At 59.7% G+C, this 226,038-nt stretch carries 230 protein-coding genes, 8 tRNA genes and 1 pseudogene (2 of these 239 cut by a window edge); 85 read left to right on the top strand and 154 right to left on the bottom strand.

All coding sequences use genetic code 11. The annotated features are described in order from the left end of the window. Positions 1-201: the 5' portion of an AbrB/MazE/SpoVT family DNA-binding domain-containing protein gene (locus RRH01S_RS06795; RefSeq protein ID WP_131597814.1), read on the bottom strand. Its footprint begins 186 nt before the window's first position; the window shows 201 of its 387 coding nt (coding positions 1-201); it begins with the start codon at positions 199-201; the stop codon falls past the left edge of the window. A gap of 320 nt (positions 202-521) precedes the next feature. On the opposite strand from RRH01S_RS06795, the gene RRH01S_RS06790 reads away from it, so the two are divergent. The 5 genes from RRH01S_RS06790 to RRH01S_RS06770 all read left to right on the top strand — a co-directional run bounded on the left by RRH01S_RS06790 (position 522) and on the right by RRH01S_RS06770 (position 5,865). After that, a complete protein-coding gene (locus RRH01S_RS06790) occupies positions 522-2,111 on the top strand; it encodes a patatin-like phospholipase family protein (RefSeq protein WP_042470367.1) in 1,590 nt (529 codons plus the stop codon). Positions 2,112-3,020: 909 nt separating this feature from the next. Next, positions 3,021-3,716 carry an HAD hydrolase-like protein gene (locus RRH01S_RS06785; protein WP_007690853.1) on the top strand — a complete coding sequence of 232 codons (696 nt, stop codon included), beginning with the start codon at positions 3,021-3,023 and terminating at the stop codon, positions 3,714-3,716. 149 nt (positions 3,717-3,865) lie between these two features. Then, a complete protein-coding gene (locus RRH01S_RS06780) occupies positions 3,866-4,417 on the top strand; it encodes a flavin reductase family protein (protein ID WP_234711652.1) in 552 nt (183 codons plus the stop codon). Between the two features lie 210 nt (positions 4,418-4,627). Then, on the top strand, positions 4,628-5,236 hold the full coding sequence (locus RRH01S_RS06775) for a DUF2026 domain-containing protein (protein WP_012651279.1): 609 nt from the start codon (positions 4,628-4,630) through the stop codon (positions 5,234-5,236). Positions 5,237-5,385: 149 nt separating this feature from the next. After that, on the top strand, positions 5,386-5,865 hold the full coding sequence (locus RRH01S_RS06770) for a hypothetical protein (protein WP_007690847.1): 480 nt from the start codon (positions 5,386-5,388) through the stop codon (positions 5,863-5,865). A 123-nt stretch (positions 5,866-5,988) separates the two neighbouring features. Here RRH01S_RS06770 and RRH01S_RS06765 read toward each other — a convergent pair whose 3' ends face one another. Continuing rightward, positions 5,989-6,411 (bottom strand): MerR family transcriptional regulator, encoded by a 423-nt coding sequence (locus tag RRH01S_RS06765; protein WP_007690844.1) that lies wholly within the window; start codon positions 6,409-6,411, stop codon positions 5,989-5,991. A 71-nt stretch (positions 6,412-6,482) separates the two neighbouring features. On the opposite strand from RRH01S_RS06765, the gene RRH01S_RS06760 reads away from it, so the two are divergent. Then, positions 6,483-8,771, top strand: a complete 2,289-nt coding sequence (locus RRH01S_RS06760; protein WP_007690842.1) for a heavy metal translocating P-type ATPase — start codon at positions 6,483-6,485, stop codon at positions 8,769-8,771. Positions 8,772-8,839: 68 nt separating this feature from the next. Here RRH01S_RS06760 and RRH01S_RS06755 read toward each other — a convergent pair whose 3' ends face one another. Then, positions 8,840-9,808 (bottom strand): DUF1402 family protein, encoded by a 969-nt coding sequence (locus tag RRH01S_RS06755; RefSeq protein ID WP_174010293.1) that lies wholly within the window; start codon positions 9,806-9,808, stop codon positions 8,840-8,842. 164 nt (positions 9,809-9,972) lie between these two features. On the opposite strand from RRH01S_RS06755, the gene RRH01S_RS06750 reads away from it, so the two are divergent. Then, the gene (locus RRH01S_RS06750) at positions 9,973-10,296 is read left to right on the top strand and encodes a hypothetical protein (RefSeq protein WP_034518411.1); all 324 of its coding nucleotides are present in this window, start codon (positions 9,973-9,975) and stop codon (positions 10,294-10,296) included. Here the strand turns inward: RRH01S_RS06750 and RRH01S_RS06745 are convergent. Continuing rightward, positions 10,284-10,958 (bottom strand): transglutaminase-like cysteine peptidase, encoded by a 675-nt coding sequence (locus tag RRH01S_RS06745; RefSeq protein WP_007690837.1) that lies wholly within the window; start codon positions 10,956-10,958, stop codon positions 10,284-10,286. The two genes, RRH01S_RS06750 and RRH01S_RS06745, sit on opposite strands and share 13 nt — an antisense overlap. 275 nt (positions 10,959-11,233) lie before the next feature. Between RRH01S_RS06745 and RRH01S_RS06740 the strand changes: the two genes are divergently transcribed. Both RRH01S_RS06740 and RRH01S_RS06735 read left to right on the top strand, forming a co-directional pair. Next, positions 11,234-12,523, top strand: a complete 1,290-nt coding sequence (locus tag RRH01S_RS06740; protein WP_007690835.1) for a hemolysin family protein — start codon at positions 11,234-11,236, stop codon at positions 12,521-12,523. A 138-nt stretch (positions 12,524-12,661) separates the two neighbouring features. After that, complete coding sequence (locus RRH01S_RS06735) at positions 12,662-14,284, top strand: ABC-F family ATP-binding cassette domain-containing protein (RefSeq protein ID WP_007690833.1); 1,623 nt, start codon at positions 12,662-12,664, stop codon at positions 14,282-14,284. A 33-nt stretch (positions 14,285-14,317) separates the two neighbouring features. Here RRH01S_RS06735 and RRH01S_RS06730 read toward each other — a convergent pair whose 3' ends face one another. The 4 genes from RRH01S_RS06730 to RRH01S_RS06715 are packed head-to-tail and all read right to left on the bottom strand — an operon-like array spanning position 14,318 to position 18,555. Beyond that, positions 14,318-15,337 (bottom strand): OmpA family protein, encoded by a 1,020-nt coding sequence (locus RRH01S_RS06730; protein WP_007690830.1) that lies wholly within the window; start codon positions 15,335-15,337, stop codon positions 14,318-14,320. Then, positions 15,331-16,311: a hypothetical protein gene (locus tag RRH01S_RS06725; RefSeq protein WP_007690828.1), complete on the bottom strand. Its 981-nt coding sequence runs from the start codon at positions 16,309-16,311 to the stop codon at positions 15,331-15,333. Before RRH01S_RS06725 ends, RRH01S_RS06730 begins: the two co-directional genes overlap by 7 nt. Next, entirely contained in the window at positions 16,311-17,129 is an 819-nt protein-coding gene (locus tag RRH01S_RS06720; RefSeq protein WP_042470363.1) for a hypothetical protein, read from the bottom strand. The genes RRH01S_RS06725 and RRH01S_RS06720 overlap by 1 nt, the downstream gene beginning before the upstream one ends. After that, entirely contained in the window at positions 17,107-18,555 is a 1,449-nt protein-coding gene (locus RRH01S_RS06715) for a hypothetical protein (protein ID WP_012651274.1), read from the bottom strand. Before RRH01S_RS06715 ends, RRH01S_RS06720 begins: the two co-directional genes overlap by 23 nt. A 265-nt stretch (positions 18,556-18,820) precedes the next feature. Here RRH01S_RS06715 and RRH01S_RS06710 point away from each other — a divergent pair, with 265 nt between their 5' ends. Continuing rightward, the gene (locus RRH01S_RS06710) at positions 18,821-19,837 is read left to right on the top strand and encodes a ketopantoate reductase family protein (RefSeq protein ID WP_012651273.1); all 1,017 of its coding nucleotides are present in this window, start codon (positions 18,821-18,823) and stop codon (positions 19,835-19,837) included. A gap of 88 nt (positions 19,838-19,925) precedes the next feature. On the opposite strand, the gene RRH01S_RS06705 is transcribed toward RRH01S_RS06710, so the two are convergent. Next, positions 19,926-20,924, bottom strand: coding sequence for a helix-turn-helix domain-containing protein (locus RRH01S_RS06705; RefSeq protein ID WP_012651272.1), 999 nt, complete (start codon positions 20,922-20,924; stop codon positions 19,926-19,928). Positions 20,925-20,956: 32 nt separating this feature from the next. Next, positions 20,957-21,142, bottom strand: coding sequence for a hypothetical protein (locus tag RRH01S_RS06700; protein WP_007690821.1), 186 nt, complete (start codon positions 21,140-21,142; stop codon positions 20,957-20,959). Between the two features lie 262 nt (positions 21,143-21,404). Between RRH01S_RS06700 and RRH01S_RS06695 the strand changes: the two genes are divergently transcribed. From RRH01S_RS06695 to RRH01S_RS06675, 5 genes are all read left to right on the top strand, one after another. Beyond that, positions 21,405-21,632, top strand: a complete 228-nt coding sequence (locus RRH01S_RS06695) for a hypothetical protein (RefSeq protein ID WP_007690819.1) — start codon at positions 21,405-21,407, stop codon at positions 21,630-21,632. A 14-nt stretch (positions 21,633-21,646) separates the two neighbouring features. Continuing rightward, positions 21,647-22,588: a 4-hydroxy-tetrahydrodipicolinate synthase gene (dapA, locus tag RRH01S_RS06690; RefSeq protein ID WP_042470359.1), complete on the top strand. Its 942-nt coding sequence runs from the start codon at positions 21,647-21,649 to the stop codon at positions 22,586-22,588. 142 nt (positions 22,589-22,730) lie between these two features. After that, positions 22,731-22,922, top strand: coding sequence for a hypothetical protein (locus RRH01S_RS06685; RefSeq protein ID WP_034518426.1), 192 nt, complete (start codon positions 22,731-22,733; stop codon positions 22,920-22,922). Positions 22,923-22,953: 31 nt separating this feature from the next. Continuing rightward, positions 22,954-23,223, top strand: a complete 270-nt coding sequence (locus tag RRH01S_RS06680) for a hypothetical protein (RefSeq protein ID WP_007690815.1) — start codon at positions 22,954-22,956, stop codon at positions 23,221-23,223. Positions 23,224-23,332: 109 nt separating this feature from the next. Next, a complete protein-coding gene (locus RRH01S_RS06675; protein WP_007690814.1) occupies positions 23,333-23,665 on the top strand; it encodes a DUF1883 domain-containing protein in 333 nt (110 codons plus the stop codon). A gap of 71 nt (positions 23,666-23,736) precedes the next feature. Here the strand turns inward: RRH01S_RS06675 and RRH01S_RS06670 are convergent, their stop codons facing one another. Together RRH01S_RS06670 and RRH01S_RS06665 are read right to left on the bottom strand one after the other, a co-directional pair. After that, positions 23,737-25,053 (bottom strand): replication-associated recombination protein A, encoded by a 1,317-nt coding sequence (locus RRH01S_RS06670; protein ID WP_007690813.1) that lies wholly within the window; start codon positions 25,051-25,053, stop codon positions 23,737-23,739. Next, positions 25,050-26,453 carry a DegQ family serine endoprotease gene (locus tag RRH01S_RS06665; protein ID WP_007690812.1) on the bottom strand — a complete coding sequence of 468 codons (1,404 nt, stop codon included), beginning with the start codon at positions 26,451-26,453 and terminating at the stop codon, positions 25,050-25,052. The genes RRH01S_RS06670 and RRH01S_RS06665 overlap by 4 nt, the downstream gene beginning before the upstream one ends. A gap of 175 nt (positions 26,454-26,628) precedes the next feature. On the opposite strand from RRH01S_RS06665, the gene RRH01S_RS06660 reads away from it, so the two are divergent. Beyond that, positions 26,629-26,994: a lysozyme inhibitor LprI family protein gene (locus RRH01S_RS06660; RefSeq protein ID WP_042470356.1), complete on the top strand. Its 366-nt coding sequence runs from the start codon at positions 26,629-26,631 to the stop codon at positions 26,992-26,994. Between the two features lie 76 nt (positions 26,995-27,070). Here RRH01S_RS06660 and ilvD read toward each other — a convergent pair whose 3' ends face one another. After that, on the bottom strand, positions 27,071-28,909 hold the full coding sequence (ilvD, locus tag RRH01S_RS06655) for a dihydroxy-acid dehydratase (protein WP_042470352.1): 1,839 nt from the start codon (positions 28,907-28,909) through the stop codon (positions 27,071-27,073). A gap of 355 nt (positions 28,910-29,264) precedes the next feature. Between ilvD and msrP the strand changes: the two genes are divergently transcribed. Then, positions 29,265-30,215 carry a protein-methionine-sulfoxide reductase catalytic subunit MsrP gene (gene msrP / locus RRH01S_RS06650; protein WP_034518429.1) on the top strand — a complete coding sequence of 317 codons (951 nt, stop codon included), beginning with the start codon at positions 29,265-29,267 and terminating at the stop codon, positions 30,213-30,215. Then, positions 30,215-30,868 (top strand): protein-methionine-sulfoxide reductase heme-binding subunit MsrQ, encoded by a 654-nt coding sequence (gene msrQ / locus RRH01S_RS06645; RefSeq protein WP_034518432.1) that lies wholly within the window; start codon positions 30,215-30,217, stop codon positions 30,866-30,868. Before msrP ends, msrQ begins: the two co-directional genes overlap by 1 nt. 31 nt (positions 30,869-30,899) lie before the next feature. On the opposite strand, the gene RRH01S_RS06640 is transcribed toward msrQ, so the two are convergent. From RRH01S_RS06640 to RRH01S_RS06620, 5 genes are all read right to left on the bottom strand, one after another. Further along, positions 30,900-31,790: an efflux RND transporter periplasmic adaptor subunit gene (locus RRH01S_RS06640; protein ID WP_034518434.1), complete on the bottom strand. Its 891-nt coding sequence runs from the start codon at positions 31,788-31,790 to the stop codon at positions 30,900-30,902. Beyond that, positions 31,787-31,996, bottom strand: a complete 210-nt coding sequence (locus RRH01S_RS06635) for a DUF1656 domain-containing protein (protein ID WP_034518438.1) — start codon at positions 31,994-31,996, stop codon at positions 31,787-31,789. The genes RRH01S_RS06640 and RRH01S_RS06635 overlap by 4 nt, the downstream gene beginning before the upstream one ends. Before the next feature lie 4 nt (positions 31,997-32,000). Beyond that, positions 32,001-34,073, bottom strand: a complete 2,073-nt coding sequence (locus RRH01S_RS06630; protein WP_042470350.1) for an FUSC family protein — start codon at positions 34,071-34,073, stop codon at positions 32,001-32,003. Then, positions 34,070-34,546, bottom strand: coding sequence for a MarR family winged helix-turn-helix transcriptional regulator (locus RRH01S_RS06625; RefSeq protein WP_034518442.1), 477 nt, complete (start codon positions 34,544-34,546; stop codon positions 34,070-34,072). The genes RRH01S_RS06630 and RRH01S_RS06625 overlap by 4 nt, the downstream gene beginning before the upstream one ends. 109 nt (positions 34,547-34,655) lie before the next feature. Beyond that, positions 34,656-35,054 carry a ribosomal maturation YjgA family protein gene (locus tag RRH01S_RS06620; RefSeq protein ID WP_034518445.1) on the bottom strand — a complete coding sequence of 133 codons (399 nt, stop codon included), beginning with the start codon at positions 35,052-35,054 and terminating at the stop codon, positions 34,656-34,658. A gap of 240 nt (positions 35,055-35,294) precedes the next feature. Between RRH01S_RS06620 and RRH01S_RS06615 the strand changes: the two genes are divergently transcribed. Further along, entirely contained in the window at positions 35,295-36,164 is an 870-nt protein-coding gene (locus RRH01S_RS06615; protein ID WP_034518447.1) for a DUF817 domain-containing protein, read from the top strand. Between the two features lie 97 nt (positions 36,165-36,261). Here RRH01S_RS06615 and rplQ read toward each other — a convergent pair whose 3' ends face one another. From rplQ to rpsL, 31 genes are all read right to left on the bottom strand, one after another. Beyond that, complete coding sequence (gene rplQ, locus RRH01S_RS06610) at positions 36,262-36,684, bottom strand: 50S ribosomal protein L17 (RefSeq protein ID WP_007690793.1); 423 nt, start codon at positions 36,682-36,684, stop codon at positions 36,262-36,264. 47 nt (positions 36,685-36,731) lie between these two features. Continuing rightward, positions 36,732-37,742: a DNA-directed RNA polymerase subunit alpha gene (locus RRH01S_RS06605; protein WP_007690792.1), complete on the bottom strand. Its 1,011-nt coding sequence runs from the start codon at positions 37,740-37,742 to the stop codon at positions 36,732-36,734. Positions 37,743-37,845: 103 nt separating this feature from the next. After that, positions 37,846-38,235 carry a 30S ribosomal protein S11 gene (rpsK, locus tag RRH01S_RS06600; RefSeq protein WP_003547577.1) on the bottom strand — a complete coding sequence of 130 codons (390 nt, stop codon included), beginning with the start codon at positions 38,233-38,235 and terminating at the stop codon, positions 37,846-37,848. Between the two features lie 133 nt (positions 38,236-38,368). Beyond that, positions 38,369-38,737, bottom strand: coding sequence for a 30S ribosomal protein S13 (rpsM, locus tag RRH01S_RS06595; protein ID WP_007690791.1), 369 nt, complete (start codon positions 38,735-38,737; stop codon positions 38,369-38,371). Between the two features lie 218 nt (positions 38,738-38,955). Further along, the gene (locus RRH01S_RS06590; RefSeq protein ID WP_007690790.1) at positions 38,956-39,606 is read right to left on the bottom strand and encodes an adenylate kinase; all 651 of its coding nucleotides are present in this window, start codon (positions 39,604-39,606) and stop codon (positions 38,956-38,958) included. Then, positions 39,603-40,943: a preprotein translocase subunit SecY gene (gene secY, locus RRH01S_RS06585; RefSeq protein ID WP_007690789.1), complete on the bottom strand. Its 1,341-nt coding sequence runs from the start codon at positions 40,941-40,943 to the stop codon at positions 39,603-39,605. The genes RRH01S_RS06590 and secY overlap by 4 nt, the downstream gene beginning before the upstream one ends. A 225-nt stretch (positions 40,944-41,168) precedes the next feature. After that, on the bottom strand, positions 41,169-41,639 hold the full coding sequence (gene rplO, locus RRH01S_RS06580; protein WP_007690788.1) for a 50S ribosomal protein L15: 471 nt from the start codon (positions 41,637-41,639) through the stop codon (positions 41,169-41,171). 16 nt (positions 41,640-41,655) lie between these two features. Next, the gene (gene rpmD, locus RRH01S_RS06575) at positions 41,656-41,868 is read right to left on the bottom strand and encodes a 50S ribosomal protein L30 (RefSeq protein ID WP_007690786.1); all 213 of its coding nucleotides are present in this window, start codon (positions 41,866-41,868) and stop codon (positions 41,656-41,658) included. Between the two features lie 13 nt (positions 41,869-41,881). Further along, positions 41,882-42,451: a 30S ribosomal protein S5 gene (gene rpsE / locus RRH01S_RS06570; RefSeq protein WP_007690783.1), complete on the bottom strand. Its 570-nt coding sequence runs from the start codon at positions 42,449-42,451 to the stop codon at positions 41,882-41,884. Between the two features lie 129 nt (positions 42,452-42,580). Then, a complete protein-coding gene (rplR, locus tag RRH01S_RS06565) occupies positions 42,581-42,943 on the bottom strand; it encodes a 50S ribosomal protein L18 (protein ID WP_007690781.1) in 363 nt (120 codons plus the stop codon). 12 nt (positions 42,944-42,955) lie between these two features. Then, the gene (gene rplF / locus RRH01S_RS06560) at positions 42,956-43,489 is read right to left on the bottom strand and encodes a 50S ribosomal protein L6 (protein WP_007690780.1); all 534 of its coding nucleotides are present in this window, start codon (positions 43,487-43,489) and stop codon (positions 42,956-42,958) included. Positions 43,490-43,531: 42 nt separating this feature from the next. Then, positions 43,532-43,930 carry a 30S ribosomal protein S8 gene (gene rpsH, locus RRH01S_RS06555; protein WP_007690778.1) on the bottom strand — a complete coding sequence of 133 codons (399 nt, stop codon included), beginning with the start codon at positions 43,928-43,930 and terminating at the stop codon, positions 43,532-43,534. Between the two features lie 12 nt (positions 43,931-43,942). Continuing rightward, on the bottom strand, positions 43,943-44,248 hold the full coding sequence (gene rpsN, locus RRH01S_RS06550) for a 30S ribosomal protein S14 (protein ID WP_007690775.1): 306 nt from the start codon (positions 44,246-44,248) through the stop codon (positions 43,943-43,945). A gap of 33 nt (positions 44,249-44,281) precedes the next feature. Next, on the bottom strand, positions 44,282-44,839 hold the full coding sequence (gene rplE / locus RRH01S_RS06545; RefSeq protein ID WP_007690773.1) for a 50S ribosomal protein L5: 558 nt from the start codon (positions 44,837-44,839) through the stop codon (positions 44,282-44,284). After that, a complete protein-coding gene (rplX, locus tag RRH01S_RS06540; protein WP_007690770.1) occupies positions 44,832-45,140 on the bottom strand; it encodes a 50S ribosomal protein L24 in 309 nt (102 codons plus the stop codon). Before rplX ends, rplE begins: the two co-directional genes overlap by 8 nt. A 12-nt stretch (positions 45,141-45,152) precedes the next feature. Next, a complete protein-coding gene (rplN, locus tag RRH01S_RS06535; RefSeq protein ID WP_003573790.1) occupies positions 45,153-45,521 on the bottom strand; it encodes a 50S ribosomal protein L14 in 369 nt (122 codons plus the stop codon). 225 nt (positions 45,522-45,746) lie between these two features. Beyond that, a complete protein-coding gene (rpsQ, locus tag RRH01S_RS06530) occupies positions 45,747-45,986 on the bottom strand; it encodes a 30S ribosomal protein S17 (RefSeq protein ID WP_007690764.1) in 240 nt (79 codons plus the stop codon). A gap of 12 nt (positions 45,987-45,998) precedes the next feature. Continuing rightward, positions 45,999-46,199 carry a 50S ribosomal protein L29 gene (gene rpmC, locus RRH01S_RS06525; RefSeq protein ID WP_007690763.1) on the bottom strand — a complete coding sequence of 67 codons (201 nt, stop codon included), beginning with the start codon at positions 46,197-46,199 and terminating at the stop codon, positions 45,999-46,001. A gap of 11 nt (positions 46,200-46,210) precedes the next feature. After that, positions 46,211-46,624, bottom strand: coding sequence for a 50S ribosomal protein L16 (rplP, locus tag RRH01S_RS06520; RefSeq protein ID WP_004118395.1), 414 nt, complete (start codon positions 46,622-46,624; stop codon positions 46,211-46,213). Between the two features lie 36 nt (positions 46,625-46,660). Further along, a complete protein-coding gene (rpsC, locus tag RRH01S_RS06515; RefSeq protein WP_007690761.1) occupies positions 46,661-47,386 on the bottom strand; it encodes a 30S ribosomal protein S3 in 726 nt (241 codons plus the stop codon). After that, positions 47,386-47,784, bottom strand: coding sequence for a 50S ribosomal protein L22 (gene rplV, locus RRH01S_RS06510; protein ID WP_007690758.1), 399 nt, complete (start codon positions 47,782-47,784; stop codon positions 47,386-47,388). The genes rpsC and rplV overlap by 1 nt, the downstream gene beginning before the upstream one ends. 2 nt (positions 47,785-47,786) lie before the next feature. Beyond that, the gene (gene rpsS, locus RRH01S_RS06505) at positions 47,787-48,065 is read right to left on the bottom strand and encodes a 30S ribosomal protein S19 (RefSeq protein ID WP_007690757.1); all 279 of its coding nucleotides are present in this window, start codon (positions 48,063-48,065) and stop codon (positions 47,787-47,789) included. A gap of 15 nt (positions 48,066-48,080) precedes the next feature. Further along, positions 48,081-48,917: a 50S ribosomal protein L2 gene (rplB, locus tag RRH01S_RS06500; protein ID WP_007690756.1), complete on the bottom strand. Its 837-nt coding sequence runs from the start codon at positions 48,915-48,917 to the stop codon at positions 48,081-48,083. Positions 48,918-48,928: 11 nt separating this feature from the next. Continuing rightward, positions 48,929-49,222: a 50S ribosomal protein L23 gene (locus RRH01S_RS06495; RefSeq protein ID WP_007690755.1), complete on the bottom strand. Its 294-nt coding sequence runs from the start codon at positions 49,220-49,222 to the stop codon at positions 48,929-48,931. Then, positions 49,219-49,839, bottom strand: a complete 621-nt coding sequence (gene rplD, locus RRH01S_RS06490; RefSeq protein WP_007690753.1) for a 50S ribosomal protein L4 — start codon at positions 49,837-49,839, stop codon at positions 49,219-49,221. Before rplD ends, RRH01S_RS06495 begins: the two co-directional genes overlap by 4 nt. Before the next feature lie 13 nt (positions 49,840-49,852). Beyond that, a complete protein-coding gene (gene rplC / locus RRH01S_RS06485; RefSeq protein ID WP_007690750.1) occupies positions 49,853-50,494 on the bottom strand; it encodes a 50S ribosomal protein L3 in 642 nt (213 codons plus the stop codon). 39 nt (positions 50,495-50,533) lie between these two features. After that, positions 50,534-50,842: a 30S ribosomal protein S10 gene (rpsJ, locus tag RRH01S_RS06480; RefSeq protein ID WP_003547547.1), complete on the bottom strand. Its 309-nt coding sequence runs from the start codon at positions 50,840-50,842 to the stop codon at positions 50,534-50,536. 156 nt (positions 50,843-50,998) lie between these two features. Then, positions 50,999-52,174, bottom strand: a complete 1,176-nt coding sequence (tuf, locus tag RRH01S_RS06475; RefSeq protein ID WP_012651263.1) for an elongation factor Tu — start codon at positions 52,172-52,174, stop codon at positions 50,999-51,001. A gap of 67 nt (positions 52,175-52,241) precedes the next feature. Further along, the gene (gene fusA, locus RRH01S_RS06470; protein WP_007702215.1) at positions 52,242-54,341 is read right to left on the bottom strand and encodes an elongation factor G; all 2,100 of its coding nucleotides are present in this window, start codon (positions 54,339-54,341) and stop codon (positions 52,242-52,244) included. A 30-nt stretch (positions 54,342-54,371) separates the two neighbouring features. Next, positions 54,372-54,842 carry a 30S ribosomal protein S7 gene (rpsG, locus tag RRH01S_RS06465; RefSeq protein ID WP_007702208.1) on the bottom strand — a complete coding sequence of 157 codons (471 nt, stop codon included), beginning with the start codon at positions 54,840-54,842 and terminating at the stop codon, positions 54,372-54,374. Between the two features lie 78 nt (positions 54,843-54,920). Further along, a complete protein-coding gene (rpsL, locus tag RRH01S_RS06460; protein ID WP_003507760.1) occupies positions 54,921-55,292 on the bottom strand; it encodes a 30S ribosomal protein S12 in 372 nt (123 codons plus the stop codon). A gap of 507 nt (positions 55,293-55,799) precedes the next feature. On the opposite strand from rpsL, the gene RRH01S_RS06455 reads away from it, so the two are divergent. Beyond that, positions 55,800-56,093, top strand: coding sequence for a hypothetical protein (locus RRH01S_RS06455; RefSeq protein ID WP_007702201.1), 294 nt, complete (start codon positions 55,800-55,802; stop codon positions 56,091-56,093). A gap of 113 nt (positions 56,094-56,206) precedes the next feature. Here RRH01S_RS06455 and rpoC read toward each other — a convergent pair whose 3' ends face one another. The 12 genes from rpoC to RRH01S_RS06395 all read right to left on the bottom strand — a co-directional run bounded on the left by rpoC (position 56,207) and on the right by RRH01S_RS06395 (position 71,698). Then, positions 56,207-60,418 (bottom strand): DNA-directed RNA polymerase subunit beta', encoded by a 4,212-nt coding sequence (gene rpoC / locus RRH01S_RS06450; RefSeq protein WP_042470316.1) that lies wholly within the window; start codon positions 60,416-60,418, stop codon positions 56,207-56,209. Between the two features lie 189 nt (positions 60,419-60,607). Next, on the bottom strand, positions 60,608-64,750 hold the full coding sequence (gene rpoB, locus RRH01S_RS06445) for a DNA-directed RNA polymerase subunit beta (protein WP_007702194.1): 4,143 nt from the start codon (positions 64,748-64,750) through the stop codon (positions 60,608-60,610). Positions 64,751-65,012: 262 nt separating this feature from the next. Then, positions 65,013-65,390 carry a 50S ribosomal protein L7/L12 gene (rplL, locus tag RRH01S_RS06440; protein WP_007702191.1) on the bottom strand — a complete coding sequence of 126 codons (378 nt, stop codon included), beginning with the start codon at positions 65,388-65,390 and terminating at the stop codon, positions 65,013-65,015. A 57-nt stretch (positions 65,391-65,447) separates the two neighbouring features. Then, complete coding sequence (rplJ, locus tag RRH01S_RS06435; protein WP_007702188.1) at positions 65,448-65,966, bottom strand: 50S ribosomal protein L10; 519 nt, start codon at positions 65,964-65,966, stop codon at positions 65,448-65,450. Positions 65,967-66,298: 332 nt separating this feature from the next. Next, positions 66,299-66,997: a 50S ribosomal protein L1 gene (gene rplA, locus RRH01S_RS06430; protein ID WP_007702186.1), complete on the bottom strand. Its 699-nt coding sequence runs from the start codon at positions 66,995-66,997 to the stop codon at positions 66,299-66,301. Between the two features lie 4 nt (positions 66,998-67,001). Beyond that, a complete protein-coding gene (gene rplK / locus RRH01S_RS06425) occupies positions 67,002-67,433 on the bottom strand; it encodes a 50S ribosomal protein L11 (protein ID WP_007702183.1) in 432 nt (143 codons plus the stop codon). Between the two features lie 221 nt (positions 67,434-67,654). Then, entirely contained in the window at positions 67,655-68,185 is a 531-nt protein-coding gene (gene nusG / locus RRH01S_RS06420) for a transcription termination/antitermination protein NusG (RefSeq protein WP_007702181.1), read from the bottom strand. An 18-nt stretch (positions 68,186-68,203) separates the two neighbouring features. After that, positions 68,204-68,404, bottom strand: a complete 201-nt coding sequence (gene secE, locus RRH01S_RS06415) for a preprotein translocase subunit SecE (protein WP_007702178.1) — start codon at positions 68,402-68,404, stop codon at positions 68,204-68,206. A gap of 195 nt (positions 68,405-68,599) precedes the next feature. Then, positions 68,600-68,675, bottom strand: a tRNA-Trp gene (locus tag RRH01S_RS06410). Positions 68,676-68,889: 214 nt separating this feature from the next. After that, positions 68,890-69,774, bottom strand: a complete 885-nt coding sequence (locus tag RRH01S_RS06405) for a hypothetical protein (protein WP_007702175.1) — start codon at positions 69,772-69,774, stop codon at positions 68,890-68,892. 18 nt (positions 69,775-69,792) lie between these two features. Continuing rightward, a complete protein-coding gene (locus RRH01S_RS06400; RefSeq protein WP_007702172.1) occupies positions 69,793-70,479 on the bottom strand; it encodes a glycosyltransferase family protein in 687 nt (228 codons plus the stop codon). Positions 70,480-70,804: 325 nt separating this feature from the next. Further along, positions 70,805-71,698, bottom strand: a complete 894-nt coding sequence (locus tag RRH01S_RS06395; protein ID WP_007702170.1) for an NAD-dependent epimerase/dehydratase family protein — start codon at positions 71,696-71,698, stop codon at positions 70,805-70,807. A gap of 136 nt (positions 71,699-71,834) precedes the next feature. Between RRH01S_RS06395 and RRH01S_RS06390 the strand changes: the two genes are divergently transcribed. Then, entirely contained in the window at positions 71,835-72,341 is a 507-nt protein-coding gene (locus tag RRH01S_RS06390) for a GrpB family protein (protein WP_007702156.1), read from the top strand. Positions 72,342-72,445: 104 nt separating this feature from the next. Here RRH01S_RS06390 and tuf (RRH01S_RS06385) read toward each other — a convergent pair whose 3' ends face one another. Together tuf (RRH01S_RS06385) and RRH01S_RS06380 are read right to left on the bottom strand one after the other, a co-directional pair. Next, the gene (gene tuf, locus RRH01S_RS06385; protein ID WP_012651262.1) at positions 72,446-73,621 is read right to left on the bottom strand and encodes an elongation factor Tu; all 1,176 of its coding nucleotides are present in this window, start codon (positions 73,619-73,621) and stop codon (positions 72,446-72,448) included. A gap of 423 nt (positions 73,622-74,044) precedes the next feature. Then, complete coding sequence (locus RRH01S_RS06380) at positions 74,045-74,464, bottom strand: DUF3597 domain-containing protein (RefSeq protein WP_007691951.1); 420 nt, start codon at positions 74,462-74,464, stop codon at positions 74,045-74,047. A 328-nt stretch (positions 74,465-74,792) separates the two neighbouring features. Here RRH01S_RS06380 and RRH01S_RS06375 point away from each other — a divergent pair, with 328 nt between their 5' ends. Further along, positions 74,793-75,014: a hypothetical protein gene (locus RRH01S_RS06375; RefSeq protein WP_007691953.1), complete on the top strand. Its 222-nt coding sequence runs from the start codon at positions 74,793-74,795 to the stop codon at positions 75,012-75,014. Positions 75,015-75,265: 251 nt separating this feature from the next. On the opposite strand, the gene RRH01S_RS06370 is transcribed toward RRH01S_RS06375, so the two are convergent. Next, positions 75,266-75,339 (bottom strand) — tRNA-Gly (locus RRH01S_RS06370). A 24-nt stretch (positions 75,340-75,363) separates the two neighbouring features. Further along, positions 75,364-75,448: transfer RNA gene (locus RRH01S_RS06365), tRNA-Tyr, on the bottom strand. A 197-nt stretch (positions 75,449-75,645) separates the two neighbouring features. Between RRH01S_RS06365 and rlmB the strand changes: the two genes are divergently transcribed. The 3 genes from rlmB to RRH01S_RS06350 all read left to right on the top strand — a co-directional run bounded on the left by rlmB (position 75,646) and on the right by RRH01S_RS06350 (position 78,197). Then, entirely contained in the window at positions 75,646-76,554 is a 909-nt protein-coding gene (gene rlmB, locus RRH01S_RS06360) for a 23S rRNA (guanosine(2251)-2'-O)-methyltransferase RlmB (protein WP_007691954.1), read from the top strand. A 40-nt stretch (positions 76,555-76,594) separates the two neighbouring features. Continuing rightward, a complete protein-coding gene (locus tag RRH01S_RS06355; protein ID WP_007691957.1) occupies positions 76,595-77,293 on the top strand; it encodes a protease inhibitor Inh/omp19 family protein in 699 nt (232 codons plus the stop codon). A gap of 109 nt (positions 77,294-77,402) precedes the next feature. After that, complete coding sequence (locus RRH01S_RS06350; RefSeq protein ID WP_007691959.1) at positions 77,403-78,197, top strand: class I SAM-dependent methyltransferase; 795 nt, start codon at positions 77,403-77,405, stop codon at positions 78,195-78,197. Between the two features lie 12 nt (positions 78,198-78,209). On the opposite strand, the gene RRH01S_RS06345 is transcribed toward RRH01S_RS06350, so the two are convergent. The 3 genes from RRH01S_RS06345 to RRH01S_RS06335 all read right to left on the bottom strand — a co-directional run bounded on the left by RRH01S_RS06345 (position 78,210) and on the right by RRH01S_RS06335 (position 79,120). Beyond that, positions 78,210-78,503: a hypothetical protein gene (locus tag RRH01S_RS06345; RefSeq protein WP_007691961.1), complete on the bottom strand. Its 294-nt coding sequence runs from the start codon at positions 78,501-78,503 to the stop codon at positions 78,210-78,212. Positions 78,504-78,622: 119 nt separating this feature from the next. After that, entirely contained in the window at positions 78,623-78,892 is a 270-nt protein-coding gene (locus RRH01S_RS06340) for a hypothetical protein (RefSeq protein WP_007691964.1), read from the bottom strand. Positions 78,893-79,044: 152 nt separating this feature from the next. Next, positions 79,045-79,120, bottom strand: a tRNA-Thr gene (locus RRH01S_RS06335). A gap of 171 nt (positions 79,121-79,291) precedes the next feature. Here RRH01S_RS06335 and RRH01S_RS06330 point away from each other — a divergent pair. After that, positions 79,292-80,065, top strand: coding sequence for an NAD kinase (locus tag RRH01S_RS06330; protein WP_007691966.1), 774 nt, complete (start codon positions 79,292-79,294; stop codon positions 80,063-80,065). A 60-nt stretch (positions 80,066-80,125) separates the two neighbouring features. Here RRH01S_RS06330 and prfB read toward each other — a convergent pair. The 3 genes from prfB to RRH01S_RS06315 form a co-directional block, all read right to left on the bottom strand. After that, positions 80,126-81,257, bottom strand: a protein-coding gene (prfB, locus tag RRH01S_RS06325) for a peptide chain release factor 2 (protein WP_110924596.1) whose coding sequence is annotated in 2 segments (ribosomal slippage) — positions 80,126-81,187 and positions 81,189-81,257 — 1,131 coding nt in all. Because the reading frame shifts where the segments join, the coding sequence is not laid out codon by codon here. A gap of 126 nt (positions 81,258-81,383) precedes the next feature. Next, positions 81,384-83,846, bottom strand: a complete 2,463-nt coding sequence (locus tag RRH01S_RS06320) for a penicillin-binding protein 1A (RefSeq protein WP_007691969.1) — start codon at positions 83,844-83,846, stop codon at positions 81,384-81,386. A 262-nt stretch (positions 83,847-84,108) separates the two neighbouring features. Then, positions 84,109-85,287, bottom strand: a complete 1,179-nt coding sequence (locus RRH01S_RS06315; protein WP_234711650.1) for an N-acetylmuramoyl-L-alanine amidase — start codon at positions 85,285-85,287, stop codon at positions 84,109-84,111. Positions 85,288-86,007: 720 nt separating this feature from the next. On the opposite strand from RRH01S_RS06315, the gene RRH01S_RS06310 reads away from it, so the two are divergent. After that, the gene (locus RRH01S_RS06310; RefSeq protein ID WP_012651256.1) at positions 86,008-88,890 is read left to right on the top strand and encodes an Rne/Rng family ribonuclease; all 2,883 of its coding nucleotides are present in this window, start codon (positions 86,008-86,010) and stop codon (positions 88,888-88,890) included. Between the two features lie 349 nt (positions 88,891-89,239). On the opposite strand, the gene RRH01S_RS06305 is transcribed toward RRH01S_RS06310, so the two are convergent. After that, positions 89,240-90,397: a pyridoxal phosphate-dependent aminotransferase gene (locus RRH01S_RS06305; RefSeq protein ID WP_037220825.1), complete on the bottom strand. Its 1,158-nt coding sequence runs from the start codon at positions 90,395-90,397 to the stop codon at positions 89,240-89,242. Between the two features lie 213 nt (positions 90,398-90,610). Between RRH01S_RS06305 and RRH01S_RS06300 the strand changes: the two genes are divergently transcribed. The 7 genes from RRH01S_RS06300 to RRH01S_RS06270 all read left to right on the top strand — a co-directional run bounded on the left by RRH01S_RS06300 (position 90,611) and on the right by RRH01S_RS06270 (position 96,541). Beyond that, on the top strand, positions 90,611-91,378 hold the full coding sequence (locus RRH01S_RS06300) for a DsbA family protein (protein ID WP_012651254.1): 768 nt from the start codon (positions 90,611-90,613) through the stop codon (positions 91,376-91,378). A gap of 211 nt (positions 91,379-91,589) precedes the next feature. Continuing rightward, positions 91,590-92,027: a type II 3-dehydroquinate dehydratase gene (gene aroQ, locus RRH01S_RS06295; protein ID WP_042470309.1), complete on the top strand. Its 438-nt coding sequence runs from the start codon at positions 91,590-91,592 to the stop codon at positions 92,025-92,027. Between the two features lie 24 nt (positions 92,028-92,051). After that, the gene (gene accB / locus RRH01S_RS06290) at positions 92,052-92,519 is read left to right on the top strand and encodes an acetyl-CoA carboxylase biotin carboxyl carrier protein (RefSeq protein WP_007691977.1); all 468 of its coding nucleotides are present in this window, start codon (positions 92,052-92,054) and stop codon (positions 92,517-92,519) included. Positions 92,520-92,523: 4 nt separating this feature from the next. Then, positions 92,524-93,876, top strand: a complete 1,353-nt coding sequence (gene accC, locus RRH01S_RS06285; protein WP_007691978.1) for an acetyl-CoA carboxylase biotin carboxylase subunit — start codon at positions 92,524-92,526, stop codon at positions 93,874-93,876. A gap of 6 nt (positions 93,877-93,882) precedes the next feature. Then, positions 93,883-94,506 carry a leucyl/phenylalanyl-tRNA--protein transferase gene (aat, locus tag RRH01S_RS06280; protein WP_007691979.1) on the top strand — a complete coding sequence of 208 codons (624 nt, stop codon included), beginning with the start codon at positions 93,883-93,885 and terminating at the stop codon, positions 94,504-94,506. A 70-nt stretch (positions 94,507-94,576) separates the two neighbouring features. Next, positions 94,577-95,533 carry a DUF2167 domain-containing protein gene (locus RRH01S_RS06275; RefSeq protein WP_034518653.1) on the top strand — a complete coding sequence of 319 codons (957 nt, stop codon included), beginning with the start codon at positions 94,577-94,579 and terminating at the stop codon, positions 95,531-95,533. A gap of 369 nt (positions 95,534-95,902) precedes the next feature. Next, the gene (locus RRH01S_RS06270; protein ID WP_034518654.1) at positions 95,903-96,541 is read left to right on the top strand and encodes a DUF1062 domain-containing protein; all 639 of its coding nucleotides are present in this window, start codon (positions 95,903-95,905) and stop codon (positions 96,539-96,541) included. A gap of 71 nt (positions 96,542-96,612) precedes the next feature. Here the strand turns inward: RRH01S_RS06270 and RRH01S_RS06265 are convergent, their stop codons facing one another. From RRH01S_RS06265 to RRH01S_RS06240, 6 genes are all read right to left on the bottom strand, one after another. Further along, the gene (locus RRH01S_RS06265; RefSeq protein ID WP_012651251.1) at positions 96,613-97,053 is read right to left on the bottom strand and encodes a DUF2155 domain-containing protein; all 441 of its coding nucleotides are present in this window, start codon (positions 97,051-97,053) and stop codon (positions 96,613-96,615) included. A gap of 104 nt (positions 97,054-97,157) precedes the next feature. Further along, positions 97,158-97,556 (bottom strand): NADH:ubiquinone oxidoreductase subunit NDUFA12, encoded by a 399-nt coding sequence (locus tag RRH01S_RS06260; protein WP_007691985.1) that lies wholly within the window; start codon positions 97,554-97,556, stop codon positions 97,158-97,160. Positions 97,557-97,660: 104 nt separating this feature from the next. Continuing rightward, a complete protein-coding gene (locus tag RRH01S_RS06255) occupies positions 97,661-98,128 on the bottom strand; it encodes a GNAT family N-acetyltransferase (RefSeq protein ID WP_012651250.1) in 468 nt (155 codons plus the stop codon). 19 nt (positions 98,129-98,147) lie between these two features. Then, positions 98,148-98,651: a GNAT family N-acetyltransferase gene (locus tag RRH01S_RS06250; protein ID WP_012651249.1), complete on the bottom strand. Its 504-nt coding sequence runs from the start codon at positions 98,649-98,651 to the stop codon at positions 98,148-98,150. Between the two features lie 4 nt (positions 98,652-98,655). Then, positions 98,656-100,161 (bottom strand): Asp-tRNA(Asn)/Glu-tRNA(Gln) amidotransferase subunit GatB, encoded by a 1,506-nt coding sequence (gatB, locus tag RRH01S_RS06245; protein WP_034518657.1) that lies wholly within the window; start codon positions 100,159-100,161, stop codon positions 98,656-98,658. Between the two features lie 87 nt (positions 100,162-100,248). Beyond that, entirely contained in the window at positions 100,249-100,758 is a 510-nt protein-coding gene (locus tag RRH01S_RS06240) for a GNAT family N-acetyltransferase (protein ID WP_007692008.1), read from the bottom strand. Positions 100,759-101,055: 297 nt separating this feature from the next. Between RRH01S_RS06240 and RRH01S_RS06235 the strand changes: the two genes are divergently transcribed. After that, complete coding sequence (locus RRH01S_RS06235) at positions 101,056-101,313, top strand: YjhX family toxin (protein ID WP_012651247.1); 258 nt, start codon at positions 101,056-101,058, stop codon at positions 101,311-101,313. 76 nt (positions 101,314-101,389) lie between these two features. On the opposite strand, the gene RRH01S_RS06230 is transcribed toward RRH01S_RS06235, so the two are convergent. The 4 genes from RRH01S_RS06230 to RRH01S_RS06210 all read right to left on the bottom strand — a co-directional run bounded on the left by RRH01S_RS06230 (position 101,390) and on the right by RRH01S_RS06210 (position 106,269). Next, positions 101,390-103,447 (bottom strand): DUF4139 domain-containing protein, encoded by a 2,058-nt coding sequence (locus RRH01S_RS06230; RefSeq protein ID WP_234711649.1) that lies wholly within the window; start codon positions 103,445-103,447, stop codon positions 101,390-101,392. 214 nt (positions 103,448-103,661) lie between these two features. Continuing rightward, entirely contained in the window at positions 103,662-105,143 is a 1,482-nt protein-coding gene (gene gatA / locus RRH01S_RS06220) for an Asp-tRNA(Asn)/Glu-tRNA(Gln) amidotransferase subunit GatA (protein ID WP_034518664.1), read from the bottom strand. A gap of 60 nt (positions 105,144-105,203) precedes the next feature. Continuing rightward, positions 105,204-105,491, bottom strand: a complete 288-nt coding sequence (gene gatC / locus RRH01S_RS06215) for an Asp-tRNA(Asn)/Glu-tRNA(Gln) amidotransferase subunit GatC (RefSeq protein ID WP_034518667.1) — start codon at positions 105,489-105,491, stop codon at positions 105,204-105,206. A 67-nt stretch (positions 105,492-105,558) separates the two neighbouring features. Then, entirely contained in the window at positions 105,559-106,269 is a 711-nt protein-coding gene (locus tag RRH01S_RS06210) for a metal-dependent hydrolase (protein WP_034518669.1), read from the bottom strand. A gap of 116 nt (positions 106,270-106,385) precedes the next feature. On the opposite strand from RRH01S_RS06210, the gene ruvX reads away from it, so the two are divergent. Next, positions 106,386-106,880: a Holliday junction resolvase RuvX gene (gene ruvX / locus RRH01S_RS06205; RefSeq protein ID WP_007692016.1), complete on the top strand. Its 495-nt coding sequence runs from the start codon at positions 106,386-106,388 to the stop codon at positions 106,878-106,880. On the opposite strand, the gene RRH01S_RS06200 is transcribed toward ruvX, so the two are convergent. The 7 genes from RRH01S_RS06200 to RRH01S_RS06170 form a co-directional block, all read right to left on the bottom strand. Next, positions 106,817-107,149, bottom strand: a complete 333-nt coding sequence (locus tag RRH01S_RS06200; RefSeq protein ID WP_007692017.1) for a DUF6105 family protein — start codon at positions 107,147-107,149, stop codon at positions 106,817-106,819. The two genes, ruvX and RRH01S_RS06200, sit on opposite strands and share 64 nt — an antisense overlap. Then, entirely contained in the window at positions 107,146-107,319 is a 174-nt protein-coding gene (locus RRH01S_RS34335) for a hypothetical protein (RefSeq protein ID WP_165586803.1), read from the bottom strand. The genes RRH01S_RS06200 and RRH01S_RS34335 overlap by 4 nt, the downstream gene beginning before the upstream one ends. 129 nt (positions 107,320-107,448) lie before the next feature. Then, entirely contained in the window at positions 107,449-108,108 is a 660-nt protein-coding gene (locus RRH01S_RS06190) for a TetR/AcrR family transcriptional regulator (protein WP_034518676.1), read from the bottom strand. Between the two features lie 103 nt (positions 108,109-108,211). Next, on the bottom strand, positions 108,212-108,829 hold the full coding sequence (locus tag RRH01S_RS06185; RefSeq protein WP_034518677.1) for a GNAT family N-acetyltransferase: 618 nt from the start codon (positions 108,827-108,829) through the stop codon (positions 108,212-108,214). A gap of 130 nt (positions 108,830-108,959) precedes the next feature. After that, positions 108,960-109,193 (bottom strand): type II toxin-antitoxin system RelE/ParE family toxin, encoded by a 234-nt coding sequence (locus RRH01S_RS06180; RefSeq protein ID WP_234711648.1) that lies wholly within the window; start codon positions 109,191-109,193, stop codon positions 108,960-108,962. Continuing rightward, the gene (locus RRH01S_RS06175) at positions 109,183-109,428 is read right to left on the bottom strand and encodes a type II toxin-antitoxin system ParD family antitoxin (RefSeq protein WP_034518680.1); all 246 of its coding nucleotides are present in this window, start codon (positions 109,426-109,428) and stop codon (positions 109,183-109,185) included. Before RRH01S_RS06175 ends, RRH01S_RS06180 begins: the two co-directional genes overlap by 11 nt. A gap of 93 nt (positions 109,429-109,521) precedes the next feature. Beyond that, positions 109,522-111,180 carry an acyl-CoA dehydrogenase family protein gene (locus tag RRH01S_RS06170; protein ID WP_034518683.1) on the bottom strand — a complete coding sequence of 553 codons (1,659 nt, stop codon included), beginning with the start codon at positions 111,178-111,180 and terminating at the stop codon, positions 109,522-109,524. 182 nt (positions 111,181-111,362) lie between these two features. Between RRH01S_RS06170 and RRH01S_RS06165 the strand changes: the two genes are divergently transcribed. The 10 genes from RRH01S_RS06165 to rpmG all read left to right on the top strand — a co-directional run bounded on the left by RRH01S_RS06165 (position 111,363) and on the right by rpmG (position 122,930). Next, complete coding sequence (locus RRH01S_RS06165) at positions 111,363-112,319, top strand: aspartate carbamoyltransferase catalytic subunit (protein ID WP_007692028.1); 957 nt, start codon at positions 111,363-111,365, stop codon at positions 112,317-112,319. Further along, on the top strand, positions 112,316-113,605 hold the full coding sequence (locus RRH01S_RS06160; protein ID WP_042470303.1) for a dihydroorotase: 1,290 nt from the start codon (positions 112,316-112,318) through the stop codon (positions 113,603-113,605). Before RRH01S_RS06165 ends, RRH01S_RS06160 begins: the two co-directional genes overlap by 4 nt. Before the next feature lie 32 nt (positions 113,606-113,637). Continuing rightward, positions 113,638-114,255: a glycerol-3-phosphate 1-O-acyltransferase PlsY gene (gene plsY / locus RRH01S_RS06155; protein ID WP_034518690.1), complete on the top strand. Its 618-nt coding sequence runs from the start codon at positions 113,638-113,640 to the stop codon at positions 114,253-114,255. Beyond that, the gene (dprA, locus tag RRH01S_RS06150) at positions 114,255-115,406 is read left to right on the top strand and encodes a DNA-processing protein DprA (protein ID WP_034518692.1); all 1,152 of its coding nucleotides are present in this window, start codon (positions 114,255-114,257) and stop codon (positions 115,404-115,406) included. Before plsY ends, dprA begins: the two co-directional genes overlap by 1 nt. A 240-nt stretch (positions 115,407-115,646) precedes the next feature. Next, positions 115,647-118,313, top strand: a complete 2,667-nt coding sequence (gene topA, locus RRH01S_RS06145) for a type I DNA topoisomerase (protein ID WP_034518694.1) — start codon at positions 115,647-115,649, stop codon at positions 118,311-118,313. Then, positions 118,310-120,688 (top strand): ribonuclease R, encoded by a 2,379-nt coding sequence (gene rnr / locus RRH01S_RS06140; protein WP_034518696.1) that lies wholly within the window; start codon positions 118,310-118,312, stop codon positions 120,686-120,688. The genes topA and rnr overlap by 4 nt, the downstream gene beginning before the upstream one ends. A gap of 30 nt (positions 120,689-120,718) precedes the next feature. Beyond that, on the top strand, positions 120,719-121,174 hold the full coding sequence (locus tag RRH01S_RS06135) for a DUF983 domain-containing protein (protein ID WP_007692053.1): 456 nt from the start codon (positions 120,719-120,721) through the stop codon (positions 121,172-121,174). Continuing rightward, positions 121,171-121,485, top strand: a complete 315-nt coding sequence (locus RRH01S_RS06130) for a hypothetical protein (protein WP_042470299.1) — start codon at positions 121,171-121,173, stop codon at positions 121,483-121,485. Before RRH01S_RS06135 ends, RRH01S_RS06130 begins: the two co-directional genes overlap by 4 nt. Beyond that, a complete protein-coding gene (locus tag RRH01S_RS06125) occupies positions 121,482-122,666 on the top strand; it encodes an MFS transporter (protein ID WP_007692056.1) in 1,185 nt (394 codons plus the stop codon). The genes RRH01S_RS06130 and RRH01S_RS06125 overlap by 4 nt, the downstream gene beginning before the upstream one ends. A gap of 96 nt (positions 122,667-122,762) precedes the next feature. Next, positions 122,763-122,930 carry a 50S ribosomal protein L33 gene (rpmG, locus tag RRH01S_RS06120; RefSeq protein WP_003547442.1) on the top strand — a complete coding sequence of 56 codons (168 nt, stop codon included), beginning with the start codon at positions 122,763-122,765 and terminating at the stop codon, positions 122,928-122,930. An 824-nt stretch (positions 122,931-123,754) separates the two neighbouring features. On the opposite strand, the gene RRH01S_RS06115 is transcribed toward rpmG, so the two are convergent. Next, complete coding sequence (locus RRH01S_RS06115; protein WP_034518700.1) at positions 123,755-125,128, bottom strand: PleD family two-component system response regulator; 1,374 nt, start codon at positions 125,126-125,128, stop codon at positions 123,755-123,757. A 16-nt stretch (positions 125,129-125,144) separates the two neighbouring features. Next, on the bottom strand, positions 125,145-125,516 hold the full coding sequence (locus RRH01S_RS06110) for a response regulator (protein WP_028754034.1): 372 nt from the start codon (positions 125,514-125,516) through the stop codon (positions 125,145-125,147). Positions 125,517-125,647: 131 nt separating this feature from the next. Between RRH01S_RS06110 and RRH01S_RS06105 the strand changes: the two genes are divergently transcribed. After that, the gene (locus tag RRH01S_RS06105) at positions 125,648-125,956 is read left to right on the top strand and encodes a DUF3572 domain-containing protein (protein ID WP_034518702.1); all 309 of its coding nucleotides are present in this window, start codon (positions 125,648-125,650) and stop codon (positions 125,954-125,956) included. Positions 125,957-125,958: 2 nt separating this feature from the next. Then, the gene (locus RRH01S_RS06100; RefSeq protein WP_034518703.1) at positions 125,959-126,606 is read left to right on the top strand and encodes a hypothetical protein; all 648 of its coding nucleotides are present in this window, start codon (positions 125,959-125,961) and stop codon (positions 126,604-126,606) included. A gap of 17 nt (positions 126,607-126,623) precedes the next feature. On the opposite strand, the gene RRH01S_RS06095 is transcribed toward RRH01S_RS06100, so the two are convergent. Further along, positions 126,624-127,205 carry a GNAT family N-acetyltransferase gene (locus tag RRH01S_RS06095; RefSeq protein WP_034518706.1) on the bottom strand — a complete coding sequence of 194 codons (582 nt, stop codon included), beginning with the start codon at positions 127,203-127,205 and terminating at the stop codon, positions 126,624-126,626. A gap of 81 nt (positions 127,206-127,286) precedes the next feature. Between RRH01S_RS06095 and RRH01S_RS06090 the strand changes: the two genes are divergently transcribed. Continuing rightward, positions 127,287-128,576 (top strand): DNA polymerase IV, encoded by a 1,290-nt coding sequence (locus RRH01S_RS06090; RefSeq protein WP_034519473.1) that lies wholly within the window; start codon positions 127,287-127,289, stop codon positions 128,574-128,576. Here RRH01S_RS06090 and RRH01S_RS06085 read toward each other — a convergent pair. Next, positions 128,546-130,297, bottom strand: coding sequence for a GNAT family N-acetyltransferase (locus RRH01S_RS06085; RefSeq protein ID WP_007692079.1), 1,752 nt, complete (start codon positions 130,295-130,297; stop codon positions 128,546-128,548). The genes RRH01S_RS06090 and RRH01S_RS06085 overlap by 31 nt on opposite strands. Positions 130,298-130,495: 198 nt before the next feature. On the opposite strand from RRH01S_RS06085, the gene RRH01S_RS06080 reads away from it, so the two are divergent. Continuing rightward, entirely contained in the window at positions 130,496-131,764 is a 1,269-nt protein-coding gene (locus RRH01S_RS06080; protein WP_007692081.1) for a L,D-transpeptidase family protein, read from the top strand. Here RRH01S_RS06080 and dnaE read toward each other — a convergent pair. Then, entirely contained in the window at positions 131,761-135,258 is a 3,498-nt protein-coding gene (gene dnaE, locus RRH01S_RS06075) for a DNA polymerase III subunit alpha (RefSeq protein WP_007692082.1), read from the bottom strand. The genes RRH01S_RS06080 and dnaE overlap by 4 nt on opposite strands. A gap of 357 nt (positions 135,259-135,615) precedes the next feature. Here dnaE and RRH01S_RS06070 point away from each other — a divergent pair, with 357 nt between their 5' ends. Next, on the top strand, positions 135,616-136,212 hold the full coding sequence (locus RRH01S_RS06070; protein ID WP_041722473.1) for a hypothetical protein: 597 nt from the start codon (positions 135,616-135,618) through the stop codon (positions 136,210-136,212). An 84-nt stretch (positions 136,213-136,296) separates the two neighbouring features. Beyond that, complete coding sequence (locus RRH01S_RS06065) at positions 136,297-136,764, top strand: DUF5680 domain-containing protein (protein ID WP_007689986.1); 468 nt, start codon at positions 136,297-136,299, stop codon at positions 136,762-136,764. A 7-nt stretch (positions 136,765-136,771) separates the two neighbouring features. On the opposite strand, the gene RRH01S_RS06060 is transcribed toward RRH01S_RS06065, so the two are convergent. Genes RRH01S_RS06060 through proS form a run of 3 tightly spaced genes read right to left on the bottom strand, consistent with a single transcriptional unit; the run spans position 136,772 to position 140,127 of the window. After that, a complete protein-coding gene (locus tag RRH01S_RS06060) occupies positions 136,772-137,455 on the bottom strand; it encodes an ABC transporter ATP-binding protein (RefSeq protein ID WP_007689984.1) in 684 nt (227 codons plus the stop codon). Between the two features lie 15 nt (positions 137,456-137,470). Further along, a complete protein-coding gene (locus tag RRH01S_RS06055) occupies positions 137,471-138,781 on the bottom strand; it encodes a lipoprotein-releasing ABC transporter permease subunit (RefSeq protein ID WP_007689982.1) in 1,311 nt (436 codons plus the stop codon). A 23-nt stretch (positions 138,782-138,804) separates the two neighbouring features. Then, complete coding sequence (gene proS, locus RRH01S_RS06050; protein WP_007689979.1) at positions 138,805-140,127, bottom strand: proline--tRNA ligase; 1,323 nt, start codon at positions 140,125-140,127, stop codon at positions 138,805-138,807. Positions 140,128-140,183: 56 nt separating this feature from the next. On the opposite strand from proS, the gene RRH01S_RS06045 reads away from it, so the two are divergent. Further along, entirely contained in the window at positions 140,184-140,405 is a 222-nt protein-coding gene (locus tag RRH01S_RS06045) for a hypothetical protein (protein WP_042470292.1), read from the top strand. 363 nt (positions 140,406-140,768) lie between these two features. On the opposite strand, the gene RRH01S_RS06040 is transcribed toward RRH01S_RS06045, so the two are convergent. From RRH01S_RS06040 to RRH01S_RS05935, 22 genes are all read right to left on the bottom strand, one after another. Next, positions 140,769-141,047, bottom strand: coding sequence for a DUF1467 family protein (locus RRH01S_RS06040; RefSeq protein WP_007689977.1), 279 nt, complete (start codon positions 141,045-141,047; stop codon positions 140,769-140,771). A 104-nt stretch (positions 141,048-141,151) separates the two neighbouring features. Continuing rightward, complete coding sequence (gene mce, locus RRH01S_RS06035) at positions 141,152-141,556, bottom strand: methylmalonyl-CoA epimerase (RefSeq protein ID WP_007689975.1); 405 nt, start codon at positions 141,554-141,556, stop codon at positions 141,152-141,154. Positions 141,557-141,594: 38 nt separating this feature from the next. Continuing rightward, positions 141,595-143,268, bottom strand: coding sequence for a ribonuclease J (locus RRH01S_RS06030; RefSeq protein ID WP_037220619.1), 1,674 nt, complete (start codon positions 143,266-143,268; stop codon positions 141,595-141,597). A gap of 13 nt (positions 143,269-143,281) precedes the next feature. After that, a complete protein-coding gene (locus RRH01S_RS06025) occupies positions 143,282-144,037 on the bottom strand; it encodes a biotin--[acetyl-CoA-carboxylase] ligase (RefSeq protein ID WP_374188745.1) in 756 nt (251 codons plus the stop codon). A gap of 11 nt (positions 144,038-144,048) precedes the next feature. Beyond that, positions 144,049-145,491, bottom strand: coding sequence for an NADH-quinone oxidoreductase subunit NuoN (gene nuoN / locus RRH01S_RS06020; protein ID WP_007689969.1), 1,443 nt, complete (start codon positions 145,489-145,491; stop codon positions 144,049-144,051). An 18-nt stretch (positions 145,492-145,509) separates the two neighbouring features. Further along, entirely contained in the window at positions 145,510-147,021 is a 1,512-nt protein-coding gene (locus RRH01S_RS06015; protein WP_034518722.1) for an NADH-quinone oxidoreductase subunit M, read from the bottom strand. Further along, positions 147,021-149,015 (bottom strand): NADH-quinone oxidoreductase subunit L, encoded by a 1,995-nt coding sequence (gene nuoL / locus RRH01S_RS06010; protein ID WP_034518725.1) that lies wholly within the window; start codon positions 149,013-149,015, stop codon positions 147,021-147,023. The genes RRH01S_RS06015 and nuoL overlap by 1 nt, the downstream gene beginning before the upstream one ends. Positions 149,016-149,022: 7 nt before the next feature. After that, a complete protein-coding gene (gene nuoK / locus RRH01S_RS06005; RefSeq protein ID WP_007689961.1) occupies positions 149,023-149,331 on the bottom strand; it encodes an NADH-quinone oxidoreductase subunit NuoK in 309 nt (102 codons plus the stop codon). A gap of 31 nt (positions 149,332-149,362) precedes the next feature. Continuing rightward, a complete protein-coding gene (locus RRH01S_RS06000; RefSeq protein ID WP_034518728.1) occupies positions 149,363-149,977 on the bottom strand; it encodes an NADH-quinone oxidoreductase subunit J in 615 nt (204 codons plus the stop codon). Positions 149,978-150,129: 152 nt separating this feature from the next. Beyond that, positions 150,130-150,621 carry an NADH-quinone oxidoreductase subunit NuoI gene (gene nuoI, locus RRH01S_RS05995; RefSeq protein WP_007689957.1) on the bottom strand — a complete coding sequence of 164 codons (492 nt, stop codon included), beginning with the start codon at positions 150,619-150,621 and terminating at the stop codon, positions 150,130-150,132. A gap of 40 nt (positions 150,622-150,661) precedes the next feature. Beyond that, positions 150,662-151,705, bottom strand: a complete 1,044-nt coding sequence (gene nuoH, locus RRH01S_RS05990; protein WP_007689956.1) for an NADH-quinone oxidoreductase subunit NuoH — start codon at positions 151,703-151,705, stop codon at positions 150,662-150,664. A 12-nt stretch (positions 151,706-151,717) separates the two neighbouring features. After that, the gene (gene nuoG, locus RRH01S_RS05985) at positions 151,718-153,799 is read right to left on the bottom strand and encodes an NADH-quinone oxidoreductase subunit NuoG (RefSeq protein ID WP_037220630.1); all 2,082 of its coding nucleotides are present in this window, start codon (positions 153,797-153,799) and stop codon (positions 151,718-151,720) included. Between the two features lie 240 nt (positions 153,800-154,039). Further along, positions 154,040-154,741: a helix-hairpin-helix domain-containing protein gene (locus tag RRH01S_RS05980; protein ID WP_110924599.1), complete on the bottom strand. Its 702-nt coding sequence runs from the start codon at positions 154,739-154,741 to the stop codon at positions 154,040-154,042. Between the two features lie 8 nt (positions 154,742-154,749). Beyond that, positions 154,750-156,054 (bottom strand): NADH-quinone oxidoreductase subunit NuoF, encoded by a 1,305-nt coding sequence (gene nuoF / locus RRH01S_RS05975; RefSeq protein ID WP_034518737.1) that lies wholly within the window; start codon positions 156,052-156,054, stop codon positions 154,750-154,752. A 10-nt stretch (positions 156,055-156,064) separates the two neighbouring features. Then, complete coding sequence (locus tag RRH01S_RS05970) at positions 156,065-157,210, bottom strand: NADH-quinone oxidoreductase subunit E (protein WP_007689952.1); 1,146 nt, start codon at positions 157,208-157,210, stop codon at positions 156,065-156,067. 15 nt (positions 157,211-157,225) lie between these two features. Further along, a complete protein-coding gene (locus RRH01S_RS05965; RefSeq protein ID WP_007689951.1) occupies positions 157,226-157,543 on the bottom strand; it encodes a hypothetical protein in 318 nt (105 codons plus the stop codon). After that, on the bottom strand, positions 157,543-158,733 hold the full coding sequence (locus RRH01S_RS05960) for an NADH-quinone oxidoreductase subunit D (RefSeq protein ID WP_007689950.1): 1,191 nt from the start codon (positions 158,731-158,733) through the stop codon (positions 157,543-157,545). Before RRH01S_RS05960 ends, RRH01S_RS05965 begins: the two co-directional genes overlap by 1 nt. Positions 158,734-158,801: 68 nt before the next feature. After that, positions 158,802-159,404 (bottom strand): NADH-quinone oxidoreductase subunit C, encoded by a 603-nt coding sequence (locus RRH01S_RS05955; RefSeq protein ID WP_007689949.1) that lies wholly within the window; start codon positions 159,402-159,404, stop codon positions 158,802-158,804. 18 nt (positions 159,405-159,422) lie between these two features. Continuing rightward, positions 159,423-160,004 carry a NuoB/complex I 20 kDa subunit family protein gene (locus RRH01S_RS05950; protein ID WP_007689948.1) on the bottom strand — a complete coding sequence of 194 codons (582 nt, stop codon included), beginning with the start codon at positions 160,002-160,004 and terminating at the stop codon, positions 159,423-159,425. Further along, the gene (locus RRH01S_RS05945) at positions 159,995-160,360 is read right to left on the bottom strand and encodes an NADH-quinone oxidoreductase subunit A (protein WP_034519477.1); all 366 of its coding nucleotides are present in this window, start codon (positions 160,358-160,360) and stop codon (positions 159,995-159,997) included. The genes RRH01S_RS05950 and RRH01S_RS05945 overlap by 10 nt, the downstream gene beginning before the upstream one ends. Before the next feature lie 261 nt (positions 160,361-160,621). Continuing rightward, positions 160,622-160,698, bottom strand: a tRNA-Asp gene (locus RRH01S_RS05940). A gap of 51 nt (positions 160,699-160,749) precedes the next feature. Further along, a tRNA-Asp gene (locus RRH01S_RS05935) sits at positions 160,750-160,826 on the bottom strand. A gap of 393 nt (positions 160,827-161,219) precedes the next feature. Here RRH01S_RS05935 and RRH01S_RS05930 point away from each other — a divergent pair. Then, positions 161,220-161,295 (top strand) — tRNA-Val (locus RRH01S_RS05930). A gap of 280 nt (positions 161,296-161,575) precedes the next feature. Here the strand turns inward: RRH01S_RS05930 and RRH01S_RS05925 are convergent. Continuing rightward, a pseudogene (locus RRH01S_RS05925) lies at positions 161,576-162,571 on the bottom strand (acyltransferase domain-containing protein); the annotation flags it as partial. A gap of 143 nt (positions 162,572-162,714) precedes the next feature. On the opposite strand from RRH01S_RS05925, the gene RRH01S_RS05920 reads away from it, so the two are divergent. Beyond that, a complete protein-coding gene (locus RRH01S_RS05920) occupies positions 162,715-164,271 on the top strand; it encodes a glycosyltransferase family 2 protein (RefSeq protein ID WP_042470283.1) in 1,557 nt (518 codons plus the stop codon). Between the two features lie 37 nt (positions 164,272-164,308). Here the strand turns inward: RRH01S_RS05920 and RRH01S_RS05915 are convergent, their stop codons facing one another. The 3 genes from RRH01S_RS05915 to RRH01S_RS05905 all read right to left on the bottom strand — a co-directional run bounded on the left by RRH01S_RS05915 (position 164,309) and on the right by RRH01S_RS05905 (position 169,505). Further along, complete coding sequence (locus tag RRH01S_RS05915; protein WP_007692695.1) at positions 164,309-164,704, bottom strand: (R)-mandelonitrile lyase; 396 nt, start codon at positions 164,702-164,704, stop codon at positions 164,309-164,311. 100 nt (positions 164,705-164,804) lie between these two features. Beyond that, positions 164,805-168,266: a YhaN family protein gene (locus tag RRH01S_RS05910; RefSeq protein WP_042470281.1), complete on the bottom strand. Its 3,462-nt coding sequence runs from the start codon at positions 168,264-168,266 to the stop codon at positions 164,805-164,807. 3 nt (positions 168,267-168,269) lie between these two features. Continuing rightward, positions 168,270-169,505, bottom strand: coding sequence for a metallophosphoesterase family protein (locus tag RRH01S_RS05905; protein WP_007692700.1), 1,236 nt, complete (start codon positions 169,503-169,505; stop codon positions 168,270-168,272). Positions 169,506-169,722: 217 nt separating this feature from the next. On the opposite strand from RRH01S_RS05905, the gene RRH01S_RS05900 reads away from it, so the two are divergent. After that, positions 169,723-170,709 (top strand): aldo/keto reductase, encoded by a 987-nt coding sequence (locus tag RRH01S_RS05900; RefSeq protein WP_007692701.1) that lies wholly within the window; start codon positions 169,723-169,725, stop codon positions 170,707-170,709. Between the two features lie 74 nt (positions 170,710-170,783). Further along, positions 170,784-171,521, top strand: coding sequence for an SDR family oxidoreductase (locus RRH01S_RS05895; protein ID WP_007692703.1), 738 nt, complete (start codon positions 170,784-170,786; stop codon positions 171,519-171,521). Between the two features lie 94 nt (positions 171,522-171,615). Here the strand turns inward: RRH01S_RS05895 and hupB are convergent, their stop codons facing one another. From hupB to clpP, 4 genes are all read right to left on the bottom strand, one after another. Continuing rightward, on the bottom strand, positions 171,616-171,891 hold the full coding sequence (hupB, locus tag RRH01S_RS05890; RefSeq protein WP_007692705.1) for a DNA-binding protein HupB: 276 nt from the start codon (positions 171,889-171,891) through the stop codon (positions 171,616-171,618). 205 nt (positions 171,892-172,096) lie between these two features. Next, positions 172,097-174,517, bottom strand: coding sequence for an endopeptidase La (gene lon, locus RRH01S_RS05885; RefSeq protein WP_007692707.1), 2,421 nt, complete (start codon positions 174,515-174,517; stop codon positions 172,097-172,099). A gap of 418 nt (positions 174,518-174,935) precedes the next feature. Further along, the gene (gene clpX, locus RRH01S_RS05880; protein ID WP_007692709.1) at positions 174,936-176,213 is read right to left on the bottom strand and encodes an ATP-dependent Clp protease ATP-binding subunit ClpX; all 1,278 of its coding nucleotides are present in this window, start codon (positions 176,211-176,213) and stop codon (positions 174,936-174,938) included. A gap of 303 nt (positions 176,214-176,516) precedes the next feature. Continuing rightward, on the bottom strand, positions 176,517-177,149 hold the full coding sequence (gene clpP / locus RRH01S_RS05875) for an ATP-dependent Clp endopeptidase proteolytic subunit ClpP (RefSeq protein ID WP_007692710.1): 633 nt from the start codon (positions 177,147-177,149) through the stop codon (positions 176,517-176,519). Positions 177,150-177,544: 395 nt separating this feature from the next. Between clpP and RRH01S_RS05870 the strand changes: the two genes are divergently transcribed. Both RRH01S_RS05870 and RRH01S_RS05865 read left to right on the top strand, forming a co-directional pair. Beyond that, positions 177,545-178,798: a GGDEF domain-containing protein gene (locus tag RRH01S_RS05870; protein ID WP_042470475.1), complete on the top strand. Its 1,254-nt coding sequence runs from the start codon at positions 177,545-177,547 to the stop codon at positions 178,796-178,798. Between the two features lie 41 nt (positions 178,799-178,839). Next, on the top strand, positions 178,840-180,084 hold the full coding sequence (locus RRH01S_RS05865; protein ID WP_007692712.1) for a cytochrome P450: 1,245 nt from the start codon (positions 178,840-178,842) through the stop codon (positions 180,082-180,084). 118 nt (positions 180,085-180,202) lie between these two features. Here RRH01S_RS05865 and pstB read toward each other — a convergent pair whose 3' ends face one another. From pstB to RRH01S_RS05825, 8 genes are all read right to left on the bottom strand, one after another. Beyond that, positions 180,203-180,961 carry a phosphate ABC transporter ATP-binding protein PstB gene (pstB, locus tag RRH01S_RS05860; RefSeq protein ID WP_034519485.1) on the bottom strand — a complete coding sequence of 253 codons (759 nt, stop codon included), beginning with the start codon at positions 180,959-180,961 and terminating at the stop codon, positions 180,203-180,205. A 104-nt stretch (positions 180,962-181,065) separates the two neighbouring features. Then, positions 181,066-181,917, bottom strand: a complete 852-nt coding sequence (gene pstA / locus RRH01S_RS05855) for a phosphate ABC transporter permease PstA (protein WP_007692714.1) — start codon at positions 181,915-181,917, stop codon at positions 181,066-181,068. Positions 181,918-181,928: 11 nt separating this feature from the next. Further along, positions 181,929-182,900: a phosphate ABC transporter permease subunit PstC gene (gene pstC / locus RRH01S_RS05850; RefSeq protein ID WP_007692716.1), complete on the bottom strand. Its 972-nt coding sequence runs from the start codon at positions 182,898-182,900 to the stop codon at positions 181,929-181,931. Positions 182,901-182,975: 75 nt separating this feature from the next. Beyond that, entirely contained in the window at positions 182,976-183,947 is a 972-nt protein-coding gene (pstS, locus tag RRH01S_RS05845) for a phosphate ABC transporter substrate-binding protein PstS (protein WP_229202600.1), read from the bottom strand. Positions 183,948-184,283: 336 nt separating this feature from the next. After that, positions 184,284-184,628, bottom strand: coding sequence for a cupin domain-containing protein (locus tag RRH01S_RS05840; RefSeq protein WP_007692718.1), 345 nt, complete (start codon positions 184,626-184,628; stop codon positions 184,284-184,286). 93 nt (positions 184,629-184,721) lie between these two features. Next, on the bottom strand, positions 184,722-185,789 hold the full coding sequence (locus tag RRH01S_RS05835; protein ID WP_007692719.1) for a D-alanine--D-alanine ligase family protein: 1,068 nt from the start codon (positions 185,787-185,789) through the stop codon (positions 184,722-184,724). 109 nt (positions 185,790-185,898) lie between these two features. Further along, positions 185,899-187,182, bottom strand: coding sequence for an O-acetylhomoserine aminocarboxypropyltransferase (locus RRH01S_RS05830; RefSeq protein WP_007692720.1), 1,284 nt, complete (start codon positions 187,180-187,182; stop codon positions 185,899-185,901). Positions 187,183-187,353: 171 nt separating this feature from the next. After that, complete coding sequence (locus RRH01S_RS05825) at positions 187,354-187,782, bottom strand: CoA-binding protein (RefSeq protein ID WP_007692721.1); 429 nt, start codon at positions 187,780-187,782, stop codon at positions 187,354-187,356. A gap of 113 nt (positions 187,783-187,895) precedes the next feature. Between RRH01S_RS05825 and RRH01S_RS05820 the strand changes: the two genes are divergently transcribed. The 9 genes from RRH01S_RS05820 to RRH01S_RS05780 all read left to right on the top strand — a co-directional run bounded on the left by RRH01S_RS05820 (position 187,896) and on the right by RRH01S_RS05780 (position 196,825). Next, on the top strand, positions 187,896-188,222 hold the full coding sequence (locus RRH01S_RS05820; RefSeq protein WP_007692722.1) for a hypothetical protein: 327 nt from the start codon (positions 187,896-187,898) through the stop codon (positions 188,220-188,222). Between the two features lie 905 nt (positions 188,223-189,127). Then, positions 189,128-189,964 (top strand): EamA family transporter, encoded by an 837-nt coding sequence (locus RRH01S_RS05815; RefSeq protein WP_042470275.1) that lies wholly within the window; start codon positions 189,128-189,130, stop codon positions 189,962-189,964. A 238-nt stretch (positions 189,965-190,202) separates the two neighbouring features. Next, positions 190,203-190,667, top strand: coding sequence for a 50S ribosomal protein L13 (rplM, locus tag RRH01S_RS05810; protein ID WP_007692724.1), 465 nt, complete (start codon positions 190,203-190,205; stop codon positions 190,665-190,667). 2 nt (positions 190,668-190,669) lie between these two features. Beyond that, positions 190,670-191,137: a 30S ribosomal protein S9 gene (gene rpsI, locus RRH01S_RS05805; protein ID WP_007692725.1), complete on the top strand. Its 468-nt coding sequence runs from the start codon at positions 190,670-190,672 to the stop codon at positions 191,135-191,137. Positions 191,138-191,408: 271 nt separating this feature from the next. Beyond that, the gene (gene cml, locus RRH01S_RS05800) at positions 191,409-192,596 is read left to right on the top strand and encodes a CmlA/FloR family chloramphenicol efflux MFS transporter (RefSeq protein ID WP_007692727.1); all 1,188 of its coding nucleotides are present in this window, start codon (positions 191,409-191,411) and stop codon (positions 192,594-192,596) included. A 135-nt stretch (positions 192,597-192,731) separates the two neighbouring features. Then, entirely contained in the window at positions 192,732-193,004 is a 273-nt protein-coding gene (locus RRH01S_RS05795; protein WP_007692729.1) for a hypothetical protein, read from the top strand. Positions 193,005-193,101: 97 nt separating this feature from the next. Continuing rightward, positions 193,102-194,055 (top strand): agmatinase, encoded by a 954-nt coding sequence (speB, locus tag RRH01S_RS05790; RefSeq protein ID WP_007692730.1) that lies wholly within the window; start codon positions 193,102-193,104, stop codon positions 194,053-194,055. A gap of 87 nt (positions 194,056-194,142) precedes the next feature. Beyond that, positions 194,143-195,075, top strand: a complete 933-nt coding sequence (gene argC, locus RRH01S_RS05785; protein WP_007692732.1) for an N-acetyl-gamma-glutamyl-phosphate reductase — start codon at positions 194,143-194,145, stop codon at positions 195,073-195,075. A gap of 376 nt (positions 195,076-195,451) precedes the next feature. Continuing rightward, a complete protein-coding gene (locus RRH01S_RS05780; RefSeq protein WP_007692734.1) occupies positions 195,452-196,825 on the top strand; it encodes a tlde1 domain-containing protein in 1,374 nt (457 codons plus the stop codon). Positions 196,826-196,861: 36 nt separating this feature from the next. Here the strand turns inward: RRH01S_RS05780 and RRH01S_RS05775 are convergent, their stop codons facing one another. Next, entirely contained in the window at positions 196,862-197,965 is a 1,104-nt protein-coding gene (locus RRH01S_RS05775; protein ID WP_007692736.1) for a COX15/CtaA family protein, read from the bottom strand. A gap of 112 nt (positions 197,966-198,077) precedes the next feature. Between RRH01S_RS05775 and RRH01S_RS05770 the strand changes: the two genes are divergently transcribed. Next, positions 198,078-198,287 carry a DUF2842 domain-containing protein gene (locus RRH01S_RS05770; protein WP_007692738.1) on the top strand — a complete coding sequence of 70 codons (210 nt, stop codon included), beginning with the start codon at positions 198,078-198,080 and terminating at the stop codon, positions 198,285-198,287. Positions 198,288-198,426: 139 nt separating this feature from the next. Continuing rightward, on the top strand, positions 198,427-199,689 hold the full coding sequence (locus tag RRH01S_RS05765; RefSeq protein WP_007692739.1) for a GNAT family N-acetyltransferase: 1,263 nt from the start codon (positions 198,427-198,429) through the stop codon (positions 199,687-199,689). Here the strand turns inward: RRH01S_RS05765 and RRH01S_RS05760 are convergent, their stop codons facing one another. Then, positions 199,690-201,855 carry a GumC family protein gene (locus RRH01S_RS05760; RefSeq protein ID WP_007692741.1) on the bottom strand — a complete coding sequence of 722 codons (2,166 nt, stop codon included), beginning with the start codon at positions 201,853-201,855 and terminating at the stop codon, positions 199,690-199,692. A gap of 192 nt (positions 201,856-202,047) precedes the next feature. Here RRH01S_RS05760 and RRH01S_RS05755 point away from each other — a divergent pair, with 192 nt between their 5' ends. The 8 genes from RRH01S_RS05755 to RRH01S_RS05720 all read left to right on the top strand — a co-directional run bounded on the left by RRH01S_RS05755 (position 202,048) and on the right by RRH01S_RS05720 (position 209,013). Further along, positions 202,048-202,623 (top strand): polysaccharide biosynthesis/export family protein, encoded by a 576-nt coding sequence (locus tag RRH01S_RS05755; RefSeq protein ID WP_007692743.1) that lies wholly within the window; start codon positions 202,048-202,050, stop codon positions 202,621-202,623. Between the two features lie 12 nt (positions 202,624-202,635). Next, complete coding sequence (locus RRH01S_RS05750; protein ID WP_007692745.1) at positions 202,636-203,781, top strand: glycosyltransferase family 4 protein; 1,146 nt, start codon at positions 202,636-202,638, stop codon at positions 203,779-203,781. A 76-nt stretch (positions 203,782-203,857) separates the two neighbouring features. After that, complete coding sequence (locus RRH01S_RS05745; RefSeq protein WP_007692746.1) at positions 203,858-205,420, top strand: undecaprenyl-phosphate glucose phosphotransferase; 1,563 nt, start codon at positions 203,858-203,860, stop codon at positions 205,418-205,420. Beyond that, positions 205,417-206,679 (top strand): O-antigen ligase family protein, encoded by a 1,263-nt coding sequence (locus RRH01S_RS05740; RefSeq protein ID WP_007692748.1) that lies wholly within the window; start codon positions 205,417-205,419, stop codon positions 206,677-206,679. The genes RRH01S_RS05745 and RRH01S_RS05740 overlap by 4 nt, the downstream gene beginning before the upstream one ends. Beyond that, positions 206,676-207,881 (top strand): glycosyltransferase family 4 protein, encoded by a 1,206-nt coding sequence (locus tag RRH01S_RS05735; protein WP_007692749.1) that lies wholly within the window; start codon positions 206,676-206,678, stop codon positions 207,879-207,881. The genes RRH01S_RS05740 and RRH01S_RS05735 overlap by 4 nt, the downstream gene beginning before the upstream one ends. 94 nt (positions 207,882-207,975) lie before the next feature. Next, entirely contained in the window at positions 207,976-208,266 is a 291-nt protein-coding gene (locus RRH01S_RS05730; protein WP_012651218.1) for a helix-turn-helix domain-containing protein, read from the top strand. 70 nt (positions 208,267-208,336) lie between these two features. Beyond that, positions 208,337-208,582, top strand: coding sequence for a type II toxin-antitoxin system VapB family antitoxin (locus RRH01S_RS05725; RefSeq protein ID WP_007692751.1), 246 nt, complete (start codon positions 208,337-208,339; stop codon positions 208,580-208,582). Continuing rightward, complete coding sequence (locus tag RRH01S_RS05720) at positions 208,582-209,013, top strand: type II toxin-antitoxin system VapC family toxin (protein ID WP_007692755.1); 432 nt, start codon at positions 208,582-208,584, stop codon at positions 209,011-209,013. The genes RRH01S_RS05725 and RRH01S_RS05720 overlap by 1 nt, the downstream gene beginning before the upstream one ends. Before the next feature lie 11 nt (positions 209,014-209,024). Here the strand turns inward: RRH01S_RS05720 and RRH01S_RS05715 are convergent, their stop codons facing one another. Beyond that, entirely contained in the window at positions 209,025-210,041 is a 1,017-nt protein-coding gene (locus RRH01S_RS05715; RefSeq protein WP_007692758.1) for an extracellular catalytic domain type 1 short-chain-length polyhydroxyalkanoate depolymerase, read from the bottom strand. Between the two features lie 223 nt (positions 210,042-210,264). Next, positions 210,265-210,477, bottom strand: coding sequence for a hypothetical protein (locus tag RRH01S_RS05710; RefSeq protein ID WP_042470269.1), 213 nt, complete (start codon positions 210,475-210,477; stop codon positions 210,265-210,267). A gap of 240 nt (positions 210,478-210,717) precedes the next feature. Here RRH01S_RS05710 and RRH01S_RS05705 point away from each other — a divergent pair, with 240 nt between their 5' ends. Further along, complete coding sequence (locus RRH01S_RS05705; RefSeq protein WP_007692762.1) at positions 210,718-211,422, top strand: thermonuclease family protein; 705 nt, start codon at positions 210,718-210,720, stop codon at positions 211,420-211,422. Between the two features lie 37 nt (positions 211,423-211,459). Here the strand turns inward: RRH01S_RS05705 and RRH01S_RS05700 are convergent. Both RRH01S_RS05700 and RRH01S_RS05695 read right to left on the bottom strand, forming a co-directional pair. Then, positions 211,460-211,536: transfer RNA gene (locus RRH01S_RS05700), tRNA-Pro, on the bottom strand. Positions 211,537-211,651: 115 nt separating this feature from the next. Then, a complete protein-coding gene (locus tag RRH01S_RS05695; protein ID WP_007692763.1) occupies positions 211,652-212,041 on the bottom strand; it encodes a BA14K family protein in 390 nt (129 codons plus the stop codon). Positions 212,042-212,219: 178 nt separating this feature from the next. Here RRH01S_RS05695 and RRH01S_RS05690 point away from each other — a divergent pair, with 178 nt between their 5' ends. Continuing rightward, on the top strand, positions 212,220-212,480 hold the full coding sequence (locus tag RRH01S_RS05690; protein ID WP_007692766.1) for a hypothetical protein: 261 nt from the start codon (positions 212,220-212,222) through the stop codon (positions 212,478-212,480). Between the two features lie 76 nt (positions 212,481-212,556). Here the strand turns inward: RRH01S_RS05690 and RRH01S_RS05685 are convergent, their stop codons facing one another. Further along, a complete protein-coding gene (locus RRH01S_RS05685) occupies positions 212,557-212,883 on the bottom strand; it encodes a hypothetical protein (RefSeq protein ID WP_007692768.1) in 327 nt (108 codons plus the stop codon). A gap of 239 nt (positions 212,884-213,122) precedes the next feature. Further along, on the bottom strand, positions 213,123-214,223 hold the full coding sequence (locus tag RRH01S_RS05680; protein WP_007692770.1) for a porin: 1,101 nt from the start codon (positions 214,221-214,223) through the stop codon (positions 213,123-213,125). Between the two features lie 354 nt (positions 214,224-214,577). Here RRH01S_RS05680 and RRH01S_RS05675 point away from each other — a divergent pair, with 354 nt between their 5' ends. Beyond that, the gene (locus tag RRH01S_RS05675) at positions 214,578-214,862 is read left to right on the top strand and encodes a hypothetical protein (RefSeq protein ID WP_007692771.1); all 285 of its coding nucleotides are present in this window, start codon (positions 214,578-214,580) and stop codon (positions 214,860-214,862) included. 29 nt (positions 214,863-214,891) lie between these two features. On the opposite strand, the gene RRH01S_RS05670 is transcribed toward RRH01S_RS05675, so the two are convergent. The 6 genes from RRH01S_RS05670 to RRH01S_RS05645 all read right to left on the bottom strand — a co-directional run bounded on the left by RRH01S_RS05670 (position 214,892) and on the right by RRH01S_RS05645 (position 219,376). After that, positions 214,892-215,440, bottom strand: a complete 549-nt coding sequence (locus tag RRH01S_RS05670) for a MerR family transcriptional regulator (RefSeq protein WP_012651214.1) — start codon at positions 215,438-215,440, stop codon at positions 214,892-214,894. Between the two features lie 227 nt (positions 215,441-215,667). Beyond that, positions 215,668-216,006, bottom strand: a complete 339-nt coding sequence (locus RRH01S_RS05665) for an integration host factor subunit alpha (protein WP_007692773.1) — start codon at positions 216,004-216,006, stop codon at positions 215,668-215,670. Positions 216,007-216,111: 105 nt separating this feature from the next. After that, entirely contained in the window at positions 216,112-217,083 is a 972-nt protein-coding gene (locus tag RRH01S_RS05660; RefSeq protein WP_007692774.1) for a beta-ketoacyl-ACP synthase III, read from the bottom strand. Between the two features lie 19 nt (positions 217,084-217,102). Continuing rightward, positions 217,103-218,149 (bottom strand): phosphate acyltransferase PlsX, encoded by a 1,047-nt coding sequence (gene plsX / locus RRH01S_RS05655; RefSeq protein ID WP_007692776.1) that lies wholly within the window; start codon positions 218,147-218,149, stop codon positions 217,103-217,105. Between the two features lie 102 nt (positions 218,150-218,251). Next, positions 218,252-218,809, bottom strand: a complete 558-nt coding sequence (locus RRH01S_RS05650) for a YceD family protein (protein WP_007692778.1) — start codon at positions 218,807-218,809, stop codon at positions 218,252-218,254. Between the two features lie 9 nt (positions 218,810-218,818). After that, positions 218,819-219,376 (bottom strand): ubiquinol-cytochrome C chaperone family protein, encoded by a 558-nt coding sequence (locus RRH01S_RS05645; protein ID WP_007692780.1) that lies wholly within the window; start codon positions 219,374-219,376, stop codon positions 218,819-218,821. 279 nt (positions 219,377-219,655) lie between these two features. Between RRH01S_RS05645 and RRH01S_RS05640 the strand changes: the two genes are divergently transcribed. After that, positions 219,656-220,165, top strand: coding sequence for an outer membrane protein assembly factor BamE (locus tag RRH01S_RS05640; RefSeq protein WP_007692782.1), 510 nt, complete (start codon positions 219,656-219,658; stop codon positions 220,163-220,165). Positions 220,166-220,237: 72 nt separating this feature from the next. Here RRH01S_RS05640 and RRH01S_RS05635 read toward each other — a convergent pair whose 3' ends face one another. From RRH01S_RS05635 to ribH, 3 genes are all read right to left on the bottom strand, one after another. Further along, the gene (locus RRH01S_RS05635) at positions 220,238-222,376 is read right to left on the bottom strand and encodes a sodium-translocating pyrophosphatase (protein ID WP_007692784.1); all 2,139 of its coding nucleotides are present in this window, start codon (positions 222,374-222,376) and stop codon (positions 220,238-220,240) included. A 249-nt stretch (positions 222,377-222,625) separates the two neighbouring features. Then, positions 222,626-223,108, bottom strand: coding sequence for a transcription antitermination factor NusB (gene nusB, locus RRH01S_RS05630; protein WP_007692786.1), 483 nt, complete (start codon positions 223,106-223,108; stop codon positions 222,626-222,628). A 4-nt stretch (positions 223,109-223,112) separates the two neighbouring features. Then, positions 223,113-223,568 carry a 6,7-dimethyl-8-ribityllumazine synthase gene (gene ribH, locus RRH01S_RS05625; RefSeq protein WP_007692788.1) on the bottom strand — a complete coding sequence of 152 codons (456 nt, stop codon included), beginning with the start codon at positions 223,566-223,568 and terminating at the stop codon, positions 223,113-223,115. 199 nt (positions 223,569-223,767) lie between these two features. Here ribH and RRH01S_RS05620 point away from each other — a divergent pair, with 199 nt between their 5' ends. The 3 genes from RRH01S_RS05620 to RRH01S_RS05610 are packed head-to-tail and all read left to right on the top strand — an operon-like array spanning position 223,768 to position 225,354. Further along, a complete protein-coding gene (locus RRH01S_RS05620; protein WP_007692789.1) occupies positions 223,768-224,265 on the top strand; it encodes a cupin domain-containing protein in 498 nt (165 codons plus the stop codon). Between the two features lie 4 nt (positions 224,266-224,269). After that, positions 224,270-224,842 (top strand): GNAT family N-acetyltransferase, encoded by a 573-nt coding sequence (locus RRH01S_RS05615; RefSeq protein ID WP_007692791.1) that lies wholly within the window; start codon positions 224,270-224,272, stop codon positions 224,840-224,842. Between the two features lie 32 nt (positions 224,843-224,874). After that, positions 224,875-225,354, top strand: coding sequence for a GNAT family N-acetyltransferase (locus RRH01S_RS05610; protein ID WP_034518793.1), 480 nt, complete (start codon positions 224,875-224,877; stop codon positions 225,352-225,354). A gap of 12 nt (positions 225,355-225,366) precedes the next feature. Here RRH01S_RS05610 and RRH01S_RS05605 read toward each other — a convergent pair whose 3' ends face one another. Then, entirely contained in the window at positions 225,367-225,987 is a 621-nt protein-coding gene (locus RRH01S_RS05605; protein WP_007692795.1) for a riboflavin synthase, read from the bottom strand. Continuing rightward, positions 225,987-226,038: the final stretch of a bifunctional diaminohydroxyphosphoribosylaminopyrimidine deaminase/5-amino-6-(5-phosphoribosylamino)uracil reductase RibD gene (gene ribD / locus RRH01S_RS05600; RefSeq protein ID WP_007692796.1), read on the bottom strand. 1,058 nt of this gene lie beyond the right edge of the window; only the last 52 of its 1,110 coding nucleotides appear in the window; its start codon lies beyond the right edge, outside the window; it ends in the stop codon at positions 225,987-225,989. The genes RRH01S_RS05605 and ribD overlap by 1 nt, the downstream gene beginning before the upstream one ends.

Genomic DNA, 226,038 nt, shown 5'->3' with positions numbered 1-226,038 from the left:
CATTTCCTGGCCTTCACTGAGGCCCAGCATGTCTCGCGCAGCGGCAGGAACGGTTAAAACCAACGATCCACCAGCTTTCTTCAGCTTCGAGGTTGTCGAATACTCGCCGCCTGCCGTCTGTCCTCTAGCGGGGAGCCTAGGCGAGGTGCCGATATCCGTGGCTCTGGTGCTGTGCGGCGTTGCACCTTTTGTCTTTGTCATCAGCATCACCTAAAGGAAAGTAGGACATTTATATAACATTCACCGTGATCAACATCAAGGCTCGGGCCGTCACAGCCATTTGCGAACATCCATAAGAGTAACACCGCTGCGGCTCGTGGCGTTTGCTACATAAGTCCGGACAACTCCAGCAGCGATTTCGACGTATCCTTGCCGACGTGGTGAGATCGAAATGAGTTGCTTGCATACTACCCTGAGATGCCGAAAATTTAACATATCAGCGTTATCTCGGTTATAAGCAAATGACGCCGTGGGCTGGCGAGTTGCGATATTATTTCGGTTGAGCTTTAGGGGGCGGTCCAATGCCGGCTATTTCTATACAGACTGCGTTTCAAGGCGGAGGCGCGAAACTGGGCACTCTGATCGCCGCCGCTAAATCGCTTCACGAGGCGCAAAAGCGCGGCGACTTTTTGGTGACCCGGATCGCGGGAACGTCGGCGGGCGCGATCGTGGCCGCTATGCTAGCTTCGGGCCATGATCCGAGCATTTTCGCTGCACGAGTCCGAGAACTCGCACCTAAATACCTTGGGCCGATCGTTCGAAAGCGGCACAAGCTATTAAGAGGCTACGATTTTGTTCAAGGGGTCCCGCTGTTTGATACGCAACTGTACCGGACGTTTTTGCGGGAGCTATTTACCGTCGATGGGCGACCGTTGACCTACGTCAGCGACTTGAAGGGCATCGAGCACGTCTACTTTTATTCGACCGACGTCCGTACCAGAAAGCCAAGGGTCTTCGAGAAGACGTCGGCCGAGCTATTGGTTGATGCACTTTTCCATTCGTCCGCACTGCCATTTATCTTCGCTTCCTTCAAAGACATGGCGGGGCTCATTGACGGGGGGATTATCAATAACTTCCCTGCAAATATTCTCGACAAGCCCAAGGAATTTGGTGAGGTCGTAGGCTTCTCTTTCCCACGATCAGAAATCCAAATGGAGCATTCGTCGGCCGCAAGCTTCGCCAAATCGATAGTCGAGACAATGATGGACAATGCGGTGGACTTGGCTCTTTCGAGGCTGGATAGTCGCAACATCCATTTGCTCGATACCAAGACTACTACGCTGCAATTCGATGAAGCTCTCCGAGATGACCTTGGTACAGACTTCCAACGACATGTGAAGGGCGTAGACCTGTTCCTCGATGGAGTTAAGAAGAGGATGTGGTTGGAGGGCGTCGGCCTTGACCAAGTCAACGCGCTCGACAGGATCGATCAGTACTATCGCGCGGTAAGCAAGGATGATTTGATCGACGTGCCTATCGTCAAAACTACCTACCGATGCAACGCACTAAAGGATCACGATCCATCCAAACTTGACGAGTGTACTGTCGAGCTCGAGCTCGTTCCTCGGAAACGGCCTGCGCGGACGTTCAGTTTTCAGATCGGGGTGGCGAGCCATTCTTTCCATGAAAAGGCCAACGAGTTAGGCATTCATGTCACTGACAGCCAAGGCCGGAGCATCGACGCCACCATCATTCCGGTGGTCGCAGAGATTTCGGGTCTAGGCACGCCGGCTGCGAAGATTATAATTCTCTTCCATGAGGAACTCGCTGTTGGAAACCAATACCGGCTCTCTTTTTCCGCGCCGACAAGTGAGGTTCTCTACGATCTGACTGCATCACAGAAAACGGATTTCGTTCGATTTTCCTTGAATGTCGTTGACCGCGTTGAAAAGCTCTACCTGATAGCCTATGTTCCTTCTGAGTTTAAGAATGTTGAGCTGGTGGACTGGAACAAGCCTGCGGCGAAAGAGACTTGGAAAACAGGTCAGCAGATGAGCCGTGACGAGGTTCAAAAAATTGCCTCGCCTCTAGGTGGATTCCATGTTATCGGTTGGACAGCAGAGAATTTAGTGAGAGGAAATGCCGCTGGCTTTAAGGCGTCAATTCCATAAGGAGATTGAAAATGCGCAAACCTAACGAAGTATTGCTCTAGTTGTGGCGGCTTTGACCGCGCAAACCTAGCAAACCCGGCGGCTCGCCGGGTTTTTGTTTTTTGGCGTCATTTGCAGCCCTCGGACCCAGGACGAGTCAGCGTATTTGGATGACTGTATTGTCCAATAGGCTAAAACGCCGCGTGATCTTCGCGCTTCTCCCTTTCACGCCTGATATTCCGGAAATTCTGATCTGAGCGGATCGTCTCTGTGCCGTTGGAAGGTTTGGTTACAATCCAGAGCATGTTCTCCGATTGATACCTAATTGCCACGCTTTGGATCTTCCTCATCGAGCGTGGACACAATCCAAGATGCAGCGTGGGGCCAGCGAACCTCCGATGGCCATTGGCATCGAGTAGAGCCTGGCACTCTCAGTCAGACGCCCCTGCCCGGAAACACTTCCAGATATTCGCCGTAGCCCGACTGAGAATAACGTCGGTCCTTGCACTCGTGCGCGAGCATGCGTGCTCGCCGGCCCACGCTCCTTCGTTGGCGACTACTATCTGCCGTTCTCCAATCCGTCACCTCGTTGCTTGAAGGCTAGGTAAGTTACCCAAGTAAATCAAGCGCTTCTCAGGAGTCGTCAAAATCACATGGCCGTAGCGACAAAATAGATTGGCTGCGAGGTATGCCAAGTCATTGCAACTACACAATTCGCTGCGTCACAATCAATGGCTGCCTATACTTGCTTGTGCTTGTCACAAAGTGATTGTGCCCAGGTTTCCGCGCATTCTGTTCTGTTAGAAATGTCAGAGAGCGGCCGAAAGGCCGCTTTCATTCGTTAGAGCGAACCTTTTGCCGCAATCATTGCGAGGCCATAGGTTCCTGTTCGCTTCCCTTGACGCGTTCCCCTGATATCCGCGTTTATAAATGGCTCTGTTTTCGACCATCGATAGAGAAAGTGAGATCCCCGTGTCCTACACCGCTTCCAACCTCCTCCTCGATCTCGATGGAACGTTGGTCGATTCCCAACCAGGTATCCTTTCAAGCTGCCGCGCGGCGTTGCGGGCTCTTGGCCATGAAACGGACCCCGAGATGGATATCCGCTCGATCATTGGGCCGCCGATCGAAGATGTGATGCGTTACCTTCTCAGCTCATTCGGCGATGATCGTGTCGCGGAGGCGGTCGACGCTTACCGAGCTGACTATGGAACTCGTGGTCTCCTGCTGAGCGAGCTTTACCCCGGCATCAGGGAAACACTCCTCGAGCTGCATTCTCAAGGCATTCGCCTCCTTCTGGCGACTTCCAAACGGCAAACATTCGCACAGCGCATTCTCGACAATCACGGACTATCGAACCTTTTCCGGGGCATATATGGCTCCATACCAGGAGCCGGTCTGGACCATAAGCCCGAACTGCTGGCGCATATTCTGCAGGATACTGGACTGGCCGCCCAGGATTGCCTGATGGTCGGCGATAGAAAATTTGACATCGTCGGCGCCCAGGCGAATCGGATGCGTGCCGTCGGCGTTCTTTGGGGCTACGGTAACCGTGAAGAACTCGAGCTCGCTGGCGCGGATCTTATTCTGGTTGCACCAGAGGAATTGAGATCATTATCGAGGTAAGACGCGCGCTACCGCTCTTCTTCGTTTTTAACGTCCTGGTGCCTGTTTCGGCTTATTTCATTTCACATACGTCGGAATGGCATAAGTACCAGCCAGGAAGCCACGGGCAGTTATGACTTCATCTATCTGGACTTCCAATGAACGAGCACATGAATTCCGTTGAGCTTAAGAAGGCCTTTCGTCTGATCAACCACGGCCCGACCGTGCTCTTGTCCGCACGGCATGGCGGCATCGACAACGTCATGGCTGTGGCCTGGTGTTGCGGTCTTGATATCGATCCACCGAAGCTCACCCTGGTTGTCGACAAGGTTGCGCAGACGCGCTCCCTCATCGAGGCGAGCGGGGTTTTCGTCGTGCAAGTTCCGACGGTCGCCCAACTTGCGCTGACACGGGACGTCGGAACGCGGACATTGTACGACGAACCGGACAAGCTTCAGAAATCAGGTGTCTCGATCTTCGAAGTGCCCGGACAGGATCTGCCGTTCGTTGAAGGCCGTTCGGCCTGGCTCGCCTGCAGACTGGTCAGCGAGCCGCATACACAGGACACCTACGACCTCTTCATTGCCGAGGTCATCGCTGCGTGGGCGGACGACCGCGTGTTCCGGGATGGGCATTGGCATTTCGAAACAGCGGGGCCGGAATGGCGCAGCCTTCATCACGTCGCGGGTGGACACTTCTATGCCATTGGGGAGGCGCTTTAGACCTCGGCCGAAACAACCTGAAATCGCGTGCCCTCATATTCGATAGCCAATTGCGCTTAACTCCTGCCGTCCAAGACTGTCCGTAGCAACACAGGATCGAATGTGACCCTGGGCGAAGGATAGAGGCCATATCTGTCACATCTGACGTTTACATGGCCGCTGCCATCACTTACGGGAAGGCCCATATTGTGGGTTTAAGGGCAAACGATCATGCTGATCAAGCAAAGCGACTACCATCGGATTTACCGGGTCATCAACAGCCTGCTGATCAACGAAAACGCCAATCCCGCCACGGCTTCGATGTATTTCAGTACGTTCGGAGCCTTCATTCTCGAACATCATTTCAAGATCAAGGCAAAGCCGAAGGGCGGTCTCGCCGCTTACAATCTTGACGGAAAACACATCCTTTTCGCCGACCAGCGCGACGATGGCTATGTCTCCGGCGCTGGCGAAAATTTCCACTGCTGGGTCGAAGCGGACGGTTGGGCCATCGACTTCATGGCCCCTGCGTTCTCGGAAAGTGCGCCAGGCCTGTTGATCCATTCGAAGATGTTTCAGCGTCGGCTTTCATCCATGGCTGCGTCTATCAACGATCTCGGCCAGTCCGGCGATTTCTTCTATCATTCCGAGCCTGAGGCGACGGCCGAGCGTTTCGCGGATTGGCGCAAGCATCCGATGATCGGAGACCTCGCCACCGTTGCCACGAACTGGTTTCGGAAGTCGCCTAAGAAAATGCAGGCGTCTATCACCGTTCGGAACCAGGATGGAAGAACCAACCTCGTTCCGCTCCTCGGCAATTCCCTGATTGGCGCTTGGTAATCTTCGGAAACTCGTTCAAGCCAAAGTCACCGTCGCGGCATGGCTTCGCGTTTGCCCGCAAAGGGTTTGCTAGATATCGTAGGGCGCCCAAGCGAACATATTTAAACAGCCATTGACCACCAGTTGATGACGATATGAGGCTTTCAGAGATGGTCATCGAACGCCGACGCCGGTCTGCCTTGCAATTGCTTCTGCTACCTTTGCGGCTCGTCATAACCGTGCTCGTGCTCATCAGCGAAGTCGCCCGACCACTATACCGCCCGTTCGTGAACTGGTTCGCCTCGCTCTCCATCGTAGTGCACTTCGGCGAGTTTGTTGGTTCATTGCCACGAGGCGTCATTCTCGTTCTGTTCGTCGTCCCGCTTGCGATTGCTGAGCCACTGAAGATCTACGCTCTATTCGTCATTGCCAGGGGTCATGTGATCTTCGGACTCGTAATAATCGCATTGGCATACCTGATGAGCTTCCTGTTGGTCGAACGTCTTTTCCACGCAGGCCGCGAGAAGCTGCTAACTTACGGCTGGCTCAAATGGATTATGGATCGTGTGGAGACCGTTCGAAACTCGGTCGCTGACATGAAAAGAAGCGTCATCGCAATGGTACGCAGCTGGCTTCGACAAGGCGCTTGAACGAAGGCCGACTGTTATCCAGCTTGGTGCTGATCAGTCTCGGCTTGAGGAAAAACATTACTTTTCATGGTGCTCGATGGGGCACTGCGAGATGGCAATTGGGGTGAATTCAACCCTATCCCATCAATGCTGCGGATGCATGCATTCCCCGTGATCCGCAAGAACCTCGATCACCCGGCATTGGTCGACGCGGCCGTGGCCGCAGCCTTTTACCATCATTTCCAATTCGGCTTTCAGCGCCATCAGGCTGCGGATGCGCTGCTCGACCTCGATCAGGCGGGCCTTGGCGATGGCGTCGGCCGAGGCGCAGGATTGGTGCGGGTCGTCCTGTAGCGCCAGCAGCGTGCGGATGGAGTCGACTTCGAAGCCGAGTTCACGGGCGTGGCGGATGAAGGCGAGCCTCTGCAGATGCGACTGCTGGTAGGAGCGCTGATTGCCCTCGCTCCGCTCCGGTTCAGCCAGAAGACCGATGCTCTCGTAGTAGCGGATCGTCGGCACCTTCACACCGCTTTGCCGGGCCGCTTCGCCGATCGTGATCTTTTTCATAATTTTCCTCTTGCACCTCTAGTCACTAGAGGATGTAGGAAGGATGCCACGGTTTGACAAGGAAGCGGATCATGGCAGCAGCGACACAGACACGATACAGAGTTGGCGGGATGGATTGCGCGTCTTGCGCGGCCAAGATCGATACGGCCGTCAGGCGCATGCCCGGCGTCGAGGATGTCTCGGTCTCGGTGACCGCCGGCACGATGACCGTCCGCCACGACGAGACCAGCAACCTTGTCGCCATCGAAAAGAAGGTGGCGGGCCTCGGCTATTCCGTCGCGCCGCTTGCCGGCAAGGCAGCACCCTCGCCCACTGAACATCAGCATGACGATCATGGCCACCAGTGCAAAGGCGATCATGACCATTCCCATGATCACAGCGGCCACGATCATTCGGCGCATGACCATGCCAGCCATGATCATCATACCGATCAGAAGCACGCCGAGAAGGAGATCGAGGGACTGCATGGCCACGACCATGCGCCGACGAACGGCCCATGGTGGGCGAGCAAAAAGGGCCGGCTGACGATCCTGTCAGGCGGCGCGCTGGTTGCCGCCTATGCTATCGGCCATCTCGTTCCCTCGATCGCACCCTATGCCTTTATCGTCGCGATGCTGGTCGGCCTCGTGCCGATCGCGCGCCGTGCCGTCATGGCAGCATTGGCCGGCACGCCTTTTTCCATCGAGATGCTGATGACCATCGCGGCCATCGGCGCCGTCATCATCAATGCCGGCGAAGAAGCGGCAACAGTCGTCTTCCTTTTCCTCGTCGGCGAGCTGCTGGAAGGCGTGGCCGCCAGTAAGGCGCGCGCCAGCATCCAGTCACTGACGACATTGGTTCCGAAAACCGCGCTGGTCGAGGAAGACGGCCAGACCCACGAAGTCCAGGCCGACAGCCTCAAGGTCGGCACGATCATTCTCATTCGCCCCGGCGACCGTATCGCCGCCGATGGCGTGATCGTCGAAGGCGAAAGCGCCATCGATGAGGCGCCGGTGACCGGCGAAAGCACGCCGGTGCGCAAGGGCATAGACGCCAAGGTCTTCGCGGGCACGATCAATACCGACGCCGTGCTGCGCGTCAAAGTCACCGCGGCCGCCGCCGACAACACGATTGCGCGTGTCGTCAAGCTGGTCGAGGAAGCCCAGGAGTCCAAGGCACCGACCGAGCGCTTTATCGACCGCTTCTCGCGCTACTATACGCCTGCTGTCGTGGCTGTGGCGGCACTGGTCGCGGTGACGCCGCCGCTGGTGGCCGGCGCGAGCTGGATGGAATGGGTCTATAAGGGCCTCGCCATCCTGCTGATCGGCTGCCCCTGCGCCCTCGTCATCTCGACGCCGGCAGCCATCGCTGCGGCCCTTTCGGCGGGCGCTCGCAACGGCTTGCTCTTGAAGGGCGGCGCAGTTCTGGAAACCATGGGCAAGGTGACGACGGTCGCCTTCGACAAGACCGGCACGCTGACCGAGGGCAAGCCGAAGGTGACTGACGTCGCCGGTTTCGGCCATACCGAAGCCCAGGTGCTGTCGAGGGCTGCCGCACTGGAAAGCGGCTCAAGCCATCCGCTTGCGCTTGCGATCCTCGAACGGGCAAAGGCTGACAGGCTCCCGGTTCCGCCTGCTGCCGAAGCGAAAGCCCTGCCCGGAAAGGGCGTCAGCGGCCGGGTTGGCGGCGAGGCCATATTGCTGCTCTCACCACAGGCGGCGCGGGAGATCGAAGTATTCTCGACCGAACAGGATGCCCAGATCGTGGCCCTGAACGATGAAGGCAAGAGCGTCTCCGTGCTGGTCGTGGAAAGCAGGATCGCCGGCCTGATCGCCATGCGTGACGAGCCGCGCACTGACGCCCGCGCCGGGATCGAGGCACTGAGAGCGGCCGGGATCGGTGCTGTCATGCTGACCGGCGACAATGCACGGACGGCTGCGGCCATCGCCAAGGGTCTCGGCATCGAGCCCCGCGCCCAGCTCCTGCCCGAGGACAAGCAGCGCATCGTGCGCGAGTTGCAGGCGCAAAAGCAGATCGTCGCAAAGGTCGGAGACGGCATCAATGACGCGCCGGCGCTGGCGGCCGCCGATGTCGGCATCGCCATGGGCGGCGGCACCGATGTGGCGCTGGAGACGGCCGATGCCGCGGCTCTTCATGGCCGCGTGACCGATGTCGCCAACATGGTCGTGCTGTCGCGCACGACGATGAGCAATATCCACCAGAACATCACCATGGCCCTCGGCCTGAAAGCGGTGTTCCTGGTGACCACGGTTGTCGGCATCACCGGCCTCTGGCCGGCGATCCTCGCCGATACCGGCGCCACCGTGCTCGTCACCGCCAATGCGATGCGGCTTCTCGGATGGAAGGGTGCGAGATCGTAAGGGTCGGCCCCTCATGCCTGTAACGGCAAAAGCGGGTCGGCATCGCTGCCTCACCCGCCTTCCGCCATTCATGACCCGGCCAACAGGCCCTGAAGTTCCGTCAGCTTGTCGTTGACCAGCCAGCCGTAATAATTCTCCTCCGGCAGCTTGCGACCACCGGGCTTATCGGCATCCTGCCGGAGCGACAGCGCCCGGCGACGCGGCTGGCCGACATTGTATAGCGTCGCGGTCAGGCCGGGATTGTCGGAGATATCGAAGCCCTGATCCCGGTAGGCCTCTATGGCATCCTTGATGATCGCGGCGATGTAGAGAACGCTGCGCGCCGGATCCATGATGTCGCGATAGATCGCCTGCGGATCGTCCGGCGATAATTTCGCCAATCCGCTGGTGGCATGCACCCGGTCGGTGACCTCCAGCGCCGTCAGCGGGCTGATCTGCCCGAGGCCGAAGGTCTGCCCGGCATAGAAGGGCTGAAAGAACGCTCGCTGGAACGTCATGTTCTCATAGGAAACGCCGTCGATGGTCTTACCGCGAAAATTCTGATCCCACGTCTCGTCGCGGCATTCCCAGAGTTCGGTGCTGCCGGTGAAACCATTGCAACGCGCAAATTCCGGCCTCTTCACGAAGGACTGCACGGACGTGCCCTTGTAGCTGAACGTGAAGTCCGCCTTCGAATAGGCGAGCGCCTTGACATAGTAGGACTGAACCCTGTCGACGATCGTGATGTTGTAGGTGTGCTCGCCGACAAGGGCGCCAATGATGTGGATCGGATCGATCTGATAGGTCTCAGCTGCCTTCTTAATCTGCTGCATCAGGCTTTTGTCCTGGCGGAGCACCGTGAGGATCTTCTCGTATTTCTCCTCATAGGTCGTGGAGAAGGCCTTGGCGCGCATCGCCGATGTCGAGGGGATCGCAGGCTGCTCGGAATTGCGGTTGCCGGGAGGCACGCGCACCATGTCCTGGGCCGCGCAAGTGGAGGTAATGGCAAGAAAAAGGATGAGGCTGGTCGCCGAAATCTTCGATAGGCTTGTTCGCATTTGATAATCGCTCTCGTAAAAGGCCCCGACCACAGGACCGCCTTCATATTCGAACAAGCTCCTGAAACAAGGCTGAGCGGTTCTTCCGTGAGACGAATCGCAATAAACTTTAGGTGACGTGGCACTTGCCCACGCACGAATCCACGACTTCAGAGAGGAACCCGGTGAACCATCTTTTCGTGACCGGAGGCATTCTGCTTGCCGCAGCACCTGGCGCCGCAATTCCGACGATGGACGATGTTCCGGCACTTGCCGCCGCCGCGATCGTGCGAAGGATCGATGTCCCGATGTCGGCCATCCACATATCGAGCACCAAACCCAGCACCAAAATGCCCGGGTTCGTCGTCTGTGGGATCATCGACGAGCAATCCGCCGGTGGGGACAAGAACGAGCGCTTCTTTGTCGTCATACCCGGTGACTTCGCAATCCTCGACCGCGACGGGCAGAAGCTCGTGGATACCTACTGGTCTGCCAATCAGTGCAAGTGATTTGCCATGGCCTTGCTGATCATGGCAAGTTCTTCGGGCGTGCGGCCCGGCTCAAGACGGAGCCAGACATTCGGATCGTCAGCGGATTGCCGCTTGATATAGGTGTAACCCGTCCCGCTCCACGTCTTCACGGCATCGGTCAGATTGTCCAGAACGAGATCGCCGTCGTTCGTTCGCGCCATCAGCACGAGATGCCCCTCATTGTGCTTGTCGAGAACGACCGTCAGCAGCAAGGCCGAACGGGGCCAGCCCGCCTCTATGAGAAGCTTCCTTTTCAGCAGAACATAGTCGTTGCAATTGCCCATGCCGTCATCGGGATAGGTCCACCAGTTCATGATGCCTAGCTTGTAAATTCCATAATGGTCGTCATCTCCGACGCCCTGGATCTCATGATTGACCAATTGGTTGATCTGCAGCAGCTCCGCCCGGCGGTCCTCGTCGACTTTTGCGAATTCTTCGCTCTTCTGCCCTGCGGCACATTCGGCGGGTTGGGCGTCGCAGAAGCTGATCCAGCCGATCGGCACGGTCGTTCTTATGGTGACACGCGCAAAGCTATGCGGCTGCGAGCCGGACATATTCCCTGCGGGCTTCGCGATGGTCGCGCCCGAAAAGAACAAAAGCCCGGCTAGAAACAGAATGCATGTGACGAGTAGCGATCGCATCTTTGGCTCCATGAACGACGCCATGAAGCCGAAAGCCCGTCAAATTTATTCAAAAGAAGATTGTTCGCATTTTAGGTTTCCTGCGTTTTTCACCCGACAGAGCCATCGAGATCGATCGCATGTTAAAAATTCTCCGAACGATCAAAACCGGCAGTCGGCCTTCTTTTGAGCCCCACAACCGGCCTCTCGAGGATATTATGCCGCCCTTCCCACTGGCGCGGCGGGGCATTGATGCATATCTTCACCGGCATCCTCATCAATTATAAGAGCCGGTTTTGTTTCTCGAAATTTCAATCGTCGTCCTGCTGACCATCCTTAACGGTGTCCTGGCAATGTCGGAGCTTGCCGTGGTTTCCGCACGACCGGCACGTCTCAAGGTTCTTGCGGATCAGGGCAGCAGAGGTGCCCGCCTGGCGATCAGACTGATCGAGCACCCCGGCCGCTTTCTGTCGACGGTCCAGATCGGCATCACGCTGGTCGGCGTCCTCTCCGGCGCGTTCTCAGGCGCAACGCTCGGCGCCCGCTTCACGAACTGGCTGGTCACCCAGGGCATGTCCCAGGGGTTGGCCGACGCCCTCGGCGTCGGAACAGTCGTCGTGGCGATCACCTATCTCTCGCTGATCGTCGGTGAACTCGTGCCGAAGCAGATTGCGCTCCGCGCGCCCGAGACAGTGGCCAGCAAAGTCGCCCCGGCGATGACCGTTCTCTCGAAGCTCGCCTTGCCGCTGGTCTGGCTTCTCGATGCGTCCGGCCGTCTGGTGCTCAGCCTTCTCGGGCAATCCGGAAAGGGTAGCGACGGCGTCACCGATGAGGAGATCAAGACCATTCTTGCCGAGGCGCAGAGCGCCGGCGTGATCGAGAGCGAAGAATCCGCGATGATTTCGGGCGTCATGCGGCTGGCGGACCGGACCGCGCGAGCGCTGATGACCCCAAGGCGCGAGGTCGAGCTGATCGATGTCGATGACAGTGCGGAAGAGATACGCACACAGCTTCATCGCACCAACCGTTCGCAGCTTCCCGTGCGCAGGGGAAGTTCCGACGAGGTTCTGGGCGTTCTGTTCGTCAAGGATTATTACGACGCGATGTCCACCGACGGCCGCGCCGATATCAAGGCGCTAACGCGCGAGGTTCCGGTCGTGTCGGATCTTGCCACCGCCAACACCGTCATCCAGATGATCCGCACGTCGCCCACCGACATGGTCCTCGTCTTCGACGAATATGGGCACTTCGAAGGCGTCGTTACCTCCGGCGATATCATGGAAGCCATCATGGGGGTGTTCCAGACCGAACATGGCGAAGAGCCGGCAATCGCGCGGCGCGACGACGGTTCCTATCTCGTCTCCGGCTGGATGCCGATCGACGAATTCTCGGAATTCATGAACATCCCGCTCGACGAGGATGCCGAGTATCAGACCGTCGCGGGTCTGGTGCTGGAGGAACTGAAACATCTTCCGGAACTCGGGGAGAGTTTCAGCAGGAACGGCTGGCGTTTCGAAGTCATCGATCTTGACGGCCGGCGGATCGACAAGCTTCTGCTGTCACCCGAAAAGACCGAGGCTGCATAGCATCGACCCGGCCGACTGTGCTCTTCTCGTACCGGCGGCAATTTTCGACGGACCGGATGGCTGAAAACCTGGGACAGACCGAGAGACACATGGCATAAGGGCGCCAAAATCTCTCTCTTCGGGCCTCGCGTAGACAATATGATCCGTATCGAAAATATCAGCAAGCAGAACAGCCACCGCATCCTCTTCATCGAGGCGTCCGCAGCGCTCAACAGGGGCGAGAGCGTCGGGCTCGTCGGTCCCAACGGGGCCGGCAAGACGACGTTGTTCCGGATGATCACCGGACAGGAGCTGCCCGACGAAGGGCAAGTCTCCGCCGATAAGGGCATCACCATCGGCTACTTCAACCAGGATGTCGGTGAGATGGAAGGCCGCAGCGCCGTCTCCGAAGTCATGGAAGGCGCGGGTCCGGTCAGCGTCGTCGCCGCCGAATTGCGCGATCTTGAGGCCGCCATGGTCGATCCCGATCAGGCCGACAACATGGACAAGATTATCGAGCGCTACGGCGAAGTGCAGGCGCGCTACGAAGAGCTGGACGGCTATGCTCTGGAGGGTCGCGCTCGCGAAGTCCTGGCAGGACTGAGCTTCAGCGAAGAAATGATGGACGGCGATGTCGGCGCGCTGTCGGGCGGCTGGAAGATGCGCGTGGCGCTCGCCCGAATTCTCCTCATGCGCCCCGATGTCATGCTGCTCGACGAGCCGAGCAACCATCTGGATCTCGAAAGCCTCATCTGGCTCGAAGAATTCCTGAAGGGTTATGAAGGCGCATTGCTGATGACCTCGCACGACCGCGAGTTCATGAACCGCATCGTCACCAAGATCATCGAGATCGATGGCGGTTCGCTGAACAGCTATTCGGGCGACTATGAGTTCTACGAACAGCAGCGGGCCCAGAACGAGAAGCAGCAGCAGGCGCAATTCGAGCGTCAGCAGGCGATGCTCGCCAAGGAAATCAAGTTCATCGAGCGCTTCAAGGCGCGTGCCTCGCACGCTTCTCAGGTGCAGAGCCGCGTCAAGAAGCTGGAGAAGATCGACCGGGTGGAGCCGCCCAAGCGCCGCCAGACGGTCGCCTTCGAATTCCAGCCGGCCCCGCGCTCCGGCGAAGATGTCGTCAATCTGAAGAACGTCCATAAAAAGTACGGCAGCCGGGTCATCTACGAAGGGCTGGACTTCATGGTACGGCGCAAGGAGCGCTGGTGCATCATGGGCATCAACGGTGCCGGCAAGTCCACCCTGCTGAAGCTGGTTGCCGGCTCGACGCAGCCGGACGAAGGCAGCGTTGCCTTGGGCGCCAGCGTCAAGATGGGTTATTTCGCCCAGCATGCCATGGATCTTCTCGACGGCGAACGCACCGTGTTCCAGCAGCTCGAACACGACTTTCCGCAGGCGGGCCAAGGGTCGCTGCGCGCGCTTGCCGGATGTTTCGGGTTTTCCGGCGACGATGTCGAGAAGAGATGCCGGGTGCTGTCGGGCGGCGAGAAAGCGCGTCTGGTCATGGCGATCATGCTCTTCAACCCGCCGAACCTCCTCGTGCTCGATGAGCCCACGAACCATCTGGACCTCGACACGAAGGAAATGCTCATCAAGGCGCTGTCGCAATACGAGGGCACCATGCTGTTCGTCTCGCATGACCGACACTTCCTCGCAGAGCTCTCCAACCGCGTGCTCGAGCTGACGCCCGAAGGCATCCACCAATATGGCGGCGGCTATACGGAATATGTGGCGCGTACAGGCCATGAGGCGCCCGGTCTGCATAGCTGAACATAAGAGCGAGAGCTTTCGCGGCGAAGGTCGCTAGTGCGTGCTGACGCTGACAGGCAGAGGGGTTGACCCGTCGACCACCGCGACAGGCGTCGTCCTGCCACGGACGCGGATCTCGATGCGGCGGCGGGTTTCCACGGCTCCCGCCTGCCCCGCCGAGATCGTATCGCCCGGCAGGATCAGCTGAGCCGCCGACATTGGCAGGATCGTAGCATTCTTCAGCTTGGGATTGGCCTTCAGCACATTGGCAACGGCGATGGCGCGGGCCAGCCCCAGCCCGGCATTGTCGGCCGGCTCGACGGCCGATATCGGCAACCTGCCATCCATGGCGCCGATCAGCGTGTCGTCGAGGTTGGAGACCCTTCGCGCCACCGGCTGTTCGTCCGTATGGCCAATCACCTCGACGATATTGGCATCGTAGTCGTTGAGGTTGCCGGCGATCTCATCGGCGACGGTGGTATTGAGCAACTGCACGAACGTCCTGGTCAGATCGGTGCTGCCCGACTGAAAATAATTCGTCCTGACATCCTCCAGATTGATGATCGGAGGCCATTCGTGGGGGCCTGTCCCGCCGAGCCCTGCCGCCAGAAGCCTGTCCACTTCGTCGGGCGCCTTGGCGAGCGCGACGCCGTGCTGCTTCAACACTGCCGCAACCTTGGCAAGCTCTCGCAAATCCTCGGGCTTCGTTCCCTCCGTGCCTATGCTGTCCAGCGTCTCGCGCGCCAATACCAGCTCGCGCCAGTCCTTTTCCAGCTTCGCCTGATCCGCCGGAGAAAGGTCGCCGGACTTGAGCTGCTTTTGCAGCTGTACGATGAGATAGCTCTGCTCGGACCGCTTCTGTTCCAGAAGAACAAGCTGCTGCTCGGCATTCTTCAGCTTGCGCTCTGCCTCATAGCGCTGGCTTCTTTCTCGCGAAATCATCGCCGCTGCGACCAGCAGCAAGCAAAAGACCAGGAGCAGCATGGATTCAGCCATGGTCAAGCCGAGGATAAGGCCACGATTGTAGCCCCTGTGTTCCAGCTTCGGCTTGGCGTCCGTGGCGCGTATCACCATAGATGCCACCGGCGTTTGCGCCCAGCCGTCCCGGAAAGTACCTCATTATGCATGAGCACATCCTCGGCACCGGATGACCTCTCCGGATGTGGATCAACCACTTTGAGTTCGGGCGACAGTGGCCGTCCCGGCAGATCGGCTATACGGTTCAACGTCCGCTCGATATTCTGCAGCGGCTGCAATTGTGCCTCGGCCATGTCCTTGATGGCGGCGATGGCCGGCGCGAGCTCGGCCCGGACCACATCTTCCGGCGCGCGGATATCCTCGAGCTTCTTGCCGACCGTTTCGACGGCGGTGCCGAATTTGCCGATGATCTCGGATAGCTGCGATGTCGTTTCCGTCAGTTGCGCCGCCGCCTCGTTGATCGGCTTGACCGCCTGTTTCGCCAGGACTTCCAGGATCTTCTGGATTTCCTCGCCATTGCGCTCGGCCTGGTGCGCAATCTCCTCGAACCCCTCCGACAACATTTGCTGGCTGACGCGCCTATAGTGGGAGAATTCACGCGAGGAGGCGTCAAGCTCCGTACGCACACGCCGCGTCATCTCGGCCAGCTCATGGCGGGTACTGCGCTCGATGTCGATCGGGTCGCGCCGCATCTGGTTGAAGAGAATGCGCAGCGTCACGCCGGCGATGGTCGAGGTGACAGCAATGCCGAAATTGCGGACGATCGTCTCAATCGAGGTCTCACCGGCGAAGAGATAGAGCGAGACGCCGAGGCTCGACAGGGTGAACAGGAAGCCCATGTAATAAAGATTGTCGCCCGTCTGCTCGTTCTGGAGGCGGAATCCGGCGAAGGCCAACGAAGCGACGAAATAGATCGCCATCAGCAGCAGCGGCACGCCGGTCACGACCGGCAGCGACCAACCCAAGAGCTTGGAGGTCCAGATGAAGATCATGCCGCCGATGGTGGTGGAGGCGAAGAGGACCATCGGCCCGTAGTCGCGCATGGCGAACCTTGCCTCAGCATCGGCCATCAGCGTATCCCCTCCAATCGGACGAAGCCGTCGAAATAGCCATTGTTGTTCTTGATCCACTGCGCCCAGAAATTCGCAAGATCCTCCATACTGAACTTCGTATTCGGCCTTTGAAAGGCGATGATCTTGACCATGACACCATCCAGTGACGTCCGGTACTTGTCGCGCGCGGGGCTCGCCTGAAATTTCTGGTAGGAGGCGCCATCGCGATAGTTCGAGAAGGCGTCGGTGTGCTCCAGCATGTCGGAAGCGATGTAGAGATGCTTCGGCGTGCCCGGAGCGGCGCTTGCGAAGACCTCCAGATTGATCTTCTGGATCGCGGCCATGATCGGCGACAGCTTGCCCGCCTCGCCGACGCTCAGCTTACCGGCGATATCGGCAAGCGGCTTCTGGAATCCCTTCTCCCAGCGCGCCTGCGCCAGCCGTGGATTGCTGGTCCATTCGTCGACGTTGGCGCCGCTTCCAGGATTGCAGCCGTGGAAGGTCTGGATGAGCTCGCCCTCCTTCGCCGTCAGCGCGTAGATATCGATCGCGCCGCCGACCGGCACATCGGCGACGATCTTCTGGAACTGGTTGCGCAGGTCGAGCGCCGTCGTGTCCGATATCGGATCGGTGACGTCTAGCAGGATTGCCGTTTCCGACTTCGGTCCGTCCACCGGGCAAAGCGATACCTGGTCGACCGCGACATTGCCATTCGCCTTGTAGCGCAGCCAGCCATAGGCGCCGACGATGCCGAGCGACAGGACGGCAAGGCAAACCGTCGCGATGATCAGACCCGCCGAGCTGCCGCCCCGGCTACGCCGCTTGCGTCGCGCCAATGGTGCTCTCCGGGAAAAGATTGTCGAGCTTGTGATACTTCTCGATGGCGCTCTCGAATTCGTCGCCGATCCGTTTGATCTGCTCGCTCAATTCGGCCTGCGCGCTCTGGATACGTTCGCCAAGCAATTTGTCATCCCATTCCTCGTTGCTATGCAGCACCGGCACCAAGCGCTCAAGCTGATAGCGGGAGGCGAAATAGGCTGGCTCAGGCTCCGTGCGCGCGCCTCTATTGGCCTCGCGATAGATGGTCAGAAGCGTGTTGGCGGTGCGCTCGAGATGATTTTGATGTTCGGCGAAGAGACCGGCCGTCCGGGCGCGGTGGGCGAGGATCGCGGCGGTCTCCTGGCGGCGCATGCTGAGATCGCGGATGATCGCCTCGATCTTGCTGTTGTGTTCGTCGCGGATATCCCGGAGATCGTCGATCAGATCGAGCTTGCGGTCGATATAGCTGCTTCTCGCCGCATCGAGGCGCTTCTGCACGCCGGCAAAGCCTGGATAAGGATCCGTCAGGTAGCAGCCGTCGATGAAGGCAAAGAGCGAAAACATCAAGCCGACGGCAAACAGCATCCAGGAATTCAGCTCCTGCAGGCCGAACGGCGCGGTCTTCAGCCGCTGCATCACCTCCACGCCCGCGCCGGAGAGAATGGTTGCCGACACCTCGCGGTAATGCGCCAGCGCGATGTTGATCGCCAGCGCCACGGCGACGTAGGCGACCAGACCAAGCAGGCCGAGCAGCTTCAAAAGAAACGACCGGTGCACGAGGAAACGGACGCAGAAGAAGGAAAACATCAGCGCCGCGCCGATGTTCAGGAAGGCGAAGGCCGCCGCTTCCGTCACGCCGCCGACGACACCCTGCTCGCTTCCCTTGGCAAGAAAGCTGCCGTTCATCACCATCTCGATCAGGATGAGGAAAACGATCAGCGCCACCTTGAAGCCCCAGGCAGCCTTGCTGGAAATCTTCGCCGCACGCTGCAACCTGTGCCTCGACTTGAAGTCCACCAATTCATCCTCGGCGGTCTTCAGACTGCGGCGCAGGCCGTGCAGCTCGTCGACGCCGCTCGCGACCTCCGCCTTGAAATCCGAAATGCTCGACGCATTCGCCTGCCGGATCAGCCCGAATTGCCCCTCGAAATCGAGATTGCGCAGGCGGCTGTCGAAGGTCTGGAACTGATCCTCGAGGACCTGATGCGAGCTTTTCTTTTCCGTCTCGATCCAGGCGACCACATTCTGTTCGGTCTCGTCGAGGGATTGCGCGATTGGCCCCGGCCGGTTGAGCCTGCCGGCGGTCGCACCCTTCTCCTTTAGGCTGAGTGTCGTGCTCAGCTTCTCGACATCGACGACGGGAAACACATCGGTCGAGGCCCGAAAATCATGGCTGGTCTCCCGAACGGTCTCCCAGAGGCGGTTTAAGGCTTCAAAACGCAACGATCTTCCCCAGGCGAAACTATCAACTTTAGAAGGACCAGTGATAGACCGATACCGTACCGGTTGTCCCTGGTCCAGAGCAGTGCCGGCGAAGTTAAAACGGGATTGTGGTAAAGAATAGCCCGAAAGAACCTTGCCGGCCGGGAGGCTGCCGCGGTTGACGGCAAAGGCCCGGGATTTTTGTCGCCAGCCTCAATAAACCACTCGCCAAATCATCAAGATCGCCTAATTTGCTCCAATCGCGACAGAGCCGGAGATCAAGACCATGACATCCTCCCCCCTCAAGAATATCTGTATTTACGGTGCCGGCGCGCTTGGCGGCGCGATTGCGGCAAAACTGGCTTCAGGGCTCGGGGAACAGGCCCGCATTTCCGTCATTGCGCGCGGCGCGCATCTGGATGGCATTCGCACGCAGGGTATTCGTCTCTGGGAGGCCGAGGCGGATAAGCCGCTCGTGGCGCAAGTGACGGCAACCGACGATGCGGCAGAGCTACCGCCGCAGGACTTGGTGATCACGGGGCTTAAGGGCCACCAGCTCGGTGCGGCAGTGCCCGGCATCGCCAAGCTGCTGCACGCCGGCACCCGCGTCATGATGATCCTGAACGGCATACCCTGGTGGTATTTTCATCGGGACCAGCAAAGCGGCCATGCCGAGCGCCAGATGGAGGAACTCGACCCGAACGGCGACCTCTGGCGATCGATCGGCCCTGAGCGCGTTATCGGCTGCGTCGCCTATCAGGGCGCGGAGGTCATCAATCCCGGCGAAATCGAGCTCAGCAATAACGGCCATTTCATCCTCGGCGAGCCCTCGGGCGAGACATCAGGCGACATCGAAGCGATTGCGGCCCTGCTGAAGCAGGCAGGCGTCAACATCTCGATCTCGCCGCGCATCCGCGACGAAATCTGGAGCAAGCTGATGGGCAACGCCGCCTTCAATCCGATCAGCGCGCTGACACGGGCGCGGATGTCGGAAATCATGGCCAACCCTGCCCTCTCGGCGATGGTCGGTGCGGTGATGCACGAGGTGAAGGCAGTGGCGGAAGCCCTTGGGTCACACCTGGCAATCTCCATCGAGGAGCGCCTGGAACGCTCCCGCCATATCGGCCCGGTGCGCACCTCCATGCTGCAGGATCTGCTGGCCGGCAAGGCGCTGGAAATCACGCCTCTCGTCGGTGCGGTCGTTTCGCTCGGCAAGCTGACGGGTGTGGCAACGCCGACCTCGGCGACGATCCTGGCGCTGGTGACGCAATTGGACCAGGAGAATTTACGGACGGCAGAGTAGCCGTCAGCCGTCCTGATGCTGAGGTGGGAATCTGAAGGATTCTGTGAGGTCCGCTCGCGGAGCGTGTCGCAGTCTGCAAGCTGCAGTGCTACTTGTTGGGCGCGTTGACGCTGAGCAGCGAACGCACCAATGCAGCCTGGCTACGCACACCGGTTTTGTCGAAAATGCGCTGCAGCTGAGTGCGTAGCGTATTGACGCTAACTGCCAGGAGGCCGGCTGCCTCCGCGAGATCGTGGCCATCGACGATGAGGCGGGCAAGCTTGACCTGCGCGGGTGACAAACCATAGATCTCCCGTGCCCCATCTATCCGGCGGGCGACCGTCTCCGCATCGTCGAACGACACCAGCGCCTTGCCATCTTCGAGCAGGACCCAGCAGTGCATCGGTATCCCCGCCGCGTCCTCGCCAAGGGCCACCGCCCAGGCTTGCTTCGGCGATAAGCGTAGCCGTGTCTGGCCCTGCAGTTCGCGAAAGGCCAGACGGACGGCGTCACGAAGCGCGGGATCGTGTTCGCGCCGCTGGGCGCGGAGGCATCCGGCGGCGACGGCGAGTCCCTGATGGTCGCGTATCCGCTCTTGCGCGAGTCGGTTACTCCACAGGATACGCCTATCGGCATCGACCTCAATCAACGGGGAGTTCGCCTGTTCGACAGCGCTCTCCATCATCACCATGCAACTGATCTTCCAGATACCATCGACCCGGTGCAGGATTTTTAGCATGCGCTTCAGATCGCCGTTGGCGTTGGTGCCGATCTCGTCGTAGGTGACCCAGGCCATATTCCCGGCAACGATGACGTTGACCTTCTCCCACCGAACGCGCTCCGAAAAGAGGTGTTTCTCCGGAAATCGCTCCACGATCGTCTTAAGTCGCGCGGCGATCGCGTCCCAGCCTTCGTCGACCCGGATGCCCAGCGAGACGAAGGAGTCCATCCGCCGGGTCTGCGGCGATTGCACCCAGTGGCTTGCCACTGCCTCGAAGTCCCGCTGCAACCAGGCCTCGGTCTCGCTGCGGATCATTGCAATGATCGCGGCCTCGCCAGCCTCGCTTTCGTCCATTCCACGATCTCCGGTGACCTCGGGTCGCAGCATAACACGCTGATATCTCGTGGTACTAGGCTGCCTCAGATCAGGGTTATGCCAAGGATCAGGATCACGCCAACCATTATCGTGACCGACCCAAGCAGTCCCGAGCTCAAGCGCGGCAGAGCGATCTGGTTCGAGTAGTAGCGGTCCTCGGCCCAAGCACTTATCCGCACCGGTCGGGGCCTGGTGTGAATGTGTGTGATGGCGAGACTGTAAATGTCCATGATTTCCTTCGCTCCTGACGCTTTGATCCAAGCATCTTGGCATGGAGAGGTACCCTGACTTGTCATGCGAGCGGACGACAGCGGACAGGTTTGCAACAGGCTTGGCCCTTCACCCCGACCCCTTCCCCATTTGCACGGGAAAGGGAGTTACAGAGCCACCACCCGCATCTTTATATCCCACTTATTTCTTCGCCTCTCGCCGCGAATGGATTTCCTATGCCGCTCGGCGTTACCCTTACGGTCGAATGTAGAGGTAAACGTCATGCTTGACACACATTCTCCCAATCTGACCGAGTCCATCCGCTTCCTTGTCCACGACAGCGACAAGAGACACCATCGCATTGCCGCTTCCGTCCCTACCGATAAGGTCCAGCCGAAACGCCGGCTCCGCAACCGGCAGGTCCGCGAGAAGCGCACCTTCTATGCGATGTTTGCCTTCGGGCTGCTGCTAGGCGCCCTCGAGCTCTTCATCGTGCTGCACTATCTCTAAGCGGCCTCAGGATCATGACCAGAACAGCCTTGCAAAGGCGCATTGGCGGCGCGATCACCGCGCTCGTCACACCGTTTCGGGATGGCGCGCTCGACAGCGTCGGTCTGATGACGCATGTGGAGTGGCAATTGCTCAGCGGCATCGACGGGCTGCTTGCCTGTTCGCTGACCGGCGAAGGCCCGGTGCTTGACGAAGCCGAGCGGGCGCGGATCATCGAGATCTGCGTCGAACTGGCGGAGGGACGAGTTCCGGTCATCGTTGCCACAGGCACCAATGATACGGCAACGACCATCGAAGAAACGCTGCAGGCTGAAAAGCTTGGCGCCGACGCCGCCTTCGTCACCCTTCCCTATTATTCCAAGCCCACCCAGAAGGGCATTGTCCATCACTTCGAGCGGCTGGCGGAAAGCACCGACCTGCCGCTGATCATCCACAACCTTCCTTCCCATACCGCTGTCGACCTAACGCCGATGACGGTCGCGCGACTGGCGGAAATCCCCACCGTCATCGGCATTGCCGACGGCAGCGGCGACCTCGCGCGCATCGGTGCCTGGCGGCCATCGCTGCCGGGATGGATCGGGCTCTATTCGACACATGATGTGACAGCGCTCGCCTTCACCATTGCCGGTGGATGCGGATCGTTTTCGAGCGCCGCCAATATCGTGCCGCGGCTTTTCCACTCCATGCAGATGTCGGCCGAATGTGAGCATCTGGCGGCGGCGCGGCTGATCGAGGATCGGCTGCGGCTGTTGTTCACTGCACTTGCGTGCGAAAGCGCCCCGGCGACAGTGAAGCATGCGCTAGCCTTGATGAAGGATATGAGCCCCGATGTGCGCCTGCCGTTGATCGGCGTCGAGGCAGAGACCGATGCAGCAATCCAGACGGCCATCGCTTCGCTTCGACTGGATTGCGATCATCGCGCTCCCGCGCCGCTGGCATTCCGCCTAGGTTTATAAAAGCGCTCTATCCCTATGAGATTTTTATATTTTAGCCTTTCCTGCCAAATGGAAATCATACCGCATAGCACATAGATTTGAGTGCGTGGCGCTCGCGTCGGTCAGGATCGACAGCAGCGCCGGTGACACTTGGAAAGGAACTATGATGTCACGCTACATCGAATACGGCACTGCCGCTGACCCACTCCAACGCTCTCGTGCTGCTGCCAAGGCCATGCGCCCGGCCCGTTCGCATGCGCTGCAAGACGGCCTTCTCGCCATTGCGCCGCGGCTTGCCCTTGTCGTTCTCGGCGCCGGCGTCGTCCAGGTGCTGATGCACTGGGCCGTCAACTGAGCCTATCGAAGCGAATTTACGAGAGAAAACCATGGCAAACGCACAGCATATCCAGCGCCGCACGGCTCATATGGCCGCTTCACCGGCACCCGCCCGCTTCACCGTCGGCCGCGACCGGCGTGGCAGCTGGATCGTCCAGGACCGGCAGGGCCTCGTCGGCGGCCTGTTCGCCAATGAAGCGGCAGCGCTGCATTTCGCGGCGGAAGAGTGCAATCATAATCCAGCCGATATCTGCCGCGCCCCGGAAGGCTCGGTTCTCGATCTCAACGGCCTCGTCATACCCTTCTCCAACCTGCATTAAGGCGGGATAGTTCAAGAAACTCTTCGACCGCCTCGCGCGCCCGGCCCAACGCTTCTTTAACCCACGCTTGGGTAAAATAGCGGCCGGGTGCCATCAGAGTGAAAGCGCAATGTCGAAGCCTGCCTTCCGTTATAGCCACTACGATCTCAAGGAGCAGCGTGCCGGAACAGTGATCGAAATCACGTTGTCGGCCATCGCCAATGTCCGGCTGATGAACGGCTCCAATTTCCAGCGCTTTACGGAAACTCTGAAGCATCAGTTTCTCGGCGGCGTCGCCAAGAAATCGCCAATCCGGTTGACGATACCGGAGACCGGCCATTGGCATCTGGTGGTCGACATGGAAGGCCATAACGGCTTGGCGGAATCGAGCGTCAAGATGATTGAGAAGGCGCCTGCTCCGCGTATGCAGAAGACCGGATCGCAGACCATCACCAACCGGTGACACCTAGTCTATCTCATTGTCTCTACGCAATTCCGGACGGAAAACCGCTGCGCACTTTTCCTGGCATTGCTCTAGCGCTCGCCGCGCTCCTTGCGCAACTTCGACCACCAGTCCAACCGCTTGCGGATTTCGCGCTCGAAGCCGCGCTCCGGCGGATCGTAGAAGGTCTGGCGGCCCATCTTTTCCGGAAAATAGTTCTGGCCTGAAAAGGCATCCGGCTCGTCGTGATCGTAGCGGTAGCCGTCACCATAGCCCTCGGTACGCATCAGCTTCGTCGGCGCATTGAGGATCTGTTTGGGCGGCAACAGCGAACCATTTTCCTTGGCGGCCTGGGTGGCAGCCTTGAAGGCCGTGTAGAGGGCATTCGATTTCGGGGCGGTGGCGAGATAGACGCAGGCTTGCGCCAGCGCCAATTCCCCTTCCGGCGAACCGAGATAATCATAGGCGTCCTTGGCGGCGTTGCAGATCACCAGCGCCTGCGGATCGGCAAGCCCGATATCCTCGACCGCCATCCGCACCAGCCGACGCCCAAGATAAAGCGGGTCTTCGCCTGCATCGAACATCCGAGCGAGATAGTAGAGCGCCGCGTCGGGGTCGGAGCCGCGCACGGATTTATGCAGCGCCGAAATCAGATTGTAATGGCCATCCTGCGCCTTGTCATAGACCGGCGCGCGGCGCTGCACGATCTTCACCAGCGCGTCCGGATCGAAAAGCTCATCCTTGCGGGCGGCGCGCCAGACTTCTTCCGCCAGCGTCAGCACCGAGCGGCCATCGCCATCGGCCATGCGGATCAGGCTGGCGCGGGCGTCCTCGGTCAGCGGCAGCGGCTTGCCTTCCGTCTTTTCCGCGCGGCTCAGCAGCTCCGCCAGACTTTCCTCGTCGTGCGAGCGAAACGTCAGGACGCGGGCGCGGGACAAAAGAGCGGCGTTGAGTTCGAAGGACGGGTTCTCGGTCGTGGCGCCGACCAGAATAACGGTTCCGTCCTCCATGACGGGCAGGAAGCTATCTTGCTGAGCGCGGTTGAAGCGATGGATCTCGTCGACGAACAACAGCGTCTGGCGGCCATCCATGCGGCGCAGGCGCGCGGTTTCGAACACCTTCTTGAGATCCGCGACGCCGGAGAAGATCGCCGAGATCTGCTCGAAGGCGAGACCCGCCTCGCCCGACAGCAGCCGCGCCACCGTCGTCTTGCCGGTGCCGGGTGGCCCCCAAAAGATCATCGAGCCGAGCGAACCGGATTCGATCATCCGCCGCAGCGCGCCGTCCTCGCCGGTCAGGTGTGACTGGCCGGTGACATCAGCCAGGGTTTGCGGCCGCAGACGATCGGCAAGAGGCCGCTTGCTGGCGACCCCCTCCGGTATCTTCGGTGCAAACAGGTCATCGCTCATCGGAAGAATTGCCGTATGCGCTGGCCGTCGCGTTCGATCTCGACGCGCCAGAAGCTTGGATTGCCGCTAACGGCCTGCTGTAACACGTCGGTCGTGGTGATGGCGACGCCGTTGACGGAAATAATGATATCCTTCGGAGCGAAACCAACGCGATCGGCCGGTGAATTCGCCTTCAGGCTCTCGACCACGACACCGGCCGTATCCGGCGCCAGGTGCAGCTCATCGGCGACACGCGGCGACAGATTGGCGACCGTTACGCCCGCGAAGGGGTTGTTACCCTGAATTAGCTTCTCTTCGCGTGGCGTGGTCTCTGGCGCGGCGGCGAGCGTCATGCTGGCCTGATGTTCCTTGCCGCCATCCAGAACCGTCAAGGTCACGGTGGCGCCGAGGCCGGCCGTCGTCAGACGGTAGCCCAGGGCATCCGGATGCTCGACCGGGATATTGTTGAGGGCGGTGACAACTTCGCCCGGCTTCAGACCGGCCTTCGCCGCCGGCCCACCGTCAATCACCTTGGTCACCAGCGCACCGCGCACCTTGTCGAGGCCGAGCGCTTCGGCAACGTCAGATGTCACCGGCTCAAAGGAGGCGCCGATATAGGGCCGGTCGAAAGTTTTGTCGCCACGATCGGCAGCAGCGAGGAAAACCTTGACCAGATTGGCGGGGATGGCAAAGCCGATACCGTTGGAGCCGCCGCCCTGCGAGAAGATCGCCGTGTTGAGACCGATCAGCTCGCCGTTCATGTTCGCAAGCGCGCCGCCGGAATTGCCGGGATTGATCGAGGCGTCGGTCTGGATGAAGAAGCCAACCTCGTTCTTCACCTGGTTGCGGGCGAGCGCCGAGACGATGCCGCTCGTCACCGTCTGGCCGACACCGAAGGGATTGCCGATCGCCAGCACGAGATCGCCGACTTCAACGCCATCGGAATTGCCGAGCGGCAGAATCGGGAAGGTCTCGTTCTTCGACTGGATCTTCAATACCGCGAGATCGACCCGGTCATCTTTCAGGATGACCTTGCAGGGAAATTCGCGGCCGTCCGACAGCGCGATCTTGATATCATCGGCGCCATCGACAACGTGATTATTGGTGATGACAGTGCCGTTTGCTTCGACGATGACGCCGGAGCCCAGTGAGGATTGCTTCTCCGTGCGATTCGGCATGCGTTGGCCAAAGAACTGCTCGAAAAAGGGGTCGCCGGCAAAAGGCGATTGCCGCTGCACCACCCGCTCGGCATAGACGTTGACCACCGCGCCGGCCGTCTGCTTCACCAGCGGCGCGAACGACAGCTGCATTTGCATCTGGCTTTCCGGCACCGACTTCGCAGTCTGCGCCGCGGCGGAAAGCGGCATCGCCATGATGAGGGCAATCATCGAAACGGCAGTGCGCTTCAGCAGGACCTGCATGGAATTTTCCTTTTTAAATGCTCTTGAAACAACGTTGTAGCGCCCGACGCTAGAAAGAAAAGAGGGCGGAAGCATGAAGCATAGATGGTCGTGCGCGCTCATAAAAAACAGGTGGAATGAACAAAACTGTGTGATTGCGCATTTCACTTCGGAAATCGACAGATGGAGTGACCTTATGCGACCAAACAACCTGACGGCAGCCTTCCTCATCACCTCTCTCACCCTGCTTAGCACCCTCTCCGCGACCGGCACATCCTGGGCCGCGAGCTTCAATTGCGATGCGCAGAACCTGCAGCCTGACGAGAAGGCGATCTGCGATGTGAGGGCGCTCAACGATGCAGACGTGAAGATGGTGACGACCTTCGACCTGCTCTCAGGCCTGCTCGCCATGGGTTCGCGTGGCACGCTGCAGGATGAACAGTCCGCCTGGTTGAAGAAGCGGCAGGCATGCGGCGCGGATGTCGGATGTTTGACGTCGTCTTATCAGGAGCGGATGAAGGAGCTGGATGAGACGTATAAGAGGATCAATCGGCCGATCTAAAAGTAAAGTTGCCCGTCAAAGACAAAACCCCTGATTTGTAATCAGGGGTTTTGCGCTTGCTTTAGATGGTCGGCGATTACTTCCCGCCCAGATCCCTGACGGCGCCGCGGTCCGCGCTGGTCGCAAAGGCCGCATAGGCCTTCAGCGCCGTGGTGACATTGCGCTTGCGCTTTTCGGCCGGGAACCAGCCCTTGGCGTTCTGGGCTTCGCGGCGGGCGGCGAGTTCGGCCTCATCGACGCGCAGGCTGATCGTGCGGTTCGGGATATCGATGTCGATCATGTCGCCTTCGCGCACCAGGCCGATCGTGCCGCCATTGGCCGCTTCGGGTGAAGCGTGGCCGATGGAGAGGCCCGAGGTGCCGCCGGAGAAGCGGCCGTCGGTGATCAGTGCGCAAGCCTTGCCGAGGCCCTTCGACTTCAGATAGCTGGTCGGATAGAGCATTTCCTGCATGCCCGGGCCGCCCTTCGGACCTTCGTAGCGGATGACGACGACGTCGCCGGCCACGACCTGGTTGCTGAGGATGCCCTTGACAGCCGAATCCTGGCTTTCGAAGACCTTGGCAGGACCGGAGAATTTCAGGATCGATTCATCGACACCAGCCGTCTTCACGATGCAGCCGTCGAGCGCGAGATTGCCCTTCAAGACGGCGAGGCCGCCATCCTTGGAGAAGGGATGCTGAGCATCGCGGATGACACCCTTTTCACGATCGAGATCAAGCTCTTCCCAGCGCGCGCTCTGGCTGAAGGCAACCTGCGTCGGGACACCGCCAGGGGCAGCGCTGAAGAGCTCCAGAGCCGCCTTGTTGTCGGTCACCGCAATATCCCATTGCGCCAGCGCCTCGCCCAGCGTTGGGGCGTGGACGGTCGGCAGATCGGCATTCAACAGGCCGGCACGGTTCAGTTCGCCGAGAATCGCCATGATGCCGCCGGCGCGATGCACGTCTTCCATGTGAACGTCTGCCTTGGCCGGTGCCACCTTGGAAAGGCAGGGAACACGCCGGGACAGGCGATCGATGTCATCCATGGTGAAATCGATTTCACCCTCATGCGCTGCCGCAAGGATATGCAGCACGGTGTTGGTCGAGCCGCCCATGGCGATGTCGAGCGCCATGGCATTCTCGAACGCACCCTTGCTGGCGATTGTCCGCGGCAGTGCCGTGACATCGTCCTGCTCGTAATAACGCTTCGCGAGAGCGACAACACGGCGACCAGCCTCAAGGAAGAGCTCCTTGCGGTCCGAATGGGTGGCGAGCGTCGAGCCGTTGCCGGGCAGCGACAGGCCGAGCGCTTCCGTCAGGCAGTTCATCGAATTGGCGGTAAACATGCCGGAACAGGAACCACAGGTCGGACAGGCCGAACGTTCGATGGTGGCGACGTCCTCGTCGCTGATCTTGTCATCGGCCGCGGCGACCATGGCGTCGACGAGATCGAGCGCGACCTTCTTGCCATGCATGATGACCTTGCCGGCTTCCATCGGGCCGCCGGAAACAAAGACCGTGGGGATGTTGAGGCGCAGCGACGCCATCAGCATGCCGGGGGTGATCTTGTCGCAGTTGGAGATGCAGACCATGGCGTCGGCGCAATGGGCGTTGACCATGTATTCGACGCTGTCGGCGATCAGCTCGCGCGAGGGCAGCGAATAGAGCATGCCGTCATGGCCCATGGCGATACCGTCGTCGACGGCGATGGTGTTGAATTCCTTGGCAACGCCGCCGGCCGCTTCGATTTCGCGCGCGACGAGCTGGCCGAGATCCTTCAGATGGACGTGACCCGGCACGAACTGGGTGAAGGAGTTGACCACCGCAATGATAGGCTTGCCGAAATCGCTGTCCTTCATACCCGTGGCGCGCCAAAGGCCGCGCGCGCCCGCCATGTTGCGGCCGTGGGTCGTGGTTCTGGAACGATAAGCTGGCATGGTGTATTCCTCGTCGTCTCGGAAATTGTGAGGCGCCGGCCGGCCCTGGCTTTGCGCCAAAGGGAGCGCCGACATTCCTGCTTTTTGGAATTGTCCTAATCCAATCGCATCGGACTGTCACTATCAACTCAGCCGAATCCGGTACGCCGTAAGGGCAAACCCGGCCTCGGGCCGTTTGTCGGGCGTATTCATCGGCCAAATGACGTGAACACGCGAGCAAGCCGTTTCATCGATCACGGACAGACACAAAAAATTGGTTTCCGTTCGAAAGAAATACCGGCGTAAGACCGTAACAAATCGTGCGTCCCGTACGTAGAGGTCGTATTATCTCTACGATCGCTGAAAGGACTATAGCATGCCTTCCTATCGCCCGCCAAAGATCACCTCCTCCGAGATCACACCGCGCTCGATCTATCTCAGGCGCCGGGAGTTCCTGACGGCGGCGTCAGCCAGTGCCGGCTTGGCCATCGCCGGCGGCAAGAGCGCGCTGGCGGATCCCCTGAACGCGACGAAGAGCAACTATACGGTCGACGAGAAGCTGACACCGATCAAGGATGTCACCACCTACAATAACTTCTACGAATTCGGCCTCGACAAGGGCGACCCAGCGAAGCTTTCCGGCAACTTCAAGCCGCGCCCGTGGACCGTCAAGGTCGACGGCATGGTCAACAAGCCCGGCACCTTCGACATCGATGCGCTGATCAAGGAATTCCCGCCGGAAGAGCGTGTCTACCGCATGCGTTGCGTCGAGGCCTGGTCGATGGTGATCCCGTGGGATGGCTTCCCGCTCTCGGCCTTGCTCGACAAGGTGGAGCCACTCGGCAGCGCCAAGTTTGTCGCCTTCGAGACGGTCGTGCGGCCCTCGGAAATGCCGGGGCAGTCAGGCCTCCTCCAGTCCCTGGACTGGCCCTATGTCGAAGGTCTGCGGCTCGATGAAGCCCGTAATCCGCTGACGCTGCTCGCCGTCGGGCTCTATGGCGAAACGCTGCCAAACCAGAACGGCGCACCGATCCGGCTCGTCGTGCCGTGGAAATATGGCTTCAAGGGCATCAAGTCGATCGTGCGTATCACGCTCACCGACAAGCAGCCTATGAACACATGGCAGGTGGCCAACAGCCAGGAATATGGCTTCTACGCCAACGTCAATCCGGCGGTCGACCATCCGCGCTGGAGTCAGGCAACCGAGCGCCGTATCGGCGAAGGTGGTTTCTTCAGCGCCAACCGCCACCCCACCTTGCCCTTCAACGGCTATGCCGACCAGGTCGCAAGCCTCTATGCCGGCATGGATCTGAGGGCGAATTTCTGATGGCCGTCTCTCTCGCTCTGCCCAAACGCTGGCAGCCCGCTTCCGTCTGGGCGCTCTATGTCATCGGGCTGATACCGGCGGCATGGGAATTCTATCTCGGGGCCACCGATCAGCTCGGCGCCGATGCGGTGAAAACCTTCGAGCTCTTCCTCGGGCTTTGGGCGATCCGCTTCCTGCTGCTGACGCTCGCCGTCACCCCGGCGCGCGATCTGTTCGGCTGGAACTATCTGCGCTATCGCCGCGCGCTCGGCCTGCTCTGTTTTTACTACGCGCTGATGCATCTGGCTGTTTACATGATTCTCGATCAGGCGCTCGACGTCGGAGCGGTGATCGACGATGTGCTGAAGCGGCCATTCATCATGTTCGGCATGGCGGGGCTGGTGATGCTGCTGGTGCTGGCCGTGACCTCGAATAGTTTCTCGATCAAGCGCCTCGGCAAGAAATGGATCTGGCTGCACCGGCTGGTCTATATCATCGCCGCCTGCGGCGCGTTGCATTTCGCGCTGTCGACCAAGGTCCTGTCGCTGGAGCAATATATCTATATCGGCCTGCTGATCGCCATGATCCTCTACCGGTCGTATCGACCGATCATGATGGAGAGACGAAGGGCGGCGCGGAAACCGGTTGCAGCGTCCAGTTCCAGAGCGGCCTGAACTCGGCCGTCCTGTCCTTTTCACACGACGTTCATTCCGCAGCGCTGGCGATCTTGGCCTGGCCCTGTTCCTGCACCTCGACGGTTGCCGTCAGCCCGGCAATCAGCTTGGTGCCGTCTGGCACCTTGTCGAGCGCAATGCGAACCGGCACGCGCTGCGCCAGGCGAACCCAGCTGAAAGTGGGCGTGATATTGGCAAGCATGCTGCCGGAGGTGCGCTCGCGATCCTCTATGCCGTTGGCGATGCTCTCGATATGGCCGGTCAGCTTTTCGGTCTGGCCCATCAGGTGGATGGAGACCTCGTCACCGACATGGATGCGCGGCAGTTTGGTTTCCTCGAAATAGCCCTCGACGCGCAGGGAATCGCTGTCGATCAGCGCCACTTCAGCGCTGCCGGCCGTCACGTAGTCGCCCGGACGCAGGCTCAGGTTCGAGATCCTGCCGTTCACGGTGGCGCGAACCTCGGAGCGATCGAGATTGAGCTGGGCGAGATCGCGACTGGCTTGCGCCTGGCGGAAGGCCGCATCGGCCTGCTGCTCGGCGGTCAGCGCCTGCTCTTTCTGCTGCAGGGAACCTGCGTCGCCGAGACGCGACTGTCGCTGGTTTTCACGATGGGCCTGATCGAGCGCGGCTTTGCTGCTTTCCAGCGCTGCATCAGCCTGCGCCAGCGCAATGGCGAAGCGCTCCCGGTCTACACGGAAGAGGACGTCGCCCTTGTTGACGGTCTGGTTATCCTTGACCAGCACGTCGCTGACGAGGCCCGCGACATCCGGCGCGATGCCGACGACATCGGCGCGCAGGCGCGCATCGCGCGTCCATGGCTCATCCATGTAATGCCCCCAGAGCTCTCGGCCGACGAAGACAGCTCCGACGACAAAGATAAGGGTAACGAAAAGGCGGCCGATCATTTTGAACGTGTTCATGTGAAGTACCAACGGGAGAGTGAGGAAGCCGCGCCAAGCAGCAGGACATAGAGCGCGAGATCGAAGAGACCGCGATGCCAGACCAGGGCATAGGCCCCAACCCTTGCGAGAAGGCGACGGAGGGGAATGACGGCGAGCAGCGTCACGAGCATCAGGACAAGGAGGCGTGGGATATAGACGCCATAAAGATCGAATTCTGCGGGCATGATGTTACTCGGCTGCGATGGAAAGAGGTGAGGACGTATCCGACATAGGCGGCTGCCAGCTTTGCGGCGGCTCGGCATGGGGAAAGAGCGCCCGGCGCAGACCGACCAGGGCATCGAGGCTAGGACGGCCCGCCGACCCATCCCGGAGCGCAATCGCTTCCAGGCTGTTGTCGATAGACTGGCGCAATCCCTCCGATGGATCGATGGCCTGCCCCGCCTTTACCCGCGAGCGATAGAAATCCGCGACACCGGAAAGAACCGTGCCCACCGAAGATGCGCCGGCGGTGCTGAGCTGCGGGCGTTCCTTCTGCAACATGAGCACGTTGAAGCCCAGGCGAACGTCGGCATAGCCGTCGACCTTTTTCAGTTCGCGGTCCTCGACTGCGGCAAGGCGGGGAACGAGCTGGCCGAGGCGATCGAGGATGCGGCCGGACAGACGCGTATGATCGCCTCTCCGCGCACCGGCGGCGGTCTCGGCAAGATCGCTCCAGCCGGCCCGCACCAGCCGCGATGCGGCAAGTTCAGAGCCGAACGGCCGCGTCAGTTGCGTCCAGACCAGCGCGAAGCCGACGCCTGCCAAGGCGGCAATCGCGCCATTGATGAAAGTGCTGAAATCGGCCGTATAGTGATCCTGCAGTGCGATGAAGGTGGCGCCGTTCACCGTCAGCAGCATGGCGAGCATGTTCGACTGCGGCCGCGGGATCAGCAGGCCGATTACCAGGAATGGCGGCGCGAATGCCAGCACAAGCAGTTCGTAGCTGTTGATGCCCGGCAATATGCCAAAGAGATAGATGAAGGCGATCACCAGGCTGAATGCGGTCCAGACGAACATCGAGGTGATGAACGGCGCCGGACGATCAAGCGCGGCAAAGAAGGAACAGGCGACGGCGGCCATGGTCACGAAGCCGGCGCCGTCTTCCCAGCCGGTCACGATCCACAAGAAGCAGGCCATGAAGATGCCGACGACAACCGAACCGGCGGAGAAAGCCAGCAAGGCATAATCATAATGCCGGCTGCGCCCGACGACGTCGCGATGGCGAAAGGCGGGGTGCCAGGAACCAGCTCGCTTGCCGGCGACGATCTCATTGCGCAGCGTCAGGCAATCCTGCCACAGATCGACGATTTCCTTCAGCCGTGCGAGCGCGCTGGAGAGCACAAGGTCATCCCAGTTCAGATCGGGATCGGCATTCTGTAAAGCCTCGATCTTTCCGGAGAGGAGGATAGCCGTCTTATCGGTTTCGCCCTTGCCACCTTGGGACAGCCAATCGGCCACTTCGTTCATGACCGCGAGGAGTTCATAAGGCAACGCCTTTTCCCTCGCCTTCAACGCATGCAGGCGATCGGCCAGCGATGAGAAGAGCGGCAGCAGCATCAGGAGGCGACCGCGCAGCTCGCGGGAATGGCGGACGATATCGCGGCTGTCGGCATCATAGCCGAGCTGGCTGATGATGAGATCGAGGCCGGTGACATCTGAGGCAAGCTTCTGCCGCTTCAGCGGCGTGGCGGGCGAAGCACCCTCCCCGCGCAGGATCTCGTCGGCCCAGCTGCCGGCATCGTCGAGCCATGTCGTGATGCGCTGACCAAGGACCGAGCGCACGCTGGTCGGGAAAAAGACGGCACTGACGACGCTGGCGCAGGCAATGCCGATGAGGATTTCTTCCGAGCGGGCAAGCGCAACATCGAAAACTGTTTCCGGAGCGCCGACGGTCGGCAGGGCGATCATGGGCAGCGTGTATCCGGCCAGCATGAAGACGTAGCTGCGCGAGGTCCGATCAAGCATCGATATGAACAACAGCGTGCCTGTCCACAGCGCGATGACGATGGAAAGGAGCATAGGTGCATTGACGAAAATCGGAACGAAAAAGACGGCGGCGGAGGCGCCCAGGAGCGTGCCGAGCGCGCGAAAGAGCGCTTTCGAGCTCGTTGCCCCCGCAAGCGGATTGGCAACGACGTAGACGGCCGCCATCGCCCAGTAAGGGCGCGGAAGGTCCAGAGACAATGCGATGAAGAGCGCGAGCATAGCGGCCACAAAGGCCTTGCCGGAAAACAGCCAATCACGCCAGGACGGGAGGCTCATAATGCCTCCTCGCGCTGTTGATTGGTTCCGGACGCCTTCGGCGCCTCGAAATCTTCGAAGGCCTGCAAGACACGGATCGCGGCTTCGATATCGGCCTTGTCGACATTGGCGAGGATCCTGCCGCGCAATTCGTCGAGCGTCTCCTCCATGCGCGTCGCAAGTGCCTCACCCTCTGTGGTCAGCCACAAGCCTTTCGCCCGGCGGTCCGTCGGATCGTCCTTGCGCATGACAAGCCCGAGACCTTCGAGCTGATCGAGCAAGCGCACCAGCGACGGGCCTTCGATGCCGACATAATTGGCAAGAACCACCTGCCGCACCCCGCCGCCGAGACGGCCGATCCACAGCAATGGTGCGGCGGACGCCTCCGAGATCCCATGGGAACTCAGGACAAGGTCAACGACCCGCCGCCACTGGCGACCGGTCGTCAGAAGGTTAGCCGTGAAGATTCGCTGGAGAGCGTTAAACGATTTCATGGCTATCTATTAGCATTAAATTAGTTAGGATTCAAACGATCTCATCAAAATGAGCCTGCCAAAACGGAAATGCAGCTATGCAATCAAGGATGAGCGATGAAGCGGATTTTCATGCCGCCGGCTTCTGCCGATCTCCCCTTCCCGCCGAAAGAGCGGCATCAAGCGCCAGAGCCGCGGCTATTCCGGTGGCATAGGCCAGTATGTTCCACAGGGAAAACACGCGGCCGAGCAATAGAGCGCCGGCGAACATCAATCGAAACGCGTCCAGCCACGGCATATGAACCAGCCGGAACACTTCGACGCAAATGGCAATCAATACTGCGGCCACAGCGATCTTCGAGGGCTTCGCAGTGACCACTATCGACGCCAGCAGAAAATAGACCATCGATCCCCACAGGATCGAGCCGCCATATTTGACGACGGTAAAAGGCAGATGCGCTTCGTATCCAAATCGCCTGAGGACGAGACCGCAGGCAATGGTCAGGACGAGAGCGGAAAGCAGCAACATCCTTCTCGACACGTCACTTTTCCGGACCTCCAAATATCGTACCTCGCCGACCGACAGACATCAATCTCAGACGCAGGTAGCCCACGATCTTCTTGAAAAGCAAGAGCATGCAGCGCCACCCTGGATACGGAAAATTCACGCGTGTCAGCACAATGTTGAGCTGCAATTTCGCCACGCTCTTCCTGTCATCAACATTGCCATCCGAGACATCATCAGCGCCTAGAGCGAGAAATACTGAAAATGTCCAAAGTCGCTGCACTCGAAAAGCTTTTGCCGTCTCTCGATAGCTACCTCACCCGCATGCCTGCTCACTCCGATCTCAAGGGCATCCGTCGGTTTGCCGTCGAGTTCCTGTTCTTCGGCATAAAGGAGGCCCGCGCCTGTGTTTTCGTGGGGCTGTTTTTCCTGGCGATCTTCACGATTCCACATGCGGGTATCCTTCACATTCCGCGCTATGACGTCCTGCTCATCATTGCACTCGCCATTCAAATCTGGATGGTCTGGGCGAAGCTGGAAACTGTCGACGAGTTGAAAGCGGTCTGCCTCTTCCATGTCGTGGGCTTTGCACTCGAAGTCTTCAAGACGTCCGGCAGCATACAATCCTGGGCCTATCCGGACTTTGCCTACACCAAGCTCTTCGGCGTCCCGCTATTTTCCGGCTTCATGTACGCCGCCATCGGCAGCTACATCATCCAGGCGTGGCGCCTGCTCGATCTGCGCATCAAACATCATCCGCCCTATTGGATGGCGGGCCTGATGGCGGTCGCCATCTATGCCAATTTCTTCACGCATCATTATATCGGCGATTATCGCTGGTACATCGTGGCTTGCACGCTGGGGCTCTACTCGCGCTCCACAGTTATCTTCCGCCCCTACGATCACGACCGCCGCATGCCGCTGCTGCTGTCCTTCATCTTGATCGGCTTCTTCATTTGGCTGGCGGAGAACATCAGCACCTTTTTCGGCATCTGGAGATACCCAAATCAACTCGGAGCCTGGTCCGCAGTCCATATCGGAAAATGGAGTTCCTGGTCACTTCTCGTCATCATGATCTTCACCATCGTCGCCAACCTGAAGCACATCAAGAAACACGTTCATATTCCCCAATAGTGCCGCAGCACTGGAAACGACGTGTCTGGACACAAGGAACAGAAAAAGGCCGGATGATCGCTCATCCGGCCTTTCGATTGTCTGTCAGAAGCGAGCCTTAAGCGGCTGCGGCTTCTTCCTCGGCGGCAACGCGGGCCTTGTCGGCTGCGCCCTTGGCAGAGGTGTCGCGATCGACGAATTCGACGACTGCGAGAGCGGCATTGTCGCCCTGGCGGAAGCCGGCCTTCATGATACGCAGGTAGCCGCCGTTGCGGGTGGCGTAACGCGTTGCGATCGCATCAAACAGCTTGGCAACGACAACGGCGTCGCGGATCTGCGAGATGGCCTGACGACGAGCGTGCAGGTCGCCGCGCTTGCCGAGGGTAACCAGCTTCTCGACGATCGGGCGAATTTCCTTCGCCTTCGGCAGAGTGGTGACGATCTGCTCATGGGTGATGAGCGAAGCCGCCATGTTGGCGAACATCGCCTTACGGTGGCTAGCAGTTCTATTCAGCTTGCGGCCGGCTTTACCGTGGCGCATTGCTATTCTCCTTCACTTGCAGGCATCATCCACCTGCAGTTTGTTGGTTAGTATTGGTCTTCGTATCGCTTGGCGAGATCTTCGATGTTCTCAGGCGGCCATGCCGGCACTTCCATGCCGAGGTGCAGACCCATGGAAGCGAGAACTTCCTTGATTTCGTTCAGCGACTTGCGACCAAAATTCGGCGTGCGGAGCATTTCTGCTTCGGTCTTCTGAATGAGGTCGCCGATATAGACGATGTTGTCGTTCTTCAGGCAGTTTGCCGAGCGAACAGACAGTTCCAGTTCGTCCACCTTCTTGAGGAGCGCCGGGTTGAAAGCAAGTTCGGTAACTGCTTCTTCTTCGGCTTCCTTCTGCGGCTCGTCGAAGTTGACGAACACGCCAAGCTGATCCTGGAGGATGCGGGCCGCGAAAGCGACTGCATCTTCACCGGTGATCGAACCATCGGTTTCGATCGACATGCTCAGCTTGTCGTAGTCGAGAACCTGTCCTTCGCGGGTATTTTCAACCTTGTAGGACACCTTCTTGACCGGCGAATAAAGGCTGTCGACCGGGATGAGACCGATAGGAGCATCTTCCGCACGATTACGCTCGGCCGGGACATAGCCCTTGCCGTTATTGACGGTGAATTCCATGCGGATTTCGGCACCCTCGTCGAGCGTGCAGATCACATGCTCGGGGTTGAGGATTTCGATATCGCCGACCGTCTGAATATCGCCAGCCGTTACGACGCCGGGGCCCTGCTTGCGGACGACCATGCGCTTGGCATCATCGCCATCCATCTTGATGGCGATTTCCTTGATGTTCAGCACGATGTCCGTCACATCTTCCCGGACGCCCGGGATAGAGGAGAACTCATGCAGCACGCCGTCGATCTGCACGGCCGTCACAGCGGCACCGCGCAGAGAGGACAGCAGAACGCGACGCAGCGCGTTGCCGAGGGTGAGGCCGAAGCCACGCTCCAGCGGTTCGGCCACGAGCGTTGCCTTGGTGCGGCCGCTCGAGGTGAACTCGACCTTGTTCGGCTTGATCAGTTCCTGCCAGTTTTTCTGAATCATATTCTTGCCTTCCGTTCGTTGTCACCATCCAATCGTGACAACCGAGCTTGAAAAGCACCGAGCCGGACACATATGCGCCGGCCGGTGTCGTGAGTGGCGATGATCAGACGCGGCGCTTCTTGCGCGGGCGGCAACCATTGTGCGGGATCGGCGTCACGTCACGGATGGACGTGATCATGAAACCGGCAGCCTGGAGTGCGCGCAGAGCGGATTCACGACCGGAACCCGGACCGCAAACTTCAACTTCCAGCGACTTCATGCCATGTTCCTGGGCCTTCTTGGCGCAGTCTTCAGCAGCGATCTGGGCAGCGAACGGGGTCGACTTGCGCGAACCCTTGAAGCCCTTGGCACCAGCGGACGACCAGGCAATAGCGTTGCCCTGTGCGTCGGTGATGGTGATCATCGTGTTGTTGAAGGTCGAGTTGACGTGCGCAACGCCCGACGAAATATTTTTACGCTCGCGACGGCGAACGCGTACGGCTTCCTTGGCCATGGTAGTCCTTTCTTGGATCTCTGCACCGCCGTAATGCCAGCGGCTCCACCGGAGCAGCGCCCGATCGGCGCCGTTCCAAACTCAAAAGAGGCCGGCGCAGACCGCCAGCCTCCCAAATCCGGTTTCCCGGAAATTACTTCTTCTTACCAGCGATGGCCTTTGCCGGACCCTTGCGGGTGCGGGCATTGGTGTGGGTGCGCTGGCCGCGAACCGGAAGGCTGCGACGATGGCGCAGGCCACGGTAGCTGCCAAGGTCCATCAGACGCTTGATGTTCATCGAGGTTTCACGACGAAGGTCGCCTTCGACCTGATAATCGCGATCGATGGTTTCGCGGATCTGCAGAACTTCAGCGTCCGTCAACTGGTTGACGCGACGCTCGGCCGGAATACCGACCTTCTCGCAGATTTCCTGTGCAAACTTCGGTCCGATCCCGTGAATGTAGCGAAGCGCAATAACTACGCGCTTTGCAGTCGGGATGTTGACGCCAGCGATACGAGCCACGCCTGTTCTCCTTGCATTCCTTTTGCCTGAGCAAAGGGCTTTTGTTATGCAGCCCGGGAGCTGCTTGTTCGATTAGATCCGTAACACGTCAAAACGACCGTACCCGGACTTCCCGATGGAAATCCGCGCCGATCGCTTGGTATGTCGCGAGTTGGCGCGGTGTTTAACGGAATCAGTGCAAAAAAGCAACCGCTCCCGGCAAGTTTATTTTAAGCTATCTAAAGCTTAGAGAGGATCGCCTCGATATTGGCGGTCACATGTTCGATATCCGCCATGCCGTCGACCGACTGAAGCTTGCCCTTGGCATAGTAATAGCCGATGAGCGGCGAGGTTTCCTTGTAGTAGACCTGCAGACGCTCGACGACCGTTTCCCTGTTGTCGTCGGCCCGGCGTTTGAAATGTGTGGAACCGCAACGGTCGCACACACCCTCCACCTTCGGTCTCAGATTTTCGTCGTGATAGCCGGCGCCGCAGTTGGCGCAGGTATAACGGCCCGAAATACGATCGGCGAGCACGGCGTCATCCACCTTGATCTCGATCACGGCGGAGAGCTCGAGACCCTTCGCCTTCAACATCGCTTCCGTCGCATCGGCCTGAACGAGCGTCCGCGGAAAACCATCGAGGATAAAGCCCCTGGCGCAATCCGGTTGATCGATTCGCTCGGACACGATGGCATTGACGATGTCGTCTGAAACAAGCTTGCCGGCGTCCATGACGGCCTTGGCGCGCTTGCCTACTTCAGTCCCGGCCGCCACGGCGGCCCTCAGCATATCCCCCGTGGAAAGCTGCGGAATGCCATGCTTTTCCACGATACGCTGGGCCTGGGTTCCCTTACCTGCACCCGGCGGCCCTAAAAGTATCAATCTCATCGCCCCCTCTTTCCTCCACGCAACTTCGATTTCTTGATCAGGCCTTCGTATTGCTGTGCGATCAGGTGACCCTGAATCTGTGCCACCGTATCCAGCGTTACGCTAACCACGATCAGAAGCGAAGTGCCACCCAGCGCCAACGGAATACCGGTCTGGGACACGAGAATTTCGGGCAGAATGCAGACGAAGACGAGATAGATCGCGCCGATGACCGTGATACGGGTCAGCACATAGTCGATATATTCGGCGGTGCGATCACCCGGACGGATGCCCGGAATGAAGCCGCCATGCTTCTTCAGATTATCGGCCGTATCCTTCGGATTGAAGACCAGCGCGGTATAGAAGAAGGCAAAGAAGGCGATCAGGGCGGCGTAGAGCACCATGTAGAGCGGCTGGCCGTGCCCGAGGGCCGCGACGATCGAGGTGACCCAGGTCGGCAGCGCCGTATTGGTGCCGAGGCCGGCAATGGTCGCCGGCAGCAGCAGCAACGAAGACGCGAAGATCGCCGGGATAACGCCCGAGGTGTTGAGCTTCAGCGGCAGATGCGAGGTGTCACCCTGGAACATGCGGGTGCCGACCTGGCGCTTCGGATACTGGATCAGCAGGCGGCGCTGAGCGCGCTCGACGAAGACGATCAATGCGATGACCAGGACAGCCACGACAAGCACGAGGAGAATGAGGCCCGTCGACAGAGCGCCGGTGCGGCCAAGTTCGAGCGTACCGGCAAGTGCCGTCGGCAGACCGGCTGCAATGCCCGCGAAGATGATCAGCGAAATACCGTTGCCGATACCGCGCGAAGTCACCTGCTCGCCGAGCCACATCAGGAACATCGTGCCGCCGAGCAGCGTAATGACGGTCGAAATGCGGAAGAACCAGCCCGGATCGAGAACGACGCCATTGCCATGCTCAAGGCCAATCGCAATGCCATAGGCCTGCAATGCGCCGAGCAGCACCGTGCCGTAGCGGGTGTACTGGTTGATGATCTTACGACCCTGCTCGCCTTCCTTCTTCAGGTTCTCGAGCGCCGGCACGACCGAGGTCATGAGCTGCACGATGATCGAAGCGGAGATGTAGGGCATGATACCGAGCGCGAAAATCGCCATGCGCTGGACGGCGCCGCCGGAAAACATGTTGAAGAGGCCGAGAATGCCGCCAGACTGATTCTGGAACGCCTGGGCATAGGCCGCCGGGTTGAGACCCGGAAGCGGGATATGAGTTCCCAGTCGGTAAACCAGGAGAGCTCCGAGCGTGAACCACAAGCGCTTCTTGAGATCCTCGGCTTTGGCAAAGGTCGAGAAATTGAGATTGGACGCCAATTGTTCCGCAGCAGAAGCCATGCAAATCTCCGCACTACCAATTCCGGCAAAATCGGCCGGGTCCGGAATCAGTTTTCAAATTGTTCAAAAGCCGGGCTTCGGACGGATTGCACTGCAATCGGATGCCTCACCCTGGGGTCCCGTTATTCACCGGAAAGACACAGCTGCATCATTCAGGTTCGTGAGGCACACATATGGGAGCAAAATCGCCCGGTGTGAAGCACCCCGGGCGACTTATTGATAAGATTATTCTGCGGCAGAAGCGAGCAGCTTAATGGAACCGCCAGCCTTTTCGATCTTTTCGACCGCCGGCTTGGAGGCGCCTGCAACTTCCAGCGAAATCTTCGCCTTCAGTTCGCCGTCCGAGAGAACCCGAACGCCGTCCTTGACGCGGCGAATCACGCCGGCAGCCTTGAGAGCGGCAGCATCGATGGTCTTCTTGGCGTCGAGCTTGCCGGCGTCAACCGCAACCTGGATGCGCGCCAGCGATACGACAACGTAATCGGCAGCGAAGATGTTGTTGAAGCCGCGCTTCGGCAGACGACGGTAGATGGGCATCTGACCGCCTTCGAAGCCGTTGATCGCAACGCCCGAACGGGACTTCTGACCCTTAACACCACGGCCGCCGGTCTTGCCGGAGCCGGAGCCAATGCCGCGGCCGAGGCGCTTGCGGCTATGGGTCGAGCCTTCGTTATCCTTGATCTCATTCAATTTCATAGCGATTACCTCCGGCTCACTTCTCGTCGACTACGCGAACGAGATGCTGGACAGCACGGATCATGCCACGAACGGCCGGAGTATCTTCCAGCGTGCGGCGACGGTGCATCTTGTTCAGTCCGAGACCGATCAGCGTCTTCTGCTGAACATCCGGACGGCGGATGGGGCTGCCAATCTGCTCGACCGTAACGGTCGCCTTGGCTTCAGCCTTCTTGGTCGTCTTGGCCATAGGTCAAACTCCCTTATTCTTCAGAGGCATTGCCCGAAGCGGAGCGACGAGCCTGCAGAGTGGCATACTTGATGCCGCGCTGAGCTGCGATGTCCTTCGGGTGAACCTGGTGCTTCAGGGCGTCGAACGTAGCGCGAACCATGTTGTACGGGTTCGACGAACCGGTCGACTTGGCAACGACGTCATGAACGCCGAGCGTTTCGAAAACGGCGCGCATCGGGCCGCCGGCGATGATACCGGTACCGACCTTGGCCGAGCGCAGCAGAACCTTGCCAGCGCCATGACGGCCATGGACGTCGTGATGCAGCGTACGGCCGTCGCGCAGCGGTACAAAGATCAGATCGCGCTTGGCGCTTTCAGTGGCCTTGCGGATAGCTTCCGGCACTTCGCGTGCCTTGCCATGACCGAAGCCTACGCGGCCCTTCTGGTCACCAACAACGACGAGAGCGGCGAAACCGAAACGGCGGCCACCCTTTACAACCTTGGCGACACGGTTGATCGCGACCAGCTTGTCGACGAATTCGCTATCGCGCTCTTCACGGCTCTGACGGTCATCCCGCGAGCCCCTCTTTTCCTGTGCCATTGTCCTCTTCCTTTTTCTTTTCCGGGTGCAATCGGCAAACAACAAAGACCGCATGCCCTCCCCTTACGGGGAAACGTGCGGTCCGGTGAATATCCGGCCGGCGCTTAAAGCTGCCGGCCGGAAACTTGATTAGAAGGACAGACCGCCTTCGCGAGCTGCTTCAGCCAGGGCCTTGATACGGCCGTGGTAGATGAAGGCGCCGCGATCGAACACGACTTCCTTGACGCCTGCCTTGGTGGCACGCTCGGCGACGAGCTTGCCAACGAGGGCGGCGGCGGCTGTGTCGGCACCGGTCTTCAGAGAACCGCGCAGATCCTTATCGAGCGTGGAGGCAGACGCAAGCGTCTTGCCGGCCGCATCATCGATGACCTGAACGTAGATGTTCTTCGACGAGCGATGAACCGACAGGCGCGGACGGCCATTGGCCACCGACTTGAGTTGACGGCGCACGCGGTTGGCACGACGTGCAAGTGCTTCTTTCCTGCTAGCCATTTCGCGTGATCCTTACTTCTTCTTGCCTTCTTTGCGGACGATCCGCTCGCCGGCATACTTAACGCCCTTGCCCTTGTAGGGCTCAGGACCGCGATATTCGCGGATTTCAGCGGCAACCTGGCCGACCTGCTGCTTGTTGATGCCGCTGACGACGATTTCCGTCGGCTTCGGCACAGCAATCGTAATGCCTTCCGGCGGCTCGTAAACCACGTCGTGGCTGAAGCCGAGCGCGAGCTGCAGGTTCTTGCCCTGCAGGGCGGCACGGTAGCCGACGCCGTTGATTTCGAGCTTCCGCTCGTAGCCTTCCTTAACACCCTTCAGGATGTTCTCGATCATCGTGCGGGACATGCCCCACTTCGAACGAGCATCCTTGGAGTTGCTAAGCGGCGTTACGACAATTGCATTATCTTCCAGCTTGAGACCGATTTCGTCGTTAGCAACGAAAAACAGTTCGCCCTTGGGGCCCTTAGCAGTCACCTTTTGGCCATCAACCGAGGCCGTGATTCCTGCAGGCACCTGAACGGGCTTCTTACCGATACGAGACATTTTTTCAAACCTGTCTGTTTCGAAGGAGATCCATGTTCGGCCTTAGAAGACCGAGCAAAGAACCTCACCACCAACATTCTGTTCACGAGCCTGGTGGTCGGCCATTACGCCCTTCGGAGTCGAAAGGATAATGATACCGAGACCGTTCGCGACCTGCGGAATGGACTTGACCGAGACATAAACTCGGCGGCCCGGCTTAGACACACGGCCGATCTCGCGGATCACCGATGAGCCTTCATAGTACTTGAGTTCGATGCTGAGCTCAGACTTGCCGTTGCCGAAATCGACGACGGAGTAGCCACGAATGTAGCCTTCAGCCTGGAGAACATCGAGAACGCGTGCACGGAGCTTGGAAGCAGGCGTCGAAACCGACGACTTGCGACGCGAAGCGCCGTTGCGGATGCGGGTGAGCATATCGCCCAAAGGATCAGTCATAGTCATCTAATCTGCTCCTTACCAGCTCGACTTGACAATGCCCGGCACCTTGCCGAAATTGCCGAGTTCACGCAGCGCGATACGCGACATGCGCAGTTTGCGGTAGTACGCACGCGGACGGCCCGATACTTCGCAACGGTTGCGAATGCGGGTCTTCGATCCATCGCGCGGGAGCGATGCCAGCTTCAGTGTGGCCTTGAACCGGTCCTCGATCGGGAGAGACTGGTTCATGATGATTGCCTTCAGAGCAGCCCGCTTTGCGGATTGAGTGGCAACCGTATTGCGGCGGCGCTTGTTCTTTTCAACTGCGCTTGTCTTCGCCATATTTAGGTTCCTTTTCTACGCTCGTCGTTACGGTTATTGACGGAACGGGAAGTTGAACTCTTTCAGAAGAGCCCGAGCTTCGTCATCCGTTGTCGCCGTCGTGCAAACGATGATGTCCATGCCCCACATCTGATCAACCTTATCGTAGTTGATCTCAGGGAACACAATGTGCTCCTTGATGCCCATGGCGAAGTTGCCACGACCGTCAAAGCTTTTCGGGTTCAGGCCGCGAAAGTCGCGAACGCGCGGGAGCGCGATGTTGACCAGACGATCCAGGAACTCATACATACGGGCGCCGCGAAGGGTTACCTTGGCGCCGATCGGCATATTTTCGCGGACCTTGAAGCCAGCGATGGAGTTGCGCGCATGGGTGATGACCGGCTTCTGGCCGGCAATCGCTGCGAGGTCGGCGGCAGCAACAGTCGGCTTCTTCGAATCAGCCGTTGCTTCGCCAACGCCCATGTTGATCACGATCTTATCGAGCTTCGGGATCTGCATTTCGTTGGCGTAGGAGAACTTCTCCTGCAGCGCCGCACGAATGCGGGCAACATATTCCTTCTTGAGCCGCGGCTCGTACTTTACCTCAGCCATCGATCACTTCTCCCGAGGTCTTGGCCACGCGGACCTTCTTGCCTTCTACAACCTTGAAACCGACGCGGGTCGGCTTGCCGTCCTTGTCGACGATTGCCAGGTTGGACAGGTGAAGCGAGGCTTCCTTGCTGATAATGCCAGCTTCCTGGGTCTGCGTCTGGCGCTGATGGCGCTTGATGACGTTGACGCCACGGACGACCGCACGGTCTTCCTTCGGCATTACTTGAATGACTTCGCCGGTACGACCTTTGTCCTTGCCGGCCAATACGACAACCTTGTCGCCTTTACGGATCTTTTGCATCGCTCCGCTCCCTTACAGTACTTCTGGAGCCAGCGAGATGATCTTCATGTGGTTCTTGGCGCGAAGTTCGCGCGGAACCGGTCCGAAGATACGGGTGCCGATCGGCTCTTTCTTGTTGTCGATGAGGACTGCTGCATTGGTATCGAAGCGGATGACGCTGCCATCCGGACGACGGATATCCTTGGCGGTGCGAACGACCACCGCCTTCATCACGTCACCCTTCTTCACGCGGCCGCGCGGAATGGCTTCCTTGATCGAAACGACGATAACGTCGCCGATCGAGGCATACTTGCGCTTCGAGCCGCCCAGCACCTTGATGCACATGACACGACGTGCGCCGGAATTATCCGCCACGTCGAGGTTTGTTTGCATCTGAATCATGTCAGGTCGCCTTCTTGTTGTTACCGGAATGGTTGGGTCTAACGACCCCCTACCCCGGCTTATGGACTAGTCTCTTGTCTGATTTCTCCAGCGTGCGGAACCACCAGGGTTACCTTTGCCGGCCATCAATAAAGCAAAAGAACGCTCGTACTCGAGCGTCCTGCTTCCAAGCTCGTGCTTCATACAGATATTTCGCCCAGACGCAAGGGCCTGAGCGAAATTCTGTTACTTGGACTGGGCGGAAACGACCGTCCAGGTCTTGTCTTTGGAGATCGGCGCGCATTCCTCGATGGAAACGGTGTCGCCGACCTTGTACTGATTGTTTTCGTCGTGAGCCTTGTACTTCTTGGAACGACGAACGGTCTTCTGGAGCAGCGGGTGAGCGAAACGACGCTCAACGCGGACAACTACCGTCTTCTCGTTCTTGTCGCTGACCACGACGCCCTGCAGAATGCGCTTCGGCATGTTATTTTTCCTTTAGGCCTTTGCTTCTGCCGCCTTCTGGCGGGCAATGGTTTTCACGCGGGCGATATCCTTGCGGACTTCGTTGATGCGCGAGGACTTTTCAAGCTGGCCAGTTGCCTTCTGAAAGCGCAGATTGAACTGCTCCTTCTTCAGCTTGGCAAGCTCGTCCTTGAGTTGGTCGGCGCTCAGGGCGCGAACATCTGCGGCTTTCATGAGCTTCTTCCTTACTCTGCAATGCGCTGCACGAAGCGCGTCTTGACCGAGAGCTTGGCGGCGCCGAGGCGCAGAGCCTCACGAGCGATTTCTTCGCTCACACCATCGATCTCGAACATCATACGGCCGGGCTTGACCTTGCATGCCCAGTATTCGACAGAGCCTTTACCCTTACCCATACGGACTTCGGTCGGCTTTGCGGTTACCGGAACATCCGGGAACACGCGGATCCATACACGGCCGGCACGCTTCATGTAGCGCGTGATCGCGCGGCGAGCCGCTTCGATCTCACGAGCATTGACGCGGTTGGGTTCCTGCGACTTCAGGCCGAATTCGCCGAACGCCAGATCAGAACCACCCTTGGCAACGCCCTTGATGCGGCCCTTAAATTGCTTCCGGTACTTCGTACGCTTTGGCTGCAACATTTTTCTATTCTCCGAACTTATCTGCCACGTACGCTATCAAGCGTTATCGCGGCGGCGGTCTCTATCGCGATCACGGCTAGCCGGACCCTGGGCGTCGCCTTCCAGCGCACGGCGTTCGGAGGCCATCGGATCATGCTCAAGGATTTCGCCCTTGAAGATCCAAACCTTGATGCCGCAGATGCCGAATGCGGTTTCTGCTTCAGCCGTACCGTAATCGATATCGGCGCGCAGCGTATGCAACGGCACGCGACCTTCGCGATACCATTCCGTACGAGCGATTTCAGCGCCGCCGAGACGGCCACCGCAGGTGATCTTGATGCCTTCGGCGCCAAGACGCATCGCGGACTGAACAGCACGCTTCATAGCGCGGCGGAAAGCCACACGACGCTCGAGCTGCTGAGCGATCGACTGGGCAACCAGAACAGCGTCGATTTCCGGCTTGCGAACTTCAACGATGTTGAGGTGCGTTTCAGAATTCGTCATGTCCGACAGCTTCTTGCGGAGCTTGTCGATGTCTGCGCCCTTCTTGCCGATGATCAGGCCCGGACGAGCCGAGTGGATCGTGACGCGGCACTTCTTGTGCGGACGCTCGATGACCACCTTAGAGATACCAGCCTGCTTCAGTTCGTCCATGACGAACTTACGCATCTTCAGGTCTTCGTGGAGAAGCTGGCCGTACTCGGCATTGTCCGCAAACCAGCGGCTATCCCAGGTACGGTTGATGCCGAGACGAAAACCGATTGGATTGATTTTCTGACCCATTATGCGGCCTCCCCTTGAGCTTCCACAGCTTCCACTTCACGAACAACGATCGTCAGGTGGGCGAACGGACGCTCGATGCGAGACGCACGACCACGGCCACGAGCGTGGAAACGCTTCATGACGATCGACTTGCCGACGTAAGCTTCCGCCACGACCAGCGAGTCAACGTCGAGATCATGGTTGTTCTCTGCATTGGCGATCGCAGATTCAAGCGTCTTCTTGACGGCGCCTGCGATACGCTTGCGGGAGAATTCCAGCTCTGCGAGTGCACGATCAACCTTCTTGCCGCGGATAGACGCTGCAACCAGGTTGAGCTTCTGCGGGCTGACGCGGAGCGTGCGCGCAACTGCCTGCGCTTCATTGTCCTTCAGCCGGCGTTCGGCTTTTGCCTTGCCCATTGTTACTTCCTCTTCGCCTTCTTGTCCGCGCCGTGACCGTAGTAGGTGCGGGTCGGGGCGAACTCACCGAACTTGTGACCGACCATGTCTTCGTTGACACTGACCGGAATGTGCTTGCTGCCGTTGTAGACGCCGAAGGTAAGACCAACGAACTGCGGCATGATCGTGGAGCGACGGCTCCAGATCTTGATTACTTCACTGCGTCCGCCTTCGCGCACCTTCTCAGCCTTCTTGAGAAGATAGCCGTCAACAAACGGACCTTTCCATACTGAACGAGCCACTTGAGACTTCCTCTCTTACTTCTTGCGCTGATGGCGCGAGCGCATAATCATTTTATCGGTCGACTTGTTCGACCGCGTGCGCTTGCCCTTGGTCGGCTTGCCCCATGGGGTCACCGGATGGCGACCACCAGAGGTACGGCCTTCACCACCGCCGTGCGGATGGTCGACGGGGTTCATGACGACGCCGCGAACGTGCGGCTTCTTACCGCGCCAACGCGAACGACCGGCCTTACCGTCGTTGATGTTGCCGTGGTCCGGGTTGGAAACGGCACCGATCGTTGCAAGGCAAGTGCCGTGCACGAGGCGCTGTTCACCGGAGTTCAGACGAAGGATCGCCATGCCCTGGTCGCGGCCGACGAGCTGAGCGTAACCGCCAGCGGAGCGAGCGATCTGGCCACCCTTGCCCGGCTTCATTTCCACGTTGTGGATGATGGAGCCGACCGGGATGAACTGAAGCGGCATGGTGTTGCCCGGCTTCACGTCCACTGCTTTCTCGGAAGCGATGACCTTGTCGCCGGCAGCAAGACGCTGCGGAGCAAGGATATAGGCCTGATCGCCGTCGGCATACTTCACCAGAGCGATGTATGCGGTGCGGTTCGGGTCGTACTCGATGCGCTCGACGGTTGCTTCGACGTCAAACTTGCGACGCTTGAAGTCTACCAGGCGGTAGGTACGCTTGTGACCACCACCCTGGAAACGCACGGTGATGCGGCCGGTATTGTTACGGCCACCCTTGGAAGACAGGCCTTCCGTCAGCGACTTGACCGGCTTGCCCTTGTAGAGGGACGAGCGATCGACGATGACCAGCTGACGCTGGCTCGGGGTCGTCGGATTGAATGTTTTCAATGCCATTTTCTTATTCCTCAGAGACCGGTGGAGACGTCGATCGACTGGCCTTCGGCGAGCGTCACGATAGCCTTCTTCACGTCCTTCTGCTTGCCGACGAGACCTTTAAACCGCTTGGTCTTGCCGAGGCGCAGCAGAGTGTTAACGGCCGTAACCTTGACGCCGAACAGAGCTTCGACGGCAGCCTTGATTTCAGGCTTCGTCGCGGTCTTGGCAACGTTGAAAACAACCTGGTTATTGTCCGAAAGCAGAGTGGACTTTTCGGTGATCGCAGGAGAAACGATCACATCGTAATGGCGAAGATCCGTCACTTGAATCGCTCCTCTAGAGCTTCAACTGCAGCCTTGGACAGCACGAGCTTGCCGCGGCGCAGGATATCGTAAACGTTGATGCCCTGAACCGGCAGAACATCGATATTCGGGATGTTAGCGGCTGCGAGCTTGAAGTTGCTGTCGAGCTCTGCACCACCGATGAAGAGCGCGTTGGTCAGGCCGAGCGTCTCGAAAGCGCCGGCCAGAGCCTTGGTCTTGGCATCCGCTGCAACCAGGTTGTCGAGAATGATGACATCCTCGGCCTTAAGCTTGGCGGACAGAGCGAGACGCAGGCCGAGGGCGCGAACCTTCTTCGGCAGGTCATGCTCGTGGCTGCGCACGACCGGGCCGTGAGCCTTACCACCGCCGCGGAACTGCGGAGCACGAGCCGAATGGTGACGAGCGCGGCCCGTACCCTTCTGCTTGTACATCTTGGCGCCGGTGCGCGAAACTTCCGCGCGGCCCTGTGCCTTGTGCGTGCCCTGGCGCTTCTTGGCGAGCTGCCAGCGAATGACGCGTGCGATGATATCTTCACGCGGCTCAAGGCCGAAAATCGCGTCAGAAAGGGAAACCTTCCCAGCGTCTTTGCCCTCGAGGGTCTTGACGTTCAATTCCATTGGTTTGGCTCCCTTACTTCGCTGCCGACTTGACGGCATCGCGTACGATGATCCAGGCACCCTTGGAGCCGGGAACTGCGCCCTTGACGAGGATCAGACCGCGATCTTCATCGGTCGATACCACTTCGAGGTTCTGCGTCGTGACGCGCGTCTGGCCCATGTGACCAGCCATCTTCTTGTTCTTGAACACCTTGCCCGGATCCTGGCGCGAGCCGGTCGAACCGTGCGAGCGGTGCGAAACCGACACACCGTGCGTGGCGCGCAGACCGCCGAAGCCGTGGCGCTTCATGGCGCCGGCAAAGCCCTTACCGATCGTCGTGCCGGTCACGTCGACGAGCTGACCCGCCGAAAAGTGAGCTGCCTTGATCTCGGTGCCGACTTCAAGCAGGTTGTCGTCCGAAACACGGAATTCAACGAGCTTGGCCTTCGGCTCAACGCTGGCAACGGCGAAGTGACCGCGAAGGGCCTTCGACGTGTTCTTGACCTTAGCCTGGCCAGCACCGAGCTGAACTGCGGTGTAGCCATTCTTTTCTACTGTGCGCTGGGCTACGACCTGGCAGCCTTCCATACGCAATACGGTTACCGGGACATGCTCGCCGGCGTCGTTATAGACGCGGGTCATTCCCACCTTCTGTGCAATCACACCTGAACGCATCGGTTCAATCCTTCTCACTCAGCTCGAGAACCAAAGGTCTCAGAGCTTGATCTCAACATCGACACCGGCGGCGAGATCGAGCTTCATCAGCGCGTCTACCGTCTGCGGGGTCGGGTCAACGATGTCGAGAAGACGCTTATGCGTACGCATCTCGAACTGCTCGCGGCTCTTCTTGTCGATGTGCGGGGACCGGTTAACCGTGAACTTCTCGATACGGGTCGGAAGCGGAACGGGGCCCCGGACGCTAGCACCGGTGCGCTTAGCCGTCGATACGATCTCGCGCGTGGAAGCGTCGAGAATCCGATGATCGAACGCCTTAAGGCGGATGCGGATATTCTGGCCGTTCATTCGACTTTATCCTTGTGTCTGTTACCTGCGCGCCTCTCTAAGAGACACGTCTTTAACTTTAGTTACTCGAGGCGGGCCACCGGTTTCAAAGATCGAGAGGGACACCAGTTTCGGTGTCCCTATCCTTAATCTCCGGGCGTTGGCCCAGCCGCCTAATTACTCAACGATGCTGGCAACGATGCCTGCGCCGACGGTACGGCCGCCTTCACGGATAGCGAAGCGCAGCTTTTCTTCCATCGCGATCGGAACGATCAGCTCGACGGCAACAGTGACGTTGTCGCCTGGCATAACCATTTCCGTGCCTTCCGGAAGCGTGACGATGCCCGTCACGTCCGTCGTGCGGAAGTAGAACTGCGGACGGTAGTTCGTGAAGAACGGCGTATGACGGCCGCCTTCTTCCTTCGTCAGGATGTAGGCTTCTGCCATGAACTTCTTGTGCGGCTTGACAGAGCCCGGCTTGCACAGGACCTGACCACGCTCGACGTCGTCACGCTGAATACCGCGAACCAGGGCGCCGATGTTGTCGCCTGCCTGGCCCTGATCGAGCAGCTTGCGGAACATTTCAACGCCGGTAACCGTCGTCTTCTTCGTATCACGAATGCCGACGAACTCGACTTCTTCGCCAACCTTGACGATACCACGCTCGACGCGGCCCGTCACAACCGTACCACGGCCGGAGATCGAGAACACGTCTTCGACAGGCATCAGGAACGGCTGGTCGATCGGACGCTCAGGCGTCGGGATGTAGGCGTCAACAGCAGCCATCAGCTCGCGGATCGAGTCTTCGCCGATGGTCTTATTGCTGTCATTGAGTGCAGCAAGTGCAGAGCCCTTGACCACCGGGACGTCGTCGCCCGGGAAGTCGTAGGACGACAGAAGTTCGCGAACTTCCATCTCGACGAGCTCGAGAAGCTCGGCGTCGTCAACCTGGTCGACCTTGTTCAGGAACACAACGATCGCCGGAACGCCAACCTGGCGGGCGAGCAGAATGTGTTCGCGCGTCTGCGGCATCGGGCCGTCAGCAGCCGAGCAAACCAGGATCGCGCCGTCCATCTGTGCCGCACCCGTGATCATGTTCTTCACATAGTCAGCGTGGCCGGGGCAGTCGACGTGGGCGTAGTGACGAGCTGGCGTCTCATATTCAACGTGTGCCGTCGAAATCGTGATGCCGCGTGCCTTTTCTTCCGGTGCAGCGTCGATCTGGTCATACGCCTTGAACTCACCGAAGTACTTCGTGATCGCTGCCGTCAGAGACGTCTTGCCGTGGTCAACGTGGCCAATCGTGCCGACGTTAACGTGCGGCTTATTGCGCTCAAACTTACTTTTTGCCATTTTCGGCTCTCCGTTTTTCTTGTCCCCGAAGGGATCAATTCTTGTTATCGGTCAATTGGTATTCCGGTCACTTCTGACCGGAATACTTTGCCTGGATTTCCTGTGCGACGTTCGACGGAACCGGCGCGTAATGATCGAAGGTCATCGTGTACTGTGCACGGCCCTGAGACATGGAGCGAAGGTTGTCGACGTACTTGAACATGTTTGCCAGCGGAACGTTCGCGTTGATGACAACAGCGATACCGCGAGCTTCCTGGCCCTGGATCTGACCACGACGCGAGTTCAGATCGCCGATGACGTCACCGACGTAATCTTCCGGCGTCACGACTTCGACCTTCATCATCGGCTCGAGGAGCTGGGCACCAGCTTCACGGGCTGCTTCACGGAAGCAAGCGCGGGAAGCGATTTCGAAGGCCAGAACCGACGAGTCAACATCATGGAAGGCACCGTCGATGAGCGTCGCCTTGACGCCGAGCATCGGGAAGCCAGCCAGCGGACCGGAGGACAGAACGCTTTCGATACCCTTCTGAACGCCCGGAATGTATTCCTTCGGAACAGAACCGCCAACGATCTTGGACTCGAACTTGAAGTCGTCGCCTTCCGGGTTCGGTTCGAACACGATCTTGACGCGAGCGAACTGACCGGTACCACCAGACTGCTTCTTGTGGGTGTAGTCCTTCTCGGTCAGACGCGTAATGGTTTCGCGGTAGGCAACCTGCGGCGCGCCGACGGTTGCTTCGACCTTGAATTCACGACGCATGCGGTCGACGATGATGTCGAGGTGAAGTTCACCCATGCCGGCGATGATCGTCTGGCCCGATTCCTGGTCCGTCTTTACGCGGAAGGACGGATCTTCAGCAGCCAGGCGGTTGAGCGCGAGGCCCATCTTTTCCTGGTCGCCCTTGGTCTTCGGCTCGATCGCGATCTGGATGACCGGCTCCGGGAATTCCATGCGCTCGAGGATAACCGGCTTCAGCGGATCGCAGAGCGTATCGCCAGTGGTGGTTTCCTTGAGGCCCGCCAGAGCAACGATGTCGCCAGCGAAGGCTTCTTCGATGTCTTCACGCGAGTTCGAGTGCATCTGCAGCATACGGCCGACGCGCTCGCGCTTGTCCTTGACCGTGTTCATGACCGACGCGCCCTTTTCGAGCTTGCCGGAGTAGATGCGGGCGAAGGTCAGCGAACCGACGAAGGGGTCGTTCATGATCTTGAAAGCCAGCATGGACAACGGCTCGCTGTCGTCTGCATGACGTTCGATTTCGGCGTCGGTCTTGAAGTCGATGCCCTTGATCGCCGGAATGTCGAGCGGCGACGGCAGGTAGTCGACGACGGCGTCGAGCAGCGGCTGAACACCCTTGTTCTTGAAGGCGGTGCCGCAGAACATCGGATGGAACTTGACGTCGATGGTGCCGCGACGAACGAGCGCGCGGATCTGATCGTTGTCAGGCAGATTGCCTTCGAGGTAGGCTTCGGTCGCGGCTTCGTCGATCTCGACAACGGTCTCGATCAGCTTTTCGCGATATTCTTCAGCCTTGGCCTTCATATCTTCCGGGATTTCGACGACGTCCCACTGAGCGCCGAGCGATTCGTCGCGCCAGATGAGAGCATTCATCTCGATCAGGTCGATGACGCCCTTGAACTCGGTTTCCGCACCGATCGGCAGCTGCATCACAACAGCAGTCGCACCGAGACGGGTCTTGATCATCTCGACCGAGCGATAGAAGTCAGCGCCGGTCTTGTCCATCTTGTTGCAGAAGATCATCCGCGGGACATTGTACTTCTCAGCCTGACGCCAGACGGTTTCCGTCTGCGGCTCAACGCCGGCGTTGGCATCGAGCAGCGCGATGGCGCCGTCGAGAACGCGCAGCGAACGCTCGACTTCGATGGTGAAGTCGACGTGGCCGGGGGTGTCAATGATGTTGAAGCGGCGGGTCTTGCCGTCGCGGCCCTTCCAGTAGGTGGTGGTAGCAGCGGAAGTGATCGTGATGCCACGCTCCTGCTCCTGCTCCATCCAGTCCATGGTGGCTGCGCCGTCGTGGACTTCGCCGATCTTGTGCGACTTGCCGGTGTAGTAAAGAATACGCTCGGTGGTCGTGGTCTTGCCGGCGTCGATGTGCGCCATGATACCGAAATTGCGGTAGTCTTCGATTTTATATTCGCGAGCCATAATGGACTGCCTTTCGGATACCGTTCGGGATTACCAGCGATAATGCGAGAACGCACGGTTGGCGTCAGCCATCTTGTGCGTGTCTTCGCGCTTCTTGACGGCAGAGCCGCGGTTGTTGGAGGCATCAAGAAGTTCGCCGCAGAGACGGTCGACCATGGTGGTTTCATTGCGCTTACGAGCAGCAGTGATCAGCCAGCGAATGGCAAGAGCCTGACGACGCTCGGGACGAACATCGACCGGAACCTGGTAGGTTGCACCACCGACGCGGCGCGAACGGACTTCAACGTGCGGAGCGATGTTATCCAAAGCCTGGTGGAACACGCCGAGCGGCTCCTGCTTTGCCTTGCCCTGCACGGCGTCGAATGCGCCGTATACGATGCTTTCTGCAACGGACTTCTTGCCGTCCAGCATGATGGCATTCATGAACTTGGTAACGATAAGATCACCGAACTTCGGGTCCGGATTGATCTCGCGCTTTTCTGCTCTGTGACGTCGGGACATACTTCTCGTCTCTCAACTTGTTAGCGGCGCTTTATCACGCGGAGAACCTCGCGCAGCGCCGGATGATCTAAAACCGAATTACTTCGGACGCTTCGCACCGTACTTGGAACGGCGCTGCTTGCGGTTCTTGACACCCTGGGTATCGAGAACGCCGCGGATGATGTGGTAACGAACGCCCGGAAGGTCCTTTACGCGGCCGCCACGGATCATGACGACAGAGTGTTCCTGAAGGTTGTGACCTTCACCGGGGATATAACCAATGACTTCAAAGCCGTTGGTCAGGCGGATCTTTGCGACCTTACGCAGAGCCGAGTTCGGCTTCTTCGGCGTGGTCGTGTAGACGCGGGTGCAAACGCCGCGCTTCTGCGGGTTCTCCTGGAGAGCGGGAACCTTATTACGCTTTACCTGCGCCTGGCGAGGCTTGCGGATCAGCTGGTTTACGGTAGGCATTCAACCATCCCTTGTAAATCTATCTTAACACCCTTGCGGGCTTAACTCTCGCCGTCTCCGGCAACGACACACGATCGTCTCAATGCGCAAAACGTGGCCCGATCCGCTTTCGCAGATGGACCACAGAAAAGCAGAGGACACCGAAAATAGCGTCTTGCGTGCAGCATTCTTGTCTTCAACGTGCGTTTTGAACCTTGTTTGAGGTGAACTCCAGAGCGTGTCGCTCCGAATGGCCATGCCTCACATGGGTCCGATGGCGGCGTAACTACTGGTTTCCCGCCGGTTCGTCAAGGCCGGTTAAGGAATTATCTTTGTCACAAAGCCCTAAAAGGCCCTGCAAACCAGCCCTTTGGCGCATTCGTTAACGAAATGGCGCCCCTCCGGCAAGATAGACTTGGGTATTTCACCAAAATCCCTATAAGGAATCACAGACAGATCATTTCACGGGACGGCAGCGGCAGATCGAGAGAATCGCCCGGCCGAATCGAAACTTCCGAAGGACCGCTCATGATTACTACGCCAGACAATGACAACAACTCCGACGGCCCCATGGTCTTCATCATCATCGGCAAGGGGTATGAGACCGACGGCAGCGAAGGCGTCGATCTGCATGTCATGCTGAAGGCACCGGATGACGATACCGCCGTGCGCGAGGCGCTGAACGCCCTTGCGGAGGAAGGCTTCATCGAGGCCGATCTCGACCAGATCGGCATGCTGACCGACGTGCCGGACGAAGAACCGCATGCCTCCGCCTATCAGGGCGCGCTGGAAGGCGAAGTGGCGATCATCCGCTTCCGCTGAGCCGTTGCTCGGGCGGCGTTTTGCAGCGACCGCCCTCTCCTCTTCATATAGTCAAAATACAAAAACCGCCCGGATCGCTCCGGGCGGTTTTAATTTGTGCTGGCTATAGCCGCTTATTCAGCGGCCGGAGCGCTTTCGCCTGCCATGTCCTGAAGCATCGGCGTGGCGACGGCAGAACCCGTGCCCTTGCGGCGCTCTTCCAGGATCAGCTCGTCGCGAGCCGTCGCGATGCGGCGGATCTGCGTCATGGTACCACCGGTACCGGCCGGGATGAGGCGGCCGACGATGACGTTTTCCTTCAGACCCTGCAGGCCGTCGGTCTTGCCGGCGATCGCAGCTTCCGTCAGCACCTTCGTCGTTTCCTGGAAGGACGCGGCGGAGATGAAGGACGGAGTCTGCAGCGATGCCTTGGTGATGCCGAGCAGAACCGGATCGCCGTAAGCGGGCTTCTTGCCTTCTTCGATCAGGCGGTCGTTGTTGTCGTCCAGCTCGATACGGTCGACATTGTCGCCGACGATGTAATGGCTGTCGCCCGCATCGGTGATTTCCACCTTCTGCAGCATCTGACGGACAATCACTTCGATGTGCTTGTCGTTGATGACAACGCCCTGCAAGCGGTAGACTTCCTGGATTTCGTTGACCAGGTAAGAGGCCAGAGCCTCCACGCCCTTGATCGCCAGGATGTCGTGCGGAGCCGGGTTACCGTCGAGGATGTAATCACCCTTTTCGATATAGTCGCCTTCCTGAAGGTGGAAGGGCTTGCCCTTCGGGATCAGGTATTCGACCGGCTCGACACCGTCTTCCGCCGGCTCGATGATGACACGGCGCTTGTTCTTGTAGTCGCGGCCGAGGCGGATCGTACCATCGATCTCTGCGATGATGGCGTGGTCCTTCGGACGACGGGCTTCGAACAGTTCGGCAACACGCGGCAGACCACCGGTGATGTCCTTGGTCTTGGCGCTTTCCAGCGGCGAGCGGGCAAGAACGTCACCCTGGGATACCTTCTGGCCCGGCTCGACCGACAGGATCGCGTCGACCGAGAGCAGGAAGCGGGCTTCACCACCACGCGACAGCTTGGCAACATTGCCGCTGGCGTCCTTAATGACGATTGCCGGCTTCAGATCCGAACCGCGCGGCGTCGAACGCCAGTCGATAACCTGACGCTTGGTGATACCGGTCGACTCGTCGGTCGCTTCGAGAACCGAAAGACCATCGATGACGTCTTCGAACTGAACCGTACCGGCAAGTTCCGTCATCATCGGACGGGTGTAAGGATCCCATTCCGCCAGACGCTGGCCGCGCTTCACCTTGTCGCCTTCGTCCACATAGATCTTGGAGCCGTAAGCGACACGCTGCGAGGAGCGCTCGACGCCACGTTCATCCAGGATCTGGACGGCCATGTTGCGGCCCATGGCAACCAGGATGCCATCGGAGTTGCGCAGCATGTTGCGGTTCTTGATCTGCACCGTGCCTTCATACGAAGCTTCCAGGAACGACTGGTCGACCACGGTCGCCGTGCCGCCCAAGTGGAAGGTACGCATGGTCAGCTGCGTGCCCGGCTCACCGATCGACTGAGCGGCGATAACACCGACAGCTTCACCGAGGTTGACCGGCGTGCCGCGCGCGAGGTCGCGGCCGTAGCAGATCGAGCAAACGCCCGTCTGGATTTCGCAGGTCAGGGCCGAACGGATACGGATCGACTGGATACCAGCCTTTTCGATCTCGATGACATCCGGTTCCAGGATCATCCGGCCGGCGTCAACGATGCGCTCACCCGTGACAGGATGATCGATGTCGTCCAGCGCCGTACGGCCGAGGATTCGGACGCCGATGGAGGCAACGACCTGACCGGCATCGATGATGGCGGTCATGGTGAGGCCCTTGTCGGTGCCGCAATCGACGTGCGTGACGATGCAATCCTGCGCGACGTCGACGAGACGGCGGGTCAGGTAACCGGAGTTTGCAGTCTTCAAGGCGGTGTCTGCCAGACCCTTACGGGCACCGTGCGTCGAGTTGAAGTACTCGTTAACGGTCAGGCCTTCCTTGAAGTTCGAGATGATCGGCGTCTCGATGATTTCGCCCGACGGCTTGGCCATGAGGCCGCGCATGCCGCCCAACTGACGCATCTGGTTCGGAGAACCGCGGGCGCCCGAATGGCTCATCATGTAGATCGAGTTCATCGGCTTCTGACGACCGGTCGCCGGATCGAATTCGACGGCCTTAATGCGGGCCATCATTTCCTCGGCGACCTTTTCCGTGGCCTTGCCCCAGGCGTCGACAACCTTGTTGTACTTTTCGCCCTGGGTGATCAGACCGTCATTGTACTGCTGTTCGTATTCCTTCACGAGCGATTCAGTATCGCCGACGATCTTCGCCTTGGTGTCCGGAATGACCATGTCGTCCTTGCCGAACGAAATGCCGGCGCGGCAAGCATGGGCAAAGCCGAGCTGCATGATACGGTCGCAGAAAATGACCGTGTCCTTCTGGCCGCAATGGCGGTAGACCGTGTCGATCATCTTGGAGATGTTCTTCTTGGTCATTTCCTGGTTGCAGATGTCGAAGGTGACCTTGCCGTGCTTCGGCAGCAGTTCGCCGATGAGCAGGCGGCCCGGGGTCGTTTCATAGATCTTCGAGTAGGGCTTGCCTTCCTCGTCAACCGACTTGAAGCGGCCGCGGATCTTCGAGTGCAGCGTCACGACCTTGTTTTCGAGAGCGTGATGCAGCTCGCCGAGGTCGGAGAAGGCCATGCCTTCGCCCGGCTCGTTCTGGTTCAGGATCGACAGATAATAGAGACCGAGAACCATGTCCTGCGACGGAACGATGATCGGTGCGCCGTTTGCCGGATGCAGGATGTTGTTCGTCGACATCATCAGCACGCGTGCTTCAAGCTGGGCTTCAAGCGACAGCGGTACGTGAACGGCCATCTGGTCACCGTCGAAGTCGGCGTTGAAGGCCGTGCAGACGAGCGGATGCAGCTGGATGGCCTTGCCTTCGACCAGCATGGGTTCGAAGGCCTGGATGCCCAGGCGGTGCAGCGTCGGTGCGCGGTTCAGGAGAACCGGATGCTCGCGGATGACCTCGTCGAGGATATCCCAGACTTCCGGCTTTTCCTTTTCAACCAGCTTCTTGGCCTGCTTGACGGTCGAGGAGTAAACCTTGGCGTCGAGACGGGCGTAGATGAACGGCTTGAACAGTTCGAGCGCCATCTTCTTCGGCAGGCCGCACTGGTGCAGCTTCAGTTCCGGACCGGTCACGATGACCGAACGGCCGGAATAGTCGACGCGCTTGCCGAGCAGGTTCTGACGGAAGCGGCCCTGCTTGCCCTTGAGCATGTCGGACAGCGACTTCAGCGGACGCTTGTTGGCGCCGGTGATGACGCGGCCGCGACGGCCGTTGTCGAACAGCGCATCGACAGATTCCTGCAGCATGCGCTTTTCGTTGCGGATGATGATGCCCGGAGCGCGCAGTTCGATCAGGCGCTTCAGACGGTTGTTACGGTTGATGACGCGGCGGTACAGATCGTTCAGATCCGACGTCGCGAAACGGCCGCCGTCGAGCGGCACCAGCGGACGCAGGTCCGGCGGGATGACCGGGACGACCTTCATGATCATCCATTCCGGGCGGTTGCCGGATTCCATGAAGTTCTCGACGATCTTCAGGCGCTTCATCAGCTTCTTCTGCTTGAGATCCGACGTGGTCTCAGCAAGTTCGGCACGCAGGTCGCCAGCGATCTTCTCGAGGTTCATGCTGGCCAGCAGCTCGTAGATCGCTTCAGCGCCGATCATGGCGGTGAACTGATCTTCGCCATATTCGTCGACGGCGAGCATGTACTCTTCTTCCGAGAGAAGCTGATGCTCCTTGAGGGCGGTGAGGCCCGGCTCGGTGACGATGTAGTTTTCGAAGTAGAGAACGCGCTCGACATCCTTCAGCGTCATGTCGAGCAGCGTGGAAATGCGGCTCGGCAGCGACTTCAGGAACCAGATGTGGGCAACGGGAGCAGCGAGCTCGATATGGCCCATGCGCTCACGGCGAACGCGCGACAACGTCACTTCGACGCCGCACTTTTCGCAGATGATGCCCTTGTATTTCATGCGCTTGTACTTGCCGCACAGGCACTCGTAGTCCTTGATCGGCCCGAAGATTCGCGCGCAGAAGAGACCATCGCGTTCCGGCTTGAACGTACGATAGTTGATCGTCTCCGGCTTCTTGATCTCACCATAAGACCAGGAAAGAATCTTCTCCGGCGATGCGATCGAAATCCGGATGGAGTCGAAGTTCTGTGCAGGCACCTGCGGATTGAAAAGATTCATGACCTCTTGGTTCATGCCTGTCTCCTTTTGGGGCTATGCGCCCTCGAACTGCAATCAGCGCCGGCAAATTCCCGGGAACCGGACTGACGCGTTAAAACGACAATAACCGCGAAATGCGGCGAAAACGTCCCTGCCTGCGCTACACGAAATCGGGCGAAGGCAAGAACGGTGCGCGCTGACGGACAGCGCGCACCCTGTCGACTGTTACTCGGCTGCGTCCGGAAGCTGGCCGGCTGCCTGCAGATCGTCGACCTTGGAGTTTTCCAGTTCGACGCTGAGACCCAGCGACCGCATTTCCTTGACGAGAACGTTGAAGCTTTCCGGAATGCCCGCTTCGAAGGTGTCGTCGCCACGGACGATCGCTTCGTAGACCTTGGTGCGGCCGGCCACGTCGTCCGACTTGACCGTGAGCATTTCCTGCAGCGTGTAGGCTGCACCGTAAGCTTCGAGCGCCCAGACTTCCATTTCGCCGAAGCGCTGACCGCCGAACTGCGCCTTGCCGCCCAGCGGCTGCTGGGTAACGAGCGAGTAAGGACCGATCGAACGAGCGTGGATCTTGTCGTCGACCAAGTGGTTGAGCTTCAGCATGTAGATGTAGCCAACCGTGACCTGGCGGTCGAACTGCTCGCCGGTACGACCGTCATAGAGCGTCGACTGACCGGTCTCTTTCAGACCTGCCATGGCGAGCATCTCGTTGACATCGGCTTCACCGGCGCCGTCGAAGACCGGGGTCGCGATGGACACGCCACGCTTCCACTGGTCAGCCAGACGCAGAACCGACGCATCATCGTAGTTATGAACGTCGTCGCTCTTCGGGCCGTCGCCGACGACCATATCGATCGTCTTGCGCAAGGGCTCGATGTTGCCGTTCGCCTTGTAGGCTTCGATCAGTTCACCGATCTGACGACCCATGCCGGCGCAAGCCCAGCCCAGATGCGTCTCGAGGATCTGACCGACGTTCATGCGCGAAGGCACGCCGAGCGGGTTGAGCACGATGTCGACATGCGTACCGTCTTCGAGGAACGGCATGTCTTCGACCGGCACGATGCGCGATACGACACCCTTGTTACCATGACGGCCGGCCATCTTGTCGCCCGGCTGGATCTTGCGCTTCACAGCAACGAAGACCTTGACCATCTTCATGACGCCCGGAGGCATTTCATCGCCGCGCTGGACCTTTTCGACCTTGTCCATGAAGCGCTGTTCGAGATGCGACTTGGATTCGTCGTACTGGCCGCGCAGAGCTTCGAGCTCGCCCTGAACCTTCTCGTCCTCGACAGCGAACATCCACCATTGCGAACGCGGATATTCGGAGACGACGGCGTTGGAAAGTTCCGTGCCCTTCTTGAAGTTCTTCGGGCCGGCAAGTGCCACCTGGCCGCGGAGCATTTCGATCAGACGGCCGTAGACGTTACGGTCGAGGATCGCCTGCTCGTCGTCACGGTCCTTGGCGAGACGTTCGATCTCTTCGCGCTCGATTGCCATGGCGCGTTCGTCCTTCTCAACGCCGTGGCGATTGAAGACGCGAACTTCGACGACCGTACCGTAGGTACCGGGCGGCATGCGCATGGAGGTGTCGCGAACGTCGGACGCCTTTTCACCGAAGATGGCGCGCAGAAGCTTTTCTTCCGGCGTCATCGGGCTTTCACCCTTCGGCGTGATCTTGCCGACGAGGATATCGCCCGGCTGAACTTCAGCGCCGATGTAAACGATGCCGGCTTCGTCCAGGTTCTTCAGCGCTTCTTCCGAAACGTTCGGAATGTCGCGGGTGATTTCTTCCGGACCGAGCTTGGTGTCACGCGCCATCACTTCGAACTCTTCGATGTGGATGGAGGTGAACACGTCGTCGGCAACGATACGCTCGGAGAGCAGGATCGAGTCTTCGTAGTTGTAGCCGTTCCACGGCATGAACGCGACGAGCACGTTACGGCCGAGCGCCAGATCGCCGAGGTCCGTCGACGGACCGTCTGCGAGGATGTCGCCCTTGTTGACGAAGTCACCGACGGTGACCAGCGGACGCTGGTTGACGCAGGTGTTCTGGTTCGAACGCTGGAACTTCATCAGGCGGTAGATATCGACGCCGGACTTCGACGGATCGAGGTCTTCGGTGGCGCGGATAACGATACGCGTCGCGTCGACCTGGTCGACCACGCCGCCGCGACGGGCACCGATGGCGGCGCCGGAGTCACGGGCAACGACCGGCTCCATGCCGGTGCCGACGAACGGAGCTTCGGCGCGCAGCAACGGCACGGCCTGACGCTGCATGTTCGAGCCCATGAGAGCGCGGTTGGCGTCGTCGTTTTCCAGGAACGGGATCAGAGCGGCAGCAACCGAAACCAGCTGCTTCGGCGAGACGTCCATCAGGTTGATGTTGTCGCGCGGAGCGAGCATGACTTCGCCGGCATGACGGCAAACGACGAATTCCTCGATGAAGGACCCTTCGGCATCAAGCTCGGCATTTGCCTGGGCAACGTAGTACTTCGCCTCTTCCATGGCGGAGAGGTAGAGCACATCGGTGGTCACCTTGCCGTCGATGATGCGACGATAAGGGCTTTCGATGAAGCCGTACTTGTTGACGCGGGCAAAGGTCGCCAGCGAATTGATAAGACCGATGTTCGGGCCTTCCGGCGTCTCGATCGGGCAAATACGACCGTAGTGGGTCGGATGCACGTCGCGGACTTCGAAGCCTGCGCGCTCGCGGGTCAGACCACCCGGGCCAAGAGCCGAAAGACGGCGCTTGTGGGTGATTTCCGAGAGCGGGTTCACCTGGTCCATGAACTGCGACAGCTGCGAGGAGCCGAAGAATTCGCGAACAGCGGCGGCAGCCGGCTTGGCGTTGATCAGATCCTGCGGCATGACCGTGTCGATCTCGATCGAGGACATACGTTCCTTGATTGCGCGCTCCATACGGAGCAGGCCGAGACGGTACTGGTTTTCCATCAGTTCGCCGACCGAGCGAACGCGGCGGTTGCCGAGGTTGTCGATGTCGTCGATTTCGCCCTTGCCGTCGCGCAGTTCGACCAGCATCTTGACCACGGCCAGGATGTCGTCCTTGCGCAGGACACGAACGGTGTCGGCCACTTCGAGGTCGAGACGCATGTTCATCTTCACGCGGCCAACGGCGGAGAGGTCGTAACGCTCCGCATCGAAGAACAGCGAGTTGAACATGGCTTCGGCTGAATCCATGGTCGGCGGTTCACCCGGACGCATGACGCGATAGATGTCGAACAGAGCGTCCTGACGGTTCTCGTTCTTGTCGGCGGACAGCGTGTTGCGGATGTAGGCGCCGACATTGATATGGTCGATGCCGAGAACCGGGATTTCGTCGAAACCAGCCTTGAGGATGACCGGCAGGGTCTTCTCGTCGATTTCATCGCCGGCTTCGAGATAGATCTCGCCGGTCTGGAAGTTGACGATGTCTTCCGCCAGGAAGAGGCCGTAGAGGTCTTCGTCGGTGGCCTTCAGAGCCTTGAGGCCCTTGTCCTGCAGCTGACGCAGCAGACGCGGGGTCAGCTTCTTACCGCCTTCGACCACGACTTCGCCGGTGTCGGCGTCGATCATGTCGGTAACGGTCTTGGCGCCCTTCAGCGTTTCCGCGTTGAAGGGAATGCGCCAGCCGTCGCCGGAACGCTCATAAAGCGACTTCGTGTAGAAGGTCGACAGGATTTCTTCGCCATCCATGCCAAGCGCCATCAGCAGCGACGTCACCGGAATCTTGCGGCGGCGGTCGATACGGGCGTAGACGATGTCCTTGGCGTCGAATTCGATGTCGAGCCAGGAACCGCGATACGGAATGACGCGGGCAGCAAAGAGCAGCTTGCCGGAAGAATGGCTCTTGCCCTTGTCGTGATCGAAGAAGACGCCCGGCGAACGGTGCATCTGCGACACGATAACGCGCTCGGTGCCGTTCACGATGAACGTACCGTTGTTCGTCATGAGCGGCATGTCGCCCATGTAAACGCTCTGTTCCTTGATGTCCTTGATGGACTTCGCGCCGGTATCCTCGTCAATATCGAACACGATCAGACGGAGAGTGACCTTCAGCGGCGCAGCGTAGGTCAGGTCGCGCTGGCGGCACTCATCAACGTCGAACTTCGGCGGCTCGAATTCATAGGATACGAACTCCAGCATCGAAGCGCCGGAGAAATCGGTGATCGGAAAAACCGACTTGAAGACGGACTGAAGACCTTCGTCAGGGCGGCCGCCCTTCGGCTCTTCAACCATAAGGAACTGATCGTAGGATGCCTTTTGAACCTCGATGAGGTTCGGCATCTCTGCGACTTCGGGAATCTTACCAAAAAACTTGCGTACGCGCCTACGACCATTGAACGAAAGGGTCTGAGCCATCGTCGCTCCTCTAAATCCTGCACCCGGGCCTGCAACGGACGGGAACCGCTGGCCAGGCGATCCCGTCAATCAATGAGTAGTTCAATCTCGTCTAACTAACCGAAAACCGCTCAGCACGGATTGCGTCGCGGTTCGGTTTGAGACCATCCTCTTGAAGAACCCATTACCCAAAAGCCGTTTTACCTGCGGCTTTTGGGTAATTTGTTCAAAAAAACGGCAAATGGGAGGGGGCAAAATGCCACCTCCCAAAGCAGTTTCAAGCTTACTTAACGTCAGCCTTGGCGCCGGCGTCTTCGAGCTTCTTCTTGATGTCAGCGGCTTCAGCCTTGGAAACAGCTTCCTTGACAGCCTTCGGAGCAGCTTCGACGAGGTCCTTAGCTTCCTTCAGGCCGAGGCCGGTGATGGCGCGGACTTCCTTGATGACGTTGATCTTGTTCGCGCCGGCATCCGTGAGGATGACGTCGAACTCGGTCTTTTCTTCTTCAACGACAGCAGCAACGGCACCACCGCCAGCAGCAGCAACAGCTACCGGAGCAGCGGCAGAAACGCCCCACTTTTCTTCGAGAAGCTTGGACAGTTCTGCGGCTTCGAGAACGGTCAGCGAGGAGAGGTCGTCTACGATCTTTGCGAGATCAGCCATTTTTTTGTTCCTTTTGTTCGGTTCGAACTGGTTGATTATGAACAGCGAAAAACCGCCTTAAGCGGCTTCGTCCTTCTTGGCGTAGGCCGAGAACACACGAGCAAGCTGGCTTGCCGGTGCTGCAACAACACCTGCGATGCGGGTAGCTGGCGTCTGGATCATGCCCAGCAGCTTCGCACGCAGCTCGTCCAGCGACGGCAGGGTCGCGAGCGACTTCACACCATCGGCGTTGAGCGTTGTTGTTCCCATGGCGCCGCCCAAAACAACGATCTTATCGTTGCCCTTGGCGAAATCCACGACGACCTTCGGAGCGGTAATCGGATCAGTGCTGTATGCAATCAGCGTCTGACCGGTGAAGAGATTGGAAATCCCTTCCGCATCCGTGCCCTGAAGAGCAATTTTGGCCAGGCGGTTCTTCGCGACTTTGACGGTGCCGCCTGCAGCGCGCATCTTCGAACGAAAATCGTTCATCTGTGCGACTGTAGCACCAGCATAGTGGGCCACGACAACCGAGCCCGAAGCCTTGAAGACTTCGTTCAGTTCCGTGACGAATTCGCGTTTTTCCGCTCTTTCCACTGCTTTTCTCCAGTTGACAGGACCGGGTTAACGGGCCTGCCGGGTTGCCTTTTGCCTCCTGGGATCAAAAGAGATCCCAAGCGACGCTTGAGGATCCTGTCCCCTCGCGCTCGAGCCGTAAGGCTCCAAGGCACAAGGCATCCAAGGCTCGAACCGAGTTCATCGAAGCAAAGCTTCATCAAAATTCGGGTCTTACCCGTCTCATGCAGGCTTAAGTGATTAAGGGATAACCACCTGCAATCTCGGACAGGAATTCCGGATTTCTCCGGATATCCCGGCCTCGAAAGGCCGGGAATTCTTAATAAGCCGGGCTTAACGCCCGGCCAAAATCATTAGGCGTTCGGAGCCGTGACCGAGGCAAGCTCGATCTTGACGCCCGGACCCATGGTCGAAGAGATAGCTACGCGCTTGACGTAGTTGCCCTTGGCGCCAGCCGGCTTCGCCTTGATGACGGCGTCGGCGAAAGCGCGGATGTTTTCTTCCAGCGCCTTGGCGTCGAAGGAAGCCTTGCCGATACCGGCATGGACGATACCAGCCTTCTCGACGCGGAACTCAACTGCGCCGCCCTTGGAGGCTTCAACAGCGCCCTTGACGTCCATGGTAACCGTGCCGACCTTCGGGTTCGGCATCATGCCGCGCGGGCCGAGAACCTTACCGAGACGACCGACGAGCGGCATCATGTCCGGGGTCGCGATGCAACGATCGAAGTCGATCTTGCCGCCCTGAACGATTTCTACCAGCTCTTCCGCACCGACGATGTCAGCACCGGCAGCCTTGGCTTCATCAGCCTTGGCGCCGCGTGCGAAAACCGCAACGCGAACCGAGCGGCCAGTGCCGTTCGGCAGGTTGACGACGCCGCGAACCATCTGGTCAGCGTGACGCGGGTCAACACCGAGGTTCATGGAAACTTCGATGGTTTCATCGAACTTTGCGATAGCCCGTTCCTTGACCATGCCGATGGCCTGGGTCAGAGCATAGAGCTTTGTGGGATCAACGCCTTCGCGGATCTTCTGAATACGCTTTGCAACCATGATCTTAACCTACCACTTCCAGGCCCATGGCGCGGGCAGAGCCCTCGATCATGGCCATTGCGCCTTCGATATCGGCGGCGTTCAGATCCTTCATCTTGGCTTGGGCGATAGACTGCACCTGAGCCCTGGTGAGGGTACCGGCCTTGGCGCCCTTGCCGGGCGTCTTCGAGCCGGACTGGATCTTCGCTTCCTTCTTCAGGAAGTAGCTGACCGGCGGCTGCTTCATGACGAAGGTGAAGGACTTGTCCTGGTAGTAGGTGATGACGACCGGGATCGGCATACCCTTTTCCATTTCCTGCGTGGCGGCATTGAACGCCTTGCAGAATTCCATGATGTTAATGCCACGCTGACCAAGCGCAGGACCGATCGGCGGCGACGGATTCGCCGAGCCGGCCTTTACCTGCAGCTTGAGCTGGCCTGCAACTTTTTTAGCCATTTCTCTCTGCCTTTCTAACTGACCGGTTGCCCGGCCTCTTCTGCCGGATTGCTCCGGCGGCTGCGGTTGCGTGGTGCGGGTCAGAAAGTCCGGCTAAGACCCCTACCCTTCCACGCGGATTGCGGCGAAGCCGCGAGATGTAAATAAGTATTTACTTACTTACATCAAAACCCGAACGAAAGACCAGCCAGCAATGACTGATCTTTCCAATCAATAGACAATCAGACTTTTTCGACCTGACTGTATTCCAGCTCGACCGGCGTAGCGCGGCCGAAGATCGAAACTTCCACCTTCAGGCGCGAACGCTCTTCGTCCACATCCTGAACCGTGCCGTTGAACGAAGCGAACGGACCATCCGAAACGCGGACCTGTTCGCCGATCTCGAAGGACACGGAAGCCTTTGGCCGCTCGACACCTTCCTGGACCTGACCGAGAATGCGATCAGCTTCATAATCCGGAATCGGAACAGGCTTATTGTCAGAGCCGAGGAAGCCAGTGACCTTCGGCGTATTCTTGATCAGGTGATAGGCTTCATCCGTCAGGTTGGCGCGAACCAGCACATAACCCGGGAAGAACTTGCGCTCGCTATCAACCTTACGGCCGCGACGCACTTCAACCACCTTCTCGGTCGGCACGAGGATCTTTTCGAACAGATGTCCGAGACCCTTCTGCTTGGCCTTCTCCTCGATGGATTCAGCCACTTTCTTTTCGAAATTAGAATAAGCGTGGACGATGTACCAACGTGCCGCCATGTTCATCTCCACTCGATATCAATTGCCGGTGTTCAGCACGTAGCCGAGAATCCAGCCGATGAGCTGGTCAGCGGCAAAGAAAAACAGCGAAGCAAAAACGACCATGACCAGCACCATAACCGTCGAGATCATCGTCTCGCGGCGGGACGGCCAAGTGATTTTCGACGTCTCGGAGCGGACCTGCTGCAGAAACGCTAGTGGATTCGATTTGGATGCCATTGACTGCCCACGCAATTACGGCGCGTAAAGCTGAACATATCAGCCCCACGCACCGCGTGTCTGTTGAACCCCTACATAAACACCGATTCCCGATTTAACAAGAGAGAATTCGATGCTTTCGAAAATTTGCCGCCAAACCGGCATATCCCCAACCCAAGAAGCAGCGAAACGACGCGCCAGTCAAATTAAGGAAAATGGCAGGGGCAGCAGGGCTCGAACCTACGACCTGCGGTTTTGGAGACCGCCGCTCTACCAACTGAGCTATACCCCTTCATGTTTCAATAACCGGCTCCGTGCGGTTGCCCGCCAGTGCCTTTCGGAAACATGGCGCTCCTTTAAGACGGGATGAAACGATTGGCAAGTGCGTTTTTTGTTTTTTCCCAATCGGGTCCACCGCTTCGTCCGGCGCAAACCGTCGCCGTGCCACCGGTGGTAGGGAATTGCGGGCGTCTCGCGATCTATCAGCGGCGATGCATCGGCAGGTTTTAGCCTTCCTTCTGCTCGCCGGGCGTCCCCTTGGGCTTCCCCTTCAGAAATTTCGGCCGCAAACGGCGCAGGAAATTGTCCGTGGAGCGAATCACGTTGGTCAGTGAAATCAGCTTGTCGACCTGGGCATCGGTATTGCCCAGCCGCTCGGACAGCACTTCCGCCACCGCCAACGAAATTTCGGCGGGCGGAACCTCCGAGAAGCGCTCGGCAAGCCGGGTATAGGCATTGGCGGAAACGCCACCATGGATAGTGATCTTGCCCAGCCGAGCGAAGAGACGCAGGAAGGTCTGCTCGAAGCTCCAGTCGTGGACCGAGACCACCCTCCACTTTTCACTGCGCTTGGCCGAGAAGCCGGCCAGCACGATGGCGCCGGGCAATTTCAGATCGCTCAGCCAAAGCGCCAGGGCAAAGCCGCTGGTTGGCGTCTTGGCCTCCGTGTAGAGATCACCGCAGAAACCGACGAGATCGAGATGGCCGGTCGGCGCGCCCTGGAAATCAGCGGCGGGATTGAGCTTCTCCTCGAGACCGAGGCGAATGTTCATGATGCCGAGGAAATATTCCCTGGGGAAAAACTTTACCACCTCGCCCACCTCGCCCCGATAGACGATGTTGGCACCGCGCGGCTGGCCGCGCGAGATCAGCAGCGAGTGCCCGAGGAAGGGGCGATCCAGCACCTTGTAGACTTTATTGAAGAAGACGAAGAGGGCGGTCGACGGATACTGCGCCTGAAGGCTCCCGATATCGACCGTGTCACTGTTGGCGACAAGGACGATATGGGAAAACGCAGTCAGTATGGAGCGCCACTCCTCGGCAGTCGTCAGACCTGCCGCGGCTCCCGCTGCCGGGAAAGCAGGCTTGTCGGTCGCTGTTTCCGATGTCACGCCCTGATCCTGTTCTTGTTATTTCTGCTGGACGTGCAATAGGCGGTCGCGCATGGCGAACCATTCGTCGGCATAATCGTCGTTGCGATACTCGTCGAAATACGGCCCGCCATCGGTGAAGTGCACGAGCTTGGCGTCTTCACGGCGATCGTACTCGTTGACGAGATAATTCCAAGTCACGGGAACCTCGCCGATCTGATCGTCGCTTTCCAGCCACTTGAACTGATGGAGTTGAAGGCCGGTGGCTGTGTTAACGAAATCCTTCGTCAATGCCTTGCACTTGGCATTGTTGAACAGGATCATGCTCGACCAGTTCTTCTTCTCATATTTGGTCTGGGTCTGGCCGAGGAACTTGGTTTCGACCTTCGGCTGGTAATCGTGCTTGACGCACATGGCGGCATAGCGATCGTCGCGCAGCTTCCAGAGCTCGGCAATATCGGCGCGGGCGAGCATGTCGCAATCCATGAAGATGCTCCAGCCCTCGAAATCGCTGAGGTAGGGAACCAGGAAGCGGGAGAAGGAGAACTCGGTCGATTGCAACGGATTGCGCTCGCGCGTGAAAACGCCCTCGAGATTGCTGAGCACGATCGGCGAAAACACCACCGGGATCGAGGAGCGCTCGATTATGCTTTGTGCGAGAACGTGATAGGCGACAACTTCCTTAGAGTCGAAGCCGACAAAAATACGTGCAACACCGTCGTTCATGGTCCCTCCTAAACGGCCGACCGCCTAGGAGATCAGCCGACTAAAAACATCTTTCCGTCGCAGCGCAGGTCGCGCTGCCGGACATCGTGCCGGCGCATGAGCCATACCATGCCCGCTCCGAACACCGATCGCGACTGTATCGTCAAATGCCATTGCAATTTCCCCGATACGCCTTGCGAATGCAAACCTACTTACTTTAACCCAGATATTTGTCGAGTGTTTGCGGAAGCATTTTTGGTTTTCGGCCGTAACAAATGGAGAGGCGCGCCCTCCCCTTGCCGCAGGTTCGACCGGACGCGATTGCCGCGCCCGGTATCGCTTCGCCTCAAACCTTCACATAACGCCGCCAGTCATGCTCCTCCTTGAAGCCGAGGACCTCGCGGATCTTGCGGTTGGAGAGCAGGCCTTCATATTCGCCGATCTCGCGGGTGAAAGGCACGTTCGGAAAGTGCTTGGCCGCGAGTTCGCGCGACGGCGTGTTGGCCGACACCGTGTCATTGGCGGCGTTGAACACCTGGAAGCCGAGGCCGCTCTTTTCGATGCAGAGATGGACGATCTGGCCAAGATCGCGGGCGTCGATATAGCTCCAGGCGATGCGCTTGCGGATTTCGCTATCGGCGAAAAATTCCGGGAAGCGCTCATATTCATGCGGCTCGATAACGTTGCCGATGCGCAGCGCATAGATGTCGATGCCGAAGCGTTCGGCAAAGGCGCGGGCCGTCTTTTCATTCAGGACCTTGGAGAGGCCGTAGGAATCCATCGGATTGACATCATAGTCCTCCTCCAGCGGAAACTGGTGGAAATCGCGATGGCCCTCGGCGAAGCAGACGCCATAGGTGGTCTCGCTGGAGGCGACGATGATCTTCTTGACGCCGAGCTTCGCCGCCGCTTCGATGACGTTATAGGTGCTCATCGTGTTGATGCGGAAGGTCTCGTTGTCCGGCTTTAAGAGGATGCGCGGCACGGCGGCGAAATGCACCACGGCGTCATAGGGTTGCACGCCCTTGCCCTGATTGAGATCGGGGAAATCACGATGCATGGTGAGGACGTTATAAACTTGTCCCGCATCAGTGACATCGGCCTGCAAATTGGTGACGCCGGGGCTGTTCAGCGGCACGAGATCGATATTGTGGACCTCGTAGCCGGCTTCGACCAGCCAGGGAACCGTGTGACGCCCGGCCTTGCCGCTGCCGCCGGTGAACAAAATACGCTTCTTCATGAAATCTCCTCCTGGTAAAATCGAGCGATAGATAGACCGTTTCCGGCGTTTCGCAAGACGGGTGAAGCAGTCGGATTGTCTCAGCCGGCGGATTAAAGATCCCTGAGCAGTGGTGGAACGTTCAAGGGTGAGGCGCATGCGTCCGATCAGGCTTGTCGACTACGATCCCGCATGGCCTGCTCTCTTCCAGAGCAGGAGCGCGGCTATCGCCACCCTGCTCGGCCATCCCGCAGACATCCATCATATCGGCAGCACATCCGTTCCGGGACTTTGCGCCAAGCCAAAGCTCGATATCGACGCAGTGCTCTCATCGAATGAAGCCAGGATCAACGCCACCGAACATCTTAAGAAGGATGGTTATGTCTTTCACGGCGATCCGTACGGAGCCGACAGATGGGCGTTCACCAAGGATGAAGCACCCTACGGAACTCGTCTTTATCTATGCCTGTCTGATAATCCCGCCCATCGTGATCGCGTCCTCTTTCGCGATTACCTTTGCGCCCATCCTGAAATGGCCGAAAACTATGCAACGCTGAAGCGACGGCTGGCTGAAGAAGCGAATGGCGATTGGGATCACTATACCGGCGGCAAGAGTGACTTCGTTGCCGATATCCTTCGCCGAGCTTTTGCTGCTCTGACGTAGCCCGCCGTGGTCACCAGATAGAGGCCTACGCCTCCTCCGTCCCGAAATGCGAAAGGCCCCGCTGTTTCCAGCGGGGCCTTCGTAATCAAGGAATAATCCGAGGATTACTCAACGATGCTGGCAACGATGCCGGCGCCGACGGTACGGCCGCCTTCACGGATAGCGAAGCGCAGCTTTTCTTCCATTGCGATCGGAACGATCAGCTCGACTTCAACAGTGATGTTGTCGCCTGGCATAACCATTTCCGTGCCTTCCGGAAGCGTGACGATGCCCGTCACGTCCGTCGTACGGAAGTAGAACTGCGGACGGTAGTTCGTGAAGAACGGCGTATGACGGCCGCCTTCTTCCTTCGTCAGGATGTAGGCTTCTGCCATGAACTTCTTGTGCGGCTTGACAGAGCCCGGTTTGCACAGGATCTGGCCACGCTCGACGCCGTCACGGTTCACACCGCGAACCAGTGCGCCGATGTTGTCGCCAGCCTGACCCTGATCGAGCAGCTTGCGGAACATTTCAACGCCGGTAACCGTCGTCTTCGAGGTCGGACGAATGCCGACGATCTCGACTTCTTCGCCAACCTTGACGATACCACGCTCAACGCGGCCCGTCACAACCGTACCACGGCCAGAGATCGAGAACACGTCTTCGATCGGCATCAGGAACGGCAGGTCGATCGGACGCTCAGGCGTCGGAATGTAGGCGTCAACAGCAGCCATCAGCTCGCGGATCGAGTCTTCGCCGATCTTCTTGTCCGAATCTTCAAGAGCAGCAAGTGCCGAACCCTTGATGACCGGGATGTCGTCGCCCGGGAAGTCGTAGGACGACAGAAGTTCGCGAACTTCAAGCTCGACGAGCTCGAGAAGCTCGGCGTCGTCAACCTGGTCGACCTTGTTCAGGAACACAACGATCGCCGGAACGCCAACCTGGCGGGCGAGCAGGATGTGTTCGCGCGTCTGCGGCATCGGGCCGTCAGCAGCCGAGCAAACCAGGATCGCGCCGTCCATCTGTGCCGCACCCGTGATCATGTTCTTGACATAGTCAGCGTGGCCGGGGCAGTCGACGTGGGCGTAGTGACGAGCAGGCGTCTCATATTCAACGTGTGCCGTCGAAATCGTGATGCCGCGGGCCTTTTCTTCCGGTGCAGCGTCGATCTGGTCATACGCCTTGAACTCACCGAAGTACTTCGTGATCGCTGCCGTCAGAGACGTCTTGCCGTGGTCAACGTGGCCAATCGTGCCGATGTTAACGTGCGGCTTATTGCGCTCAAACTTACTCTTTGCCATTTGAATGCTTCCTGTGAACGTAAATGAGTGACCCCGGCGAACCGGTTTAGTGCCGCCGTTTAAGGCTTTCATCGCATTTGCGCAAGACTTAATTGCAGGCCCTGTTCTTGGTGAAGTATGGCCGATGACGGGCAGTGAGCGGCCCTCGGCACAGATTCACCGCGAAGGTTTCGCCGGCCGATCCGGAAAGACGTAAAAGCATTTGCCGGTTCAGCAGCTTAGATAGGGATGCCGAGGAAATAGTTCCAGATGCCGGCAGCGGGATTGCACCCGCGCTTATCAAGCCGATGGCGCCCCGCCAACGCAAAGCGCCCTCTCCGATAAAGGGAAAGGGCGCTGAAAGCCACGATCTCAGTGATCGCTTGTCTACAACGTAAACTTATGGCGCCGCTCCAGATGCAGCGCGCCATAAGCCTGCTGCAATCAATCGAGCAGATCGGCCGGCACCTTGCCGCCATTGTCCGAAAGCTTCTTCAGCAGTGCCTTGTGCAGGAAGATGTTCATCTTGGCGGAATCGCCCGCATCGCCGGTATAGCCCAGCTCCTGTGCGAGCTCCTTGCGTTCCGTAAGGCTCGCATCCATCCCGAGCGCCTTCATCAGATCCACGATCGAATGTTTCCAATCGAGTTTCTGACCACTCTTTTTCACGGCCGCGTCGAGGATCGAAGCGATATCCACAGGGGACGCCGATGTCGTTGAGGCCGGCGCGGTTGCAGCTGGCGTCGTCGGCGCGGAAGATGAAGGTGCCGTGCCAGTTGTGGTGGTTGGCGTTGCCGTGGGAGAAACTTCGGCAGCCTTTGCCTCTCCCCAGATTGCATTCTTGATCTTGTCGAAGATACCCATGTGCACTCCCCCTTTTCGGTTGGCTCACAAATATCTACCGCTCATTAAAATATAAGCAACCCCTCACGTCAAAGATGCATAGCTGAATATCTTATGACCTCTGAAGATTCATCAGGACCGGTTCTTGCAAGATCTGCCAGTTACGCCGGATTCATCCGCGTTAAAACCACGGCGATGGCCCTAGGGGCCGACCGCGGGATATCTGCCCTGGATACGGCAGATATCGCCCCGGGGCCACGGCAGCAAAGATCCGCATTGCGATTACTCCGCTATCGAATTTACAAACAGAACGTGCATTGATGAGACATCGACCGTTTGGAGATTTGAGATGGCATTAGCTCAACTGACAAGTGCGGACGTGAGCATTGGCACGATCTACGTAAATCCACATAATGTGGTGTACGTTGCAGCCGGACAGAAATACACCGTTCTCGCCACAACGGTGTCCAATCCAAACGGCGTGCCGCTTCTGCTGTATGTCGCTGATAGCGTCGAGCAAGTGAGGCAGAAGCTCAACATTGCCATGGGCAAAGTGCTCGCTCCCGCTTGATAGCGGCGGATACCTTCGGCACGAGCTTGATCTCATCTGGCATCACCGGATCGACGTGACCCGGGCTGGTTGTCGTTGACCGACCCGAGGCCGAGACCCTATTCGGGAATACGATCCCATCGCTCAAAACGCACAAGACCAACGCTACGACGGCGCGTGATTTGAACGGCTGTCCACTGAAGGCAGCAGCATTGTCAAAAGTCGCAGCCGACATACGACGATACGCGATATAACCAATTGATTGAAAATTCTGGAGCGGGTAGCGGGAATCGAACCCGCGTATTCAGCTTGGAAGGCTGCTGCTCTACCATTGAGCTATACCCGCGGGTGGTCAAGATCCGGTCCGGAATGGTGGAGGGAGTTGGATTTGAACCAACGTAGGCTGAGCCAACGGATTTACAGTCCGTCCCCTTTAACCACTCGGGCATCCCTCCAGTATTCCGACTGGATCTTGCGACCAAGCTTGCTAGACCGGGCGTCGCCGCTGCGATCTGCGCCGCGTATATGACCGGCCCGTTTCCGTCTGTCAACACAAGGAATTGCCAAAAATGACGAAAAAATTTCAGCCTTGGGAAAAACCCGTGGATGAAAGAGGACTATGCGCTCCGAGGCGCTGCCGCTATAAAGCCGCATGAGCAAAGACAGAACCTCCGGCCCTTCAGGCCCAGAAAACACCGCTGACGACAAATCGGCCAAGGACACACACTACGCCACCCTGCGGCGGGCGCATCGCGACGCCAAGCGCGAGCGCGGCGAAATTCCGACACCTGTGCCGCAGAAACGCAAACGGCCCGGCGCGGACGACTGGAAGCCGCCGGCGCTCGCTCCCGATCAGGTCTATCTCTATGGCCTGCACACGGTTCGCGCGGCCCTTGCCAATCCCGAGCGGAAAAATATCAAGCTTTCGACGACGCAGAATGCGCTGGTACGGCTGGAGATCGGCCCCGTCGACGCACTCGGCATTCCCTTCGAGATCGTCTCGCCGCAGGATATCGACAAGGTGCTCGGTCCTGAAGCCATCCATCAGGGCGTGATGCTGGAAACCCGCCCCCTGCCCGTTCGCCGCCTTGAAGCGCTGAAAGACAGCCCGCTGCTGCTGGTGCTCGACCAGGTGACCGATCCGCACAATGTCGGCGCGATCATGCGCTCGGCCGTCGCGTTCGACGCCGCCGCCGTCATCACCACGCAGCGTCACAGCCCGACCGAATCAGGCGTGCTGGCGAAATCCGCCTCCGGCGCGCTGGAACTCATCCCTTATATACAGATCACCAACCTTGCCGACGCGCTCGGCGAGCTGCATCGCCTCGGCTTCGTCAGCATCGGCCTTGATTCGGAAGGACCGGCGCCGCTTGAAGGCACGTTTTCGGGCGAGAAGGTCGCTCTTGTCCTCGGTTCGGAGGGTAAGGGGCTGCGCCAGAAGACGCGGGAAACCGTGAATGCGCTGGCGCGCCTCGACATGCCGGGCGCGATCAAGTCACTCAACGTCTCGAACGCGGCCGCGATCGCGCTTTATGCGGCACGGTCCTATCTGAGAAGCTAGCGGCACGACGCTGTCGCAGCAGATTTTGGGGGAATTTGCCTTGATCCGTAGTTTTGGTCTCGCGGCGGCCTTTTCCGCCGTCATCCTCGCCGTCGGCCAACCGGCTAGCGCTGCCGATGACGAGCTTGTGCAGGCACAGGCGGGCACTTGGCTGCTAGCGCCCGAGAGCGGCGCCAAGGGCTGCCGCCTCACCTTCGAGACCGCGAAAACGGCCGGTGGCTATGCCATCAGCGGCGCGGATGCCTGCGCAACCGCCCTGCCCGCGCTTGCCAAGGCGAGCGCCTGGAATTTCACCGACGACGGCTCGCTCACCATCAGCGATGCCACGCAGAAGGTGCTGCTTCGCCTTCAGGAAGAGGAAGGCTCGCCCTGGGAAAGCGAAGGGAGTGATCCGATGTGGCTGCTGCCGGCGCTTGGCGATGTCGACCATGTGCCCACCACCGCAAGCCTGAGCGGCGTCTGGCAGGTCCGGCAGCCGGATGGCAAGGCCATGTGCGATGTCACGCTGACCAGCGAGACCGACAAGGACGGCACGCCGAAAATGTCACCAGGCGAAGACTGCCCCGCCAACATTGCCGATCTCAAACTTTCCCTTTGGGCCATGGAAGGTTTCGGGCTGGTGCTGATGGGAGGCGACGGCTCCTCACTCTCCTTCGATATGCAGCCGGACGGCAGCTTCAAGACATCCGACGAGGAAGAGGGAGAACCGATGCTGCTGGTGCGCAAGCAAGGCGGCTAAAAATCCGATACCCAGCTACGGGTTGAAATCCCCGCAATATGACTATCTAACATTAGATAAATCTAAAACTGAGTGAGATAAGACATATCGCAAAACGGGCGCGGCGTGCATGATTCCATCGAATATCCGTAAATTCATCTTCCACGATTTGCGAAGTGTTGAAGGATATATCGATCCGCCCGATGCCCTTGTTTATCTGTCCATCCTGGAGCGCCAGCGCGAGCATGGATTGGAAGGCGGCGTCGCAGAAATCGGCGTATATTTCGGCCGCTCCTATTTTCTCCTGAAAAAGATCACCTCGCCGGACGACCGCGTACTCGGCATCGATCTCTTCGACATCGGCGAAATGTCGAACGGCACCTCCGAGCAATACCGCTCGTTCCTACGGAATGGCGACCGTCTTGGCCTGTCAGTCGACAAGGATCTGCTGGTCGTCGGCGATAGCGCGGAACTGTCACCGCAGGACGTATTGGACAAGGTTGGCAAGGTGCGCTTCTTCAGCATAGACGGCGGCCATACATTGGCGAATCTGGAAGCCGACTGCAGACTGGCAAAAGAGACGATCGCCGATCATGGCGTCATAGTCTTCGACGACACCTTCAATCCCGCCTGGCCGGAAGTGACCGTCGGTGTCGCCGATTTCCTGCGCAACAACGATCAGGGCTTCTCGGCCTTCTGCATGACGAAATACAAGACCTACGTCTGCCGGCGCGAATTTTACGACTTCTACCGCGCAGCAATCCTGCGGGCGCCGCATCTCAGAGCCTTCGAACGGGCTGAAACGCACTTCCTGGGATCCGACGCCATCCGCCTGCATAATCCCTTCGGCCGGCGTATTCTCTATGAACTCATGACCCGCTCAGGCATGGGCGCCCTATCGGAGCGCGCCTACCGCTGCCATTAAACAAGGTCTCGCTTAGCGAAGCACAATCGGCTGCGGATGCCAGGCCGATTGTTGCCAAAGGGATCGCTGGGTGACCGGACATCCCTCCTGCAGCTTCGACCAGGAGGTGACGTTGAGGTTCATCTCACACTGGGCAAGATAGCTCTTGCCGTCGACGGTCATGCAGGCGATCTCCCCGATGGCATGCTGTTTTCCATCGCTGTTCTTGCAGTAGCAATCCTGGCCGGCCAGTGCCGGCACACTCGCAATCATCGCGCTCACAACGAGCGGCAGTCCCAAGACGATATGCCTGAATGCCTTGTGCATGGCCATTCCCTCGTCCGCAGTCGGAAGAGAAAGTGTATGCCCATTTCAGGCATTGTAAATACGCCCACATTCGTAGCGGATTCGCGCTGCGTAGGCCGTATCGGGCTTGCGATGCCCGGTTAGTGAACCGCCGGATCGGAATCGTCAAAGAACGTCTTGATGCCGTCGCGGGCGACCGTCGCCAGGAACTCGTCAAACGCCTCGCGATCGGTCGCAAAAGGCTCTTCCCATTCGATCAGGTCTTCATCAGGCGTGATCACTTCCATCCGCCAGTCCTGCTGGGTGCCCGCCGGACGGAAGATATCCACGAGCACGGTCATCCCGTCCTCGGTGAATTCGCCTGAGAGTTCGGAATGTTCAAGTTTGGGCTTCTTGGGCTTACCGGTCATATTTTTTCACACCTAGCAAAAAATAGAATCGCATGTCGGCGATCATCATGAATACCCAAAGGATGACATTTCCAATCATGCCGGCGCAAATGCCTTCTCGCGCTGGGCGATCTGGCAGCCAACTCATGAGATGTTTCGTCACTGGGAAAATGTGGTGCCCCCGCCAGGGTTCGAACCCGGGACCCCCTGATTACAAATCAGGTGCTCTACCAACTGAGCTACAAGGGCACAACGGCATGCCAAGTAGCAGATTTTGATCTCCTGTAAAGAGGAAAATCGGCTCTTCCGCCTCGATCCGGCAGATCGGCCATCCCCTTGTGGATTCACCAGTCTTTGCAAAACGTCTTGTCGCATAGGGGGAATATCATTTACCTAGTATGACCGTTTAAAGGACGTTGCATGTCACGCGCTTTTCAATCTGTTTGTTTTCTCGCCTCGACCGCGCCGGAAGCCCAGGCCGCACAAGAGGAGCTGATTCGCCTCTATGGCCAGACGCCGCAGGCGAATGCCGATATTGTCGTGGCGCTCGGCGGCGATGGCTTCATGCTGCAGACGCTGCACACGACGATGAACTCCGGCAAGCGTGTCTATGGCATGAATCGCGGCTCCATCGGTTTCCTGATGAACGATTATCGCACGGAAAACCTGCTGGAGCGCATTGAGGCCGCGGTCGAGAACGCTTTTCATCCGCTGCAAATGACCACGCGCAATGCGGATGGCAGCAGCTGCGTCGCGCTCGCCATCAACGAGGTGTCGCTGTTTCGCCAGTCCTATCAGACCGCAAAGCTGAAGGTCGAGATCGACGGCCGCGTCCGCCTGCCGGAATTGATCTGCGACGGGCTGATGGTGACGACGCCGGCCGGTTCCACCGCCTATAATCTGTCCGCCCATGGCCCGATCCTGCCCCTGGAAGCGCCGCTGCTCGCCATGACGCCGGTCAGCGCCTTCCGCCCCCGCCGCTGGCGCGGTGCCCTCCTGCCGAACAAGGTAACGGTCGATATCACCGTGCTCGAAGCGGAAAAGCGCCCGGTCAACGCCGCCGCCGATAATACCGAGGTCAAATCGGTCGTCGGCGTTCGGATCACCCAGAGCGAAGACACGACGGCGCGCATCCTGTCCGATCCGGACAGGTCATGGTCCGACAGGATCCTGGCGGAACAGTTTTCGGGTTGAGGATTGCTATAAAAAAAGCCCCGTCTCCGGGGCTTTTCTTTGATCAAACAAATCCTGATCTCAATCCACGTCGTCGACGACGGCATCGGCTGCGCCGCTGATGCGGTGGGCAAGCGCTGCTTCCATGAACTCGTTGAGATCGCCGTCGAGGACGTCGTCCGGAGCGGTGCTGGTGACGCCGGTGCGCAGGTCCTTGACGAGCTGGTAAGGCTGCAGGACGTAGGAGCGGATCTGGTGGCCCCAACCGATATCGGTCTTCGACGCGGCTTCGGCGTTGGCCGCCTCTTCCCGCTTCATCAACTCCGCTTCATACATGCGGGCGCGCAGCATGTCCCACGCCTTGGCGCGGTTCTTGTGCTGCGAGCGTTCCTGCTGGCACTGCACGACGATGCCGGTCGGGATGTGCGTGATACGCACGGCCGAATCGGTCGTATTGACGTGCTGGCCGCCGGCGCCGGACGAACGATAGGTATCGATGCGGCAGTCGCCTTCATTGATATCGATCTGGATCGAGTCGTCGACAACGGGATAGATCCAGATCGACGAGAAGGACGTGTGACGGCGCGCGTTGCTGTCATAGGGCGAGATACGCACCAGGCGATGAACGCCCGATTCGGTCTTCAGCCAGCCATAGGCATTGTGGCCCTTGACCAGAAGCGTCGCGGACTTGATGCCGGCTTCTTCGCCGTCATGAACTTCCAGAAGCTCCACCTTGAAACGCTGGCGCTCGGCCCAGCGTGTGTACATGCGCAGCAGCATGTTCGCCCAGTCCTGGCTCTCGGTGCCGCCAGCGCCGGAATGGACTTCGACGTAAGTGTCGTTGCTGTCGGCTTCGCCTGACAGCATGGCTTCCACCTGCCGCCGCGCAGCCTCGGTCTTCAGCGCCTTCAGTGCCTCTTCGGCCTCGCGGACGACGTCGGCATCGCCCTCTTCTTCGCCAAGCTCGATCAGCTCGACATTGTCGGCAACCTGCTGCTCAAGCGCGCGCACACCGCTGATGCCATCGTCAAGCTGCTGACGCTCGCGCATCAGCTTCTGTGCTTCGGTGGCATCGTTCCAGAGGTTCGGATCCTCTGACTTATTGTTCAACCAGTCCAGTCGTCTTACCGCTTGATCCCAGTCAAAGATGCCTCCTCAGCAGGCTTATGGCCTGCTTGGTTTCGTCGACAATTTTCTCGATTTCCGCTCGCATGTTCCTGCTTCTTTATTCGGCTGTTCGATGTGAACCGCTGTTCAATTCAAAGAGTGCTGGTGACATAGATACACATGCCGCGGCTGTAAAGCCCCGCGGCATGTTCATTAAACAAATCCGATGGGATCAGAAGAGGCCGCCAGAACCTGATGTGACCGCCTGGTTGGCCTGCGGCGAGGTTCTGAGAATCTCCTCGGGCGCAACCTGTGCCGAAGCATCGCCGCCGCCAATGACCGTGAAGGTCGTGGCCGGGCCGGTGCCGGGCTTGAAGGCTTCCATGATGGCGTTCGGATCGCCGGGCTGAGCGGCCATGCCGGTTCCTCGATTGACCGCCGTGATCGTCATGCCCGCCGGAACCTGGAACTTCTGCGGCGGCTGGCCCTGGGTGGCGGCCTGCATGAATTCGTTGAAGATCGGCGCGGCGAGCGAGCCGCCGGTACCGCCGCGGCCGAGCGTGCTCGGCGTATCGTAGCCGATATAGAGGCCTGCAACGAGGCTCGGCGTGTAGCCGACAAACCAGGCGTCCTTCTCGTCATTGGTCGTACCGGTCTTGCCGGCGACATCGGTGTTCAGCTTGATCTTGCCGGCAGCTGTGCCGCGAAGGATCACGCCCTGCATCATCGACGTGACCTGATAGGCCGTCATCGGATCGAGCACCTGTTCGCGATTGTCGGCGATCACGGGCTCGTCCTGGTTTTTCCATTCGCTGACATTGCAGGCTTCGCAGACGCGCTCTTCATGCTTGAAGATGGTGGCGCCATAGCGGTCCTGAATGCGGTCAATCAATGTCGGCTTGATCTGCTTGCCGCCATTGGCAATGACCGAATAGGCCGAAACCATGCGCAGCACCGTCGTTTCTCCAGCGCCGAGCGACATGGCAAGCACCGGATTCATACGGTCGTAGATGCCGAAGCGATTGGCGTACTCGGCAACCAGCGGCATGCCCATATCGGCGGCGAGGCGCACGGTCATCAGGTTGCGCGAATGCTCAATGGCAAAGCGAAGCGTATGGGCACCACCGCCCTCGCCTTCATAGTTCGTCGGTTTCCAAACGTCGCCATTGCTGAGGGTGATCTGCAAGGGGTCATCGAGAATGACCGAAGCCGGCGTGTAGCCATTGTCCATAGCCGCGGCATAGACGAAGGGCTTGAAGGACGAGCCGGGCTGGCGCTTGGCCTGGGTGGCGCGGTTGAATTCGGATTGCGAATAGGAGAAGCCGCCGACCATAGCGAGCACGCGGCCGGTATGCGGATCCATCGCGACGAGGCCACCCTGCACTTTCGGCGGCTGGCGCAGGCGATAGGTGCTGGAATCCGCGCCGCCGGTCTTCTGGGCGAAGATCACATCGCCGGGGCTCAGCACGCCGCTCGGCGATTTCGCCGTCTTGCCGCCCGCCAGGCGAAACGCCCAACGCATATCGGCGGCAGCTATGACACCACGCTTGCGCTCGGTCGCAACCCTGCCGGCGGCATCGACGCTCGGCTGCAAGCCGATATCCACCGCCTGGTCGGATACGGAAAGCACCACGGCAAGCTGCCACTCCGGAACGTCATTCAACGTCGGAATCTTGGCAAGCTCCGGACCCCAGTCCTGCGACGTGGCGATCTGCTTGATCGGGCCATGGAAACCACGGCGCTCGTCATAGTCAATGAGGCCGTCCTGAAGCGCCTTGCGCGCTTCGAGCTGCAATTGCGGATCAAACGAGGTGCGGACGGAAAGGCCGCCCTCATAAAGAGCCTTCTCTCCGTATTGGTCGATCAACTGGCGGCGAACTTCCTCGGCAAAGAAATCCGAGGCGGCAAGCGACGGCCCATTCTTCGGCGGCACGACGCCGAGGGACTGCTTCTTGGCCTCTTCCCCATCGCTCTGGCTGACATAGCCATTCTCGACCATGCGGTCGATCACCCAGTTGCGGCGGGTCATCGCAGCTTCGGGATGGCGGAAAGGATTGTAATTGGCCGGCCCCTTGGGCAGCGAGGCGAGATAGGCCGAATCGGCAATGGTCAGTTCGTTGACCGACTTGTCGAAATAAGTGAGCGCGGCACCGGCGATACCGTAGGAATTCAGGCCAAAATAGATCTCGTTGAGATAGAGCTCGAGGATCTTGTCCTTGCTGTAGGCCTGCTCGATGCGGAAGGACAGGATCGCTTCCTTGATCTTGCGGTCGAAAGTCTGGTCGGCCGAAAGCAGGAAGTTCTTGGCAACCTGCTGCGTGATGGTCGACGCGCCGACAAAGCGGCGGCCGGAACCGATATTCTGCAGGTTGACGGCAACGGCGCGCAGCAAACCACCGACATCGACGCCGGGATGATTGTAGAAATTCTTGTCTTCAGCCGAGAGGAAAGCAGCCTTGAGGCGGTCGGGAATGGCTTGAATCGGGATAAACAGCCGATTTTCCCGCGAATATTCCTTCATCAGCGCGCCGTTGCCGGCGTGGATGCGCGTCGTTACCGGCGGCGCGTACTTCGCCAGGACCTCGTAGTCCGGCAGATCCTTGGAGACGACGCTCAGATAAATGGCCGCCGCAGCCGCAACACCCAGGAACAGGATGCAGCCCAGTCCAAAGAAATATCCTATCAGTCTGACCATATGATGCTACCGGTGCTTCTTCTTCATGCGGCACATATACGAAACCATCGCATATTTACGGGCGTTTTGCACGCTGACGGTGTTAATGCAAGACGGCAACAACACAAAGCCGTGCATGCCGTCCGTGGGCTAACGATACTTCGCTGTAACGGCGGGAATGTGAGCAAAATAGGGCTCCTGCCGGTATTTGCCATTTCATCCCGGCCTATTAGCAGCGGCTGTTACATGGAAGACACGAACCGCGCCCGCCGTCCATACCCTTTTAACCGCCATTCGCAACGATCGAAGCGCGATATTGTTTGACCGCATTGGTCAACTGACCCACCAGCTTCTGCCGCCAATCGGGATCGAGCAGCAGCTTCTCGTCGTCCTTGTTCGACAGGAAACCCAGTTCGAGCAGAATGGAAGGCACGTCCGGCGCCTGCAATACGCGGAATCCGGCGTGACGATGCGGATTGTTGATCATGGCGATCTGGCCGTTGAAGGAGGTCAGCACATCCTGCGCCAGGGATATGGAAAAAGCCTGCGTCTCTCGCCGGGTCAGATCCATGAGGATATCAGCGACGGCGGCGGGCTGGGTCTGTGTCTCGGCGCCGGCGAGCTGATCGGAATTGTTCTCGCGGTCGGCCACTTCGCTGGCGAGCTTGTCGGACGCCTTGTCGGAGATGGTGTAGACCGTCGCGCCGCGAATATCCTTCTGTTTCAACGTATCGGCATGCAAGGATATAAAGAGCGAGGCGTGGTTTTGCCGGGCGATGGTCACCCGTTGCGACAGCGACAGATATTCATCCTTGTCGCGCGTGAGGAACGCCTTGATGCCGGGCTGGGCATTCAGCCTGTCAGCCAGAAGCTTGGCGTAGGCGAGCGTGATTTCCTTTTCCTGCGTGACACCATCGCTGGCGGTCGCGCCGGTGTCGATACCGCCATGGCCCGCATCGACGGCCACGAGGAAGACGCTCGGATCAGGCTTTTCCATTGGAACCACCGGGCCGACATCCTTGGCGGTATCATCATTGGTCCAGCTCTGCTGCTTGACGAGTTCCGCGAATTGGCCGGCCGGCAGCATTTCCGCATCGAGTACAAGACGATGCCCCTTGCCATTTTCGTCGGGCTGCACCTTGGCCATCACCAGCTTTACGGGTTTGGTTGCCGTCAGCACGATGCGGGCGCTGTCCTGATCCATGGTGCCGTAGCGGATATCCTTGAAGAGACCGACCGGCTTCAGGTCGGCAGCCGGAAAGCCAAAGGCGGTTGCCGGAAGATCGATGACGACGCGCACGGGGTTGTCGAGATAGTGCACGGAAAAGCTTGGCTCGCGGTCCATGTCGATGACGATGCGGCTGCGAGCATCATCTCCGGCAATGCGGGCACCATAGGCAAGCACAGGATCGGCAGCGGCCTTAGCCGCCGCAAGCGGCGAAACGACTGAAAGAGCCGTCACAGCGAAAGCCGCTAATGCAATTCGCAAGGCCCTCAAGCCACTCTCCGCTGCATGCCGCTATCCCTTTAACAACTGTCCGTCGCGCCCCATATTGATTCCGACGTTGTTTTTGAAGTCCCAAAACGACGCGAAAGCCATCGGTGGCGCGATATTTGTGATGTGACGCGCGCCGGTTGAGGAATCGGAAACGCAGTCTCCGCACCTTCATCATCCGACGAATCCATCAATATTATGGCATACTTGGCTTTCCCCTTGCTATTGTGACAGATAAAACATACAACGCATATTAGGGTATAAGTGTTGACGGGATAGAGTCGCCGCAAAGGCAGCCGCCTTAGAGTACTAGGCGCCATCCGCGGCCGTCATCCGCCGTCTCCAGTGCTTCTACCCCCATACTGGATATCTGGGTTTCCGGTTTTGCGCGGGAAATTCATCGGTGGATAGCCACCAAACGCTCTTTAGAGAGCACATTCATCGGACCCGATTGTGGGTCTAAGGCATTGTCGATCTCGCTTGGTTACGGATGTTACCGCAGCAGCTTTCTCAAGAAGTGAACAGACCCCGGGGAACTAACGTCCCGGCTGCTGTCTGGCTGTTGTCATCGCAAAACAACCAATCGCGACTTTCATTATCCGGTGCAGCAGTGGTGGATTGCATCCAGCCTGTCTCAATGACAGGCCGGACCCTTTCCGCATGCCGGCGCCGAGGAGCACAACTTTCATGGCAGACAAAATGCTTATCGACGCGTCTCACGAGGAAGAGACGCGCGTTGTTGTCGTTCGCGGGAACCGCATAGAAGAATTTGACTTCGAGTCGCAGCACAAGAAGCAAATCCGCGGCAACATCTATCTCGCCAAGGTAACCAGGGTAGAACCCTCGCTACAGGCTGCTTTCGTGGATTACGGCGGCAACCGGCACGGCTTCCTGGCCTTTGCCGAAATCCATCCCGACTATTACCAGATTCCGCTCGCCGACCGGCAGGCGCTCTTGAGGGCGGAAGCCGAAGAGCATCGCCGCGACGACGACGTCGAGCACGTCGAAACGGCGCTCGATCTTTCGCAGCAGGACCAGCCGGATATCGGCATCGTTGAGAAGGATGAAGCCCCAGCCGCCATCGCGGAAGAAGCCCCTGCCCTCGAGGCAACTGCTCCTGCCGAAGAAGCGGAAGCTCCGGTCAAGAAGGCCAAGCCGCGCCGCAGCCGCAAGAAAGTGGTCGCGGAAACTCCTGCCGACGACGCGCCCGTTGCCGAGGCAAAGGTCGATGCTCCCGGCGAAGACGAGGAAGGCCCCTCCGGCGAAATGGCCGCGATGGTCGAAACCGACTCGATCTCCGAAGATGTCGACGTTTCCAAGCGCCGTCATGATGATGACGACGATGATGATCACGACCATGAAGAGGAAGTGATCGAATCCGTCGGCGCCGAAGACGCGATGGAAGAGGTTCCGGACCGTGTGCAGCGCAAGCCGCGCAAGCAGTATCGCATCCAGGAAGTCATCAAGCGCCGGCAGATCCTGCTGGTGCAGGTTGCCAAGGAAGAGCGTGGCAACAAGGGTGCGGCTCTCACCACCTATCTGTCGCTTGCCGGCCGCTATTCGGTTCTGATGCCGAACACGGCGCGCGGCGGCGGCATTTCCCGCAAGATCACCAATCCGCAGGACCGCAAGCGCCTCAAGGAAATCGCAAAGATGCTCGAAGTGCCGTTGGGCATGGGCGTCATCCTGCGTACCGCTGGCGCTAACCGCACCAAGGTCGAAGTCAAGCGCGACTTCGAATATCTGATGCGCCTGTGGGAAAACGTCCGTACGTTGACGCTCGCTTCGACCGCTCCCTGCCTCGTCTATGAAGAAGGCAGCCTGATCAAGCGCTCGATCCGCGACCTCTACAACAAGGACATCAGCGAAGTCATCGTCTCCGGCGAGGAAGGCTACCGTGAAGCAAAAGACTTCATGAAGATGCTGATGCCGAGCCATGCCAAGGTGGTTCAGCCCTATCGCGACATCCACCCGATCTTCTCCCGCTCCGGCATCGAGGCGCAGCTTGACCGCATGCTGCAGCCGCAGGTCACGCTGAAGTCCGGCGGTTACCTGATCATGAACCAGACGGAAGCGCTGGTTTCGATCGACGTCAACTCCGGCCGCTCGACCCGCGAACATTCGATCGAGGATACGGCGCTTCAGACCAACCTCGAAGCCGCCGATGAAGTGGCTCGCCAGCTTCGCCTGCGCGACCTTGCAGGCCTGATCGTCATCGACTTCATCGACATGGAAGAGAAGCGCAACAACCGCGCTGTCGAGAAGAAGCTGAAGGAATGCCTGAAGAACGACCGCGCCCGCATCCAGGTCGGCCGCATCTCGCATTTCGGTCTTCTGGAAATGTCGCGCCAGCGTATCCGTGCATCGGTTCTGGAAAGCACCACGCAGGTCTGCTCGCATTGCGGCGGCTCCGGCCATGTGCGCTCGCAGTCCTCGGTCGCGCTGCATGTTCTGCGCGGGATCGAAGAGTATCTGCTCAAGAACACGACGCACGACATCACCGTCCGCACGACGCCTGAAATCGCGCTTTACCTGCTCAACCACAAGCGTCAGACGATCGTCGATTATGAGAGCCGCTTCGGCGTTGCCATCATCATCGGCGCAGACAATGCCGTCGGTGCACAGCATTTCGCGATCGACCGTGGCGAGCCGGTGGAAAATCCGGTGAAGATCGAAACCCTGTTCAACTTCGCCGCCATTCCGGAGGATGATGACGACGATATCGTCATCGAGGCCGATGAGGACGAAGACGAAGAACTGGAAGAAAAGGCAGCCAGCGTCGAGCAGGCGCCCGTTGCCCGGTCTTCCGAGACCAATGACGGCAACCGCAAGCGCAAGCGCCGCCGCCGTCGTCGCGGTGGTCGCGGCAACGAAGTCCAGACAGCCTCCCAGCCCGGAGACACCTCCGCCGAAGACGGCGATGAGGATGGAGATGAAGGCGACGAGGACGATAACAACGAGAACAGTGAAGTCTCGGCCGTTTCCGGCAGCGACGAAGACGCTCAGCAGAAGCGCAAGCGCCGCCGCCGTGGCAAGCGTGGTGGTCGCCGCAATCGTGATGGCGAAGGCGAAGGCAATGAATTGGCTGCCGGCGAAGAATCCGGTTCCGACGAAGGCGCTGACGGTGAGGATGATGGCGAAAACGACGTCGCTGTGACAGTCGCCGAAATCGTCATCGCCGAAGGCGAAGCTGCCGTCGAAAGCCAGCCGGCCATGGCCGCTGTCGAAACGGCATCCACCGTCACCGAAGACGTAAAGCCCGCCAAGAGCCGCAGCCGTCGCAAGCCGAAGGCGGAAGCATCGCCTGTTGAAGCTCCAGTTGTCGAAGCCGCACCTGTCGCTGACGCCGAAGCTGAAACGGTTACCGAAATCGCAGTCGCTCTCGACACCCCGGCCGAACCGGTCGTAGCCGCGGAACCAGAAGCGGCCAAGCCGGCACGTGCCAACCGCGAATCGAACGTCTCTTCCTCCTCCGAGCCGGTGGTCAAGTCCACCCGCACCAACGAGGGCACTGATAGCGACGGCAAGCCGAAGAAGGCTGGCTGGTGGCAGCGCCGCGGCTTCTTCTGAACGCTGCTGTTCGGAACGAATTAAAAAAACCGGCCGTGGTGACACGGCCGGTTTTTTGTTTTGAAAGACTGCTCTTTTCCCAAACCCGCCCTCGCCCTTCGACAGGTTCAGGGTGAGGGTTAGTCTTTCGAGCTGAGGGCGACGGGCTAACCTTCAAGCTCAGGTGACTGCTGATCTTCAAGCTTGGAAATGAAGCTCTTTTGGACAAGCCAGAACACTCTCCCAGCCTCACCCTGAACTTGTCGAAGGGCGATGCGGCCCGATTGGCGGGCCTCCCGCTCCTCACAGTTTGATTCAAGAGCTTCCTGAAATACCTTCAAAACCCATCGCAAGTGACTGATATAGGATTCTATTTCAGCCAGGCCGCCATGCGTTCCACGGCTTCCTCGATCTCCGCATTCGAGCCGGCATAGGATAGGCGCATCGCACGGTGTCCCTCGATCGGATCGAAATCGAGGCCGGGCGTGGCGGCGACGTTGATGTCTGCCAGCATCTTGCGGGCAAAGGCCATGCTGTCGTTGGTAAACCTGGTCACGTCGACATAGGCGTAGAAGGCGCCATCCATCGGCGAGGCGATGGAGAAGCCAATTTCGGGCAGGCGCTGCGTCAGGAAATCGCGGTTGCGGCGATAGCTTTCGCGATAGGTGTCCAGCTCGGCCCCTGCCCCGAGCGCTGCCGTGGCAGCAATCTGCGACAGTTCCGGCGCCGAGATGTAAAGGCTTTGGGCGACGCGCTCGACGGGTCGCACCAGCCGCTCCGGCAGCACCATCCAGCCGATGCGCCAGCCGGTCATGCAATAGTATTTCGAAAAGGAATTGATGACGATCGCCTCGTCGGTCAGTTCCAGCGCGCTCGTCTCCTCGCCGACGAAGGTCAGGCCGTGATAGATCTCGTCGGAGATGAATGCGATCGAGCGATCGGCGCAATAATCGGCAAGCGCCTTCAGCGCCGCCCTGCCCGTCACCGTACCGGTCGGGTTGGCGGGGCTTGCGAGCAGCACGCCCTTCAGCCGCTTGCCGCTGGCCACCTGCGCCGCCTCCAGGCTCTCCGGCGTCAGCGTGAATTGCGTCTCGGCCGTGACAGGCACCTCGACGACATCGAGCCCGAGGGCGGCAAGGATGTTGCGATAGGCCGGATAGCCGGGTCGGGCGATTGCCACACTGTCGCCGGGATCGAACAGCGTCAGGAATGCGAGATTGAAGCCGGCCGAGGAACCGGTGGTAATGGCGATCCGCGCGGGATCGATCTCCAGCCCATGCCGCGTCCGGTAATGGCCGGCGAGCGCCTGCTTCAGCGCGAGCGTGCCGAGCGCATCGGTATAGCCGATGCGGCCATGATCGAGCGCCGTGCGTGCCGCCTCAAGCGCTGCGCGAGGTGTAGGATGCGACGGCTGGCCGACGGCCATGGAGATGACCGCGTGCCCCGCCTGCCGGCGTCGCGTCGCCTCCGCCAGCACGTCCATGGCATGGAAGGGTTCGACATCGCTGCGTTTGGATAGGGAAAACAAGGTCAATTCTCTCTTCATATCGGATTGGCGTGTGACAATTGCCGCAATATCGGCCTGTTCACAATCCCGCGATTGCGGCTTCGCCGTGAAAATTCCTGTTTCTGGAAATAAGCATGCACCGTAAATTGCCGATACCTATTTGCAGACTTTAACCTGCCGGTGCTATGTCGCACGCGACGATGAAGTCTTAGCATCGACTCTAACGAGGACCCAATGACCCTTTTTTCGAAAACCCTGCTGACGGTTTCGGCGGTCGCCATTGCCGCATCGCTCGCCTTCGTCCAGCCCGCCGCCGCGCTGGATGATCAGCAGAAGAAGGAGTTCGGGGAATTCATCAAGGAGTATCTCGTCGAGCACCCGGAAGTCCTGCTGGATGCACAGGCGGCGCTTGAGAAGAAACAGGAGGCAGCGCGCCTCGCCCAGTCGAGCCAGGCAGTCACCCAGAACAAGGACGCCATCTTCAACTCCAAGAACGATGTCTCGATCGGCAATCCGAAGGGCGACATCACCGTCGTCGAGTTCTTCGACTATAATTGCACCTATTGCCGCCACGCGCTTGGCGACATGGATACCCTGCTGAAGCAGGACACGAACGTGCGCTTCGTGCTGAAGGAATTCCCGATCCTCGGACCGGATTCCGTTGCGGCATCAAGGGTCTCCGATGCTTTCCGAAAGCTCGCGCCTGAGAAATATGCCGCATTCCATCGCGCCCTGCTGGGCAGCGACGGCCGAGCATCGGAAGACAGCGCCATTGAAGTCGCGGGTTCGCTCGGCGTCAACGAGGCAGCGATCCGCGCCGAGATGGCCAAGAGCCCGAACACCGATTCGGTCAAGGCCACCTACCAGCTCGCCACCGATCTCAACGTCACCGGTACGCCGGCCTATGTCATCGGCAACGAGACGATCTCGGGCGCCATTGGCCTGGAGGCCATCCAGCAGAAGATTGCCAATGTCCGCAGTTGCGGCAAGACCACCTGCTGAACCAATTGGCCTGACCATCCCGAGCGACCTCAGGCAGGCAGCATGCTGAAGGACGCTCGGGCCTTCACGAAACCGAACCGCTTCCGAATTGAGCGCAAAATCGCCAAAATCGGGGCGTTTCCACATCAGACATGCACACCCTCTTATCTGGGGGCTTTCCTCTAGGCCCTCGGGAGTCTATAGGTTGCGCTGCACTTTGACGGAACCTCTGATGGCGCAAACCATTTTCGTCCTGAACGGACCCAATTTGAATGCCCTTGGCAAGCGCGAGCCGGGCATCTATGGCGGCAAGACACTCAAGGATATCGAAGCCGATTGTAAGTCCGTGGGCGAAAGTCTGGGCTTCGTCATCGATTTCCGCCAAAGTAATCATGAGGGCGTGCTGATCGATTGGATGCACGAAGCCGGCGACACTGCCGTCGGCGTCGCGATCAATCCTGGAGCCTACGGCCATACGTCGATCGCGCTTCATGATGCAATCCGAGCCATCTCGGTTCCAGTGGTGGAGGTTCATATTTCCAACATCCACGCACGCGAAGAATTCCGGCACAAATCGATGATCGCGCCCGCCGCCAAGGGCATGATCTGCGGTTTCGGGCCTCACAGTTACATCCTGGCGCTGCACGCGCTGAAATCCATCACACAATGACAAGAATTACAGGGCACAAGATCCATGGCTGAAAAGAAAACGGGTATCGACCAGGCGCTGATCCGCGACCTCGCCAATATTCTCAACGAAACCGATCTGACCGAGATCGAAGTCGAGCAGGAAGATCTGCGTATCCGCGTCTCCCGCGCTGGCACGACGCAGTATGTTCAGGCGCCGATCGCAGCCCCGGCCTATGCCGCAGCGGCTCCTGCTGCCGCCCCCGCAGCCGCCGCTCCGGCTGGTAAGGTGCGCAATCCTGATAGCGTCATCAGCGCTCCGATGGTCGGTACAGTCTATCTGGCGTCCGCGCCGGGTGCCGCCGCCTTCATCCAGGTCGGCTCCGTCGTCAAGGAAGGCCAGACGCTGCTCATCATCGAAGCGATGAAGACGATGAACCAGATCCCCGCGCCGAAGTCCGGAACCGTGACCGAAATCCTCATCAAGGATGGAAGCCCGGTCGAATACGGCGAAGCCCTGGTGGTCATCGAGTAAGCCCATGCCCATGATTTCGAAGATACTCATAGCCAATCGCGGAGAGATCGCCCTTCGGGTGCTGCGCGCCTGCAAGGAGCTTGGCATCGCGACCGTTGCCGTGCACTCGACAGCCGACGCCGACGCGATGCATGTGCGTCTGGCGGATGAAAGCGTGTGCATCGGCCCGCCGCCGTCACGCGAGAGCTATCTCAACATCCATCAGATCGTTGCCGCCTGCGAGATCACCGGCGCCGACGCCGTGCATCCGGGCTATGGGTTCCTGTCGGAGAACGCCAAGTTCGCCGACATCCTCGATGCACATGGGATCACCTTCATCGGCCCGACGGCGGACCATATCCGCATCATGGGCGACAAGATCACCGCCAAGACGACCGCGCAGCAGCTCGGTATTCCCGTCGTTCCGGGTTCGGACGGCGAAGTGAAGACCGAAGAGGAAGCGCTGAAGACGGCCAAGGAAATCGGCTATCCCGTGCTGATCAAAGCGACCGCCGGTGGTGGTGGTCGCGGCATGAAGGTTGCCCGCACGGAAGCGGACGTCCTCGAAGCCTGGTCGACGGCACGTACCGAGGCGGCTGCCGCCTTCGGCAACGAATCCGTCTACATGGAAAAATACCTCGGCAAGCCGCGCCACATCGAAATCCAGGTGTTCGGCGACGGCGAAGGCAATGCCATCCATCTCGGCGAACGCGACTGCTCGCTGCAGCGCCGTCACCAGAAGGTCTGGGAAGAAGCCAATTCACCGGCGCTCAACGTCGAGCAGCGCATGAAGATCGGCCAGATCTGCGCCGACGCCATGATGAAGCTGAAGTATCGCGGCGCCGGCACGATCGAGTTCCTCTACGAAAACGGCGAGTTCTATTTCATCGAAATGAACACCCGTCTGCAGGTGGAGCATCCGGTCACGGAAGCGATCACTGGCATCGATCTCGTGCACGAACAGATCCGCGTCGCCTCCGGCGGTGGTCTTTCGGTGACGCAGGACGAAGTGCATTTCCATGGTCATGCCATCGAATGCCGCATCAATGCCGAGGACGCGCGCACCTTCGTACCCTCCCCCGGCACGATCACGCATTTCCATGCCCCCGGCGGCCTTGGCGTGCGTATCGATTCCGGTGCCTATCAGGGCTACAAGATTCCGCCCTACTACGACAGCCTCATCGGCAAGCTGATCGTGCACGGCCGCACCCGCGTCGAATGCATGATGCGCCTGCGCCGCGCGCTGGATGAATTCGTGGTCGATGGCATCAAGACCACCCTGCCGCTGTTCCAGGATCTGGTTTCCAATCAGGATATCGCTAATGGCGATTACGATATCCATTGGCTGGAAGACTACCTGGCGAAGACCTCGGTCTAATCGCCCATGGCACGGCCGCGCGGCAGAAATCCCGGCATTACTCCGGAAATTCTGCTGCGCGCCTATTCCATCGGACTCTTCCCGATGGCGGAATCGGCCGATGACCCGGAAATCTTCTGGGTCGAGCCGGAACTGCGCGGTGTCCTGCCGCTCGACGCCTTCCATATTTCCAAAAGCCTGGCGAAGACCATCCGGCAAAAGCCCTTCGATATCCGCTTCAACACGGATTTCGACGCCGTCATCGCCGCCTGCGCCGAGCAGACCAGCGGCCGGCCCAGCACCTGGATCAACAAGACGATCCGAGCGCTCTATTCGACCCTCCACCATATCGGCCACGCCCATTCCGTCGAGGCATGGGACGGCGACATGCTGGTCGGAGGGCTCTACGGCGTATCGCTCGGTTCGGCCTTCTTCGGCGAGAGCATGTTCTCACGCCGCACGGATGCCTCGAAGATCTGCCTGGTACATCTGGTCGAGCGCCTGAGAGAGCGGAGCTTCACCCTGCTCGACACCCAATTTACCACCGAGCACCTGAAGACATTCGGCGCGATCGATATGCCGAAGGACGAATATGCAAGGATGCTGGAAAAGGCGATGGAATCGCCCAATTTGAGCTTCTCCGACAGTTAAGAATCTCCATTTAAGCATTGATTTAAACCATCAGTCCGCTAGTTTCGGCTCGACAGCCGGGGGTAGTATCTTGAAGAAATATCTTGCAATCGCTTTTCTCGCCGCACTGACCGCAACGCAGGCCGAGGCGAAATCCTTTCACGACATGTTCGGCGCCGATGTGCCTGAGGGCGACGCGGGCACCGTGCTGAAGGGACTCGATTTCCAACAAGGCGCGATCAAGCTTTCCGGCGCCAATGCCACGCTGAATGTTTCTGATCAGTTCTACTATCTCAATCCGCAGGATACGCGAAAGGTGCTGGTCCAGCTCTGGGGCAACCCGGATAGCGCTGCCAGCAACACGTTCGGCATGATCTTCCCGGCGAAGTATTCGCCGATCGATCCGCGCTCCTGGGGCGCGGTTATCGATTATGACGGCAGTGGCCATGTCTCCGACGACGATGCCGCCTCGACGGATTACACAGCGCTGCTGAAACAGATCCAGGACGGGATCCAGGAGAGCAATCCGGAGCGCGAGAAGGCAGGCTACGATCCAATCACGCTGGTCGGCTGGGCCGAGCCGCCACATTATGACAAGGCGACCCACGCCCTCCACTGGGCGCGCGACCTGATCTTCGGTAAGGATCCGAACGCTCCGCACACACTGAACTATTCCGTGCGTGTCCTTGGCCGCGAGGGCGTGACGGAGCTTGATTTCGTCGCCGGGCTCGAGCAGCTGCCGGAAATCAACGCGGCCATCCCCAGCGTCATCAATACGGTGCAGTATGACAGCGGCAAACGCTATGTCGATTTCGTCAACGGCGACAAGATTGCCGCCTACAGCATGGCGGGCATGATTGCTGCCGGTGCCGGTGTGAAGATCGCGGCAAAGCTCGGCTTCCTCGCCGTCGTCCTCGGCTTCTTCAAGAGCTTCGGCGTGGCGCTTCTGGCGCTGAAGAAGGGCTTGATCGTCGTCGTCGCCGGCGTCGTTGCAGCCGGGCGTAAACTCCTCGGCCTATTTCGCCGCAACAAGAACACCGACGCGTAAGAACGCTTCCGTCCGGTTTCGTCCACAGAAGGACAGCCGGCCATTCTGCGCCTTCACGACTTCAAATTATGGTTGTGATCTGCTATCGCTCGACGCGAAGAGTGTTGGCGCGTCGAGGTTTCACTTTGCCTTCATAAATACCGGTCTCATCCAATTTCACCCCGTATGTCAGGGCAGCGCATCGCCGCCCGGCGTATGATCATGTTCATCGGGTGGTGGCCTGAGACCGGTTTGGCATTGTTGACATGCGCCTTGCGCAGCCATTGCTGTCTCAGCTCTTCATCTGTCCTAGACATCGCCACACCGCGCCCGTGAAGGGCTTGTCTTGCCGCCAGCTTGGTGAACTTCCGAACGGAAGACCAAGACGGTATGTGCACTATTCTAAAGGTCCGCTGGACCATTAATCCTCGAACTGCGCCTCAGCCATGGATCGCCTGCAGCGGTTGCGGAGGTCTCAAGCCCTTCAGATCCAGCAGCAAGATCAGGCTCAACGCCAACGGCAAGAAACTCGACGCCTGGCTCGTCTACAAATGCTCGGCCTGCGACAAGACATGGAACCGAACGCTCTTCGAGCGCCAAAATGTTCGTGGCATTGCCCCAGCCACGCTTGAGGCACTGCAAAGCAACGATCCCAACTGGATACGGACTCAGGAATTCGATCTCGATGCATTGAGACACAAGGCTCAGCGCATCGACGAATTCGCCGATGCCGATGTTCGAAAGGACGTGTTGGGCGAAACGGACGGCTGGAGAAGGCTGGAAATCGAGCTGGTGCTCACGGTTCCCATCAACATGCGCATGGACCGTCTTCTCGCTTTCGAACTCGGCATCTCGCGCTCCCGGCTTCAGGCATTGCACGAAGGCGCGAAGCTACAAATCCATCCGGATCGCGCCGATGCCATGCGGCGAAGGGTCAAGGACGGCATACGTATTGCCCTTGACCTCACGGACGACACCGACCGGCTTCCGATCGGGCAAGCTGCCATGTCGCCGCGAGAGAATGACTAACGACATAACCCGCAGAAGGTCACTTCTGCGGGTGAGACTAACGGCACTATCGATGTTTGAATCAAAGCGCTTTACTTCGCGCCAGCATTATCCGGCGGCGGGATATCCGACTTCTGTTTGCACTCTTTGAGCCAAACGTCATAGATCGGATGCTCGACGGCGTTGAGGCCGGGGCTGTCGGCGAACATCCAGCCGGTGAAGATGCGGCGAATGCGGCGGTCGAGGGTGATTTCGTCTACTTCAACGAACCCGTCGACCTTCTGCTGCTCGGTGTCATCGCGCGAATAGCAGGCCTTCGGCGTCACCTGCAGGGCGCCGAACTGCACGGTCTCGTTCACGTAAACATCGAAGGTGGTGATGCGGCCGGTGATCTTGTCGAGGCCGGAGAAGACGGCGACGGGATTGGAAATACGCGCGGCTTCGGCGGCCTGTGGCAACACGGCTCCAGCGGCAAGGGCAAGAACTGCTGCCGATATCGCACGCAAAGTAGCGCTCCGCGTGAAAAACGTCATATCCGCCAATCTCCGCTTGGTCTCGGTCAAAGCGCCGAGCACGAGCCGGCATGTTCTGCGCCTATAGGCCAATTGTGGCCAAAGGACGAGCCGGCTACCTATGCTCAGTTGCCCGGCGTCCAGGCGTCATAATCGCCCGTCACGCGCGGGCGTTCGCCGGCAACGGCGAGCGAGCCCGGAGGACGATAGGCCTGCGGCGAGCCAGTCGGATTGGCGCGATGCGAGATCTGCCATTCCTTGGCGACGTAATTGTCCTTGGTCGGTGGAACGTCGGTACGGTGATGCATCCAGCCGTGCCAGCCCGGAGGAATGGAGGAAGCCTCTGCATAACCCTTGTAGATCACCCAACGCTTGGGAAGACCATAGGACGACATGCCGCCCTCGTAATAGACATTGCCCAATTCATCCTCGCCGACGCGCTTGCCGAACCGCCATGTCGCAAAGCGGGTGCCCATCGTCTGACCATTCCACCAAGTGAAGGTTTGCAGGAGTAAATTCCACATGTCTTTTCCTTGTGCCCGCAAAAAGGCGAGCGATACCAGAATTCGATCCTTCGCTTATGCCGCCACTGGACTTGCTTGTCCAGTGATTCCAGCGGGAAAAGCGGTCATTTCAAAGCCATCTTGAAGCCGAGGTGGCTCGGCTTGAAACCCAGTCTCTCATAGAAACGATGGGCGTCCTTGCGCACGGCGTTCGATGTCAGCTGCACCAGCCGCATACCGCGACTTTTTGCCTCGCCAATGCAGAAATTGATCATCGCGGCGCCGATCCCCTGCCCGCGTAGATCGCCGCGCGTCTGTACGGCTTCAATGATCATTGCGCTGGAGCCACGACCGGTCAGCGACGTCGTGATCATCGTCTGGAACGTGCCGACGACTTCGCCGGCCAGTTCGGCGGCGTAAAGTGTCTGGTCGGACGAGGCGTCGATCGTGCGGAAAGCCCGGAGGTAATCGTCATAGGCGGATGGATCGATGGTATCGCCGTGGCCGCCGACAGCATCGGCGGCGAAGAGCGCGATCAAGGCGGGAAGGTCAGACTCACGGGCTTCACGAATGATCAAATCGGCGCTGTTCATGATCGACCTGCCTAAGCTTTCAGTGGTTTTCGAGAGGCTTCTCGAATATCAGCGCCGGGATGCCCGATTGTTCATTCCCGCAGTTTTCCGTGCGGCCGACTTCGATGAAGCCATGCGCTTTATAGAAGGCGATCGCCGGATCGTTCTGGGGATCGACTTCGAGCCGCATAACCTCGGCATCCGGAAAGCAGGTTTCCAGTTCAGCGAAGATGTCGCGGCCGATGCCCTGTCGCTGACAGCGCGGGCTGACATAGAGCATGTAGAGCATGACGGTCTTCGCCAGCTCGGTCGACATGGCGGCATAGGCCATGCCGCCGATGTTCTTGCCGTCGTCCGCCACGAGAAACTCGGAATTCTTTCCGGCGAGCCGCGTCCTCAGAGACTGAAGAGAATGCCAGGAACCATGCAGTTCGCTGACCTTGTCTGCGCCGTAGAGCCGGTCGTAGGTCGCATGCCAGGTTTCGCGCAGCAGAGCACGGACCTTTTCGAGATCCTGCTCGCCGGCAGTGCGGACGAAATACACCCGACTATTCCTCTTCGATGCCGAGCTTGGCCTTGACGAGGGCCTGCACGGCCTGCGGATTGGCCTTGCCGCCGGTCGACTTCATCACCTGGCCGACGAACCAGCCGGCAAGCGTCGGCTTGGCCTTGACCTTGGCGACCTGATCCGGATTGGCGGCGATGATCTCGTCGACGGCCTTTTCGATCGCACCGGTGTCGGTGACCTGCTTCATGCCGCGAGCTTCAACGATCTCGGTGGGATCGCCGCCTTCGGTGAGCACGATCTCGAACAGGTCCTTGGCGATCTTGCCGGAGATGGTTTCGGCCTTGATGAGGTCGATGATCGCGCCGAGCTGGGCAGGCGAAACCGGAGTCTCTTCAATGTCTTTGCCGGTTCTGTTCAAGGCGCCCAGCAAGTCGTTGATAACCCAGTTTGCAGCCATCTTGCCGTCACGGCCAGCCGCGACCGTCTCGAAATAATCGGCAATCGCCTTTTCCGAGACCAGCACGGAGGCGTCATAGATCGACAGGCCGAGGTCGCGCACGAAGCGCTCTTTCTTGTCGTCCGGCAGTTCCGGCAGATGTGCCGCAAGCTCGGTGACGAAGGCATCGTCGAATTCGAGCGGCAGCAGATCCGGATCGGGGAAATAGCGATAGTCATGCGCGTCTTCCTTGGAGCGCATGGAGCGGGTCTCGCCCTTGCCCGGGTCGAACAGGCGGGTTTCCTGATCGATGGAACCGCCATCCTCCAGAATAGCGATCTGACGACGGGCTTCGTATTCGATCGCCTGGCCGATGAAGCGGATGGAGTTGACGTTCTTGATTTCGCAGCGCGTGCCGAATTCGCCACCGGGACGGCGCACGGAGACGTTGACGTCGGCGCGCATCGAGCCTTCGTCCATGTTGCCGTCGCACGTGCCGAGATAGCGCACGATCGAACGCAGCTTGGTCATGTAGGCCTTGGCCTCATCCGACGAGCGCATGTCCGGCTTGGAGACGATCTCCATCAGCGCCACGCCCGACCGGTTGAGGTCAACATAGGACATGGTAGCGTGCTGGTCGTGCAGCGACTTGCCGGCATCCTGCTCCAGATGCAGGCGCTCGATGCCGATCTCGATATCCTCGAACTGGCCCTGGCGGTCTGGGCCGAGCGAGATGACGATCTTGCCCTCGCCGACAATCGGATCCTTGAACTGCGAGATCTGATAGCCCTGCGGCAGGTCAGGATAGAAATAGTTCTTGCGGTCGAAGATCGAACGATTGTTGATCTGCGCCTTCAGGCCAAGACCGGTCCGCACGGCCTGCTTGACGCATTCCTCGTTGATGACGGGCAGCATGCCAGGCATGGCGGCATCGACCAGCGAGACGTTGGAATTCTGCGGCTTGCCGAACTCGGTCGAAGCGCCGGAGAAGAGCTTGGATTTGCTCAACACCTGGGCATGGACTTCCATCCCGATAACAATCTCCCAATCGCCGGTGGCACCGGGAATGAAGCGCTTCGGATCTGGGGTACGGACGTCGACAAGGGTCATGGGAAGCTCTTGAAATGCTGTTCTTCTGAACTTTGTGAGGTAGAGCAATTGGCGGGGCGGCGCAAGACTTTCGGCACCGCTCCGGCGCTATAAGCCCGAACCATATGTCCCGTCGCTGCCGTCAACCAACGCTTTCGAAAGTCCGATCGTCGGCACGTCGCGATCGAGCTTCGGAGAATAGACGACGGAGAGCCAATGGATGGCATAGCCATGGGCCTTGAAGAAACCGATCGCCTCGCCGTTGTCGGCATGGGTCTGCAACGAGACCCTCTCCAGCCCCTGCTCCAGAACATCCTCTTCGATGCGCGCCAGCAACGCCGAGCCGAGCCCCTGGCGCAGATAGTCGGGATCGATCCAGAAATCGGAAATGGTCTCATCCAGCGCTTCGCGCGCCGCCCAGCCGGCGACCTCCCCGTTCAGTTCGACGACGGTGATCGTCAACCAGACATCGCGGGTGAAATTCGAAAAGGCTTCGCTGGCGCTTTCCAGCATCGCCTCGGAGCCGCCGATCGAGCCCATGGCCTTGCGCCACGACCGCAGGCCGATATTGGTCAATACCTCCGTTTCGCCCTCGCGCGCATTGCGAATATGGATCATCGAGCCCCCGATGTTTTCAGCAGTAAAACACCGGCCCGCAGCTTTTGCCAGCCATATGTGAGCAGGCGCACCATAGCAGCCCGTGCCCCACGAGAGTGCAACTTGACCGCCGGCTGCAACCTGTTTTAAAAATGCGGCATCAATGGAGTTTTAATGTCCAACTCGTCTGAGTCCCGGTAAAGGCCCCGCCCGCAAGTCTTCTTGTGCGCTGGGCCAGAAAACGAAGCCCCGGCTTCCCTAAAGGGAGCGCCGGATCGTTTTGTTGCGCCTTGCGGCGCTTTCCGGATCTTGAAAACCATGGACATTTCCCGCGCAGAACAGCGCATCCTGCATCTGCTCGCCCAGGGCGGGCGCATCGAAATCATTCGTTCCGAAACCAAGAAGATCGAGGCGGCGAGCTGCTTCACCCGCGACGGCTGGCTCTATCCCGGCTTCGACCTCACGCTCTTCCGCAAGCTCAAACACTTGAAGGCCATCAAGTCCTCCGGCGGGCATCCCTATCGGATTACCGAACGAGGGCTGAGGCTGGTGAGGGCGCAGTTGGATAATCGGTAGAGAAAACGTGAGAGCCGCCCGATCGGGGCGGCTCTTTCCTGCTGATGCGACGCATCTGGCGAAGCGCTCGTGGCGATTAGAACGCCCTGATGATCTCCGCCACCTGGCTGCCCAAACGATCGCTGTCCTTCTGCACCCCGGCGCGTTTTTCACCAACGGCAGCGATTTGGTCTTCGCTGTCCGCCAGAGCCTTCAAATAGCGCTTCTTCAAATCGCTATTCTCCGGCACAGCGCCGATATTCTGTCTTATCCGCTCCTGGTCATTGGTGAGTTTCTCTATTTCGTTATCAAAACTCTCCAGATCGTTCTGGGCGGCGACCTGCTGTTTACGCACCTCCGCCAGGTTTGCGAGCTTGTCCGTGAGTGCCTTGTCATGGGCCGAGGCCGACCATCCAAGCAGCATGTCCGGCTGCGCATCGACCAGGGCATAACTGTTGCTCTGAAGTTGCTCGTCGACCGCCGTCAGAGTTTTTTCCGTAGCCGCCGGAACAACCGTCTTGAGCCGCTGGTGTGTTGCCGTCTTACCGAAGCTTTCGCTCGACGAAAATGACCAACCGTCCCTGATCGGGTGCTCGACAATGACAGTCCTATCGCCGTCAAGCGCCCCCGAAACGGTGTATGTCGTCGTCTGGCGATATTTGACGACCGCTTGCATCACGCCATCCGAAACCTTCAGAGAAGCAATCTCCTCCGTCGGCGTCTGCTGCTCGCTGATCGATACCTTTCGATCGGTCGCAAAACTGGCGAGACGCGTGTCACCCTTGGGCAGCGCGGATAGCTGGGAATCACCGACGTAGCCGATCTTGCTGTCGTACAACGTGAGAATTCCCGCCGGCATGCTGACACCCGCGGTGTTCTTGAGCATCACGGCGGCGATCGGATTGCGGAAGGAGCTGCCCGCTCGATACATGTCCACCATATCCGCATCCAGTTCCACATCCACGATCGGCACCGACAAGGAGTCGCCATTTGCCAGATCGTAAGTCCCTGGAAGTTCAAAAGTCGCCGAGATATCGCTTTCGGTCGCAGCGGTCGGATTGGCTGCAGCCATTTGCATTGGCACCGCCGGCCTTCCCAACTCGTCAGCCATATATGCCGACGCCTGTGCCTTTCTGCGGACACCCCCCATCGTGACCTCGGCAGGCGCGGGCGCTGCTCGTCCCTCGACATCCGAGGATAGACTCTGCCTGTTGGACAGGTCTCCACTATCGGGATCAGGGACATTGTTCGAAGCCGTGTCGACCGGCACCTCTTGCCGCTCTCGCCAATAGAGCTGGTGCAGGCCCTGCTTCAACGTCACCGGCTCGGCAGAAGTCAACGTAAGTTTTACGCCCTTCCAATCTTCGCCACTGGCGTTTTCCAGCACAGTCCATGCCTGCAAACGCGCTTTGCCATTTCCTTCGGTCACAACCTTATAAGCTGTTTTCCAGATCGGTGACGGAACGACATAGGTTAGACCGATATCGCCGGCGCTCTTCGCACCGTTCACCCTGATATCGATGGTGCGGGTGCTGTCGTTTTTGGCACGGGCAATGGCTCCTGCCGCTTTGGCAACCTTTGCTCTCATGTCGGCATCGTCAATCCGGACGGACGCATCCTCACCAAGGGCCAGCGTCTCCACCGCACCATCCTTGTCAAGAACGGTCAGCAAGTGAATTGTCGCATTCTCGCCGGCCTTCCTGATCTCGATCCCGAGAATGTCTCCCTCGACGGTTTTTCCGCCGCTGGTTACCGAGACCCTGGCGCCCTGTATCGATGTCAGAAGCGACGGCACAGATGAGAGCGCTTCCGGCGTGAACGGCAGGCCCTTGAAGGTCTCCTGCAACGGCTGCGGCCCTGCCAGCGAAATGCCCGCCACCGAGCCCTCGGTCCCATTGACCACAAGGCTCTTGAGCATGTCGTCGACCTGATCGAGCGGCACCTCGAGCCGGGCTACGCCGTCGCTATCGACCACTGCTGATCGAGAGACCTCGGCAAGGCCGCCCGACGACAAGGTAATGGCACGAATGGCCCCATTGTCGGCCGCCAGCGAAACCACTGGAATTGCCACACTGAGAAGCAGGATCGCCGAAACTTGCTTGAGCATGAAGAGACCTTCCGAATCGGTTGCAAATGATAAGACCAAGCGGCTCATTGCAATTTATGATCGAATTTCGGTCCAAAGTATGATCCTGCCCGGGCGGAATATTGGCATGTTCGGACAGGCAAAGAATTCATTACGGGCTGCGTCTATGACGCTGGCATTCCTGAAATTCGCATCCAGCACATCGCCGCTCAGTCAGCCGGCAAAGCCAACCGCGCCGACCGCTTCATGGTCGGCGACGGTCATGGATCTCGAGTGAGGTTGCTTACCACCACTTCGTCGGCGTGAACTTGCCGGCGGCCTGTTCGATGACATGTGCTGTCTTGAACAGCGTTTCTTCGTCGAACGGCTTGCCGATGAGCTGCAGGCCGAGCGGCAGGCCCTTGGAATCAAGGCCAGCGGGAACGGCGATGCCGGGGAGACCGGCCATGTTGACCGTCACCGTGAAGATGTCGTTGAGGTACATCTTGACCGGATCGGAGGCGAGGTCCTCGTCGGCAATGCCGAAGGCGGAGGATGGTGTGGCGGGCGTCAGGATGGCATCGACACCGGCGTGGAAGGCGAGTTCGAAGTCGCGCTTGATCAGCGTGCGAACCTTCTGGGCGCGCAGGTAATAGGCGTCGTAATAGCCGGCGGAGAGCACGTAGGTGCCGATCATGATGCGGCGCTTGACCTCGTTGCCAAAGCCGGCAGCACGGGTCTTCTCGTACATGTCGGCGATGTTCTCGCCGTCGACGCGCAGGCCGTAGCGCACGCCGTCATAACGGGCGAGGTTCGACGATGCCTCGGCGGGGGCGACGATGTAATAGGCCGGCAGGGCATATTTCGTATGCGGCAGCGAGATGTTGACGATCTCCGCGCCGGCCTCCTTCAGCCAGGCAATGCCCTGCTGCCAGAGCGTTTCGATCTCGTCTGGCATGCCGTCGACGCGGTATTCGTTCGGAATGCCGATCTTCATGCCCTTCAGCGACTGGCCGAGCGAGGCTTCATAATCCGGCACCGGCAGATCGACCGAGGTCGTATCCTTGGCGTCGACGCTTGCCATCGACTTCAGGAGGATGGCGGCGTCGCGGACATCGCGAGCAATCGGGCCGGCCTGGTCGAGCGACGAGGCGAAGGCGACGATGCCCCAGCGCGAGCAGCGGCCATAGGTGGGCTTGATGCCGACCGTGCCGGTGAAGGCGGCGGGCTGGCGGATGGAGCCGCCGGTGTCGGTGGCAGTCGCACCTGCGCAAAGGTGCGCGGCAACCGCAGCGGCCGAACCACCCGAAGAACCACCCGGAACGAGCTGCTGGTTCGAGCCGTTGGCGCGCCAAGGGTTGATCACCGGGCCGTAATAGGAGCTCTCGTTGGAGGAGCCCATGGCGAACTCATCCATGTTGAGCTTGCCGAGCATGACAGCGCCGTCGTTCCAGAGGTTCTGGGTCACGGTCGATTCGTAGCGCGGCTCGAAACCGTCGAGAATGTGGCTGCAGGCCTGGGTGTGGATGCCTTCGGTACCGAAGAGATCCTTGATCCCCAGCGGAATGCCTTCCAGCGCACCGGCCTTGCCGGCGGCGAGACGGGCGTCGGAAGCCTTCGCCATATCGCGCGCCTTTTCCGGCGTCACCTTGATGTAGGCATTGAGCTGATCATTAACCGCATCGATCGTCGAGAGATAGGCCTCGGTGAGTTCGGTAGCGGTGATATCCTTGGCGCGCAGCTTGTCGCGGGCTTCGGCAATGGTCAGGCTGGTCAGTTCGCTCATCTTGTTTCGCTTCAGATCTTTAAAAAGGGCAACGGGTCGGAACAGGCTCGAAGCGAGCCCTTATTCGACGACTTTGGGCACCAGGAAGAAATTCTGATCGGTATTCGGCGCATTGGCGACGATGTCGTCGGCCTTGCTGCCGTCGGTGACTTCGTCCGTCCGCTTCTTCATCGCCATCGGTGTGACGGAAGTCATGGCCTCGACGCCATCGACATTCACTTCAGAGAGTTGCTCGACGAAGCCCAGCATGCCATTCAGCTCGCCCACCATCCGCTGCGCTTCGTCTTCATTGACGGCAATGCGGGCAAGATGGGCGACGCGTTTAACGGTGGCAAGATCGACGGACATGGCATTCTCCGGATAGGATTTTTCCTATCGCTATAAAGGCCATGTCCGCCATACGCAACGGGTATCGTTATGCGGAAATGCTCTCGCCCGGCTTCGGCGCCGCGACGGCCGTCTTCGAACCTTCCAGGCCGGCGATGAACTTTTCCGGGGTCTGGTCGATGATCGGGAAGGTGCCGTAGTGGCATGGAATGGCGGTCTTGAAATTGAAGAAGCGCTGGCAGGCGAGCGCCGCAACAGCGCCACCCATGGTGAAGCGGTCGCCGATCGGCACGATGCCGATATCGGGCTGATGCAGTTCGTTGATCAGGCCCATGTCAGAGAAGATGTCCGTATCGCCCATGTGGAACAGCGACGGCTCGTCGTCGAAATGCAGCATCAGGCCGTTCGGATTGCCGAGCGCGTGCGACACGCCGTCTTCGGTGATCTGGGCAGAGGAGTGCAGCGCGTTGGTGAAGGTCGCGGTGAAGCCGCCGAGGGAGACGGTGCCGCCGGTATTGCCCATTTCCAGCTTCTCGACACCCTTGCTGCCGAGCCAGGCGGCGAGATCGGCGTTGGCGAGAACGACGGCGCCGGTATCCTTGGCGATCTGAACGGTATCGCCGACATGGTCGCCATGGCCATGGGTGAGCAGGATATGCGTGACGCCCGCCGTGGCCTCCTTAAGGTCGATCCCGGCGGCGGCAAAGGAGGAGTTATAGCTGAGGAATGGGTCGATAAGGATTTTAGCCTTGGCCGTTTCAAGACGGAAAGCAGAGTGGCCGAGCCAAGTGATCTTCATGGATTTCTCCTTAATACTTGATTTGAAATGCAAGACTGGTGTTAGGACATATCCGAAACCGTCACAAAGAAAAGCAGCATGGACTTCACTTTGTTTTGACGGGGAGACAAGAGCCTATGACCACACTGACCATCGAAGACCTTGCCGTGATGCTGCTGCCCGGACAGGCGATTGCTGGGCTTGATCTCGGCACCAAGACGATCGGCCTTGCCATGTCCGATCTCGGTCGCCGGTTCGCCACGCCGCGCCCGGTCATCAAGCGGGTGAAATTCACCCAAGACGCCCAGACGCTGCTTGCTTTCGCCGAGAAGGAAAAGGTCGCCGCCTTCGTTATTGGACTGCCTATGAACATGGATGGGTCGACGGGGCCGCGCGTCCAGGCGACGCGAGCCTTCGTGCGCAGCATGGCCGACAAGACCGCCCTGCCCTTCGTCTACTGGGATGAGCGGCTGTCAACGGTCGCAGCCGAACGGGCGCTACTGGAAATGGACGTTTCGCGCGCCAAGCGAGCCGAGCGCATCGACTCGGCCGCCGCAAGCTTCATTCTTCAGGGTGCCTTGGACAGGCTCTCTGCTCTCGGCAGGCCGGCCTTTCCAGACCTCGATTCCTGACGGCGCTTCCACCACGCCAGAATCTCGGCGCGCTTGCGAAAGGCGAGGATCGAGAAAACCAGCAGAGTGTCGAAGGCAATGGCGCGGGCTACCAACGGCGGAATGCTCTCCGGCGGGATGCCGAGGATATTGCCATAGATATGGAAAACGAGGTCGTGCATCTGGCGCGTGAGCATGAAGATGCCGAAGCTCATGTCGTAGTATGACAGGTAATACCACGCCCCGAGGAACGAGACAGGCGCGGCCCAGAAGATCAGCACCCACTTCATGCGGTTCCCCTTCGACGCTGATAATGCGTCGTTCCAGTCGAAAGGACTAGCCAGTTCGTCAGTGCCATGGCGCTCAACACCAGCGCCGGCACCGTTATATCTAGTGCCAGAATGGCGAAGAACATCATCGCCGCGATGAGAAACGCGATTTTTGCGGGTCTGGACCCCATGGCTGCACGCTTATTGGTTAACAATCAGTGTGCGTACAGTGGCGAGTTAACCGATGCGGCGCAATGTAAACCAATTGTTAAGGTTAACGGCCGGGCGGGGCTGTGGATATCTCCCGCACGATCAGAACATCAGCCGTAGACGCCGCGCACGATACGTCGCAGTGCCGTGGCCGCCTTCTCCCAATCCCTAGATGTTTTCAGCGCAAGACCGGCGCATTGGTCACCGACGGCAGCGGAGAGAACGAGATGCTGTATGGCCGAAAAAATGAGAGCATTGACGGCGACCGCATCGATCCCCTTCGGCGGGACCAGCGAGCCGCGCATGCGCTCGATCCAACCGCCAAGCGCTTTCGAACGCGCTTCCGAAAGCCGGCGCACCTGCTCGGTGTTCTCGGACACTTCCCAGGCGACGATGCGGCGCATCAGCGGATCGGCGCGCAGCGCATCGAGGAAAAGCAAGGCCAGCCGCTCCATGAGGTCACCATAGGTCAGCAGGAACATGCCGCCGGTATCGTCGGGGATACGATCCTTCACCCAGCTTCCGAGATCCGTGCCGATCTCCTCCACCAGCCCGTCGAGGCCGCCGTAATAGCGGTAGATCAGTTGCTTGTCACAGCCGGCGCCGCGGGCGACCGCGTTGATGCCGAAATTCTGAAACCCCTCTTCCGCCAGCAGCTGTTTGGCGGCATCCAGAATCGCCTGCTCGGTCGCGGCGCGATTACGGATTCGCTTTTCCGGCTCGACGGGTGTTTCGATCGGTTTTTTCAGAACGGCGTTTGCGCTCGGCATCGTGTCGGCTCCAGTCAGTCACCGGTCGGTGAATAACAAGCCAAGCACACGCGAACAATGACGCGACGACCGTGGAGGTGTCTTAAACTCGGGAATCCACAGATTAGAGATATTGGCCGAACCAGACGGTACTCGGCGAGGTAAGTTCCGGCGGCAACTCCACCTGAGTAAACCCACGCGACGCCCAGAATCGAATCCCGCTGTGATTGCCCGCGCTCGCGCCGAGATGAACGCCTTTGACACCCTTGTCGCGGGCGTTCGACAGCCATTTGTCGAGAAGAGCGCTGCCGATGCCCTGCCCCTGCGTGCGCGGCAGAAGGTTCATATGGATATGGGCGGGAAACCGGTCGGTGAGAAAGGCCGGCACGCGTTTCGGATGGTGGATCGCATAACTGCGCCGCTGATCTGCATTCCAGGTCGAAGGATCGCCCGATGGATCCGGATAGCGCTCACGCAACTCCGGCCACCATTCGCGCTCCAGCCTTTCCTCGAAAGCAACCGTGTCGAAGACGCCGGCGATATAACCGCAAACACCCTCATCGTCCTCGGCAATAAAGACGGTCTGCGGGCTGAGGACCGTATAGGGCACAGAATAAATATGCCCAATCATCCGCCCATCGCGATGAAGCGCTGTGGCATCCTTGCCGGCATCGCCGGTGACCAGCGAGATGATGTAGAGCTGGTTGATGTCGTCGGGTTGGACGGAGCGGAGGTTGATCATGGAGGCCTCTTCCATAGGTCTTAAATTATGCGCGCGACGGATCGATCGGGGCCGATGAGCTCCGTCAGAGATGAAGGCCCACGTCCATTCGCTGATGCAATATACGAATGACGGCAATCTCCGTATCCTGCTATCGATAGTAGATCACATGGGAACTGATGGCGTATTTGAAATAGCCTTCGCGAATGTCAGCATAACGACCAACCTTGAGACCAGACGCAAGGCCCTCAAAGGCATCGAGGATACCGGCATGGTAGGTCTCCGCCTGCTTTACCGACCAGTTTTCAGCGGTGTAGCGCCAGATCTCCTCAAGATCCGCCTCTGCAAGAGGTGATAAGACATACCGGCCCGACTTACTCGCCATATGTAGCGCGCATCCGCTTCGGGAATGCGGCATTGTCGAATGGAGTAGGCTTCCCGGACTCTTCTCCGGCGATCAATGCGCCCTGAAGAGCCTTGACCTTGGCTTCGTGCTCTTCCAGCAAACGCAACCCTGCCCGAACGACATCGCTGGCGGAGCCATATCGGCCCGTCTGCACTTGAGCATCGATGAAGGTATTGAAGTGGTCACCAAGCGAAACAGATGTGTTACGGGCCATGAGCAGCTCCCTTGCTGATACCATTATATAATAATTATTGGCATCACATCAACTGACGCCGCCGCAGACCCGCGGCGTCAGCGGAACGACAGCTCAAGTCGCCGGCGGATACAGCAGATCGACGATGTAGCTCGCATCGAAGCGCGCATCGAGCATGCCGTAGGTGGAACGCCAGCCGCCTGCCAGGCGGGTTTCGATGAAAGCGTCGGCGATCTTGCCTGCGCCCAGTCGATAGAGTTCGGCGGCACCGGCGGCGAGCGCCATCTGCTCGATCAGCAGGCGGGCAGCACCCTCGTCCTGTTCACACAGCGCCATGGCGGCGCGGAGCACGTCGATGGTTTTCTTGCCGGCCGGGCCGAGATCGCGGGCAAGGCCGGCAAAGACGGTTTCGAACAGGTCCCTGCCCCGGTTCAGCACGCGAAGCACGTCGAGCGCCATGACATTGCCGGAGCCCTCCCAGATCGCATTGACCGGCGCCTCGCGGTAATGCCGAGCGATCGGGCGTTCCTCGATATAGCCGCTGCCGCCGATGCACTCCATCGCCTCGTAGATCAGCGCAGGCGCAATCTTGCAGCACCAGTATTTGGCGACCGGCGTCATGACGCGGGCATAGGCGGCGTCTTCGCTGCTGCTGCTGGCCTTGTCGAAGGATTCGGCCAGGCGGAAGGCGAGCGCGGTCGCGGCCGCGACATCGAGCGCCATATCGGCCAACACACGCGTCATGATCGGCTGCTGGACCAGCGTCTTGCCGAAGACGCTGCGGCCGCGCGTATGATGCACGGCCTCGGCGAGCGATGCCCGCATGATGCCGGCAGAGGCCAGCGCACAATCGAGGCGCGTCAGCGTCACCATATCGAGAATGGTGCGGATGCCGCCATCGGGCGCACCGAGCAGGAAGCCGAAGGTATCGCTGAACTCGACTTCGGAAGAGGCGTTAGAGCGATTGCCAAGCTTGTCCTTCAGCCGCTGGAATTGCAAGCCGTTGGCGGAGCCGTCTTCGAGCAGGCGCGGCACCAGGAAGCAGCCCATGCCGTCCTTGGTTTGCGCCAGCATGATGAAGGCATCGCTCATCGGCGCCGACATGAACCATTTGTGGCCCGAGAGCCGATAGATGCCGTCGCTGACCTTGTCTGCGGTCGTCCTGTTGGCGCGTACATCCGTGCCGCCCTGCTTTTCCGTCATGCCCATGCCGATGGTGACGGCGGACTTCTGCATGGCCGGCTTGTTGGACGAATCATATTTGCGCGACAGAACCTTCGGCGCCCAATCCTTCTGGACGGCCGGAGACGCCATCATCGCCGCGACCGAGGCACTGGTCATGGTGAGCGGGCAGAGATGGCCGCATTCGAGCTGCGCCGTCAGGTAGAAGCGCGCGGCGCGGACCTTGTGCGACTGGCCTTTCGCGTCCGGATCGGCCTGGGCATCCCAGATCGAGGAATGCAGGCCCGCCGACATCGAGCGGCGCATCAGCGCATGCCAGGCGGGATGGAATTCGACCACGTCCAGCCGCTCGCCGCGCGGCCCATGCGTGCGTAGCTGTGGCGCACCCTGGTTTGCCATGCGCGCCAGTTCCTGCGCCTCGTGCGAGGTGACGTAGCGGCCCAGCTGCTCCAGGTCTTCGCGCGTCGAGCGCGGCAGGGTGGAGGTCAGATCGACGATCAGCGGATCGGAACGATAGGCATTGATACCGGACCAGAGGCTCGGCTGGTTCAGTTCGGCAAACGTATCGTCATTCCGGGTCGATTGGGTCATATTTCGCTTTTAGAGCAAGAGGATTGCAAAAGGAAACCTGAAGTTTCGGCTTTTAAGATTAGCGCTGTAACGAGATTCGAATCAAATTGCATGGGGAACAAATGCGCTTATCCAAAGCCCGCGCTTGCCCCTGGGGCGCTCCCTCTTTATAGACCCCCTGACGAAATTCAGAGGGCAGCTTCATGGTCTTCTTTCCCCACCGCCATCTCATCGGCATCAAGGGCCTCACCGAGCAGGATATCACCTATCTTCTCGACAAGGCCGACGAGGCGGTGAAGATCAGCCGTCAGCGCGAAAAGAAGACATCGACGCTTCGCGGGCTGACGCAGATCAATCTCTTTTTCGAGGCCTCGACCCGCACGCAAGCCTCTTTCGAGCTGGCCGGCAAGCGGCTTGGCGCCGACGTGATGAACATGTCGGTCGGCAACTCCTCGGTGAAAAAGGGCGAGACGCTGATCGACACGGCGATGACGCTGAATGCCATGCGCCCCGACGTGCTGGTCATCCGCCATTCCAGCGCCGGCGCGGCGGCACTGCTGGCGCAAAAGGTCTCCTGCTCGGTGGTCAATGCCGGCGACGGACAGCACGAACATCCGACACAGGCGCTGCTCGACGCACTGACCATCCGCCGCGCCAAAGGCAAGCTGTCGCGCATCATCGTCGCGATCTGCGGCGACGTGCTGCATTCACGCGTCGCCCGTTCCAACATTCTGCTGCTGAACGCCATGGGCGCGCGCGTCCGGGTCGTCGCGCCCGCAACGCTCTTGCCCGCTGGGATCGCCGATATGGGCGTAGAGGTCTTCCATTCGATGAAGGAAGGGCTGAAGGACGCTGACGTAGTGATGATGCTGCGCTTGCAGCGCGAGCGCATGTCCGGCGCCTTCGTACCGTCCGTGCGCGAATATTATCATTTCTATGGTCTCGACGCCGAGACGTTGAAGGCGGCCAAGGAGGATGCGCTGGTCATGCATCCCGGTCCGATGAACCGTGGCGTCGAGATTGCCTCGGAAGTCGCCGATGGCCCGCAAAGCGTCATTGCCGAGCAGGTGGAAATGGGTGTCGCGGTGCGTATGGCGGTCATGGAGACGCTGCTGGTCTCGCAGAACCAGGGGCCGCGCACCGAGGGAGCTGGCGCATGAGCAACTCGATCGTCCTCCAGAACGTTCGCATCATCGACCCTTCGCGCAATCTCGACGAGGTCGGCACGATCATCGTCGAAAACGGTCTCATCGTCTCCGCCGGCAAGGATGCGAAAATTCAGGCCGCTCCGAAGGGTGCCGAGGTGCGCGATTGCACCGGCCTTGTCGCCGTTCCCGGCCTGGTCGATGCCCGCGTGCATGTCGGCGAGCCCGGCGGCGAGCATCGCGAGACCATCGCCTCGGCAAGCCGCGCGGCCGCGGCCGGCGGCGTGACTTCCTTTATCATGATGCCGGACACCGATCCGATCATCGACGACATCGCGCTGGTCGAATTCGTCAAGAAGACGGCGCGCGACACGGCTGTCGTCAATGTCTATCCGGCAGCGGCACTCACCAAGGGTCTTGCCGGCGAGGAAATGACGGAAGTGGGACTCCTGCGCGAAGCCGGCGCCGTCGTCTTCACCGACGCGCATTCCGGCGTCCACGACACGCAGGTTCTCCGTCGGATCATGACCTATGCGCGCGAATTCGGTGCCGTCATCTCCTGCGAGACCCGCGACAAATATCTCGGCGCCAACGGTGTCATGCATGAGGGACTGTTTGCCAGCTGGCTCGGTCTTTCCGGCATTCCGAAGGAAGCCGAACTCATTCCGCTCGAGCGCGATCTGAGGATCGCCGCCCTGACCCGCAGCCATTATCACGCGGCGATGATCTCCGTGCCGGAATCGGCGGAGGCCATCCGCCTCGCCCGCTCGCGCGGCGTAAAGGTTACCTGTGGCATCTCGATCAACAATCTGGCGCTGAACGAAAACGACATCGGCGAATACCGCACCTTCTTCAAGCTTTACCCGCCGCTGCGCTCGGAAGACGACCGCTCGGCGATGATCGAGGCACTGGCGGACGGCACTATCGACATCATCGTCTCGTCGCATGATCCGCAAGATGTGGACACGAAGCGTCTTCCGTTCGGAGAGGCGGAAGACGGTGCGGTCGGGCTCGAAACGTTGCTCGCTGCCGCACTTCGCCTGCATCATAGCGGCCAGGTCAGCCTGATGCGGCTCATCGACGCCCTGTCGACGCGGCCGGCGCAGATCTTCGGCCTCGATGCCGGCACGCTGAAGCCGGGCGCGAAGGCGGATATTGCCCTGATCGATCTCGACGAGCCTTGGCTTGTCGCCAAAGACATGCTTCTGTCGCGCTCGAAGAATACACCGTTCGAAGACGCAAGAATGAGCGGCCGGGCCGTTGCGACCTATGTCGCGGGCAAGCTGGTTCACAGTCTGTAGGCAAAGCTGGGGCTTATGGAGAATAAGACGTGATGGCGCAATTCTGGACATGGCAGCTCTCCCCGCAGACCGCACTCGCAGCAGCCGTCATCGGCTACCTGCTCGGCTCCATTCCTTTCGGTTTGATTCTGACGCGCATGGCCGGTCTGGGCGATGTCCGCAATATCGGCTCGGGCAATATCGGCGCAACGAATGTGCTGCGTACCGGCAACAAGGGTCTGGCGGCGGCAACGCTGCTCCTCGATGCCTTCAAGGGCACGGCGGCCGTGCTGATCGTCTGGCATTTTTTCGGTGAAGACGCGGCCATACTTGCCGGTTTTGCCGCCTTCATCGGTCATATTTTCCCGGTTTGGATTGGCTTCAAGGGCGGCAAGGGCGTTGCGACCTACCTGGGTATTCTCCTTGGTCTTGCTCCATTCATGGCTTTGATCTTCGCCATCATTTGGCTGGTCATCGCCTTCACCACCCGCTACTCCTCTCTTTCCGCACTGGTTGCAACCCTTGTCATTCCGGTTGCATTGTGGATACTGGGCGCCGACAAGATCGCCGCCGTCATGGCGCTGATGACCGTCATTTCCTGGTACAAGCACCGGGCCAATATCGTCAGGCTGACTGCCGGCACGGAAACCAAGATCGGAGCGAAGGGGTAATGGTCGCAGGCAGCGCAGGACGAACCGGAATTGCGCTGACGGAAAAACAAAAGATCGCCTGGCTCAGGCTCATCCGCTCCGACAATGTCGGCCCCTCGACCTTTCGCGATCTCATCCAGCATTATGGCTCCGCCGAAGCCGCGCTCGCCGCTTTGCCGGACCTTTCGCAATGCGGTGGCGCGACGCGAGTAATCCGCATCGCCAGCGAGCAGGATGCGCTGCGTGAGCTGGAGGCGGTGCACCGTTTCGGCGCCCGCTTCGTCGGCATCGGCGAACCGGGCTATCCGCAGGCCCTGAAAGAGATCGACGGTGCGCCGCCGCTTCTGACTGTCAAAGGCAATCTATCGACGGCGGTTCGGCCAGCCATCGGCATCGTCGGCTCGCGTAACGCCCCGATCAGCGGCGCCAAATTTGCGGCCATGATCGCCCGCGCCTGTGGCGAGGCGGGCTATGCCGTCATCTCCGGCCTTGCTCGCGGCATCGATACGGCGGCGCATCGCGCTAGCCTTCAGACCGGCACCATCGCCGCCATGGCCGGTGGGCTCGACCAGCCCTACCCGCCCGAAAATGTCGGCCTGCTGAATGAGATATGGGACGGCAACGGCCTTGTCGTCAGTGAAATGCCATTCGGCTGGGAACCGCGCGCCCGCGATTTCCCGCGCCGCAACCGGCTGATCGCAGGCATTTCCCTCGGCCTCGTCGTGGTCGAGGCGGCGACGCGCTCCGGCTCGCTGATCACCGCGCGCCTTGCCGGCGAATTCGGCCGGCTGGTCTTTGCCGTCCCGGGCTCCCCGCTCGATCCGCGCTGCGAAGGCACCAACGGCTTGCTGAAGGACGGCGCGATCATCGTCACCCGCCCGGAGGATATCGTCGACGCGCTGCGGCCGCTGGCCGAACCCGACCTCTTCCGCCCACAGCTTGCCGAGGCCCCGGTTGAAAAGAACGACAAAGCGCTGTCGCCTCCACCCGACGATACCGACCGCGACCAGATCGTCGACGCGCTCGGGCCGACGCCCGTGGAAATCGACGATATTATCCGGCATACCGGCCTGTCGGTGTCATCGGTTCATTCCGTGTTGCTCGAACTGGACATGGCCGGCCGGCTGCATCGGCATCCTGGCGGGCTGGTGTCTATATCAATGCTGGATTGAAAGCATGCTCGATCATCCCGATATGATGGCTACACCGCTTCCGGAAGCGACCACAGACATTCTTTCGGGATGTAACACAGATGCCATCCGGCACGGATCGTGGCATCGAGCCGACGGCAAAAATCGACATCGCCTCTTGACCGCGACGAATTCCCTGTCCATGTCGAAAGGCCGGGGAGCGAAAATACCCGGTCTCTCCCGCGCCTTTTTCCGGCGCGACCTCTTATTCAGAGAATTATGATGAACGTTGTAGTGGTGGAATCGCCTGCCAAGGCCAAGACAATCAACAAATATCTGGGACCCGGATATACGGTTCTTGCTTCCTTTGGCCATGTGCGAGACCTGCCCGCCAAGGACGGCTCGGTCCTGCCCGATCAAGACTTCGAAATGCTGTGGGAAGTCGACCCCGCCTCGCAAAAACGCATGAAGGACATCGCCGACGCGGTGAAATCCTCCGACGGCCTGTTTCTCGCGACCGACCCGGATCGCGAAGGCGAAGCGATTTCCTGGCATGTTCTCGATCTTCTCAACAAGAAGCGCGTCATCAACGGCAAGCCCGTCAAGCGCGTTGTCTTCAACGCCATCACCAAGAAGGCTGTGCTCGATGCGATGGCCGATCCGCGCGACATCGACGTGCCGCTGGTCGACGCCTATCTCGCCCGCCGCGCGCTCGACTATCTCGTCGGCTTCAACCTGTCGCCCGTGCTCTGGCGCAAGCTGCCCGGCGCCCGCTCGGCTGGCCGCGTCCAGTCGGTGGCGCTTCGCCTCGTCTGCGACCGTGAATCCGAGATCGAACGCTTCATCTCGGAAGAATACTGGAATCTCTCGGCGATCTTGAAGACACCGCGTGGTGACGAATTCGAGGCCCGGCTGGTGGCTGCCAACGGCAAGCGGCTGCAGCCGCGCGCTATCGGCAACGGCGAAGAGGCCGGCAATCTGAAGGCGCTTCTGGAAGGTGCCTCCTATGTCGTCGACACCGTCGAGGCAAAGCCGGTCAAGCGCAATCCGAGCCCTCCCTTCACCACCTCCACCCTGCAGCAGGCCGCTTCCTCGAAGCTCGGCTTCTCGGCTTCGCGCACCATGCAGGTGGCGCAGAAGCTGTATGAAGGCGTCGACATCGGCGGCGAAACCGTCGGTCTCATTACCTATATGCGTACGGACGGCGTGCAGATGGCGCCGGAAGCGATCGACGCGGCACGCACCGCCATCGCCGATCAATTCGGCAACCGCTACCTGCCGGAAAAGGCACGCTTGTACTCGACCAAGGCGAAGAACGCCCAGGAAGCGCACGAAGCAATCCGTCCGACCGATTTTGATCGTACGCCGGATCGCGTCCGCAAGTACCTGGATGCCGACCAGCTGCGGCTTTACGATCTCGTCTGGAAGCGTGGCATCGCCAGCCAGATGGCCTCGGCCGAGATCGAACGCACCACCGTCGAGATCCTCGCCGACAATGGCGGCCAGAAGGCCGGACTGCGCGCCGTCGGCTCCGTGATCCGCTTCGACGGCTTCATTGCCGCCTATACCGACCAGAAGGAAGACGGCGAGCAGAGCGACGATGCCGACGACGAGGATGGTCGTCTGCCGGAGATCAATGCGCGCGAAAACCTCGCCAAGCAGAAGATCAACTCGACGCAGCATTTCACCGAACCGCCGCCGCGCTATTCGGAAGCGTCGCTGATCAAGAAGATGGAAGAACTCGGCATCGGCCGCCCGTCGACCTATGCGGCGACGCTGGCGACGCTGCGCGACCGCGATTATGTGACGATCGACAAGCGCAAGCTGCTGCCGCAGGCCAAGGGCCGGCTGGTGACCGCCTTCCTCGAAAGCTTCTTCACCAAATACGTCGAGTATGACTTCACCGCCGATCTCGAAGAAAAACTCGACCGCATCTCGGCCGGCGAGTTGAACTGGAAGGACGTGTTGCGCGACTTCTGGCGCGACTTCTTCGCCCAGATCGAGGACACCAAGGAGTTGCGCGTCACCAATGTGCTCGACGCGCTGAACGAGGCGCTGGCGCCGCTGGTCTTCCCGAAGCGCGAGGATGGCAGCGATCCGCGTATCTGCCAGGTCTGCGGCACGGGCAACCTGTCGCTGAAGCTCGGCAAATACGGCGCCTTCGTCGGCTGCTCGAACTATCCGGAATGCAATTATACGCGCCAGCTTTCCTCGGAAGGCGGCACGGAAGCGGAGGCCTCGGGGCTCAACGAGCCGAAGGCGCTCGGCACCGATCCGGTGACCAACGAGGAGCTGACGCTGCGTTCGGGCCGTTTCGGACCCTATATCCAGCGCGGCGACGGCAAAGAAGCCAAGCGCGCCTCGCTGCCGAAGGGCTGGAAGCCGGAAGATATCGACTATGAAAAGGCCATGGCGCTGATCTCGCTTCCCCGCGATATCGGCAAGCATCCCGAAAGCGGCAAGATGATCTCGTCCGGCATCGGCCGTTACGGGCCTTTCCTGCTGCACGACGGCAGCTACGCCAATCTCGAGACCGTGGAAGACGTCTTCACCGTCGGCCTCAACCGCGCCGTGACCGTGCTTGCTGAAAAGCAGAGCAAGGCAGGCGGCGGACGCGGCACGCCCGCGGCCTTGAAGGATCTTGGCGCGCATCCCGACGGCGGCGGCTCGATCACCGTTCGCGACGGCAAATACGGACCCTATGTCAACTGGGGCAAGGTCAACGCCACGCTGCCGAAGGGCTCTGATCCGCAGGCCATCACGGTCGAGGAAGCCCTGGCGCTGATCGTTGCCAAGGCCGGCAAGTCCGGCGGCGGGAAGCCTGTCAGAGCGCCCGCGAAGGCGAAAACCAAGACGGCAGCGGCCGCCAGCAAGACGACGAAGACCACCGCCAAGTCGAAGGCCAAAGCGGCCACCAAGGCGAAGACAACGAAGAAGAGTGCAGAGTGAGCAGAGAACCACGCGGCAGGAATTCATCGCCGGAGCACCGCTCCGGCAAGGTTGGCCGCGTGACAAAGAACAGCGGCGATGCGGAGCCGATGGCAGCGATCATTCACGGCGTCCTGCCGCCGCGCGAAGTTCTCCTGCGCTTTATCGCCGATCATCCGCAGCAGGCGTCCAAGCGTGAACTCGCCAAGGCCTTCGGGCTGAAGGGCGAGGCCCGCATCGAACTCAAGAGCCTCCTGCGCGAGCTTGAACAGGACGGTATGGTGCAGAAGAACCGCAAGTCGCTCATCCGCCCCGGCGCACTGCCGCCGATCGCCGTGCTCGACATCACCACGCGTGACAAGGACGGCAGCCTGATCGGCCGACCGACCGAATGGCCGGAAGAAAACGGCGTGGCCCCGGCCGTGATGATCAAGCAGTCCTCTTCGCCCGCCGGCCGCAACGGCAAGGGCAAGGCGCCCGTCGCCGGCATGGGCGACCGCATCCTCGCCAAGATCTTTTCGGCCGTCGATCGCGGCGGCCCTGCCTATACTGCGCGTATCATCAAGGTCATCGACAAGCGCCAGGGCGCGTCCATGGGCGTCTTCCGCGAAACGCCGGGCGGCGGTGGGCGGCTGATGCCGATCCAGCGACGCGGCGAGGAAATGGTGATCGATCCGGACTATACCGGCGACGCCAAGGATGGCGATTTGGTCGAAGTCGAAGTGGCGCGCCTTGGCCGTTTCGGCCTGCCCCGCGCCAAGGTTCTCTCGATCGTCGGCTCCGTCGCCTCGGAAAAGGCGATCTCGATGATCGCGATCTATGCACATGGCATTCCGCATGTCTTCCCGCCGGCCGTCATCGCCGAGGCGGATGCGGCCAAGCCCGCCACCATGTCGCATCGCGAGGACTGGCGCAGCCTGCCGCTGATCACCATCGATCCGGCCGACGCCAAGGACCATGACGACGCCGTCTATGCCGAAATGGATCCCTCGCCCGATAATCCCGACGGCGTGATCGTCACCGTCGCCATCGCCGATGTCTCCTGGTATGTGCGCCCCAATTCTCCGCTCGACCGCGAGGCCCTGAAGCGCGGCAATTCGGTCTATTTCCCGGACCGCGTCGTGCCGATGCTGCCCGAGCGCATCTCCAACGATCTCTGCTCCCTCAAGGAAGGTGTCGACCGCCCTGCCCTTGCCGTGCGGATGATCTTTTCCAAGGAAGGCCGCAAAGCTGGCCACACCTTCCATCGCATCATGATGAGGAGTGCCGCCAAGCTGTCCTATCAGCAGGCGCAGGCAGCGATCGACGGCCAGCCGGACGACAAGACCGGACCGATGCTGGAGCCCATCCTGAAGCCGCTCTGGCACGCCTACAGGATCATGCAGCGTGGCCGCGACAGGCGTCAGCCGCTCGAACTCGACATGCCCGAACGCAAGATCCAGCTGAAGCCGGACGGCACGGTCGATCGCGTCATCGTGCCGCCGCGCCTCGATGCTCATAAGCTCATCGAAGAAATGATGATCCAGGCGAACGTGGCCGCCGCTGAGACGCTGGAGAAGAAGAAGCAGGCGCTGATCTATCGCATCCATGACGGCCCGTCGCTTGCCAAGCAGGAAGTGCTGCGCGAATTCCTCGCAACGCTCGACATCTCGCTTGCCAAGGGCGGCAATGTCCGCGCCAACAGTTTCAACGGCATTCTGGCCAAGGCCGAGGGCACGCCGCACCAGACCATGGTCAACGAGATGGTGTTGCGCTCGCAGAGCCAGGCGATCTACAGCCCCGACAATATCGGCCATTTCGGCCTGAACCTGATGAAATACGCGCATTTTACTTCGCCGATCCGCCGCTATGCAGATCTGATCGTGCATCGTGCCCTCGTCGGCTCGCTGGGCTTGGGCGAAGGCGGCATCACTCCGGACGAGGAAGCAGCGCTCGACGATATCGCCGCCGAGATCTCCACCTTCGAGCGCCGCGCCATGGCCGCCGAGCGCGAGACGGTCGATCGGCTGATCGCCCATCATCTTGCCGGGCGCGTCGGCGAGGAATTCGAGGCCCGCGTCGGCGGTGTGACCAAGTCGGGACTTTTTGTCACCCTGCCCGACTATGGCGCCGATGGTTTCATCCCTATATCCACACTCGGCTCCGACTATTTCATCTATGACGAGGCACATCAGGCGCTGACGGGTGAAAAGACGGGGCTCGGCTTTCGCCTTGGCGATAGCGTGACGGTGCGGCTGGCGGAAGCGATCCCGCTTGCCGGCGCCCTGCGCTTCGAAATGCTGAGCGACGGCCGCGCCATGCCGACAGCGGTGCGCTCCTTCCACAAGGCGACCCGCCGCAACAAGAGCCCGGCGCGCAAGGCACCGGGAACGAGACCACCGCGCGGCCGCCGATAGACGGCGGCTGCCGGCAGGAAGGAAACGTTCATGACGAGCAGCCCGTCCGATTCCACAATCCGCTACGGCGGTCCCGACGAGGCTGAACGACCGCTGGGACGCTCCATCATGCGCGGTTTACTGAACCGCTGTCCACGCTGCGGCACGGGCAAGCTCTTCCGTGCCTTCCTGAAACCGGTCGACCAGTGCGCGGCCTGCGGCGAGGAGATATTCCACCAGCGCGCCGACGATCTGCCGCCCTATCTGGTGATCCTTGTGCTCGGGCATGTCGTGGTCGGCGGCTTTATGATGACGGACATGGTTTTTCATCTGCCCGTCTGGGTCCATCTCGCCATCTGGGCACCGATCACGGTGATCACCGCGCTGGCGATCATCCAACCGATCAAGGGTGGCGTCATCGGTCTGCAATGGGCGCTCAGGATGCATGGCTTCGGCGGCCATGACGACAGCCCGGATGAGTGGGATCAGGGGAACGGCCGCTCTTGAACATCGTATTCGATCGGATATTGCCAGCCTTGTCGGCCGGCCAGGGTCGGCATGTGCCGCTACGCCCTTCAGCCATGATCGGTATCGAATCATCCCATATTGGTGATTCGCGCGAATTGCCGGATCTCCCACGGCTTGACATCGGCGGCGTTTCTTGTCTGAACATGCCGGGCGTCGAAAGGATCATTCTGGAGGGTACGACCGATCCCATGAAAGCCGAACCGTCACCTGGATTTGGCCGTGCCGTGCCTTTCTATCCCCCCGCGTCGCGAATGATTTGTTCGCCAAATGCTCTAAGGATCAATTCATGACTGAACCGACGAACGGCAAGGCCGGCCATGTCGAAGAAATTCATTGGCCTTCGCTCGTCGCCGCTATTTCGTCCGTTTCCGCTGTCGGCATCGCCATCGGCCTCGGCCTTCCGCTTCTCAGCATCATCCTGGAAAAACGCGGTATTCCCTCAAGCCTGATCGGGCTGAACACGGCGATGATGGGGGTCGCTGCGATGATAGCGGCCCTGATCACCACCAAGCTCGCCCACCGCTTCGGTGTGGTGCAGACGATGATCTGGGCCGTCGTGCTCTCCGCATTGAGCTCGCTCGGCTTCTATTACGCCGAGAGCCTGGTCCTCTGGTTTCCGCTGCGCCTGATCTTTCACGGCTCGACGACGACCCTGTTCATCCTGTCGGAATTCTGGATCAACGCGGCCTCCCCACCCTCCAAGCGCGGCTTCGTGCTCGGCATCTACTCCACGGTCTTCTCGCTCGGCTTTGCCGCCGGTCCCCTGCTGTTCTCGCTGGTCGGCAGCGAGGGACTGATGCCGTTTGCCATCGGCGCCTGCATCATTCTCGCCGCAGCCATCCCGATCTTCATCGCCCGCAACGAGAGCCCGATCGTTGACGAAAAGCCGGAACTGCACTTCGTTCGCTACATCTTCCTGGTGCCGACAGCCACGGCCGCCGTCTTCGTGTTCGGCGCAGTGACGGTCGGCGGCGGATCGTTGTTCACCAGCTATGCGACGCGCCTCGGTTTCAACGAATCACAGGCAGCCCTGCTGCTGACCGTCATGGGCGTCGGCAACTTCATCTTCCAGATCCCGCTTGGGCTGCTTGCCGACCGTATGCGCGACAAGCGGCCATTGCTGTCGATCATGGCAACGATCGGGTTCGTTGGCGCGCTTCTGCTGCCCTCGCTGGCCTCGAACTGGATGCTTCTGGCGGTCATCCTGCTGTTCTGGGGCGGCTGCGTCTCCGGCATGTATACGGTGGGCCTCAGCCACCTGGGAACGCGCCTGACGGGCTCTGATCTGGTCGCCGCCAACGCCGCCTTCGTTTTCTGTTACGCGATCGGCATGGTCCTCGGCCCGCCGACCGTCGGCACAGCCATGGATATTGCCAGCCCCAGCGGTTTTGCCTGGGCGATCGCCTTTTTCTTTGGCCTTTATGTCCTGCTTTCGGGGATACGGCTGCTTTTCATGGGCAACAGAGGTTGACTTTTCGGGCGCGATTTGTATTTTCGCGCCAGAATTTGCCGTGGACCTCCGCACTGGCCGTCCACGGCTTTCATTTTTCTTAAAGGCAGGACGACCATGGCCAAGGCTACCACTATCAAGATCAAGCTGCTGTCGACGGCCGACACCGGTTTCTTCTACGTCACGACGAAGAACAGCCGTACGATGACTGACAAGATGACGAAGACGAAGTACGACCCGGTTGCTAAGAAGCACGTCGAATTCAAGGAAACGAAGATCAAGTAAGTTTCCTAAACTTCTGGTTACAGCAAAAGGCGCAACCGCAAGGTTAGCGCCTTTTTCTTTTTCAGCCCTTCTTCCCTGTGCAAAACTTCGCGAAGACGCCGCTGATCAGCAAAATCTAAAACGCATCCCACTGATATTTATGAGCAAAGAAAAACGCCGCCTTCCATAGGAAGAGCGGCGTTTTAAATCGGGGGCCGGCTAGCCTGCAAAACGGCACGAGGAACCGCTTGAAATTGCCTGCCAGCCGACCGACCCCACGACCCAGGAGATGCGGCGGACCTGAGCATCATGGGGTATTCTCAAACCCTTGCGGGCTATCTCTGTACGGGACTAAATTTGCCCGAAATCGAAAGAAAATCAACAAATTCTTAATGATAAAAAATTCTCGTCTGGCCGAATGGTTAAAATTCCCGGTTTCGCCCAGTTTTATCCCTTGAAAAGATAACAATCCCCAAGCGAGTACATCGCAAAAAACGAAGAGATAATTAGCGTATGCATAGCAAATTCAAGCGAGAGATATTTAAAGACGATTTCATACTATAATGACAGCCATATTATGAGTGGCATACTCATGGTTCTCTATCAACTCAAACTCCGAGCCATCAAGAATATCGCGCGCAATACACTATTGTACATTTGATCATTGCCGGCAGGCGGGTATTTCCGTCAAATTATACGACAATTATAGCGTTTATTCTGCAGTACTGATCCGTTCGCATATAGCTGTGGACCCATGGTTATAAATTTTAGATCGCTGCTCAAAACTCAGAAAAGCCCTTGGATATTGAAAGAGGCCAAGGAATTGAGCACTGGATCCGTTCGGATCAGGCTGCCGCAGCAACAACGCGATTGCGGCCTGCCTTCTTAGCTTCGTAAAGGGCGAGATCGGCCTGCTTCATCAACTGCTCGGGCGTCTCTATGGATTCCAGGCGGGACGAAATGCCGAAAGAGGCGGTGATATTAAGCGCGGCTCCCGCTTCCCGCAGCGTGACGGGCGCGGTTTCCACCGCGGCGCGCAGACGCTCGGCAACGGCGGCAGCAACCTCCGGAGGCGTATCCGGCATCACCACGACAAATTCCTCGCCGCCATAGCGACAGGCCAGATCGGCGCCACGAACGGTGGAGCGGATACGAGCGGCAAATTCCTTGAGCACCTCGTCGCCAGCATCATGACCATAGGTATCGTTCACCAGCTTGAAGCGGTCGATATCGGTGATCAGGATTGAAAGCGGCCGGCCACGCGCCAGCGAGCGGTTGAAGAGGATCTTCAAGTGATTGTCGAGATAGCGCCTGTTGTTCAGCCCGGTAAGCGCGTCGGTGACGGCAAGCTCGATCGTATGTTGCACGCTGGCGCGCAGACGGTCGTTGTAGCGCTTGCGGCGGATCTGCGTCAGGCTGCGGGCAACCAACTCGTTCGGATCCAGCGGCCGGACAATGTAATCGTTGACGCCGAGATCGAGCGCCCGGACGATCATCTCGTCGGCCCCCTGCTCCGTCACCAGCAGCACCGGCAGGAAGCGCGTGCGCTCCAGCGAACGAAGCTGCGAGCAGAGCCGCAGCGGATCATAGTCTTCGAAATTGGAATTGACGATGACGAGCTCGAACGGCTTCTCCGCGGCCTCGAACAGGGCCGCCTGCGGATCGGACGTCGCCGTCACCTGGGCGATCGGTTTCAGGGCGCGGACGATGCGCTCCTGCGAATTGGCGCGGCCGTCGACCAGGAGGACATGGCCGGTTTCGTCAATACGGCCATCCCCCAGGCGCAGCAGATCCTCGATGCCGAGATTGCGGGCCGTCTCATTGCGCATGCGCAGCTCGTCGCTCAGCGTCTTCAGCCGCAACAGGCTCTTGACGCGTGAGATGAGCTGCAGGTCGTTCACCGGTTTGGTCAGGAAATCGTCGGCACCGGCTTTCAGGCCGCGCACGCGATCGGCGGGCTGATCCAGCGCCGTGACCATGACAACGGGGATATGCGAGGTGCGCGGATCGGATTTCAGCCGTTCGCAGACGTCGAAACCGTCCATGCCGGGCATCATGATATCGAGCAGGACCAGATCGACCTGCGTGCTGTCGCAGATGGCCAGCGCCTTCAAGCCGTCCTCGGCGGTCAGCACCTCGAAATACTCGGCCAGCAACCGCGCTTCTAGAAGCTTCACATTGGCCGGGATATCGTCAACTACCAGGATGCGCGCCGTCATCAGTCGTTCCCCACGCTCACGCGTCGCCCAGGTAAGTCTTGATGGTCTCGATGAATTTCGGAACGGAGATCGGCTTCGAGACATAGGCTTCGCAGCCGCCCTGACGAATGCGCTCTTCGTCCCCCTTCATCGCAAAGGCGGTGACCGCGATCACTGGGATGACATGCAGATCGTCATCCTCCTTCAGCCATTTCGTCACTTCCAGTCCCGAAACTTCGGGAAGCTGGATATCCATGAGGATCAGGTCCGGGCGATGTTTGCGAGCCAGATCAAGGGCTTCCATACCGTTCCGCGTCTGGATCGTCGTGTAGCCTGACGCCTCGATCAGATCGCGAAAGAGCTTCATATTCAGCTCGTTGTCTTCTACAATCATCACTTGCTTAGGCATGGAGAGCTGTCCCTGCATTCGGTATTGCATCCACTTGCTGAAAATATAAGGTCGCGACAAATCGATTCCAAAAATATTTGAATCGGACTTTAGCGGCATTTGGTTGAAAAATAGGTAACTTACCTCTCAAAATGCAAAGTAACTTCAAGAACTCGAAGAAGGCCGCCGCCGACCCGCAAGAGACTGCGATCGCGGTACTTGGCTGGCTCGCCAACGAGCCGGATATGTTCGGTCGTTTCCTGGCACTGACCGGCGTCGAGCCGGCACAGGTGCGCAACGCCATCAACGAACCGGCCTTTCTCGCGGGCATGCTGGATTTCCTGATGAACCATGAGCCGACCTTGCTTGCCTTCTGCGAGGCAAGCGGGATGGCACCGGAAACCGTTATGGCGGCCGCTGCGCATTTCTCGCCACCTGGCCTCTCCTCGGGGGAATATTGACCATGGACGCCCCGCTCGAACTTGATATGTCGCATGTGCGCCTGGGAGACCGGCCGCTGGTCGTCTGCGACGTCGATGATGTCGTGCTGCATTTCTTCGCGCCTTTCCTGGTCTTTCTTGATGCCGAGGGCCATGAATTCCTGCCGCGTTCCTTCCGGCTGACTGGCAATATCATTTCGAAGGCCAACGGCACCGCTTTGGAGGAAAAGGACGTCCATCGCCTGATCGAGGCCTTTTTCGAAGCGCAGGAACAGTGGCAGACGCCTCTGGACCGCGTCGTCGATGCCCTCGGTGACTTTTCCAAGAACGCCGATGTCGTTTTTCTCACCGCCATGCCGCCGCAATTCTCGGCCCAGCGCCGCCGCCTTCTCGACAGGCTCGGCCTTGTCTATCCGCTCATAGCCTCGCTGCAGCCGAAGGGGCCGATCCTGCAAACCCTGCATGGCGGCCGCCCTCTTCCCGTCGCCTTCGTCGACGATATGGCGCACAATCTGCATTCGGTTCGCGATCATGTCGAAAGCTGCCTGCTGATCAATCTGAGGCCGGATTCGATCGTGCATCGCATGGCCCCGACCGTGGCCGCCGATATTCCCCAGACGAACGACTGGGCTGAGGCCGCGCCATTGATCCACGCCCACATCGCCCGCTGAGCCCCGCTGCGGCGCCATCAGAGAACAAGGCGCATCAAGGGTCGCCCATCCTTTCGTTTTGCCACCTCGGAAAATCCGGCCGCCTCGAATATCCGCAGCGATCCGACATAGAGGCCGACGGATTTCGACTGTTTCGTCCGTTCGATGGGACAGCCTTCAAGAATGCGCGCGCCGGATGCCTTGGCGAAATTCACCGCCTCCGACAGCATGCGGTGGCTATATCCCTTGCCGCGATCGCGTGAATTCATGAAGAAGCAGCTCACGGCCCAGACCGAGTCGTCTTCGGCATCGGCGGGATCGAGCGGCCGTGACACGGTTTTCGGGGAATTCCATTTCGGCAGTTCCGAGCGCGGGCCGACCTGTGCCCAGGCGACCGGGCGTTCGCCGATATAGCCGAGAATGCCGGGCGACGGACCGGCAGCGACCCTTGCCTGCATGAACGCCTTCTTGCCATCACCATCCATCGTCTTCCGCTCAGATGTCGGAATGCGGAAATGGGTGCACCAGCAACCATAGCAGGCGCCGCTCGGGCCGAAGAGCGTCTCGAAATCACCCCAGCGATCCGACGTCAGGGGCAGCACTTTCAATTCCTCCAACATCCCCTCCTTTGGCGTTTTTCCGCCTTGAGACTCGCGAGCTTAGAACATAAGGTAGCGATGTTCAATTTTTGTTCTCGTTTCATGACCAGCGCGCCCGACAAAATTTCCGGTTTTTGCCGCGATTGCTTGAGCGAGCAATTGAGCGAGCGTGCGCGCTGTCGTGCCTGCGGCAGTCCGCGCCTCGTCTATCACCGCGAACTCTACGACCTGACGCTGGCGCATATCGATTGTGACGCCTTCTATGCCTCAATCGAGAAGCGTGACAATCCGGAGTTGGTCGACAAGCCAGTCATCATCGGCGGCGGCAAGCGCGGTGTCGTATCCACTGCCTGCTATATCGCCCGCATCCATGGTGTCCGATCGGCCATGCCGATGTTCAAGGCGCTGGAGGCCTGTCCGCAGGCGGTCGTCATTCGCCCGAACATGGAGAAATATGTCCGCGTCGGCCGCGAGGTACGCACGCTGATGCAGGAACTGACGCCGCTGGTGCAGCCGCTTTCGATCGACGAGGCCTTTCTCGAGCTTGAGGGCACGCAGCGCCTGCATCATGATCCGCCGGCGCGGATCCTCGCCAAATTCGTCAAGCGTATCGAGAGCGAGATCGGCATCACCATCTCGGTCGGTCTTTCCTATTGCAAGTTTCTCGCCAAGGTCGCCTCCGACTTGCAGAAGCCGCGCGGCTTTTCCGTGATCGGCCGCGAGGAGGCATTGTCGTTTCTGGAGCCGCGTTCGGTGACGACCATCTGGGGCGTCGGCAAGGCCTTTGCCGCGACCCTGGAGCGCGACGGCATCCGCACCATCGGCCAGTTGCAGACCATGGACGAAGGCGACCTGATGCGCCGCTATGGCGTCATCGGCCAGCGACTTTACCGCCTGTCGCGCGGCGTCGATGACCGCACGGTGCATCCGAACGAAGCGGCCAAAAGTGTATCGGCAGAGACGACCTTCTTTGAGGATATCTCACGCCATGAAGATCTTGTGCCGATCCTGCGCGATCTCTCGGAAAAAGTATCGCGACGCCTGAAACGCGGCGACATTGCCGGGCACACCGTCGTGTTGAAGCTGAAATCGGCGGATTTCAAAAGCCGGACCCGCAACCGCCGCCTGGAAGACCCGACCCAGCTTGCCGACCGCATTTTTCGTACCGGCCTGCGGCTCCTCGAACATGAGACCGATGGCACGAAATTCCGCCTGATCGGCATCGGCGTCACCGATCTCTGCGATGCCGCCCGCGCCGATCCGCCGGATCTGATCGACGAACAGGCGAGCCGCCGCGCGGCAGCCGAGGCGGCAATGGACAAGCTCAGGGAAAAATTCGGCAACAAGACGGTGGAAACCGGCTACACATTCGGCGGCAAGCGCGGGACGTGAGAGAGGGGCGGCAGCATGTCCGGCTCCTCATCGAAAAGTGCTGCGCGATTGGCAAGCGCCTGTTCGTAGTCCGGCCTGACCGCAATCGCGTCGTCATAGCTCGCCAGCGCCTCGTCAGGACGTCCCAGATGGCGCAAGGCGTTGCCCTTGTTGTTGTGGGCAACCGCATGGTCCGGCTCCAGGGCGATCGCGCGATCATAACGGATGACGGCCGGCTCGAAATTCCGGGTCGCGGCAAGGATATTGCCGTAGGTGCAATGGGCGGCAGCGGAATCGGGGCGAAGCTCCAGCGCCCGCGCGATCTCGGCCTCCGCCTCCCCGGCCTCGCCGCGCAGCAGCAGGAGTATGCTCAGCCGGCGCGCGGCATCGAAATCTCCGGGATTTTCAGCGATCGCGGCGCGGCATTGCCTTTCCGCCTGGACGCGATCGGTAGATCCCTGCTCACCAGCCGGGGCATCATCGGACCAGAGTGTCTGCCAGAGAGTCCGCGACGCTGCGATATCGCGATAGAGCGCCAATGCCTCGCGATGCGCAGGCTCGACGGCAAGGATCTGCCGGCAGCCGATCTCGACATCGCTCTGATCGCCGTCAGCATGAAGGCCTTTCACACGGGCAAGCACAAGCGGCAGACTATGCGGATCCAGCCGCTCGCCGAGGTTCCACCCCGTCCTTGTGTCGATCCTATAGTGCTCCAGGCGCCGACTGACGGAACCAAAAATATACTTATGGGCATAATTGCCGGCACCGAGATCGTAGATGCGAAAGCCGTTCTCGATCGCCCAGCGGATCGTATAGGCATGTAGCATCAAGCCTGGGGACATATCCCGGATTGCCGCGTCGCGTGCGCTCAGGAAACAGATCAAGCTCTTCCTGGGTCGGTCGAGAAGGATGGCAGCAGCCGCGATCGGCGTCTCGTCCTGCCACAGGATCGGCAAAAAGAGATCGCCATCGCGGATGCAATCCGGCAGAACCGACCGCGCATTGTCGAGAATGTAGCTCGCATGGCCCGGATCGCGCTGTCCCCATTGCTTCTCCCAGAGGCCCAGCAGCGTCGCCAAGTCCTTCTCACCGGCTCCACTGTCGCCATGCGTCACCCGCAGCGTCGTCGAGCCATCCAGCTTGCGCAGGCCAAGGCGGACATTGCGCCGCACGCGCGGACGCAGTTTTTCGCTGAGGAAGGATTCGAAATCCGCCGGCAGCGTCACATGGAGATGGATCTCCGGATCGACCCGGTCTGTGGCATTCTGGATCCGCGCGGGGTGCCTGACCCTATCGCCGGTAAAATCCTTGGGCGGGAAATGGTCAAGGAATAGTCCGATCCGCACAGATGATCGATCGATGCCGTCCAGATGCAGGCTGCGCCAATGAAAGCTGCGGATATGCTCGGCAAAGGCCAGGGCCGATGCGTCGGCATAGGCGGGATCGCTGAGAATGCCGGTATAGGGTGCGAAGTAGGAGCCGCCCATGACGACGATATTGTAAAAGCCCTTGCCCCGATCGAGGCCCGTACCGATCTGGATCGGGAGGAAAGCCACATAGGCGCCGTCAGCCTCCTCCCTCGCCGCCAGTACGAACCAGGGCAAGGTGCGCGAGGCAAACCAGCTCATTATCCATGTCGAGGACAAAAAGCAGTGCGCTTCCGGGTCGATCTCGTAGATCCGATCCCAGTTGCCTTTCAGCGCTTGCAGATCTTCCAGCGTTTCGATCACGTCCACTTGCATGTCGAACCCCCACACGGCCCCACAATCCGTAACTTAAGAATTACATAAAATACTTCCTACCGCAATTGCGCTCATTGAGCGGTCTTTTCCTGGTGAATCGCCGAAAAAGCATTTCGAACTGAAGGCTTGTCTTCAAGTCTTCCTTAAACTTCGAAGTCTAGTCTACATCAATACGAGTATTGCGTTTGGTATGTGTGTATGAAGCCGCGTTTTCTTTTCGGACTTGGCCTGTTGTCGGCCACAGCCCTCGTTCACCCTGCCCTTGCGGCGGACGATGTCCGCACCTTGCAGATCGTCGTGTCGAAGGACCGGCAGTCGCTGGCCGTCTATGACGGCGACAAGGTGGTGGCGACATCGAAGGTTTCGACCGGCAAGCGCGGCCACACGACACCGAGCGGCATCTTCTCCATTCTGGAGAAGGAGGTCTATCACGAATCCAATCTCTATTCGAACGCGCCGATGCCCTTCATGCAGCGCCTGACCTGGTCCGGCATCGCGCTGCACGAATCGAGTTCGGTGCCGAACTATCCTGCCTCGCATGGCTGCGTGCGTATGCCGAAGGCCTTTGCCAAGATGCTCTATCAGATGACCGAGCGCGGCGTGCACGTCGTCATAGCCGACCATCCGCTGGTGCCGCAGCCTTTCCAGCATGCCATGCTGTTCCAGCCCGAGGCAGCGCCCGCCTCCGTGCTGTTCTCCGATCTCGAATTACGTCCGACGACAGCCGTCTTCATACCGCAGGCGCAGCCGGTGCAGGTCGCCACCAACGATGCCGCCGCCTTGCCTGTGCCACCAGCTGTGCGGACAGCACCGCCGGTCGACCAGGCACCACTCAGCATCCTGATGACCCGCCGGGGGCTACGCGAAAACGTTCGTGATCTGCAGGGCCTGTTGAACGCCTTGGGTTTTGCGACCGGCACCCCGGACGGACTGCTTGGACCGGCGACCGTGCAGGCGATCGGCGACTTCAAGAAAGCCCACGGCATCACGACATCGGGCAGCCTTGTCAGCCCCGCGCTGATGAAGGCCGTCTATGCCGCTGCCGGCAAGGGCGAGCCGCCGAACGGCGCTATCATGGTTCGCCAGAACTTCAAGCCGCTGTTCGAAGCACCGGCAATCATCGCCGAGCCGCAGGAAGCGCTCGGCACACATTTCTTCACCGCAAATACGGTCGACAGGATAAACGGCAAGACGGACTGGTTCGGCGTGACGCTGGAAGACGATCTTTCCAAGGATACCAAGAAGCGGCTCGGCATCACCAGCGAAGAGCAGGCGCAATCATTCGACGCCGCCGACCGCGCGCTGAACCGCATTACCATCCCCGACGACATCAGGCGCAGGATCGGCGATCTGCTGACGGCAGGATCGTCCCTGACGATTTCCGACACCGGCGTCGGCCCTGAAACCGGCAACGGCACCGATTTCATCACCATCACCAATAAAGGCGCTTTGGGCAAGAAGGGCTAGACCAGCTCCACATCGATCACGCCGGGCGCTGTGCGCAGGGCCGCGGCGATCTCCGGCGTGATACGGTATTTCTCAGCCAGCACCACCTCGACCTCGCGCTTGCCCTCCTCCTTGATGACGATGAAGGAGACGAGGCCATCGCCCTTGGCGTTGAGATGGGCGGCTACTGCCTTCAGCGGGCCGGAATCGCGGACATAGACGCGCAGCGCCTTTTGCATCTGCAGCGACTTCTCTTCCAATGACTGTGCCGTCTGCAGCCGCAGGCTGATGCCTTCCGGCCGCTCGTCGGCCTGGGCCGTGACGACGAAGGATTTGCCCACTTCGAGCACATCGCGATACTGATTGAGCACTTCAGAGAACAGCACGGCTTCGAACTGCCCCGAAGCGTCGGAGAAGACGAAAATGCCCATCTTGTTGCCGGTGCGCGTCTTGCGCTCCTGCTTCGAAATGACCGTACCCGCCAGACGGCCGTTGCTGGCCCCCTGCTTCACCGCCGCCGAGAAGTCGGCAAAGTTTTGCACGCGCATCTTGTCCAGCACGCTCTTGTAGGTGTCGAGCGGATGGGCCGTCAGATAGAAGCCGAGAACCTGGAATTCACGCAGCAGCCGCTCCGAGGCGAGCCAGGGCGTGAACGGCGGGAAGGAAATCTTCTCAGGCCCGGAAGCGGCACTTCCGAACATATCGTGCTGACCGCTGCGCTTGTTTTCCTGCGCGACCTGCGCGTAGCCCATGATCCGGTCGATCCCGCCGATCAGCTGCGCGCGGTCAATCTCGAAGCAATCGAAGGCGCCGGCGGCGATCAGACTTTCCAGTACACGGCGGTTGATCTGCTTCGGATCGATGCGCAGGCAGAAATCCTCGATACCCGCGAAAGGCTGGTCGCCGCGGACCTCGACAATATGGTCGACGGCGGATTCGCCGACACCCTTGAGGGCGGCCAGAGCGTAATAAATGCGGTTCTCGCCCGTCTCGAAACGGCGGAACGAGGTCTGGATCGACGGCGCGATCACTTCGATGCCGAGGCGCTTGGCGTCCTGGCGGAAGTCGTTGACCTTTTCGGTGTTCGCCATATCGAGCGTCATCGACGCTGCAAGGAACTCTACGGGATAATGCGCCTTCATATAGGCCGTCTGATAGGAGACGATGGCATAGGCGGCGGCGTGCGACTTGTTGAAGCCGTAATTGGCGAACTTGGCGAGCAGATCGAAAATGACATCCGACTGGCCCTTCGACACACCATTCTTGACGGCGCCATCAACGAAGCGCTCGCGCTGCTGGTCCATCTCCGCCTTGATCTTCTTACCCATGGCGCGGCGCAGAAGATCCGCTTCACCGAGCGAATAGCCCGACAGAACCTGGGCAACCTGCATCACCTGCTCCTGGTAGACGATGACGCCCTGGGTTTCCTTCAGCAGATAGTCGATGGTCGGATGGATCGATTCGATCTCTTCCTCGCCATGCTTGCGGGCATTGTAGACCGGGATGTTTTCCATCGGGCCCGGGCGATAGAGCGCCACGAGCGCGATGATATCCTCGATGCAGTCCGGGCGCATGCCGATCAGCGCCTTGCGCATGCCCGCACTTTCCACCTGGAACACGCCGACCGTCTCGCCGCGCGAAAGCATGTCGTAAGTCTTCTTGTCGTCGAGCGGGATGCTGGCGAGATCGATGCTGATGCCGCGCTTGGCGACGAAATCGACCGCCGTCTTCAGGACCGTCAGCGTCTTCAGGCCAAGAAAGTCGAATTTTACCAGGCCAGCCTGCTCAACCCATTTCATGTTGAATTGGGTGACCGGCATGTCGGAGCGCGGATCGCGATACATCGGCACCAGCTTCGACAGCGGCCGGTCGCCGATCACGATGCCGGCGGCGTGCGTCGAGGCATGACGATAGAGACCCTCGATCTTCTGAGCGATGTCGAGCAGGCGGGCGACGACCGGTTCCTTGTCGGCCTCTTCCTGCAGGCGCGGCTCTTCCTTGATCGCCTGGTGCAGCGGTGTCGGATTGGCGGGGTTGTTCGGCACCAGCTTGCAGATCTTGTCGACCTGGCCATAGGGCATTTCCAGCACGCGGCCGACGTCGCGAAGGGCGGCACGCGCCTGCAACGAACCGAAGGTGATGATCTGCGCCACCTGCTCGCGGCCATACTTGGCCTGAACATAGCGGATCACCTCTTCGCGGCGATCCTGGCAGAAGTCGATGTCAAAGTCCGGCATCGACACGCGTTCGGGATTGAGGAAGCGCTCGAACAGTAGCGAGAAACGCAGCGGATCGACATCGGTAATGGTCAGCGCATAGGCGACCAGCGATCCCGCGCCCGAACCACGGCCCGGTCCAACCGGAATATCGTGGCGCTTCGCCCATTTGATGAAGTCCGCAACGATCAGGAAGTAGCCGGGGAACTTCATGCGTTCGATGACGCTGAGCTCGAACTCCAGCCGCTCGCGATAGTCCTTTTCCACATAACCCGGCGCCATGCCGAGCGACGCGAGCCGCTGGTCGAGACCCTCGATCGCCTGGGCGCGCAACTCCGCGGATTCGGCGCGATCGGCCTCTTCCTCATCGTCGGCGGCGCCGGTGAAGCGCGGCAGGATCGGCTTGCGGGTCTTGAGCACGAAAGAGCAGCGCCGCGCGATCTCGACAGTGTTTTCCAGCGCTTCCGGCAGGTTGGCGAACAGCTTCGCCATATCGGCGCGGCTCTTCAGATAATGATCCGGCGTCAGGCGGAAACGGGTATCGTCCGAAACGATGGCGTTATGGGCGACCGCCATCAGCGCGTCATGGGCATCGTAATCGTCGCGGGTCGGGAAGAAGGCTTCGTTGGTGGCGACCAGCGGCAACTCGTGCTCATAGGCGAGCGCGATCATCTTTTGTTCGTGGCGGCGGTCATAGGTGCCATGACGTTGCAGCTCGATATAAAGCCGGTCGCCGAACAGGCGCTTCAGCGCCAGAAGCCGCGACAGTGCCTGAGGCGCGTGCCCCTCCTTCAGCGCCATGTCGACCGGACCGCCGAGCGACCCCGTCAGCGCGATCATCCCTTCCGTGCCGATCTCTTCCAGCCAGGAGGCGGTGATATGAACGGCCTGATTGCCCTCGCCGCCAAGATAGGCGCGGCTGACAAGATCGACCAGCCGCTCATAGCCCCGCTCGGTGGCGGCAAACAATACAATAGACGGCAGCTTGGCCAAAGCCTGCTGCGGACCGCGCTTCTCGCCCTCGACACCATCCTCCATATCGATGGACACCTGACAGCCGATGATCGGTTGCAGGCCCTCGTCCATCGCCTTCTGGGAAAACTCCAGCGCGACGAAAAGATTGTTGGTGTCGGTGACGGCAATGGCCGGCTGATTGTCGCCGGCCGCCTTGGCAAGGATCTTCTTCAGGGGCAACGCGCCCTCGAGCAGCGAATAGGCGGAGTGGACACGAAGATGCACGAATTCCGGCGTGTCACCGACCGGTGCGCTCGTCGCGCCGCTGCTCGTCATACCCGCCATTTTATGCCCTTCCGCATGCCCAAATGAATCGGCTGCATTGTCGGCATAGCGGACGATAAAGTCCAGAAGCTGTCCTCATGATTCACGGGCGCATCGCAACACCCGTGGGGATAAGATTCACATCGCCATCATGATCAGGGAAAAGCTGGCGACGAACATCACGATGGAGGTGAATGCTGCAACGTCTCGAATGATATCGGTCATTTACGCGCTCCTTACTCGTTATGTTTCTTATTTGTTCTATTTTTGTTCGAGAGTCAATAGGACCATCAATAAATTTCATCATCGATGTTTGCCTGCATGCCAATGGACGGAAGAACCAGCCGCAGCTAAGAGAGAATGAACGGGGAGACCACCATGAAACCGCTTGCTGTCGCAGCCCTCATTTCGATTTCTGCCGCCACGGCGGCCGCCGCCGAAACCGCCGTCGCGCCCGGGCGTATCGTCGATGCCGCAATCGGCGACTGGAACAAGGACGGCAAACCGGATCTCGCTTTGCTGGTGGCGCCGGCGCCTGATGATCAGGCGGACAGTTCCATCGGTATCTACATCTACCTGCGCGACGGCGAACACTCCCTGCTGAGGCTTGCGGCGGCCGCACCGAACAAGGTGTGGGGCAGTACGGAGCCCGACGGCATCTTTGGCCAGGAACCCTCCATCAAGGCGCTCCCGAACGGCTCGCTCGCCGTCACCTCGCAGAATGATGCCATCGGACGCGACCGCTGGGAGCAGACGCTCACGCTCGCCTTCCGCAACAACGCCTTCGTCGTTGCCGGATACACCTATGTGTACCGCGACACGCTGAACCCCGATGGCGGCTATAGCTGCGATTACAATGTCCTGACCGGCAAGGCGACGAAGGGCGGCAAAGACCTCAAGACCGAAGGCAAGACCGTCAAGATCGAGGACTGGGAGGACGATCTCGGCCAAAAAGGCTGCGGCGTCAGCCAGTAACAACACCCTATTTGTTCACTATATGTTCTTTACAAATCGTGGTGCACGTGACATGTTGATCGCTCACCATGAATGGAGAGAACCGTGCCGGATCCTGCCGAGCTGAATCATTTCATTGTCACCGCGAAGGCCGAAACCTATGTCGGCGATGGCGAAAGACTGCCGTCCTGCCGCAGCGGTTCACATGATATCGGTTATGCCAGCGGCCGCTGGCGCTACCTCGACAGCTATTTCGGCGGGACGGATTTCGCCGGACAGGAAATTGTCTGGCTCGATGATAAGCCGGTCTGGGCGATGAATTATTTCGGACGCATCGTCGAGCCCGATCTGATCGACGGCACGACGGCGGGGATGATCATCAAGGCGTCGCTGCTGCGGCTCTATCTCGATGAGAAGCGCTTTCTCGGCGGCTTCGAATTCGACCATCCGCTCGGCCGCTATGTCGACCGCAGCACCGGCGGCTGCGATCACTTCATCGGCCACGAAGTCATCCTGGTGAATGAGCGCAAGGCTTACGAGCTGGACTATCGCGGCGGGCTGATCGTCCCCTGACGGACGATCAGAACTCGACGACCTTGCCGTCGTTGATGGTAACGCGACGATCCATGCGGGCCGCAAGGTCGTGATTGTGCGTGGCGATCAGCGCTGCAAGACCCGACTGCCGCACCAGCGCTTCGAGCGCGTCGAAGACATAATGCGCGGTTTCAGGGTCGAGGTTGCCGGTCGGCTCGTCGGCCAGCAGCACCAGCGGCGCATTGGCAACGGCGCGGGCGATGGCGACGCGCTGCTGCTCGCCGCCGGACAGTTCTGCCGGGCGGTGATCGGCACGGTGGCCGATACGCATGTAATCGAGAAGCTGGGCAGCGCGGACGCTTGCCTCCTTCCGCGAGAGGCCGGAAATCAGCTGCGGCATCATGATATTTTCAAGCGCTGAAAACTCCGGCAGCAAATGATGAAACTGATAGACGAAACCGATTTCGCTGCGGCGAACGGCCGTGCGCTTTTCATCGGACAGTCCTTCACAGGCATGGCCGTTGATCGTCACCTCGCCGGCATCGGGATGTTCCAGCAGGCCGGCGACATGCAGGAGCGTCGACTTACCTGTCCCGGACGGCGCGACCAGGGCGACGATCTCGCCGCTATGCAGGGCGAAATCAGCGCTCTTCAGGATCGACAGCCGGGTATCGCCCTGCCCGTAATGACGCTCCACGCCCGAGAGCTGGAGAACGACGTTGCGTTTCATCAAATGTGGAATTCCTTATTCGTACCGTAGCGCCTGCACCGGATCGAGCCGCGAGGCACGCCAGGCCGGGAAGATCGTGGCGAGGAAGGATAGCGTCAGCGCCATCACGACCACGGAGATGGTCTCGCTCAGGTTCATCTGGGCCGGCAGCTTGCTGAGGAAATAGACCTCGGGATTGAAGATCACCGTGCCCGATATCCAGGAGAAGAACTGGCGGATCGATTCAATGTTGAGGCAGACGAGAACGCCAAGCGCGACGCCGGCGAGAGTGCCGACAACGCCGATCGCGGCGCCCGTCATGAAGAAGATACGCATGATCGCGCCCGATGTCGCGCCCATGGTGCGAAGGATGGCAATATCGCTTCCCTTATCCTTCACCAGCATGATCAGGCCGGAGATGATATTGAGCGCTGCGACGATGACGATCAGCGTCAGGATCATGAACATGGTGTTGCGTTCGACCTGGAGCGCCGAGAAGAAGGTGGCGTTGACCTGCCGCCAGTCGGTCAGAAAAATCTGACGACCCGCCGCCGCTTCGATCTTCGGCCTCAAGAGGTCGACATCATCGGGATTGCTGATGAAGAGCTCGATCTTCTCGACGATCCCTTCGGCATTGAAAAACAGCTGCGCCTCTTCGAGCGGCATGAAGACCACGGAGGAATCATATTCCGACATGCCCACTTCGAAGATGCCGGAAATACTATAGGCCTTGACGCGCGGATTGACCCCGAACGGCGTGACATCGCCGTCGGGCGCGGTCAGCGTGATCTGGTCGCCGACCGTGAGGCCGAGTTGCCGTGCCAGGCGCGACCCCACCATGACGCCTTGGCCGGCGGCAAAGCCGACCATGTCGCCATCGACGATATGGTCCGAAACCGTCTTGAGCTTCGTCAGGTCCTCGGAGCGGATGCCGCGCACAAGCGCGCCTGTGCCGGAGCCGCCGCGACCGGAGGCGAGCGTCTCGCCCTCGACCAACGGCAAAGCCATGGTGACGCCGGGAACGGCTGCAAATTTCTGAGCGAGCGAGGCATAGTCATTCAGCGGTGAATCGATTGGCTGGACAATGACATGGCCGTTGAAGCCGAGAATCTGCTTGAAAAGCTCGGCGCGAAAACCGTTCATCACGGCCATGACGATGATCAGCGCCGCGACGCCGAGCATGATGCCGACCAGCGAGAAGCCGGCAATGACCGAAATCGATGCTTCCTTGCGCCGGGAGCGCAGATAGCGCCAGGCGACAAGCCGCTCGAAACCGGAGAATGGACGCGATGACGGACCAGTCGTGAAAGACTTTTCCTGCTGCTCGGCTGCCGCGGTTACCGCCATTCGCTTCTCATCCTATTCCTGTATCAGCCTGCCAGTTTATTGATCGCCGCTTCGACGGTCATCGTCTCGCGGGCGCCCGTCTTGCGGTCCTTGACTTCCACTTCGCCGCCCGCGATCGAACGCGGCCCGACGATGATCTGCACGGGCACGCCGATCAGATCGGCCGTCGCGAACTTCGTTCCGGCACGATCGTCCCGATCGTCGAACAGGACATCCTTGCCAGCCTTGGACAGAGCCGCGTAGATCGTCTCGCAAGCGGCGTCGCAGGCCTGGTCGCCGGACTTCATGTTGATCACGACGACATCAAAGGGCGCGACCGAGGCCGGCCAGATGATTCCGTTCTCGTCATGCGATGCTTCGATGATGGCGGGAACAAGGCGTGTCGGGCCGATACCGTAAGATCCCATGTGGACGGCGTGTTCCTTGCCATCCGGACCCTGCACTTTCGCACCCATCGGCTCGGAATATTTCGTGCCGAAATAGAAGATGTGGCCGACTTCGATGCCGCGGGCCGACAGGCGCTCGCCTTCGGGGATAGCGTTGAAGGTCGCCTCGTCGTGCATTTCGGAGGTTGCCGCATAAAGCGACGTCCATTTGTCGAAGATGCCCTTCAGGCCGGCGACGTCATCAAAGTTCGTGTCTTCCGATGGAATGTCGAAATTGACGAAATCCTTATGGCAGAAGACTTCGGATTCGCCGGTATCAGCGAGGATGATGAACTCATGGCTGAGCTCGCCGCCGATGGGGCCGGTGTCGGCACGCATCGGAATTGCCCTCAGACCAAGACGATCGAAGGTGCGCAGATAGGCCGCGAACATCTTGTTGTAGGCGATCACGGCGCCTTCCTGCGTCAGATCGAAGGAATAGGCATCCTTCATCATGAACTCACGCGAGCGCATCGTGCCGAAGCGCGGACGGATCTCGTCGCGGAACTTCAGCTGGATATGGTAGAGGTTCAGCGGCAGGTCCTTGTAGGACTTGACGGAGGAACGGAAGATGTCGGTGATCATCTCCTCGTTGGTCGGACCGTAGAGCATGGGCCGGTCCTGACGGTCCTTGATGCGTAGCATCTCCTTGCCATAAGCGTCGTAACGACCGCTTTCCTGCCAGAGCTCGGCCGACTGCAAGGTCGGCATCGACAGCTCGATGGCGCCGGAACGGTTCTGCTCCTCACGGATAATCTTGTTGACCTTGTCGAGAACACGCTTGCCCAACGGCAGCCAGGAATAGATGCCTTGCGACTGCTGACGGATCATGCCGGCACGCAGCATCAGCCGGTGGGAAACGATTTCCGCCTCCTTGGGATTTTCCTTCAGGATGGGCATGAAGTAACGAGACAGGCGCATGGGTTGATTCCAGATGGTTTGACGTTCCGCGTCCGGCGGAATCGTTAAAAAATTGAATGCTGGAGGCAGTTCATAACTGCTTCGGGGCAGGAAGGAAACCCGCATTTGCGCGGCGCGAATCCGGCGCGCGCCCGCAAATACCGGACGCCATCAACCATTTTCGCGAATTCGAAAAAATGCATGTTTATAAGGATTTGTGGCGAGAAACTGTCAACAGAAAAATTCTGCGCGACTGTAACAAAAAAGCAAAAAAACAGATGACAAAGCTCATTCTTTGAGCTAATTTTAGCTCACAAAAGAGGCAGGAAGGCTAAATTCTTGTCGTTTCGCGGTCAAGTCTTGGGAGGATCAGATCTTAGGCGCGCTCGTCGCTGCCCCGGCAACGGATAAGGATCACGCGATACTTAAAAACAAGGCTTACCGCCTTGTTTTTTTTTGCTTTCTCGTTTCAAGCAGCCACAGAATCTTCTCAAAAACCAGGCTTTGAAGCGCCCCTTTGGGCCGGTCAGCCGGCACGGTGCGACGCCCCTTGTTGCGCAGTCTCTTTGCCCCAGTCACATGACGAAGGTGTGACAGTTTCCGGGCTATTCAATGACATAGGATTTCCAGTCCTGCATCCCGGAAATTTCCGGGCATGGGCCTTAGTCGTCATAATGTGGAATGATCTGCGGCATGGAGTTGAAACCGAAGCCGAAATAATGCGCGCTGACATACCATGCCGCATAGATCACGGCGGATACCAGCGTCGTGATCAGCACCACTCGCAAACCCCGGAATTTCGTCGGCGCGCTTTCGATCGTGCCGAGGATGACATGATTGTCCTCAGCTTGCGTGCGCAGGCCAAACGGCAGGACGGCGAACAGCGTGATCCACCAGACAACGAAATAGACGGCGCAAGTCGAGAAAATCTGCTGGGCCATATGCTCCCTCAAGACAGGCCAAGATCGACCCGTCTCCTCCTCATCCACAACAGCTTATAGAGCCAAAGCCGCCAGGTTTCAAAGCGCGGCCCAGCGCCCTAATGTCACACTTGCTCAAGCTCGATGAGCGTCCCGAAGAAGTCCTTCGGATGCAGGAAGAGCACCGGCTTGCCATGGGCGCCGATCATGGGTTCGCCATCGCCCAGCACCCGCGCGCCGCCTGCGATCAGCCGATCGCGCGCCGCAAGGATATTCTCCACCTCGTAGCAGATGTGATGCATGCCGCCAGTGGGATGCTTAGCAAGGAATTTCAACAACGGCGAGGCATCGCCAAGCGGCTCCACGAGCTCGACCTTGCTGTTCGGCAGCTCGACGAAAACGACGGTGACGCCATGTTCCGGCAGGGATTGCGGCTCGGATACCTTGGCGTCCAGCGTTTCGCGATAGATGGCGGCGGCGGCGGCAATATCAGGAACCGCAATCGCAATATGATTGATGCGTCCGAGCATGGCTGTTCTCTCTTCCTTGATCGGATCGAAACCGTGGATCAACCCGCCATGCGCGTGACGAAGACGGTCACGACAGGCTTCTTGCCCCAGCCATGATTGGCGGCAGCGCGCACGGCGCGGCGCGCGGCTTCCTGCAGCATGTCGATATCCTTGCGGCGAGCGCGCGGAATGCTCTCGATGGCGCTGACGACAGCGTCGAAGAGCGTATCTTCCATCTCCTCGCCCTCGTCGTCATAGGCCGGCAGGCCGATCGCGACGATATCCGGATCGCCGACGATGTCGTAACGGGCATCGAGCACGACGTTGACGGCGACATGACCGACATAGGAGAGCTTCTTGCGCTCGCCGATACCCATCTCGTCAAAATCACCGATCAGTATGCCGTCCTTGAAGATGCGGCCATGCGGGGCCTGGCCGATCACTTCGACCGAACCGGGCGCCAGCCGCAATATATCGCCGTTGCGGACTTTAGGCACAATGGCGATGCCCGACTGCTCGGCCAATTCCTTATGCGCTGCCAGATGCGTCGGCTCGCCATGCACCGGCACGACGACTTTCGGCCGCGTCCATTCGTACATCTTCTGCAACTCGTTGCGACGGGGGTGGCCGGATACGTGGACCAATGCTTCGGCGTCCGTCACCACATGCACGCCCTGCTCGGTGAGACCGTTCTTGATATCCTGGATCGCCTTCTCGTTGCCAGGGATGGCGCGCGAGGAGAAAACGACGATATCGCCGGCGGCGAGCGCGACGTGGCGCATCTCATCGCGTGAGAGCTTGGCAAGGGCGGCGCGGGGTTCGCCCTGGCTGCCCGTCAGGATGATGACGACCTTGTCGCGCGGGATATAGCCATACTCGTCCTCGGCAATGAACGGCTTGAGGCCTTCCATGATGCCGATATCGCGGGAGACGTCGACCACGCGCTTCAGCGAACTGCCGAGCAGCAAAATCTCGCGGCCCGCGGCCTCGGCTGCCTCGGCAATGGTGCGAATGCGGCCGACATTCGAGGAGAAGGTGGTGATCGCTACCCTGCCCTCGGCATTCTCGATGATCTTGCGCAGGCTTGCGGAAACATCCTTTTCCGAGGGCGATACACCGTCACGCAGGGCGTTGGTGGAATCGCACATCAGCGCCAGCACGCCCTCGTCGCCAAGCTGGCGGAAGCGCGCCTCGTCGGTGAGCGGCCCAAGCGACGGCTCGTGGTCGATTTTCCAGTCACCGGTATGGATGACATTGCCGACCGGCGTGCGGATCATCAGCGACATCGGCTCGGGAATGGAGTGATTGACGGCGACGCCTTCGATGTTGAAGGGGCCGACGTTGATGCGGTCACCAGCCTTGAACGGGGTGATCGGGATCTGGCCCATCGTCCTCTCATAGTCGCGCTTGGCTTCCAGCAGGCCGGCGGTAAAGCCAGAGGCATAGACCGGGACGTTCAGGCCCGGCCAGAGATCGCTCAGAGCGCCGTAATGATCCTCATGGGCGTGCGTGATGATGATGCCCTTGAGGTTCTTGCGTTCCTTGGCGAGAAAACGGATGTCGGGGAGCACGAGATCGACGCCCGGCAGATCCGGCCCCGGAAAGGTGACGCCACAATCGACCATGATCCACTGACGATGTTCCGGCGTTCCATAGCCGTAAAGGGCGAGGTTCATGCCGATCTCGCCGACGCCGCCGAGAGGCAGAAACACCAGTTCGTCTTGCTTCGCCATATCTATCTTTTACCTACGATCTGAAAAAAACGTCGCCCGCCGCGATCGGCAAAACCTTGCCGCCGCCGGCGTCGAGCATCAACAAGCCATTATCATCAATTCCGGCAAAATGCCCGGAAATCGAACGGTCCGGCAGATTCACTGTGATCTTTTCACCAATGCCGCAAGCAACTTCGCGCCAGCGCGCCGTTGTTTCGCGAACACCCTTGCCGCTGTTCCAGACGGCCAACGCCTCGGCCATGGAGGCGTAGAGATGTGCAAACAGTTCTTCCGGCGACACCGTGGAGCCTTGCTCGCGCAGGCAGGTGACCGGATACATCGGATTGTCGGGCATAAAGGTGACATTGATGCCAATGCCGATGACCAGCGCGTAGCGCCCGTCGGGGAGCGCTTCGCCTTCGATCAGAATGCCGCAGGTCTTCTTGCGGCCGATCAGGATGTCGTTCGGCCACTTGACCTCGACGGGCTCCGCCGCCAGAGGCAGCACGCCGCCCACCGCCTGATGTACACCGACGGCGACAGCCAGAGGCAACGAGCCGAGGCGATCCATGGGGGCTGGATCGATGAGAAGAAGAGAAGCGTAGAGATTGCCGGGTTCGGACACCCAGGGACGCCCGCGGCGTCCACGACCGCCGGTCTGGCGGGCCGCCGTCACCCAGAGATTTCCGGCGTCACCAGCCCGCGCCCGCTCCAGGCATTCGCTATTGGTGGACGCAGTCTCCGAGAGAGCATCATGCCGGAAGTCGGCAAGCGACTTCCGGCTGTTCATGTCAGTCGCCATCAAAACAGCGTCGCGGCGGCAAGATCGGCAGCACCACCGATAGCACCACCAAAGAAGATGTAGGTGATGACGAAGAGACCCGAGAGGCCGAAGACCAGACGCAGCGAACCGTCCGTGCGGACGAACTCGTCCTTGGCTTCATCGAACCACATCAGCTTGATAACGCGCAGATAGTAGTAGGCGCCGACGACCGACGAGAGAACGCCGATAATGGCAAGCGCATAGAGATGGGCCTGGATGGCCGCGACGAAAACGAAGTACTTCCCGAAGAAGCCTGCAAGCGGCGGGATGCCTGCCAGCGAGAACATCAGCGCCGTCAGCACGACCGCCATGAACGGGTTAGTCGTCGAAAGGCCGGCGAGATCGTCGACATTTTCAACCTGACGTCCATCCTTGCGGCGCATCGCCATGATAATGGCGAAGACGCCGAGGGTCATGACCATGTAGATGACCATATAGAGCATCACACCGGAGACGCCGGTCTGGTTGCCGGCGGCAAGACCAACCAGCGCATAGCCCATGTGGCCGATGGAGGAATAGGCCATCAGTCGCTTGAAGTTGCGCTGCCCAATTGCTGCAAAGGCGCCTAGCACCATCGAGGCGATCGAGATGAAGACGATGATCTGCTGCCAATCGGCGAGCACCGGATGGAAAGCGGTGATCACGATGCGGGTCAGGATCGCCATAGCCGCAACCTTCGGAGCAGCCGCGAAGAAGGCGGTCACCGGGGTCGGCGCGCCTTCATAGACGTCCGGTGTCCACATGTGAAACGGCACGGCGGAGATCTTGAAGGCAAGGCCGGCGAGAACGAAGACCAGACCGAAGACTAGGCCGAGCGAACGGGTCTCGGCGCTGAGCGCGGTCGCAATCGCATCGAAGGTCGTGTGGCCGGTGAAACCGTAGACCAGCGACATGCCGTAGAGCAGCATGCCCGAGGACAGCGCACCGAGCACGAAATACTTCAGGCCCGCTTCCGTCGACTTCAGGCTGTCGCGGTTGATGGCAGCGACGACGTAGAGCGCCAGCGACTGCAGCTCCAGCGACAGATAGAGCGAGATCAGGTCATGCGCCGAGATCATCAGCAAGATGCCGAGGGTCGCCAGCAACAGGAGCACCGGGAATTCAAAGCGATCGAGCTGCTGCTCGCGCGCCTGCCCCATGCTCATGAACATGGCGACGATCGAGCCGACCAGCGCGACAATCTTCATGAAGCGCGAGAAGCCGTCGGCGAGATAGGCGCCGCCGTAGGCCAAGCCTTCGCCCGGCACAAAGATGATCCAGAGACCGGCCACCGCGAGAACCGCGATGGCAAGACCGGTGACCGTGGGACCGGACCGTTCGCCTGAGAAGACGCCGATCATGAGCAGCACAAGCGCACCGACCGCGAGGATGAGCTCCGGGATGGAAAGATGCAGGCTTGCAAGAATTGTGTCAGCAGTCATGTCGAATAAGTCCCGTCATCAATTCATCGACAGCGCAACATTCTGCGCGGCGTGCAGGGCTGCGGTGTAGTTGTTCACAAGCAGATCCACCGAAGCGGCCGTCGCATCGAATATCGGAGCCGGATAGACGCCGAAGAGGATCGTCAACGCGATCAGCGGATAGAGGATCAGCTGTTCGCGCGGCGACAGATCCAGCAGCTTCTTCAGGTTTTCCTTTTCCAGCGCGCCGAAGATGACGCGGCGGTAAAGCCAAAGCGCGTAAGCGGCCGAAAGGATGACACCGGTGGCGGCAAACAGCGCAACCCAGGTATTGGCGCGGAAGACGCCGATCAGGGTCAGGAATTCACCGATGAAGCCGGAGGTGCCGGGCAGACCGACATTGGCCATGGTGAAGACCATCATCGCGACCGCATATTTCGGCATGTTGTTGACCAGGCCGCCATAGGCCGCGATTTCGCGGGTATGGGTACGGTCATAGATCACGCCGACGCAGAGGAAGAGAGCGCCCGAGACGATGCCGTGCGACAGCATCTGGAAGATCGCGCCCTGCACGCCCTGCTGGTTGGCCGCAAAGATGCCCATGGTGACATAGCCCATGTGCGCGACCGAGGAGTAGGCGATCAGCTTCTTGATGTCTTCCTGCATCAGCGCCACCAGCGAGGTGTAGATGATGGCGATGACCGACATCGCAAAGACGAGCGGTGCGAAATATTCCGACGCGTTCGGGAACATGCCGAGCGAGAAGCGGATGAGACCGTAGCCGCCGAGCTTCAGAAGAATGCCGGCCAGGATGACCGAGCCCGCCGTCGGCGCCTGGACGTGCGCGTCGGGAAGCCAGGTATGGACCGGCCACATCGGCATCTTCACCGCGAAGGAGGCGAAGAAGGCAAGCCATAGCCATGTCTGCATATGCGGCGGGAACTTGTAGGCAAGCAGCGCCGGGATATCCGTCGTACCGGCCTGCCAGTACATCGCCATGATGGCGAGCAGCATCAGAACCGAGCCGAGCAGCGTATAGAGGAAGAACTTGTAGCTCGCGTAGACGCGGTCCTTGCCGCCCCAGACGCCGATGATCAGGAACATCGGGATGAGGCCAGCTTCGAAGAAGACGTAGAACAGCACGATATCCAGCGACACGAAGACGCCGATCATCATCGTCTCAAGGACGAGGAAGGCGATCATGTAGTCCTTCAGGCGCTTCTCGACCGAGAGCCAGCTTGCCAGCACGCAGAAGGGCATCAGGAAGGTCGACAGGATGACGAACAGCATGGAGATGCCGTCGACACCCAGGTGATAGCTGATGCCGGTGCCGAGCCAGCCATGCTTCTCGATCATCTGGAAGCCCGGATTGGCGTTGTCGAAGCCGATCCAGATGAATAGAGAAATGATGAAGGTGAAGACCGTCGTCAGCAGCGAAACGTTCAGGATATTGCGGCGGCCATTGGGTCCGTCATCCCGCATGAACAGCAGGATGAGAACGCCGACCAGCGGCAGGAACGTGACCGTTGAAAGAATAGGCCAATCGGTCATCAGAGGGAACTCCCGAGCATCATCCAGGTAACGAGGGCTGCAATACCGAGCAGCATCGCGAAGGCATAGTGATAGAGGTAACCGGTCTGCAGGCGAACGACCCGGTTGGTAACATCAGAGACGCGGGCCGCAATACCATTGGGACCGTAGGTATCGATGACCCCGACGTCACCCTTCTTCCAGAGGAAGCGACCAAGCGCCTTGGCCGACCGGACGAAGAGGAAGTCATAGAGTTCGTCGAAGTACCACTTGTTCAAGAGGAACTCGTAGAGCGCACGATGCTGCTTTGCGAGCGCCTTCGGCGTTTCCGGCGACTTGATGTACATGTACCAGGCAGTGACCAGACCAAGCAGCATCGCGATGAACGGGCTGAGCTCAACCCAATGCGGTGCATGCTCCATCTCTTCGAGGATCTTGTTGTCCGGCAGCGTGAAGAGCGCGTGCTTCCAGAACTCCTCATATTCATGACCGACGAAATCGGCATGGAAATACATGCCGGCGGCGACAGCGCCGATGGCCAGCAGGTAGAGCGGGATCAGCATGACGTTCGGCGATTCATGGACATGATGCATGACCTCATGCGAAGCGCGAGGCTTGCCGAAGAAGGTCATGAAAATCAGGCGCCAGGAATAGAAGCTGGTGAACATCGCGGCGATGACCAGCAGCGTGAAGGCAAAACCAGCGGCCGGATTATGCGAGGAGAAGGCAGCGAGGATGATCGCGTCCTTCGAGAGGAACCCGGCAAAACCGATATGCGTCAGGGGAATGCCGACGCCGGTGATCGCCAGCGTGCCGATGACCATCATCCAGAAGGTCTTCTGGATGTGCGGACGAAGGCCGCCCATGAAGCGCATGTCCTGCTCGCCATCGACGGCATGGATGACCGAGCCGGCGCAAAGGAAGAGCAGAGCCTTAAAGAAGGCGTGCGTGAACAGGTGGAAGATGGCCGCGCCGTAAGCGCCGACACCCAGCGCCACGAACATGTAGCCGAGCTGCGAACAGGTCGAATAGGCGATGACGCGCTTGATGTCGTTCTGCACGAGGCCAACGGTTGCCGCGAAGAAGGCGGTGATCGCGCCGATGATGGTGACGACGGTCAGCGCATCCGGCGAGAGTTCGAAGATCGGCGACATACGGGCGACGAGGAAGACGCCGGCGGTAACCATGGTCGCGGCATGAATGAGCGCCGACACCGGTGTCGGGCCTTCCATGGCGTCCGGCAGCCAGGTGTGCAGCAGGAACTGCGCCGACTTACCCATGGCGCCCATGAACAGCAGCAGGCAGACGCCGGTGAGCGCATGGCCGCGATCAAGATGCATGCCGAAGAGGTTCAGAACGATATCGCCCGGCTGACCGCCCTGCCCCGCGGCAAATGCCTGGGCATTGCCGAAGATGACGTCGAAGTTGATCGAGCCGAAGAGCACGAAGACGCCGGCAATGCCGAGCACGAAACCGAAGTCGCCGACACGGTTGACGATGAAGGCCTTCATCGCGGCCGCGGACGCCGACGGCTTCTTAAACCAGAAGCCGATGAGCAGATACGAGGCGAGACCAACGCCTTCCCAGCCGAAGAACATCTGGGCGAGGTTGTCGGAGGTCACCAGCATCAGCATGGCGAAGGTGAAGAGCGAGAGATAGGCGAAGAAGCGCGGACGATGCGGATCGTGGTGCATGTACCCGATCGAATAGACGTGAACGAGGGTCGAAACCGAGTTCACGACGATCAGCATCACCGAGGTCAGCGTATCGATGCGCAGCGACCAGGCGACGTCGATGCCGCCGGACTGGATCCAGCGCAGCACGTCGACCTTGATCGGGCCTTCGACGTGGCCGAGCGCCACGGTAAAGAAGGCGACCCAGGACAGGATCGCGGCAATGATCATCAAGCCGGTAGTGACGTATTCCGACGCCTTGGCACCGATGCCGCGGCCGAACAGGCCCGCGATGATCGCGCCAATTAGGGGAAGAAAGACGATAGCCTTATATAGGAACATAGCTTTATCAGCCCTTCATCACGTTGACGTCTTCGACGGCGATGGAGCCGCGGTTACGGTAGAAGACGACGAGAATTGCCAGACCGATGGCCGCTTCGGCAGCAGCAACGGTCAGAATGAACAGAGCGAAGACCTGGCCGACGATGTCGTTGAGGAACGACGAGAAGGCGACCATGTTGATGTTGACCGCGAGCAGGATGAGCTCGACCGACATCAGGATGATGATCACGTTCTTGCGGTTCAGGAAGATACCGAAGACGCCGAGCACGAAAAGGATGGCGCTGACCGTGAGGTAGTGGGAAAGTCCGATGACCATGTTCTTGTTCCTTTGACCCTCGTGCCTCGCCTCAGACGCCCTGCCCCGGCTTGACCTTGACCACCTCGACGGCGGTCGCGGGCGTGCGGGCGACCTGTTGGGAAATATTCTGGCGCTTGATGTGCGTGCGATGTCTCAGCGTCAGAACGATAGCGCCGATCATCGCGACCAGCAGCACAAGGCCGGCGATCTCGAAGAAATAAACGTAGTTGGTATAGAGCACGTCGCCGAGCGCGGCGGTGTTCGTCCGCTCCGTCAAAGCCGGGATCGGCATGGCGACCGACTTGGCGATCTCGGGCGAAATCACGCTGCCACCGACGACGACGATAAGTTCGGCGGCAAGGATGATGCCGATCAGCGCGCCGATCGGGGCATATTCCAGAATGCCAGCCCTCAGCTCCGAGAAGTCGATGTCGAGCATCATGACGACGAAGAGGAAGAGAACCGCAACCGCGCCGACATAGACGACCAGCAGGATCATCGCCAGGAATTCCGCCCCCAGGAGGAGGAAGAGGCCAGCGGCATTAAAGAAGACCAGGATGAGGAACAGGACCGAGTGGACCGGATTCCGCGCCGAGATAACCATGAACGCCGACGCCACCGCGACAAAGGCGAAGATATAGAAAAAAAGAGCCTGCAGACCCATGTTGGTGCCTTTTTCGTCTTCCCCCGGGCAGCCGGGAGTGTCCCTGCCCGATGGGACTTGGCCGGACACATGTCCGGCACAAAGCCCCGGTCTCTATTCAACCGCGACGGCGACAATCTCAGTCGCCCGTCACGGCATATTCAAAGTTCCGCTTAGCGGTACGGCGAGTCGATCGCGATGTTGCGCGCGATTTCGCGTTCCCAGCGGTCGCCATTTTCCAGAAGCCGCGCCTTGTCGAAATAAAGCTCTTCGCGGGTTTCGGTGGCGAATTCGAAGTTCGGCCCTTCGACAATGGCGTCGACCGGGCAAGCTTCCTGGCAGAAGCCGCAATAGATGCACTTCACCATATCGATGTCGTAACGCACCGTGCGGCGGGTGCCGTCATTGCGGCGCGGCCCGGCTTCGATGGTGATAGCCTGGGCAGGACAGATCGCCTCGCAAAGCTTGCAGGCGATGCAGCGCTCTTCGCCGTTCGGATAGCGACGCAGGGCGTGTTCGCCACGGAAGCGCGGGCTGACCGGTCCCTTTTCGAAGGGATAATTGATCGTCGCCTTCTGTTTGAAGAAGTAACGCATCGACAGAAAGAATGCGCCGACGAATTCCTTGAGGAACACCGAGCTGACGGCGTTGGAAAATCCGGCCATCTTCAACCTCCAAATCTGCTTGAAGCGAGGATCGACATCATCATGCCCATCCCGTCAGCTTCAGCACGAATGCAACAATGACGACCATGGCGAGCGACAGTGGCAGGAATACCTTCCAGCCGAGACGCATGAGCTGGTCGTAGCGGTAGCGTGGCACGAAAGCCTTGACCATCGCGAACATGAAGAAGACGAAGCATGCCTTCAGCATGAACCAGATGATGCCCGGAACCCAGCTCAGGATCCAGATATCGACCGGAGGCAACCAGCCGCCGAGGAAAAGGATCGTGGTCAGCGAGCACATCAGAACGACGGCGGCATATTCACCGAGCATGAACATCATGTACGGCGCGGAACCGTATTCGACCATGAAGCCGGCAACCAGTTCCGATTCCGCTTCAGGAAGATCGAAGGGCGGACGGTTCGTTTCAGCCAGAGCCGAAATGAAGAACACGATGAACATCGGGAACAGCGACAGCCAGTGCCAGTCGAGGAACGAGGCTGGCAGGCCGAGCTTGGTGCCGAGGCCGGTCTGCTGCGACATGACGATATCCGTCAGGTTGAGCGAACCGACGCAGAGCAGCACGGTGACGATGACCAGGCCGATCGAGACTTCGTAGGACACCATCTGCGCGGCCGAACGCAGCGCGCCGAGGAACGGATACTTCGAGTTCGAAGCCCAGCCGCCCATGATGATGCCGTACACTTCGAGCGACGAGATCGCCAGAATGTAGAGAATGCCGACATTGATGTTGGCGATAACCCAGCCGTTCGCCACCGGCACGACGGCCCAGGTGGAGAGCGCCAACACCACGGAAACCAACGGCGCCAGCAGGAACACTGCCTTGTTGGCGCCGGCCGGAATGATCGGCTCCTTGACCATGAACTTCAAAAGGTCGGCGAAGGACTGGAAAAGGCCGAAGGGACCGACGACGTTCGGGCCGCGGCGCAACTGAACGGCCGCCCAGATCTTGCGGTCGGCAAGAAGGATGTAGGCGATGAAGACCAGCAGGCAGACCAGAAGCAGCAGGGACTGACCAATCATAATCAGCGCCGGCCAGAGATAGGTCGAAACGAATGAATCCATGGTCCTCTGCCCTTACTCTGCCGCAGCCTGGAAATTGTTGCGGGCCAATGCGGAGCACTCGGCCATAACCGCCGAGGCACGCGCTATCGGGTTCGTCAAATAGAAGTCTTTGATCGGCGAAGCAAACGCGGATTTGCCCATCGCGCCGGCTTTTTTCGCAAGTGCGACAATTTGAGCGCTATCGCCTTCGGCGATCTCGTCAATACCGGCGAAATGCGGGAAAGCGGCATAGAGCTTGACGCGCAATTCTCTCAGCGAATCAAAGGGAAGCTTCTTGCCGAGTACGTCGGAAAGAGCGCGGATGACAGCCCAGTCTTCGCGGGCGTCGCCCGGGGCGAAGCCTGCGCGGTTGCCGACCTGTACGCGGCCCTCGGTGTTGACCCAGGTGCCCGACTTCTCCGTGTAGGTGGCCGCCGGCAGGATGACGTCGGCGTTGTGTGCGCCGTTGTCGCCATGCGAGCCGATGTAGACGGTGAACTTCGCGCCCTTGCTGCTGAAGTCGAGTTCGTCGGCGCCGAGCAGGAAGAGAACGTCCATCGAAGAGAGCATTGCCTGAGCGTTGACGCCCTTTTCGCCCGGCACGAAGCCGAGATCGAGGCCGCCGACGCGGGATGCTGCGGTGTGCAGCACTGCAAAGCCGTTCCAGTCATCCTTGACCACGCCGACGGCAGCGGCGAGCTTGGCGGCATTCGCCAGCACCTTGGCGCCGTCTTCGCGGATGAGCGCGCCCTGGCCGATGATGATCATCGGCTTCTGCGCGGTCTTCAGAACGTCGGCGAAGCTGTGCGAGCCGCTGACGAGATCGGCAAGCGTCTCCGGACCGGCGCCGAGATAGTCGTAGGGGTAACGCAGGTCGCCATGTTCGCCGATCACACCGATCGGGAACTTGCCACGACGCCAGCGCTTACGGATACGCGAATTCATCACGGCTGCTTCGACGCGCGGATTGGCGCCGACGATCAGCAGCGCATCGGCGGCTTCGATGCCTTCGATGCTCGGATTGAAGATGTAGCTTGCACGGCCAAGCGACGGATCAAGCGCCGTCCCGTCCTGGCGACAGTCGAGATTCTCCGATCCCAGCGATTTCAGCAGCTCGGAGAGAGCGTACATTTCCTCGACGGATGCGAGGTCGCCAGCGATCGCGCCGATCTTGTCGCCGCTCGTAGCAGCGACCGCAGACTTTATGGCAGCGAAGGCATCGCCCCAGGTCGCCGGCTGCAGGCGGCCGTCCTTGCGGACGTAAGGCTTGTCGAGGCGCTGCGTCTTCAGACCGTCCCAGATGAAGCGGGTCTTGTCGGAGATCCATTCTTCATTGATCTGCTCATTGACGCGCGGCAGCACGCGCATGACTTCGCGGCCGCGGGTGTCGACGCGGATAGCCGAGCCGAGTGCGTCCATGACGTCGACCGATTCGGTCTTGTTCAGTTCCCACGGACGAGCCGTGAAGGCGAAGGGCTTCGAGGTCAGCGCGCCGACCGGGCAAAGGTCGACAACGTTGCCCTGCAACTCGGAGGTCATCGCCTGCTCGAGATAGGTGGTGATTTCGGCGTCTTCGCCACGGCCGATCAGGCCAAGTTCGGAGATGCCGGCGACTTCCGTCGTGAAGCGGACGCAGCGCGTGCAGTGGATGCAGCGGTTCATCACGGTGCTGACGAGCGGGCCGATATACTTGTCTTCGACGGCGCGCTTGTCTTCCTGATAGCGCGACGAGTCGATACCGAAGGCCATGGCCTGGTCCTGCAGGTCGCATTCGCCGCCCTGGTCGCAGATCGGGCAATCCAGCGGATGGTTGATCAGCAGGAATTCCATCACGCCTTCGCGGGCCTTCTTGACCATCGGCGTGTTGGTGAAGACTTCCGGAAGCTCGCCGTTCGGGCCGCCGCGGATATCGCGCACGCCCATGGCGCAGGAAGCCTGCGGCTTCGGCGGGCCACCCTTCACTTCGACGAGGCACATGCGGCAATTGCCGGCCACCGACAGTCGTTCATGGAAGCAGAAGCGCGGGACTTCGGCGCCGGCTTCCTCGCACGCCTGGATAAGCGTGTAGTGATCCGGGACTTCGATCTCTTTGCCGTCAATCTTCAGTTTTGCCATCGTCCACTCAGTCCTATGTCACGTCTGCCGCCGAACCTGGCCACAGACAATTTCATGACCGCAACACCTACTCGCCACCGGCACGGCATTTGAGCCGCGTGGCACCAGTCTTGCTCACAATCACCTTTGCCGAACCTTGTCCCCCACAAGATCCGCATTCCGGCGAACTATCACGGGCAGCACCTGCACCATGTCCACCGCTCATTCTCACTCCAAGGCTGGATCAGCCGTGGAAAACTCTCAAGCCCGGCCTTTCGGCTGGAGCGCCTTTGCCTGGCCGACCCAATCGTCACGGCGGATACGGCCGTCGAAACCGAGATCCGCATCGATCCGATCGATATCCGCGTCGCTCCAGGCGGCGATATCGGCAACCCGCAGAATGCCGCGCCCGTTCAGAACCTGCTCAAGCTTCGGACCAATGCCCGAAATCCGCTTCAGGTCATCCGTCTTCACGGCAGCCTTGCGGCTACGCACCGGAACCGCCGCTGGCTTAGCCGCAACCGGCGCCTCAACGGCAATCTTGGCTTTGGCCTTCGCCGGCACCTTTGCTGGCGCAGTTTTCACCGCGGCCAGCTTCGGCTCGACCTTCTTCACCGCTGCCTGCTTTGCAACGATGGGCTTGGCACCGGGCGACGCCTTGACCGGCTTCGCTTCCCCTGCCCCGTCCTTCTTTGCCGCCGGCTTTTCTTCATCCGGCACAACAGATTGCCTGTTCGTCGCTTCGACCGCGCCCTGCAGCGCGCCGAAGAACGCTCCGGCGATCTGCGACGTGAAACCGAAACCGATGGCAGCAGCCGCGGCGAATGCCGCCGCGGGATGCGCCATCAACGGATGGATCGGCATGACCGGCGCGTTCCGCAGCATATCCGCAGCAATACGGCCGAGATCAGCCGATGCATCGGCCGCTCCGCTGTCTTGCCTGGTATCTGAGGTCTTCGCCATCGTCATCCTTACTCGGCTGCTTCCAGCACTGCGCCGTGACTCGTCGCATTGGCCGTGTACTGGTCGATGCGCTTTTCGATTTCCGGGCGGAAGTTGCGGATCAGACCCTGTACCGGCCATGCGGCGGCATCGCCGAGCGCACAGATGGTATGGCCTTCGATCTGCTTCGTCACCTGGAACAGCATGTCGATCTCGCGCTTCTGCGCATTGCCCTTGGCCATACGTTCCAGCACGCGCCACATCCAGCCGGTGCCTTCTCGGCACGGCGTGCACTGGCCGCAGCTTTCATGCTTGAAGAAGGCCGAGATGCGGGCGATCGCCTTGATGACGTCGGTGGACTTGTCCATGACGATGGCCGCCGCCGTACCGAAGGACGACTTGACTTCGCGCAGGCCGTCGAAATCCATCGGGCAATCGATGATGTCAGCCGCCGGAACGATTGGGCACGACGCGCCGCCGGGAATGACGGCAAGGAGATTGTCCCAGCCGCCGCGAATACCGCCGCCATGCTTGTCGACCAGCTCGCGGAAGGTGATGCCCATCGTTTCCTCGACCGTGCACGGACGATTGACGTGACCGGACAGCATGAACAGCTTCGTGCCGACATTGTTCGGACGGCCGAAGGAAGAGAACCAACCGGCGCCGCGACGCAGGATCGTCGGGGCAACGGCGATCGACTCGACGTTGTTGACGGTGGTCGGGCAGCCGTAGAGACCCATATTGGCCGGGAATGGCGGCTTCAGGCGCGGCTGGCCCTTCTTGCCTTCCAGGCTTTCGAGCAGCGCAGTTTCCTCGCCGCAGATGTAAGCGCCGGCGCCATGATGAACGTAAACATCATAATCCCAGCCCAACTTATTGTTTTTGCCGAGAAGTCCGGCATCGTAGCATTCGTCGATCGCCGCCTGCAGCGCTTCACGCTCACGCATATATTCGCCGCGAACGTAGATGTAAGCGGTGTTGGCACCCATGGCGAACCCGGCGATGACGCAGCCTTCGATCAGCGTATGCGGATCATGGCGCATGATGTCGCGGTCCTTGCAGGTGCCAGGCTCCGACTCGTCGGCATTGACGACGAGGTAGTGCGGACGGCCGTCGTTTTCCTTCGGCATGAAGGACCACTTGAGGCCGGTCGGGAAGCCTGCGCCGCCACGACCGCGAAGACCGGAGGCCTTCATCTCGTTGATGATCCAGTCACGACCCTTTTCGAGGATCTGCTTGGTGCCGTCCCAATGGCCGCGCGACATTGCGCCCTTCAGGGACTTGTCCTTGTGGCCGTAGATATTGGTAAAGATGCGATCTTGATCTTGTAACATGCTTCACCTCTTACCGCGGCTTCTTGCCGAAGACCTTGATATATTCCGCTTCGCCACCCTTAGCGAGTGCCTTGGCCTGATTGATCCAGTCGTCGCGCTCGATGCGGCCCTTGAAATTCAGATAGCCGTCGACCCATTCGCGTTCGGCCTTCTTCCACTTTGCGACCTGCGCGAAGGTGAAAATACCCAACTCGTGCAGGATGGCTTCGATCTTGGGACCGACGCCGGAAATCAGCTTCAAGTCGTCCGGGGTCGCCGGCTTCTCGATGCCGGCCGGACGGTTCTTGTCGGTCAATGCCGGCTTCTGCGCGCTTTCGGCCTTGCTGGCCGGCGCCTTGACAGGCTCGGCGGCGGCAGTTCCTGAAAGCGGCTGCGCTTCGGCTGCCTTGACATTCTTGGCGGCGGCTGCCGGCGCGGTCGCCGGTGTCTTCAGCGCTGCGTTGGTTTCAGCGTCGGTGCTCTTTGGGCGAGCCGCTTCGGATGGCGGAACCGGAGCTGCATCGACCTTGGCGGAAGCCTTGCCGCTCGCGCTCTTTGCCTTCGGGGCCTCCGTCGTCAGCGACGTCAGGCCACCTTCCGGCGCGGAGAAGACGCGGTCGATCTGCGGACCGGTCGGAACCTTGCTGCCCTCGCCTGCTGAGAATGCATCGATGATCTCTTCGAGACGTTCCGGCGTCAGATCCTCATAGGTATCCTTGCCGATCACGACCATCGGTGCATTGACGCAGGCGCCCTGACATTCGACCTCTTCCCAGGAGAGCGTGCCGTCGGCATTGCGTTCGAAGGCGTGGCCATTGATCTTGCTCTTGCAGACCTTCACCAGCCCTTCGGCGCCGCGCAGCATGCACGGCGTCGTGCCGCAGACCTGGATATGCGCCTTGGTGCCGACCGGGTTGAGCTGGAACTGCGTGTAGAAGGTCGCGACTTCAAGCGCACGGATGTGGGCCATATCCAGCATATCGGCGATCGTCTCGATAGCCGCCCTGGTGACCCAGCCTTCCTGCTCCTGCGCGCGCATCATCAGCGGGATGATCGCGGATTGCTGGCGGCCCTCTGGATATTTCTTGATCGTCTTTTCCGCCCAGACCGCGTTCTCCTTGTTGAAGGCGAAGGCTGCTGGCTGGAATTGATCTTCGGCTAGTCGACGAACGGACATCTTTCACGCCTTATCTCAGTTTATGGACCCACACCGCGTATCCGTCAGGGACAGGAATTCGCAGGCATAGGCCGACTGGTCTTTTTGCATAAACACAACAAACTTTCCGCCGTTCGGCACAGCGGCCTTGATTTCATAACCGCGTGACACGAGATCGGCCATGGTCGATTCCGTGCCTGGCGGGATTGCATTGTCACCCTTTGCAACATTCGGGCTTTTGGCATTCGAACCTTGCAGAGAGATGCTGGGCAACGTCTGCGTCTTGCCGACCTGCTGGGCGGAAGCGCCCGAAGCAACAAGCAGCACAGCAGCGATGACCAGCCATTGCTGCATCAGCGATCCACCTCACCGAACACGATGTCGAGCGAACCGAGTACGGCCGCGACGTCGGCAAGCTGATGGCCGCGGCACATGAAATCCATGGCCTGCAGATGCGCGTAGCCCGGGGCGCGGATCTTGCAGCGATACGGCTTGTTCGAACCGTCGGAGACGAGGTAGACGCCGAACTCGCCCTTCGGCGCTTCGACGGCGCAATAAACCTCGCCAGCCGGGACGTGATAACCTTCGGTGTAGAGCTTGAAGTGGTGGATCAACGCTTCCATCGAACGCTTCATCTCGCCACGCTTCGGCGGTACGACCTTACCATCGAGCGAAGAAACCGGACCGGTCTTGGCATCGCCGAGCAGACGGTTGACGCACTGCTTCATGATACGGACGGATTCGCGCATCTCGATCATACGGATCAGATACCGGTCGTAGCAGTCGCCGTTCTTGCCGATCGGAATGTCGAATTCCAGATCCGAATAGCACTCATAGGGCTGCGAGCGGCGCAGGTCCCAGGCGGCACCCGAGCCGCGAACCATGACGCCAGAGAAGCCCCAGGCCCAACAGTCTTCCAGCGAGACGACGCCGATGTCGACGTTGCGCTGCTTGAAAATGCGGTTTCCGGTCAGAAGGTCGTCGATATCGTCGAGTGCCTTCAGGAAGGGATCGCACCAATCGCCGATATCCTGGACCAGCTTTTCCGGCAGATCCTGGTGAACGCCGCCCGGACGAATGTAGGCAGCATGCATGCGCGAGCCCGAAGCGCGTTCATAGAACACCATCAGCTTTTCGCGCTCTTCAAAGCCCCAGAGCGGTGGCGTCAGCGCACCGACGTCCATGGCCTGCGTCGTGACGTTCAAGAGATGCGAAAGGATACGGCCGATTTCCGAGTAGAGCACGCGGATCAGCTGACCACGGATCGGAATTTCGATGCCGAGCAGCTTTTCGACGGACAGCGCATAGGCATGTTCCTGGTTCATCGGCGCCACATAGTCGAGGCGATCGAAGTAAGGAACGGCCTGCAGATAGGTCTTGGTCTCGATCAGCTTTTCCGTGCCGCGATGCAGCAGGCCGATATGCGGATCGACGCGTTCCACAATTTCGCCGTCCAACTCGAGGACAAGACGCAAAACGCCGTGCGCAGCCGGGTGCTGCGGACCGAAATTGATGTTGAAGTTGCGGACGTTATGTTCTGTCATGGCGACGGGCTCGCGTTTTCAGGTATTCTAGAGAATGGCAGGCTGAAAGCCCGCCACACACCATCAAATTATGCCTTTGCTTTCTCATCGCCCGGCAGCACGTAGTCCGTGCCTTCCCAGGGAGACAAGAAATCGAAGTTACGGAATTCCTGCTTCAGCTCGACCGGCTCGTAGACGACGCGCTTGGCAGCGTCATCGTAACGAACTTCAACGAAGCCGGTGGTCGGGAAATCCTTGCGCAGCGGGTGGCCTTCAAAACCATAGTCGGTCAGGATGCGGCGCAGATCCGGATGGCCGGTGAAGAGAACACCGTACATGTCCCAGGTTTCGCGCTCGAACCAGTCGGCGCCCGGATAGATGCCGCAGGCCGACGGAACAGGCTGATCTTCAGCGACCGGAACCTTGATGCGGATACGCAGGTTCTTCTTCGGCGACAGCAGATGATAGACAACATCGAAACGATCGGGGCGCTGAGGCCAGTCGACGCCGCAAATATCCGTCATGTTGACGAAGCCGCACTTGGCATCATCACGCAGGAACGTCAGCAGTGCGATAACGTTTTCGGCCGTCGTCGTCACGTTCAGCTCGCCATACTTGATCTCGCTGGACGAAATCAGGGCGCCACGAACTTCCGTGAGATAGGTGGCGAGCTCGTTCAGGGCTTCACTCATAATACCTTGTCCCCTGCCTTACCGTTCGATCGTGCCGGTGCGCCGGATTTTCTTCTGCAGCAGAAGCACGCCGTAAAGCAGCGCCTCCGCCGTGGGAGGACAGCCCGGTATATAGATATCGATCGGCACGATGCGGTCGCAGCCGCGCACAACCGAATAGGAATAGTGATAGTAGCCGCCGCCATTGGCGCAGGAGCCCATCGAGATGACGTAACGCGGTTCCGGCATCTGGTCATAGACCTTGCGCAGCGCCGGAGCCATCTTATTGGTCAGCGTGCCGGCAACGATCATGACGTCCGACTGGCGCGGCGAGGCGCGCGGCGCGAAACCGAAACGCTCGACGTCGTAACGCGGCATGGAAACCTGCATCATTTCGACGGCGCAGCATGCAAGACCGAAGGTCATCCACATCAGCGAACCGGTACGAGCCCAATTGATCAGCTCATCGGTCGAGGTGACCAGGAAACCCTTGTCGGCGAGCTCGTTGTTGATCTCGCCGAAGAACGGATCGTTGCTGCCAACCGGTTTACCGGTTGCGGGATCGATGATCCCCTTCGGCTGCGGCGCAACGAGCGTTGTGTTGCTTTGGGCTACTCCCATTCCAGGGCTCCCTTTTTCCATTCATAAATAAAGCCGATGGTCAGCACCGCGAGGAACACCATCATCGACCAGAACCCGAGCCAGCCGATCGCACTGAAGGATACGGCCCAGGGAAAGAGGAAGGCGACTTCCAGGTCAAAGATGATGAAGAGGATCGACACCAGGTAGAACCGGATATCGAACTTCATACGGGCGTCATCGAATGCGTTAAAGCCGCACTCATAGGCCGAGAGCTTTTCCGAATCGGGCGCCTTGAAAGCAACGGCAAACGGCGTGATCAACAACGCCAGGCCGATCACTACGGCAATACCAATGAAAATCGCTATCGGAATATAGGAACTGAGCAGTCCAGTCATCATGTCCATCCCTGCCTGCCATGAGCGCCGGGGCGGCGCCTTTGAGCAAATGCCCAAGCCAAGCGAAAGAGCGTTGCAACAAAGCCGTGGTTAGCGCAGCCGGAGCGCGGGCGCAAGCCTTTTGAATGTCTCGCTTCAAGCACTAGCGAAGCGGACTTATCAATGTGTTGCAACGATATCGCGACAAATCGGCACAAAGGCTAAAAGGGCCTTTCGCACTCGCAGCAAATAGATGATTGATTGTAGTTACTTGAAGCGAAATGGCGCGAGTGACGGGGCTCGAACCCGCGACCTCCGGCGTGACAGGCCGGCACTCTAACCGACTGAGCTACACCCGCGCATTGTTTGACCTTACGGCCCGGCAAAAGCCCGGAATTCATTCTTTGAAATGGCGCGAGTGACGGGGCTCGAACCCGCGACCTCCGGCGTGACAGGCCGGCACTCTAACCAACTGAGCTACACCCGCATTCATTTCAAAGCGTTCCGGATGCTTTCGCACCCATCAAAGCGGCCTTAGCCGTTCGATGAGCGGCTAACTACGGGGTTCGTGTTTGGGTGTCAAGCAGGTTTGAATACAAATCCGTGACAGATTGCGAATTGTTTTCAGAAGCGACGCCGGCGCGTTTCGGTTCCATCGATTTAGCATGGCTGGTTCGCGCCCCACGCATTTCTAAAACGGCTGATACGCCCCGCCCTCCCCCGGCCTGCTTTCGAGAAAGCACATATTGTTGATAACCTGCGCCGAGACGGCGCGAACAAAAAAATCAAAAAATCTTCACAAACACTCTTGCGGTTTTTCGTCGTTCCGCATAGATCACGGCCACCGAAACGCGGCGGGCAATTGCACCGCTTCGCTGAAGGGCGATTAGCTCAGTTGGTAGAGCGCCTCGTTTACACCGAGGATGTCGGGAGTTCGAGTCTCTCATCGCCCACCATTTTTTCAAAAAAAGATGAATAGGCAAAGCCGCGCTTGGCAATTGTTCAACGCTCGTTCTCACTTCGGGGAGAGCGCGCCCTCTATATCTTGCGCACGAATGGAACCGGGCACGCCGAAGCGTGCCGCTCAGTAGTTGCCCGTGATGACGATCGTCAAAAGCACTGCCGAAACAAGCACGAGAGCTGCGATGGCCAACTCCCATGGCCAGTGATTCGCCATGGAGGCGATGAAGACCAAATCTTTTGTGCCGCGTCCTTGAACCAGCTCCTTTAAGCTGGTGCGCCATGAGCAACAGCTCGCGCGAAGGACTGCGAGACCGGATCACGACCGGGGAGCGGCACCTCACGCAGCAACGTAGGGACCGCGACCGCCTGGATGGATGCCTCCTTGGCGATTTCCGTAACATAGTTCGAGAGAATCGGGCGCGGCGCGATCTCGATAAACAAGTTGCACCCCATCGCCATCGCCGCCTGACAGGCAACCTTGAAAAGCACAGGATCGCGAACATTGCGCCACCAATATTTGGTGTCCAGCAGACGCCCATCATAGAGCTCACCTGTCACCGTCGAAATGAAAGAGGCCGTGCCAGCGTCCGGCGCGACATCTAGCAGATCCGCGAGGAAGGCATCCTTTGCCCGGTCGATGATCGGATGATGAAAGGGATAGTTGATGTCGAGTATGTGCACGACAATGTGCGCCTGGCGGGCAGTATTCTTGAATGCCTCGATCTGGTGGACAGGACCGGAAATCGTAACCGAATTCGGTGCATTGATCGCCGCGATGCAAATATCGTCTAGGTCGTGTGCCTTGGCAAAGGCGAGTGCGCCATCCTCATCGAGAACAACGGCTGCCATCTTGCCTTCACCGGCAAGAAGATCCTGATGCAGCGAGCGTTTAGCGATGATGGCGACCGCCTCGGCAGCCGTCAGTGCTTTGGCCACATAGGCGGCTGCTATTTCACCAACCGAATGGCCGAGGACAACATCAGGCTTTACACCAAGCGCCGAGAGGCAGTCCGAGAGGGAAACTTGAACGGCAAACAGCAGGGGCTGCGCAACCTTCGTATCGGCAAGCCGCGAAGACAGGTCAGCGGACACCAGGATATCCGTCAGCCTCTCGCCAAGATAGTATTCAAAGAGAGCACTGAACGACTGGAAACATTGCCGGAAATGGCGGTTCTCTTGATAAGCCTCGACGCCCATTCCCGCCCATTGCGAACCGTTACCAGAGAAGACGAAGGCAATTTTGATCGGTTGGGCCGGCAATTCACCAGTGAAATATTTAACCGGTGCCGTCGGCAGCGGACTTAATCCATTAAGCTTAATCTCCAAGGCCACGCTCCAGCTTCGACGGCGCTCGCCACGCTTCGTCCCTCCCCAACTTATGCCATTCGATGACGTCATCCAAGTCTTGTAGCATGCCAGCACCGCAAAACGAGCAGGGCAAAGAACTGATTCTCAGCGACGACGGATCGACTTCGGAAGAAACGAGGCGATGGTATGAGACGCAGAAGTTGAAGGGCAATATCCGGTTCGTTCTGAACGGCAGGAATGGCGGCATAGCGGCTGCCTCCAATGCCGGGCTGTCTCAGACCCGTGGCCTATGGGTTGCCTTTCTGGACCATGACGACATGATCGCGCCGCATACGTTCAAGGTCGTGCGGCATGTCTTCAAACAAAATCCACGCGCGAATTTTCTCTATACCGACGAATTGGTGGTCGACGATATGCTGAAGGCAACAGGACTGATGCTGAAACCGGCCTACGATCCCGTTCTCCTGACGGGCGTCAACTACATCAATCATTTCTCCATCTATCGCCGCGGCCGGCTCCAGGAGATCGGCTATCTGCGCACCGGATATGACGGCTCTCAGGATTATGACTTGCTGTTGCGCTATCTGGATGGATTGCCCGACGATACAATCCTGCACTTGCCCTACCCGGCCTATTGGTGGCGGCGCAATGGCCGCACCTATTCGCGCAAGTTCATGGATGCGGCGACCACCAATGCCCGCAAGACGCTTTCCGAACGATTCGCGCACCGGCAGCAGCCCATTCGCACGGAAGAGGCGCTGACGGACACCCTCCATCGCGTCATGTTCGAGCGGCCGGAGGCTGCCTGGCCCAAGGTTTCGATCATCATCCCCAGCAAGGACAGCCTCGACCTGATCTCGAGGGTGCTGAAGGATATCTTCGAACGCACGGATTACCCCAATTTCGAGGTGCTGGTCGTCGACAACGGCTCCTCGGATCAGGCTGTCCTCGATCTCTACGACCATTATCGTCGGACCTACCCGCAGTTCTCCGCGTCGATCATACCGGAACCGTTCAACTTCTCTCGTTCGGTCAATCGAGGCCTCAGTGCCGCTACAGGCGAACACTATCTGATCCTCAACAATGACGTCGAAATCATCGAGCCGGGCTGGCTGAAAGAGAAGGTGACCTGCCTCGCCTATGAGGGAACCGGCATTGTCGGCGCCAAGCTGCTCTATGGCAATAACAAGCTCCAGCATGCCGGTGTCATCGTCGGCTTCGGCGGGCTGGCCGGTCATTGGTATATGAACAAGCCTAGGGAATTTGGCGGCCCGATGAACAGGCTGCATGTCCGCAATTCGATGACCTGCGTCACAGGCGCGGTGATGCTGATTTCCGGCGACTGCGCCCGCGCCATCGGCGCATTTGACGAAGAGAATTTCGCGGTCGCCTATAATGACGTCGACTATTGCGTGCGTGCCCACAAGGCCGGGTTCCGCATCATATGGACGCCGTTCGCCTGCCTCTACCGCCATGAATTGGTGTCGCGCGGGTCCGACAACTCGGGAGAGCGGAAAAAGCGCTTCGAGCGGGAGAAGGATAATTTGCGCAGGCTAGACGAGACGCGGACCTTCGTGGATCGCGCCCTCAATCCTGCCTATAGCCGGGACAAATCGGCCCCCAAGATCCTGATCCCGACGAAATTGCACACGCCACAATGAGTTCACGATCCGGCCGGATCGATGTCTTATCGCGTCGTTAGGCGCGATACTGTTCCTCGCTCACATATTCCATCCAATCCGCAGCCTTGCCATCCTGCGTCTCTTGAATAGCGATATGGGTGAGTGCGGTCTCTGGTCCCGCACCGTGCCAATGTTTTTCGCCGGGCTCGAACCAGAGGACATCACCGGCATTGATCTCCCGGATGTCGCCGCCCCAGCTCTGCGCGACCCCCTTGCCCGCGGTTATCACCAGGGTCTGTCCGAAAGGATGAGTATGCCAGGCGGTGCGGGCGCCCGGCTCGAAGCTGACGCTGACGACCTGGACGCGGGCTGGCGCCGGCGCTTGCATCAACGGCTCCTGGCGCACCTCGCCGGTAAAATACTCCGCCGGTGCCTTCAGCGTTGGGCGTGATCCATTAGGCTTAATTTCCACGGCTTTTCTCCTGCTTTGACCGGCGCTCGCCGCGTCTCGCTCCTACTGCCAGCCTATGCCATTCGGTGAAATCATCCAAGGCCGACATTCTGCCGGGCGCTCAAAGCCGGATCAGGTCCAAACCCCCACCGATCTCCCGCTTGGCGATCTCGACCACGCTCATCTCATGGGTGAAGAGAATGGTCTGGAAACGCTCCGCCGTGCCGGCGAGCGCCTTCAATCCGGCGCTGGCGCGCTCGTCGTCGAAGGTCTGGAAGATATCGTCGACGATCAGAGGGGCCGGTTCGTTGCGGGCGGAATAGTCTTCGAGGAAGGCAAGCCGCAAGGCGAGGTAGAGTTGATCGCCGGTTCCCTCGCTCAAGCCTGCTAGCGGCACGCGCTCGCCGCCGGAGCGTTCGGCCAGCAACTGCAGCGTATCCGCGTCGTCGTGTTCCTCGACCAGCCGCGTGAAGCCATGGCCGGTCAGCAGCGAGAAGAGTTCCCCTGCCCGCGTGATCACCGGATCGGCCTGCTGTTCGCGATAGGCCTCCATCGAGCTTGCCAGCATCTGTGCGGCAAGCTTCAGCACCACCCATTGCCGCGCCAGGTCCTTGGCTTCCTGCTCGGCGGAAAGCTTTTCGAAGACGGCGTATTCGGCGCTGACGCCGGTTTCAAGCGCGCTCCGTTGCCGCTGGTTTTCCGCCAGGCGGGCCGCGAGCGCACCGTTAGCGCTGAACTGCCTCTGGTCCTCTGCAGATAGCCGCTCGATCTCCAGTCCGGCGGCGACGCGTTCGAAGCCGACGAGTTCGGCACGAATCACCTCTTCGCCATCGCCTTCCGACTGCTGACGCAAGCGGTCGCGGCTTTCGGCGAGCCGCGCATGCAAGCGGGCGCGATCGCGCAGGCGCGAGAGCAGAGCCGGCAGATCGGTGTCCTCGGGCAAATCCGCTGTTAGATCGGCAAGGGCGGCCGTGACCGTCGCAAGCGCCTCGCCACAATGGGCGGCCTGCGCCTCCGCGCGTTGGCGCTCCTCCTCGAGCCGGTCATGCTTCTTCTGCTCGCCACGCACCGCGCTGACACGGGCGTGCAATGCCTCGGCGGCGGCATCCGGCGGCAGATGATCCACCTCGTATCCAGCGGTTGCGGCAAGGGTAGCGAGCCGCCGCTCGAAATCGGCCATGTCACGGCGCATGCCGCTGACGCGGCGCTGGCGATTGTCATGCTCAGCCAGAACATCCGGCAACTCCGTCCATGCCTTCAAGGCTGCGGCAGCCATTTCCAGCGTCGCATCGGCGGAAAGACCGAGCGACAGGACTGCCTTGCCGAAGGCATCGCGCCAAACGGCTTGACGCCGCTCGATAACCTGTTGCTGCTCGCCAAGCCGCGTCAGCCGGTCCCGCGCCGCGCCGATCTCGCCTTCGCGCGTCCGGCTCTCGCTCCAATGCTCCGACAGCAAACGGAGATGTTTTCTCAAACCTTCCGCCATTGCGCCCGGCGGCAGGCGGCCGCTCTTGTAGCCGGTGGCATCAGCAATATCCTTCAGCGCCGGCGAGATACGCGTCTCCGCCAAGCCAGCCTCACTCCGCTCATCCTGCAGATCACGGAGAGCCCGGCGCTCGCGGAACAAAGCCTCGACCCCACGCCGCCATTCCAGCATGGCTGCCGGATCGAGAGCGGAAACACCCGATGCATCGAAGAGTGCCGCGAAAGCGGCCAGCGCCTTTGCCGAGGCTTCCTCGCGCTGCTGCAATCGTTTTGCGGCCTCCTCGCACTCCTGCAGCAATCGTGCCTGACGCAGGCGGTTATCGGCATGGCGCGAGACGCGATCCGCATCGCTCAATGCCGCATCGGCCAGTCGATCCGCTTCAGCCAGGGTTGCCGCAAAAGCGGCGATCGCTTTGCCGTCCGGAGATTGGCCGGCATCCGTCAGCCCATCGCGGATCGATCGCCATTGGACATCACGCGCTTCACGCGCGCCGGCGATCTGTTCACGGGTGACGATCGGGCCGGTCCGCTCCGCATCTGCCAGCGCCTGTTCGATCTCTGCCAATTGCTCATCATAGCCGCGCAGCTTGTCGGATGCTTCGCGTACGCCGGCGCGGGCCGCATCTATGGTCTCCCGATGCGCGGCGATCTCGGCGCCATCCGGCAACGATGTAGCAAAGAGCGCGTCGATATCGGCGACCGCCGGGCGCAGGCGGCCCGCGGCCTCGCGAAGATCCGTCACGATACGGCTGATCTGCGTCTCAAGCCCATCAAGACGGGCAAGGCTAGCGAGATCACTTGCCAATGCTTCCAGCTGATCTGTGTACGGCCTCGGATCGATCAGGCGGCCCGCGGAGCCGTCCTTCTCCAACGATGCCAGCTGCCGGCGCTCGCTGTCCAATTGCTCGGCATTTCCCTGGCCCTGCTGCAACAGCCGCCTGCCTTCCTCGACCAGTTCGGAGAGGCGGACGCGATCGGCGTCGCTGGGCTGCTGCTTTTCCAACTGTGATACATCGGCAAAGCCAAGGCGGCGGCCGAGTTGCGCAAGCGTCGCCTCATAGCCGGCCAGTTCCTGATCGACGCGCGGCAGATCCTGGCGCTGGCTGCGATAATTGCCGGTATCGGCAAAGAGCTGGGTGATATCGTCGGCTAATTGCAGCACGGTTTCGTCGATGCGGATCATCGACAGTTCTTCGCCGGTGCGCGTGGCCAGTTGCTGGGCGCGGTGTAGTTCCTCTTCGGCGGTGCGCTTGTCGTTCAGGCCCCGCTCCAGCCGATCGGCAAAACTGTCCGGTATTGCCGCGAGATCAGCGAGGTCCTCAAGGGCCGCCCTCTCCGCATCGATTTCGGCCAGTAGAGGCTGCAGCGTCTTCAGCTTTTGCAGCCGGTCGAGGGCCTGCCGCGTCTGATGACGCTCATCCTGCAAACGCTCCAACTCGGCCTCGATCTCGGCGGCTTCGGCGAGCAGCTTCTTCCAGTCGCCGGATTTGAGCTCGTTGTCGCGTTCGGCTTTGCGAGCCTCGTCGTGGCGGTCCAGCGCCTGATAAAAACTTCGATCCTTGGAGCGGCGCTGCGCATAGATGCCATCGGCTTCGCCTTCCAGCGACTGGCGCAGGCGAGAGAGGCCGGTGAGACCGGAGGCAGCGGAAAACAGCAGACTGCCTATCTCGCCGCCGCTGCGCAGCATCGCCGTCGCCCCTTGCCGCAATCGGAGGGAATCGAGGCCGAAGGCGCGCTCGAAGACATCACGGCTCAGATTGCCGAGAAATGGCGCCAGGGCATCTTCTGCAAGCGGCGTTTCCTTGTCATCAGGTGCAAGCAGCGTGTTCTTTCGTCCGCGACGCCGACGAAAGGCGAGCGTTGCACCATCGCGCGTGGCGATCGACGCGCCGACGCGCAGGGTCGTCGGCTCGTGCAGAAAGCTTTGCTCAGCGGCAGTCGGAAAGCCAAACAGCAGGTCGGAAATCGCGCTCAACGCCGACGACTTGCCCGCTTCGTTTGGCCCGTAAATGACGTGCAGCCTGGCGCCCGTGCGAAAATCGAGCGTGCGGTCGGTCAGCGCGCCGTAGCGAAGAATATCGAGCCGGTTAAAGCGCATGGGTCAGCCCGCTCCCTGCCCGCGTGCCAGCAGCAATTGCCGCGCCTCTTCGATCAAGGTCTCGATTGAGTCGTCCAGCGGCAGCTCTGCCGCGCCCAACCCGCCCGGCAGGCGGACCGCGATCTCTCCGACCAGCCGGCTTGCTTCGGCCACGATATCCGCGTCACCGGCATGCTCGGAGAGCAATTGCCCAAGATCAAGCGTGCCATTGGCCTCGACAGCAGCCGCAGAGGGCGCTTCGAGCCGCAGTTCAAGCTTTTCCAGCCAGATATCCTCGTGCACGCGATGGCAGGCTGCCTCGACTTCATCGCGCCACTGCTGGCGATTGGCGGCGATAGCACCCTGCAGCGGTGTGATGCCCGACAGCCGCACCCTCAACGCTGTCATCCGCCCTGCCATCTCATCGGCCAGCAATTGCACCGCCTGCTCGACGTGGCGCAGGATCGCGGCCTGATCGTCCTCGGGATCGACTGTGATATCGACCTGCGCAAAACGCGCCTCGTCGACGATCAGGCGTTCGTGGCTGATGCGGCCATCCTCGACGGTGACGAGCACGGCGCCCTTGGCGCCACGTTCGCGAATGCTGCGGCCCTGTAGATTGCCGGGAAAGATCACCAGCGGATCGGTTGCCACCACTTCATAGTCATGGACATGGCCAAGCGCCCAATAGTCGTAGCCGCGCGAACGCAGGTCATCGACCGAGCACGGCGCATAGGGCGCATGCGGCTCGCGGCCGGTGAGCGAGGTGTGGAGAACACCGATGTTGAACCAGCCGGATACGGGTGCCGGATAGTTTATCGCCAGATTGTCATTGGCCGAGCGTTCGGCAAAGCCCTGCCCGTGCAGCGCCACCCGCAAAGCCTCCAGCTTGACGGAGCCCGGCTTGCTGGTTGGGAATTCATGGACATTGGCCGGCAGCGTGATGGTCTTGGTGATGACGCTCGCCGCATCGTGATTGCCGCGCAGCAGATAGACCGGGATTCCGGCTCGTTCCAGGCGCGCCATTTCGCGGTTGAAGAACAGGCCGATCTTGTTGTCCTTCCAATCGCCGTCATAGACATCGCCGGCAATGAGGAAGAAATCGACCCGTTTCTCGATCGCCAGCCCCACCAGCGTCGAGAAGGCCTTGCGGCTCGCCTCCACGAAGATCGAGGCGATCGCGGCATCCTTCAGAGCCAGCCCCTGGAAAGGACTGCCGAGATGCAGGTCGGCGGCGTGGATGAAGCTGAAAGAGGCCATAGGCTCCAGTCGATGTCAGATATCTGGCATCCCTTTTAGGCAAATACGGAGGCAATGAATACCTGCCGGCAGCGGTCATCCCATGCTTTCGTGGATTGCCGAACGCTGTCATATTCCTATGTCACACGATTGCGATCCTGCGCCATCCTCACGCGCTTGCCGCGACTTCAGACGGCTGCTACTGCGCTAGACTTTCAGTACGAACGGAGAGATTTTCATGAGACACCATGCTTTCGGCCGCACGCCCTTCACCGTCACGGATGTCGGCTTCGGCGCCTGGCAAATCGGCGGCGCCTGGGGCGATGTCAGCGAGGCCGATGGCCGCGCGGCACTGAACGCAGCACTCGATGCTGGCATGACCTTCATCGACACTGCCGACGTCTATGGCGACGGCCGCTCCGAAAAGATCATCGCCGACGTGCTGAAGGATCGCGGCGGCGAGCGCCCGATGGTTGCCAGCAAGGCTGGCCGACGCCTCAACCCGCATGTGGCCGACGGCTACACCAAGGCCAATCTCGAAGGCTTCATCGACCGCAGCCTGAAGAACCTCGGCGTCGACAGCCTGGATCTCGTACAGCTGCATTGCCCGCCGACGGAAGTGCTCTACCGCCCCGAAGTCTTCGCAGGTCTCGACGAGCTGCAGAAGGCCGGCAAGATCAAGGGATATGGCGTCAGCGTTGAGAAGGTCGAGGAAGCACTGAAGGCAATCGAATATCCCGGCGTCGTCAGCATCCAGATCATCTACAACATCTTCCGCCAGCGTCCTGACCATCTGTTCTTCAAGGAAGCCAAGCGGAAGCAGGTCGCCGTCATCGCCCGCGTGCCGCTGGCCTCCGGCCTGCTCTCCGGCAAGATCACCCGTGACACGCACTTCGCCAGCGACGATCACCGCAACTTCAACCGCAACGGCGAAGCCTTCGATGTCGGCGAGACCTTTGCCGGCGTGCCCTTCGAGGTCGGCCTGCAGGCGGTGGAAGAAGTGCGCAAGCTTGTTCCAGCCGGTGCTAGCATGGCCGCCTTTGCGCTACGCTGGATCCTGATGCACGAGGCGGTCACCGTCGTCATCCCCGGTGCCCGCAATGCCGAGCAGGCCAAGGCCAATGCGGCCGCCGCCGATCTCGCACCGCTGCCTGCCGACGTCATGGCGGCAACGCGCGAAATCTACGAGCGTCTGATCGCCCCGCACGTCCATCACCGCTGGTAAGAGCAAAGGCCTCTAGAAAACTGGTGGTCGGGTGCAGACCCGGCCACGAACGGGAGACACGGGAGGAGAATTCAATGAAAGTAGCGCTTGTAACGGGTGCATCCCGCGGGCTTGGCGCGGTCATCGCGCGCGGATTGGCGCAGGACGGTTGGGCCGTTGCAGTTAATTATGCGAACGATACCCCTGGAGCGGAAGCGGTAGTTGATGCGATCCGGCAGCAGGGCGGCCAAGCCTATGCGGCAAAATTCAGCGTGATCGACAAGGCTCAGCTGACCGCGGGGCTGGATGCAATCAGGGACGCGATCGGCCCCGTCGACCTGATCGTCAACAACGCAACGGGTCCGCAGCCAAGCATGCCCTTGATGGAGCAATCCTGGCGGACCTATCTCGATCAGCTCGAGTTCTTCGTCAAAGCCCCCCTCGAACTGCTTCAGGCGGTGCTGTCGGATTGGCGCCAGCGCAAGTCGGGACGAATTATCAATATCGGCTCGGAAATAGCAGAGCTCGGCAATCCCAATGTCGGGAACTATGCGGCGGCAAAAGGCGCCATGCTTTCCATGACCCGCTCCTGGGCTCGGGAATTGGCGCCCGAAGGGATTACGGTCAATCTGGTCGCTCCCGGCTGGATTCCCGTCGAACGCCATGTCGGATCGTCCCAGCAGTCGATCGATGACTATCTCGCCCAAACTCCGCTTGGGCATTTCGGAACACCGGAGGACATCGCCCACATGGTGGTATTCCTCGCCTCGAACAAGGCAGACTTCCTGACGGGTCAGAAATTTGCAGTCAACGGCGGACGCACGCTTCTCTGATCGCCGCGTGCCAACAAAAAAGGGGTTCGAAATGATTCGAACCCCTCATATCGTCCGCCATGGAGCAACCGCTCCGACGGCGGGTGAAAACGGATCAGCTGTTAACAGCGTCCTTCAGGCCCTTGCCGGGCGTGAACTTCGGCACGTTACGGGCCGCGATGTCAACTTCAGCGCCGGTCGACGGGTTGCGACCCTTGGAGGCTGCACGGTGAGAAACGGTGAAGCTACCGAAACCTGCGAGACGAATGTCGCCGCCCTTCTTCAGTTCAGCCTGCACGGCATCGAAAACAGCGTCAACAGCGGAAGCAGCGTCGGCCTTCGTAATACCGGCCTTCTCGGCCACTGCGGACACGAGCTCATTCTTATTCATGTTTCCACCCCTTTCTACTGGTATGAAACGACTAGTCTGTTAGCGGGGCGCAGAATACGTATGCTCCGGCCCGCCGCAACCCCAAAAGCCCTGCAAATCAAGGAAAAGCAAGCGCCGCCAAAAGCTTTTCACAAAAAAAGACCGGCAAAAACGCCGGTCTTTTCTCGTTTTATGTCAATTTGTCATAAATCAGGCGAAACCGCACTTAATGCGCGATCGTCGCTCCGACATCGTCCACACCCTCGACCGTTGCAATCACCGGTGTTTCGACGGTGCCGTCCCATTCGATCGGCTCGGGCCGGCGAACCAGCGCATGCTTGATCACCTCGCCCATGCGGGATACCGGGATGATCTCCATGTTGTTCTTCACGTTGTCCGGGATCTCCGCCAGGTCCTTGGCGTTTTCCTCCGGAATGAGCACGATCTTGATGCCGCCGCGAAGTGCTGCGAGCAGCTTTTCCTTCAGTCCGCCAATCGGTAGGACACGGCCGCGCAGCGTGATTTCGCCGGTCATGGCGACATCCTTGGAAACCGGGATGCCGGTCATGATCGAGACCATGGCGGTTGCCATCGCGACACCGGCCGACGGACCATCCTTCGGCGTTGCCGCTTCCGGTACGTGGACGTGGATGTCGCTCTTGTCGAAGCGAGGCGGCTCGATGCCGAAGTCGACAGCGCGCGAACGGACATAGGAGGCCGCGGCGGAGATCGATTCCTTCATCACTTCCTTCAGGTTGCCGGTCACGGTCATGCGACCCTTGCCCGGCATCAGCACGCCTTCGATCGTCAGCAGCTCGCCACCAACTTCCGTCCAGGCGAGACCGGTGACGACACCGACCTGGTCTTCACGCTCGGCTTCGCCGTGGCGGAAGCGCGGAACGCCGAGATACTGGTCGATATTCGCAGCGGTGACCGCAACGGACTTGCTCTTGCCCTTGATGATCTCGGTGACCGCCTTGCGGGCGAGCTTCATCAATTCGCGTTCGAAGTTACGAACACCGGCTTCGCGGGTGTACTGCTGGCTAATTGCCATCAGGGCATCGTCGCTGACCGAGAATTCCTGCGGCTGCAACGCATGTTCCTTGATGGCCTTCGGCAGCAGGTGCCGCTTGGCGATTTCGCGCTTCTCGTCTTCGGTGTAGCCGGCGATACGGATGACTTCCATGCGGTCCATTAGCGGAGCCGGAATGTTCAACGTGTTCGCCGTCGTGATGAACATCACGTCCGACAGGTCGTATTCGACTTCCAGGTAGTGATCCATGAAGGTCGAGTTCTGCGCCGGATCCAGCACTTCGAGCAGGGCCGAAGACGGGTCGCCACGGAAATCCATGCCCATCTTGTCGATTTCATCGAGCAGGAAGAGCGGGTTGGACTTCTTGGCCTTCTTCATCGACTGGATGACCTTGCCGGGCATCGAGCCGATATAGGTACGGCGGTGACCACGGATTTCGGCTTCGTCACGAACGCCGCCAAGCGCCATGCGGACATACTCGCGGCCGGTCGCCTTGGCGATCGACTGGGCAAGCGAGGTCTTGCCGACGCCCGGAGGGCCGACGAGGCACAGGATCGGGCCCTTGATCTTGGTCGCGCGGGCCTGGACGGCCAGATATTCGACGATGCGCTCCTTGACCTTGTCCAGACCGAAGTGATCCGCTTCGAGGATCTTCTCGGCATTGCCCAGATCGGTCTTGATCTTCGACTTTTTGTGCCACGGAATGCCCAGCAGCCAGTCGAGATAGTTGCGCACGACAGTGGCTTCCGCCGACATCGGGCTCATCTGGCGCAGCTTCTTCAGCTCCGCATCGGCCTTTTCCTTGGCTTCCTTGGATAGCTTCGTCTTGGAGATGCGCTCTTCCAGTTCGGCCATCTCGTCGCGGCCTTCCTCGCCGTCGCCGAGCTCCTTCTGGATCGCCTTCATCTGCTCATTCAGATAGTATTCGCGCTGGGTCTTCTCCATCTGGCGCTTGACGCGCGAGCGGATGCGCTTTTCGACCTGCAGGACCGAAATCTCGCCTTCCATGAAGCCGAGCGCCTTTTCGAGGCGGCCCTTGACGCTGGTGGTTTCCAGCATCTCCTGCTTCTCGGTGATCTTGATCGACAGGTGCGAGGCAACCGTATCGGCGAGCTTCGAATAGTCTTCGATCTGGCTGGCCGCACCGACTACTTCCGGCGAAATCTTCTTGTTGAGCTTCACATAGCTCTCGAACTCCGAAACGACCGAGCGGCTCAGCGCCTCCAGTTCGACCGGATCTTCCGCTGGCTCATGCAGGACGTGGCCGAGGGCCTCGTAGAAATCCTCGCGCGCCGTATAGGTGTCGACCTCCGCGCGTGCCTTGCCTTCGACCAGCACCTTAACGGTGCCGTCGGGAAGCTTCAGGAGCTGCAGTACATTCGCCACGGTGCCGACCTTGTGGATCGCATCCGGGGCCGGATCGTCGTCGCTGGCATTGATCTGGGTCAGCAGCATGATCTGCTTGTCAGACCCCATGACCTCTTCCAGCGCGCGGATGGATTTTTCCCGTCCGACGAACAGCGGCACGATCATGTGGGGGAAAACCACGATGTCGCGCAACGGCAATACCGGATAGGCAATGCTCTCATTTGCCGCAGACGTTTTCTTAGTCATGTCATTTCCTTTCCGTCGTCCCGTTCCCGGGCTCTCTGCCGGCCTTGGGGGATTAGCCGGCTCTCTCACTTGGGTTAGAAGTGGAGCTTCACATTATCTATTTCAAGTCGTGCAGGACGCGCGCCGTGAGGCAGCGAGACACGAATTCACAAGGAGGAACGCAACAACAAACACCGGACCCCGGCTACTCGAACACTGCCGGCAACGCAGGCCGCGGAGGACCACAGCCGAGCAAAAACCCGATCCACCGACGATTCCGGAATCATGCCATCATGGCTGCGGCGGGCGCTCTTCACAACCGGTTTGGACGGCGTTCCCATAAGCTTATCCCGGACTTTATCAGGAAACTGTACGATTTTTCAAATAGAAAGGGGCCCGTCAACGACGAGCCCCTGTATTTAAGCTGCAGATCTGTCGATCAGGCGGTGGCGTTGGCCTTTTCGTCCTGCCGATCGGCGTAGATATAGAGCGGGCGGGCGGAGCCGCGAACCACTTCCTCGGAAATGACCACTTCGCGAACACCTTCCAGCGCCGGCAGATCGAACATGGTGTCGAGCAGGATCTTTTCCATGATCGAACGCAGGCCGCGAGCGCCGGTCTTGCGCACGATCGCCCTACGGGCGATTTCGCGCAATGCGTCCTCATGGAAGTTCAATTCGACGTCTTCCATCTCGAACAGGCGCTGGTACTGCTTGACGAGCGCGTTCTTCGGCTCCGACAGGATCTGGATCAGTGCATCCTCGTCCAGGTCTTCCAGCGTCGCCAGGACCGGCAGACGGCCGATGAATTCCGGGATCAGGCCGAACTTGACCAGATCTTCCGGCTCCAGCTCGCGCAGCACTTCGCCGACACGGCGGTCATCGGGGCCCTTGACGGCAGCACCGAAGCCGATCGAGGTCTTTTCGCCACGAGCGGAGATGATCTTGTCGAGACCGGCAAACGCGCCGCCGCAGATGAACAGGATGTTCGTCGTGTCGACCTGCAGGAATTCCTGCTGCGGATGCTTGCGTCCACCCTGGGGAGGAACGGAAGCGACCGTGCCTTCCATGATCTTCAGAAGCGCCTGCTGCACACCCTCGCCCGAGACATCGCGGGTGATCGACGGATTGTCCGACTTGCGGGAAATCTTGTCGACTTCGTCGATGTAGACGATACCGCGCTGGGCGCGCTCGACATTGTAGTCGGCAGCCTGCAGTAGCTTCAGGATGATGTTTTCGACGTCTTCACCGACGTAACCAGCTTCGGTCAGCGTCGTGGCATCAGCCATCGTGAAGGGCACGTCGATGATGCGGGCCAGCGTCTGCGCGAGATAGGTCTTGCCGCAGCCGGTCGGGCCGACGAGCATGATGTTCGACTTCGCCAGTTCGACATCGCCGTTCTTGGACGCATGCGCGAGACGCTTATAGTGGTTATGCACCGCCACCGACAGGATCTTCTTCGCCTGCCTCTGGCCGATGACATATTCGTCGAGAACCTTGATGATGTCCTGCGGCGTCGGCACGCCGTCACGGGACTTGACCATCGAGGATTTGTTTTCCTCGCGGATGATGTCCATGCACAATTCGACGCATTCATCGCAGATGAAGACGGTCGGTCCGGCAATCAGCTTCCGGACTTCATGCTGGCTCTTGCCGCAGAATGAACAATACAGAGTATTCTTGGAGTCGCCGCCGTTGCTGCCGCTGACTTTGCTCATATCCTTTTCCTTCCAGCACGCCGCGGATTTTCCAATCGAAATCGCGGTCCACTCAATGCGCCCGCCGGACCTGCCCCTCGTTTCATCAGCAGATCGCGGCGCTCTTCGGGGTACTGAACGCAGCCCAGCAATCATACCGGGCCGCGGTGGCAACGAATCCCCCTTCGAATGCCGAATGCCATGTCATAAAAACGCTACATAGCATGAATGCGTACTATTACCGTGTTCCGCTCCACATTAAACCCCTATTCGATCACAAATGGGATAGAACTGTGGCGTAGAAGTCACCGCTGCGTGGATAACTCACGTAGCGGCTTCACCTTCCATTTCGGTACGCGACGTCAGCACCTTGTCGATCAGACCCCAATCCTTGGCCTCGTCGGAGGACATGAAGTGGTCACGATCCAGCGTCTGCTCGACCTCTTCATAGGTCCGGCCGCAATGCTTGACGTAAATTTCGTTCAGGCGACGCTTCATCTTGATGATGTCGCGAGCATGCCGTTCGATGTCCGAAGCCTGCCCTTGGAAACCGCCCGACGGCTGGTGAACCATGATGCGGGAATTCGGCGTTGCGAAACGCATGTCCTTGTCACCAGCGGCAAGCAGCAGCGAGCCCATGGACGCAGCCTGGCCGATGCAAAGCGTCGAAATTGCCGGCTTGATGAACTGCATCGTATCGTAAATCGCCATACCGGCGGTCACGACGCCACCCGGCGAATTGATGTAGAGCGCGATTTCCTTCTTCGGGTTTTCAGCCTCGAGGAAAAGAAGCTGGGCGCAGACCAGCGTCGCCATGTGATCTTCGACCGGGCCGGTCAGGAAGATGATGCGTTCCTTCAGCAGGCGGGAATAGATATCGTAGGACCGTTCCCCGCGGTTAGTCTGCTCAACAACCATCGGCACCAGAGCCATAGCTGTATCGACTGGATTTCTCATGTGCGTCCTTTACCAAGCTTGCCCCGACGGCGATAACGCCGGGAATCGAATAAAATCCTTTATCCCTACATAGAGTGTCCCTGCCCTACACTTCAAGACGCCCGAAGGGATAACGCCAAAAAGGCCTAATGCTCATTAGATGTTGAAGAAGCGTTTCCAACCGCCGATGCCAATAGATCCGATGACGTGATACGCGTACTCCACCACATTTCCCAACCAAAAGGTGAAGGAAGGGTGAAATCCAGGCGATGTTGGCACAGCGCCTGCCACAAGCGCAGCTAAAATTTACCAAGCGGCTCAAGAAACTCATCATCTTACTCGGCGACGATTGCAAGCGTTGCCCTGTCCCCTTACGCCGTCGCTATCCGCGCCGCGGAAAGGGAGAAACGCCGACCGTGCTCAATATCACCACGGGACTGACCATCTGGTGCTCGGAAGCGATCACGCTCGCTGCCGTGCTTTTTCTCGCCTGGCGGCACAATCGCCAGATGCCGGCCTATCTGATGTGGGCGCTGGGCTTCGCCTTCAGCGCCGTCGGGTTCGGTCTCGTGGCGGCGCGTGGCCTCATTCCGGATCCACTGTCGATCGAATTCGGCAATGGGATCGCTCTCCTCGGCGAGAGCGCCTGGATCGCTGGGTTTCACCGGATGGACAAGCGCAAGCTCCAGTGGTCGTCGCTGCTGCCACCGGCGATCTGGATCGCCGGCATCGGGCTGCCATGGATCCATGAGAGCTATGCCAACCGAGTCTTCCTGTATGACCTGGCGGGCGCTGTCGGTGCGATGCTGATGGCTCGCGCAGTGCGCCCGGCGGAAGGCCGGCGCGAGGCAACACGCGGTCTGCTTGGTCTCGTGTTGATGGCTCTCGCCTGCGCCTGCCTCATCTCCTCCATGTCGATGATACTTCTCAGACCGAGCTTCGAAGAGGCGTTGATCTATCGCGGCTATTCCGCCCTTGGATATGCGTTGCTGATCACTACGGCCATTGCGCTCAGCGGCCGGTTGCTGATGGAGCGCGCCGAGCGGCACTGGCGAACGATTTCGATCACGGACATGCTGACGGGCGTCCTGAACCGGCGCGGCCTGCAGGATTATTTGCCCCTTGTCGTCAAAAAGGCAGCAAGGGGTTCGCACAAGATTGCCGTGCTGCTGTTCGATCTCGACCACTTCAAGGCGATCAACGATCGTTATGGCCATCAGACCGGCGACACCGTGCTTGCCGAATTTGCCCGCATCGGTCGGCAGTTCATACCCGAAAGCGGCGCATTCGGCCGCATGGGCGGCGAGGAATTCATCGCCTTCATCCCAGTCGCCGATCAGGCCGAGGCCGAGGCGATCGCCGAGACGGTCCGTGCGGAAGTCTGCCGTGCGCCGCTGCTTGCCGGCCAATCGTTCGTATCGGCGACGGTCAGCGTCGGGCTGGCGATCATGCCCTGCGGCAGCGCTAATTGGGACCGGCTCGTTTCCGCCGCCGATCGGGCGCTTTATGCCGCCAAACGCGCGGGCCGCAACTGCACCGTCGTCTTCGGCGAGGCGGAAGCGTCGACGGCGACCGACATGCCGCCGGATCCGAACGGCGGCGAACTGGTGCCGACGCTCGACGACCAGATTCATGCGCTCCGTCGTCTCGGTACGCTCGCCCAGATGTAACGGTCTTTTCCCATTCGATTTATTCCGATAATCCTCTCGTCATGACCATATCTTCCGTCTTCTCCATCGATCCCGTCTCGCGCCGCCTCTCCCTCAACGGCCGCGATCCCGCTTTCTACAGCAACCCGAACGCGGTCTACGCCGCCTTGCATGCCGAATGTCCCACATTCTATTGGGAAGAGCAGAGGCGATGGTATTTCATCGGCTACGACCATGTGAACGGGCTGCTGCGCGACCGCCGCTTCGGCCGGCAGATCCTGCATATCGCCAACCGCGAAGAGCTCGGCATGCCCGCGCCGCTGCCACACCTGAAAAATTTCGATCTCTCCGAACAACATTCTCTGCTCGAAATCGAGCCACCGGAACACACGCGACTTCGCACCCTCGTCAACCGCGCCTTCGTCTCCCGCCATGTCGAGAAAATGAAGCCGGAGCTGGCTGAGCTGGCCAATCGGCTGATCGATAAATTCGAGAAGAACGGCGAAGTGGAGCTGCTCTCGGCCTTTGCCGATATCATCCCCGTCACCATGATCGCGCGGATGATCGGTATCCCGGAGGAGATGGGGCCACAACTCTTGAAGTGGTCGCATGCCTATGTCCGCATGTACATGTTCGGCCGCACGCGCGAGGATGAGGACGCAGCGGATCAGGCGGCGAAGGAATTCTCCGACTATGTGAAATCCGTCATCCGCGAACGCCGCGCCAATCCGCGCGACGATCTCCTGACGCATATGATCACTACCGAGCATAAGAGCCAGTATCTGACCGAGGACGAGCTGGTGTCGACGACGATCGTGCTGCTGAACGCCGGGCACGAGGCGACCGTGCATCAGATCGGCAATTCCGTCCGCGTCATCCTCGAAAGCGGCTATGCGCCATCGGCACTTTTCAAGGACGAGGCAACGACCGAGCGCACCGTGGAAGAGACGCTGCGCATCTGCGCGCCGGTGCATATCTTCGACCGCTGGTGCCTGGAGCCGACGGAAATAGACGGCGTCTCCTTCCAGCGCGGCGACAAGGTGGCGATGATTCTCGCCGCCGCCAATCTGGACCCCAAGAAATTCTCCGATCCCCTCACCTTCAAGCCCGACCGCAATGAAGCGCCGAACCTCTCCTTCGGGGCCGGCATCCATTTCTGCATAGGCGCGCCGCTGGCTCGACTGGAGCTGAACGTGGTGCTGCCGATCCTGTTCGAGCGCCTGCCCGGCCTGAAGCTTCAGAAGACGCCCGAGGTCAAGGACGTCTATCACTTCCACGGCCTCGACAAGCTCGAACTGAGCTGGTGAGCTTGGCGGGCGCGAGCCTGTCGGTTCGCTCGATCATGCCCCAAAACGAAAAATGGCGCGCCAAGCGGGCGCGCCATCGCAAAATTGCCGGCAGCGGGCGATACCCGCTTTTGTCGTATCAGCCGTAACGGCCGGTGATGTAGTCTTCCGTGCGCTTCACCTTCGGCGCCTGGAAGATCTGCTCGGTCGGGCCGTATTCGATCAGATCGCCCAGATACATGAAGGCGGTGCTGTCGGAGATGCGGCTTGCCTGCTGCATGTTGTGCGTCACGATGACGATGGTGAACTCGCCCTTCAGCTGAGATACCAGCTCCTCGATCTTGGCGGTCGAGATCGGGTCAAGCGCCGAGGTCGGCTCGTCGAGGAGCAGGACTTCCGGACGCAAGGCGATGGCACGGGCGATGCAGAGGCGCTGCTGCTGACCGCCGGAAAGGCCAAGTCCGCTCTGGTGCAGCTTTTCCTTCACTTCGCTCCATAAGGCTGTTTCCGTCAGCGCCGCTTCGACGCGGGCGTCCATTTCCGCCTTGGAAATCTTCTCGTAGAGCCGGATGCCGAAAGCGACGTTTTCATAGATCGACATCGGGAACGGCGTGGGCTTCTGGAACACCATGCCGACCTTGGCGCGCAAATCGTTCAGATCGACGTCCTTGGCAAGAATATTGCGACCGTCCAGCAGGATCTCACCCCCAACCGTCTGACCCGGATAGAGATCATACATCCGGTTGAACGTGCGCAGCAGCGTGGACTTACCGCAACCCGAAGGGCCGATGAAGGCGGTAACCGCATTTTTGCGAATGTTCATATTCACACCCTTCAGAACGCGATGGCCGTTCTGATAGGTGAAATCGAGGTTCTTCACCTCAAGTTTCGCGATCATGCCGAGATCCGACTGAGAAACGGCGTCCTTCCCCGGCTGTGCGTTGACGCTCTGGAAATTGTTGTCGCTCATGTTCATGGTCTCATTCCTATCGTTCGGCGGCGTCATTGGCGGCGTCCACTCAAGACACGGGCAAGGATGTTGAGGGCGAGGATGGCAACGGTGATGATCAGCGCGCCGGCCCAGGCCAGTTGTTTGAGATCCTCGCCTGCATCGGCGGCGAGCGTATTGATGGCAACCGGCAGCGTGGCGATTGGACCGGTCAGGCCTGCATTCATGAATTTGCTGTAACCGGCCGTGAAGAGGAGCGGCGCAGTTTCACCGCTGATACGGGCTATGGCCAGCAGGATGCCGGTGAGGATGCCTGTCCAGGCGGACCGGTAGATCACCATCGTCATGGACTTCCAGCGCGGCGCGCCGAGCGCAGCGGTCGCCTCACGAAGCTCGTTTGGCACTAGCAACAGCATATCCTGCGTCGTGCGGTTGACGACCGGAAGGGCGATCAGCGCCAGCGCGAGGATGCCGGCGAAGGCAGAGTTGCCGTGCATGGGCACGACCACGGCGCCGTAGACAAACACGCCGATGATGATCGAGGGTGCGGACAGCAGGATGTCGTTCAGGAACTTGGCGGCCTCGGCAAGCTTGGTGCCGTTGGCATACTCCACCAGATAGGTGGCGGCGAGAATGCCGATCGGCGCGGCGATCAGGATGGCGCAGCCCGTGACCAGTACTGTTCCGTAGATTGCGTTGATCAGGCCACCGCGCGAACCCTGGGCCGGGATCGACATGGTGAACACGTCAAGGCTGAGCGCCGATACACCGCGATAAACCAGGGTTCCAAGGATCACGCTGAGAAAGAATATGCCGAGAATGGCCGCGATGAGGCACAAGACCATCATCACCCGGTTCTTCCCATAACGCCTCGAGACGAGGTTCTGACGAATTGCATTGTCCATGGGTTTATTCCTCAAAGCGCGTTGCCGCGACCGATCATCCACCTCGCCACCGCAAGCACGCAGAAGGAAAGGACGAACAGGAGCAGGCCGAGCGCAATCAGGCTCGACAATTGCAGACCGTCGGCGTCGCCGAAGTTGTTCGCGATCTGGGCGGAAATGGTGGTGGACGGCGAGATGATCGACGATTGCAGACGGCTGACCGAACCTATGACGAACGTGACGGCCATGGTTTCGCCAAGCGCGCGGCCGAGGCCGAGCATGATGCCGCCGACGAGGCCGCGACGTGTATAGGGGATCAGGATGTGGCGGGCCACTTCCCATGTGGTCATGCCCGTGCCGTAAGCGGATTCACGCAGCATCGGCGGCACGGTGCTGAACACGTCGCGGGAGATCGCGGTGATGAACGGCAGGATCATGATGGCCAGCACGAGGCTTGCCGTCAACAGGCCGACGCCCGGCGCCGGCGGCTGGAACAGCAGGCCGATCACCGGCACCTGGCCGATCGTCATCATAAGGAAGGGCAGGATATAGGTCTGCATCAGCGGCACGAGAATGAAGAGGCCGACGATGCCGTAGATAATGGAGGGAATACCGGCCAGAAGCTCGATGGCCGTACTGATCGGACGTCGCAGGCTGCCGGGGCAAAGTTCCGTGAGGAAGATGGCGATGCCGATGCCCAGGGGAACGGCGATCAGCATGGCGATGAGCGAACTCACCAGCGTACCGACCACGGCAGGGACAGCACCATAAATATCGGCGGGAGCGCTCCACTTCGTGCCCCAGAGGAACGAAAACCCGAAGGCCTGGAAGGTTGGCAAGGCATCGATGATGAGAACCACGATGATTGCCAGCAGCAGAAGCACGACAAGAGCAGCCGAGCCAAACGTCATAAAATAGAAAATTCGATCCTGTATCCGGAATTTTCTGGTGACGGCGCTGGTATCCAGTGCCTGGAAGCCAGCCGTCTGAGTCGCGTCAGCCATCGATTTCCCCTTGTCCTGTCACGAAAGGCGGACAGGGCCGTGCCCTGTCCGCCGTAACTTCTCAGCTAGCACAAATTACTTCGCGCCAAAGTCCTTCGTCCAGGACTTCTCGACAACCGCGGCAACACTCTCCGGGATCGCAAGATAGGACAGGGCGGTCGCGTCCTTCTGTCCGTGCTCATAGGACCACTTGAAGAATTTCAGCGCTTCTTCGTTGAGAGCAGGATCGGCCGGCTTCTTGTAGAGCAGAACCCAGGTCGAAGCTGCAATCGGCCAGCTCTGATCGCCCGGCTGATTGGTGATGATGAGGTTGAAGTTCTTGGCGTTGGCCCAATCGGCGTTGGAAGCAGCAGCCTTGAATGTCTCGAGGCTCGGCTCGATAACCTTGCCGGCAGCATTCTTCATCTTCGCGAAACCAATGTGGTTGGCGATGACGTAGGAATATTCAACGTAGGAGATCGAACCAGCTGTCTGGTTGACAGTGGTGGAAACGCCTTCGGAACCCTTGGCGCCGAAGCCGACCGGCCATTCAACCGCCGTGTTCGAACCAACCTTTTCCTTCCACTCCGGCGAAACCTTCGCCAGGTAGTCGGTGAAGTTGAAGGTCGTGCCCGAGCTGTCGGCGCGATAAACGACGGAGATCGGCGTGGAAGGCAGCTTGACGTCGGGGTTGAGGGCCTTGATGGCCGCATCGTCCCACTTGGCGATCTTGCCGAGGAAGATGTCGGACAGCGTCTTGCCGTCGAGAACGAGTTCGCCCGGCTTTACGCCTTCAACATTATAGGAAACGACGATGCCGCCGGAGATCATCGGGAACTGGGCAATGCCGTTCTTCTCGAGGTCAGCGTCGCTCATCGGCTTGTCCGAAGCGCCGAATACGATGGTCTTGTCGAGGAGCTGCTTGATGCCGGCGCCCGAACCGACAGACTGGTAGTTGACGACATTGTTCGTCGCAGCCTTGTAGCCTTCAGCCCACTTGGACAGAACCGGCGCGATGAAGCTCGAGCCAGCGCCTGTGATGTCGGCAGCCGAGGCCGAAACGGACATGGCAGCGATGAAGCCTGCCGTCAGGCAAAGCGAACGAAATTTCTGGTTCAGCATGTTAGACTCACTTCCTCAAGTGATGAAAGGATGGCGAGCAGGAGTCCGGCGCGGGGTGTCCCATCGGTTGGTAACGCCCACCTGAATCTCCTGGCGACAGTGATGCGTCTAAAGGCGCAGTGTTTCAGTTTGATGACAGTTTGGTGAAAGCCCGGTGACACAACCTGTGGCAATGGAAATGGTTATCGCGCGGACGGCACGGCAAAGACCGGCGCGCAATCGAAGCGGCACCGGTCTTCATGTTTTGATTCAACTGGCTTTGCGGCAAAATCCAAGGCGCCGTCAGAGACGGATCACATAGTCCTTGCGAGTCGTTTCAATGACTTCCCACGTCCCCTTGAAGCCGGGCTTTAGGATCATCCGGTCACCGGCGCGCAGGTGAAAAGTCTCGCCATTCTCGGCGGTTACCACCGAATGACCGGAGAGGATGTGGAAATATTCCCACTCGTCATAGACGATCTTCCATTTGCCGGGCGTCGCTTCCCAGATGCCCGCATAGAGCCCGCCATCGGCCTCCTCGGCATTCCAGGTGCGGAATTCCGGTGCTCCGGAAATGATGCGATCGTCGGCCGGTGCACCCGTTTCCGGCTCGATGCCGTCGGTATCCAATCGTAAATATGTTGTCATAAATCCCTCATGACGATCTGGAAACACTCGGTCGTAGTGCACCGCATTCGGTTGGCTTCGCGACGTTCAGGAACACCAGGCCTGAAGACCTGGCTATCGACCGCCTCTTGCAAGCCCGTGTTCGATTAGCCGGTCGACGAGCGCCGGATAGGAAATCCCCGTCGCTTCCATGGCCTTCGGGTACATGCTGATATTGGTGAAGCCCGGCATCGTATTGACCTCGTTCACCACCATGCTCATGTCCGGCCTCACGAAGAAATCGACGCGCGCGAGACCTTCGCAGCCCAATGCGCGAAACGCGTCCAGCGAGAGCTCGCGGAGATGCTGGGTGAGATCGGCAGGCAATTGTGCCGGAACGCTGGTTATGGCGCCATCCTCATCGATATACTTTGCGTCATAGGTATAGAAGCTGTGGTCCTGGCCGGTGACGATCTCGCCGGGCAGGGAAACGAACAGCGTGCCATCGGTCTGCTCCAGGACGGCGCATTCGATTTCGCGCGCCTTGACGAACTCTTCTATGAGCACCTTGTCGTCATGCTTGAACGCCTCGATGAGCGCCGCGCGAAATTCCTCGGCGTTCGCCGCCTTGCTGACGCCGACGGAAGAGCCCTGTCGCACCGGCTTGACGAAAACGGGCGAGCCCAAGGCACTCGCTGCCTCCTCAAACGATAGAGTATCGCCAGGTCTCACGGTGATCGAACGGGCGACCGGCAGGCCGGCGTCGCGCAGCAGGCGCTTGGCGATATCCTTGTCGATGGCGGTTGCCGATCCCAGGATGCCGCAGCCGACCAACGGAACGCCGACCATTCGGGCGAGGCCCTGGATGGAGCCATCCTCGCCATAGAGACCGTGCAGAACCGGGAACAGGATGTCTATCGCCGGCAGCTCGCGCGGTCCGGTCGGGTCGCCGACAGCGAGAATCCGGCCCTTACCACCCGGCAGCAGGCAAACTTCGCTCCCCGCATAAACGACCGGGTCCGGCAGCGCTCCCCCTTCCAAAGCGGTCAGCAGCCACTGTCCATCGCGGCGGATGACAATCGGCACGATCTCGTATTTGTCGACATCGATTGCTTTAATGACGTTGCGGGCGGACATGAGGGAAACATCGTGTTCAGAGGACTGTCCGCCGAAGAGGACCGCTACGCGCAATCTTGAGGTCATAGTTTTCTGGTGCTCACCGTTTCAATTCGTCGCTAAAGTTGTAGCGGACCAATTGTAACGAAATTGAGATCTCCTGGAGGCCGTGAACCGAGAAAGTAGTTGTAGCCCGTCAAACCTTCGCCAGGGCCTGCTCCAGGTCGGCGATGATGTCCTTGACGTCCTCGATGCCGATCGACAGGCGCACCACATCGGGGCCGGCGCCGGCGCCAATCCTCTGTTCGTCGGTGAGCTGCTTGTGCGTCGTCGAGGCCGGATGGATCACCAGCGAGCGGGTGTCGCCGATATTGGCGAGATGGGAGAACAGTTCCAGAGCCTCCACGAAGCCCTTGCCTGCCTCATAACCGCCCTTCAGGCCGAAGGTAAAGACGGAGCCCGCCCCCTTTGGCGAATAGCGCTGCTGCAACGCGTGGTTCGGGTGATCCTCGAGGCCGGCATAATTTACCCAGGCCACCTTGTCGTGCCCCTTCAGCCAGCGGGCGACGGCAATCGCATTGTCGGAATGGCGCTGCATGCGCAGCGGCAGCGTCTCGATGCCGGTCAGGATCAGGAAGGCGTTGAAGGGTGAAATGGCGGGGCCGAGATCGCGAAGGCCAAGGACGCGGCAGGCGATGGCGAAGGCGAAATTGCCGAAGGTCGCGTGCAGCACGATGCCGTTATATTCCGGCCGCGGCGTTGACAGCATCGGATAGTTGCCCGAGGCGGACCAGTCGAAGGTGCCGCCATCGATGATCACGCCGCCCATGGAGTTGCCGTGACCGCCGATGAATTTGGTCAGCGAATGCACGACGATATCGGCGCCATGCTCCAGTGGCCGGATGAGATAGGGACTGGCCAGGGTATTGTCGACGATCAGCGGCAGGCCGTGCTTGCGGGCAATGGCGGCAATGGCCGCGATATCGACGAAGGTGCCGCCGGGATTTGCGAGACTTTCGATGAAGATGGCGCGGGTGCGTCCGTCGATCTGCGCCTCGAAGGTGGCGGGATCATCGCTGTCGGCCCAGCGTACATGCCAATCGAAATTCTGGAAGGAATGGCCGAACTGATTGATCGAGCCGCCATAGAGACGCTTGGCCGCGACGAAATTATCGCCCGGCTGCATGATGGCGTGGAAGACAAGCAACTGGGCGGCGTGGCCGGAGGCAACCGCAAGGCCCGCCGTGCCGCCTTCGAGAGCCGCCACCCTCTCCTCCAGCACCGCCTGGGTCGGGTTCATGATGCGGGTATAGATATTGCCGAACTGCTGCAACCCGAAGAGTGCAGCGGCATGATCCGCATCCTGAAAGACGAAGGAGGTCGTCTGGTAGATCGGCGTCGTGCGGGCACCCGTCGTCGGGTCCGGCTGCGCACCCGCATGGATCGCCAGTGTGTCGAAACCTGGATTGTTCGTCGCCATGCCTTTTCCTCCCGTCGAGATTGTTATTGCAGCAACGGGATCATAGCGCCCGGGATCTGAAAGGTAACCGCGAAGTTTTCCAAGCTCTTCCTCTTACAGGAAAAACTTGCTCTCTTTCGGTGATACCGCGCGACAAACGGCCAACGGTCGCGGTCGAGCGCTATGCCTCAGTCAGGCGACCAGCCGTGGATATTCGATTGCCGGGCAGCGGTCCATGATGACCTTGACGCCGGCAGCTTCCGCTCTCGCTGCAGCAGCATCGTCCCGCACGCCAAGCTGACCCCAGATGACGGGCGGGCGCGGCTCGATCATGATCGTCTCCTCGACCACCGTTCTCAGATATTCCGGGGCGCGAAAGACATCGACCATGTCGACCGGCTCCGGAATATCGGACAGATGGCCGAAAACCCATTGACCGAGGATCTCCTTGCCGGCCTGTCCGGGATTGACCGGAATGACGCGATAGCCCCGCGCCATCAGATAGGCCATGACGCCGTTGCTCGGGCGCTCGGGATTGGGCGATGCGCCGACGAGCGCGATGGTCCGCACGGATAGAAGAATATCGGCGATATAGGAATCGTCATAACGGTCGTGGTTCATCACGGAGCCTCCCTATTCGATCACACTTGTGTTTTGTCACAAATCCAGAAGCCAAAGCTTCGCTTTTGGATGTATATATAAGAATTATAACAGTTTCAGGGAGGATTGCCTCGATGAAAAAATTCATCCTGCTAAGCCTGCTGATCGCCTCGGCCGCCACGCCGGCTCTGGCGATATCACGCTATAACGCCATGTCTTTCACCTGTGCCGAGGCCAGGGCGGTCATCAACCGTGAGCGAGCCGTCATCATGCGCTATCCGTCCACGAGGGTGCGCAACATGACGCTCTACGATCGCTACGTCTCGGACAGCAATGCCTGCAATGCCGGTTACTATGCCTACCAGGACTACATGCCGACCAAAGACCGGGCCAATTGCCCCGTCTATACTTGCCGACCGTCAAGCGACTTCGACGACGACGATATTCTCTTTCGGCGCTGACGAGATTGGCATCGTCGCCGGATCAATCACGGCCCGATAAGCATCTGATCGCTCCGGGCCTTTCTCCATTTTCGAATACGTCCCCCGGATTCGAATCGGAGCCGCCATTATCTATCGTCAGGCCGCCGTTGGTGGCCGTTGCAACGCAAAATAGTTTCTGGCGCATAGATTTTGCGGTTATTGCCCAAAGCGCTTTCAGTCACGCTCCCCGCAGATGGCGGGTTGCGTTCTCATGAAATGCAACTTTTGTTCACCGTTCATTCAGAGGATAATTAGCAAGAACTCATGATGCATGAGGAAATGAGAACTGATTGCGAACGGCCGATATATGCCACCACATGAATTTCTCAGAGAAAAAGACCGTGGTTAAAAATCACTTATTCCGAAATAAATATTACTTTTTATTGTCTCTGTTGGGAATGTTAGTCGATTTTCCCAGAAAAAGCTAGAGTTGCGCCGATTAGGCATTGTTCTTGAATTTTGCGGCCCCCGCTTTCGCTGACCACCCTTCATGCTGCGCTATACTTGTCCCGCTTCGTCTGACGGATGACCGAACGGAGCGGCATGGTCCAATTAGTTAACCTACTCCTCTCCCATATTTTCACAGCGCTTTGGGAACTTATCGACAAAAGCTGCCACAATGCGTTCACTCGACATCCGATTTTTGTTCTCGCTTCATACTCACATGCATTAGAAACGCCTTATAGTTGTAAGCCGGAAATGGAACGGACAGGAAACGAGAAGACCCGTATATTTCCGTGGGTCTGAAATACGGTGATACGGCCGCAACGTTCCACAAACAGCTCGTCTGTTGCTTTTTGATGCATTGAGGATCAAATGACGGCGCGATAACCACAAATTATCAAGTTTTTTGCCCGCCATAGCCTATTTCCCCCGAGGTTTCCGTGTCTCTTGACGTCATCGCTCTCGTCCTTCTCGGTGCCATGCTGCACGCGACCTGGAATGCGATCATCAAGGCCGGCAACGATAAATCGCTGGATGCGGCTCTGGTCGCAGCCGGCGGCGCAATCACCGCCCTGCCCTTCCTGTCGTTTCTGCCGTTGCCCGCCTCGGCCGCCTGGCCCTTCATCGGCGCGTCGGCGATCCTGCAATTCGCCTATTTCCAACTGGTGGCCGCCGCCTATCGCGCCGGTGATATCGGCCTCGTCTACCCGCTGATGCGCGGCGTTGCGCCGATGATCATCGCGGCGACCAGCGGCTTCATCCTTAAGGAGAGCCTGTCGGGTGGAGCCATCCTCGGCATCATGACCATCTGCGCGGGCATCATGACGCTGGCCTTCGAGGCACGGAAGGGCGGCCGGACAGCCATCAAGCTCGCGCTTTCCAATTCCGTGGTGATCGCCACCTATACCTATGTCGACGGCATCGGGGCACGGCTATCGGGCAATTCCATATCCTATACGCTGTGGATGGCGCTGCTACCGCCCGTGCTGCTGTTCACCTGGGCGATCTCGCAGCGCGGAGTGAATGCCGTGGCCGCTCATGTCCGCTACAACTGGTGGCGCGGCCTGATCGGCGGCGCCGGTTCCATCGCATCCTACGGCCTGGCGCTATGGGCCATGACGAAGGCGCCCGTCGCCACCGTCGCGGCATTGCGCGAAACCTCGATCCTGTTCGCGCTGGTGATTTCCGTGGTCATTCTGAAGGAGCGATCCAGCATTTGGCGCTACATTGCCGGCGCGATTATTGCCGCGGGCGTTCTGATTCTGAAGCTGGTTTGACGTCGAAAAGTATGTGGTATATAAATACCGTACGATTAATATGCTGATTTTTCTAGGTAATTTTTACAAGCGTCGAAATCCGTCATATTGACCTTCACATACATTCGCTCTATAAGCCGCCCCAGATCGCAGCCTTTCCGGGCTGTTTTCTTTTTGGCGTGTGTTTCGCTCGTCAAACCAAGCAACAAGAAACGCCCTGATGCCTTCGGGTCCGGGGTCCTAAAAGAGAGTATACAACATGGCAACCTTCTCCCAGAAGCCTGCAGAGGTGGAGAAGAAGTGGATTCTCATCGACGCCGAAGGGCTTGTCGTTGGTCGTCTCGCTTCTATCATCGCTATGCGTCTGCGTGGCAAGCATAAGGCTACCTTCACGCCGCACGTCGACGACGGCGACAACGTCATCGTCATCAATGCCGACAAGATCGTTCTGACCGGCAAGAAGTACGAAGACAAGGTTTACTACTGGCACACCGGTTATGCCGGCGGCATCAAGGAGCGTACCGCTCGTCAGATCATCGAAGGCCGCTTCCCGGAGCGCGTCGTTGAGAAGGCTGTCGAACGCATGGTTCCCCGCGGCCCGCTCGGCCGTCGCCAGATGAAGAACCTGCGCGTCTACGCCGGCTCCAACCATCCCCATGAAGCGCAGCAGCCGGTCGTTCTCGACGTGGCCAAGCTGAACAAGAAGAACGTAAGGAGCGCCTGATAATGGCTGATCTCTCTTCCCTGAAGGATCTCGGCACGGTATCGGAAGCAGCTGCTCCCGTTCACGTCCGCAAGGTTGACTCGCTCGGTCGCTCCTACGCGACCGGCAAGCGCAAGGACGCAGTTGCCCGCGTATGGCTCAAGGCCGGCTCTGGCAAAATCATCGTCAACGGCAAGGACTACACGGCATATTTCGCCCGTCCGGTTCTGCAGATGATCCTGCGCCAGCCGATCGTCGCTGCTGCCCGTGATGGCCAGTTCGACATCATTGCTACCGTTGCCGGTGGCGGTCTCTCCGGCCAGGCCGGTGCTGTTCGTCACGGCCTGTCCAAGGCTCTCACCTACTTCGAACCGGGCCTGCGCTCGGTCCTGAAGAAGGGTGGCTTCCTGACCCGCGACAGCCGCGTTGTCGAGCGTAAGAAGTACGGCCGTGCGAAGGCACGTCGCTCGTTCCAGTTCTCCAAGCGTTAATCGCTTATCCGAGATCGGATTTGGAAAGGCCGGGCTCTGCCCGGCCTTTTTCTTTTATACATTGTCGTATGCGGGCGATGTCTGATAGATAGTCGTAACACCTCCGAAACAATCGAGGCCTCAGACAGGACCTTACGATGGGAAGCACTCCGTCAGCAGACAGATAGGCCGCAGCAGCTTTTTTGTTGTTGCGGCGTCTGTCCCAGCCAATCTGATCGTGATGAAAAGACAGGCCGCCGCCAAATCCAATTATTTGAGCGGATGCTTACTTATGCCTTCAAGAATCCCAACGTGGAACTATCGCCTGCCGGCAGCGCTGCTGCTGATGGCGCCCTTCGATATCCTTACCTCACTGGCAATGGATATCTATCTTCCTGTCGTCCCGATCATGCCTCGCGCACTCGATACGTCGCCGGCCGTCGTCCAGCTGACCCTCAGCCTCTACATGCTCATACTCGGCGCGGGCCAGATCGTCTTCGGTCCGCTTTCCGATATCGCCGGACGTCGTCCTGTGCTCCTCGGCGGTGCGGCGCTGTTTGCGGCCACCTCCTTCCTGATGGCCGGCACCTCCTCCGCCGACCTCTTCATGGCACTACGACTGCTGCAGGCGGTCGGCGCTTCCGCGGCTCTCGTCGCGACCTTTGCAACGGTTCGCGATGTCTATGCCGAACGTCCGGAAGGTGCCGTGATCTACAGCCTGCTGGGCTCGATGCTGTCCTTCGTGCCGGCGGTCGGTCCCATCGCCGGCGCCTTGATTGCGAACCATTTCGGATGGCGTGCCATCTTCCTGGCTCTCGGCATCCTGACACTCGCTGCAATCTTCAATGCGACGTTACGATGGGATGAAACCCGTCCGGTAACCGTTTCGAGGCCGAAGACAGCCTTTCGTCCAATCCTGAAAGATCCTTCCTTCTGGACCTATACGATAGGCTTCAGCGCAGCCATGGGCGCATTTTTCGTTTTCTTCTCGACCGCTCCGCGCGTGCTGATCGATCAGGCCGGTTTCTCCAGCCTCGCCTTCAGCCTTGCTTTCGCAACGGCGGCGCTGGTGATGATCGCAACGGCGCGCTTCGCCGGACGCTTCGTCAAGCGGTGGGGCACGGCCGGCAGCCTTGCCCGGGGAATGCTGATGCTGCTCGTCGGCGCAACACTGCTCGCCGGCGGGGAGCTGTTTCTAACTCCCTCCTTCGTCAGCTTCGTCCTGCCGATGTGGATTATCGCAATCGGCATCGTCTTTACGACAGCGGTCACCGCAAACGGCGCGCTTCGAGCCTTCGGCGATACGGCAGGAACGGCGGTCGCTCTCTATTTCTGCGTCGAAAGCCTGATCGTCGGTCTGATCGGCACCTTGTTTGTCGTCATCCTCGGCGGCGATACCGCATGGCCACTCGCCGGCTATTGCGCCGTCATGGCGCTCGTCACGCTATTCTCTTTGTGGCGCCTGCAGAAGAGAACCTGAAACGACGACGAAAGGCCGGGCTCTGCCCGGCCTTTTTTGTTTTTCCTGGGCTTTTTTGACGGATACCACATCGCCATGCAGGCAAAGCGCGCATTTTATGGCAAACTCGCGCATCACCCATGGAGGAGCCTTAGGATGACACGGACGATAGCTGGATTGATCCTGCCATTTCTGCTTGCAATATCGGGCACCTCGCCTGCCCTTTCGGCGGACGCTCCGCAGCCGACGCCGCAAGAGCAAACGCAGATGGAAAGCATGAAGGAATTCATACAGGCCAATCCGGATTGCAAGGAGTTCACGGATCAATGCTCTGTCTGCACGCTTGCCGACGGAAAAGCTGAATGCTCCACGCCGCAAATCGCTTGCGTCAAGCAGGCCTATCAATGCTCGGCTCCGGCCAGTAAATAACAGAGACAGGAAAGCCCTCTGTTTGAAGCCTTGCAGGCATGCATGCTTGCGCGCATCGAGCCAGCCTGTGCTTTCAGCATAAACGTAGGAGAACTCCGTGCCGAGCACGTCGATCGACCATGCCTTTACAGCGACCAGCCTGACATCGGCGGCCAGCGACCCGACCTTTGCCGGCGCGCTCTCCTTCATGCGCCGCCGCTTCACCAAATCGCTCGAAGGCGCCGATGCCGTCGTCTGGGGCATTCCTTTCGACGCGGCCACATCCAACCGGCCGGGAACACGCTTCGGGCCGCAGGCAATCCGCCGCGCCTCGGCAATCTTCGACAATGATCCGCAATATCCCTTCAACCGCGATCTCTTCGCCGAGATGTCCGTGATCGACTATGGCGATTGCCTGCTCGATTACGGCAATCACCAGGAAACATCGGCCGCGATCGAAGACCAGGCGAATGCCATCCTCGACAGCGGCGCCTTCCTGCTGACGCTTGGCGGTGATCATTTTGTCACCTGGCCCCTCCTCAAAGCCCATGCCGCCAAGCACGGGCCTCTGGCGCTGGTGCAGTTCGACGCGCATCAGGACACCTGGTTCGATGACGGCAGGCGCATCGACCACGGCTCTTTCGTCGCCCGCGCCGCCCGCGACGGACTGATCGATCCCGGCCGCTCCATCCAGATCGGCATCCGCACCCATGCGCCGGAGGATTATGGCATCCGGGTTCTCTACGGCCATGAGGTCGAGGATATGAGCGCCGCTGATATCGCCTCTGCTATCATCTCCCATACCAAGGGTGCGCCGACCTATCTGACTTTCGATATCGACTGCCTCGATCCGGCCCATGCGCCGGGTACGGGGACGCCGGTGGCCGGCGGTCCGTCGAGCGCGAAGATCCTCTCGACGCTGCAGCGGCTGCATCAGCTCGATATCAGGGGCGCCGATGTCGTTGAGGTATCACCGGCCTACGACCATGCCGACATCACCGCCATTGCAGGGGCGACGGTGGCGATGTATATGCTCGGTCTCCACGCCGAAAGGCGTGCGGCTGGAGGCTGAGACCAGCTGTTATCATTTTGAATCAACTTCATGGCAAACTGAGTCCGGAAACATTCTGAACCTATTGAAAGAGCAGGAATAAAGAACATGGCACCGAAGATCTTCATCGATGGCGAACACGGAACCACGGGCTTGCAGATTCGCACGCGCATGGCCGACCGCCGCGACGTCGAGCTTCTGTCCATTCCGGAAGCAGAACGGCGCAATGCCGCCATGCGCGAAGACATGCTGAATAGCGCCGACATCGCCATTCTCTGCCTGCCCGACGATGCGTCGAAGGAAGCGGTGAAGATGGTCTCGGCCAACAACAATGTCCGCGTCATCGACACGTCGACTGCCTTCCGCGTGCATCCGGACTGGGCCTATGGCTTTGCCGAAATGGACAAGGATCAGGGCGGCAAGATCACGAGCGCGCGTTTCGTCGCCAATCCCGGCTGCTATCCAACCGGCGCCGTCGCCCTCATTCGGCCGCTGCGGGCCGCCGGCATCCTGCCGGACGGCTATCCGGTGACCGTCAATGCCGTTTCCGGCTACACCGGCGGCGGCAAGCAGATGATCGCGCAGATGGAAAATGCCGATCATCCCGACGCAATCACCGCGCCGCATTTCCTCTATGGCCTGCCGCTGACCCACAAGCATGTGCCGGAAATGACCACGCATGGGCTGCTCGACCGCGCGCCGATCTTCTCCCCCTCGGTCGGCAAGTTCGCGCAGGGCATGATCGTGCAGGTGCCGTTACATCTCGATAACCTTGCAGAAGGCGCGACGATGGAAAGCATCCATGCCGCTCTTGTTGGCCACTTTGCCGGCCAGGACGTCGTACAGGTCGTCTCGCTTGCCGAGAGCCGCGCCCTGCCGCGCATCAATGCGGTCGAGCTGGCTGGTAAGGACACGATGAAGCTGTTCGTGTTCGGCACGCCCGGCACCTCCCAGGTCAATCTCGTCGCCCTGCTCGACAATCTCGGCAAGGGCGCTTCCGGCGCTGCTGTCCAGAATATGGACCTGATGCTAAGCGCCTAAGACTCTCAGCGGCACTTCCAATCTTCGGCGGTCGGGATTTCATTCCGGCCGCCGAATGCATTTGACGATTGCCTTGTGGACAAGTGCGCTGTCCTGTCACATGCAAATTCACCACCAAAGCAAAAAATGTGTTGCCTGTGATAATTGCGCCACATTCATTCCCTACGGCCTGCATCAGCCGCTCCGGGGACGCAGCGGTATGGGCACTGCTCGTCAGGCAATTTTCAAGATCGCGCCAGCGTAAAGGAATTGGTTACCATAATTCGGCATGCTTTCCGATAACCGGCAAAGTGACGTCCGGACGCAGATTTCGCGTCGCGGCATAGGCCCTTTTGTGAGCCGGTGTGGTGCGTATTTAGTTTGGATCAAGAGTATCATGGCGTTTGCGACCGAGACGTTCGGTAACATCAATCCCCGTTCCGGGTCCGCTTTGCGCCGGAAAAAATCCTCCGGGATCAGTCCCGGCACAGTTATCACCGGCGTTTCGGTCGTGGCTTTCGCCTGGGTGGCCGCAACCCTGATCACCACGCAATCGATGGTCCTGTCCCTGCCCGGCGCGGGTATGTCGGCGATAGATTCGTTCACGCCGAGGGCGTCCGCCTTCATCGTGCCGCAGAGCCATCTGACGCGCCCGACCCGGCTGGCGAGCCAGACCTTGCCCGTGAACCAGCAAAGCCGCACAAGCAGCGTGCCGGCCGACGCGCCGATCGGCGGGGCCGGATACACGGCGACAAGAGACGTCGTCGTTCAGCCCAAGGCAACCGCCGCCGATGCGATGCGGGCGCAGCTTGCAAGCGCCCTTGCGCAACAGGCCTCCGAGTTTCGACTGGCGCAAGCTTCGGCCTCGATCATCAAGGGCAACCGTCCGGTCATGCACGCCTCACCCGCCGCGATTGACCATCTGCGCAAGGTGATCGCCCTCAACTTCGCCAACACCATGCAATCGCTGATGCAGGTCAGATATGCCGCCGCATCCTTGCCGACGGTTGCTCCGGCAAACGCCGCTCCGCAGCCGGTTGAAATCGCCTCCGCCGCTCCCCTTGCCGGCGCGCCGGCCGTGGTTGATGCCGTGCCGCTGCCTGCAAAGGACACCGACCTGCCTGCCGCGGAGACCTTGCCGGTCGCCGCGAACCTGCCGAGCGTGATACCGCTTGCCCGCCCGGAGCATGTGGTGGAAACGGCGCCCGTTGTCGCCTCAGCTGCGCCCGCCAGGTCCCGCAGCGACGACACCGTTCCCGTGGCGCCGCCCGCGCATCTGACGGCTTACGCCAGGACGGACGACGATGAGACCCGGCCGAAGCGGTTCCTCAATCCCTTTGCCGCGATCAGCCCGCGCGGCGGCAACGGCACCGCCATCTACGATATCTCGGCCGGAACCGTCTATCTGCCGAGCGGCGAACGCCTAGAGGCGCATTCGGGCCTCGGCCACATGCGTGACAATCCCCGCTATGTCGACCGCAAAAACACCGGCCCGACGCCGCCTGAAACTTATAACCTGACATATAGGGAAAGTCTGTTCCATGGCGTGCAGGCGCTGCGCCTGACACCCGCGAACGGTGCCCGCGTCTATGGCCGCGACGGCTTGCTCACTCACTCATACATGCTCAGAGGAGGCCGCGGCGAATCGAACGGTTGCGTGGTCTTTAAGGATTACGCCCGCTTCCTGGCTGCGTTCAAGCGCGGCGAATTCAAACGTATACAGGTGGTGGCGCGTCTGTCGTCGGCGCCCAGCAATATTGCGTCACGCTGAAGCTTTGCGAACAGGAGGGCGAGGCGATCATCCGCCTCAGTCCCTCACGGCAATGACCGTCTGGCGCGGATATTCTCCGTAAAAACCGCGCCAGTTGGCGATGGCAAAGCCGAAGACGATCAGCGCGCCGGCCTGGTGGGTCAGTGCCAGATGCAGCGGCACCTGCAGGAGCAGCGTCGTAATGCCCAGGATCGCCTGGATCAGCACCAGCACGAACAGCACGACCGAGCGGCGGGCATGGGTCGTCTCCGCCGCCGCGCGCAGCGAGATGATCATATTGACCGCGACGACGGCGAAGAGCGCATAAGCGCCGAGTCGATGGACATATTGCACCATCTTCGGGTTCTCGAAGAAATTGATCCAGCCCGGCGACTGCACGAACAATCCGCCCGGCACCACCGCACCGTCCATCAACGGCCAGGTATTGTAGGACATGCCCGCATCGAGGCCGGCAACCAGCGCGCCGAGATAGATCTGGAACAGCGACATGAAGGCAATAAGGCCGGCGAGTTTCGCCGAGTAACGCGTCGGGGCCGGCTCGTTCGAATGCGGCGACAGCGCGCGCATGAACCACATGCAGGAGGCAAAGATCAGACAGGCGGTGACGAGATGGGTGGCGAGGCGATACTGGCTGACGTCGGTCCGCGCTTGCAGGCCGGACGAGACCATCCACCAGCCGATCGCGCCCTGCAGCCCGCCAAGCAGGAAAATACCGCCAAGCGGCAGCCATAGCTTGCGCTCGACGCGGCCGGTGAGCACGAAGAACAGCAGCGGCACGCCGAAGATGACGCCCATGGCGCGGGCAAGGAAGCGATGTGCCCACTCCCACCAGAAGATGCCCTTGAATTCGTCGACCGTCATATCCTTGTTCAACAGCTGGAACTGCGGAATGCGCTTGTAAAGGTCGAACTCCTCCTGCCATTCCTGTGCATTGAGCGGCGGGATGACACCATGGATCGGCTGCCACTGCGTAATCGACAGGCCGGATTCGGTGAGGCGCGTCGCGCCGCCAACCAGCACGAGGGCAAAAAGCGCCAGAAGCACGCAACCGAGCCAGATGCGGATAGCGCGGCGATTGCGGTCCTGGCGGGCCACTTCGTTCAAAACAGCCTGTTCCGACGTCAAATTTGCGACAGCCATAGTATCTCCCTTCATGCGCCTGTTGATTTGCCTGATGGGGGCGTGCAAAACAAGTCCCGGGAGTTTGCGGCATGCCGTCGCGGTATGCCGTCGTAAGAGGAGAGACCAACCCGTGCCCCTTCGCCTGCGCAAATTTGTAGGGATGATTTTGCTCGTCCTGCTGGTGGTGATCTATGCGATCGTGGCGATGATCGTGGCGGTACGCACGCTGGCCGATCAACCCGGCTGGGTCCATTTCCTCTATTTCTTCGTGAGCGGCATCATCTGGGTACTGCCGGCGATGGGGATCATCAAGTGGATGGCGGGGCCTCGCGCCCGATAGAGGCGCACCCAAACGCTCGCGGATTAACGTGGGGATAACCGTGATGAGCGGGAAGTCTTTCGCATGACCCTACCTTAAATCAAAAATAAGCCGCCTGAGCGAAGACTGCACCGGAATGCCGTCCGATCGGAGACATCAGGTGCAGAGACAGAAGCTCGATATCGCTGACATGCCCGCTACGAATGCGGCGCACAGGGATATTGTGTCCGCTGCCGTGCTATCGACAGCTGGTCGCAGCATCGACATCGAGATTTTCGACAGCATGGCGCCGCTGGAGACAGAATGGCGCACGCTGGGGCGAGACGATCTCGCATCGCTTCACCAGAGCTATGACTGGTGCATCGCCTGGGCCGAAACCTCAGGGCATCCGCTGGCAATCGTCCACGGCTCCGTCAATGGGCGCACCGCCTTTATCCTGCCGCTGGAGATCATTCGTTCCAAGGGCGTGCGCCGCGCCGAATTCATCGGCGCGCGCCACAGCAATATCAATACCGGCCTGTTTTCCGCAGAGTTTCTGGAAACCGCCGGCAATGGCCTGACAGCGTTGCAGCGGGCTGAGATCGCGCGGGCGTTGCGAGGCAAGGCCGATCTGATGCTGCTGCGCAATGTGCCGCTCGCCTGGCGCGGTCGCACAAGTCCCCTCGCCTCGCTGCCGGCCGTCGAGAACCAGAACCACGCCTTTCAACTGCCTTTCCTCGGCTCCTTCGAAGCGACCCTGAGGCAGGTGAATGCAAAGCGGCGGCGCAAGAAATTCAAGCACCAGAGCCGCATCCTCGATGACAAGGGTGGCTATGAGCATGTGATCGCGGGGCCTGATCAGCAAGACGCGCTGCTCGATCTGTTCTTCCGGCAGAAAGCGGTCCGCTTCAAGACTGCGGGCCTGCCGGATGTATTCCAGGATGCGCCGACCCGAACCGCCCTGCACCGGCTGCTGTTGCATCGGGACGGCGAAGAATCCCATTCCACGCTGGAGATGCACGCGCTACGGCTTAAGGGCGAGCATGAGGGGCATATCCCGGCGATCGCCGCACTATCGCGGAAGGGCGATCACGTCATCTGCCAGTTCGCCTCGATCGATGAGACGCTGGTTCCGGAGGCGAGCCCCGGCGAACTGCTGTTCTGGCTGATGATCGAGCGGTTGCATCGCGAGGATGTTGCCCTCTTCGACTTCGGCATCGGCGACCAGGGCTACAAGCGCTCGTGGTGTCCCATGGAGACCGTGCAGCACGACCTGATCCTGCCGATCTCCGCGGTCGGCCATGTCGCTGCTTTCGCACAAAGAGGCATGACCCGCGCCAAAGCAGCCATCAAGGCCAGTCCGCAACTCTATGGCCTGATCCAGCGACGGCGCGCGCGGCAACGCGTCAACACCCCTTCGACGGAAGAAACCGACAAGGATTGATTAGGCCGCATACTGACGAGCGTCGGCGCCACGCTCGGCACGCCAGCCGGACATCAGGATGATGTGCTCATAGCCAGCCTTCTGGAACTCCGTCATCGCCGCCATGAACTGGTCTTCGTCGGGCTCCGGCATGGAGAGCAGGATTTCCGTATCCTTGCTGCGTGTCAGACGCGCGACGCCGGAGACGTCGGCGGCACCGCATTCGACCAGAACAATATCATAGGCCGAACCGAGCGCATCGAGGATGAGCGACAGACGGTCGGCGCCGCGCATCGCGCGACCGACGTCACTGGTGCCCTGCGGCACAAGATGCGCGTCGGACAGGCGATCCGGGTGAATGGTGTCGGCAAAAGCGGCCTCTCCGCAGAGTAGATCCGTCACCCCTGAAAGATCGTCGGATTCGGCCATCAGCCGCGACGGGCAGCCGGTTCCCGTCATATCGACCAGCACGATGCGGCATCCGGCATCGGCAATGGTGCGGGCCAGCATCACGGTTGCCGTGGAACCATTGTCGCCGGTCGGAGATATGGAGATAGCAAGGCGAGAGTCGCGTCCGATCAGATAATCGGCGACCGACTGGATGGAGAAATCCTCCTCGTCTTCCGCTGCCTCTTGCGGCATATGTCCAAGATCGACCGCCTCTTCCATCTCGCGCGCCAATACCGGATCGACGGCGACGGAAAGCATGCTTGCAGGCACAGGCCCCTGATGCACGTTGGCCGCGGTTAGCGGACGAGCAGCGGTCTCGCGCTCAGCCGGGCCGACCGGACGCAGGGCGCGGCCACTGAAGAGCTCCATCAGCATGATGACGATGCAGGTCAGGAGAAAGGAGGCGAGTGCGGCGACGACGACGATTGGCCCAACCTTCGGAAAATAAGGATCGACCGGCTCGACGGCCTGGGAGACAACGCGGGCATCCGCCGGACTTGAATTCTTGTTGACGCGGGAGGCGGCCTCCCGATAGCGGGCAAGATAGGTTTCCAGCAATTGCCGTTGCGCGGTCGCTTCACGTACCAGCGCGTTGAGGCCGACTTCATCCTGCCCTGCCCGGGCGCTATCGGCCTTCAATGTGTTCGACTGCGCCACGAGCTGCTGTTCGCGCAGCTGCGCGACCTTGGCTTCGTTCTCGATGCTGGCAAGGATCTTCTGGGTCTCGCGGTCGATCTGCTGACGGATATCGGTCAGCTGGGCACGCAGGCTCTTCAACCGGGGGTGCCCTTCCATCAAGCTGGTGGACAGATCCGAGATCTGCGATTCCAGGCCGGACTCCGTTGCCTTCAGCCGCTGGATAGTCAGCGAGCCCGAGACATCGGTCAGCGTATCGATGGAACGGCCGGAGGCGAGCGCGCCGCGCACGGCCTGGGCGCGTGCCTCGGCATTGGCCCTTTCGCCGCGCACCTGCGCCAATTGACCGGAAATATCGGCAAGCTGCTGCGTCGCGAACGTATTGGTGTCGCTGGTCTGCAGGAGGCCGTTGGCGGAGCGGTAATCAGCGACCTTCTTTTCGGCCTCGCTGACCTTCTCGCGCAGATTGGTGATCTCCGGCTCCAGCCAGCGCGTCGCCTCGCTGTTGGAATCGAGCTTGGCGCCGCTCTGCATCGACAAATAGATCTGCGCCATGGCGTTGGGAACGCTGGCCGCCAGATCCGGATCGCGGGAGGTGAAGCTGACACCGATGACGCGGGAACTGTTGATCTGATAGACCTGCAACCGGTTGGTAAAAGCATCGAGCATCCGCTCTTCCGGCGCCTTGTCGAGCGAGCTCTTCTTGAGGTGCAGCATGACCAGAATGTCGGAGAAGGCGGAGCTTCTTGTCGCCGCATCGAATTCCGGGTGCTCATAGAGCTTCAGTTTGGTGATCACCTGCTTGACGAGATCGGCCGACTGCAGGATCTGCACCTGGCTGGCGATATTGAGCTCGTCCAGCAAGGGAGCCGAGCCGGCGTCATTGTTCTGAGTCGTCGTCGCGAATGCCGGCGCGCGCTGCTCGATCAGAATGCGGGTTTCGCTGCGATATTCCGGGGAAACGACCTTGGCGACGGCAAACGCCAGGCAAGCGCCGGCGAGCGTGATGGCGATGACCCGCAGCCGTCGCTGCCATACAGCGCGAAAGAGCAGCGCCAGATCAATATCAACATCCTGCTGGCTGCTGTTGATGCCGGGCATATACAAGAACTCCATAATATAAAGCCAAGATTAAATGTAAACGACTATAGTAACCCAAGCGTTAATAGTATTTTCGAGTATTATTTTCGACACCTCTAATGAATGACATGAATTTTTCTTCGCTCTTTACCGACCGTTAACCCTAACGGATCGATAACGACGACAGTGATTTTCCTCGTCCGTGAGCGCGAAATGTCCTTCGCAAAGCCAAAGATTGTCCTGGCACTCGGCATGGCAGCCGTGAGCGCCGCGCTCAGCGGCTGCAACACCTATCAGCCTGCGCCGAAAGCCTTCAGTGAAGCGACGATCCAGCCCTATATGCTGGATAGCGGCGATCGCCTGCGCGTGACCGTCTTCGATCAGGAAGGCCTGACCAACACCTATACGGTCGACCAGGCCGGCTACATCTCCTTCCCGCTGATCGGCCAGGTCCCTGCCCGCGGCCGCACGCTGCAGCAGCTTTCCGGCCAGATCGCCCAGAAACTTCGCCAGGGCTACATCCGCGACCCCGATGTCACCATCGACATCGACCGCTACCGCTCGGTCTACATCATGGGCGAAGTCGGCCAGCCCGGCCAGTATTCCTACGTCCCAGGCATGACGATCCAGAACGCCATCGCGGTTGCCGGCGGCTTCAGCAGTCGCGCCAACCAGGCCAATGCCGACGTGACCCGCAAGATCAACGGTCATGTCATGACAGGTCGGGTCGGCATCTCGGATCCGGTGCTGGCGGGCGATACGATCTATGTCCGCGAACGGCTGTTCTGACCGTTCACGATCATGACAAAACCGCTCCGCATCCTCCATTGCTTCAGGTCACCGGTCGGCGGGGTCTTCCGCCATATCCGCGATCTGGCGGAGGAACAGAGCAAGGCGGGACATCAAGTCGGCATTCTCTGCGACAGCCTGACCGGCGGGGCGCATGAGGACCGGTTGTTCGACGATGTCCAGCCCTTTCTTGCGCTTGGCGTGACGCGCCTACCGATCCGGCGTCACATCAGCCTGTCGGATATTACGACGCTCTGGAAAAGCTATAAGACAATCAAAAGTTTGCGGCCGGATGTGCTGCATGGGCATGGCGCCAAGGGCGGCCTGCTTGCACGCATCATCGGCTCAGTCTTGCGGGTGAAGAAGTATCGCGTAGCCCGCGTCTACACAGCGCATGGCGGCAGCCTGCATTTCTCGCGCACCTCGCCGCAGGGCATTCTGGTCCATAGCCTGGAGCGGCTGCTGGAATTCCTGACCGACGGGCTGATCTTCATCTGCGATTTCGAACGCCGAAGTTACGAGCACAAGATCGGCAAGCCGCGGACGCGCACCGCCCTGATTTATAACGGCATCAGCGATAGTGACTTCAGGACCGTCCCCACGCGATCGGACGCGGTCCATTTCGTCTATATCGGCATGCTGCGGGACCTCAAAGGTCCCGATCTGTTTGTGGAGGCCTTCGCCAAGACCGAACGGCGGATCGGACGCCCCCTCTCCGCGCTGATGATCGGTGACGGGCCGGACAGGGACAAATACCGGACGATGATGATCGAGCGCGGTCTCGGCCAGCGCATCGGCCTGTTGCCTGCCATGCGCGTGCAGGACGCCTTTGCCCTGTCGCAGGCCGTCGTCGTCCCCTCGCGCGCCGAAGCCATGCCCTATATCGTGCTGGAGGCGCTTGCGGCGGAGAAAACCGTGATCGCCTCGCGCGTCGGCGGTATTCCCGAAGCACTTGGTGAGGATAGCGCGGCGCTCGTGGTTCCCGACGATACAGACGATCTTTCGCGCGTGATGGCCGAGGCCATCACCGAACCGGACTGGGCTCGCCGCATCATGCCCGATATCGGCACAATCCGCTCGGCGTTTTCAGCCTCGATCATGGCAAGGGATACTGTCAACCTATATTACAATATACTTGAGCCAGGCGCCGAACGTTAGAATACAAGCGAGTGTTGTAAGCGTTTCTTAGCTCATACCTGCTAGGCGATATCCGGTAACGATCGGATGAACTGCCATGAACCCCATCGAGAAGTCCAAGCAATTTGACTTGGACCATATTCGCAAGCAGGTTTCGGAAATCCGCGCCCGCAGCGCCGAGGAAAAGGGCGGCGAGAATCTGTCCGGCGACATCAATGCCTATGCCCGCCAGATCGCCGAGCAATTTCGCGAAGGCAACCAGACACCGGCGATCATCATCGGCCAGTATCGGCTCTTCGAATTCCTGTGGCTGCTCGTCGTCGGACTTGCGGTTCTCTTCTTCCTGACAGCACCGGGCGATCATTCCTTTCTGGCGAAGACAACGGTAACGATCTCGCTCAGCACGCTCACCATCATCTTTCTGCAGGTGGCTGACGCCTATCAAATCCCGATGCTACGCCTGCCGCACCGCTTCCTGCAGCGCATCCTGCTGCCATGGGTGGCGGCGTTCGCGGTGGTCGCCATTGCCCTCGTGCCGTTCCATGTCGATGGCGTCTATTCTGTCCGCCTTCTCACCACCTGGTTTGTCGCCGGCGCGATTTTCCTTGTCGGCGCGCGCCTGATGTTCGCCTATGGCATCCGCCACTGGGCTCGCAACGGCATCATGGAGCGGCGCGCCGTCATCGTCGGCGGCGGCGAGCCGGCCAAGGAACTGATCCGCGCGCTCGAGCATCAACCCGATAACGATATCCGCATCTGCGGCATCTTCGACGATCGTGGCGAGAAGCGGTCGCCGGTGATGGTGGCCGGCTATCCGAAACTCGGCACTGTCCCCGAGCTGGTCGAATTTGCCCGGCTGACCCGGGTCGACATGCTGATCATCGCGCTGCCGATGAGCGCCGAAGACCGTATTCTGCAGCTCCTGAAGATGCTCTGGGTGCTGCCCGCCGATATCCGCCTGGCGGCGCATGCCAACAAGCTGCGCTTCCGCCCGCGCGCCTATTCGCATGTCGGCGCGGTGCCGATGCTCGACATCTTCAACAAGCCGATCCGCGATTGGGATGGCGTCGCCAAGCGCATCTTCGATGTCTTCTTCAGCCTGCTCGCGCTGTCCCTGCTCTGGCCGGTCATGCTTGCCGCAGCGATCGCGGTGAAGACGACCTCGAAGGGGCCGGTCTTCTTCATGCAGAAGCGTCACGGCTTCAACAACGAGATCATCAAGGTCCTCAAGTTCCGCTCGATGTACACGCATATGAGCGACCCGACGGCCCGCAACGCCGTCACCAAGAACGACCCCCGCGTCACGCCGGTCGGCCGCTTCATCCGCAAGACCTCGGTCGATGAGCTGCCGCAGCTCTTCAATGTGCTGCTCGGCAACCTGTCGCTCGTCGGCCCGCGTCCGCATGCCGTGCTGGCGGCGAGCCATAACCGCACCTATGCCGATGTGGTCGAGGGTTATTTCGCCCGCCATCGCGTCAAGCCCGGCGTCACCGGCTGGGCGCAGATCAACGGCTGGCGCGGCGAGATCGACAGCGACGACAAGATCAAGTTCCGCACGGCCTATGACCTCTATTACATCGAGAACTGGTCGCTGTTCTTCGATCTGAAGATCCTGTTCCTGACGCCCTTCCGTCTTCTGAACACGGAAAACGCCTATTGACCGCGATCGATCTCCCCTTCCCGCGCGTCGACCGGCCGCAGCTTGCCACGCTTCGGCTGATCGGCACGGCCTGCGTCGCCTTCGGGGTGTTCCTGTCGGGTTTCGTCATCGCCGAGCCCGCGCCCTATGAGCTGTGGCTCGCCTTTCTCATCGGCACCTGGTTCATCCTCGGGCTGAAGATCTCGCGCAGCACCGCGCCGCTGCTGGCTCTCTTCCTGGCCTTCAATGTCGGCGGCATGCTGTCGCTGACGCAGATGCGCGATCTCGGCGCCAGCGACCATCTCGACGGTCCGGTCTATATCGCCGTCTCCACCTTCCTGGCGCTGAGCGCCGTCTTCTACGCCGCGATCATCGAGGACAGCGAAAAACGGCTGAAGTTGATCTTCAACACCTGGGTCGTTGCCGCGCTGATCACGGCGAGCCTTGGCATACTCGGCTATTTCCACGCTGTCCCCGGCTTCGGGATTTTCACGCGCTACGACCGCGCCATGGGCGCATTTCAGGATCCGAACGTCTTCGGTCCCTATCTGGTGACACCGACCATCTTTCTCATGCATGGCATATTGATCGGCGATCTCAAGAAGGCGCCGATCAAGGCGCTATGCCTGATCGTCCTGGCCTTCGGCATCTTTCTCTCCTTCTCGCGTGCCGCCTGGGCGCTGTTCGCCTTTGCCTCGGTAATGCTGATCTTCTGCATGTTGCTGAAGCATCGCAGCAACGCCTTTCGGTTGCGCATCCTCGTGATGTCGCTGACGGCAATTGTTCTCATGGTCGTCGTGCTGATTGTCGCACTGCAATTCCATCAGGTCAGCGACCTGTTCTCGACGCGCACGCAGCTCGTGCAGGATTATGACGGCGGACATCTCGGCCGCTTCGAGCGGCATCGCCTCGGCTTCATGATGTCGATGGAAAGGCCGCTCGGTATCGGGCCGCTGGTGTTCTCCACCCTCTTTCGCGAGGACGAGCACAATATCTGGCTGAAGACGCTGACCACCTATGGCTGGCTCGGCTTCTTCTGCTGGGTCAGCATGATCTGCTGGACCATCTATATCGGCTTCCGCAACCTTTTGAAGGAGCGGCCCTGGCAGCCTTACGTGATGATCGCCTGGATCGTCATTCTCGGCCATGTGGGTATCGGCAACGTCATCGATACCGACCATTGGCGCCATCTCTACATGCTGATCGGTATCGTCTGGGGCTGCGGGGCGCTGGAGCAACATCATCAGCGTGGCTTGACCCGAAGGGAAGCGGCGCCGTGAACATCAATGTCGCCGTCAAACGCCTGTCGTTGCTGCAAGTCCTCGAACCGAGCGGCGGCGGCTCCGGCCGCCATTTCCTCGATCTCTGCCGCGCCATGCAGCACCGGGGCCATTCGGTGACGGCGGTCTATTCGCCGCTGCGTGCCGAAGCCGCCTTCGTCGCCGAACTGGAGGGCATGGGCCTCGACAGCGTCATTCCGCTCGCCATGCGGCGCGCGCCGGGGCCGTGGGATCTCACCGCGTGGTGGAACATTCGCCGGATCGCTGCGCGGTATGGGCCATTCCACCTGATCCATGGCCACAGCTCCAAGGCGGGCGCGCTGACACGGTTGCGACTGCCGGGGCCGCATGTCCCGGTCATCTACACACCGCACGCCTTTCGGACTATGGACCCGACACTCGACTCCAAAGGCCGGACGATCTATGGCGGCATCGAGCGTCTGCTCGGCAGCCGGCTGTCCGACCGCCTGATCTGCGTGTCCCGCGATGAATATGATCACGCGCGGTCGCTGGGTATTCCGGAGGCCCGCCTGCGCATCGTCGTCAATGGCGTCAGTGCGCCGCCATCAGGGCAACGCGCCGCCATCCGCGTACGCTACGGCATACCGCAGGACGCCCTGCTCTTCGGTTTCGTCGGTCGACTGACGCGGCAGAAGGCACCGGAACGGCTTATTCAGGCTTTTGCCCGTATCGCTAAGGAATTGCCTCGGGCGCATCTGCTGATGATCGGGGTCGGCGAACTGGCCGACACGGTCAAGGACATGATCAAGGCCGCCGGCCTTGAGGACCGCGCCCATCTTGACGATGCGATCCCCGGCGCTGCCGCCATCGACGCCTTCGACGTCGTCGTCATGCCCAGCCGCTACGAGGCCATGTCCTATGTCATGCTGGAGGCCGCAGCCGGCGGCAAGCCGTTGCTTTTGAGCGATGTCGGCGGAGCGCGCACGGTGATTGAGCCCGGCCGTAACGGCTATATCATTGCCAATAGCGACGACCCTTCAGAACTGGCGATGACGATGCGGCGTTTTGCCGACCCGAAATTGCTGCGGAACTTCACCGCCGAGGCCCGCCAGCGCAAGGATGGCTATACGCTCGCCGGCATGGCCGACGCGACGGAGGAAATCTATTTCGAACTGCTCGGCTACCGCGCTCCTGCGCCGCTGAGGAGACCGGAAAGAATCATGTTGCGCAGCGCCTCCTGAAGGATGCTCGAAAATCGCCATCCCATTTCAGTTTGAAGGTGAATTCCATTCGAAATCAGTTCCGATTTTCGAGGTTTTGCGCTAAATTTCAATCATGATCACATCAGCGCAACTCCGCGGCGCACGCGCCATGCTCGGCCTCACATCGGAGGCGCTTGCGGCCGAAAGCAAGCTGCCCCTGGCAACGATCAAAACGCTGGAAACGGATGTCAGTTCGGCGGACGCCAAGTCGCTTGTCGCCGTGCGCTCGGTTCTCGAAGCTCATGGCGTCCTGTTCCTTGCCAATGGCAGCGACGGAAACGGCGGCGCCGGCATCCGCTTCAAGCACTGGGCGGAGGATGGCGGCACCCGGCCAGAAAACCTGAATGCCACCAACGACGATTGATATCCGGAACATTGCCACGCAAGTGAATATTCGTTAAAATATATTCGAATATTCATTCTGGGATATGCAGATGCCCCTCTATATAAGAGACGACGATATCGACGCACTCGCAGTTGAACTGCAGACGTTGAGCAAGGCTCGCACCAAGACTGAAGCGGTACGTTCCGCGCTTCGTCATGAAATCGATCGGCTGCGAGACGCCGTACCGCTTCGCGATCGTATTGCCAAGATTCAGGCGGAAGCTACGAAACTCAGCCTGCCCAATCCAGATTTCGACTTCAAGGCATTTACGGATGAAATGTGGGACGACGTCTGATGTTCATAGACGCATCGGTCATTGTCGCAATCCTCAACCAGGAACCCGGCTGGCAGGAGCTCGCTAAAAGGCTCGCGCATGTCGAAAATGCCTGTGCAGTGTCTCCGCTCGTCCGTTTCGAAGCGATGCTGGGCATTGCGCGGGCTGCCGTTCACAAGCGCAGCGGGCCGGGTACGAAACCAGACCCTATGATTTTGCAGGAGTCTCGCAAGCTGGTGGATGACTTAATTGCTGAAATTGGTGCAACAGAAATTGCCATCACGAACACCGTTGGCAACGGAGCGATGGACGCAGCTGCGATGTACGGAAAAGCAATCGGCCATCCGGCCGATCTCAATTTTGGTGACTGTTTCGCGTATGCTTGCGCAAAAGCGTGCGGAAGCGGCCTTCTATATAAAGGCGACGATTTTGCGCAGACTGATCTAGCTTGATCGTCTAGGCGCTACGCCAGCTTCCAGCTTTGAACGAGCTGCTCCGGCGCCGAGATGGCGGCCGGCAGGATGAAGCGCTCGGTATCATTAGCCGGCTCCTTGCCCGCGACGATGGATCGAGCCGGCAGGCCGTGGCCGAAATCATTGAGTGTTACCAGTTCCACCACCACGTCGCCGTGCTCGCCTCGCCATTCGCGCCGCTCGCCGCCTTCGAACAGGCGCAACCGGCCTTTCGTTTGCGGACGTTCATGCACCGCCAGCCACTGCGCCACCGATGCCTCCGCATTGGCATATGAGACGGTGCCGTCGTCAGATCCATGCCAGATGGAGACCGACGGGAACCGAACGGCATCCGGCGAGACTTCGCGGACAAGTTCGGCCCATTTTTCGGCCGGACGCGCCGAGCCTCTTCTCATCACATCCAGCGCCGACATAGCATCGCGTGCCGCACCAAAAGGCAGGCCACTGATGATGGCACCGGCAGCAAACAAGTCCGGATAGGTGGCAAGCAGCGCCGACGCCATCGCGCCACCGGCCGAAAGGCCCATGACGAAAATCCTGTTGTCGTCGATCTTGTGCAGCCGGCGGCTGAAATCGATCATCTCGCGGATCGAACCCAGTTCGCCGCGATCGCGCGTGACCGAACTCGGGCGGAACCAGTTGAAACAGAGATTGGGATTGTTGAACGACTTCTGCTCGGCATAAAGAACAGCGAAGCCATGCTTGCGCGCCAAGGCTGTCCAGCCGCTGGCACGATCGAAATCCTCGGCATTCTGCTGACAGCCATGCAGGACGACGACAAGCGGCATCGGCCCCTCGACGCCCGGCGGCACATATTCGAGCATGCGTAGGTCACCCGGATTGCGCCCGAACCACAGGACCTCCGTCAGGCTCTGCGGCACGAGCTGCGTGGATACGCGCTGACGTGCCGGCTGCGAGCGCGGCCGCGTTACGGGGAACTTGAGCTGTGGCAACTCGACGGAATCGACGAGCAAACGGCGCAGCCGGCTCGGAACCTTGAAATTCATCCTAGACCTTTCAAATTATCCGCACCCACCGTTGTTGATCTTGTTTGGCGGGCGGCGACCGCACTCCGTCCCCAAGGGGTCGGCATCGAGCAATGCGACTCTATTTGTGCGATGCAGCAAATATAGGGCGGCAAATGAGATTCGAATAGGCACAATGCATCATTGCAGCTATGTGAAATCCGCTTAAATCGATTAGATAGTTATCGCTAAAATGACGAAAATGTCAGAGATAGGCTCGAGCAAGCGCGACAAGCTTCGCGTCTTCCTTCACGCCCTGGCGATAAAGTTGGATGATCAGCGCGCCGAGACGCTCAGCTTCCGGGCCGCGATGATCGATGCCGCGATCCTTGCAGACGATATCCAGCACCTTCTCCAGACGATCCAGATCGTCCGAAAACAGGGGTAGATCCCGGGGATGGATTGAGGTTTCCAACATCTGCGCTGCCTCGTCCGTCGGGCGGAAGCACGCTAATACATTCGCCGGAGCCCGCTTTATAACCGGCATATCCACGCTAACTATGCGCCCTGCCCGGGGGCTTGGCAAGGAAGGTTTTATCGCATTACCCCCTGACGACCGCGCATTGTAATTTGCAAATGCCTGATACCAACAAACGAAAAGCCAACGGATCGGTAAGAAATCACGGCGATAATCCCCCCGCAATTGAGGGATGACACCATGGCAAAAGCGAAACGACGCACGCGGCGAAAGCCACAGTCCAAAGCGGGCAATTCGATGTGGCTATGGGGCGTGGTTGGCCTCGCCGCAGTAGCCGGCATCTTCGCCTATGAGCACCGCCGGGAAATGCCGACACTTCTGGCCAATGCCGGCGCCACAGGCGCCCGGCATGTATCGCAGGTGACAGAGGCAGTACAGGCCGCGCCGACGCCGGCTGTAAGACCGAAGGTCAGGACGGCTGTCGTCGTTCCGGAACGCCCGGACACGACAATGCCGGTTCCGCCCAACGCCATTCCCGTATCCTTGCCAATGGAACGCGCGGCTCCAGTGCTGGCCACCGCTCCTGTCCACGAAAACGGCGGCCGATTCGGCCTATGTGGCAGCGCGACTGGCGCCAACTGTGTCGTCGACGGCAGCACCTTCTGGCAAAATGGGGTCAGGATCCGTCTGGCGGATATCGATGTGCCTGACATCGCCCCCTCCCACTGCGCCGGTGAACAACAAAAGGGCACCGCCGCGAAGCTGCGCCTGCAGGCGCTTCTCAACGACGGCACGTTCGCACTCTCCGGCAGTGCCCGCGGCGAGGATCAACATGGCGGCAAATTCCGCATCGCCATGCGCGCCGGCCGCTCCATCGGCGATCAGCTGGTGTCCGAAGGGCTCGCACGCCGCTGGACAGGACAGACGCCATCCTGGTGCAGCTAAATCAGTGAAAATTTGATTGGGAGTTCAAGGAGATAAATGGTCGGGGCGACAGGATTTGAACCTGCGACCCCTTGACCCCCAGTCAAGTGCGCTACCGGGCTGCGCTACGCCCCGACCTGCCTAAAAAGGCCTGATTGCATTAGTCTGTCGGGCATGGCAGCGCAAGAGGTAAAATCGCAGCTCGGTAGAAAAATGGCGTGCAGAGCGAGAAAAATCCTCGCTCTCTTACTCACCTGCATTGTCGGCGTGGCCCATGGTTCGGCTGGTAAGTGTTGTCCGACGCCCGGTAGGATTGGTAGCGGCTGGCGCAGGCTCGTGCGTGACCGTCGTAGCGTTCCGCGTGCTGCCTGTAGAACAGCGTGCCGGTCACGAATGACTTGAAAAGCACGCCGCTATCCGAGTCGTCGTCGTAATAGCTGTCGGAGCCGTGGCGTTTGTGGCCACCGCGCCAATGGTTGTGGCTATGCCAGTGCCCATGGCCGCGAACCTGGATGATATCGGACCCTTGCTCCGGCGCCGAAAGCGCGGGCATGGTGATGGCGCTGGCGGGCAAGACCGCGCTTGCGGCCAGCAATAGGCCGAGACCGGCGACAGCCATGGATCTGGTGATCACGCGCATGTGTAGCTCCCTTCAAGTCCAACAGCGGTAGATCCAAGCACATCTGCGTGAAAAACCTTGCCGCCGACCACTCCGACATTACCTCTATATAGTGGGTTCGAGCCACACTCACAGATGCCTTTCCGTCTTTCTTCCCGACGGATTGTCATTGAATAAGAAGTAATTGGAAAGTTACGCGATGAAGCCGCTGATTGCCCTTCTGCTATGCGCGCCGCTGCTTGCCGCATGCACAACGACCGAACAATCCCTGCAGCCGATCCCCGGCAGCATTACCTATCGCGGCCAGCCGGAGATGAAGCTGACGCAATCGCCTCCGGGCACGCGCCTGCCACATCATTTCACCAATCAATGGGGTGAAGATGTCTATGAGACCTACATCATCCAGCCGGATCACAGCCTGAAGCTGGTCAGCCGCCAAGTGATGACGCGGCCGCTATAGGCCCTAGAATACGTTTGCAAACAGAAACTCCGCCGACGCTGCGCCGGCGGAGTTTCTGTATTCTGTCGTGTCCGGCTTACCAGCAACGATAGCAGCGGCGGTAATAGGGCCGGCCATAATAGCCGCGATGATGATTGTCGCTGACCGCAGCGCCGACAAGGACGCCGCCGATGACGCCGGCGGCAATGCCCGCAGCAGCTTGATTTTCGGCTTGCTGCGCCTGCGAGCGATTGGCCTGATAGGTGGCACCGACACAGCGGCTGTAGCGCTGCGTGCCCGGACGCAAGCCCTGAGACTGGCAGGTCATTTCAGCGCTGGTGGCGGATTGCTCCGGCGTCTGGCAGCTCGTCAAAATAGTCGATATGGCGAAAAGACCGAGCGCCATGGTAGCTCGTATACGCATATTACCTCTCCAACAATTTAAAGTGTTATCCCTGGAGAAGGAAATACAGCCAAAGGTAATTTGACGCAAGCCTCACATTACCAATTAGTTAACAAGAAAGCACCGTGAACTTGATCCACTTTCCCGCGCCGACGGGCACTCTTTCGCTCAAGAATGCCGTCAAGGCGGCGCCAAAATGAAGGGTCCGGCACGACTGCCGACCCCCCTCTGTCATTTCTCGAATGATCAGCCGAAACCGATCAGAAATTCCGCTCGAAACGCAGAATGCCGGCAACGGTGTCATCGTTGATGAAATCATAATGCATGTAGGTCAGTTCCGGCTCGATGAGCAGATCCTTGACCGGGTTGAACTTCAGGTTCGTCGTTGCTTCGAAGATCTTCGAGTCGGTATAGGCAAGCTGCAGGTTCCACTTCAGCTTGTCGTTGACCGGTACGCCAACGCCGCCCCAGACGGCCCAATCTCCCCAGCCGCACTTTGCCCCATGGACGACGCCATCGGAGGTCGTGCAGGCCGATTCATCCTGATAGGAGCCGGCATACTGGTTGAGCTTTTTGCCATCCGTGTTCCAGCCGCCCATCAGGAAAGCTTCCACGCCGCCGAACTTGGCGTCGACGCGAGCCTTGATGGCGCCTTCTTCGACGATGGAGTCATACCCGCCGACGACCTTGAAGCCGAGCGTGTCGGTCGTATACCCCAGACCGGCAACGACGTTGGGCGCATATTGATCGGCCTTTGAGGTAACCCAGGCGCCGCCGTAGCTGTCCGAGTCAGACCCCGAATTGCTGTCTTCTAGCGAGATGACGGCGGAGAAACCGGAGCCGGTATCATATTTGTAGGTCAACTGGTTGAGTTCGTACGGGCCATCATAGATCGCATCATCGTTGATGACGTCGCCAGCATAGCCCGTATAGAGATTATACTGCGAGTCGAGCTTGCCGACGGTGAAGCCGGCAAGGCTGATATTGGCAAACAGCAGCTTATCGGCTGTGGCACCCCCATCGTTCCATTCCCAGCGCAGGATCATGTTGGTCTTCAGCGGACCATATTCCGTGTCCGTCGCCGTATCGACATTGAGCTCGACGCGCTCATGCCAGAGCGTACCGACCTTGTTCGTCGGATTGTAGGCGTCGTACCACTCACCCTCGGTGCGAACCTTGCCACCGATCTTCAGGCAGGTCTCGGTGCCTGGAATGAAGAAATAGCCGGTGCCGTAGGCATCGCAGATGCGGACATATTCCAGAGGCTCGGGTTCGGCCGCAACGATGGCATCGGCCGCATGGGCGCCGCTCACCGTTGCCAGCGCGGCAGCGGAGCCGAGAAGAAGGCTCTTGATGTTCATGGTGTCTCCATTCGAATATCCATCAGGGGATGGAGTCCGCGGTAGACAACTTCACACCGCCCCATAGCCTGATTTGGCATCTCCCCATGACGGGGCGAAGCAATAACGCTTCGTTAGCAAAATTGAACCCGGTGCAGAGAGCTTGCAAGCCAATAAACATAGCAAGCTAATTGTCATATTGGCATGGATCGTCGTTCGTGACAAAAATATCACGCCCTTGATCCGGCAGGGCGGCGCTCACGCTGGGCCAGCGGTATTGAAGGGCGGCGATAAATAAATACAATCGCCTGCCGGGTTCAGGAGGCGGTCGCCATCAAACGCGATGCCAGTGAGGTATGATTCGGAGGAAAAATTATGGCTTTCAAAATCTTAAGCGTATGCCTGCTCGCCGTCGGCATGGGCACGACGGCAATGGCCGCGTCCAGTGACCACGGGGGCGGCGATCGAGGCGGCTGGGGAGATAGCCCTGGTGCCGAAGACAACAACAACTATCGCAGTACCATCATCGACAGAAGCGACACCGCCGGTAGGGACGAAAAAGATCCGAATGCCTGCTGGACGCTGCCACGCTCTGCCGACGGCAAATCCATTGTCGCGCCGAGCCAGGCTAATCCCATCGTTCCGCGCAAGTGCAATTGACCAGGTAGTTTTGAAGCAGAAGGCCTCGCCTACCGCACCTGGTCGAGCAACCGCTTGCATTCCAGCAAGTCGTAGAGCGTTTCCTGCAGCAGCGCCCTGTCTTCCTTGCCGACGCTCGACTTGCCGAGGGAAACATCCGGCACGTCGTCTTCGCCGCTGACGAAGTTGAAGAAGCGGCGACTGATCGGCGCCTTGGCGCGTCCGACGATCTGATCCTCGTCGGGATGGCCGGATCCAACACGCGGCTCGGCCGGGGCCGGTTCCTGCGCGGCGGCGGCAAGCGCCTCGACACTGGCGAGGTCGCCATGGCCGACGGCGATGACGAATTTATTGCCGTTGGTTTTCAGGAGTTTCTGGACGCCCTTGATCGTATAGCCGTGATCATAGAGCAGATGGCGGATGCCGTTCAGCAGATCGACGTCCTCGGGCCTGTAATAGCGCCGGCCGCCGCCTCGCTTCATCGGCTTGATCTGCGGGAAACGGGTTTCCCAGAAACGCAGGACATGCTGCGGCAGATCAAGGTCTTCCGCGACTTCGCTGATCGTGCGAAATGCATCCGGGCTCTTGTCCATCGTCATACTCCCACAGCATGTTTCTGACGCCACGCGGGCCAGACCATGCAAAACCGGATATCCGCACCGCGGCTCGTCGCGATACGACTCACCATATTTCAACGGTTTGCCGGGAGAAATTCAAGTCATCTCTTCGGCTGTTTCACAAGCAAGCCGAAAAACAACCAAGAAAGGCCGGGAAAACGGCGGGACCGCACGAGTGCCAGGTCACGCCGACAGCAGTTTTCAATGGATCAGGAAGCAGGATTTGCCGGCCGCGCCTTCGCCTTGCGGCTGGCATGGGCCTTCAGGATACGTGTCTTCAGGACGTTGGACGCCTTGAAGGTCATGACGCGACGCGGGGAGATCGGTACCTCTTCGCCGGTCTTCGGATTTCGACCGATACGCTCATTCTTGTCGCGCACCTGAAATGTCGCGAAGGAAGAGAGTTTCACAGTTTCGCCACGCACGATGGCGTTGCAAATCTCATCGATCACCGTCTCGACGAGTTCCGCAGATTCGGTCCGGGAGAGGCCAACTTTCCGGAATACCGACTCCGCCAAGTCTGCGCGCGTCACTGTCTTGCCCGTCATGGTTCCCCGCCCAAATTGCTGCGTATTATTATCCAAGTCGCAAGAGTATTGCCCTTGCGCCAAACGGTCAAGCTCTTGTTCGGAATCGGGTTTTAGAGACTTGGCCTACCAGCGCAGCAGAACCGCGCCCCAAGTGAAACCGCCGCCCATGGCTTCCAGCATCACCAGATCGCCCCGCTTGATTCGGCCGTCGCCGGCAGCAACCGCGAGCGCCAACGGGATCGACGCGGCAGATGTATTGCCGTGAAGATCCACCGTCACCACAACCTTTTCGGGAGCAATTCCGAGCTTCTTAGCCGAGCCGTCGATGATACGGCGATTGGCCTGGTGCGGCACCAGCCAGTCGAGATCATCGGCCGTGACGTCGGCTGCCTTGAACGTCGCTTCGATGACATCGGTAATCATGCCGACGGCATGCTTGAACACTTCTCGGCCGGCCATATGCAGCACGCCGACCGTTCCCGTCGAGGAAGGTCCGCCATCGACATAAAGCTTGTCCTTGTGTGCACCATCGGAGCGCAGGCTTGCCGTCAGCACGCCGCGATCGGTATTGGCGCCCGTCCCCTCGCCTGCTTCGAGAATCAACGCGCCAGCGCCGTCGCCGAAGAGAACGCAGGTCGTGCGATCGGTCCAGTCGAGGATACGGGAGAATGTCTCGGCGCCGATGACGAGCACGCGCTTGGCAACGCCACCGCGAATATAGGCGTCGGCGGTGGTCACGGCGTAGACGAAGCCTGAGCAGACGGCCTGAACATCGAAGGCGAAGCCATGATGCATGCCGAGCCGGTTCTGGATATTCACCGCGGTGGCGGGAAAAGTGTTATCCGGCGTCGAGGTGGCGACGATGATCATGTCGAGATCGTCAGCCGTCAATCCGGCATTAGCAAGAGCTGCCCGTGCCGCCTGCTCGCCGAGCGAGGCCGTGGTTTCACCTTCGCCGGCGATGTAGCGCTGACGAATACCGGTGCGTTGGACGATCCAGTCATCACTGGTGTCTACGACTTGCTCCATATCGCGATTCGTCATGACACGCTTAGGCAGCGCCGCCCCGAATCCGCGAACAACTGAACGGATCATTCCTATTATACCCCGTCACTCATGCCGCTTCAGGCCCAATCGGCGGCTGCCGCTTGGCATGATATCTTTTCAGATCATTTTCTATTTTTTGTGTCAGGCCGTTCTTGGCCATGTCGTAGCCGACATCGATGGCAGCCGCAAAGGCCTCGGCACTGGCGCCACCATGGCTCTTGATGACGATGCCGTTGAGGCCAAGGAAAACGCCGCCATTGACCTTGCTGGGGTCGAGCTTCTCGCGCAGCAGGTCGAAAGCGCCCTTGGCGAAGAGATAGCCGATACGGGCAAGCAGCGTGCGCGTCATCGCCGAGCGCAGATAAGCGCCGATCTGCTTTGCCGTGCCCTCGGCGGCCTTCAGTGCGATATTGCCGGAAAAACCTTCCGTCACCACCACATCGACCGTACCCTTGCCGATATCGTCGCCTTCGACGAACCCGGAATATTCGAGCGATTCAAGGTTGGCTTCGCGGATCAGGCGGCCGGCTTCCTTGACGTCTTCCTGGCCCTTGATTTCCTCGACGCCGACATTCAGCAGGCCGATGGTCGGACGTTCGATCTCGAAGAGGGCGCGGGCCATCGCCCCGCCCATCAATGCGAAATCGAGCAATTGCTGCGAATCGGCGCCGATCGTCGCGCCGACGTCGAGCACGATGCTTTCGCCCCTGAGCGTCGGCCAGATCGCGGCGATCGCCGGACGTTCGATGTTGGCCATGGTGCGCAGGCAGAACTTTGCCATCGCCATCAGCGCGCCGGTATTACCGGCGGACACGACGACATCGGCCTCGCCCAGCTTCACCGCCTCGATCGAGCGCCACATGCTGGAGACATAGCGGCCACGGCGCAGCGCCTGGCTCGGCTTCTCATCCATGCTGATAGAAACATCGCATTCGTGAAAGACGGATTTTTCACGAAGCTTCGCGTATTTCCCGAGGATCGGTTCGCAACGATCCTTCATACCGTACATGATGAAGGTAATGTCGGGATGCCTCTCCAGCGCCTTGGCCGCGCCAGGAATAACAACCTCAGGGCCGAAGTCGCCACCCATTAGGTCAAGAGAAATTCTGATCACGCGTCCCTAGTCCTTCTTGTCCGCCGGGCCCGGCGGAATTGGCGTCAAAATACCGGTTTCTCCCCGCGTTACAACTGAATTGTGTTCAATTGCCAGGGGTGTCTATTCCTTTTTCCAGTCTTTCAGGACAGCGAATGGCGAGGGTTTCTTGTCATCTTCGCCTGTATCTTCGATGTGGTCTTCAAACGCGATACCGGGCTTGCGCGGGTACGGATCGATGGCAAGCGCGGCGAATTCCGCGACGGCGGCGCCGGCATCGATCGTATCGCCGGTGAAAGTTTCCGGAAGGTCCGCACCATCCGGATCGAGCACCATTTCTCCGGCATCCACAGACGGCATCCGCGCCAGTTTCGACCCCTCGGGGACGAAGATCTGCTCGAATTCCTCATTGATATCCGATTCGACCGGCTCGAGCGTGACAACGCAGGCCTGAACGATCTTTGCGCGCACATTGCCCTTGAGGCGAACCCCATCGCGCTTCCATCGGGCGATCTTCAGATCCGCCTCGAGTGTCGGCACGGAGAGCACATTCCAAAGCTTGGCGAGACCGGCAAGCTCCCGGTCGTCGGCTTTGAGACGAACCTCCACCGGATTGGCGGAGATATGGCCGACTTTTACCGGATAGGAAAAGGGCGTTTCGTCGGAGTTCGGTTTCTTCATTTTTGTCTCCTAGGCTACGTCTTTGTCGATCCCGCCAGGCTGCGGGAGGATTGCCGAACCGGTGGCAATCTCGGCTTCCGCCACGCTTGCCAGATGCGTTTCGGCCATCGTCATCCAGTCCGCCAGACCAAGCATCGAGGGGGCCTCTTCGCCTGCCGTGGGGTAGATATTGCGCCGAAGCGCTGCGGCCAGTGCATCGCGATCATTACCGTCCATGGCGGCCGCATAGCTTTCGAGCCGCCCGTAGAACATGCCCGCCAGTTTCTTCATCCGCTTCGGCACGCTGTTGTCACCTATACCAAGTTCGCGGATGGAATAATCGATATCCTCGAAAAAGGCATCGATAATTTCCTGCGCAAGCTCCTGGCCGCTGGTCGCGGACGAACGCGTCCGGCGAAAAAACAGGATCATCACCGCCGAAAGCAGCTCAAAACGCCCCATGACCGTATCCGGCACGTCATAGTCGGTATAGAAAACCGGCTGGCGCGCCATTGCGGTCAGAACGTCATATTGTCTGACGACGATGATCTGATTGTGATTTCTTTTGCGGAACAGCCCAAAAATCATGAAAATTCCCGGAATTGGCCATTCAGAGCGCCGTGTCGCGCTTGGCCTTGTTGCATCCACTTGAAAGCTGGTTTACCGAAGCAGGCGCGAATTGCAATGCCGTTTGTGCCCGCTTCAAGGCCCCGCCCCGACCCATCGTCGCACAGTGCATGATTGGTGATGAAGAGTGCCGAACAACATCGCTAATGCCTTACCCAATCGCGGAAAGGCCACAATGATGTGCACAGCAAGATCTTATTGGCCACCCGGCCATCGGTTTGATTCATTAGGGGAGATGGGATGTCGTTGAAGAAACGGTATTTCAAGTCTGACAGAACTTTCATCAGCAGTGCCGCCATCGCCCTGGTGATCGGGACCGCGGGGCTTACGAGTTGCAAGACCACAGAGGTCATGAACAACGGCTACATCTTCGATCAGCAATCGCTCAATCTCGTGCCCGTCGGCTCGAGCCGCGAGCAAGTGCTGCTTTCGCTCGGTACGCCATCGACGACAGCGACCTTCGACGGCGAAGTCTTCTATTACATATCCCAGAAGCGCACCCGCGCCGCGGCCTTCATGAAGCCGAAGCTGGTCGACCAGAACATTCTGGCGATCTACTTCGACAAGGATGGCATCGTGAAGCAGGAAGCCAACTACACGCTGAAGGACGGCAGGGTCTTCGACATGATCAGCCGTACGACGCCGACCGGCGGCCGCGACATCACCTTCCTGCAACAGATCCTGCAGGGTGGCGGCAGCGGTATCAACGGCGCGAGGAACTTCCTCAACAACCTCAATCCGGGTCAATAAGCCGGATAGACCGCATAAAAAAACCCGCGAGGCGCGAGCCCCGCGGGTTTTTCATTGGTTGCGCCTTCGCCCTTATCCCGCAAGAACGGCAAGCAGCAGCAGCGCGACGATATTGGTGATCTTGATCGCTGGATTGACCGCCGGGCCAGCCGTATCCTTGTAGGGATCGCCGACAGTATCGCCGGTCACGGACGCCTTGTGCGCCTCTGAGCCCTTCATGTGGCGCGTGCCGTCCTTGTCGACAAAGCCGTCTTCGAAGCTCTTCTTAGCATTGTCCCAGGCACCGCCGCCCGACGTCATGGAAATGGCGACGAACAGGCCGTTGATGATGACCCCCAGCAATGAAGCTCCCAGTGCCGCGAAGGCCGAAGCCTTGGAGCCGGAGATCAGAAGCACGCCGAAATAGACGACGATCGGCGCCAGCACCGGCAGCAGCGACGGGACGATCATCTCGCGGATGGCCGCCTTGGTCAGAAGGTCGACGGCGCGGCCGTAGTCTGGACGCTCCGTGCCCAGCATGATGCCCGGCTTCTCGCGAAACTGCCTGCGCACCTCCTCGACGATCGCGCCCGCCGCACGGCCGACGGCCGTCATGGCGATGCCGCCGAAGAGATAGGGGATCAGGCCGCCGAACAGCAGCCCGGCGACGACGTAGGGGTTGGAGAGATCGAAGGAGATCGGCCCCACATCGGCAAAATAGGGGAACTGATCGCCGTGCGCTGCGAAATACTTCAAGTCGTTCGAATAGGCGGCAAACAGCACCAGCGCGCCGAGACCGGCCGAGCCGATGGCGTAGCCTTTCGTGACCGCCTTGGTGGTGTTGCCGACAGCATCCAGCGCATCGGTCGATTTGCGCACTTCCGGCGGCAGATGCGACATCTCAGCGATGCCGCCGGCATTGTCGGTGACCGGGCCGAAGGCATCGAGTGCCACGATCATGCCGGCAAGGCCGAGCATGGCGGTGACCGCAATGCCGGTGCCGAACAGGCCGCCGAGCTGGTAGGTGGCGAGAATGCCGCCGACGATGACGATTGCCGGCAGCGCCGTCGATTCGAGCGAGACGGCCAGACCCTGGATGACGTTGGTGCCGTGACCGGTGACCGACGCCTGGGCGATGGAATTGACCGGCCGCTTGTTGGTGCCGGTGTAGTATTCGGTGATCACGACGATCAGCGCCGTGACGATCAGCCCGACGATACCGCAAAGGAACAGGTTCTTTCCGGTGATATCGAAACCTGCGACAGTGCCAATCGAACCCCAGCCGATGGTCAGCGAGGTGGCCACGCCGAGACCGATGATCGACAGCAGACCGGTGGCGATCAGCCCTTTGTAGAGCGCCCCCATGATCGAACCATTGGTGCCGAGCTTGACGAAGAAGGTGCCGATGATCGAGGTGATGATGCAGGTGCCGCAGATCGCCAGGGGATAGACCATGGCAGATGCGAGGACCGGCGTGCCGGCGAAGAAGATCGCGGCGAGAACCATGGTGGCGACGACGGAGACCGCATAGGTTTCGAACAGGTCGGCGGCCATGCCGGCGCAATCACCGACGTTATCGCCGACATTGTCGGCAATGGTCGCGGGATTGCGCGGATCGTCTTCGGGAATGCCGGCTTCCACCTTGCCGACGAGGTCGCCGCCGACGTCGGCACCCTTGGTGAAAATGCCGCCGCCGAGACGGGCGAAGATCGAAATCAGCGATGCGCCGAAACCGAGCGACACCAGCGCATCGATGACATCGCGCGAGCCCGGCTCATGGCCAAGCACGATGGTCAGCACGTAGAAATAGATGGAAACGCCGAGCAATGCGAGGCCAGCGACCAGCATGCCGGTGATGGCGCCCGACTTGAAGGCGATATCAAGACCGGCCGACAGGCTATGCGACGAGGCCTGCGCGGTGCGAACATTGGCCCGCACGGAAACATGCATACCAATGAAACCGGCAGCGCCCGACAGGACCGCACCGATCAGAAAACCAAAAGCGGCTTCGGCCGATAGCAAAAGCCAGGCCGCGATGAAAACGATGACGCCGACAACGGCGATAGTCATATATTGGCGCGCTAGATAGGCTTGCGCACCTTCTCGAATATAACCCGCAATTTCCTGCATGCGTGCATTTCCCTGGTCGGCGGCAAGCACCGACCGGGTTGTCCAGATGGCATAAACCACCGAGAGCAATCCGCACGCGATAACACCTAGAAGAATCGACATTTCGCTTTTTCCCTCCAAAAAAGCCGGCGGGTCACTCCTCCTCCGGCCGCCTGCGACAACGGTGACCCCCCTCCTCCAAGGCGGTCGACAGATGTGCATAGCGGAGATTGCGTTTGGGAAAACGTCGCGTCAAGACCGCCCGCGGGTAAATCACCCGATGGCGGTTCAAAAGAACATTCGTAGCTGAAATCAGGCGCGAACGAAGCAAACGAAAGTAGACGGCGCCATCAACGGCGCCGACATCGCTGCTTATTTCTTGGCTTCGCCGCGAACTTGCTTGGCGATTCGATCGAGCACGGCGTTGACGAGCTTAGGCTCATCATCATCGAAGAAGGCGTGGGCGATCTCGACATACTCGGTAACGATAACCGCGACCGGGACATCCTTGCGGTCGAGAATCTCGAATGTACCGGCGCGCAGGATGGCGCGTACGGTACTGTCGAGACGCGACAGCGCCCAATCGTCCTGAAGCGCGGAACCGATCAGCGGATCGAGACGCGTCTGCTCGCGCACGACGCCGGAAACGATAGAGCGAAACCAGGATGCGTCGGCCTTCAGATAGGTGTCGCCATCCAGCTCCTGCCCGAGACGGTGCGCCTCATATTCGGCCACCACCTCCAGCACGCCGGTTCCGCCGATATCCATCTGATAGAGCGCCTGAACGGCGGCAAGGCGGGCTGCCCCGCGCTGGTTCGCGGTCTTTGCCGGTCGCTCGTTATCCTGATTGCTCATGAACTTATGCACCCAACTTTTGTTTCAACGCGATCATCGTCAGCGCTGCACGAGCGGCAAAGCCACCCTTGTCCTTGTCCGAACGGCGCGCCCGCGCCCAAGCCTGGTCGTCGTTCTCGACGGTCAGGATACCGTTGCCGATCGCCAGGGATTCGCTGACGGCGAGATCCATCAGCGCGCGAGAAGATTCATTGGCGACTATATCGAAATGATAGGTCTCGCCACGAATGACCATGCCGAGGGCGACATAGCCCTGATATTCCGTGCCACCATTGTCGGCGCCGTCGAGCGCCATGGCGATGGCAGCCGGAATTTCCAGCGCGCCGGGCACGGTGACGATGTCATAGGTCGCTCCGGCTTCTTCAAGCGCAGTCTTGGCACCATCGAGAAGGGCGTCAGCCATATCGTCGTAGAAGCGGGCTTCCACGATCAGGATGTGGGCATTGGTAGAGCTGGACATACGTCACCTGCGGAATGAGAGGGCGGGCAGCACCGATAACGGCGGGTCAAACCACGGCGGGCCGCACTTGGCAAGTGTTTTTCGGCTATCCGCCCCGATTCTGATCGGGATTTGAGGAAGATCGGGCCTTGCTGGAAATTGCATCTTCCGCCGCCGCACTCGCTTCGATAATAATTCGCGACCGGCAAGGGAGGGCCTCATGACAAAGAAGACCAGACGCGCCGTCAATATTGGCGAGCTTCAGCTCGACCATTGGCAGCAGGGAGATTTTTTTGCCGGCAGCGACGCCTCTTTCGGCGCGCTGCTCGGCCTCAAGGATCTTGGCATCAGCTACAACGAAGTGCCGCCCGGCAAATCAGGCTGTCCGTTTCACAATCATCATGTCGAGGAAGAGCTTTTCGTCATCATCGACGGCGAAGGCGAATATCGTTTCGGGAGCGAGCGCTTTGCCGTTGCAAAAGGCGATGTGCTGGGGGCTCCGGCCGGCGGCCATGAAACAGCTCACCAGCTTATCAACACCGGTCCCGGCGTGCTGATCTATCTTGGGATATCGACCAAGGCGCAGACGGAGATCGTCGAATATCCCGACTCCGGCAAATTCCTGGCAAAGACCAACCGGGCCGATGGGACACGGTTCCGTTTTATCGGCCGCGACGGTGGGCCCCTGGATTATTGGGATGGCGAACCGGGAGCGTGACAAGATGAGCATGAATTCTGCAATGCCCGAAAGGAAGGAAATCGCCCCCGCCATGACCACCATCCCCACCTTGACGACAGAACGGCTGATCCTGCGCGCCCACCGGCTGGAGGAGTTTGAGAATTATGCCGACTTCTGGAAACAGAACGACCTGATGCGCTTCGTCGGTGGTGAACCGCCATCACGCGAGCAGACATGGGCGCGTTTCCTGCGCTATACCGGCATGTGGCATCATCTGGGCTTCGGTTTCTTCGCCATCGAGGAGCGCGGCAGTGGCCGCTTTGTCGGCGAGGCCGGCTTTCTGGACTCCCATCGCGACATGAATCCGACGACGGAGGGCACCCTGGAGACAGGCTGGGCGATCTCGCCGCCATTGCAAGGCAAAGGCTACGCAACGGAAGCCATCAGGGCGGCAATTGCATGGGCCGACGGGACCTTCGCGGATCGGCGGATGACCTGTATTATCGACCCTGAAAACACACCATCGCTGCGGGTCGCCGAAAAGGTCGGTTTCCGCCGGATCGGCGAGACCGTTTACAAGGGTGGAACGAACGTCATGCTCGAGCGATGGAAATAAAGCGGCCGCGACCGTCGAAGGGATCGATGCCCATGAGTTCACGGCATGACATCGGCATTAGGGAATATGCCCCCGACGACGCCGGCGCCACGATCGACATTTTCCTGCGAGCAATTCGGGAGATTGCGTCGAAGGATTACGGTCCCGCGCAGATCGATGCCTGGGCGAAGGTCGATGATCCCGAGGTCTGGGCGCAGTGGCGCGCTGGCAGGCCGACCTGGATGGCGATTTACGAGGCGCAGCCCGTTGGTTTTTCCGATCTGAAGGCGGATGGCTGCCTGGACATGATGTTCGTCCTCCCGGACCATCAGGGCAAGGGTGTCGCCGGCCTGCTTTTAAAAACAGTGGAGGCCGCCGCCCGCCATCAGGGGCACCGGCGAATTTTCACCGAGGCCAGCCTCACCGCCAGACCCTTCTTCGAACGAAAAGGGTTTATTGTCCTCGCCGCTCAAACCGTGGAAAAGCGCGGGCAGACCCTTCCAAACTTTCGCATGGAAAAGACGCTCGCCTGAGAGGGTCGAAGCTCAGCCTTCCCGGACAACCGGGAATTCCGCCAACCGCGCGGCATAGCGGGCCATGGTGTCGACTTCGAAATTGACGAAATCGCCGGCCTTGCGCTCGCCCCAGGTGGTGACCTCCAGCGTATGGCGGATCAACAGCACGTCGAAATCGGTGCCGTCGACGGCGTTGACCGTGAGCGATGTGCCGTCGAGGGCGATCGAGCCCTTGGGAGCGACGAATTTCGCGAGATGTTCCGGCGCGCGCAGGCGATAGCGGGTGGCGTCGCCCTCTTCCGTCGCCGACAGGATTTCGGCCTTGCCGTCCACATGGCCGGAAACGATATGGCCGCCGAGTTCATCGCCGATCTTCAGCGAGCGCTCGAGATTGATGTTGCTGCCGGCCTGCCACTTGCCGATGGTGGTCAGCCGCAGGGCTTCCTCCCAGGCTTCCACTTCGAACCAGCGGCCGTTGCTGCCCGCTTCCGGCAGACCGGTCACCGTCAGGCAAATGCCGGAATGGGAAATCGAGGCGCCCATGTCGATCGTCGCCGGGTCGTAATTGGTGACGACACGCAGCTTGATGCCTTCCTTGAGCGGAGAGACGGATTCGACTGTGCCGATATCGGTGACAATTCCGGTAAACATCAAAAACCTCTTTCAAATTCGTCGCAGCGATCATCGCCAAACTGGCTCGCG

Origin of the sequence: Rhizobium rhizogenes NBRC 13257, assembly GCF_000696095.1 — a bacterium.
Classification (GTDB): domain Bacteria; phylum Pseudomonadota; class Alphaproteobacteria; order Rhizobiales; family Rhizobiaceae; genus Rhizobium; species Rhizobium rhizogenes.
The sequence above is the reverse complement of the archived record's forward strand: the minus strand, read 5'-3'. Positions and strand labels throughout refer to the sequence as shown.

Coding starts and splice junctions, on each gene's coding strand:
- RRH01S_RS06790 (WP_042470367.1), top strand. CDS start 522: ATGCCGGCTATTTCTATACAGACTGCGTTTCAAGGCGGAGGCGCGAAA.
- RRH01S_RS06785 (WP_007690853.1), top strand. CDS start 3,021: ATGGCTCTGTTTTCGACCATCGATAGAGAAAGTGAGATCCCCGTGTCC.
- RRH01S_RS06780 (WP_234711652.1), top strand. CDS start 3,866: ATGAATTCCGTTGAGCTTAAGAAGGCCTTTCGTCTGATCAACCACGGC.
- RRH01S_RS06775 (WP_012651279.1), top strand. CDS start 4,628: ATGCTGATCAAGCAAAGCGACTACCATCGGATTTACCGGGTCATCAAC.
- RRH01S_RS06770 (WP_007690847.1), top strand. CDS start 5,386: ATGGTCATCGAACGCCGACGCCGGTCTGCCTTGCAATTGCTTCTGCTA.
- RRH01S_RS06765 (WP_007690844.1), bottom strand. CDS start 6,411: ATGAAAAAGATCACGATCGGCGAAGCGGCCCGGCAAAGCGGTGTGAAG.
- RRH01S_RS06760 (WP_007690842.1), top strand. CDS start 6,483: ATGGCAGCAGCGACACAGACACGATACAGAGTTGGCGGGATGGATTGC.
- RRH01S_RS06755 (WP_174010293.1), bottom strand. CDS start 9,808: ATGCGAACAAGCCTATCGAAGATTTCGGCGACCAGCCTCATCCTTTTT.
- RRH01S_RS06745 (WP_007690837.1), bottom strand. CDS start 10,958: ATGCGATCGCTACTCGTCACATGCATTCTGTTTCTAGCCGGGCTTTTG.
- RRH01S_RS06735 (WP_007690833.1), top strand. CDS start 12,662: ATGATCCGTATCGAAAATATCAGCAAGCAGAACAGCCACCGCATCCTC.
- RRH01S_RS06730 (WP_007690830.1), bottom strand. CDS start 15,337: ATGGTGATACGCGCCACGGACGCCAAGCCGAAGCTGGAACACAGGGGC.
- RRH01S_RS06725 (WP_007690828.1), bottom strand. CDS start 16,311: ATGGCCGATGCTGAGGCAAGGTTCGCCATGCGCGACTACGGGCCGATG.
- RRH01S_RS06710 (WP_012651273.1), top strand. CDS start 18,821: ATGACATCCTCCCCCCTCAAGAATATCTGTATTTACGGTGCCGGCGCG.
- RRH01S_RS06705 (WP_012651272.1), bottom strand. CDS start 20,924: ATGCTGCGACCCGAGGTCACCGGAGATCGTGGAATGGACGAAAGCGAG.
- RRH01S_RS06700 (WP_007690821.1), bottom strand. CDS start 21,142: ATGGACATTTACAGTCTCGCCATCACACACATTCACACCAGGCCCCGA.
- RRH01S_RS06695 (WP_007690819.1), top strand. CDS start 21,405: ATGCTTGACACACATTCTCCCAATCTGACCGAGTCCATCCGCTTCCTT.
- dapA (WP_042470359.1), top strand. CDS start 21,647: ATGACCAGAACAGCCTTGCAAAGGCGCATTGGCGGCGCGATCACCGCG.
- RRH01S_RS06685 (WP_034518426.1), top strand. CDS start 22,731: ATGATGTCACGCTACATCGAATACGGCACTGCCGCTGACCCACTCCAA.
- RRH01S_RS06680 (WP_007690815.1), top strand. CDS start 22,954: ATGGCAAACGCACAGCATATCCAGCGCCGCACGGCTCATATGGCCGCT.
- RRH01S_RS06675 (WP_007690814.1), top strand. CDS start 23,333: ATGTCGAAGCCTGCCTTCCGTTATAGCCACTACGATCTCAAGGAGCAG.
- RRH01S_RS06670 (WP_007690813.1), bottom strand. CDS start 25,053: ATGAGCGATGACCTGTTTGCACCGAAGATACCGGAGGGGGTCGCCAGC.
- RRH01S_RS06665 (WP_007690812.1), bottom strand. CDS start 26,453: ATGCAGGTCCTGCTGAAGCGCACTGCCGTTTCGATGATTGCCCTCATC.
- RRH01S_RS06660 (WP_042470356.1), top strand. CDS start 26,629: ATGCGACCAAACAACCTGACGGCAGCCTTCCTCATCACCTCTCTCACC.
- ilvD (WP_042470352.1), bottom strand. CDS start 28,909: ATGCCAGCTTATCGTTCCAGAACCACGACCCACGGCCGCAACATGGCG.
- msrP (WP_034518429.1), top strand. CDS start 29,265: ATGCCTTCCTATCGCCCGCCAAAGATCACCTCCTCCGAGATCACACCG.
- msrQ (WP_034518432.1), top strand. CDS start 30,215: ATGGCCGTCTCTCTCGCTCTGCCCAAACGCTGGCAGCCCGCTTCCGTC.
- RRH01S_RS06640 (WP_034518434.1), bottom strand. CDS start 31,790: ATGAACACGTTCAAAATGATCGGCCGCCTTTTCGTTACCCTTATCTTT.
- RRH01S_RS06635 (WP_034518438.1), bottom strand. CDS start 31,996: ATGCCCGCAGAATTCGATCTTTATGGCGTCTATATCCCACGCCTCCTT.
- RRH01S_RS06630 (WP_042470350.1), bottom strand. CDS start 34,073: ATGAGCCTCCCGTCCTGGCGTGATTGGCTGTTTTCCGGCAAGGCCTTT.
- RRH01S_RS06625 (WP_034518442.1), bottom strand. CDS start 34,546: ATGAAATCGTTTAACGCTCTCCAGCGAATCTTCACGGCTAACCTTCTG.
- RRH01S_RS06620 (WP_034518445.1), bottom strand. CDS start 35,054: ATGTTGCTGCTTTCCGCTCTCGTCCTGACCATTGCCTGCGGTCTCGTC.
- RRH01S_RS06615 (WP_034518447.1), top strand. CDS start 35,295: ATGTCCAAAGTCGCTGCACTCGAAAAGCTTTTGCCGTCTCTCGATAGC.
- rplQ (WP_007690793.1), bottom strand. CDS start 36,684: ATGCGCCACGGTAAAGCCGGCCGCAAGCTGAATAGAACTGCTAGCCAC.
- RRH01S_RS06605 (WP_007690792.1), bottom strand. CDS start 37,742: ATGATTCAGAAAAACTGGCAGGAACTGATCAAGCCGAACAAGGTCGAG.
- rpsK (WP_003547577.1), bottom strand. CDS start 38,235: ATGGCCAAGGAAGCCGTACGCGTTCGCCGTCGCGAGCGTAAAAATATT.
- RRH01S_RS06590 (WP_007690790.1), bottom strand. CDS start 39,606: ATGAGATTGATACTTTTAGGGCCGCCGGGTGCAGGTAAGGGAACCCAG.
- secY (WP_007690789.1), bottom strand. CDS start 40,943: ATGGCTTCTGCTGCGGAACAATTGGCGTCCAATCTCAATTTCTCGACC.
- rplO (WP_007690788.1), bottom strand. CDS start 41,639: ATGAAATTGAATGAGATCAAGGATAACGAAGGCTCGACCCATAGCCGC.
- rpmD (WP_007690786.1), bottom strand. CDS start 41,868: ATGGCCAAGACGACCAAGAAGGCTGAAGCCAAGGCGACCGTTACGGTC.
- rpsE (WP_007690783.1), bottom strand. CDS start 42,451: ATGGCACAGGAAAAGAGGGGCTCGCGGGATGACCGTCAGAGCCGTGAA.
- rplR (WP_007690781.1), bottom strand. CDS start 42,943: ATGGCTAGCAGGAAAGAAGCACTTGCACGTCGTGCCAACCGCGTGCGC.
- rplF (WP_007690780.1), bottom strand. CDS start 43,489: ATGTCTCGTATCGGTAAGAAGCCCGTTCAGGTGCCTGCAGGAATCACG.
- rpsH (WP_007690778.1), bottom strand. CDS start 43,930: ATGACTATGACTGATCCTTTGGGCGATATGCTCACCCGCATCCGCAAC.
- rpsN (WP_007690775.1), bottom strand. CDS start 44,248: ATGGCGAAGACAAGCGCAGTTGAAAAGAACAAGCGCCGCCGCAATACG.
- rplE (WP_007690773.1), bottom strand. CDS start 44,839: ATGGCTGAGGTAAAGTACGAGCCGCGGCTCAAGAAGGAATATGTTGCC.
- rplX (WP_007690770.1), bottom strand. CDS start 45,140: ATGCAAAAGATCCGTAAAGGCGACAAGGTTGTCGTATTGGCCGGCAAG.
- rplN (WP_003573790.1), bottom strand. CDS start 45,521: ATGATTCAGATGCAAACAAACCTCGACGTGGCGGATAATTCCGGCGCA.
- rpsQ (WP_007690764.1), bottom strand. CDS start 45,986: ATGCCGAAGCGCATTCTGCAGGGCGTCGTGGTCAGCGACAAGAACGAG.
- rpmC (WP_007690763.1), bottom strand. CDS start 46,199: ATGAAAGCCGCAGATGTTCGCGCCCTGAGCGCCGACCAACTCAAGGAC.
- rplP (WP_004118395.1), bottom strand. CDS start 46,624: ATGTTGCAGCCAAAGCGTACGAAGTACCGGAAGCAATTTAAGGGCCGC.
- rpsC (WP_007690761.1), bottom strand. CDS start 47,386: ATGGGTCAGAAAATCAATCCAATCGGTTTTCGTCTCGGCATCAACCGT.
- rplV (WP_007690758.1), bottom strand. CDS start 47,784: ATGGGCAAGGCAAAAGCCGAACGCCGGCTGAAGGACAATGAAGCGCAG.
- rplB (WP_007690756.1), bottom strand. CDS start 48,917: ATGGCATTGAAAACATTCAATCCGACGACCCCGAGCCAGCGTCAGCTG.
- rplD (WP_007690753.1), bottom strand. CDS start 49,839: ATGGAATTGAACGTCAAGACCCTCGAGGGCAAAGACGCTGGGAAGGTT.
- rplC (WP_007690750.1), bottom strand. CDS start 50,494: ATGCGTTCAGGTGTGATTGCACAGAAGGTGGGAATGACCCGCGTCTAT.
- rpsJ (WP_003547547.1), bottom strand. CDS start 50,842: ATGAACGGCCAGAATATCCGCATCCGCCTTAAGGCGTTCGATCATCGG.
- tuf (WP_012651263.1), bottom strand. CDS start 52,174: ATGGCAAAAAGTAAGTTTGAGCGCAATAAGCCGCACGTTAACGTCGGC.
- fusA (WP_007702215.1), bottom strand. CDS start 54,341: ATGGCTCGCGAATATAAAATCGAAGACTACCGCAATTTCGGTATCATG.
- rpsG (WP_007702208.1), bottom strand. CDS start 54,842: ATGTCCCGACGTCACAGAGCAGAAAAGCGCGAGATCAATCCGGACCCG.
- rpsL (WP_003507760.1), bottom strand. CDS start 55,292: ATGCCTACCGTAAACCAGCTGATCCGCAAGCCTCGCCAGGCGCAGGTA.
- RRH01S_RS06455 (WP_007702201.1), top strand. CDS start 55,800: ATGATTACTACGCCAGACAATGACAACAACTCCGACGGCCCCATGGTC.
- rpoC (WP_042470316.1), bottom strand. CDS start 60,418: ATGAACCAAGAGGTCATGAATCTTTTCAATCCGCAGGTGCCTGCACAG.
- rpoB (WP_007702194.1), bottom strand. CDS start 64,750: ATGGCTCAGACCCTTTCGTTCAATGGTCGTAGGCGCGTACGCAAGTTT.
- rplL (WP_007702191.1), bottom strand. CDS start 65,390: ATGGCTGATCTCGCAAAGATCGTAGACGACCTCTCCTCGCTGACCGTT.
- rplA (WP_007702186.1), bottom strand. CDS start 66,997: ATGGTTGCAAAGCGTATTCAGAAGATCCGCGAAGGCGTTGATCCCACA.
- rplK (WP_007702183.1), bottom strand. CDS start 67,433: ATGGCTAAAAAAGTTGCAGGCCAGCTCAAGCTGCAGGTAAAGGCCGGC.
- nusG (WP_007702181.1), bottom strand. CDS start 68,185: ATGGCGGCACGTTGGTACATCGTCCACGCTTATTCTAATTTCGAAAAG.
- secE (WP_007702178.1), bottom strand. CDS start 68,404: ATGGCATCCAAATCGAATCCACTAGCGTTTCTGCAGCAGGTCCGCTCC.
- RRH01S_RS06400 (WP_007702172.1), bottom strand. CDS start 70,479: ATGAACGACGGTGTTGCACGTATTTTTGTCGGCTTCGACTCTAAGGAA.
- RRH01S_RS06395 (WP_007702170.1), bottom strand. CDS start 71,698: ATGAAGAAGCGTATTTTGTTCACCGGCGGCAGCGGCAAGGCCGGGCGT.
- RRH01S_RS06390 (WP_007702156.1), top strand. CDS start 71,835: ATGCGTCCGATCAGGCTTGTCGACTACGATCCCGCATGGCCTGCTCTC.
- tuf (WP_012651262.1), bottom strand. CDS start 73,621: ATGGCAAAGAGTAAGTTTGAGCGCAATAAGCCGCACGTTAACATCGGC.
- RRH01S_RS06380 (WP_007691951.1), bottom strand. CDS start 74,464: ATGGGTATCTTCGACAAGATCAAGAATGCAATCTGGGGAGAGGCAAAG.
- RRH01S_RS06375 (WP_007691953.1), top strand. CDS start 74,793: ATGGCATTAGCTCAACTGACAAGTGCGGACGTGAGCATTGGCACGATC.
- rlmB (WP_007691954.1), top strand. CDS start 75,646: ATGAGCAAAGACAGAACCTCCGGCCCTTCAGGCCCAGAAAACACCGCT.
- RRH01S_RS06350 (WP_007691959.1), top strand. CDS start 77,403: ATGATTCCATCGAATATCCGTAAATTCATCTTCCACGATTTGCGAAGT.
- RRH01S_RS06345 (WP_007691961.1), bottom strand. CDS start 78,503: ATGCACAAGGCATTCAGGCATATCGTCTTGGGACTGCCGCTCGTTGTG.
- RRH01S_RS06340 (WP_007691964.1), bottom strand. CDS start 78,892: ATGACCGGTAAGCCCAAGAAGCCCAAACTTGAACATTCCGAACTCTCA.
- RRH01S_RS06330 (WP_007691966.1), top strand. CDS start 79,292: ATGTCACGCGCTTTTCAATCTGTTTGTTTTCTCGCCTCGACCGCGCCG.
- RRH01S_RS06320 (WP_007691969.1), bottom strand. CDS start 83,846: ATGGTCAGACTGATAGGATATTTCTTTGGACTGGGCTGCATCCTGTTC.
- RRH01S_RS06310 (WP_012651256.1), top strand. CDS start 86,008: ATGGCAGACAAAATGCTTATCGACGCGTCTCACGAGGAAGAGACGCGC.
- RRH01S_RS06300 (WP_012651254.1), top strand. CDS start 90,611: ATGACCCTTTTTTCGAAAACCCTGCTGACGGTTTCGGCGGTCGCCATT.
- aroQ (WP_042470309.1), top strand. CDS start 91,590: ATGGCGCAAACCATTTTCGTCCTGAACGGACCCAATTTGAATGCCCTT.
- accB (WP_007691977.1), top strand. CDS start 92,052: ATGGCTGAAAAGAAAACGGGTATCGACCAGGCGCTGATCCGCGACCTC.
- accC (WP_007691978.1), top strand. CDS start 92,524: ATGCCCATGATTTCGAAGATACTCATAGCCAATCGCGGAGAGATCGCC.
- aat (WP_007691979.1), top strand. CDS start 93,883: ATGGCACGGCCGCGCGGCAGAAATCCCGGCATTACTCCGGAAATTCTG.
- RRH01S_RS06270 (WP_034518654.1), top strand. CDS start 95,903: ATGTGCACTATTCTAAAGGTCCGCTGGACCATTAATCCTCGAACTGCG.
- RRH01S_RS06265 (WP_012651251.1), bottom strand. CDS start 97,053: ATGACGTTTTTCACGCGGAGCGCTACTTTGCGTGCGATATCGGCAGCA.
- RRH01S_RS06260 (WP_007691985.1), bottom strand. CDS start 97,556: ATGTGGAATTTACTCCTGCAAACCTTCACTTGGTGGAATGGTCAGACG.
- RRH01S_RS06255 (WP_012651250.1), bottom strand. CDS start 98,128: ATGAACAGCGCCGATTTGATCATTCGTGAAGCCCGTGAGTCTGACCTT.
- gatB (WP_034518657.1), bottom strand. CDS start 100,161: ATGACCCTTGTCGACGTCCGTACCCCAGATCCGAAGCGCTTCATTCCC.
- RRH01S_RS06240 (WP_007692008.1), bottom strand. CDS start 100,758: ATGATCCATATTCGCAATGCGCGCGAGGGCGAAACGGAGGTATTGACC.
- RRH01S_RS06235 (WP_012651247.1), top strand. CDS start 101,056: ATGGACATTTCCCGCGCAGAACAGCGCATCCTGCATCTGCTCGCCCAG.
- RRH01S_RS06230 (WP_234711649.1), bottom strand. CDS start 103,447: ATGAGCCGCTTGGTCTTATCATTTGCAACCGATTCGGAAGGTCTCTTC.
- gatA (WP_034518664.1), bottom strand. CDS start 105,143: ATGAGCGAACTGACCAGCCTGACCATTGCCGAAGCCCGCGACAAGCTG.
- gatC (WP_034518667.1), bottom strand. CDS start 105,491: ATGTCCGTCGATCTTGCCACCGTTAAACGCGTCGCCCATCTTGCCCGC.
- RRH01S_RS06210 (WP_034518669.1), bottom strand. CDS start 106,269: ATGAAGATCACTTGGCTCGGCCACTCTGCTTTCCGTCTTGAAACGGCC.
- ruvX (WP_007692016.1), top strand. CDS start 106,386: ATGACCACACTGACCATCGAAGACCTTGCCGTGATGCTGCTGCCCGGA.
- RRH01S_RS06200 (WP_007692017.1), bottom strand. CDS start 107,149: ATGAAGTGGGTGCTGATCTTCTGGGCCGCGCCTGTCTCGTTCCTCGGG.
- RRH01S_RS34335 (WP_165586803.1), bottom strand. CDS start 107,319: ATGGGGTCCAGACCCGCAAAAATCGCGTTTCTCATCGCGGCGATGATG.
- RRH01S_RS06190 (WP_034518676.1), bottom strand. CDS start 108,108: ATGCCGAGCGCAAACGCCGTTCTGAAAAAACCGATCGAAACACCCGTC.
- RRH01S_RS06185 (WP_034518677.1), bottom strand. CDS start 108,829: ATGATCAACCTCCGCTCCGTCCAACCCGACGACATCAACCAGCTCTAC.
- RRH01S_RS06180 (WP_234711648.1), bottom strand. CDS start 109,193: ATGGCGAGTAAGTCGGGCCGGTATGTCTTATCACCTCTTGCAGAGGCG.
- RRH01S_RS06175 (WP_034518680.1), bottom strand. CDS start 109,428: ATGGCCCGTAACACATCTGTTTCGCTTGGTGACCACTTCAATACCTTC.
- RRH01S_RS06170 (WP_034518683.1), bottom strand. CDS start 111,180: ATGACCCAATCGACCCGGAATGACGATACGTTTGCCGAACTGAACCAG.
- RRH01S_RS06165 (WP_007692028.1), top strand. CDS start 111,363: ATGGTCTTCTTTCCCCACCGCCATCTCATCGGCATCAAGGGCCTCACC.
- RRH01S_RS06160 (WP_042470303.1), top strand. CDS start 112,316: ATGAGCAACTCGATCGTCCTCCAGAACGTTCGCATCATCGACCCTTCG.
- plsY (WP_034518690.1), top strand. CDS start 113,638: ATGGCGCAATTCTGGACATGGCAGCTCTCCCCGCAGACCGCACTCGCA.
- dprA (WP_034518692.1), top strand. CDS start 114,255: ATGGTCGCAGGCAGCGCAGGACGAACCGGAATTGCGCTGACGGAAAAA.
- topA (WP_034518694.1), top strand. CDS start 115,647: ATGAACGTTGTAGTGGTGGAATCGCCTGCCAAGGCCAAGACAATCAAC.
- RRH01S_RS06135 (WP_007692053.1), top strand. CDS start 120,719: ATGACGAGCAGCCCGTCCGATTCCACAATCCGCTACGGCGGTCCCGAC.
- RRH01S_RS06125 (WP_007692056.1), top strand. CDS start 121,482: ATGACTGAACCGACGAACGGCAAGGCCGGCCATGTCGAAGAAATTCAT.
- rpmG (WP_003547442.1), top strand. CDS start 122,763: ATGGCCAAGGCTACCACTATCAAGATCAAGCTGCTGTCGACGGCCGAC.
- RRH01S_RS06115 (WP_034518700.1), bottom strand. CDS start 125,128: ATGACGGCGCGCATCCTGGTAGTTGACGATATCCCGGCCAATGTGAAG.
- RRH01S_RS06110 (WP_028754034.1), bottom strand. CDS start 125,516: ATGCCTAAGCAAGTGATGATTGTAGAAGACAACGAGCTGAATATGAAG.
- RRH01S_RS06105 (WP_034518702.1), top strand. CDS start 125,648: ATGCAAAGTAACTTCAAGAACTCGAAGAAGGCCGCCGCCGACCCGCAA.
- RRH01S_RS06100 (WP_034518703.1), top strand. CDS start 125,959: ATGGACGCCCCGCTCGAACTTGATATGTCGCATGTGCGCCTGGGAGAC.
- RRH01S_RS06095 (WP_034518706.1), bottom strand. CDS start 127,205: ATGTTGGAGGAATTGAAAGTGCTGCCCCTGACGTCGGATCGCTGGGGT.
- RRH01S_RS06090 (WP_034519473.1), top strand. CDS start 127,287: ATGACCAGCGCGCCCGACAAAATTTCCGGTTTTTGCCGCGATTGCTTG.
- RRH01S_RS06085 (WP_007692079.1), bottom strand. CDS start 130,297: ATGCAAGTGGACGTGATCGAAACGCTGGAAGATCTGCAAGCGCTGAAA.
- RRH01S_RS06080 (WP_007692081.1), top strand. CDS start 130,496: ATGAAGCCGCGTTTTCTTTTCGGACTTGGCCTGTTGTCGGCCACAGCC.
- dnaE (WP_007692082.1), bottom strand. CDS start 135,258: ATGGCGGGTATGACGAGCAGCGGCGCGACGAGCGCACCGGTCGGTGAC.
- RRH01S_RS06070 (WP_041722473.1), top strand. CDS start 135,616: ATGAAACCGCTTGCTGTCGCAGCCCTCATTTCGATTTCTGCCGCCACG.
- RRH01S_RS06060 (WP_007689984.1), bottom strand. CDS start 137,455: ATGAAACGCAACGTCGTTCTCCAGCTCTCGGGCGTGGAGCGTCATTAC.
- RRH01S_RS06055 (WP_007689982.1), bottom strand. CDS start 138,781: ATGGCGGTAACCGCGGCAGCCGAGCAGCAGGAAAAGTCTTTCACGACT.
- proS (WP_007689979.1), bottom strand. CDS start 140,127: ATGCGCCTGTCTCGTTACTTCATGCCCATCCTGAAGGAAAATCCCAAG.
- RRH01S_RS06045 (WP_042470292.1), top strand. CDS start 140,184: ATGCTGGAGGCAGTTCATAACTGCTTCGGGGCAGGAAGGAAACCCGCA.
- RRH01S_RS06040 (WP_007689977.1), bottom strand. CDS start 141,047: ATGGCCCAGCAGATTTTCTCGACTTGCGCCGTCTATTTCGTTGTCTGG.
- mce (WP_007689975.1), bottom strand. CDS start 141,556: ATGCTCGGACGCATCAATCATATTGCGATTGCGGTTCCTGATATTGCC.
- RRH01S_RS06030 (WP_037220619.1), bottom strand. CDS start 143,268: ATGGCGAAGCAAGACGAACTGGTGTTTCTGCCTCTCGGCGGCGTCGGC.
- RRH01S_RS06025 (WP_374188745.1), bottom strand. CDS start 144,037: ATGAACAGCCGGAAGTCGCTTGCCGACTTCCGGCATGATGCTCTCTCG.
- nuoN (WP_007689969.1), bottom strand. CDS start 145,491: ATGACTGCTGACACAATTCTTGCAAGCCTGCATCTTTCCATCCCGGAG.
- RRH01S_RS06015 (WP_034518722.1), bottom strand. CDS start 147,021: ATGACCGATTGGCCTATTCTTTCAACGGTCACGTTCCTGCCGCTGGTC.
- nuoL (WP_034518725.1), bottom strand. CDS start 149,015: ATGTTCCTATATAAGGCTATCGTCTTTCTTCCCCTAATTGGCGCGATC.
- nuoK (WP_007689961.1), bottom strand. CDS start 149,331: ATGGTCATCGGACTTTCCCACTACCTCACGGTCAGCGCCATCCTTTTC.
- RRH01S_RS06000 (WP_034518728.1), bottom strand. CDS start 149,977: ATGGGTCTGCAGGCTCTTTTTTTCTATATCTTCGCCTTTGTCGCGGTG.
- nuoI (WP_007689957.1), bottom strand. CDS start 150,621: ATGGCCGGATTTTCCAACGCCGTCAGCTCGGTGTTCCTCAAGGAATTC.
- nuoH (WP_007689956.1), bottom strand. CDS start 151,705: ATGGATTCATTCGTTTCGACCTATCTCTGGCCGGCGCTGATTATGATT.
- nuoG (WP_037220630.1), bottom strand. CDS start 153,799: ATGGCAAAACTGAAGATTGACGGCAAAGAGATCGAAGTCCCGGATCAC.
- RRH01S_RS05980 (WP_110924599.1), bottom strand. CDS start 154,741: ATGGCGAAGACCTCAGATACCAGGCAAGACAGCGGAGCGGCCGATGCA.
- nuoF (WP_034518737.1), bottom strand. CDS start 156,054: ATGTTACAAGATCAAGATCGCATCTTTACCAATATCTACGGCCACAAG.
- RRH01S_RS05970 (WP_007689952.1), bottom strand. CDS start 157,210: ATGTCCGTTCGTCGACTAGCCGAAGATCAATTCCAGCCAGCAGCCTTC.
- RRH01S_RS05965 (WP_007689951.1), bottom strand. CDS start 157,543: ATGCAGCAATGGCTGGTCATCGCTGCTGTGCTGCTTGTTGCTTCGGGC.
- RRH01S_RS05960 (WP_007689950.1), bottom strand. CDS start 158,733: ATGACAGAACATAACGTCCGCAACTTCAACATCAATTTCGGTCCGCAG.
- RRH01S_RS05955 (WP_007689949.1), bottom strand. CDS start 159,404: ATGAGTGAAGCCCTGAACGAGCTCGCCACCTATCTCACGGAAGTTCGT.
- RRH01S_RS05950 (WP_007689948.1), bottom strand. CDS start 160,004: ATGGGAGTAGCCCAAAGCAACACAACGCTCGTTGCGCCGCAGCCGAAG.
- RRH01S_RS05945 (WP_034519477.1), bottom strand. CDS start 160,360: ATGACTGGACTGCTCAGTTCCTATATTCCGATAGCGATTTTCATTGGT.
- RRH01S_RS05920 (WP_042470283.1), top strand. CDS start 162,715: ATGCCAGCACCGCAAAACGAGCAGGGCAAAGAACTGATTCTCAGCGAC.
- RRH01S_RS05910 (WP_042470281.1), bottom strand. CDS start 168,266: ATGCGCTTTAACCGGCTCGATATTCTTCGCTACGGCGCGCTGACCGAC.
- RRH01S_RS05905 (WP_007692700.1), bottom strand. CDS start 169,505: ATGGCCTCTTTCAGCTTCATCCACGCCGCCGACCTGCATCTCGGCAGT.
- RRH01S_RS05900 (WP_007692701.1), top strand. CDS start 169,723: ATGAGACACCATGCTTTCGGCCGCACGCCCTTCACCGTCACGGATGTC.
- RRH01S_RS05895 (WP_007692703.1), top strand. CDS start 170,784: ATGAAAGTAGCGCTTGTAACGGGTGCATCCCGCGGGCTTGGCGCGGTC.
- hupB (WP_007692705.1), bottom strand. CDS start 171,891: ATGAATAAGAATGAGCTCGTGTCCGCAGTGGCCGAGAAGGCCGGTATT.
- lon (WP_007692707.1), bottom strand. CDS start 174,517: ATGACTAAGAAAACGTCTGCGGCAAATGAGAGCATTGCCTATCCGGTA.
- clpX (WP_007692709.1), bottom strand. CDS start 176,213: ATGAGCAAAGTCAGCGGCAGCAACGGCGGCGACTCCAAGAATACTCTG.
- clpP (WP_007692710.1), bottom strand. CDS start 177,149: ATGAGAAATCCAGTCGATACAGCTATGGCTCTGGTGCCGATGGTTGTT.
- RRH01S_RS05865 (WP_007692712.1), top strand. CDS start 178,840: ATGACCATATCTTCCGTCTTCTCCATCGATCCCGTCTCGCGCCGCCTC.
- pstB (WP_034519485.1), bottom strand. CDS start 180,961: ATGATCGCGAAACTTGAGGTGAAGAACCTCGATTTCACCTATCAGAAC.
- pstA (WP_007692714.1), bottom strand. CDS start 181,917: ATGGACAATGCAATTCGTCAGAACCTCGTCTCGAGGCGTTATGGGAAG.
- pstC (WP_007692716.1), bottom strand. CDS start 182,900: ATGGCTGACGCGACTCAGACGGCTGGCTTCCAGGCACTGGATACCAGC.
- pstS (WP_229202600.1), bottom strand. CDS start 183,947: ATGTCCGTTTCGGCCTCGGCTGCCGACATCACAGGCGCTGGCTCGAGC.
- RRH01S_RS05840 (WP_007692718.1), bottom strand. CDS start 184,628: ATGACAACATATTTACGATTGGATACCGACGGCATCGAGCCGGAAACG.
- RRH01S_RS05835 (WP_007692719.1), bottom strand. CDS start 185,789: ATGACCTCAAGATTGCGCGTAGCGGTCCTCTTCGGCGGACAGTCCTCT.
- RRH01S_RS05830 (WP_007692720.1), bottom strand. CDS start 187,182: ATGGCGACGAACAATCCAGGTTTCGACACACTGGCGATCCATGCGGGT.
- RRH01S_RS05825 (WP_007692721.1), bottom strand. CDS start 187,782: ATGAACCACGACCGTTATGACGATTCCTATATCGCCGATATTCTTCTA.
- RRH01S_RS05820 (WP_007692722.1), top strand. CDS start 187,896: ATGAAAAAATTCATCCTGCTAAGCCTGCTGATCGCCTCGGCCGCCACG.
- rplM (WP_007692724.1), top strand. CDS start 190,203: ATGGCAACCTTCTCCCAGAAGCCTGCAGAGGTGGAGAAGAAGTGGATT.
- rpsI (WP_007692725.1), top strand. CDS start 190,670: ATGGCTGATCTCTCTTCCCTGAAGGATCTCGGCACGGTATCGGAAGCA.
- cml (WP_007692727.1), top strand. CDS start 191,409: ATGCCTTCAAGAATCCCAACGTGGAACTATCGCCTGCCGGCAGCGCTG.
- RRH01S_RS05795 (WP_007692729.1), top strand. CDS start 192,732: ATGACACGGACGATAGCTGGATTGATCCTGCCATTTCTGCTTGCAATA.
- argC (WP_007692732.1), top strand. CDS start 194,143: ATGGCACCGAAGATCTTCATCGATGGCGAACACGGAACCACGGGCTTG.
- RRH01S_RS05780 (WP_007692734.1), top strand. CDS start 195,452: ATGGCGTTTGCGACCGAGACGTTCGGTAACATCAATCCCCGTTCCGGG.
- RRH01S_RS05775 (WP_007692736.1), bottom strand. CDS start 197,965: ATGGCTGTCGCAAATTTGACGTCGGAACAGGCTGTTTTGAACGAAGTG.
- RRH01S_RS05760 (WP_007692741.1), bottom strand. CDS start 201,855: ATGCCCGGCATCAACAGCAGCCAGCAGGATGTTGATATTGATCTGGCG.
- RRH01S_RS05755 (WP_007692743.1), top strand. CDS start 202,048: ATGTCCTTCGCAAAGCCAAAGATTGTCCTGGCACTCGGCATGGCAGCC.
- RRH01S_RS05750 (WP_007692745.1), top strand. CDS start 202,636: ATGACAAAACCGCTCCGCATCCTCCATTGCTTCAGGTCACCGGTCGGC.
- RRH01S_RS05745 (WP_007692746.1), top strand. CDS start 203,858: ATGAACCCCATCGAGAAGTCCAAGCAATTTGACTTGGACCATATTCGC.
- RRH01S_RS05730 (WP_012651218.1), top strand. CDS start 207,976: ATGATCACATCAGCGCAACTCCGCGGCGCACGCGCCATGCTCGGCCTC.
- RRH01S_RS05725 (WP_007692751.1), top strand. CDS start 208,337: ATGCCCCTCTATATAAGAGACGACGATATCGACGCACTCGCAGTTGAA.
- RRH01S_RS05720 (WP_007692755.1), top strand. CDS start 208,582: ATGTTCATAGACGCATCGGTCATTGTCGCAATCCTCAACCAGGAACCC.
- RRH01S_RS05715 (WP_007692758.1), bottom strand. CDS start 210,041: ATGAATTTCAAGGTTCCGAGCCGGCTGCGCCGTTTGCTCGTCGATTCC.
- RRH01S_RS05710 (WP_042470269.1), bottom strand. CDS start 210,477: ATGTTGGAAACCTCAATCCATCCCCGGGATCTACCCCTGTTTTCGGAC.
- RRH01S_RS05705 (WP_007692762.1), top strand. CDS start 210,718: ATGGCAAAAGCGAAACGACGCACGCGGCGAAAGCCACAGTCCAAAGCG.
- RRH01S_RS05695 (WP_007692763.1), bottom strand. CDS start 212,041: ATGCGCGTGATCACCAGATCCATGGCTGTCGCCGGTCTCGGCCTATTG.
- RRH01S_RS05690 (WP_007692766.1), top strand. CDS start 212,220: ATGAAGCCGCTGATTGCCCTTCTGCTATGCGCGCCGCTGCTTGCCGCA.
- RRH01S_RS05685 (WP_007692768.1), bottom strand. CDS start 212,883: ATGCGTATACGAGCTACCATGGCGCTCGGTCTTTTCGCCATATCGACT.
- RRH01S_RS05680 (WP_007692770.1), bottom strand. CDS start 214,223: ATGAACATCAAGAGCCTTCTTCTCGGCTCCGCTGCCGCGCTGGCAACG.
- RRH01S_RS05675 (WP_007692771.1), top strand. CDS start 214,578: ATGGCTTTCAAAATCTTAAGCGTATGCCTGCTCGCCGTCGGCATGGGC.
- RRH01S_RS05670 (WP_012651214.1), bottom strand. CDS start 215,440: ATGACGATGGACAAGAGCCCGGATGCATTTCGCACGATCAGCGAAGTC.
- RRH01S_RS05665 (WP_007692773.1), bottom strand. CDS start 216,006: ATGACGGGCAAGACAGTGACGCGCGCAGACTTGGCGGAGTCGGTATTC.
- RRH01S_RS05660 (WP_007692774.1), bottom strand. CDS start 217,083: ATGATCCGTTCAGTTGTTCGCGGATTCGGGGCGGCGCTGCCTAAGCGT.
- RRH01S_RS05650 (WP_007692778.1), bottom strand. CDS start 218,809: ATGAAGAAACCGAACTCCGACGAAACGCCCTTTTCCTATCCGGTAAAA.
- RRH01S_RS05645 (WP_007692780.1), bottom strand. CDS start 219,376: ATGATTTTTGGGCTGTTCCGCAAAAGAAATCACAATCAGATCATCGTC.
- RRH01S_RS05640 (WP_007692782.1), top strand. CDS start 219,656: ATGTCGTTGAAGAAACGGTATTTCAAGTCTGACAGAACTTTCATCAGC.
- RRH01S_RS05635 (WP_007692784.1), bottom strand. CDS start 222,376: ATGTCGATTCTTCTAGGTGTTATCGCGTGCGGATTGCTCTCGGTGGTT.
- nusB (WP_007692786.1), bottom strand. CDS start 223,108: ATGAGCAATCAGGATAACGAGCGACCGGCAAAGACCGCGAACCAGCGC.
- ribH (WP_007692788.1), bottom strand. CDS start 223,568: ATGTCCAGCTCTACCAATGCCCACATCCTGATCGTGGAAGCCCGCTTC.
- RRH01S_RS05620 (WP_007692789.1), top strand. CDS start 223,768: ATGACAAAGAAGACCAGACGCGCCGTCAATATTGGCGAGCTTCAGCTC.
- RRH01S_RS05615 (WP_007692791.1), top strand. CDS start 224,270: ATGAGCATGAATTCTGCAATGCCCGAAAGGAAGGAAATCGCCCCCGCC.
- RRH01S_RS05610 (WP_034518793.1), top strand. CDS start 224,875: ATGAGTTCACGGCATGACATCGGCATTAGGGAATATGCCCCCGACGAC.
- RRH01S_RS05605 (WP_007692795.1), bottom strand. CDS start 225,987: ATGTTTACCGGAATTGTCACCGATATCGGCACAGTCGAATCCGTCTCT.